The organism is Streptomyces indicus, assembly GCF_900100315.1.
Taxonomy (GTDB): domain Bacteria; phylum Actinomycetota; class Actinomycetes; order Streptomycetales; family Streptomycetaceae; genus Streptomyces; species Streptomyces indicus.
In genome coordinates this window covers 1-180,554 of the sequence record NZ_FNFF01000016.1, presented here as the reverse complement: position 1 = coordinate 180,554, position 180,554 = coordinate 1, and the positions used below count along the sequence as shown (strand labels likewise).

Below are 180,554 nucleotides of genomic sequence, written 5' to 3'. Positions count from 1 at the left end.
CCGTCTGGCGAGTGGATTGCTCCATGGCTCCGTCTCCTCTGCGGGCGGCGCGAGGCGCTACCCTGATATGCGGAGGTACTACATAGTGAAGTCACTTCACGATATGCCGGAGCGACCCGGTCCCGCCAGAGCTTCGCTCGACCGGCTCTTCGAGCTGACCGAGGTGCTGGGCGCACTGATGCAGCGCGGCATGGCCGATCGCGGGCTGACCCTCGCGCGTGCGGGCGTGCTGTGGGCCCTGTTCCACGACGGTCCGATGACCCAGCGCGCCCTGGCCGCCGCGCGCGGCGTCACGCCCCGCAACGTCACCGGCCTCCTGGACGCCCTGCAGGAGGAGGGCCTCATCGCTCGCGAGGCGCACCCGACCGACCGCCGCGCGACGCTGGTCTCCCTCACTCCAAAGGGCCGCGAGTTCACCGCCGGCCTACGCGGGGGGCGTGACGAACTGGCCGCCCTGCTGTTCGCGGACCTCCCCCCGCAACAGCTCGACACCTTCGCCGCCACGCTGGTGCTGGCCATCGAGCGACTCAAGGACGTCGACTCCACCGCTCACGCGTAACGCCCCCGCGAAGCGCTCCCGCTACGAGCGACTACACATCGTTCTGCGGCTGATATGACTCACAGGCGCGCTTGCAAGCTCGGCCGGCTGCGTATTGCCCTGGCGCCTATGGCGCGCGGTTGTGCGCTGCGCGCGCCAGCGCTGATCGCCATGTACGAGCAGACGGCGGGATCATGATCGTTGCCGGGGGAGTCCATCTGCGAAACAGGGGGCACGCAACCGGGTCGGTGAACAGACACCCATCGCAGGCCATCATTCACGAACGCTGGCTGCGCGCCACGAGCAACTGAGGACACCACATAGCATGCACCACTCGAGCGCAGATTCACTGAAGCAGCTCCGCCACAGAGACTGCGCACTCCACGAAAACTGCCGCCCCAAGGAATCCGCCCACCACCCTGATCAAGGTGGGACTGAAGCCGAACCCAGGAGCGAACGGTCCGCGATACATCGTGAACTGATAGATACGGAACGCGACATCTCGAATATTGAAGGCGATGCCAAGGCAGAGCAGCGCAAAGACACCGGACCACGCTGCGCGCAGAAGCCCCAGCGCATCATCCGCCGAGGCGAGTTCCACCGGACTCACGACGCGAAGACCGCGACCGCGACAGCGAAGGACATCGCGCACACGACAAGCAGGCCAACCCCGATCCCCAGGAAGAGTCGCAGCATCGAATCGTCAGCGCGCCCATTAGGAGTCCCCGTCGCGATCCGCGGAACGCACCCAGCACTGCCCCCTAGGTCGAACGCCAACAGAGAACCACAGAACCCGAGAACGACCGCCGTGAACACAGTGGCCTACCCCCCTCTTGTCGCCTGGGCACAGACATCCAGCAGTGAAAGCTCCCTGCGCTGTGAGCAAGAATGACCGGACGTGCCCCCGAAGGCGAGCTTCGGGTGAACGCTCCCCGCATCAGGACAAACCGGTTCGCACTTCCAGCAGCAGACCGACGAGCGCCAGCAACGCCAGCACCCAGCCGGACAGCCGCAGCGATCTTGGCGACGCCCGATGCACCGGGCCCGGAAGGGCGGCCGCCAGAAGTGCGTACACCCGATCTGCGGCATGCCCGATATTGGCCCCTATCAGGACCCCTATCGGGAGCATGACCCCGAAGGCAATGAGAGCCACGACGCTCATCTCCACTGGGCCTCGGCCGGCCACTTCCATCAGCGCCTACCCCTCAACGATCGAGACTCCTCTGCTCGCGGCCGGCCCACACCCTGCCCAACCCCACTGACCTTGCCAAAACAGGCCGCAACCGCGTACACCCCGCGCTAGTCGCGTCCATATTCCATCCGGATTCCCATTCCACTATCCCCATTATGCCCGCGGGGCCTCACAGGCCCCGCGGGCATAAATCCGGTCGACCCTTTAGCAGGAGCCCACGAGCAGCCCAGGACTTGCGGGGCCAGCGCCGCAGAATCCTGGAGCGAAGTTGCTGTTAGTCACGGCGGCCTCCCCCGAGTGAGCCTGCTTTCCGCGCTCAGTACGTGCGGAACACCACGACGACGCCCCCAAGCAAAGCCCCAGCTCCTCCAATAGCCAAAACGACCCCGATCAGGCGCGCGAGGATCTTCGTGGCCCCCTCTCCGCGTGCCGAGAATCCTTGGAGAGTGTCGATCTGAAGAATTTTGTGCGGTCTGTTGCGGTTCACAAGGAACCAGAGGCCAACTGCCAGAAGAAAAGCGCCCACGCCGAACAGTAGAGCCATCTGTCCCGCAGGGGGGAGGGTCTCCTTCTCGGCGATCGACACGCACGCTTGCCCTTTTCCGCTCACCACCACTCACCGCTCCGCAAGTCCTGAGCCTGCTCGCCGGCGAGTCAGCCCGACAAGCCGAGCAGGAGCGCCGCCGAGGCCAAGGCTATAACCGCAATCAAATCCGTTGGATAGCCGAATACCCGCCGACGAGACTCCATCTCATCACCGCGTGAAACACGTTGAGGCCCCTGCATGCTGGTTGCAATCAAGTGCTCCAGGTAGTCCCCGATATCGTTCCTTCCAGAGAGTGCACTTACGGAAACTCGGACGTTGCTTGACAGTCGCAGTGTGATTACATTCCTGCCGCTCTCGATCCACTCGACACGCTTGATGGAACGGGCATCAAGATTAATCTCGGTGAACACTCCCACTACGCGCACCATGCCGCGGTCAAGATCGACGTCGAGGCGGGTCGCGAAGCACATGCGCCAACCTAGACTCACACAGAATCCCGAGAGGACGATGGCGATAGCGACTCCGACCCTTGAGGGCCCGCCGCCATGGACACCGTCACTTCCGATCAGCACATACAACACTGCGAGTGCGACTGAGGGAACGGGGAACAGGATGGCCTTCCACATCGCGTCCGCCATTCTTACACGCAACGTCTCATGCGCGCCGCGGGCGCGTGAAACCTTAAGCGTCCATGGCACCGTCATCCGCAGTATCCTGCGTTGTTCTCCAGGAAAAATGCGCCACCGCATGCCGGCCCTGTCATCAAGCCATTGAACGCAAATGCCTTAGCGGATAGATCCCAGTCGGTGCGGCCGTGCCCGCCCTGCATGGGCACCCTCGGCCTGGCGTGCAAGCCCTGGAGCCAAGTCTGCCCCTTCCCCTTACCGAACCATGTTGCCGCACCTCCGCCAGCCATGGTCGCACCAAAAACAATCCCTGTTTGCGTGCGATATTCGGCTGTCGTGGTATCAACGCCGGCGTTTTGGTCGAGTGCTGCGCTCATGCTCAATCCGCCGACTCCAACGACTGTGCACGTTCCAGCGGTGGCAACGACGCATGTTCCGAAGGCGAACAACCCAATGCCTACCTTTATCTCGTTCGAGTGCTCGGCAAAGAACCCTGAAACGGAGTCCCACGTGTCCACGTACCATGGCTTGTCCTCGGGGGGATTACGCAGAGACTCAAGTTCGGCTTCACGTTTGTTCAGGTACTGCTGATGTTTGAGCTCTTTTTCCTTGCGAAGCTTTTCGGCCTGGCGGTACTCGTAGTCGGTATATCGGGTACTCATCCCCTTGCCCTTGGTGTAGGTGTACTGACGCCCGGTGACCTGCTGGGCATAGTAGTTCTTGGACACCTTGCCACCGCGGGCGCGGGTTTCCTTCTCGTAGTTCTTGCCGAAGCTGACCTTCTTGACGTCGCCGGTGCCGCCCTTGCCGTAGGTGCAGTTGTACTGGCCGCTGACGCACTCTTCGTACGCCTCGCCCGTGGGGTCGGCGAAGGTGGCGGGGTTGTTGTTGCCGTAGGTGTACGGGTTGAGCTGGGTCGGGTCGTCCGGGATCAGGAGGGGGTCGACGGACAGGAAGCGGCCCAGTGTCGGGTCGTATTCGCGGGCGCCGAGGTGGGTGTAGCCGGTGGGGTCGCTGGTGCCGCCGACGAAGCCGCGGTCGCCGGGCCAGGAGCTGCTGCCGTTGGCGGAGCGCTGGCTGCCGAAGGGGAGTTGCTTGCGGCGGGTGACCGTCTGCGCCGCTCCCATGGTGATGGCGATCAGTGCGGTGCCGTGCTGGTTGGCGAAGAGGAAGTGGAAGCCAGCGCTGGTGCGGACGGCGACGGTTTCGCCGCCGTGCGTGTAGTAGCGGGTGGCGGACTTCGCGCCGGTGGAGGTCACCTTCAGCTCGTTGCCGCCCGGCAGATAGGCGGTCGTGGAGCCGTCCGCGTTCTTGGCGAGCATGCGGTTGCCGGACGCGTCGTAGAGGTACTCGGTGGTCTTTCCGTCCTCGACGAGCGTGGCGAGGTGGCCTTCCGGGTCCCAGGTGAGGTTCTGGGTGCGTGAACCGCCAGTGCGCTTGGTGGTGTTGCCGGCATCGTCGTAGGTGAACGACTCCGTTTTGCCGCTGTCCGGCCCGCCGGTCGTGGCGACTGACCGCAGCGCGTGCGGGCGGGTGTCGCCGGCCTTGCCGGTGGTGTAGGTGCGGGTGATGTCCGTGCCGCTACTGCTGGTGGCGTGCTGGACTTCCTTGGTGCGGTTGCCCGCGTCGTCGTAAGTGTAGGAGTGCCAATAGGCGTCCGGGCCGCCGACTGTGCTCGACGTGGGAGCCGTGGCGCAGGTGTCGGTCGGGGACTTGGCGGTCCAGGCTTCCGTCATGCGACGCAGGGCGTCGATGGCGAAGCACTGGGTGTCGGTGACGGCCGCCGCGTCCTGGCCGGAGGTGCTGGAGATGCGCGTGACGTTACCGGCAGGGTCGTAGCCGTAGCGGGTGTCCTCCACCCGCAGGGCCTTGTCGCCGTCGATGGTGGAGCGCGTGAGCTGACTGGTGTGCTCATCGAACTCCTGGGTGCGGTACACCTTCTGCCCCAGCGTGCCGTACTCGGCCCGGATCTGGCGCCCGTACACGTCGTAGCTGGTGTCGTTGACCAGGGTGACCAGGCCGGCGACGGTCGTGTCGGGCAGGTTGCCCTGGCCGAAGACGGTGGTCTGGCGCTCGGAGGGCAGTCCGCCGATGGCGGGGTGCTTCACCCATTCCTGGATGCCGTTGTACTGGTTGTAGCCGAACGTCCAGGTGTAGGTGCCGGCGGCCGCCCCGTCCGGCACGGTGGTCGTGGAGGAGGTGGGCTGGCCTCGGTCGTTGTAGGCGTCGATCTTCGTGGTGTATGCTTTGCCGTCCACGTACCGAGTGGTGGACGCAGGTAGCCCCTTGGCCACGGTGTCGTACGCCCACGAGGCACGGACCGTTGAGCCCTGCTTGAGCTCCTTCGTGCGGCTGAGTGAGTCGTAGGTGGTGGTGAGTTCGGTGCCGCGCGCGTCGGTGGTCTTGATCGGGCGGTCGGCGTTGTCGTATGTGGTCTTGGCTGTGCCCTTGTCGGGGTCGTTCGCCTCGATCTGGCGGCCGCGTGCGTCGAACGTCCAGGTCCAGTTGATGCCGGCCGGGTCGGTCATCTTCGCCAGCTGGCCACGGGAGTTGTACTCGTAGCGGGTGGCCAGGAACTCGGTGCGCGCGGCGTTGGTGTAGTCGCGCGCTTCGGTCTTGCGGCCGAGTGCGTCCACGATCGTCGTCGTGGCCGTGCCGCCCTTGGGCGGGATGATGGTGGTGCGGTCGCCGGCGTACTGCGTCACCGTTCGCTTGGTCTCGTCACCGAACTTCAGCGAGATGACCTCGGTGGCGCGTCCGGCTCCGTCGTACTTGGTCTCGGAGCCGGCGGGCACCTTGGAGTCGTCGCCGCCGACCAGAGTGGTCGAGGGTGCGCCGGTGGCGAAGTAGGTGCCGTAGGTCTTCCAGACCTGGCCACGGGTGTCGTAGCGGGTCTCGGTCACCAGGCGGTTGCCGGATGAGCCGATGGCCGCGGTCTGGGTCTGGCGGGGGCGCATCAGGCCGTCGTAAAGGGCATGCGAGGTGTCGTATGCGCCCTGGTAGTTGAGGGCCTTGCTGGTCACCGCGTTGGGTTCGCTTTTCGAGACTCGGTAGGTGAATTCGGCCGCGGGCAGTGTCGGGTGGTCGGCCTTCGTCCAGCCCGGCCCCCAGCCCTTGATGGTCCGGCCGAGGGCGTCGTACTCCACGTCGGTGCGCTTGCCGTTCGCGTCCACGGTCGCCGTCGGCAGGCCACGGCGCGGATCGGAGGTCACGGTCGTGGTGTGGCCGAGGTCGTTCGTGGTGACGGTTTCCGTCGGTGCCTGCCCGGTGGCCGGGGTGTAGGCGATGGTGGTCTTCGCTCCGGCCGCGTCGATCACCTCGGTCTGACGCCCGTAGGAGTCGTAGGCGGCCTTGGAGACGGTGACGAAGCCGGTGCCCGCGCCGTCGTTCTCGTCCTGACGGGTCACGTCCCCCTTGGCCGGGGTGGTGTCCAGGGCGGTGCCGTTGTCGTAGTAGGTGCGGGTGGTGTTGATGAGGTCAGCGGGCAGGCTCGGCGTGGTCCCGCACGGCTTCGCCACGGTCTTCGACTCCGCCACGGTGGAAAGGATGTTCTTCTCGAGGTTGCGGTTGTAGGTCGTGGTGGTGCACTGCTCGTCGCCCGACTTCGCGGTGTCGCCCATCTCCGAGACCGACTTGACGGTGCCGTAGGAGTCGAACTCCCGGCTCGTCTCGATACGGCGCAGTGTGCCGCCCGTGATGGTCGTACGCGTCTGTTCCTTCTGTGTCCCGGACCGGTACGCGTACACGGTCGGCAGGCTGTCCGCCGAGCGGGCGTGGGTGGCAGTGGCCGCCGAGCGCCACGGGGTGTAGCCGGTGGCGGAGATGAGAGCGCCGCCGGAGCCGTCGTAGGTGGCTTCCTCGCGGGGCATGCCGGCGAAGGCCTCGTGATCAGTCAGCTCGTTGCCTTCGCCGTCGGCGACCTTGGCGCCGTCGATGCCGCGGAAGTAGCGGGTCTCGCTCAGCGTCTGGGTGCCCTCGGCGGGGTCGCCGGTGCGGACCTGGACGCGTGCGTAGCCCTTGCGGTCGCCGTAGGTGCGGTGTTTGGCCTTGGTGAACTCGTCGTCTGCCTTGGCCCAGGCGAGGCCGCCCAGGTAGGAGTAGTCGGTGCGCTTGATGGGAGAGCCGGCCGTGTCGTCCGACTCCAGGACTTGCGTGACGACGTAGGAGTGGAACCAGTCCTGGTACGGCTCATAGCCCTCGACCGGGGCGTCCGGTGGCGACCACATCACCGGGTAGCAGCGCCTGGTGTTCGACGACGCGGTGGGCAGGCTGGTCTTCGAGCAGTCCTGCGCCGAGTAGGTGACGCCGATCGACCCGCCGGTCTCAGTGCCGATCTTGTAAACGCGGTAGCGGTTGTAAGCGGGCACCGCGTCGACTGCGCCGGCGACCCGGTTGGGCAGCTGCACGCCGTGGAAGGTGGTCTTCGGCAGGGTGATGGCGGTACCGGCGCTGTGTCCGGTGCGGGTGATCGCGGCCAGCCACAGCGGTGGGTCGGTGCCGTCGCCGGTGGAGGGGAAGTTCTGGATCAGCGCCCAGGAATCGACCTTCTGGTACGCGCCGGCGTTCCAGACCGAGGTGGCCACCGAGCTCAGGCGTTTGCGGGTGAAGTACGACGGGGCGGAATTGCCCTCACACGTATCGCCCGCCTTGCAGATCTGGTCGAAGGGCACGTCCGGCCACTTCTCGGCGTTCGCCTCGGTGAGCTTGTCGGCCGCGCAGTCGAACGTGTCGGTGGGCAGGCAGCGTTCGGTGACGGTGAAGTCGACCTTCGCGGCGGGCTGGGCATAGAAGTTGGAGTCGCGCAACCCGTACTCGATGCGCTTGAGGTAGCCGCCACGGGTGTAGGACGTCAGGGTGCCCTTGTACTCGGCGTTGATCGCCCGCTGGTAGGAGTTGGATTCCTTGGCCCAGTAGTACGTCATGGCGTTGCCGTGCGGGTCGATCACCGCATCGAGGTTCCAGCGCCAAGCCTGCTGGCACCAGGAGTCCTTGAAGGCGCTCGCGTGGCAGGGTTCGCCGGACTGGTTGCCGAACACCGGCACCGTCCAGACCGAGTTGGTCTCTTCCTTGCCGTCGGCCCAGCCGTTGGGGCGGTTGTAGCCGAAGTAGTAGCGGGTGCCGTCCGGCGCGGTCACCTTCCAGTACTCGTTGTCGTTGTCGCCGTTGGCCCGAGCGGAGTTCTTGAGCAGCTCCACGCGCGTGCCGTCGTCGTTCTTCTTCTTCCACGCGCCCGATGTGTCGTCCTTGACCAGTTCGCTGGACGAACCACCCAGCGACAGGGTGGCGTTGTCCTTCTTCCAGCACTGGTCGCCGACCTTGTTCGACGGGTTGTTGCCGCCGGCCTTGTCGTCCTGGCAGGAGACATAGCGACGCTCGATGGCCCCCGGCGACAGGGACCAGCCGTCCCCGATCCAGTTGGCCTGGTTGTTCGTGGCCGCCGTCCGGCCGTCCACGGCCTGCGAGGAGTACGACAGACCGAGGTCCGGCTCGAGCCCGCCCGGCACGGCGGGCGTGTCCATCTCATACGTCCAGGAGAATGCACCGGACGAGCCGCCGGCTTCCCACTTGCCTGACGGGGACAGGGAGGTGGCGGTGAAGTCGCCGTTGGCGCCGGAGGGGGCGGCGGTCACGGCAAGCAGCGTGGCACCGTCGGCCACGGTGGAGGTCCGGGTGCGGCTGACCGGGGACGCCTGCTGGACCGGCTGGCCCGCCTCGTCGGCGGCCTCGGTGCTGATCTGGGTGGTGAGATCAGCCGAAAGCGTCTTGTTCTTGGGGTCGTTGTGCGAGGGAAGCGTCTTACCCGGGGCGCAGCCCTTCGCGCCAGGTGTGGTGAGCGCGCAGGCGGGCACCTCTCGCAGCACCAGGCGTGAGGCCCAGTCACCGCCGTAGATCCCGGCGAAGGACGAGTAGTCCAAGGTCAGGTCGAGCGTGCCCTTGCCTTTGTCGGCGCCGTGGCTCTGCACCGCGACCAGGACACCATCCACCCCTGCGGCCTGCGCAGCGCTGCGATCAAGCACTTGGACCTGCGCCTGCTGCGGGGCGGTTGCGGCCTTGCGTGCGGTCTCGCTCTGCGTGACCTCAACCGGCACCGAACCGGCCTTCGACCGCCCCTGCTTCCCGCCGGCCTCGGCCACCGTGAGGGTGGCGGCACCCGCGGTGGGCCACGTTGCCTTGGTGTCCGGCTTGAACGGGCGCTGCGCCGCCTCGTCGGGCTTGTTGAGCTTCTCGCCCTTGACTGCCGAGACGGGGACCGGGTCGGGCTGCTGCAGCTTGCGCAGTTCCAGCTCGGCCGCCGCGGCAACTGGGCCGCCCAGCAGGCCGGCGAGCAGATAGGCCACCAGGGTTACGGCGACAATCCGCATACGTCTGCCAGGTGTTCGCACACGACGAAACGCCGCAGGGCGCACTCCGGACACAATTCCCCCCACAGGAAGTCCACATTGCTGAAGATCCAGCGGACGTTAACAGCGCGCACAGCCGACTCGGAAGAACCCTCACTAGAAATGGGTGTCAACACCCATTCCCTACTCTCCAGAAAATGGGACATCCTGCCCCACCGCTCTCCCTTGAAGGCCTAAAAGCGCTGGTCAACGCATGGAGTTGGGACGCTCCGGCCAGCCACCCGGAAGCACGAACAAGAAACATGTATCGCCAGATTCGGCGCTTACTGGGCACGGCTTCGGGCGCCTACAGTCACCGCGCAGAGGCATGTACTGTGCCGGAGATTGCGTTCCACACTGAAAAGGAAGTGTGATGAGAATTCACCGAAGAATGCCTGGGGGGGCACCTTCCTTGAGGGCTCCGATATCCCTCGCCCTCACCCTCGCTCTGGCGGTCGCCCCGGCGGTAACTGCCTTTCCAGCACACGCAGTTGAGCACCTCACCAAGCCCGCTTCTCAAGAGCACACGCCGGAAGAGACCCGAGCACTCGCCGAGGCCGCCGAAACCGGTGAGCCGGTAGAGGTGCTGTCGCAGCGCACCGAGACCGTGGAGACGTTCGCCAACCCGGACGGGTCGTTCACCACCGACCAGTACGCACTCGCCCAGCGTGTACGCAAGGGCGGCAAGTTGGTCGACATCGACACCACGCTGGCGCGCAACACCGACGGCACGCTGTCCACGAAAGCCACGGAAGTGGGCGTGACGTTCTCCGGCGGAGGCGAGGGGCCACTGGCCACGGTCACCCGTGACGGCCGCAGCATGTCCTGGTCATGGCCTGGAAAGCTGCCCGCCCCCGAGGTCGACGGGGACACGGTGATCTACCGCAACGTCCTTGAAGACGTGGACCTCAAGCTCAAGGCCGGCACCGCCGGATTCGGCCAGCTGCTGGTCGTGCACAACGCGACGGCCGCCGCCAACCCCGCCCTCACACAGATCGAACTCCCCCTGGAAACCAAGGGGTTGAGCGTCAAGGCCGACGAGCACGGCAACCTCCGCGCCCTCAACCCGGCCGGCCAGGAGATCTTCACCGCGCCGACGCCAATGATGTGGGACAGCAGCAAGCCCCTGGCCGCGCGCAGCACCGAACCCACCCCACCCCCGCCGGCCCACGAGTTCGAAGCACCCATGGGCGCCAAGGAGGGTGCGGTGGGCGTAGAGCTCGACGCGGATTCCCTGTCCCTGACGCCGGACAGCGACATCCTCAAGGGCGACGACACCCAGTATCCCGTCTACATCGACCCGGCCGTCTCCGGCTCCCGCGAAGCGTGGACCATCGCCTACAGCGGTGCACCGTCGACCGCGTTCTACAACGGCAACGGCTGGGACGAGGGCGACGGCAACAAGGTCACCTCCTACGCCCGCGTCGGCAACCCCGGCGACGGTACGTCGCGTTCGTTCTTCCGGATGGACACCAACAACCTCTGGAACACCGACAAGGTGATCTCCAGCTCCACCTTCAAGATCAAGAACAGCTACTCGTACTCCTGCACCAAGCGTGAGGTGCAGCTCTGGCTCACCGGCGGTATCAGCTCGTCCACCAAGTGGTCCGCGCAGCCGTCCTGGGCGGAGAAGCTGGCCGCTGTCAGTGACGCCAAGGGCTACAGTTCGTCTTGCCCGGCCGGCAGCCTCGCGTTCAATGTGACCGCAGGGGCGAAGAAGGCGCAGTCCAGCAAGTGGAACAACATCACCCTCGGCCTGCGCGCTGCGACCGAGAGCGACAAGCTCGCCTACAAGCGGTTCGAGGCCAAGTCCGCGGTGCTGTCCACCACGTACAACACGCGCCCCAACCCGCCCAGTGGCCTCGACACCATCCCCTCCACCAGGAACACCGCGGGCTGCGGTGACACCGCCCCGCACGGGTTGATCGGTAACACGGACATTTACCTCACTGCGAAGATCTCCGACCCTGACGGGGGCACCGTCAAGGCCGACATCCACCTGTGGCCCACCGGTCATCACCCCAATGACGACCCCAACGGCAAGCTGATCGTCGACACCCACGTGAGCGCGCCCTCCGGAACCGTGGTCAAACTCAAGGTCACAAAGGCCCAGCTCACGCCGTACGTCAGCGTGGCGAACGGCAACTTCTCGTGGAAGGTCCAGGCAGAAGACGGATCGCTCTCCTCGGACTGGGTTCCTGCATCCGGTAAGCCTGGCTGCCGGTTCGTCTTCGACCCCAATCGGCCCAGCACCCCGCCCGGCGTGACCTCGAGTCAGTTCCCCGACGGCAGCAACGGCTGGCCCGCCACCACCGGCACCGTCCGTACTGAGGGAACCTTCAACGTCACCAGCGGCGGCGTCGCGGATGTCACCAAGTACGAGTACTGGACGGACTGGGACGCCACACGCCGCACCGCCACCCCCAGTTCGGCAGGCGGGTCCGTCGCGTTGAAGCTCACACCGACCGTGGCCGGCGCCAACCAGCTCTACGTCCGCAGCCTGGACAAGGCCGGCAACTACTCCGACACCACCACCTACCTCTTCTACGCCAACGGCCCCAGGACTCCCGACAAGCCCGGCGACCTCAACGGCGACGGCAACCCGGACCTGTGGGCCGTCGAGCCGGCCGGCACCCTCTTCCCATTCTTCGGCGCGGGCGACGGCAACTTCACCAAAGCGGCCTTCCGCTCCAGCGGCATCAACTTCACCGGCGCGGGCATCACGCACCGCGGCGACTGGACAGGCGACGGCTACGAAGACCTCATCGCCCTGCGCAACGACACCGCGCTCGGCACCAAGCGCCTGTGGATGCACCCCAACAACGGCACCGGCTATGCCTGCACCGCCTGCGACACCGGCGAACAAGCCCGGGAACTCTCCGTCTACGACGCGGCCAACAACCATTGGAGCAACGCCGACCAGATCCTCGCCGTCGGTGACGTCGACGGGCCCCTCGATGTCGACGCGGACGGCACGATCGACATCGACGGCTACCCAGACCTCCTGGTCAAGCAGGGCGACCTGCTCTGGCTCTACTACGGAGCACCCGACAATCGTCTCGACTCCTACCGCGAACCGATCCTCATCGGACCGGACAGCTGGGCGAAGTCGACACTCATCGCGCCGGGCAATCTCTGGGGTGACGAGCGCGTCGATCTCCTCTCCCGCAACACCGAAACCGGCGACCTGCACATCTTCGCAGGCACCGGCCCTGACGGTGACGGTCTGGCGGACCAGTCCGCCAAGCTCAAGACCGGCTGGGGCTTCACCACTGCCGCGCACCCGCTCATCGCCTCCCCCGGCGACGCGGACCATGACGGCTACCCGGACCTCGTCTCCACGAAGACCACCGGCCACCTCTGGTTCTATCCCCGTATCACCAAGGGGGACGAGCCGTATCGAGACCTGGGCGACGGCTGGACCGGGTACCAGAGCATCAGCTGACACAACCCCTTGCGGGTGGTCTCCGCACCTGCGCCGAGACCACGCTTCGCTCAAGCGAGCCTGCGGGCCGTACCTCCGAATTGGGGGCACGGCCCGCAGGCTCGGCACCAGAGGTACGCAGGCGGACGGCGCCCCAGCAACGGCGCCAAGGCCGGCTGCTCGCGGAGATCGACAACAGGGCAGCCGTGCAGGCAGATTGCACGAGCAGCACACCCCGCACCGCACCAGACTCGCTCGTGGCCGCCCCGAAGCCGCAGCCGGTGACAGGCAACGAGAACTGTGGCCTGGAAGGCCTGTGGTTCCCCGGCCATATAGGCGCCAGTCGAAGTCCATGGCCGCCCTGTCACCGCCGACGGGATGGACACACTGGACACTGGTCCACTGCGGCCGCGGCCAGGCCCCCTGTCTACGCGGCGGCGCGCTGACTTCCCAAACCGGCAAGCCCACCAGTCTTCCCGATGCGCGGTCAGAGTAAGGGGGCCGTAATCCGCCGCACGAAGCAGCTCCGGTCCAAAGCCGTGCTGCCGGCCTCACGTGGTTGTGAGACAGACGCGTCACGAAGGCCAATACCTGCATGCCCATTGGCCCTTGTACTGCGGTTTCCCTGAGGGCAAGATCCTCACGAGGTGATGTGAGGTGCGGGCGAACGTCGTGCGGCGACCCTTGTTCACGTGGATCGGTCTGACGCCGGCCGTCGGGTTCTACGCCTGCGCGATCTATGTCGCGGCCTTCCTGCCTGAAGACGGGTATGCGCCGCCGCTGGCGATCGCTGCGTTCACCTTCTTCTTCTGGTTGCTCGGATGGCACTCGGCAATCCGGTTCACCGCCACTCATCTGTCAGTCACCAACATCGTCGTGACATCCACCGTCGAATGGTCAGACGTGAGACGTGTGATAGTGCATGACGGTCTGGGCATCGAACTGCGCGACGGACGTGAGCTGGGTTCCATCGCCTTCGGCGGTTCGCTGATCGGCACGTTCAGCGGATACCCGACCTATCAGACGGCCTATCGGACGCTACAGAAGGCACGTAAGAAGGCACAGCATCGCGAAAGACACGGTGGCCCCGTGAGGGTGCGCTGGTCCATCGATTGGCGCCGCCAACTAACCGCTGCTGCCGCCATCTATGGCCCGTTGTTGCTCCTTCTGGCACTCCGTGGGTGACGGCGCGCGACGGTCTTGATCGGGTGTCCTGGGAACTGTGTGCGAACCCTCAGGTGAGGGCATCCCAGCCTCTGCGGCCCCCGAGTAAACCCCGAAACCACGGCGGCTGTGCGTCGCCCAAGCCGGACCGTGGGTAGGCCGACTACAGTCCGAAGGCTCAGAAGAGCTGGGCAGCCCGCCTACGCGATCGCCTCATTCATCGATGGATTGAGCCGTCTTGCGTTTCACCCGTTCCTTCACGGTCATGGCCGCAAACAGAGGGACGAGAAGGCGGTTGATTGCGACGTAGGCCCAATCCTGCTGGAAGGCGGAAGTGATCAGCCCTGTGGAGCTGACGATCAGGAGCCCACTGTAGAGCCATATCTGAGGGCCACTTGATGGTGAGCTGAACCTTCCACGTTGCATGCGACCATCCTGTTCGGCGTACTTGCCACTCGTGGCGCTCCACAACGGCCGCGCCTCCCACCTGCTTCAGAGCCGCTGATAGCGCAGCAACAACATGGCCGCGTCATCGTGCAGCGGGCCATCCGCATGCTCAACCAGGTCGGCACGCACCGCGTCCAGCGCGGCTTGCGGGTCTGGCTCCTTGAGGAGGAACGCTTGCTCCCCCAACGGATAGAAAGCACCGGTTCGGTCGCGGGTTTCGGTCACGCCGTCGGTGTAGAGCAGCACCTGGTCGCCGGGCGCGAAGTCCGTCGCGTACGGCTGCGGGCCTTCGACGCCGTGCAGGCCGAGTCCCAACGGCAGGGCGTAGCGAGGCGGTTCGGGAAAGGCCGTAGTCCCGTCGGGCCGCACGATCATCGGCGCGGGGTGTCCGTAGTTGAGCAGAGTGATGGTGTGTGCATCGGTGACCTCGGCCAGGATCGCCGTCACGAACTTCTCCCCCTGCAGTTCGCGGCGCACGGCGCGTTCGAGGCGGTCTCCGACGCTTGTCAGGTCCGGCTCTTCGTGGGCCGCCTCGCGAAAGGCGCCGAGGACCAGGGCGGCGGTCTCGACGGCTTCCAGGCCCTTGCCCTGCACGTCACCGACGATGACGCGGACCACTCCGTGCGGGGAGACCACCACCTCGTACAGGTCACCGCCGATCCGGGCCTCCGCCACCGCGGAGGTGTAGGAGACGGCGATCCTGAGCGGGCCGGCGCTTCGGGGCACCGGGCGCAGCAGGACGCGCTGGGCGACCTCGGCGATGGTGCGGACGCTGGCGAGCTCGCTCTCGCGGCGTTGGCGCATCACGGCCGCGGCGATGCCGGCCACGGTGACTCCGGCGACGGATGCCATGGCGGTGTAGACGCGTCGTTGCGAGTACGTCTCGTTGTAGATGCCGAGCGCGGCGCACAGCAGCAAGGCGAAGGCGCCGATGACGACGGTGCGGCGCCAGCCGCCGACGAGTCCGGCGAACGCGGGGCCGAGCGCCACCAGCGGCAGGTAGCCCACCCCGGGGCCGGCGCTGACGTCGACGACCGTCACGATGGCCATGACGACGAACGGAAGCGCTGCCAGGATGGTCGGGCGTGGCGGTTTGTCGTCGGCCATGGTGTGCTCCAGCGGGATTGCCTCTTTGTCGAGCGTCCGTCCATGGCGCTCCCCCCGGACATTGACCCTATGCAAAGGTTTCGCCGGAGGACCATTCGTCGGCGGGCTCTGTTACCGAATCGTCAGTCACTCCCACAGGAGGCTGCCTCGAGCGCGCTACGGGGCGAGGGGGATCCGAACCAGGACGCGTTTACCGCCGGCGCTCGGCTCCACGTGGAATTCGCTGCTCAGGTCGCGCACGATGGCAAGCCCTCTCTTGGTGCCGGTCACCTGGTCGCCGCCGACCGATTCCTCCAGCCCGGGCACGGTGTCCCAGACGCCGATCTCGACCTCCTGCCCACGCAGTTGGAGTTCAAGAACGCATGGGCCTGCGGCATGCCGGCTCGCGTTGGCCAGCAACTCGGACACGACGACCCAGAGCGCACCGACGGCCGAGGCCGGGACGACGACTCCGCTCGCGCGAACGTCGACAAGGAAATCCTCGGCCAACTTCCGTGCTCGCTCCCCGATGTCCGGTCGTCCGTCGAACGCGCTCCCCGCGTAGAGCATCTGTGTGCCGTTCACCGGCCGCGCCCGAGCGAGCGCACGACAGCGGCATAGCTGGCGAGCGCGAGAAGCCCGGCGAGCACAGCTCCCTGGAGCCATCGGTTCGGCGCGTCACCCGATGCTGCGATCCCCCGGGGCGCAATGCGCCCCTTGGGGTCATAGACCATGCCGATCGACTCTCCCGGCTGCACCGAGGCGTCGCAGCCGCGCCACAGACGTGCCGCGACGGCGGTGCCATCGCCGTGCCGGACCGAGCAGAAGTACCGATCGCTCTCGTACGACGCCGCGGTGACTATCACCGCCGTCGTCTCCCCACTCTGCGCGAGCACGGCCTCGGCCGTGGCCTGGGGCACCATCAGGGCCAAGCCCGTACTCAGTCCGGCGACGACGGCGGTCAGCACCCGACCGGCCCGAGTGATGAGCAGGTACAGCACCAAGGCGGCGGCACCCACGAGTGCGCATACGGCCGCCCGTGCCGCCGGGAGACCCGCCATCGCACCGGCTACGCCGCATCCGGCGACAAGCCCGGTCCCGATGAACGCGACCGCTGCGCCTTCCACCCGCAGCCAGCGCGGGGGCGGCAGAGCCGCGGGACCGTACCGGATACGCGAAATGATGCGGTCACTGTGTCGTTGCCCGCTTCTGTGATGCCGCCCGCCTTTCACCATTGCATTATGCAAGAAAGATCGGGCGCGGCGCCGCAATGTGTTGCACCGCACGGATCTCAGACCTGCTCAGGCGCCCAGCGCTGCCGCGACCAGCTCGGCGGATGGCTCACCGGCGGCGCGGGCGAACGCTCGCAGGACGGGCACCAGGGCAGCGCGCTCCTCGTCCGGCATCGACTCGAGGATGCGTGTGATGGCCTCCATGCGCCGGCGGGTGACATCGTGCACCAGGTCCAGGCCGCGCGGAGACAGCACATAGTCGGCTTCCATGCGGTCCCGCATTCGTTCGCTCTCCTGTACCAGCCCAGAGGAAAGGAGCATCTCCACGAGTCGGCGTACCACCCGCCCCTCGACACCCAGAAGGCCGGAGAGGCGATGCATGGTCGCGGCGCCGCTGACGCCCAGGACGACCATGAGGCGGAACTGCAACAGCGTGAGAGTTTCCTCGACTTCCGCCAGAGATCTGGCCGATACGGCAACCAACAGGCGCGAGGCGGCCAACACCGCGGCAGCGGAATCGAGGAGACCGTCCTCACTGCTGCTTCGCTCCTCGAAGAGGAGTCGCAGCAATCTCTGTGCCGTGATGATGCCTCGAATATCGGGCCGTGCACCCTCACGGTCCACCACCACGGCAGCCGGGCTGTCGGTGCGGGTCAGCCGGGCGAGCACCTGCGTGATCTCGGTATCGGCGGTCACATGAAGCGGTGGAGTCAGCGGAGGCAGCAGGTCGAGGAGTCTGCGTCCGCTCAGCCCTCTGGCCAGGTGCGCCCTGGCGAAGGGGCCCGTGAGAGAGATCAGTCCCGGGTGGGCGGTGAGGGAGCTGGGCAGCAGATGCCGGAGGACCTCCTGGGCGTGGGCGAACCCGAGCGGCTCGCCACCGGAATCCACCAGCACCAGGAAAGGTTCCGAGCTCACGGCGAGCAGACGTGCCGCGACCACAGCGTCGCAGTCCACATCCAATGACTGGCACGGATGCGCAAGGTCGGCGGCATACATCGGCAGCTCCCGTCGGCAGAACGGATCAGCATGCCGACCAGACTTCCCGGCGCCCCAGGCGACCTTGGAGAAGGCTCGCCCCACCAAGCATCCTTGCACAGCGCAACGCACGCCGGGAAGTCACGGGCAAGATCCAGGGAATCGTCAACTCACGTTCTGCGGCGCGAAGTCGGACCATCCCAGCGGGAAGGTGTCGGACCCGGCAGTTCCGACCATGGGTTCTCCGCCGGCCTCTGTGAAGACGGTCAGAGCACCCACGAGAGCCGAGCGCTCATACGGCGAGAGGCGTTTGACGATCGCGGCAATCTCATGGCGGCGTCGTGCCGTAACCTCCTCGACCAGCAAGGCACCCTCGGACGTGAGGCGCAGTATGGTCTCGCGCCGGTTTGCGGAGTTGATCTGCCGGTCGGCGAGGCCGGCGGTGATGAGCCGGTCCACCATTCGCATCGCCGTCGAGGGATTGACCCCAAGCCGGTCGGCCAGCATGACCAGCTTCGACGGCCCCTGCGTGGACAACACCACCAGCATGCGGAACTGCGACACCGTCACGCGGTCCTCGAACGCCGCCAGCGAACGGGCAGAGACGGCAACCAGGAGCCTTGAGGCAGTGAGCACCGCCCGCGTCACTGCCTCAACATCGTCCGCACCCGGCTGCGACACCTCGTGTTGGGTCATGCCTCCCTTTTTACCTGCCCCGCGGCGCGACGACGCCCGGCCATGGTCGGCTAGGGGCGAAACCTTGCACGGTGCCGCAGCCAGACCGGCTCGCCAAGAGCGACGAGGCCGGGTGACTGACTACGACGACAGGCGAGCCGCCAAAACCATCACGATCCAGGCATAGCCGCTGAGCCCCAGGATCGTGGCAAGCCAGCTGAGCACGGTGTGCACCGCGAGCCCTCCGGACACCAAGCCGAGCTGAGTTTTCGCCGCGCGGCTGACCTTGGGGTGCACTTCCCCCGCCGACTGCTGTTCCAGGGCACGGCGCAACCTTCGGTGGTCAGCAGCATCCGCGAGGCCGAGACAGACTCCGTGGCGGTCGCGCACCAGGATCACTCGATCCGACACGCCTCCGTAGGAAAAGCCTGTCCACAGCTGCACCTGCTCGATCACAGACAGGTCGAGCGTGCGCTCGCCGGTCCACGTTCGCGCGGTCAGCCGACTCCCGGTGACACTGCCGCGCGCCCCGGCGGTGTGCACTGCGCCGAGCAGGATGAAGCCGGCCAATGCCGCGATCAGCCCCAGGCCCAGCGGGATACCAGGGGGGACATCTCCGGCAGCCGTCACCGCCAGGCCCACCAACGGCATGGCCAACAGGGCCATCACGATCAGCTGCCCTCGACGCGTTCGGCGCTGGCCGACTGCCGCAGGAACGACACTCGCCTTCGACTGCTTCCGCGTCTCCACCGGCTCAGCCACGCGGTATCCCGTGGCGATCACGGGTCAGCGCGCCGGGGTCGGCCCCCATGTGTGGGGACACGACGAACTTCGGAGCGTTGAACAGCACCATGGCGACCTCGATCAGCAGGTTCAGAAGGGTGAGCAACAATGCGGCGGCGCACACGACGAGCCGGGCACCCGTCAGGTCGATGTGGCGTTTCCCCGGGCGGCACCCAGAGCAACGAGTGCCCGGACGGTGAGTCCTGCTTCCGCCGGATGCCTCAGCGGACCATCGAGGTTCAGGGTGTACCGATTGTTGCGTCCGACTCGTTCCCGGCGCAGGTATCCGGCATGTTCGAGGTCGGCGATGACGGCTTGGACCGTACGTTCGGTGATGCGGCAGGTCGCAGCGATGGTCCGCAAGCGCGCGTCAGGGGTGCGGGCGATGACCAACAGCACCCTGGCGTGATGGGTTAAAAGGTCCACTGGCTGCCTCGTCCGCCTACTACCGAGGACATGCCGCTTCCACACCTTTTCTTCAGACCCGTCAGATATCACTGGAAGCCAGCTGCGCCTGTCATCCGACATGACCGGGACTCACCTACACCTCGCCCCGCATGGCCCCAGGCGCCTGGACGGCTGGACTGGTGGATGCTCGAGCCGGGTGACGGTGCCGCCAGGCGGCTGTGGCGCCCATCACCGACCTCAGTTGGTCCCCTCTGCTGGCTTGCCGGGCGCAGCCCGCCGAACGGCTTGCCCCCGTTCAAGGGGCGATGACGGTCCGAGCAGCATGTCGTACGCGGCGCCCATCACTGCAGTCATCGCGCACATCGCCACGGCTCCGTACTCACCGGCCGTGATCATGTCCTCGTCGGCGTCGGCCAAACGCGGGACGAACTCGCACAGCGCGGCGCCGTAGAGAGCGATGCCCGCAGCACCGAGGAGCCGCACCGGACCGGGCCGGTGTCGGATCATGCCGGGGATCCAGCCAGCCATCATCGCCAGGCTCGGGGTCAGAAGGAGCACCGTGCACGCGCCGAGCAGGATCCAGCTCGTGGTGGAACTCATGACAGCGGGCCTTCCCTGGTGTGCTCGTCGGCTCAGACCTTCGGAGCCTAGGGGCGAGCAACGCATGCCGCTGCGGCAGATGCCTTGAGGCTCCCTTTCTTAACGCGACCGATACGCGGCGCAGCGCCGCGGGTGCGGCAAGTGCCGACTGCTGACTCTGGACGCGGGCGATAACCGGTCAACTTCCGTATGGCCGGTCCCGTTGCTGCGCTGGCGACCACCCACTCCCCAAGATGACCTGCGTCTTCTTGGTGATCATGCGGTGGGAGGGGGCGGCTTGATGGACAGCCGGCTGCGCAGGCTCAGCGGACCGGACGGCACGTGGGAGATCGTCGAGGCGCTGCCGGCCCGACGGCTGCGTCCCGGCGTGCGCTCCTATCGAGGGACACGGCTGGAGACCGGCCTGCCGAGGCGACGCCTTGAGGTGCCTGGCGCGTGGGTGACCGTGATGCTGGGCTTCTCCGAGGCGATACGGCTCACGCCGACAGGCCAGGCAGGGCCGCCGACCGCACTCACCTCGCTTGTGTCGGGGCTGCAGACCCGGTCCTCCGTGGGCGAGCACGACGGGCACCTTGTCGCCCTCGAGGTGGTGCTCGCACCGTGGGCCGCTTATCGCCTGCTCGCGGTGCCGATGAGTGAGCTCGCGGGCCGTCACCTCGAGCTGGAGGACGTGCTCGGCGCCCGGGCGCGCCGGCTGAGCGACGCGCTCGGGGCTCTGCCGACCTGGCAGCACCGGTTCGTTCTGCTCGACCGTGTGATCGCGAGGGCCCTCGCGGACACGCCCGCGCACGCACCCCAGGTCGAATGGGCTTGGCGCCGGATCCACCGCAGCGCGGGCGCACTGCCGGTGCCGAAGGTCGCCGCCGAAGTCGGCTGGAGCGTGCGGCAATTGGAGAAGCTCTTCAAGCTGCAGGTCGGGCTCGGGCCCAAGGCGGTGGCCCGGGTGGCCCGGCTCGGCAGCGCGCTGCGTCTGCTGGCGGCCGGTCATCCGCCGGCGCAGGTGGCGGCCGCCTGCGGTTACAGCGACCAGCCGCACCTGAATCTGGACTTCCGCTCGATGACCGGCTCGACGCCGCGCACGTTCCTGCGAGCGCGCAGCTCCCTGGTGCCCGGCCCGCCGATGGCCGACCGGGTCGCCGGACAGGTGACAAGCGCCCCACTCCCAGCGTGAAGGCACGGAGAAGGAAGCGAGGGGTCTGTAAAGAGTCGTCGGAAGTGGTGTGCGGGATTTTCCAAGACCCTCAACTCCCGCACCGGAACGATCAGTTGCGCGAAGGGGGTGGCTCCTTCGCGCGGACCGGGTCGCGACGCCGATGCGCGACCCCTCATAACAGGGGTGGGTATGTCCCGTATTGGTCGTGGAACGCAGCGTGGTATCCGAAGAAGGATCGTCGCTGTCGCCGTCGCCTTCGCAGCGACGACCGGAGTGCTCGCCGTGGCGCCGCAGTCCGCGGCGGCCGCACTGCCTCCGCAGACGATCGCCGACCCGGTGATCTACTGGAACGACGTCCTGCTCGAGCTCATCCGGCGCGAGGACCAGGCGACCCCGGGACGGATGGCGCGGGCCGCGGCGATGCTCAATGCCGCCATGTACGACGCGGAAAGCTCCTACCGGCTGCGCTGGAAGGGCGGCTTCGACTACGCGCCCTATATCCAGGCCGACAAGTACTGGGCCCTGGGCGAAGGCCCCGACGAGGAGGAGCGGGTCATCGGGCGCACGGCGTACAACGTGCTGCTCGAACTCTTCGGCAAGGACGCGGACCAGCCCGAGCTGGTCCACTACCTGGACAACAGGTTCCGGGCCCGCTTCGGCTCCGAGCCGACAGGTGATGACGTCCTCGACTACAGCATCGTCAGCCACGTGGTGAACCGAATGCTGACCGCCCATGAAGGGGACGGCTCAACGAACGAGCAGTTGTACGTCTCCGACAAGAAGCCGGGCGCCTGGCGCGCCACCAGTTACGCGGACATGCCCGACCCGAACTGCATCGAGGACAGCAAGGCAGTCGACCCCAACTGGGGCCTGGTCAAACCGTTCGCGCTCACCTCCGGTTCCCAGTTCCGGCCCGCCACCCCCGGAATGTACGGCACATACGAGAAGCTGCTGGCAAGCGACGAGTACAAGCGGCAGGTCGAGGCAGTACGGCTGCTCGGCGCCGACGAACCGACTGCCGCCACACCGAAGGTCACCCGTACCACCGAGCAGGAGGCCGCGGCCTGGTTCTGGGGCAATGACCTGGACGGCACGTACAAGCCGCCGGGCCAGCTGCTGCAGGCGACGCGGGAGATCTCCGAGGCACGCAAGCTCACCACGTATCAGAACGCCCGGCTGTTCACGCTGGTGTCGCTGGCGCTGGCCGACTCGGGCATCGCGGTGCGCGATGTGAAGTACCAGACGGAGATCGACCTGTGGCGTCCGGTCTCGGCAATCCGTGAATCGGGAATCGATCCTGAGTGGAAGCCGCTGCTCAAGACGCTCGACGGGGTGAACATCAGCCCGTGCTTCCCGGCGTGGGCCTCCGGCCACGCCACGTTCGGCTCCGCCTGGGCAACGGTGATGAAGCGCTACTTCGGCACTGACAATGTCACTTTCACCATGACCACCGACGACAAGCAGTCCCCGGTCCAGTCCCGCACCTTCACCAGCTTCAGTCAGGCGGCGCAGGAGAACGCCAACAGCCGTGTCTGGCTGGGCGTTCACTTCCCGTGGGATGCGGCCGATGGACTCAAGCTGGGTGAGCAGGTCGGCAACTATGTGTTCGACAACGAACTCCAGCGCGTGAGCTGACCCGAGCGTCCGCTGGGCCACCGCCTCGCCCGGAGCTTGGCTCCTGGGCGAGGCTCCTAGCCGGACACGCAGGAGCTGGGCGGTGTGGCGTGCGGAGTCGAGTGAGTGGCCGCGTCTTGCGCAGTGCAGCTGCGGGCCGTCCCGCTGGGCGACTCCGTGGTCAAGGACGGTTGCGGTGAGGACTGCCCGGCCCCCATCGCCCCGACCGCCAGGGCAAGGGCGAGCGCGATGCCGGTCGTCCACAGCTTCCAGGCCGGGACCGCGAGTTGCCGCTCCGCACGCCTCATGTCGATAGCCCTCCCTGATTCCGGGTGCTGGCTGATGGGCGACCGGACGGCCCTTGCGGTCCGCGCTGGGGATGGAGACGCCCCAGAAACGGGCTGCAGGACGGGGCGGCCAAGACGGTCTACCGCCAGCGTGGCGGCGAACGGGCGCATGGCCCTGCTGACGCCGACCAGACTGCCCGGCATGCCCCGAGCACCCTCTTGACGTGTTCCTTACCCCCCTACCCACGGCACTCCGTCGCACGCAGCCCGGGCCCTGCGCCACTGAGCGGGCCCCAGATCTTCCCTAGATGCGGCAGGTCCGTCACCTGTCGGCTCGATACAGCTTGATCTTGCGATCGGCGAAGGGGTGGACATATCCGCAGTCCCAGCAGATGAGCCCGGTAGCCGACTCATCAGCCCACGCGAGGTTCAGGAACTCCATGCAGGCGCTGTTGAGCTTCACCGACCGCTCGCGGAACCGATCGCCGTCGCAGAACAGACACGAGATCCACGTGTCGTTCAGCGCGGCGTGCCATGGATGCTTCAGCTTGAGAGACCTCGCCGGGGCCGGAGTCGATCTATCCGTTCAGCGCGCCGCGTGGGGGGTGCTGCAATCCGTCTGTTCGACAGGCAAGCCACAAGGACCGATAGCTTCCCCGGTCCGTGTGGCCTTGAACGTGCCCTGGAGCCGCCCTGTTTGCTGGTATCCGACATTAAACGTCCCCCGCCCCGTATCGCGTGCCTCGTCGCATCACGTCCTGCGCTGGCACATTGCCGTTCATCGGCAGTGCTTGACGCGTCTTTAATGCCGGGGCGATGAGGTGGAAGCACCCGGGCGGCCGTGATCGCCACCCACAAAGGCCATGTCACCGGAGCGCCAGGATCTGAGGCTCGTGGCGGAGCAGGGGACCAACGTCCAGCGCGTCCGCTTCGAGATCGAGACCCGCGGCCGCAGCGGCCTGATCTCCGCCGAGAACGAGGCCCGCACCCAGCGCGCCCTGGCCAAGGCGTACTGCGACAACCCCGCGGTCCTCCGGCACGAACTGGCCGCCGCCTCGAAGGAAAGGCAAGCCGACGGCGACGGAGGGAGGGGGGGGCATGCCCGACGCTGAGTCCGGATATGAGGGCTCCATCACCTGTTCCCACGACGCAGGCGCCCCGCTGTTGCCCCAACTCCTCCTGCACGCCCGCAAGCAGCACACGTTAGGGTGATCTTCGACTTTCTGCGTTTGCGGTCGTGTAGAGGGCTGCGCCTCGGAGCGGATCAGGCCGTGTGCGCAGCGCCGCAGCCAGGCGAAGGGGGAACCCGTTGGCATGGGATGAGTGGGAGCAGATCAAGTCCGAGGTTGCAGCCCGCCGTGAGGGTGCGGTGCAACTGAACAGTGCGGGTGGGGGGCCCGGTGACGGATCGATCCTCCGTACCAATTCCCCAGGCAAGAAGGAAGCGATCAGGTCCCTGCGGGAGGACATACGCCCCGGCGCGAAGAAGGCAGGCACCCATGCAGACGAGTCGACCGACGCTGCCGAGCGCGAGTTCAAGGGGTGGGACACGGGATCAGGGCTCAAGGACGCGCATGAGAAGTGGGCCCGCCAACTGACCAACCTTCAGTCCCGGCTCACGCAGGACCAAGAGGCATTGGGCATGACAAAGGGCGACTTCCAGCAGGTCGATGTGGGTGTGTACAGCTCGCTGGCTCAGATCGACAGCAAGTCACCGGATGCGCGGCGCGACGTCTAGTAACTCACGGGGGAATCGATGCTGTCCTATGAGGACGTCATGACCGTCCGTCTGGAACCGCTCACCACAGCGGCCAAGGACTGGGACGAAGTAGGCGACGGCTTCGAAGAGTTGGAGACGCTCTATCGCCACAAGGTCGAGAGCGTGGCCAACGATGGCGTCTGGGCCGGGGTGAGCGCGAGCGCTGCGTCCGGCCGGTTCGCCGCCACCCGCGCGGAATTCGAGGCCGGTCAGACCGAGGCCCGGGCCATCGCTTCCATCCTGCGCGATGCCCGCCAGCAGTTCACCACCCTGGTCAAACACGTGCGGGATCTCACTAAGGACGCGAAGGCCAAGGACTTCACGATCGATTCGGAAGGCCGCGCGCACTACGACTTCGACAAGCTGGCCCCGTATCGCAATGATCCGGACTACGACAAGGCCGTCCAGGATGCCCGCAAGGCGGAAGAGGACTGGACACGTTCCATCAAGCAAGGCGTGAAAGCGGTGGACGATGCCGACCAGGGCGTCAAGCTCGCTCTGCATGACGCCGCCGGTATCAAGGGATTCTTCGACGGCATGTTCGACCGCGCCCTGGGCCGCGGAGACGGGTTCAACGCGAACGCCGAAGGCGACATCGAAGTGGTCGAGGCCCGAGAGGCCAACAAGTACGCCAACTTGATTCTCGCCGGTGAAGAGCTCGACAAGGAGGACCTAGCCGAGTATCAGCGCCTGATGCGCGACAACGACGGGGACAAGGCATTCAGCCAGACCATGCTGAATGCGCTCGGGCCCGAGAACACGCTCAAACTGTCCAACAAGGTCAACGATCTCGCGTACGTCGACGACACCCAGGACAAGCGCGCCTACCTGAACATCAACGCCGGCCTGTCCAACTCCCTGGCCACAGCCACCCGCGTCCCTGAGTTCACGGACGCCAACGGCAAGCCTCTGCGGTACGGCACCGCCGCGTACCAGGAGGCGTTCAGCAACTGGAAGAAGACCCCGGACTCGGACTTCTACCTCAAGTGGCGCCAGGACCTCAACGAGCTCGGCGACGACAAGTACGACCTCAAGGTCGCCGGCGAGAAGGTCGACGTCGGCCGCGGCCACGGACAGGAGGTCCGTGGCTACCAGAGCCTGGCGACGCTCATGCAGCAAGGCAGCGGCGACTTCTCCCCGCAGTTCGTCTCAGACATCACTGACGACATGATCGCCATGGAGAAGAAGGACCCCGACATCTGGGACCTGCATGGCGAGTACAGCGGCAAGAACGACGGCTGGTTCGCCAACGATCCGGTGGATGCGTCCCTCGGGGTCATGGCACATAACCCCGAAGGCGCGGCCGTCTACCTCGACCCGGCCACGGAGGCGGGCAAGGAGCGGTACGAGTACCTGCTCGGAAATGGGGACGGTGCCCGCGACTGGGACATCCGCGACACCACATCGTTCATCAACGACAAGGCGGAGACTGCCGGCCCGGACGAGCAGGACAAGGACGAGCGCCGGGGCCTGGGAGACGCTCTCACTGCGGCGGCCACCGGCGTGGACCCGACGGACCCGAATGCCCGGGCCACGGAGCACACTGCCACGAACGACAGGATCTTCAGGCATTCCCTTGAGTTCCTGTCTGGACAGGGTGACGACATGCCGTCCTCGCTCCGCAACGACATGGCGAAGATTATGACCAGCCACGGCGAGGAAGTGCACGCCACGATGAGCAACTCGGGCGACCCACTGCCGCTGGACCGCGGGCAGGTCACGGAAATGACCAAACAGATCTCCCGGAGCGAGAATTCCTACGGAATGCTCCACGAAGGCATGAACTACGCCATCGTCGAATCCTTCCGCGACGAGAACCGGCGCCCCGAAGACACCTTGGACGCGGCCGGATATACGGTCGGGTTCATGGAAGAGGCTCGCTATAACGCCCTCAAGGGAGACCAGCACGACTACACCTGGGACAAGGCATGGAGCTACCACGCGTCGGGCGCCATGCTCAACTTCATCCCCGGTGTGGGTGACATCGCGCAGCGCGGTGCGGACATGGTGACAACCGCATGGATCATGGACGAGCAGCAGCGCCAAGCGGACGAGCTGACCGACAACAACAAGACCACTTATGAGGCTCGTAACGGGCAGCTCAAGTCGCTGGCCAACGAATGGTACGCCGTCAATTCGGCGTGGGCGCAGGACGAGACCGGCTACTCCGCTGACGAAGGCATCTACCGGCGGATCGAGGCCGCCGCGAACGACGGCAACGACGCGACCGACGGAATCGAGGGCGATCAGTGAGGAACCACGCACGGCGGGCGGCAGCTCTGGCTCTGCCCCTCCTGGGACTGACCACAGCGTGCGGAAATCCCATCGAAGTTCCGAAATCAATCTGCGGAACTCCCGTCGACCGCGATGTGATGAAACCTATCCTCCCCGAAGAGGGCGATGTGACGCAGTCCTCAGAGCAACTCACGCTTGATGAATACTGTGTTGTACGAGTGGACAAGAGCCGCCTGCTTCAGATCGAGATCCGAGGGCTGGACGAACCACTTCCCTCGGAGGACTGGATCCCGGACAGGAAGCTCGGATACCGCAGTGGAGAACCGACGCAACTCCCCTTCGCACGGCGGGCAATCGTCGGACGGCAAGGCGCGCTCGTAGAGACGGACTGCGGAAATCCGAGCAAGTACCTGCTCTTCAGAGTCGATTTCAGCCCCGTCGAGGGACAATCCGAAGCGACTGCCGCAACGGTGAAGGGATTCGTCCAGGACTACGTCACGGCCGCCAAGAAGCAGTTGGACTGCTCCTCGTGACGGCAGGGAGGCCGGCGATGGACAAACAGGGCGGCGCGCCGTCGACCGCAAGGCATGAGCCGGTCTTCATCCGCAGCAGGGGGGAACGAAGAGTGCATCTGTATTCTCCGCAGCCCATGTGGCATCGCTCTCATCATCGGCCCCCTGCTCTTCGCCGCGATCATGCTCTTCTCGCCTTCACCGGGTCCCGTTGGAGCGGGGGCGAACCCGCGGGGCCGTATGCAAAACGGCGGACGAGCTCGACGGTTCTGCCGATCCCGATCGTGAACTCCTCGCCCCACTGAGCGCAGGTCCCGCGGGCAGCTCGCCCGGAGGATGGGTCAGGGAATACCTGCACGCTCCTCCCCGGGGCTATGGACCCCGTCCGGTCCTACGCACAACGCACGCCATCACACCAAGAAGGGCCAAGCATGACTGCACGACGGACCAAGGTGGGTGCAGGCGTGTTCGCGCTCGCAGCCGGCGGGGCCATCTGGGGATTCGGCCCGTGGCACGACAACTCGGGTCCTTCACCGGCAGACACCTGCAACGGATCTCTGGCCGTGCGGGAGGCGGAAGAGTTCTTTCAGGATCCCGAGCTCGAATTCGACGGCAACACCGCGGAGTGGATAGGCCACGAGACGCACCATTGCGCAGCCTGGGCCGGCGGAGACAACTCCCTCGGGCGGCAGCTCAAGCTGAACATCCGTCCCTCGGCCGCGCACCGGGCCAGTGGCGCAGCCGAGGACAGTTCGGCCACGCCGATCGGATACGGCTGGAACGGCTCGTTCTCCACGACCGGCCTCGAAACCCGGGCCGCCGTTCTGATCGACTGCGCACCCATGGCGGGCAACGGCCTTCTCGTCCTGGCCGAGGTACGCCGCGAGGACGAGCAGCTCACCGACTCCCAGGTGCTCCAAGTGGCCCGGCTCGCCACCGAATCGGCCCGCCTCGCCGCCGAACACTGGGGCTGTGAGGGGAAGCTCGGGCAACGGCCCGAAACCGTGGACCGCACCCCCTGGCAGAGCCGCCCCGCTACCAAGGCGTCGGGAACCTGCCGCGACGTGGTCGACCCGCAGGAAGCGGCGCGGTTGCGGATCACGCGTGTATCGGAGAAACCTGCGGGCCGCGCGCTCACCGAAGTCTGCACCGTTCCCCTGCCCGGCAAGAACCGCCATGTCCGCCTCTCCGCCTATTACGGGCCCTCCGCTCAACAGGAGAGGTACCTGGACGACCGCTACCCAGACACCGTGAACGGCGCAGTCATGCGGTCTCAGAACTGCGGAGGCGGGTTGGGAACGGCGTACTTCAAATTCGAGGAGTTCCCACGACCAGACGCTGAGAAGCAAATTCGCAGCACCCTCACCTCCACGGATGCGCGCCGGCTGCTGTCGGCATTTTCCGCCGCCTCCACTACCCGGCACGGATGCCAAAGGCACTGAGTAGTTCGAAAAAAGGGGCAACATGGTTGCCCCATGAGTCGAGCTCGAACTGGGCGTCACCGCTTTCGACGAGCACGCTGGTGCGGAGCTGCCACGATCCAAACACTTCACGGCCCGCTCGACGAGAGCGCCATCTCCACGAACTCGAGGACGGGACTCGTGGACACGGGCACCCGATGCCCTCCAACAGCCCCGGCCCTCACTCTCCCGGCGAGGCAGGTGCCTCGCAGCCGCGTTCTTCGGCCGACCGCTCGGCGAAGGCCCTGAGCGCGGCCTGCTCGTAGGCGGTGTCGGCCTGGGTCGGCTGGGCATTGGCGTGGCGGTGCACCGTGTAGAGGGCTGTCCTGTTGCTTCCGGTGCAGAGAGCGCTGGTCCAGTGGCCGTGTCCGTAGAGCTCTCCCTTCTTCACTTGGGCCCAGGGGCGGCCGTCGAGGGTGTCGTGGCGTTCGAAGTTGCGGTGCGCTGCCTCTTCGGCAAACGGGCCGTAGTGAGCGGTGAGGGTGTAGACGTGCGAGTCGCGGCCGGAGCCGAGTTCGCATTCCTCGTACGGTGCCGGGCCGGTGCGCTGCTCCCAGGCATGGGTGACCCGCTTCCCGTTCGCGGGAATCCCGGCGCAGCTGCCGGTCGTCTCCTCGAGCGGGACTCCCTCGTCCTCGTTGATCGGGAGGGGGACGTCGGTGAGCGGCCGGCCGAGCTTCGCGTCGCACCCCCAGGTGGCGGAGGCTGCGGCGGCGGTGCGAGTGGCCACGCGCGCGAAGGCAAGACGGCGGGCGGGGTTGTCGAGTGTGCTGTCGTCCTGCGACACCTGCGCGGTGACCAGCAGATCACTGCGGCCGGCGGCGCAGTCGAGAAGGACCGACGTGGTCGCCGAAGCATCGTCGTCGTACGAGTCCGAACCCGCGAACACCGCGTTCCAGCCCTGCCCCAGCGGCGCGGGCGGCAGGTTCGAGCGTGCGGCCGGCGGATACAGGCTCTCCGCGCGATCTTCCGGATTCAGGGTCGGGACGCCGCTGATGGTCACCGCAACGGATCCGTCGGCGAACGGACGTCCGGTGTTCCCCTCGGACTCGCGGCTGAGAATGCACTCCACCCGGAGCGATGTCTCCTCGCCCTCGAGCGCCCCCTCGACGACGTCGTTCCCGGCGACGAGCGACCGGTCGCCGAGAAGGGAACGTATGTCCTCAACCGGCAGCGTGCCCGCACAGGCCTCCTCCATCAGGCGGCCAGTGGACCAGCGGTCGTAACCGCCCCCGAACCAGAAGATGCCGCCCGCCAGGAGGAACAGCGCGCCTGCCGCTGCGGCGAACTTCACGGCGTGGCGCTTCAGCGCACCCATTCCTCGACCTCTCCAAGGATTTTCGTGTCCCCACAACCCGAACGCTTCGGCCAGGCTTTGTCGTCGGCCAGGTAGCGGTCGAGGGTGGCGCGGGCGTGCTGTGAGAACTCCGTGCGGTCGGATCGGCTCATCACGTGCTTCGTCTCGTCACCGACGGCGGGAAACTCCGCGGTGAGCGTGATCCGGTGATAGCTGCGCCCGGTGTCGCACCGCGACCTCGCCCAGAGCGAGAGCGTCGTACCCTCCTTCGCCACCGTCACGCTGCCGTCCGGTCGCGTCGGTGACCGCTGGCGCGCGCCTGGGACGTGGCCGGTCTCGGCGAACCGCTCGTAGGCGCCGTCCGCGTAACTCCCCGCCCAGCTCTGGACGATCGCGTCGACGATGGGCGCGCCCTCGTACCCGGTGGAGTAGCCGACCATCTGCCCTCGGCAGAGCCCCCGGCGCTCGTCGAATCCGCTGTCGCTCGTCCACTCCCAGCCGTACTCGCTCGTCGGCCGTCCGTCCGTATCCGTGCTGTCGCCCTCCTCGAACCGGAGCGTTTCCGGATCGAGCCAGGCACACAACGTGGACGGTTCATAGGAAGTCCGCGGAGCCGGAGCGGATTTGGTCGTGATGCTGCCCGTACCGCAGTTCTGCTTCTCCGTGACCCAGTTGGCCACGCGCACGGCGGTCCGGGCGGTGCGCAAACGGTCCGCGTGCGGAACGTCGTACTCGCTCTCGGCCTGTGCCGGCAGCGTCACCGACACCTGGAGGTCCCTCGACGGCAGCGTCCGCCCCTTCAGCCCGTTGGGGCATTCGACCTTCAACGATGCGGTCACCTCACTGCCCTCCAGCCGCTCACCGGCGACCGTTGAACCGTGCGCGCCGAGCGGCAGCGGAATCTCGAAGTCGTCGACCTGGGGGACGTAGGGCGTCGCGTCGCCAGGATCCTTCTCGCTGTTCCCCGGTTTCGCGTCGCCCTGGCCTGCTACGAGCGCTTCAGCCCGGATCGTCACTGCTGCATCAGGGCCCCATCGACCGCCTCCCCAGGAAAGGGTGCAGTCGAGCAGCGCCCGGCTCTCCTGTCCCGGGTCGAGCATCGTCCCGTACTCCTCCAGCGTCCCCGCCGAGTCGTCGGGCAGGTACTGCCTCAGGTCCCGCTCGGGCAGCAAACCCGCACAGGCTCGCTTCAACTCTGAACGGTTCTGGGCCTGTTGCCGTTGCTGATCATTCGCCTGCCATACAAGGGCACCCGCGGCGAGCACACAGGTCACGGCACCCAGCATCCCGAGAATCCACCACTTGCGCCGAAGCGTCGTAGGCACTGCACACCCTCCCCCATGATCCAAAGCCTGACGCTATCAAGCCCGACGACCGCACTGCCGATCGCCAGTAGCCTCGGAGTGACTGTGAGCCTGGCTGGGCTACTCCCTGCGGCAGAGGGTTCCGGCAAAGCCGCAGGCCGACGCAGTGGTGTGCCCCGAGGCGCACCAACTGGGCGCCGGCGCGAGAACCCAGGCGCACTCTGCGTCTGCTCAGATCTGGGCAACCAGGGGGACGAGCAGGCAGGCCACGGCGGACAGCACGAGCAGGGCACTCACCGGGCTCCAGGTGAACCGTCGGGCCGGAGGAGCCGGCGACGCATGCTCCTTGCCGCGAGACTGACGTGCATGCATGCGCCCACACGACGTCGTGACGCAGGGAAGAGAAGGCCTAGAGCGCGTCCCACAGCGATGTGTCGAACCATAAGAAGTCGACCTCTTCACCCGCCCCTGTCTCCAGGACCAGCCCACCCCGCCACGAGTCACGGTGCAGCCGGCGCACAGCCCCCGCCGGAACGACCACGTGGTGGAAGACCGCGTGACGGACGATCTCCCCCAGGCGCAGAACGACACGAATCAGGGAGCAGCGCCAGCAGAACGCGGCAAAGGCCAGCGGGAGAGCGGCGGCAACAACGCCTCTGTCCCGACCGGTCAGCAGCAGACCTACCGCTCCGGCAACCGCACCGAGGCCAACGGCGCGCAGGACGACCACCCGCAGTCAACGTCGCAGCACCACCCGGCCCCGACGTTTCGGCTAATAGGACCGCACCAGCCGCATCCAGGGCGTCGCCGGCCCGTACCACGCATCCCCACAGGCATGCGATGACCTTCGCCCGCCGCTCCGGGGCCGGGTTGCGGAGCCCGGCCAGCGCGGGCGCGAAAGAGGCCCCGGACGGTCACCTCACGGCCTGGGGTGGTGCCTGACGGGGACACCGGGAGCGAAGTAGGCGACTGCGGCCGTCAGTTGGTCCACATCGAGATGCCAGCCGTTCACCGCGCGCGAGCACATCGCCACCTCGGCGGGCACCGGCACGAGCCAGTTCACGGCTGCCCGTGCCATCGGACGGTCGCCGGGCAGTGCCGGTGCGTCGGCGTGCCGGGCGATGCCGATGTAGGGCAGGGTCGCTCCCCCTCCGACGGACTGGCGCCACAGAACGAATCCGGTGATGTCACCCCACGGCACATGGACGGTGGTGGCCCGGTAACGGGCCGGGTTTCCGCCCAAGAGCACACCGGTCGCGTCCACCCGGAAGGCGACCTTACGACTCAGCGCGGTGTACGCCATGAAGAGCCCGCCGGCACCGAACAGCGGCAGACCCAAGACCCGGGCGAGCAGCGGCACTCCGGGAAGCAGAAGCATGGTCGTGAAAATGACCGAGATCGTCACGACAGCGATGGTCTTGCGATCCCAGCCGTAGCGAGCCTGATACACCGGCAGCGCGTCCCCGATCATGGACAGATGATGCCAGCGCCGTGATCGCCCAGGAAGCCCGCGCACACGGATCGTTACTCAAAGCGTCAGGCCGCACCTCACCAACACGGCAAGCCGCCGACCTGCAAAGTGCCGCACAACACGATCCCTCGCGGCCTTCTCGCAACATCCACGAACCAGGCACCGTCACGGAGCCGGACACAACCAAGCCCGCACTCTCCGACTCCCATCGGTCCGACACAGTGAGCAGGGCACAGGCCTCCGCCTCCACCTGCTCCCGCCGGTCGGCCTCGGCGGTCGGCTTCGGTGGCCGGGCGCGGGAGCCTGTCGCTGTAAGGATCTGCGAGGTCACCGACTCCACAGATGTACGTCCGGTCTGGCCCGGTGTTCCGCCCTTCCATAGGGTGGTGATCGCACACGAAGGGGGACGAGGGTGAACGGCGATCCGTTGTATCACTGGACAGCGCTGGGCATATCCACGTTGCTGATGCTGCCGATGCCGGTGGCCATGCTGGCAGGGTGGGCGCCGCGCTGGTTGCGTAACCGGCAGGCCGGTATGCGGCTTCGTGCCTACGGCATCCTATGCATCTACACCCAGATGCTCTTCTACGGAATCCCCAGAATCGCCGATGCCTCCTTCGAGGCTGTCATGACCTGCATGAACATCGGTCTCGGTTTCCTCGCTATCGCCGCGGTGCTCTTTCTGCTCTCGGCCCTCAAGGATGCAAGCGCGCGAAGGCCCAGCCAAGTCGAACCTCGGGAGAGCTGACTCCGCCGCTTTCCGTTTCGGCGGTCCACGGCGTTGCACTTTTGGAGCCAGGCGTCGGCTTCGACCGTGGCGTCACCGGTCGGATGCGCACCGCACACCGTTCCGCTCGGCGCCGTCCGGAGTCCACGACGGCCCCAGTATCACGTCGTATGCCACAGCCAGTGCGACAGTCACCGCGCACATCAGCACGGCGCCGTACTCGCCGGCAGTGACGATGTCCCGATCGGCATGCGCTACCCGTGGCAGGAATGCACACAGCGCCGCTCCGTACAGAGCCGCGCCCCCGGCACCGAGCAGCCGCACCGGACCGGGGCGGTGTCGGATGACGCTGGGAATCCAGCCGCCCATCAGCGCAATGCTCGGCAGCAGGACGAGCAGTGTGCACGTACCGAGCAAGATCCAGCCAGTGGTGGGACTCATGACAGCGGGACCTTCCAACGTCCTCGGGGGCTCGGCCCCAGGATCCCAGGCCTGGGCAACCAGCCCCGCTGTGACACGTGACCCATACGCCCGCTCTTAACGGGAACGATACGCAGCGGCTGTCTCCAAAGGCAGCCCTGGAACACCTGGCACCACTGCGGCGGAGCACACACCTATGGCTCCGCCGAGGGCCAGACCCACTGACGCATGGACAAGCACTGAGCCCACCCGGGACGTGACAGCCAGGCGTCAGCCAGAGGCCTGCCAGGGCACTGGTGCGGAACACGCACTCCTGGCGCCGCAGAGCCTCCCACCTGTCACTGCCCGGAGCAGCCACAGCCCGGCAGCCCTCACAGCCTCTTCATGCGCAGAGCGGCGCCCTGCGGTAGGCCGCTTCCACCCAGATCACCTGTGGCCCGTCAGGGTGAAATAGGCGCCCTGACGGCGCGTCACTCTGGACAGCGCGGAATGTCACAAAACGACCATCACACTATCCCCTCGAAGGGTCTGTGGCATCCATGCGCATTCACCGCTCCTACCGCCGGGCCACGTCGATCGCTGTGGCCGCCGTCGTCCTGGCAGGCATCTCAGCTCCGGCCGCGATGGCGGCCGTCCCCGGCCACGCATCGTCCGCATCTACGGTCGTGCCGTCCCCTGATACACCCCTCACCGGTGGCCTTCTCACCCTCGACCTCGCCACCGCCCTCAAGCTGGGTGCACACGGGGTCGCGGTGGCAGTGGACGGTAAGGTGCAGACCGATGCCGTGGTGCGACTGAAGGTCGGCAGCGGCAGCAAGGTCGTCCATCAGAACAGGAAGCTCGTCGGCGGCACAGTCGTCCTCGACGGCACCGTGGAACTGACCAAGGGCAGTAAGAAGATCACGGTCTCCCGTCTGTCGGTCGACATCGCCACGGGAGCCATCACAGCGGATGTGGACGCCCGGACGAGAGTGAAGATCGGCAGCGTCGTCAACCCGAAGAGCCTCACCGTCAAGACCGACAAGGGCTCCACCACCGCCGTCATCATGCTCGCCGACCAGGGTGTCACCCTGAGCGCCGACCTCCTGGCGCGCATCGACGCGGCGCTCGACACGAAGCTGTCGGCCAACGTGGACGTCAACGTGAACGCCGCACTCGACGTGGACGCCGCGCTCGCGGTCGGCGGCAAGGTCAACCTCGACCTCGCCGCGGCTCTGGGGCTCAACACGAACCTCAGTCTGTCGGCGCTGCTCGGCCTGGACGCGATCCTCGGAGTGCACCTTCTCTGACCGCGACCTCTTGTAGTTGCGTGGCCGGCTTCGGATCCGGTCACGCAACTCCTTGCCCCTCACGTCGATTTCGACCGACGAAACGAGCAACACCGCCGATTGCCCCATCCGTGAACGGCATCTGAAGGCCGGCCGGATGCGACAACTCTGCTCGCGAGGGCTCGCAGGTATGCGGCATCGAAACTGCCTGCTTCCGGCAACTTCGCGTGCCCCTGCGTGCGCGTAAAGGACCTGTCAGCGTCACGTATTGAACGTGTAAGGTCCGCCTTGGTGTGCCGGGAAGTCTGGTCGGCGGTTCGGGGACAGGTGTCTCCGGGCGAAGTCTGCAAGCCGATCGGGGGCGTACATCATGGTGCTGGTTGCTGTGTTCGGGGTGGCACTGCTGGTGGCGGTGCTGCTGTCCGGACTCGCGGCACGGACGGTGCTTTCCACATCGCTGCTGTTCCTGGTGGGCGGGGCGATCGTCAGCGACGGATTCCTCGGCCTGATCCACATCACTCCGGACAGCGAGATCGTGGCCGTCACGGCCGATCTGGCGTTGTTCGCGGTGCTGTTCACCGACGGCATGCACGTACACTTCGGCAAGCTCAAGGAGAACTGGAAGAACCCGGCTCGTGCGCTCGGCCTCGGAATGCCGCTCGCGTTCGTGGGCATGGCTCTGGTGGCGCACTACGTCGTAGGTCTGGACTGGACGACGTCGTTCCTGGTGGGCGCCGTACTGGCGCCGACCGACCCGGTGTTCGCCTCGGCGATCGTCGGGCGCAAGGAAGTGCCTTCCAAGCTGCGGCAGTTGCTGAACGTGGAGTCCGGCATCAACGACGGTCTCGCGCTGCCCGTAGTCCTCATCCTGATCGCGGCCGCCGGCCCGAGCGCCGGTCACGCCGAGGCGTCGTACGCGAAGATCGCTTTGGAGCTCGGGCTCGGCCTCGCCTTCGGCGTGGTGTTGCCGTTGCTCGTGAGCATGCTGGTGCGCTTGCGTCACCTGGGTGCGGAGCCGAAGCTCCAGCCTCTGCTGCCACTGGCGATCGGCGTGATCCTGTACGGACTGTGCCACCTCACGCACGCCAACCCCTACCTCGCCGCGTTCTCCGCGGGAGCCGTCCTCACCGCCGTATCCCCGGAGGCCAAGACCGCGTTCGAGCCGCTGGGCGAAGCGCTGGCCGAACTGGCCAAGTTCGCCGCCCTGTTGGTCTTCGGCGCACTCCTCACGCCGCAGCTCTTCGGTGACCTGTCCATCGGCGGATACGTCGCCGTGGTGCTGGCGATCGCCCTGATCCGTCCGGCCTCGCTGTTGATCTCGCTGCTCGGCACACGTTTCACCCGGCAGGAGAAGCTGGTCGCCGCCTGGTTCGGGCCCAAGGGTTTCGCCTCCGTCGTGTACGGGTTGCTCGTGCTGCAAGCCGGCATCCCGCAAGGCGAGGAGGCCTTCACACTCATCGCGGTCTGCATCGCAGTCTCGATCATCGCGCACAGCAGCACCGACGTGCCCATCGCCAAGCTCTTCCACGTGGACGACCTCGCAGGTATCCCCGGCGGGCACAGCGACGCAGGAGCAGAACACAGCACAGACTCCGCCGCCGAATCCAGCGCGCGGACCGCACCCGCACCACGCAAGGAGAACGGCCATGCTCGCGCGTGACCTCGCAGAGCACTATCCCTCGGTCACGACCGACGACGACGCCGTCCAAGCGCTCCACCTGCTTGCCGAGCACGGACTTCCCGCACTGCTCGTGGTCGATCCCGACGGACTGCCGTGGGCCGTCGTGCCCGGTTCCCAACTGGTACGGCAACTGGTGCCCGACTACGTACAGGAAGACCCGCTGATCGCCGCTGTCGTCACCGACCGCAACGTCGGGGAGATGAAGGAGGAGTTGGCGGGCCGGTCGGCGGCGGAGTGGCTGCCCCGCCGCCGGTGCACGCCACCGTTCGTCGGCCCCGACGCGAGCGCGACGACCGTCGCCGCCCTCATGGCGCGTACGCATACGCCTCTGGTCGCCGTCATCGAACGGGACGGCGACCGCGTTCACCTCGTGGGTGCCGTCACCGCGGCCCGGCTGCTCGGGCAACTCATCGGCTGATTCCGCTGCCGGCGCAGCGGGCACGTTGGTGTCAGGTCAGTCTCGGTAGTGGTGGTGGGGGTCCAGACCGAGGGTGTGGAGAACCGTGCGTGCCTGGGGGCTGGCGTTACGGACAATGATCTCGGTGCGTTGCTTGTGGGCGATACGAGCAGCCGTCAGAAACGCCATCGCACCGTCTCTGGTGAGGAGTTCGACCTTCGACATGTCGATCTCCAACGTTGCGGGGCGGGTGGAGAGCGCTACGGTCAGCCAACGTGTTGTGGCGTCGGCGGTCTCGGCACTGATCTCGCCCCGTAGCCGGACGACATCCGGCGTCGCGTGCGTGCTGCCACGCATGGTGGGAGTGCCTGGTAACCGGAGCGTCTTGATCGCGATGCGCAGTGCTGTGGCAGCGGCAATGAGGCACACGACCCTCGCCCACGCGGGCGCGAGCTCGATGAACCCCGTAGTGGCCAAGACGCACAAGGCCAGCCACACCGCCGCAGTGAGCCGACGACGGCACGTTGCGGACGCGGTCATGTGCTGCTTCCGTCGGCGCGCTGGTAGACGTCCGGGATGTCGTCGCCGTCCTCATCCGCGTGCTCTTCCTCGTACAAGCGCTGGTAGACCCTGTTCCTGCGGCGCAGGAGCACGGTGGCGAGGAGGGCTGCGGTGAGGGAGGCGACGAGCACGGCGGCCTTGATGTGTTCGCCGGCGGCGGCGTCAGGGAAGGCGAGCTCCCCGATGAGCAGAGCCACGGTGAAGCCGATTCCGGCGAGGGTCGCCAATCCGAATACGTCGGCCCAGGCCAGGTCCGGGTTGAGCTGGGCACGGGTGAAGCGGACCGCCAGGTAGGTGCCGACAAAAATGCCGAGTATCTTGCCGCAGGTCAGGCCTACGATCACCCCGAGGGGTTCCGGGTTGGTGAACACCTGGCCCAGTGCTTCGCCCGAGACGCTCACCCCCGCGGCGAACAGCGCGAAGAGCGGCACGCACAGCCCGGCGGAGAACGGGTGCAGCACATGCCCGGTCCGCGCGCCCGGCGACCTCTGCTCTCCCTTGTCGCGTGTCGTCCGCAGGATCAGGCCCATGGCGACGCCGGCGACGGTGACGTGGACCCCGCTGTTGTACATCAGCGCCCATATCGCGACGCCGAGTGGCACGTACCACCACCAACCCTGCACACGCCGCCGCTGCAAGACGTAGAAGACGACCAGTCCTGCGAAAGCCCCGGCCAGGGCCCAGAAGTTGATGTTCGAGGTGAAGAACACGGCGATGATCAGGATCGCACCGAGGTCGTCGACCACCGCAAGCGTCAGCAGAAAGGCCCGCAGCGCGGTCGGGAGATGGGTGGAGATGACCGCCAATACCGCCAGCGCGAACGCGATGTCGGTGGCCATCGGCACCGCCCAGCCGTCCAGGCTTCCGCCCCCGGCTGCTGCGGTGAGCGCATACAAGGCGGCGGGGACAACCATGCCGCACACCGCCGCGATCACCGGCAGCACGGCGGTGGACGGGGTGCTGAGTGAGCCGACGACCAGTTCCCGCTTGAGCTCGATGCCTGCGACCAGGAAGAAGACGGTCAACAGGCCGTCCGAGGTCCAGTGGCCGACCGACAGGTCGAGCCCCAGCGCGGGTATGCCGAAGTGGAAGTCGCGAAGCGTGGCATACGTGTCGCTGAACGGAGTGTTCGCCCAGATCAGCGCGACCACCGCTGCCGCCAGGAGCACCAGACCGCCCACCGTCTCGGTGCGCAGCGCCTCGGCCACAGCCTGCCGCTCGGGCCAGCTGAGACGCCCCAGAAACGGGCTGCGGGACGGGGCAGCGGCCAAGACGGTCCACCTCCGGGGTGGCGGTGAAAGGGCGCATGGCCCTACTGACGCCGACCAGACTTCCCGGCACACCCCGCGCACCTTCTTGACGCGTTCCTTACACCCTACCCACGGCAGTCCGTCACGCGCAGTCCGGGCACTGCGCCACCGAGCTCAGGCACCAGACCTTCCCGTGATGCGGCGGGTCCGTCACCTGTCGACTCGATACAGCTTGATCTTGCGGTTGGCGAAGAGGTGGACGTATCCGCAGTCCCAGCAGATGAGCCCGGTGGCCGACTCATCAGCCCATGCGAGGTTCAGGAACTCCATGCCGCCGCTGTTGAGCTTCACCGACCGCTCGCGGAACCTATCGCCGTCGCAGAACTGACACGAGATCCACGTGTCGTTCAGCGCGGCGTGCACGGGTTTCGCCATGGTTCCTCCAGCTTGAAAGTCCTCGCCGGGGCGGCGTCGGCCCATCCGTTCCCATTGCGGCGCGGGGAACGCAGCGGTCCGTCTGCGCGACAGGCAGGGGGCGCAGGGGACCGAACGCTTCCTCGAGCCCTGTGCCTCCTGAACGTGCCCCTGAAGCCCCTGGTTGCCGGTATCCGGCATCAGGCTTTGCCCGCCCCGTATCGCGCCCATCGTCGCATCACAACCCGCGTCGACACATTGCCGTTGACCGGCAGTGCTTGACGCGTCTTTAATGCCGGGGCGACGAGATGGAAGCGCCCCGGCATCCGTGATCGCCATCGAACAGGATCATGTCACCGGGGCGACAGGATCTGAGGTGAAGGCATGACGGGGGCGGAGATCCCGGAGACACATCTTGCGGGGTACACCCGGTGCCTGACGGAGGCCTGCGCGACCGGCCGACGCCTGACCCGCGACGAACTCGAAGGACTACGTACACGCGGAGAGCAGGCCGCGGAGGCCGGGTTCGGACTACGCGCTCTCGTCCGTGCGCACTTGGTCGCAGCTGAGGAGGTACGGCCGCAGTTGCCCGCCACGCAGGCCACCCATCTCCTCGCCGCCGTGGGGCAGGCCGTGGACGCGTTCGCCGAAGGCCACGAACGCGCGCAGCGCCTGGCGATCCGTCAGGAGGAGGCCGCCCGCCGGGAGTTCATCGACGACCTCCTCTACGGCCGCAGCGACCTGGGACGCCTGGCCGAACGCGCCGAACGCTTCGGCCTGCTCCTGTCCCACGCCCATACGGTGGCGGTGGCCGAGGGCCCGGAACCGTACGCCGACGGGTATTCGGCGAGCCGCCGCATCGAAGCGGCGCTCACCGCCCGCTTCGGCCACCGCCGCATCCTGCTCACCACCAAGGACGACCGGCTGATCTGCATCGCGCCCGGCGACGAGTCCGAGGTCGTCACCTACTTCGCCAAACAGGCCTACGCCGCCACCGACGGCGGCCGCGTCGGCATCGGCCGCCCCCACCCGGGCGCGGGCGGCGTCGTCCACTCCTACGAAGAGGCACTCGGCGCCCTCGACCTCGCCGCCCGCATGGACCTCGAAGGACCGGTGCTGCACGCCGCCGACCTGCTCGTCTACCCCGTCCTCGCCCGCGACCGCCAAGCCATGACCGACCTGGTCGAAAGCGCACTCGGCCCCCTCAGCCGGGCTCGCGGCGGAGCGCAGCCGCTGATCGACACCCTGGCCGCCTACTTCGACAGCGGCTGCGTGGCCGCCGAAGCCGCCCGCCGGCTGTCCCTGAGCGTGCGCGCGATGACGTACCGCCTCGAACGCATCCACACCCTCACCGGCTACGACACCGCGAACCCCACCCACCGCTACACCTTGCAGACCGCCGTCATCGGGGCACGGCTCCTCGGCTGGCCGGGCGAAGGCCTATAGGCGGCGGTGAACGGGATCGTGTTGCGGGTGCAGCAGGGATGCCGTTGCGTAGCCGCCGGAACGCGAGGGGTCCTGCAGATGGTCCAGGCGCACGCCGAGCTGGAGAAGCGGTCGCTGCCTGCGACTACGCCGGATCAAGCACACGATCCCTGAACGAGGGTCTACGGGCCGACCGTCGGCGCAGAGACAGCGCGGACGGCAGACGGAGGGGTTTCGCCCCGGAGATCCGATCGTGATCCACCGGACAGGATCTACCACTTGACCTGGTGGAAGTCCATGGTGCCGAAAGTCGTGATGTCCATCGCGTAACTCCATAGTGCGTACTGCTGCTGATCGGCACGTCGATAGGTCTTACCGAAACCGTTGTCGAGGATTTCGATCCAGCCGTCGCCCTGTCCGTAGTGCGTGAACAACCGGTCATTGCGCCGCGATGCGTCCTCTGCGGACTCCGCCGGTGTCTGGTAGATCACCTCATGCAGCCGGCCGCGCCAAAAAGTGAGAAGTAGCCGGCCGCCGGCGACTACGTAGGTGTCCACTATCGCGTCGGGGGTGTTCTCATGAGGGAGCGACGACTTGAGTTCGCCAGGTACCTGCACTTCGTCGGCAGTACACAGCAGCTCCAGCAACGGCAGGTCATCGGTGAGGCAGCCCATGGGGGGCAATCCTAGGCCTGGCCTCGACCACCGGCGGTCCGTACTTGAGGGCGTCCGGTGCCCTGACGAGTGGGACCGGACCAGGCCCTCCTTATCCCGGACCGCTCGCCAGTCAGCGACCCTGAGCAGCAGCCAGGCCGACATCGACACCAAGAGGATCACGATCAGCGGCCAGAGCGCGCCGCGCTTGAGGTGGAAGAGGAACAACTCCGGGCCGTTCATCAGGGCGACCAACCCCAGCAGGGTGAAAGCGCCGACGGCCACAACGCCTGCCAGCCACTGCGCCAGGTAGCGCGCCACGGAACGCGCTGTCTCGCGGTCACGGCGATGCATCGTCCTCACTCCTTGTCTGGCTATGGACGTCATCGATCGAGTTCTCGTCAAGGAGTGCCGGCCCTCGGTCAGGCGACTGCTCGCCCAGGGCTCCCCGGGGCTGTCGCCCCGTCGGGAACCGGCAGTCCAAGTCCTGTGCGAAGGCTCCGTTCCAGCTCCACACCGCGGACGGGGTCCACTGCTGCTCGGCGCATGGCGGTGAGGTAGTCGTTCGCTGTTGCCGCGTTGGCCGCCGTATCCCAATGCGGGACTCCGCGGCGGAGTTCGTCGGCATGCGTCTGGGCCGACTCGCGGACGTCTGCGGGCAGTTCGGCCTCGGTCAGCAGTCGAGCGGTCTTTGACTGCGCGGCCGCCATCGCCTTCGCCCACCGGCGGGCGCCCGACAAGTCGCTCTTCGGTCCCTTGATGGGCATATTCGCCTGGGTCTGTTGCAGCGGTCTGATCGCGTCGAGGTAGGCGCGTTGAGCGGGATCCATCGCGTCGGCGTCCTGGTGGACGGACTGCTCGAGTTCGCCCTGCGGCAGACCGGCCCAGCAGCGAACCGTCCGGTCGCCCCGCTCCCAGCGTTCGCGCTCGGGGAAGTAGAAGAACGTGCGGAGTCCGCCGTACGCGGCAGGGTCGGGGGTGTAGTCGAAAAGGCGGTGGGTGCACTCTTCGACCGCATACCGCTTGATCCACTCCGCGCCGGGATACGTTGCCTTGTCGGGTAGGTGGAACAGGGCGAACACCTCGCCCCGATGCGCCTCGCCACACGGGATCCGCATCGCGGAGAAGTCGTCGAGCTGCTCCCCGTCCTGGGTCGGCTCGTCTCCAGGAGAGAAGCAGTCCCTCTCCTGCAGAGCGTCGATGTGCACGCGCACGCCATCGCCCGCAGTGGGTGCGCCGGCGACTTCTGTCGGCGAACCCGGGCCCTCGGTGGTCCACACCCGGAAGTGGAGCAGGCCGGTGAGGAGTGAGACGGCCAGCGCGAGGACTACACCAGACACGGAGATCCCGGCGATGGCGAGTCCCCGGCCGCGGTGGCCGGTGCGTGCCGTGCGGACCAGGGCGATGATCCCGAGGGGCAGAGCAAGGGGGGCCAGGAGGAGGAGTGAGCACACCAAGGACGCGACGGCGAGGCCATCGACGGGACGGCTGTGCGGCGGTACACGCGGGCCGTACATGGGCGATGTCGTCAAATGCGGACCTCCTCCTGGGCCAGGGGGCGGCTGCTGGGGCGGGGGCGGGAAAGTCAAGGCGGCCTCTCTGGTCGATGGTTGCGGGCGGCGAACACATCGGTACGACGCGTCGGCCTGCAGGGCATCCGCGGATCAGGTGCGTGAGACACACAGCGGCCGCTCCTGACCGAGCTCTGGCCGTCCTCCGCCCCCGGCCCGCGGAGGATCCCACGCCGGCTGACCGGCGGGCATTGCCGTAAGCCAGCAGTCTTGGCGCCGCTTCTGTGCCGATGCCTGCACGGTCCAGGTCCGCATCCCGCGGTGGCGGTGCGCTGAGGGATTCGCCGGCGGATGAGCTCAGAGCAACAAGGTGTGGCCGTATGAAAGAGCAGGATGAGGCGAGAGGCCGTGGGGCCCGAAGAAGGCGAGGCGTAGGGTCCGACCCTGGCAGCGCTCGGGGGTCGATCTTTGCCGGGAGCTGGCATATCCCGGCGCCGTTCGCTCCCGCCATGCTTGCGCCGGTGCCCCTGATCGGGGCAGGCGGCGCACGTGAACGGGCCTGCGCCGGACAGCGCGAGGACACATCGGGGGAAAGCGAGGGACGCCGTGGCACGTACACGGGCACAAACCGTCCGCAGGGCGGTGTCAACGGTGGCCGCGGGAGCGGATCCGCGTCAGGTGGCGGGAGATGAGCTGCGGCGTGCGGTCGGCCGCGCGCCGGGCGAGGGCGGAAGTCCCTTGCAGGAGGAGGGAATCGATCCTGCCGACTTCCCTGCCGCCCGCGAACAGGGCGGCTCGCTGGCCACGGTGATGGTGCAGAAGACCGTGTCGCTCGACGAGGCCGGCGAGGCGCTCAACCAGAGCGAGCAGCAGCGCGAGGGCGGCGAGAAGGTCCATGTGATCTGCCCGATGGTGCTGCCGAAGGGCCGCTCGTTCATCAGCATGCTGCCGGCCCTGTGTCTGCTCGTGCTCGGTGCGATCGGCACCGCGGTCGTGGCGGCCGCGGACGACTCCCCTCTCACGCACCCGCTGTTCGGCCTGCACTACTGGGTGATCGCGCTGGGCGCGGTCGCCTTCGTGTGGTGGCGGCAGGGCATGGTGATGGTGCCGGACGGCTGTCAGGCGCTGATCACCCGCTTCGGGAAGCTGGAGAAGGTGGTCGGCCCGGGACGGGTGACCCTGATCAGTCCGTGGAAGCGGGTCTCGTACATCGTGAACACGACGCGCGAGTATCCCTTCAACGCGCCCGTGCGCGAGGCCCCCACCAAGGGGGGCGTGAAGGCTTCGATCGACCTGTTCATCCAGTTCCGGATCAGCGACCCGACCGAGTTCGTCTACACGCTCGGCGCGGTGCGCGGGTTTGAGGAGAAGCTCAGCAACGCCGTCAGCGAGACCATCCGCAGCCTGATCTACGAGCAGGAGGCGGCGGGGATCTACGACATGGTCGGTGAGGACACCGGACGGCTGATCGAGCAGCTGAATCAGCAGTTCCGGCCTGCGGTCGAGCTGACCAATGCCAACATCACGCACGCCGAGCCGTCCGACCGCGGCTATCGGATGGACTTGGCGGCGCCGGAGATGGTGCGGATGGCCAAGGAGGCCTACACGCACGAGTACGCCCTGATGCTGCGCAAGGAGCAGGACGAGGGCGACCTGAGCCGGGAGCTGGCGACCAGCCAGGAGACGCTGTCCGCGATCCAGGCCGACATCGCGCAGTACCAGGCGCAGATGGACACGGCTGTGGAGCGTGAGACCAACCGTGCGCAGGCCCTGGCCCGGCAGCGTTACGTACAGGCCGAGTCGGAGGCGAAGGCGAACGCCGCGCTTCTTGAGGCGCAGGCCCTGGACATCCGCGCGGTCACCGCGGCCGAGGCGCCGGAGATCCTCGAGTACCGCTATCAGCAGCAGCTCCTCGACACCCTGGAGCAGGTCGCCGACCACCTGCCGCGCCTGGTGCGCATCGGTGGTGCGGACGGCGACGGCGCCGCAGGTGTCGACTTCCTCCAGTTGGCACGGGAGTTGGTGGGCGAGCGCGGCGACGAGCTGTTCACCGAGGCCGACATGGCGGCCGTACGGACGCGGCTGCACGAAGTCGCCGCCCGCATCGACGAGCGCCGCGCACAGATCGAGGAGCTGCTGGCGGCCGAGCGGCCCACCGTGCCGTCGGGCGAGCCGGCGCATCCGGCACCGGACGCCCAACTGCCCGAAGGCCAGGACGACATCGAGGAGGCCGGCGCATGAGCACCGCCCGAACCCACCGACGGTCCGTCATCTCCGAGGCCGTCGCGCCCTGGAGCAGCATCGCCCAACTCCTGCGCGGCGGCGAGGCCGACACCCTCATCCCCGTGATCATCCCGCGCAACAGCCGCCGCCTGTGGTGGATGCTGCCGCTCTGGCTGGGCGTGTTCACCCTGCTCAGCGCCGTGATGCTGAGCCTGCGCGAGGCGGAATCGGACGGCGTCGGCGACCTCGCCTACGGAGCCCTCGCCACGCTCTTCTACACGGCGGGCGCGCTGTTCCTGTTGCTCGGCGCCCTGTGGTGGTGGCGCTCCTCGATCGTCGAGATCGAGCAGGGCACCAACGGCGTCCTGACCCGCTACGGAGCCGTCACCCGCACCCTCGACGCGGGCCGGCACTACCTGTGGCACCCCTGGTCCCGGGTGGACTTCGTGGTCGACACCGCCACCGAAATCCCGTACTCCGCACCGGTGATGGCCTGCCCGACCCAGGAGAACGTGCCGCTGCGCTCGATCGAGGTCTTCCTGAAGTTCCGCATCACCGACGCCGTCCTTTTCGTACGGACCATCGGCGCCGGCAACTTCGACCTGGTGCTGTCCAGCGCGGTCCAGGACGCCATCCGCCAGCGCGCCCGCAAGATGCGCACCGAGCGCGCGTACGACCTGCGCGGCTCGGACGTGGCGGACATGCAGGAGCTCCTCAACCGGCAGCTGGACCGCTACGGCGTCCGTATCACCGGTTGCAACATCCCCGACGTCCAGCTCCCGGCCCAGTACCAGCAGCACCTGGCCACCCGTGAACGTGTCGCCAAAGAGCGCACGGCGTACGAGCAGGAGTGGGGCCTGACCCGCAAGCGGCGCATCGACAGCCTCGGCATGGACATCGAGCGCGCCAAGAAGGTCCGGGACGCCCGGATCGTCGAGGTCAAGGCCGCGCTCAACAAGGCGCGCGAGCAGGTCGCCCAGCTCCTGGAGGAGCAGGAGACCAACGCGCAGCGCGTCCGCTTCGAGATCGAGACCCGCGGCCGCAGCGGTCTGATCTCCGCCGAGAACGAGGCGCGCGCCCAGCGCGCCCTGGCCAAGGCCTACCGCGACAACCGCGCGGTGCTCCAGTACGAACTGGCCCGGCGTCGCCTCGAAGTCGGTGCCGAGCTGGCCTCGAAGGCGCCCCAGCCCGTGGTGGTCCGCACCGACGGGAACGGCGGCGACTCCGCGCTCACCACGCTGCTCGCCGCTCAACTCCTGCCTCGCATCGCGGCATTGCCCGCCGACACGACGCCGACGGATGCGGCGCGGCTCGCCGCCCGCTACCTCGACGGAAGCCGGGACACCGACAGCGACTGACCAGACACCCCGGACCATCTCTCCGGCCCGAGCGAGCAGCCCTCGGCCGGCCCATGACGACACCCATCCCCGGCGGCACCCCGCCGGGCGAAGGAGAGCCAGGCATGTCCGTACGCGACGGAACCCACGAGCCGGTCTTCATCCGCAGCAGGTGGGGCACAAGCCGGTACGTCTACAACCACCGCAACCCAGTCGGTGTCGCCCTCATCATCGGCTCGCTGCTCTTCGCTGGGATCATGCTGTACTCCCTCCAGGCCGGATCCAGTTGGAGCGAGGGCGAACTGCGCGATGCAATACACCAAGCGGTGGAGGAACTCGACGGAGCCGCCGACCCCAACGGCGAGCTCCTCTCCGACTCACCACTCGCAGGCGTGGACGACTACAACCCGTATGCGATGTACGACCAAGGCCTCATCGAGAGCGCCATCGAGGACACCGGCATCGGCGCCCCGCACGGGTTGCTCGTCCAGGACGCCGAGTCCGGGGCCTCGGGGTACGAGGTCACCACACTCGACACCGACAGCACGTACTGCATCCGCCTGACCCACCATGACGGCGTGCTCAGCGCAGGGGTCTCGGACGGTCCCTGCTGAGGCCCACCGGGTCCGGCGTGAGACCCGCGGGATCCGGGAGGAGCACTTCAGGGGCGCGGTTGCGCCGGGAGCAACAGCAGACGCGACAGCAGTACTTCAGCAGGCCGGCTCATCAGCAGACGCAAAGGGAGGCGGGACGGTGGGGTCACGGCAGACACGGCGGTTGATCAGAGCCATGGAGACAGGTGAACCCTGCGTGGCGCACACCCGGTACTCCTTGCGGCCCTACGCGAAGCTGGCCGGAGGGGCGGCGCTCGCCGAACACTTCGGCTACGAGTACGCCGACACCTGGAGCGGCGGCCAGGACGGCACGTATGTCCAGCTCGTGCCCGACCCGACCCCGCAGGCACGCCTGAAGGCGCAGGCGACCAGGAGCCGCTACCCCGACGCGTCGAGCGGCGGGCCGATCCCGGCCGTCGACCGGGCGGCGGTCGAACTGCTCAAGATCCGGATGAAGTTCGACCTGAGCCGCCCCGACCGGGTGGCCGCCACGAAATCCGTCGCGATCGGCGGCGGCCTCGCCTGGGCCATCGGCTCCGCCATCTCCGCCCTCGCCGGAAATTCCGGAGCCGCCCTCGCCTTGGCCGCGCTCGCCCTCCTCTTCCCGCTCATGTACGGCGTGAGCCGCCACTGGACACCCCGCCTCAACGCCCAGTACGCACGCCAACTCACCGCGGCGGGCTACCTCCAGGTCACGGACACCCAGGGCCGCCTGCGCTACATGCCCGGCGGCCGGCTTCCCGGTCACGGCAACCCGTACGCACCCATGAGCTAGTGCCCATGCGGGCCAGAGCTGTCCGGCCCGACGGCGAACAGCACGCCGGCCGCGAGACCGACCCAGCAGGAAGCCAGGGCAATCACCCCAAGTCCCGCCCACAGGATGAAAGGCAAGGACAGGACCGCCACAGTGAGGGCCAAGGCGGGGTGGCGACCCGTGTCCACATGGCGGGCCGCCTCCCCCAGCTCAGGAAACCCCCTTTGGCGCCGCACCTGACGCGAGGCCACCCTTCGAGGCGGCTCAAGGGAGGTAGCGTTCTTGGGATCTTCTTTACTTGCGTGAACACATTTTCGTAGGGTGTCACCACATGATCACTGTCGAGGGGGCGGGCCATGGCCTGGGACGAGTGGGAGTCGATGAAGTCGGATGCTGCGGCCACGCAGGCTGATCGGATGCGTCTCAATGAGCTGGCTCCTCCGGGCGGTGGCGGAGGGACGGCGGATCTGGCATCCACGCCGGCCCAGAAGAAGGCGGCGGCTAACGCGATCGAGCAGCATCTCGAGCCGGATACGAAGAAGGCCGGTGACGACGCCGAGGGCAAGACGAACGCTGCGGTCAAGGAGTTCAGCGGCTGGGATACAGCGGCGGCGTTGAAGAAGGCGCACAGCACGTGGGAGCGGCAGGTCAAGGCGCTGATGGACCGGCTCGGCGGGGACAAGGCCGCGCTGCGCAACACATCGATCCTCTTCCAGAACAACGACATCGGGATCGGGGTGCGAGTCCGCCAGTCCTCCAACCTCGACCACCTCTGACCGCCGGCCGCCGAACACTCCGACGACTTCCACGGGGGAAGACGACGTGCCCACGTACCACGAAGCGATGACCACCGACCTGTCCACGCTCACCACCGCGGCGGACAAGTGGGATGACATGGCGGGCGAGTTCAAGTAGCTCGAGACTGCCTATGAGCGGGATGTCTCGAAGATCTCGATGGGGCAGACCTGGCAGGGAATCGCCGCCGGCGCCGCCAACGACCGCTTCAAGATCACGCTTCGTGAGTATCAGGGCGCGCAGAAGGAAGCCAAGGCCATCGCCGCGCTACTGCGTGACGCCCACACCCAGTTCGCCGACCTGCGCGGCAAACTCAAGTCCGTACGAGCCGACGCCATCAAGGCCGGTATGACGGTCTCGGAGCAGGGATACGTCACCTTCGACACCGCGAGTCTGGACGCGGCGACCCGCAACGCGTATCACCACGACCCTGACTACCAGGCTTCCGCCCGCAAGGCCGTGGGTGAGTGGAACGAGGCCATCTCGGCCGCGGTCAAAGCCATCACCGATGCCGACGCGGGCGTCAAGCTCGCCCTCGAGGCGGTGGTCATCGACCGGGACGCGCGGGACGGCACGTTCAACGGCTTCAACCACGAGGCCAAGTCGGACATCGAGCAGTACGAGGCCGATCACGCGGCGGACATCGCCACCCGTATCAACGGCGGCGAGAAGGTCTCCGCGGCGGAGATGGCCGAGCTCAAGCGGACGTTCCGCGACAACTCCGACGACCCGAAGTTCTCCCAGACCCTCCTCAACAGCCTCGGCGCGTCGGGCACAGTGAAGTTCACCAACAAGCTCAACGACCTGGCCTACTTCGACGACAAGGACCGCAAGGGCGACTACCTCGGTCTGCAGAAGGGCCTCGCCACGACTTTGGCGACCGCCACCAAGGACCCGGATTCGAAGTTCTACAAGGACTTCCGGGCCGATCTGAAGAAGACCGGACTCGAGCAGTACGACCTGAAGGCCGTCGGGGAGCACATGGACGCCGGCCGCAAGGGCCACGACCAGCAGATCCGCGGATACCAAGCCCTGGTGACCATGATGCAGCACGGCGACGGGTACTCCACCCAGTTCCTGAGCGACGTCACCGACGACATGATCGCCGCCGAGAAGAAGGACCCCCATGTCTGGGACCTGTACGGCGACTTCAGCGGCAAGGGCACGAGCTGGTTCGCGCACGATCCCGTCGACGGCGCCCTCGGCATCATGAGCAAGGATCCCGCCACTGCCACGGCCTATCTCGACCCTGGAGCTTCCGGCGAGGACGCCGAGCACCGCAGCAACGACCGGCTTCGCTATCTCATGGACCGCGACAGCGATTTCGTGAACAACAGCACGTGGGGCGGCCCGGGCGGCAACATCGAGTACGAGGGAGCCGACTCCCGGGACACGGCCATCGCGGACAGCCAGAAGGGCTTGGGCCTGGCGCTCGAAGCGGCGAGCACCGGACGCGAGCCCAACGCCGCCGGGGCCGAGTTCGGGCACCACACGGAGGCCCAGACCCGCGTCATGCAGGACACCATCGCCCTCTTGGACCAGGACGGGAAGGGCGACACGGTTCCGGAGAACATGAAGGTGCCGCTCGGCCGGGCGCTCGCCGACTACACCGTCGACACCCACGCGATTCTCAGCGGCACCGAGAAGAGCAGCCCCGAAGGACTTGCTTCCATCAACGCCAACGGTGACGACTCGAGCATCACCAACAACAAGGCCAGTCTGCTGCGCGTCATGCGGGGCGTGTCGGACGCGGAGTACGGAACGACGCCCGACGGCGATCCCGTCCTCGTCCACGACCTCCTGTACGAGAACCAGAAGCTCTACTCCGCCGAATACCTGGACACGGCCAGGACCGCCCCCGCCGACCAGCAGAACAACGTCGTGGGCGACTGGGACAACAAGGCCCGCCACGTCGGAGAGGTCTACGGCTCGATGACCGCGATCGGAGCCGACATGATCCTGGACGACCGTGACGCCAAGATCGGAAAGCTCAACGACGACATGCGCTACACGTACCACGGCGTGGGCGGGCTGTTCACCCAGATCCCCGTCGTGGGCGACCCGATCCAGCGCATGGTCGACGCGGCCACCTACGAATACTCCAAGGACGTGGCGGCCGCCGCCGAGGACGCGGCGAGGTCCCAGGACAGCACCGCCTCGTCGGCCGGCATCGGCGGCACGAACGCGCTGCTCCAGGGCTGGGGCAGCACGCACGGCATCGCCGATACCGAGGCACACAAGCACGCCATGGGCGAGGCGAAGCAGAGTTTCATCACCGGGCGCGAGGACGCCTTCACCGCACTGCGTACAAGGAAATGAACATGACGAACAGCAGCGGCCGACCCCGACGGCGCCCCGGCCCGAAGATCATTGCTCCCGCCCTGGCGGTGGTCATCGCAGCGGTGGGCGCGCACCTCTGGCTGAACACCAACCTCTTCGCCAAGGACAGCGTGTGCGGAGGAATGGTGCCCACCGCATCGGCCGATGCCGTCTTCACCGCGTCAGGCCGCGTGACCGACGGGGTGGCCCTGGATGCCTCGTCCAGTGACCGGCTCGACTTCACCTGCACCGTGGACAGTTCGTCCTTCCTTCCGGGCTCCGAAACCGAATCCCTGCGGATCTCGGCAGACCGCGAACGCGGTGACGTCGCCTTCATGGAAGGGCGCTGGCCCAGCCCCGCGCGGATGTCCTACTTCGCCGACGGCGCCACGGGCGCTGTGGGCGCGGACCACGGCTGGGTCCTGCTCCCCGAAGCCTGCACGACACAGGACGGACCGGCCATCGTGGAGGCGTACGCCCCGGAAGGCTCGGATCCGAAGAAGGTCGCCCGGCTGCTGACAGAGGTCGCCAACAAGGCAGCCCAGCAGGCCGACTGCGCGAGCGGCAAAGCCCTCACCGCACCCGATTCCCTCGTGGCCGCCCCGAAGCCTCAACCGGTGACGGGCGACGAAATCTGCGGACTTCAAGGTCTGCGATTCCCCGGCCAGAAAGGCCAGTCGAAGATCAGCGAATGGATCCAGGACCGCTCCGAGCACACCTGGTCCTGCGAGGTCGAAGAGCATGCCGTGTTCAGCGTGACCCAGGAGCCGCACCTCATCGCTGCAATGCAGGCCTCCCCCGCATACGAACCGCAGCCGCAGGTAGCCGGGCACAAGGTGTCGGGCTTCGACTCCCAGCATGTGGTGGCCGATTGCTCGGGAACGCCCACGTACTTCTCCATGGAAATCGGCCAGAAGTACCACGACGCCATGGGACAGCCCGGCACGCCACGGAGCAACGCGATGTTCGAGAACTTCGTCGACGTCGCGGGCCAACGGTTCGGGTGCGCCTCGCGCTAGCCGCACCACGAGTGCCACGGCAGTACGCACGGGTACTCACTACTCCCCTCGCACTATCTCCGGCCCGGTCCGCCCGTACGATGCCGCGTCCGTCATGGACGGGCACGGTGGGCACATGGTTTCCACGCTGACGGCAGGTGGCGGACAATGTTGCTGATCGACGTATACGTTCCTCGCGGCGTGCTGGGCGAACAGGAGCGCGTGCACATGGGCCGACGGATCATCGATGCGCTGATGACCGAGGACGACAGTCACGCCGTCGAAGTGCTCGATGCACAGCGCCTGCTGACGCACGTGCTGGTACACGAGACGGCGTCCTGGATCACAGGAGAGCGCCCCGCAGCTGATCCGGCGGATCCGCCCCGCTTCCTCGTCCGCGTCACCGTTCCCGCCTCGTGGCGCAAGGAAGCGAGCTCGTACTTCATCCGCACCATCACCGAGGTGCTCGCCGCGACGGAGCAGCAGGCCGGGCGGGACGGCGCGCGGCTGTTCCAGGCCCCGCACGCGATCGTCCTGGTCAACGGCATCAGCGAGGGTGGTGTCGGCCTGCACGGGCAGGCCATGGGCAGCCTGGAGCTGACGGAACTCATCAGCCGGCCCTACCGGGACCGACACGACGCCGAGACGCACGCTTCGGCACCTGGCAGGGACGCAGGCCTGCTCATCGACCCCGTGTGCGGGATGAGCGTGCGGCTCGAGGACTCGCCGCTCACGCTGGTCCACGAGGGCAAGCTGTACGCCTTCTGCCACGGAATGTGCCGACGCTCGTTCGCCGACGAACACGGAGTGCCGCTCGCCGGCCCCTGAGCGCCTCGCGGGAGGCAGCCGCAGGAGAACAGCCTTCGCGGGACCAGGAGTCCGCCACGGCACGCGATGCTCGTGGCGGACCTGTTGGTGAGCTCCTACGAGTCTGCCGGGTACGGCGCATTGGCGTTGGCCAGCGCGGCGACGCGCTCGTCCCCGGTTGCCTGGTCAGCGGGTTCGTCGTGGAGGTCGATGCCGCCGGCCAGCCAGCCGCCGTCGATGGTGAAGACGCTGCCGGTGATGAAAGCGGCGTGGTCGCCGGCCAGGAACGCGACCAGGTCGGCGACTTCCTCGCTGCGTCCGGGTCGGCGCAGGGGGAACCGGTCGGCGAGATCGAGTTCCTCGCCCATCTGCGCCATTAGTTCGTTGCTGGCGATGTAGCCCGGGCAGACGGTGTTGACGCGGATACCGACGGACCCCAGCTCCAGGGCAGCCGACTTGGCCAGACCGATCACGCCGTGCTTCGACGCCGCGTAGGCCGTCGACATACGGGCGCCGGTGAGTCCGGCCGCCGACGAGGTGATCACGATCGAGCCACCGCCCGCGTCGCGCATCGCCCGGCCCGCCGCCTGCAGACCGAGCATGACGCCGCGCAGGTTCACCGCCATCGTGCGGTCCCATTCCTCCAGCGGATAGTCCAGGATTCCGGCCCAGTGCCCTGTTCCAGCGTTGAGGTGGGCGATGTGCACGGCGCCGTAACGGGCGACCGTCTCGCGCACCATCTCGTCATTGTCCGCCTGCGATGTCACGTCGACGCGCAGCCCGAACGCCTCGCCTCCGCCGGCCCTGATCTTCTCGGCTGTCTGCTCGACATTCTCGACGGTGCGTCCGGCGCAGCACACCCGCGCGCCCAGGGCCGCCAGCGTCATCGCAGTCGCCGCGCCGATACCGGACCCCGCCCCGGTGACGACCGCCACCTTCCCGGCCAGCTGTACTGGTCCTCGCTCTGCTGTGACCATCGATTGCTTCCTTCCTGATCAACTTCGGGTGCGTGGCTCTCAGTGCAAGGTGAGCGGGGTCGCGGAGGCGACGTGCGTCAGCTTCTCGGGATTGCGCACGTAGTAGAGGCCGGTGATGCGGGCGTTCGCGACGCTGATCGCCATCACGCCGTCGAGTTCGCCGTTCAGGTACACGAGCAGCGCCGCATGGCCGTTGATCGAGGTCGGCTCGGTGGAGATCTCGCCCTCCACCTTGCCGATCCCGCCACCGAACATCCGGGACACCCGCTCGGCGCCGGCAACCGGCCGCAGCGCCGCGTGCCTGATGCCGCCGCCGTCGCTCATCAGGACGACGTCGGGGGCAAGCACGTCGAGCAGGGCCTGAGGATCCCCGGTTTCGACGGCATGCCGGAACGACGTCAGGACCGTCCGGCTTTCGGCTGAGGACACCGCCCGACGAGGGCGGCGGGCATCGACGTGCCGGCGGGCGCGATGGGCGATCTGGCGGACGGCCGCCGGGCTCTTGTCGACTGCGGCGGCGATCTCGTCGTAGTCGATGTCGAAGACCTCGCGCAGGACGAAGACCGCCCGCTCGGTGGGCGACAGCGTCTCGAGCACGAGCATCAGGGCCATCGACACGCTTTCGGCCAGCTCGACGTCCTCGGCCACATCCGGTGCGGTGAGCAGCGGCTCCGGCAGCCAGGGGCCGACGTAGGATTCGCGGCGGCGTTTCACGGTGCGGAGCCGGTTGAGTGCCTGGCGGGTGGTGATCCTGACGAGGAAGGCGCGCCGGTCGCGCACCGCCTCCTGGTCGGCCCTGACCCACTGCAGCCATGCCTCCTGGAGGACGTCCTCGGCGTCGGCTGCCGAACCCAGTACCTCGTAGGCGACGGTGAAGAGCAGATTGCGGTGGGCGAGGAACGCCTCGGTCGCCGGGTCGTCGGCATCGCCGCTCAACTCTGGTCCTCTCTCTCGGTCCTGCACGGTCGGCTGGGCTGACTGGGTTGAACGATCGCTCGCGCGGGCGGCCGTGGCGAGATCCTTGCAGCGCGCACGGGTCAGGCCTGCTGGTCGGTCGCGGCCGGCGTCTGGACTTGCTGGGCACTGAGGATCTGCCGGCGCTTGGCTGCGCCGCCGGGCACACGGTGAAGACGGAACGAGCCGGGCTTACGGGCCTCGCCGCTGAGGTGGCCGGGGATCGCCTCGCAGACCTTCTCCTTGATCCTCGCGCCCAAGCCTGCGTCGATGTGCACCCACACCGCGACGTCGGACCGGTTGGCGAACTGGTAGATCCCCGCGCTCCGGCCGAGGCTGATGCACTGGGCGTACAGGCCCTGATGGAGGAGGTCCGGCCGGCGGCCCGCGATCCTGCTGAGCACGGTGTCGGCGGCCCGCGCACCCAGCGGTGTGGCGTTCAGGCAGCTCATCCGCAGGGGCTGACCGGACGGGGCGGCCGAGTCCCCGGCGGCCAGGATGCGCTCGTCGTCCACGCTCGTCAGCGTCTCGTCCGTAAGGAGGCGGCCCACGCCGTCGGTGCTCAACCCGCTGCGCGCGGCCAAGTCCGGGACACCGAAACCCGCGGTCCATACGGTGACCTCGCTCGGCAGCTCGCGCCCGTCGGCGAGCTGCACGGCCGCGCGGGTCACCGCCGCCACCTTCGTGCCGGGTCCGTCGACGACCGTCACCCCGAGCTAGGCCAGCCGCTTGGCGACCGAACGCCGACCGCGAGTGTGCAGGTACGGGCCGAGAATGCCACCGCACACCAGCGTGACGGCGCGCCCTGTGTCCGCGAGTTCGGCCGCGGTCTCGATGCCGGTGGGCCCGGCGCCGACCACCGTCACCGGGGCACTGGCGGGGGTGGCGTCCAGAGCCGCACGCAGCCGCTGCGCCTCCTCCAGCGTGGCGACCGCGTAGGTGAACTCGGCCGCGCCCGGCAGGTCTGGCTCCGCGCTGCCGCTGCCCACGGCGTAGATCAGATAGTCGTAGTCGAGCGTGCCTCCGGCCTCCAACGTCACGCTACGCGCCGGGGCATTGATCCGCGTTACGACGTCGACCACGAGCCGAACCCGCTCGGCCAGCACGTCCTGGAACGCCACGACCGCGTCGTGGGACCCGCCCACCAACTGGTGCAGGCGCACACGATGGACAAGATCCGGACGCGGGTTGACCAACGTCACCCTCACGTCGCCGTGCTGCGTCAGCCGGTTCGCAGCCATCACGCCCGCATATCCCCCACCGATCACAACCACTCGCGTATCGCCTGTCATGGTGCCTCCTCCGCTTCCCTGTGTTCGGCCATAAGTCACCGCACCACTGACCGCTGTGACACGTTGTGAAGCAGATCACTCAGCGGAAGGGGCCCGTCCGAGGCTCGACCGCCCGACCGGCGGGATCCCCCGACATCCCCGGCGGTCGCCGTGGCCTCATGGCCCCTCGACCCGGCGGCAGCACCGCACGACGAGGCGGACTCCGCCTGCTTCACGTAGGCCTCCAGCGAATGGGCACCGCAGAGCCATAACCAGCCGCAACGGAACCGGCGAGGTCCGGTGGGACGCAGGCCGCCGGAGGCGCACCGATCCCCCCTTGGGCAAGGCATCGGTCATCTGGCCAACGCACGATCGGGCGCTCTCCGCATGCCCATGAGCCAGCGACCACGAATTCTGGAGCTCCGGACACTTTGTCGATCGAGAGAAGCCCTGCCGATGTCTTTCGCATCCCGGACGCACAGACCCGCAGGGCTCCGCCGCTTCGTGGAGGTGACGGCGCTTCCGGTGGTGGCGCTGGCCGTCGTCGTGGGCGGCGCGCCCGTCGTAGTCGCGGATGGACCGCTGGGCTCGACGCCGAACGACTCCCGCGCGCAGTTCGTGGACGAGAACATCCGCAACTGCTCGGACGCCGGATACCCCGACGACATCCAGATCTACGGCAACGAGGCCGAGGACGCCGGTGACGCCTACGTCCAGGGCACCGGCACGGGATCGAGCCCCACGATGGTCAACGTGGCGATCACCGACGCGGGCAAGAGGGCAGGCGTGGTGATCGACGCCGTCGTGATCAAGGGCGGCACCGGCTCGAACATCTACAAGGCACCCCACATTCCGCCGGACCTGGAGCCGCCGCAGAACTACAAGTCGCCCACGAACAACGGCGGCAACACCGCCGACGTCAGCCACTACCTGATCTGCTATCACCTTGAGGACCTGCCGACGGTCACCGCAGGAGCACTCCTCGTCCTGAAGAAGGTGACGGCCCCTGAGGGCGGCACCAAAGAGACGATGCCGACCTCGTACACCGCGGATGTCGAGTGCACCACTCCCTTGGGCACCTCCGTGGAGGACACCCTGACCTTCGGCTCCGGGGGCGGAATCGCGCGGACCTCGTCGGGTGGTGTGGTCGTACGGAACGTCCCCGCCGGTTCCACCTGCATGGTGACCGAGAACGGAACCAGAACGTTCCCGGAGGGAGCAAAGGTGACCTACCAGCCCGCGGACGCGTCCAGCGGCTTCGTGACCGGCGTGAGCTCCGTCGTCGTGATCAGCAACGACTTCTCCGGCAGCGAGGAGGCGACCGGCTCCTTCACCGTCACAAAGGCCGTCGTGCCGCCGCCGTACGGCCCGGTCCCGAGCACGTTCACCGTCAACTACCTGTGCCAGGACGGGACCAAGGGGTCGCTGAAGCTGAAGGCCGATCAGTCCGCGACGGTCGACGGCATCCGCGCGGACTCGTACTGCGTGGTCCGTGAACCGCTGCGGACCCTGCCCAAGGGCTGGACAGTCAGCTACTCCGTCAACGGCAAGCAGACCAGGCACGCCCAGCTGTTCCGCGTCGGCGACGACGCCAAGGTCGAGATCATGGTGACCAACACCGGTACGGGCGCGGGGCCGACTCCGCCACCGGACAAGGACAAGCAGCCGGCGTGACGGGCTCGTTCACGCCATGACACGCACGCGTCTCGTGAAGGCCGTCGCGACCGCGCTGGCCCTCGCATGCCTGCCCGCGGGTGGCTCCGTATCCGCGTACGCCGTTACGCACGCCGATACGGATCCGCCTCCGCCGCTGCACTCCCGCTCCGAGTTGCCGTTCCTGGAGAACACGCCGGATCAGTGGATGCCTCCCGACCTGCGTGTCCCGGGCGCACGACCGCGTGCGCCGCTTGGTGAGCCGTTTCCGCAGCTCGCCAAGTACCGGGATCTGCGAGAGCTGGAGGTGAGTCCGCCAGGTGAGGAGGGCCGCAACGCGCCGTTCTGCACCGGCAGAACCGGCCCGTATCAGAAGGAGTTGGAGCGCTTCCTCAAACTCACGCCGGTCGATGGCAAGCAGTCCGGGAAGGACTGTGCGGCGATCCAGAGGTACCAGACTGCGCGCAAGATCCAGCCGCGAACCGGCTATGCAGGGCCCGTCACCTGGGGCGCCGCCACCCTGGAGTGGGCACGGACGCACCCCGACACGGGTGGCCGCTGCCCGCCGCGCCGGGGCCGGGTCGCCTGCGTCGACCTGACCCTCCAGCTGATGTGGGTGCAGCAGGGCAGGAAGGTGGTGTTCGGGCCTGTCGCCGTACGGTCCGGAAAGCCCGGCTACGCGACTCGCACCGGCACGTTCGCCATCGGCCGGCGCAATGCTGCGCACACCTCGACGCTGTACCAAGCGCCCATGCCCTACGCCCAGTTCTTCTCCGGCGGGCAGGCGTTCCACGGCCGCTACCGCACCATCTACTACGAACCGGGCTCGCACGGCTGCGTCAATCTGTCGTACCGCAACGCCCAGCGGCTGTGGAGCACCCTGCGGGCCGGCGACACCGTGGTCGTCTTCGGACGCAAGCCGCCCGCCCGGCGGTGGTAGACACAGCTCCCTGACCAGCAACCGGTCGGACGCCGCAACGGAAGCTCGAGGCCGGTCAGCGTGGGCCTCGCCGTCCGGTGTAAAGGCCACGAGCGCCCCGATGACGAATGCGTCGCGTCCCATGGCCACCACGATCCATCTTCTCGCCTGATACCTGCGGAACAGCCATGGGTCCAGCCCCTGTCGGGGCCGGCCCCACGGCCGATGTGGTGCTCTTTCCTCCGGGCTCTACCCGGATCAGTCCGTGTCGCGGCGTCCGCGCCGGACGGCGGCGGTCGTCAGAAGAACGCCGATGCCGAGCGTGAGCACCGCGGCGAGGGACAGATGGCCGACGGTGTCGGAGGATCCCGTCTTCGGCAGCTGACCCGCGGGCTTGTGCGGGGGCGGCGTCGGCTTCTTGGGCGGAGTGGGCGTGGCCGGCGGGACCCTGGGCGCGGAGGTGCAGTCGGGGTCGCCCGACCCCGGCTCGCAGTTGGAACCCTCGGGCCCGGTGACGGCGTTGGTCAGCTTCCGGTCGCCGCGTACGGGCTTGTCCACGGTGACGGAGTAGCGGACGGTGACCGTCTTGCCGGCCGGAATGTCACCCTTCCAGGTCAGCTTCGCCTTCGCGTAGGAGACCGAGCCCACGGTGGCCTCGGCGTCCTTGTTGTATGCGGCGTCGTCGAGGACCTTCGTCAGGTCGTCGGAAAACGTGGCGTCCGCGTACTGCGCGGGAGCGCTGCTCTCGACAGTGACTGTGTACCTCACCTTGCCCCCCGGCTTCGGCTCGGCCGGGGAGGCGGACTTGGTGATCTCCAGGTGGGCCGGTGCGACGACGACCGTGTGGTCCTCGATCTCACCGGTTCCGCCGAAGCCGGTCGCGTCCGGGTCCTTCGGGGCCTTGCCCGCACGGTCGGCAGCGTCGGCGGCGCTGTCGTCACCATAGAGGCGCAGCCGTGCGAACGTGCTGACCGGCTCCGCCGTGGTCAGGCCGTCCCACGTCAGCGTGGCCTCGGTGGCGCCGTCCGGGACGTCGGCGAAGACCATCTCCTCCGACTCGAAGATGCCGTTGACGTTGTCGTCGATCCAGCCGGCAAGCACGGCAGGCGCGCCGGTGCGGTTGGTGACGGGCACCTTCGCCGTGTACCGCTCCTGGTGCTGGTAGAGGGTGAGGGTGGCGGTGAGGCCGTCGTCGTCCGTGGACTGGGCGGCGGTCCGGTTCGGGGTGCCGTCCCGTTCCGCGTTGAGGGCGCTACCGATCCGCAGCTCGTCGGCCACCTCGTGGTACGCGCCGTCGCGGGCCCGCGTCGTGCCGTAGCTGTCCGGCGCGTCACCGAAGTCGTAGTCGGGAGCGGGCAGGACGGTGGAGCAGTCCGGATCGTCGCTGCCCTCGGGGCAGTTGGATCCGCCGACGACACCGTTGACGAACTTCCCGTCACCGTTGAGAGCGGCGGAGACGGTGAAGGTGTAGGTGACGGTCGCGGTGGCGCCCTCGGCGAGGTCGCCGGTCCAGGTCAGCTCCGGTTCGTCGTAGGACACCTCGCCGGACGTGGCCTCGGCGTCCTCGTTGTACACCGCGTCGTCGAGGACCGTCGTGAGGTCGTCGGTGAACGTGGCGCCTGCATAGTCTGCCTGGCCGTCGTTGGTGACGGTGACCGTGTAGGTGAGGGTGTCGCCGGCCTTCGGGTCCGCCGGTGAAGCGGTCTTCTTGACCTTGTACGTGGGGATGCCCGCCTCGGTCGAGCAGTCGGGATCGTCCGACCCGGGCGGGCAGTTGGAGCCCGGGCTGTCCGAGGTGACCGCGTTGGCCAGCAACTTGTCGCCGGCCGGCGGAGTGTTCACGGTGACCGAGTAGGTGACCGTGACCGTGCCGCCCGCGGGTACGTCGCCCTTCCACGCCAGCGTCGGCTCCGTGTACGCGACGGTGCCGGCGGTGGCCTCGGCGTCCTTGTTGTACGCGGCGTCGTCGACGATCTTCGTCAGGTCGTCGGTGAACACGGCGCCCGGATAGGCCGCTTCGGTACTGTCGTTGGTGACCGTCACGATGTAGGTGACGGTGTCGCCCGGCATCGGCGCGGGGTTGTCGGAGCTCTTCTTGAAGGTGAGCGAGGCGATCGGGGTCGTGGCGGTGCACTTCGGGTCGGTCGAGTCCGGCGGGCAGTTGGATCCCGGCGGGCCGGTGACCGCGTTGGCGAGCTTCAGGTCGCCCTCGGCCGGCGAGTCGATCTTCACCGAGTACGTGAGCGTCACGGTCGCCCCGGCCGGGACAATCCCGGTCCAGGTCACCTTCGGCTCCTCGTACGAGATCTCCCCCGACGTCGCCTTCGCGTTCTTGTTGTACGCGGCGTCGTCGAGGACCTCGGTCAGGTCGTCGGTGACGGTCGCGCCCTTGTATGGGGCCTTGCCCGTGTTGGTGACGACCACCTTGTACGTCACGGTGTCGCCGGGCTTCGCCTCCGTTTTGGACGCGGACTTCACGATGTCAAGGGCGGGCAGATCGGTGGTCGTCCGGCACTTCGGGTCGCTCGAACCCGGCGGGCAGTTGTTGCCCGGGATGTCCGATGTCACAGCGTTGGCGAGCTGCTTGTCGCCCGTGAGCGGGTCCTTGACCGTGACCGAGTAGGTGAGGGTGACCGTGCCGTCCACCGGGATGTCCCCGGTCCACGTCAGCGTCGGCTCGGCATGGGCCACCTCGCCCGAGGTGGCGTCGGCATCCTCGTTGTACGTCGCGTCGTCCAGGACCTTCACGAGGTCGTCCGCGAACGAGCCGCCCGCGATGGCGACTTGGCCGGTGTTCTTCGCCCTGATCGTGTAGGTGACCTTGTCGCCCGGCTTCGGCGCCGGGTTGTCGATGGCCTTGACGATCTCCACCGCGGAGACCTTCGCCTCCGTCGTGCACTTCGGGTCGGTCGAATCCGGCGGGCAGTTGGAGATGCCAGGGCCGGTCACCTTGTTGACCAGCTTGCCGTCGCCGGAACCGGCGGCCTTCGCCTTCACCTTGTAGGTCAGGATGACCGTGCCGCCGAGCGGGATGTCGCCCTTCCAGGTGGCGGTGGTGCCGTCCACCGTGATCGTGCCGCTGCTCGCGGTGGGCGTACCGCTCAATGCGGCGTCGTCGAGCACCTTCGACAGGTCGTCGGTGACGGTGATGTTGTTCAGTGCGGTCTCGCCCGTGTTGGCCAGGGCCACCGTGTAGGTGAGCACGCCGCCGGGCGTGACCACGGCCTTGTCCGCGGCCTTGGTGATCGTCATGCCGGGCACCAGCGCACGGGGCTCGACGGTCAGCGGGCTATCCTCGATCTCGCCGATGACGACGCGCGCGGTGTCGGCGCCGCCGAGCGGTGAGACGGCGGGGGTGGTGCCCGGCTGCAGCCACAGACGCGCGTACGTCTTCCCGGTGGTGTTCGCGCCGAGACCGGTCCAGGTCAGTTCGACCGAGGTCGCCCCGGCCGGGACCGGCACGCTCGTCACTTCTCGGGCGTCGAAGGTGCCCGAGCCGTCGAAGTCCACCCAGCCGGTCAGCGTGGCCGCCTCACCGGTGGTGTTGGTGACGGCGACCGGGACCTGGTACGAGGTCGTGTTCTCGGTGAGCTTCGGCCAGGTGGGCACGCCGTCGTCGAGGGTGTCACCGGTGGCGTCGTACGCCTTGCCCGTCCCGGGGGTACGGGCCTCACGCTCGGAGGAGACGTCCTTGCCGATCATCAGCCGCTTGTCGATGGCCGCGAACGGGCCCTTGCCGCGCACCGTGCCGTACGAGTCGGGCGCGTCGCCCAGGTCGTAGGGCTTGAGGCAGCCGGCGGCGTCGGCGTTGGACGAGGTCGTAGTGGTGCCGAGCCGCATCGGCTCCCCGATCTCCTCGGCGGTGATCAGGGAGTCGGCGGAGGACGCGCTCAGGTCGAGCTGGTGGAGTGCTCCCCCGAAGTTGCCGAAGAAGTAGAAGGTGCCCATGTCGTCGGCGAACGTCTGGAACGTGCCCGGGGACTTGTCGGCGGGAAGCTGCTTGCCCAGGTCTGTCCAGGCGGCGGTCTCCGGATCCAGCCGCCACAGCGTGCCGTCACCCGCGACGGTGTAGAGCCGGCCGTCCTTCGGGTTGACCGCGAAGTCACCGGAGCCGTGGTACGCCTTCGCGTCCAAGGTTTTGAGGACCGACGCGTACGTCGGGTTGTCCGTGTCGATGTCGACGACGTAGAACATCGCGGTCTGGTGGTCGAAGACGTACATCTTCGAGCCATCAGGGGTCGTGGCGGCGATGGCGGCGCCGAGCGTGGCCATCCCGGTGATCTTCGTGGAGGTGTACTTGCCGGTGGTGGGGTCGATCCGCAGCAGCTGTCCGGCGGTCGACCGGAAGCCGTACAGGTACCCGTCGAGCTGGCTGTAGCCGATGCTCACGTTGTTCGAGCGGTCCGTGCCAAGGTTCCCGATCGCCGTCTTGGTGCCGGTGCTCACGTCGAAGGTGCTCAACTCGTATGCGCGGCCGTTCCACTGCACGAGATACCCGGTGTCGGCGCAGTATCCGCCGCGCGGCGGCTTGTCCACCGTCACCGTCGTGGTGCAGCCCTCCTCCGTGCCGTCGGCACAGTTCGAGGCGTCGCTGCCGGTGACAGCGTTGGTAAGAGCCCCGTCACCTCGCGCGGGGTCGTCGAGGGTCACCGAGTAGGTGAGGGTGGCACTCGCGCCCGGCTGCAGCGACGGCTTCCAGGTCAGCTTCGGAGCGGTGTACGCGGGCACACCCGCGTCAGCCTTCGCGTCCTTGTTGTATGTCGCGTCGTCGAGGACCTTCCTCAGGTCGTCGGTGACAGGCGCGTCCGTGGCGACGGGGCCGGTGTTGGTCACCTTCACGGTGTACGTGACCTTCTCGCCTGGCTTTGCCTTGCCGCCGGAGGCCGGGGCCGAGGACTTCTCGATCGTGTAAGCCGGGTCGGCGAAGCGGACCGTCGCGCACGCGGTGGGGGCGTTGAGGCCCCGCACATCAACCAGGTTGTCGGGGCAGTTCTCGTACTCGCCCTCGGGCGCCGTGACGTCCACGCTGAGCGTGCAGGACGTCTGGCCCGCCGCGAGTTCGCCCTTGAGCCGGATCGCCTCATCACCAGAGATGGCAGTGACCGACCCGTTGGCGCAGGTGGTCTTGACGGAGGCCGGGTCGGCGACGGTCAGTCCATCGGGCAGGTTGTCCGTGAACGACCAGCCCTTCTTGCTGAGCAGGTCGGATGTGTTGGTCACGGTGAACGTCAGCGTCGAGGTGCCGTTGCCGGCCACGACGGCGGGCGTGAACGCCTTCTCGACGCTGGGTGTGACGTCGAGGAGCTGGATGTCGTCGAAGGCGGCGTCGTTGCCCGCGCTGCTGCCGTTGGCGTTGACCATGCGGATGCCGACCGCGCTGCCGTCGAACAGCACCGGCGCGTCACTGGCCGAGTGCACGGCCTTCACGGAACTGGTGCCGACCTTGAAGGACTTGGCGTTCTTGTCGGTGCACGGGTTGATGGCCTTGGCAGTGGCGGGGATCGCCGTCGTGCCGCCCATCAGGAAGAACTTCAGCTGCGGGCCGGAGACGTGGCAGTTCATGGCGGCGGAGGAGACCGCGAAGGTGAGGAAGCGGCCCGGTGTGACCGGGATGGTCTGCTCGGTCTCGAACTCGACCGAGTTGGCTTTGGGCACCGTCACGGTGAACGCTGCCACCGAGTGGTTCTCCGTGGGGTCGGCTGCCCCGTTCAGTTGCCCCAGAGCGTTGGGCAGGACGCGCTGGCTCTCCCACCAGGTGCCGCAGTCCTTGGTGCCGGGGGCGTACTTGGCCGAGTCGGTCTGGTTCAGGATCCAGCCGTTGCAGCCCTTCAGCCATCCGGGGTCGGCGGTGTAGGTGTGCGCGGCGGGAGCGGCGCCGGTGTAGTCGGTCAGGAGCACCGCTCCGCTCTCGACCGGATCGTTCTCGAAGTCCTCCTCGAACAGCACCGTCGGCTCCGCGGGGGCTGCGGCCGCCGCGCTCCCCCGGGCCATGCCTCCCGAGCTGCCGCCCGCCGCAGCGGGCAGCGGCGCCGCCAGCATCGCGAGGACCGACCCGAACACCAGGCCCGCCACCGGCACATGCCGTGGCGGGCACAGGCGTCTGACCACGCGTCCCACACCGTCCATGAAGAGGTTGCCTCCACCCGAGAAGCGATCAATCGTGCGGCACAACCTCGCATGATCAACATGCGAAGTGACGGAGCGTGACTGTCACTGTGTGCGAAATCCGCCTGTTCGGTCGCGTCGTCGTACGGGAAGGGGCCACGGGCGTGGGTCGCGGCGGTCGACCCGACGGCCTGGTGGGAACGTTCCCATATGCTGCAGCGTACATACGAGCATCACTGAACAGGAGACGAACGTGAGCGAACAGCCCGTCCGTTGGGGTGTCCTGGCGACCGGAGGGATGGCCGCCGCCTTCACCGAGGATCTGCTGCTGTTGCCGGACGCCCGGGTCGCCGCGGCCGGGTCCCGGTCGGCCGAGTCCGCGCAGGCGTTCGCGGCGCGGTTCGGTATCCCCCGCGCCCACGGCAGTTGGCCGGAGTTGGCCGCCGACCCGGAGGTCGACGTCGTCTACATCGCCACCCCGCACGCCCAGCATGTCGCCGCGGCGACGGCCTGTCTGGAGGCCGGCAAGCCGGTGCTGGTGGAGAAGCCGTTCGCTCTCAGCGGGCGGCAGGCCCGCCAGTTGACCGAACTGGCCGAGAAGCAGGGCCTGTTCGTGATGGAGGCGATGTGGACCTGCCTCAACCCGGCCATCCTGCGCATCGCGGAACTGGTGGCCGAGGGCGCCATCGGCGAAGTCCGGTCCGTGCACGCCGACTTCGGCGCCCGGGTGGACGCTCCCCAGGACCACCGCCTGTGGGACCCCGCGGCCGGCGGCGGCGCCCTGCTGGACCTGGGCACCTACCCCGTCTCCTTCGCCCACCTGATCCTCGGCGCACCGAAGACGGTCACCGCGCACGCGCGGCTGTCCCCGCGGGGCGTCGACGAGCAGACGGGCATCCTGCTCGGCTACCGGGACGGCGCGATGGCCGTACTGACGTGCTCGCTGCTCGCGCAGGACGAACACCGGGCCACGGTGTACGGCACGACCGGCCGCATCGTGATCCCGGGCGACTTCTACAACCCCGTCTCCTTCGTGCTGCACCGCGACGGCCACGAGCCGCAGGCCGTGAACGCCGCGCCGCAGGAAGGGCACGGCTACGGGCACCAAGCCCGTGAGGTGATGCGCTGTCTGCGGGCCGGCCTGACCACGTCACCGCTGCTGCCCCCGGCCCACACCCTCGCCGTGATGGACACCCTGGACCAGGTGCGCGAGCAGACCGGGGTGCGCTACCCCGGGGAGTGACGCGCGAGCCCGTCCTCCGGTCCGGTGGTCCGGGCCGGAGGACGGGCTGCGGGACGCGGCACCCGTGCGGGGCAGGCTGAAGGGTGCCGCGCCTGGCATGGGTCAGGCCCCGGGCAGGACGCCCGTGCGCGCCACCCGGGAGTACCAGCGGGCGCTGGCCTTGGGCGTACGCCGCCCGGTCGGGTAGTCCACGTAGACGGCGCCGAAGCGCTTGCTGTAGCCGTGGGCCCACTCGAAGTTGTCCAGCAGCGACCACAGGAAGTACCCGCGCACGTCGCAGCCGTCGCGCAGGGCGTCGTGCACGGCGGCCAGGTGGTCGCGCACGTACGCGATCCGGCCCGGGTCGTTGACGTTGCCCTCGGGGTCGGCGTAGTCGTCGAACGCCGCGCCGTTCTCGGTGATGACCAGCGGCAGCTCCGGGAAGTCCGCCGACAGCCGGCGCAGCAGCTCGTACAGACCACTAGGGTCGATGGCCCAGCCCATGGCGGTGGTCTCACCCGGCGACTGGTGGAAGGCGACCTCGCCGGCGGCCGGCCACGGACTGAACTCGCTTCGGCCGTGCCCGTCGGAGGTGTGAGAGCCGCTGCCGTCGGCCTGCGAGACGAGGGTCGGCGAGTAGTAGTTCACGCCGAGGAAGTCCAGCGGCTGGTGCGCCGTCTCCAGATCGCCGTCGCGCACGAAGGACCAGTCGGTCAGGGACGCCGTGTCCTTGAACAGGTCCTCCGGGTAGGCGCCGCGCAGCATCGGACCGGTGAAGACACGGTTGGCGAGGGCGTCGATGCGGCGCGCGGCATCGAGGTCGGCCTCGGCCTGGGTGAGCGGGCGTACGTGGTGGATGTTGAGGGTCACCGAGACCTGGGCGTCGGCGGGCAGGCGGTCGCGCAGTGTCTGTACGGCCATGCCGTGGCCGAGGTTGAGGTGGTGGGCGGCGCGCAGGGCTGCGACCGGGTCGGTGCGGCCGGGGGCGTGCACGCCCGAGCCGTAGCCGAGGAAGGCGCTGCACCAGGGCTCGTTGAGGGTGGTCCAGGTGCGCACGCGGTCGCCGAGGGCGTCGGCGGCCAGGGCGGCATACTCGGCGAACCGCTCGGCCGTGGCGCGCTCGGGCCAGCCGCCGGCGTCCTCCAACTCCTGGGGCAGGTCCCAGTGGTAGAGGGTGGCAACGGGCTGGATGCCCTTGTCGAGAAGGTCGTCGACCAGGCGCCGGTAGAAGTCGAGGCCCTTCTGTACGGCGGGGCCGCGGCCGGTGGGCTGGATGCGGGGCCAGGCGAGCGAGAAACGGTAGGCGCCGACGCCGAGTTCGGCCATCAGCTCGACGTCTTCGCGCCAGCGGTGGTAGTGGTCGGTGGCGATGTCACCGGTGTCGCCGTTGCGGACCCGTCCCGGGGTGCGGGCGTAGGTGTCCCAGATGGACGGGGTGCGGCCGTCTTCGGCGGCGGCCCCCTCGATCTGGTAGGAGGCGGTCGCGGTGCCCCAGAGGAAGCCCTTCGGGAAGGTGCGCGAGGTGTCCGGGGCGGACGCGGGCTGCTGTCGTGCTGCGGTGACCACGGAGGTCCTTTCGGAGGAAGGGAGGTGAATCGGTGGGAGTGGGCAGGAGTCAGCCCTTGACCGCGCCGGCCATGATGCCGCTGACGATCTGACGGCCGAAGACGATGAACATCACCAGCAGCGGGAGCGTGCCGAGGAGCGCGCCCGCCATGATCAGGGACTGGTCGCGGACGTAGCCGGCGCTGAGCTGGGTGAGGGCGACGGGGACGGTCGGGTTGCTCATGTCGAGCACCACGAACGGCCAGAAGAAGTCGTTCCACGCGTGCACGAAAGTGATCATGAAGAGGACCGCCATCGCGGGGCGCGCGATGGGCAGCACGATGCTCCAGAAGATGCGGAGCGAGTGCGCGCCGTCCACCCGTCCCGCCTCGACCAGTTCGTCGGGCAGCGCCTCGCTGAGGTACTGCCGCATGAAGAAGACGCCGACGGCGCTGACCAGGGTCGGGAAGATGACGGCGGGCAGCTGCTGCGACCAGCCCAGCTCGGACATCATCATGAACAGCGGTACGACGCCGAGTTGGGGCGGCACCATCATCGTGCCGATCACCAGCATGAGCAGGACGTTGCGGCCCTTGAAGCGGAGTTTGGCGAAGGCGAAGCCGGCGAGGGTCGCGAACATCACCGTGGACAGGGCGATCACCCCGGCCACGATGGTGCTGTTGATCATGGCCTTGCCCATGGCCGCCTCGTCCCAGGCGCGGGCGAGATTGCTGAACAGGTTCGGGCCGGGCAGGAAGGGCGGCGGCGTCTGGCTGACGCGGGTGTTGTCGGTCGAGGCCGCCACCATCGTCCAGTACAGCGGGAAGATCGATAGAAGCGCGACGATCCCGAGCAGGATGTAGGCGAGCGGGCCCGCGTGGTGCTGGCGACCGGCGCCCGGCCGGAACACCCGGAGGCTGCGGCGGGATTCGGGCTTCGGGGCGGGGGTCCGGGCGGGCGCGTCCGTCCGGACCGGGAGGCTTTCGGTGGTCATGACGACTCCTGGTCAGGACGTGCGGGCACGCGCGCGCTTGATGAGGCGCTGCGCCACGAAGACGACGACGAGCAGCAGGAACATCGCCCAGGCGACGGTCGCCGAGCGGCCCATCTGGTAGTTCTTCCAGCCCTCCTCGTACAGCAGCAGGCCCAGGGTCTGGTACTGGTTGTCGGCGCCGCCGGAGATGCCGTTGGGGCCCTGGCCGAAGATCAGCGGTTCGCCGAAGAGCTGGGTCGCGCCGATGGTGGAGAGCACGATGGTGAAGACGATGGTGGAGCGGATGCCGGGCACGGTGACGTGCGTGAACTGCTTCCAGCGGGAGGCACCGTCGAGGGCGGCGGCCTCGTACCGGTCGGCGGGGATGGCCTGCATGGCGGCGAGGTAGAGCAGCGCGTTGTAGCCGGTCCACCGCCAGATGACGATGGTCGAGATCGCGATCTGGGCGGGCCACTTGTCGGCCTCCCAGTCCACCGGGTCCAGGCCGACCACGCCGAACGCCCAGTTGATCATGCCGAAGTCGCGTTCGAAGAGCATGGTGAACACGAGCGCCGCGGCGCCGACCGACGTGGCGTACGGCACGAGCGAGGCGACCCGGAAGAACAGCGAGCCGCGCATCCGGTAGTTGAGCAGATGCGCAAGGCCGAGCGCCATGAGCAGCTGCGGCACCGTGGAGATGATGCCGATGGTGACGGTGTTGGCCAGCGCGTTCCAGAAGCGCTCGTCGTTCCACAGCTCGACGTAGTTGTCGAACGCCACCCACTCCATGACGTCCAGGGTGGCGAGCTCCACTCGGTGCAGGGAGATCCAGGAGGTGTAGACGAGGGGGTAGAAGCTGAACGCGGCGAACACGACGAAGAACGGGGCGACGAAGGCGTAGGGCGCGCCCTTGACGTCGAGACGGTGCAGCAGCGAGCCGCGGCGCCGGCCTGCGCCTTCGCCGCCGGACTGCGGGGATGAACCCCGACGGCCCGCGCCGGCCTGGGCCTTGGTGGTGGAGGTGGCCACCGGACTTCCTTCCTTCAGAGCGATTGAGTGGGCCGGGGCCCGGGCCCGCCCGCCGTCGAGGACGGGCGGGCCCGGGCGGCCGGAGCGGTCGACGGTCAGCCGACCGCCTTCTCGATGCGCTCCGCGGTGGTCTCCCACGCCTCGTCACGCGCGGTGCCCTGCTGCTCGATCAGGGTCAGACCCTGGGAGAAGGTGTCCTTGATCGTGCCGTCCTTGCGGCCGAGGACCTGCTTGTCCGGGATCTCCTGGGCGGCCGCGCCGAAGATCTCGCCGATCGGGGCGTTGTTGAAGTACTCCGAGGTGAGGCCCTTGACGTCCGAGCTCTCCAGCGCCTTCTGCGAGGACGGGAAGCTGCCCTGCTTCTCGAAGATGTGGGCCTGCTGCTCCGGTGCGGTCAGCCAGGCGGCGAGCTTCTTCGCCTCCTCCTTGACCGGGCTCTGCTCGACCACGCCGAGGAAGGAACCGCCCCAGTTGGCACCCTTGGGGGCCTTGGCGACGTCCCACTTGCCCTTGTTCGCCTCGCCGGCCTTCTCGCCGATGTGGCCGAGCATCCATGCGGGGCAGACGGCCGTGGCGAACGTGCCGTTGGCGAGGCCGGGGTCCCAACCGGGCTGGAACTGGCGGAGCTTGGCGGTCAGCCCGTCCTCGGCGGCGTCCGCGGCGAGGTTCCAGGCGTCCTTGACGGCCGGGTTCTTGTCGTAGATCAGCTCGCCCTTGGCGTCGTAGTACTGCTCGGGGTAGCCGTAGACCATGGCGTTGAACAGGCCGCTGGCGGCGTCCATGAACGCCACTTCACCGCCCTTGAAGTCCTTCTTGAAGGTGCGGCCGACCTCGACGTACTTCTTCCAGTCGCCCTCCCACAGCTTGGCGACTTCGTTGCGGTCGCTGGGCAGACCGGCCTGCTCGAAGTAGTCCTTGCGGTAGCAGACCGCCATCGGTCCGATGTCGGTGCCGAGGCCCAGGACCTTGCCGTCCTCGGTGGTGATCTGGGACTGCTTCCAGGGCAGGAAGTGGTCGGTGCCCGCCACGTCGGAGAAGTCGGCGAACTTGTCGGCCTGGGTGTCGACGATCTCCTTGGCCCGGGCGATTTCGATGCCCTGGATGTCCTTCAGGCCCTTGCCGGCCGCGAGCCGGGTCTGCAGGGCGGTGTAGTACGTCTGCTCGTCACCGGCTATCTCGGCCTTGATCTCGACGCCCGGGTTCTCCTTCTCGTACTGCTCCAGGAGTCCCGTCTCCTTGAAGCCCATCACCCCGTACAGGCCCACGGTGATGACGACCTTGCCGTCCTTCTTGCCGCCGCCGGTCGCGGAGTCGTCGCTGCCGCCGCAGCCGACGAGGAGCGCGAGCGCACTGGTGGCCGCGACGGCCGCGAGCGCCCTGGTCCGTGATGACCTTCGAACAGTTGCCATGTTTCTTCCTCCAAGCGACGGCGCTGACGCACCGGAGCAGCGGGACCGCGATCTACGGGGTGGGGTATTTCGTCCGGTGGGCACGTTCCCACCAGAGGGTGGGAACGTGCCCACCGGTGGATGGAAGACTCGTGGCAGGGATCGGCTATGTCAATAACTTGAAAACAATTCGTGACCGAAGCTCGGGTTCAGCGTTCGGTTCGTGACTTTGGCGGGGGTGCTGCCCGCCGCCCCGCGTCTGCCACAATTGCCGCCGGTCACGTCCGCGGCCGGTACCGCCGCGGCTGCTTCCAGGAGGAGCACATGACAGGGAACCGCCGTCCCACGATCAAGACTGTCGCCGCCCGTGCCGGGGTGGGCCGGACCACGGTGTCCCGCGTCATCAACGGCTCGGAACTCGTCAGCGCCGATGCACGGGCCCGGGTCCTTGCCGCCATCAAGGAACTGGACTACGTCCCCAACTCGGTCGCCCGCGGACTCGTCACCAACCGCACCAACTCGGTGGCCCTGGTGATCCCCGAGTCGGAGAGCCGGCTCGGCTCGGAGCCCTACTTCGCCGCCCTGATCCGCGGCGTGAGCGGCGCGCTTTCCAAGACCCGCACGCAGCTCCAGCTGATGCTCGTCCGTGACCAGTCCGAGCGGGACCAGCTGGCCGAGTCCGTGGCCACCAGCCGGGTCGACGGCGTCCTGCTGGTCTCCGTCCACGCCCACGACCAACTGCCCGGCATGCTGGAGGAGATGGGTCTGCCGACGGTGCTGGCCGGCCGCCGCGACGAGAACGAGCCGCTGAGCTACGTCACCGCCGACAACACCGGTGGCGCGACCGCCGCCGTACGGCACCTGCTGGACAGCGGCCGGCGGCGCATCGCCACGATCACCGGCGCGCTCGACATGGACGTCGGCCGCAGCCGCCTCGAAGGCTGGCGCGCCGCACATGCGGAGGCGGGAGTTGCGGCCGATGAACGCCTGATCGAGGTGGGCGACTTCACCGAGGAGAGCGGCCGCCGCGCGATGCGTTCGCTTCTTGAACGTGCACCGGACCTGGACGCCGTCTTCGCCGCCTCCGACCTCATGGCCGTCAGCGCCCTGAGCGAACTGCGCCGCCAGGGACGGCAGGTGCCGGGGGACGTGGCCGTCGTCGGCTTCGAGGACTCCGTCCTCGCCCGCCACACCAACCCGCCGCTGACCACCATCCGGCAGCCGGTCGAGGAATTGGGCCGGATGATGGCGGCCATTCTGCTCGACGAGATCAGCGAGGTCGCCTCCGCTGAGCGGCAGTTGACGCTGCCGACGGAGTTGGTGGTGCGGGAGTCGTCCTGAAGAGCGGCTTCGGGACGATCGGAGGGAGCAGATACCGGTGTCGCGTCCCGTACCGGGGCAGCGGACACAGTGACCGCCGCCCTGGCGGCACGCACCGGGCCGTTGCCGGCTGGTCCCCCGAGGACAGACGGCAGAGGTTCGACTCCTGTGTCCGGTGGGCTGCGGCGCAGGGACGACCGAAGAACCAGGCTCTCATCGAGCGTGAGCGCGGCCCCCGACCGGGCCGAACGGCACGTCCTCGAGGACGACGCGGTTTCCACCACCGCCATGGCCGGCGCACGCCACCGGCCCGCACCGCCCGAGCCTGCGTGGCAGGAGCAATCATTCACACAGAGATCCGCAGACTCGACGTCACCACACCCGCCGACGCCCGCCTGGCGAGCACCAGCCAGTTCCTCCGCCACGTCATCGACGGCATCGTGCGCCCAGCCGAGCACTGGCACAGGACCCACTCCCCCAGCAGCCGCCAATAAGCGCCAGGACGAGCGCCGCTCGCGTGCTCCGGGTGCGACGCGAGGCCCGACAGCCCGTCCGGTAGGGTCCCGCCTGCGTCCGAGCCCGTCGGATCCGGACGTTCGACAGCATCATCTACCGGGATCATTCATGGACTTCGTCTTCCACGTACTCTTTCCGCTGCTCATCGCACTGATGCTGTGGGGCGGTCACTCGATCGTCCGCAGGACCAGGCAGCGGCGCAGAGCGTGGGAGAGCGGACTGACCGCGCAGGCGCGCGTCGTGCGCGCCTACGTCCGTGTGCAGACGGTCAACAGCGTGCCCCGCCGCATCCAGTACCACGAATACGACTTCACCGCCGACGGCCGTGCAGTGCGCTTCACCGAGGCCGGCGGGCCGCCGAGCAGAAGTGTCGGAGACGAGACCCTCGTCTACTACACCAGCGAGGATCCTGAGAGCGCCACCGCCTCGGAGCCGGTCCCCGGGCGCGACCTGGCCGGTGCAGTCATCGGGCTCGCCGCCCTCACCGCCGGCGTGGTCATCGCCGTCAACGTCATGATCACCTACGGCTGACAGAGCCCGCACCACGACTCATGCCTGGCGCTCCTGCTGTTCCAGCAGCGCCACAGACAATCCGGTCAGCCGCTCCGTCCGTGCAACCCGGTGCTGTGCACGCAGCGCCCTCACCTGATCTGCCTCCAGCTCCTGCCGAGCGTCGGAAGGCTGCCCGTGCACCACCACCCAGATCCGCTCCGCCCCACCGCCGGAAGCCTCGGGCAGGTGCAGATGGCGCGGCAGGTAGAAGGGGATGCCCAGGTCGTACCGGTGCCAGGCGTCGGCACCCCGTTCGTAGACGACCGCATCGCCGGGCTGACAGCCCAGGCGGGTAGCGTGAACAGGCGATAGCGAAAGAAGAAGTACGAGGTGCCGCTGAGGGAGAGCGCCCAGACGAGGATCGGGCACCACGCCGCGATGGCGAGATCGCCCGCGTCCGGGCCGAGGTCTACCGCCGACGGGCCGAAGCCGCGACCTCCACCATGGCGCGCGGGGTCTTCAGCTGGGCCTCCGCAGAGTCCGCCGCGGTCGCCAACGGCACGGAGACAGCCGCCGAACTGGAGCACACCCCGACCGGGGTGGCCCGGCGCGCGACGGGGACCGTGGTGGGTGTGCTCGCGCCGGTCGACCGGGACGGCGCCTCGTAGCGCGTACGGGCGGCCGGCAAGCCGATGGCCCGCTGTCCCGCCGTCCCGAGGCGCAGATGGCGGGCCGTGGGCGCGGGGGGATCAGATGTGGGCCGCCCGAGGACTCCCACAGCACGGAGAGCGCGGCAGTCGGTGTCCCCAGAGGCGGCGCTCATGAGTCCGACGTAGGTGACCGGCCCGCACGCGTACCGTGCGGCGACGGCGGCTCGGCCTCCGCCCTGTGCCACCTGCTCAACTGGTCGCGGATCCTCGCGGCAGCGTCACGTCCGCCCCGTACCTGGATCTCGCGGACCAGATTCTCGAAGTACGGCAGAAACGCCGACGGAGCCCCGGCCGGCAGCGAACCTGCCCTGAGCTCCCTCTCGGCGATGATGCAGTCCTGCATCTTGTCCCAGATCTGGACCAGTTGAGTCCCCATGGTCCCGACGACCACCTCCACGCGCACCATGCCGTGGGCGGTCAGCACGCCTAGATACTCGAAGAAGTAGCAGGTCTGGTAGGCGCTTTGCTGAACCTCCGTCGGCAAGGCGCCGAATCCTTCCGCACGGAGTAGATCCTCGTCGGGCACAGCAAGGAGCCTGCGTACGTGGTCACGGAACTCCTGGGACCGGAACTCGCGGAATGTCTCGGCCACCACGGGGAGCGCGAGCGCATCCTCGGCGAGCCGGGTGGTGCGTCGTCCCTGCCAGATCGTCGCCACCACGGCGACCAACGCGATGAACACCGAGACGAACGCGGTGATCGTGTCCCCCATCGGCAGCCCCCGACCAGACGCAGGTTCCCTCAGGGTGCTCTCAACTGCCGGGACTGTCGAGGCTGTTGCCGGCACGCGTCTCCCGGTACGCGTGTCCCTGTACTCGTCTCCCTGCACTCGTCCTTGCAGGCGGTTGCCACGGCGACTTGTCCGCGGGTCGTGGGCGCGGTGTCTCCGGCGGCCGGCCGCGGAACGGACACGGCTGCCGCGCAGGGGGGCAGAGTCGGGGAATGTGGGTAATCGAGACCCGTCCGCGAGCGCGAAGTCGGGAGGGGCCAGGGGTGTTGACGACTCATCGCTACCGACTGCAGGAGCGGCTCGGCCGAGGCGGGATGGGCGAGGTCTGGCGGGGCTGGGACCAGGTACTCGACAGGCCGGTGGCAGTGAAGCTGCTTCCCCGTCCGGACCACCGAGCATCCCTGGAAGGACTGCGCAGAGAAGCCCGCGCCGCGGCCCGGCTCAACCACCCCCGTGTGGTGGCGGTGTACGACTTGGAGGACCGCGGCGAACAGCCCTGCATGGTGATGGAGTACGTCCAGGGGCAGAGCCTGGCAGAACTCCTGGAGTCGCGCGGAGCGCTGTCGCCGGACCATGCCGTACGCCTGGTCGCCCAGGCGGCCGCCGGATTGGCCGCCGCCCATCGCAAGGCTGTGGTGCACCGCGACGTGAAGCCGGCGAACCTCCTGGTCAGCGGTGACGGAACCGTGAAGGTGTGCGACTTCGGGATCGCCCGGTACGCCGACGCCGCCGTCGCCACCGCACGCACGGGCCAACTGGTCGGCACCACCGGCTATCTCGCGCCCGAACGCGCCCGCGGAGAACCTGCCACACCTGCGAGCGACGTCTACAGCCTCGGCTGCGTCCTGTACGAACTCCTCACGGGGCAACCGCCGTTCGCGGCCGTCGACGGCACACCGTGCGCGCTGCAGAGGCGAAGGGAGACAGTTCATGGTGGAGTCGGCCCTTGGCCCCTCGGACACCGCGGGTGAAGTGACGGGAGTGTTCGTCCACCGGCTTGCCGAGGACATCTGGTGGTGGTCGGACGAGATGTTCCTGCTGCACGGTTACGAACCCGACGCCGTCACACCGAGCAGCCGGCTCCTGCGCAAGCACCAGCACCCGGACGACACCGACCGCATCGACGGCGTCCTCGCCGCCGCCCGCGAGACGGGGGCGCCCTTCGCCTGCTACCACCGCATCCTCGATGCCGCGGACCGCGAGCTCAAGGTCGTGATCGTCGGCGACGGACGGCTCGACGACGAGGGCGTCGTCGCAACCTTGCGCGGCTTCTTCATCGACGTCACGACTCCGGTCACCGAAGATGCGACCGCGACCGCCGCCCGGGACATCGAGCGCGCCCGGGCCGGCCAGGCACCCATCGACCAGGCGCGTGGCATCCTCATGGCGTTGTACGGCATCGACGCCGACCTCGCCTTCCGGGTGCTGCGGCGTCATTCCCAGCACACCAACACCAAGCTGCGCACCCTGGCCGAATCCATCGTGAAGGCAGCCCCCACCTCACCGGGCGAACCGCAGGCCGGCCTCCATCAGCGCATCGCCCGCGTTCTGTACGAGGCCGGGCAGGACACCTGAGCCACCGGCTTCGCCCCTGCTCGGCGTCGTGGTTCTGCTTCAGCGCCATCGTGAAGGGAAAACACGTTGGCCGGTCTGACACGAAGCTGCGAGCATGCCCCTGTTTCCCGAGCGGAGGGCGTTTGTTCGTTTTCGTGTGTGTGCGGTGTGACGCCGAGCTGACCCCGCCGTTGTCCCAGGTGGCCCTGCCGGTCCACGCTCGTCAGAAGTACGGCAACGGGCTTCAGCTTCCGGTCCTCATGGAATCGGGGACCTTCGCCGTGGAGTGGGGGCCGCCGTGGCGAAGGGGGCTGTCCGCCGAAGCGCCCGGCGCGGTCGTCATCGCACCAGGAGATGTTCGCGGCACTGTGCTGATCCCGGAGCGGCGCGGCGGTGCTTGTTGCGGTTTCGACGGGAGTGCCGGTCCCAACCTGGCCTGCGCGGCCTGCGGTTCGGCCGTGGCGAGCAGGATCGACGACTGCTCGCTCTGGCAGGCCGTCTGGCTTGCCCAGGACGCCGTGCGCCGCCTCTCCCTCGAAGGCGCCGACGCCCGGTTGTCGTCCTGGGCGGACCTGCTGGCGGAGGGAGCGGGCGTACCGCCGTCCGAGCCGATCGCCTCATGGGGAGAGCCGTTTCGGGCGAGCGACAGGTGGCACTGGAGCCCTCAGTGGGTGGCCGCAGCCGGGCAGGCGCTCGCCCACCTCGTGGTGGCCTCGGGCGGCCATGCGGTAACCGTTCCGGAAGGCCTGGCCGCAACGATGTTCCAGCGCGCCCTCGACACCTTGCTGCCGGCCGATCGGCCGACGCGGCGCGCCGTCCTGGCCGGACCGCAGTAACCGGCCCCCGACGCTGACGCGGACATCCTCCTCGTACCGACCCACCCGCAGACCGGAAGGGCATGGACCCCAGCCGCTCCGGCACACTTGGTCCCGTTGCCGTTCAGGGTGTGGCTCGGGCTGGTCTTCCCCGAGCCACACCTGCCCGTCCCCGCATCGGGACCACTGGCCGGCAGCCTCCTGCGCGACGACCCGCCCACGCCGGCTGTCCACGACGTGTTCCGGATCGACTGGCAGGTCTTCCGACACACCCTGGCCCGGCTGCCGGCCGCCCGCGCCCCGTGGCTACGCGAGATCACCGAGAATCTCACGCAGCACATGCGCACCGGTCTCCTCTAGCCGATGTCCATCGCGCAAAGCCATGTCACCGTAGCGGCCTCACCGCCTACCGGGCGGTCAGCGTCACGGGGAGCTCGAAGAGGTCGTTCTGGGTGACGACCGGCTTGTGGCGCAGCTCGGTGACGGGCACCGCCAAGTCGAGGGCGGGGAACCGCTCGTACAGCGCGGGGAGTGCCACCTGGGCCTCCAGGCGGGACAAAGCAGCGCCGGGGCATACGTGCGGTCCGTGGCCGAACGAGATGTGGCGGGTGACCGGGGTGCGGGTGATGTCGAACTCGCCGGCGGTCGGCCCGTGCGCCTGCTCGTCGCGGCCGATGGCACCGTACGAGATGATCAGCGCGTCACCGGCGGGCAGGGTCCGGTCGCCCACCGGGATGTCCTCGGTGGCGAAGCGGATGAGGACGTGCGAGGTGGGCGTCGAGTGGCGCAGGGTCTCCTCGATCACCGCGGACCACTCGGCCTTGCCCTCGAGCACCAGGGCGCGCTGTTCGGGGTGGGCGGACAGGTTGACGACCGCGTTGACGATCAGGGAAATGGTCGTCTCGTGTCCCGCGGCCACCATGAGCTGGAGCGTGGAGACGATCTCCTCGTCGGTGAGCCGGTCGCCGCCGTCGGACGCGGCGATCAGCGCGCTCGTGAGGTCGTCACCGGGCTGCTCGCGCTTGCCGGCGACCGTCTCGCCCATGATCCCGGCGAGTTCGGTGAGGGTGGCGACGACCTCGTGCGGAGGCGTCTGCGTGGAGAAGAACTTTTCGAACAGGACCTTCAGGCGGGGCAGCCGTGCCTCCTCGATGCCCATCAGGTCGGCGATGACGTACATCGGCAGCGGATAGGCGAACTCGGCCTTGAGGTCGACCACTTCACCGGTCTGCGGCAGGCCGTCCAGGAGGTTCCGCGTGAGGTCGGTGATGCGCTCGCGCATCTGTTCCACCCGGCGCGGGGTCAGCGCCTGGGCGACCAGGGTGCGCAGGCGGCGGTGGTCGGCGCCGTCCACGGTGAGCATCGACCGGCCCGGGTTGGCCAGGCCGATGAGCGGCCAGTCGGCGGGTATCTCACCACGCTGCCAGGCTCCCCAGACGTTGATGTCCTTCACCAGGCGGGGATCGGTAAGGAGTCGCTTGGCCTCGGCGTGGTGGGTGACGGCCCATACGGGGACGCCGCCCGGCAGCTCCACCGCGGCGAGCGGGCCCGCCGCACGCAGCCGTGCACTCTCGCCGTCGAGGTCGGTGACGAAAGGGTCGAGGGCGATCCGGGTCTGTTCAGTGCTGGTGGTCATGGGAGGTGCCTCCAAGGGCGGGGGTCGGAGCGAAGCGCACGGGCAGGGCCGTGAGTCCGCGCAGCCAGGGCGAGAGACGACGGGTCAGGGAGTCGGCGGGCACCGCCAGGTCGATGTCGGGCAGCCGGTCGAGCACGACCTCGATGGCGGTACGGGCGATGGTCTCGGCGATCTCCTGGGCGGGGAACGGGCACCGGTGCTCGCCGTGGCCGAACGAGAAATGGGCGTGGTTGCCCCCGGTCAGCGCGGCACCGTCGGTGCGTATCTGCGGGTCGTCGTTCGCGCCCTGCAGCCCGAGCAGAAGCAGGTCGCCGGCGCGGATCGACCGTCCGCCGAGCCGGGTGTCGCGGAAGGCCCAGCGGCCGGCCACGTTCTGGGTGGGCGTGTCCTCCCACAGGACTTCGCTCATCGCCTCGGCCACGCTGTTGCGGCCGCCGAACAGCGACGCGGCGAACCGGACGTCGGTGAGCATCAGCCGCAGGGAGTTGCCGATCCAGTCGGCGGTCGGCTGGTGGCCGGCCGCCATCATGACCATCAGGTCCTGGGCGATCTCCTCGTCGGTGAAACCGCTGCCGTCGGCGAGCATCCGGGACACGACGTCCTGGCGGGGGTCGGTCCGGCGGGCGGCGACCAGGGCGGCCATGGACGTGGCCAGATGCCGCTGACCTTCGAGCGCCCGCTCCTGCCCGTCGATCATGTCGTTCAGCGCGGTGACGAGCGGGGGCCCTTCCTCCTCGGAGAAGCCGTAGAGGCGGGCGAGCACGCGTACGGGCAGCAGGCGGGCGTAGTCCGCGACCAGGTCCGCCTCGCCCCGGGCGCACACCGCGTCGATCAGCTCGTCCGCGAACCGTTCGCTGTGCCCGCGCAGGACGAACGGGTCGACGGCCTCGAGGGCGTCGCTGACCATCGCCGCGCGTTGTCGGTGCCGTTCGCCGACCGTGTAGAGGATGGACGGCTGTTTGCGGCCGATCATCGGCAGCAGCGGCCAGTCGTCGGGCACGTTCTCCCACTGGTTCCACAGCTCGGAGTCCCGGCTGAAGAGCACCGGGTCGCCGGTGACCTGGTGCAGCTCCCGGTAGCCGATCACCAGCCAGGCGGGGATGTCGCCGTCGAGGAGCACGGGCACGACGGGGCCGTGCTCGCGGCGCATGTCCCGGTACAGCCCGGCCGGATCGGTCTGGAACCGGGGCCCTCCCAGGGGCACTGGGGTGGTGTTCACGGCAGCAGCTCCTGGAGGGGCTCGGGGTGCGGGGCGGCGGCCAGGCCGCTGATGTGCTCGACGAGGGAGATCAGCACCTGCTTGCTGGACTCGCGGGACCGGGCGTCGCAGTGCAGCAGGGGCACATGCGGTTCCAGGTCGAGGGCCGCGCGGACCTCGGCCGGTGGATGCGCGGTGCCGCCGAAGTCGTTGCACGCCACGACGAACGGTGTGCCGTGGTGTTCCAGACGGTCGATGGCGTACCAGGAATCGTCGATGCGGCGGGTGTCCACGAGAACGATCGCGCCCAGCGTGCCCGAGAAGAGCCGGTCCCACAGGAACCAGAAGCGCTCCTGGCCGGGCGCGCCGAACAGGTACAGCACATTGCGCGCGTCCAGGGTGATGCGGCCGAAGTCGAAGGCGACGGTGGTGGCGGTCTTGCCGCGTACCGCACGGATGTCGTCGACGGCCGCCCCGGCCTGGGTCATCGTCTCCTCGGTGTTGAGTGGGCGGATCTCGCTCACCGAACGGACCATGGTCGTCTTGCCGACACCGAAGCCGCCGACGATCACGATCTTCAGGCCGTTGTCGGCCGAGGCGCTCAGGGGCGTGCGGGCGTCAGAGGTTACGGAGTCCAACGAGCACCTGTTCCAGGAGGTCGGGGTCGGGTCGGCCGGAGGGCGCGGCGGTACGGGGATGGCGCGCGCTGACCCGGCCCTGGTCGTGGAGGTCGGTGAGCAGGATCTTGGTGATGCTCACCGGAAGGCGCAGTTCGGCAGCGATCTCGACCACGGCCGTGGGGTGCTCGGTGATCCGCAGGATCCTCGCGTGCTCCGACTGCATGCCCGGTGCCGGGGCGGACTCGGCCATGACCAGCGTCACCAGGTCGAACGGGGAGTCCGGTGCGGTCCGGCTCCTGCCGCCCGTGACGGTGTAGAGCCGGTCGGGCGCGTCGTCCCGGCCGGGGCGGCTCATGAGGTACGCGGCTCGGCGCGCAGATGGTCGCCGAGCTGCTCGACCAGCTCGTTCATCTGGTGGCCGACGAGCCCGGGGTCGGCGTCCTCGGTGGCGATGACCGCGAGATGCGCTCCCTCGCCGGCCTCCACGATGAACAGCACTCCCCCGTAGAACTCGGTCATGGCGGAACGGACTCCGCCGCTGCCGTCGCCGAACTCGATGGAGGCGCCCTGGGACAGCGACTGGATGCCGGCGGCGATGGCGGCGAGCTGGTCGGCCTGGTCCGTGGAGAGCTCCGCGGTGCGGCAGAGCTTCAGTCCGTCGCGGGAGAGCACGAGCGCGTGGCGTGCGCCGGGGGTGCGCTCCAGGAGGCCCTGGATGAGCCAGGACAGCTTCTCGTCGGTGGTGGTGCCGGTCATGGGGGTGGTCTCGCCTTCCGGAATCAAGGAGTGCTCGGGCTCACCGGTGTCGTCCCGGTCGCTCGGTGGACGGGCCGGCGCGTGCGCTGTGGGGTGGCAGCCTGATTCAGTCGGCCGCTGCGGACTGCCTCGGGGTGTCCGCGCCGGACTGCCGAGGGAGGTCCGAGCCCGTCGACCGAGGGATGTCCGAGCCCGTCGACCGAGGGATGTCCGCGCCGGTCGGCCCTGTGTCGGGCCCGGGGGTCACCGGCTCCCCGCGCACCGCTTGGCGGAAGCTCGTGAAGCGGGCGGCCCTGCTCTGGATGTCGGAGGGCGCGGTCCCCTCGCGTCCGGGCCGCGCGGGCCGGGACGCTTGGGCGTGCTGCGCCTGGGACCGCTCGGCCGCGGCGAGGGTCTGGCCGCGTCGGCGTCGGGGCAGACCGGTCGGGACACTGTGCGCACCGGTGTCGTCTGCTGCTGCCGGGGCGGTCGCAGGGACGACTGGCTCGGCGTCGGCGGCATCTTCCTCATGGGTGCCGATTACGTCAGTGGGCTGGGGTGGCGCACCGTCCGCGGAGTCCTGGAACTCGGCCGGCACCGCGTCGGACGCGGCATCCGGTGCCGTGGACGTGCCGGGCGCGGCACCCGCGGGCACGGGCCGGTCCGGCTCGGCCGCGGCCAGCAGGTCCTGCGGCAGCAGCACCAGAACACCCGTGCCGCCCCGGGCCGAGGGCCGGAAGGACACCTTCAGGCCGTGCTTGCGGGCGAGTCGGCCGACCACGGCCAGGCCCAGGCGGGTACCGGTGAGGCCGCCGAGGCCGGTGATGTCTCCGGATACGGCCCGTTCGGCCCGCCGCAGCTGGACATCGCTCATCACGAGTCCGCTGTCCTCCACGGAGATGAGCACGCCCGCCGGCACTTCCTCCACGTAGACGTGGACCTCGGACGTCGGCGGCGAGAACATCGTGGCGTTGTCCATGAGCTCGGCAAGGACGTGCATCACGCCCTCGGCGGCGTGTCCGGCCACCGCCGTGTCGCTGGTGGAATGGACGCGCACCCGCCGGTAGCCGCCGATCCGGCCCATGGCTCCGCGCAGGATCGACTCCATACGGATGGGACGGGCCCAGCGCCGGCCCGACCGGGCCCCTGAGAGCACGGCGACGGAGTCGGCCACGCGGCCGACCTGGGCGGTGCGGTGATCGAGATGGAGCAGATCGGCCAGGACTTCCTCGTCGGTGTGCCGCTCCTCCATGTCGCGCAGGTCGGCGAGGATGCCGTTGGCGAGGGCTTGCAGGCGCGCGGCGGCGTTGGCCGTGGCCGACACCGCAGAGGCCCGCTCCGACTCCGCCCGGCGGGCCCGCTCGGACAACCCGGCGGCCTCCCGGCGCAGGCTCTCCAACTCCTCGCCCAGCGCACGCTTTTCGCGCTCCGCCTCGTCCGCGCGACGCTCCATCTCGCGGCTGAACTCCGCCTGCATCCGGCTCTTGTCCTGCAGCAGCCGCCCCATGTCGCTGCTGAGGTCGTCCAGGCGCAGACGCAGCACACGGGCGGTGATGCGGTACCGGGCGGCGACCGCTGTGGCGGCGCCCATGAGCACGGCGAAGGCCCCCGCGCCGTAGGCGTACTCCGCACGGACCTCCGGCGGCACGAGCGTCATCGCCGTGCCGGCCACCAGAGCCAGGGCCGGCCCGGTCGTGGCCAGGGCGGTCGGCAACACCGCGCGGAGTCCGGGGCGGTCACTCGGCGGGCTGGGCGCGGTCATGAAGAGGAATCCTCGATCGTGGCCCAGCAAGAAACGGCGGCACAAAGCCGCCGCTCACCAACTGGCCGCCACTATAAGTGAGTTGTCGGCAGAGAGCGTATGGATTCTGTGCGGCTGCGATCACTTGTGTCAATCACTGTTCGTAAACGGAAGGCGGATCCCCAGGAGTGGGCGTTCCCACCCGGACCGGAGGCCCCCGCGAGGGTCACCGCGCCCGCTGCGGACCACCGAGCGCCCCCGCCCGAGGCCATCGATACCGCCTACCCGGTCCACCGGCTGCAGGTTCGATCCACGCTGATCGAGGTTTCGCGCCGGCCGCCGTGGTCGAAGGCCTCTCGCAGCGGTCGGACCGGGCCTCTGGAGCCCCCCAAGGTGGAGTGGACAGAGCGCCAAACGATGACCGTGGGAAATCACAAGCGCTTTCCGAGGGGTTTTCCGTAACACCGGATGAACGAAGCGGAGAGGGCTGTTACGCGATAGCGCAAATGTCACGACGCGTCAACGGGCACTGGAAATGGCTTGTTGAGCCGAGCCACTGACTGCCACACTGCTGCTCATCGCGTTCGGGCCGAAATCATTGCCTTCGACCAGGGTCTGGCGATACGGGGGCATCGCATGAGAGATCGCCAGATCGGTGAGATCGTCATCAGCCGCAGAGTGGTCCAGATCGGGCACGAGGTATATCCACTTTCGAACATTTCCAGGGTGCGTTCACTGCAACTTGTGTGGCGCGGAAAGTATGCGACCTGGTACCCGCTGCGCCCGCTGGCGATCACCCTTTTCGTCATCGTCTCGTTCGCCGCGGCGGCGCAGCTCGCGCCACCGGCGCTGCCGCCCGATGTGCGCCCGGACGTCGAGAGCGCCGCACGGCTGCTGATGCCTTTGGTGACGGGCGTCGGAGGGGTGGTCGCCGCCGGGTTCCTCGGGCTGTTGATCCACCGTGTCTTCTTCAGGAGAACGCGTTACGCCCTCGTTCTGGAGACCGCCGGGACGCAGTACACGGCACTCTCCGGGACGGATGGGACGGAAATACACCGGATCAAGCACGTCATTGTCGACGCGATCGAGAATCCCCCCACTCATCCGAGGTCCGTACAGGTGTACGGAGACGTGGTGATGGGAGACAAGGCGGGCCGCGATCAGTTCAAGATGAGCGGCAGCGGCAGCCGATAGCGCACTCGTAGATCGTCCGGTTTCAGAAAGGTCAGAAAATGACTCACCCCGGCTACGAAAACCACGTGCAAGGCGATGTGGTGCACGGTGACAAAGTCGGCCGCGACCAATACAGGCCCGGTGACCACGCCCGTATCACCGTGACTAACCAGGAGGCCGTTTCGGGCGCCGAGATCAACGCCGCGATCGCCGAACTCCGGGCGTTTCTGTCCGAGCTGGCGGACCGGGGTGCGATCACCGCCGACGGATCCGTGACGGATCCCGGCGCGGTCGTCACGGCCGTACAGGCCGAGCCTGGACGTCTGCGGGCTCTCACCCGGGCGGTCGCCGGCGGGGCCCGTGAAGCGGTCCTGTCCGCGGTGCAGGGCGGGGTGGCCGCGATGGTCACCGCTCTGGTTCGAACCATGTGACAAGCATCAGGGGGGCGGAAGACCATGGGGGCTGCGTTCATGGGGAAGCGCGCGCGAGGGGCGCGCGCAGCACGTGCGAGCGGGTGGCGGGGTGTCAGGGTCAAGGCAGCGGGTGCGTTCCTGGCGTTCACCGTCCTCCTCGGTTCGCTGACCGGAATGGCGTGCGCGGCCCGCGCCGTGGGGAGCGCGGTCGCCGCCGAGGCCGTCGGCTACCTCGCCGAGAACGCCTTCTTCAGCGGCGGTCTCGGCGACGGAGTCGACTTCGGGCGCAACCTCAATGACAAGGGAGGCTCGCGCAAGGGAAGCGAGGCGGGACTGTACGGCGGCAGCAGGAAGGTCGACATCTGCGACCCGGCCCTGCTGATCGACTTCCTGCTCACGCCGGCCAACGCGAAGAAGAAGGCCGCCTGGGCCAAGGCCCTCGGCATCGGCGCCAAGCCCAAGACCGTCAAGGCCTTCGTCAGGTCCCTCGTCGAGGTCGTCCTCGCCAACGACACCCTCGTCGCCAACCACAACTACAAGAAGGGCAAGCACCACCGCTACGACGCCGTGCTCGAGGCCGGCACCGCAGTGCTCGTCGACGGATTCGGCGTACCGCGCGTGAAGTGCAACTGCGGCAACCCGCTGGCCGTCAGCGAGCGGGACCCCGGTGACGTCGACCCGAAGTTCAAGGGCAAGGACAAAGGAATCAAGGCCTGGAAGGTCAAGAAGGACCAGGTCGTCAAGGTCGAGAAGGCCGAGAACCGGCAGAAGTCCCTCACGGTGGCGAACGTACGGAACCCCTCGCAGGAGCTTGAGATCGCGGTGCCCGCCGGTCCTGGCGGGGAGGGCGGGCCCGAGGGCTCATCGCCATCGCCCGCGCAGGCAGTGATCCCGCAGACCAGGGGGGCGTCGGCCGAAGAGGCGACGCGGCTCCTGGAGGAGACGGGCTTCGTGGTCGAGACACGCATCGTGGAGGACCCGGACGTGTCTCCCGGCACCGTGTCCGGCACCGAACCCGAAGGTGGAACAGCCGCGCCGCGCACCTCCACGGTGACCCTGCTGATCGCGTCCGACGCGATCGAACCGCAGACCGTGACCGTGCCCACCGTCCTGAATCTGCCCCAGGCGGAGGCGAAACAGCGGATCGCGGACGTCGGATTGCTCACCAACGTCGTCACCGCACCCTCGACGGCAGAGCAGGCCGGTCTCGTCATCGCCCAGTCGCCCGCGGGTGGCGAAGCCCAGCCGGGCTCCACTGTTCTGCTGACGGTGGGCGTGGCAGGGTCGGCGGATGGCGGCGGTGGGAACGGCGGCGCGGAGGACAGCGGCGGCCTCCTCTCCGGAGGCGCCGGGTAGCACGCCGTCCGTACGGGGTGCTCGGCGCATCGGGTCGGCAGTGCGTCCGACGAATGCGTGCGGCGGCGGACGTCGCGTAGTACCTCTTGGGACTCAAAGACACGTCCGCTCTCACCTGGAGTCGTCAATGGCCGTTCGCCGTGTGGTGCCCAACATCCAGTCCGAGGCCGCGCAGGAGCACCGGGAGTTCTACGGTCTGCTGGGCTTCGAGGAGGTCATGAACCACGGCTGGATCGCGACGTTCGCCTCCCCGTCCCAACCGAACGCGCAGATCAGCGTGATGAGCCACGACAAGACCGCGCCCGTCGCCCCTGACATGAGCATCGAGGTGGACGACGTGGACGCGGCCTATGAGGTCATGCGGGAGAGCGGTGCGGAGATCGTGCTCCCCTTGCAGGACGAGGAGTGGGGCGTGCGGCGGTTCTTCGTCCGCGATCCCGGTGGACGCGTGGTCAATGTGCTGGGGCACCGGCACGCGTGAGCCGCAGCGAGGTCACGGCGGACTGCATCTTCCTGAACCGCAGGGCGGCGAACTCGCCTGGGACGGCGCGCCGGTTGGACCAAGGGAACGTCGAACTCGACGGGGCCGGCATGCGGCGTGCCGTACGGGTTGAGGACGCCGAAGTGGGTCTCGTGGTCCGGCCGGTCACCGTACCGGCGAGTGTGAAGGCCCGCTGCTGCCAAGACGCGGCGCACCTGTGAAGCATCCTTCCTCGTAGATCAGTTGAGCCCGGCATCACGGGCGAGCAGAGTGGCCTGGACGCGGTTGGTGACGTCAAGTGTCGCGAGAATACGACTGGCATGGGCCTTCACGGTGCTCTCCCGCATGCCGAGGCGGGCGGCGATGTCGGCGTTGGTGTCGCCGCGGGCCAGCAGGGTCAGGACGTCGCGTTCGCGCGGCGTCAGCCGTTCGATCCGGGTGCGGGCTGCGGTCGCCTGGGGCTGACCGGCCCGGTGGTAGCGGTCGATGAGCCGCCGGGCGGCCGACGGATGGCGCATCGCCGAGCCGGCGGCGACGAGGTGCACGGCACGCAGGATTTCGCCCGGGTCGGTGTCCTTGAGCAGGAAGCCGTCGGCTCCCGCCGCGAGCGCGTCGTAGACGTACTCGTCGAGGTCGAACGTCGTCAGGGTGATGACCTTCGGAGGGCGGGGCAGGGCGCGCGGAGCCTGGCGGTGGCGGTGATGCCGTCCATACGAGGCATCCGCACGTCGACGAGCGCGACATCGACGTGGTGGGCGGCGGCCAGCGCGATGTGAACACGCTGACCGGCCTCCTGGAGGACCTGCCGCCCCTGGCCGCGTACGCGTCAGCTGCCATCCTCACGGAGTCGGTCCTGCTGGTCGGCGCGTTCGTACCGACCCTCACCTTGCTGCTGAGCTCAGGAGCTCTGCGCGTACGGGACATCTGGACCTGCCCGTGCTGATCGCGGTGGCCGCAGGTGCGGCCTGCGCGGGAGACCTCCTGGCCCACCGCACCGGGCGCCTGCTCGGCGAGCGCCTGCGCACCGGCTCGCTCGGGCGGCGCTTCCCGGCCGGTGCGTGGCAGCGCGCGGAAGCGCTCACGGCCCGCCGTGGCGGACAGGCGGTCTTCGCAGCCCGCTTCCTGCCGGTCCTCCGCACCCTCGTCCCGCACCTCGCCGGGGCGGCGCGACTCCCCTGCCACCGCATCGCTCCGTACAGCATGAGCGCTTCACTCCTGTGGGCCACCGCGGAGACCGTCGCCGGATACGCGGCCGCCGCCTCCTTGCAGCACGCGCTCGCGCTCGGGCTCCCCGCCCTCGCGGCCGGCGTGGGCTGTGCGATTGCGGCTGCGGCTGCGTGGGTCCGGGTGAGGACTCGCCGCGGAGGCGCGAGGGAAGGCAGCTCGCCGGGGCCGGTCCCCGAGGTCGTCGGCCTCGAACCCGGCAGGGCCGGGCGAAGCGGTGGGCGGTGGTGGGTCATAAGCTGCGGGCATGAGCGAGATAACGTCCCCCACTCCGGCCGAGGCCTTCGCGTTGCTGCTCGCCGGAAACCAGCGCTTCGTCGCCGGCACCCCCGAGCACCCCAACCAGGACGCCAGGCGCCGCACCGAGATCGCACCGTCCCAGCAGCCCTTCGCCGTGCTGTTCGGGTGCTCCGACTCCCGGCTCGCGGCCGAGATCATCTTCGATCGCGGTCTGGGCGACCTGTTCGTGGTGCGTACCGCCGGTCACGTCGTCGGGTCCGAGGTGCTCGGCAGCATCGAGTTCGGCGTGGACGTCCTGGGCAGCCCCCTGGTCGTCGTGCTCGGACACGACTCGTGCGGGGCGGTCGGCGCCGCGTGTGCCGCGCTGGAGAACGGCATGACGCCGACCGGATACGTCCGGGACGTCGTCGAGCGGGTCACGCCCAGCGTGCTGGCCGCGCGAGCCGCCGGACAAACCGAGCCCGACGAGATCCTCGCCGAACACATCAAGCACACCGTCGACCTGCTCCTCGACCGCTCCCGCGTGCTCGCCGACAAGGTCGCCGCCGGCGAGACGGCCGTGGTGGGCCTGTGCTACCGCCTGACGGACGGCAGTGCGCAGGTCGTCGCCTCGCGGGGACTCGAGGCACAGGTCCCTGCTGGTTCCTGACCCCGCTGCCGCCGCCCCGTCGCTCGATCGCCGGTGCCGTCCAGGCCTCGGGACGGCGGACGGCGACTCGGCAGCGGCGGCTGGCGAGTGCCGTCACGCATCGCGCAGCAGCGCGCACAGGTCGAAGTCGACCGTTTCGTCGCCCGGCGCGATCACCGCGTACGAGCGAAGCAGGAAGCGACGCAGCGGGGCCGTGTCGATCTGGACGAGCGCCGCACCGTGGGGCACGCGGAACTCGATGACCGTCTGGGCCCGGCCACACGGCCAGATGTGCACGTCACCCGTGCCCGACGGGGCGCGGAGACCGGCTTCCAACAGGTCGCGCGCGAAGGTCCAGGGCACCGGGCGTCCGTCCAGGGACACCTCGGGCGGGAAGACGAGGTGGATGGCGACCGGATCGGCACTGTCGTAGCGGAGCTGTACGCGGACGGCGGGCTCGGGGCCGGCCGAGGTGATCAGGCGGGCACGGACGGACTGCTCGATCGTGAGGGGCATCGGTGCGGCTCCTTCAGGAGTGGACGGGCGCGGGGGTGGGCGGGCGCGGGGTTCGGGTTCGGGCGTCCGCACCGCCATGCCCCATCGACCTGCGGTGCGCTTCCGGCATTACGCGAGTTGCCCAGCGATCGATGTGAACCACGCCACACTGCTGCACCATCCCGGCAAATTCGTACATACAGTGACAAGCTCCCGTTCCGTATCGGAGTGTCCTGCCATGACCGACGGCTACAACGGCGGCAACGCCGTGGCCTACGCCCGGGTCTACGAGGAGCAGCAACCCCACCTCGTGGCCTACGCCCGCTCGCTGACCGGAAATCCCTGGCTCGCCGAGGACGTGGTCGCCGAGGCCCACTTCAGGGTCTGGCGGCGGCTCTCCGCGGGACACGAGATCGACAACGTCGCGGCCTACCTGACCAGGACCGTACGCAATCTGGCCATGACGGTCGGCAGCGCCGCCGCCCGCGAGACCCCGGTCGAACCGGAGCAGGCAGGCGCGGACGTGATCGAACCGGTCTCGGTGTCCTTCACCGGTTCCGCCGCCGACCCGAGCGCGCGGGTCTCCCAGATCGACCTGTTGAGGCGGGTGCTCGGTCAGCTGCCCGAACGGTGGGTCAAGGCCTTGTGGCTGGCCGAGGCCGAGGACCTGCCGCTCGACGTCATCGGCCGGCGCATCGGGGCCGGCCGCGGGGCGACTGCGGTGCTGCTGCACCGGGCCCGTGAGGGGATGCGGCAAGCGTTCCTGCGCGCCCATCCCGGCACGCCGCAGGACCCGGCCTGCGAGGTCCACTGGGAGCGGATACCCGCGCTCATACGTGACGCGGCCGCACCCCGACACGCGGCTGCGCTCCGCGCCCACCTGGACGCATGCGAGGACTGCCGCTCCCGCTACCTGCTGCTCGCCCGGGCCAACCACCACTTGGGCGCGCTGGTCGGGCCGGCGCTGCTGGCGGGGTTCCTCGGTGGCGGAGCGAAGTTCCTTGCTCCTGTGTTGGCGGGGGCCCCGACGGGGGCGGGGGGTGCGGGCGCTCCTGGGGCCTCCGGCGCCTCCGCTGCTCCCGCGATCTCGGGCGCAGCGGGTCCGGTGCGTGGCGTCGGCCGGGTCGTACGTCAGCTCGTCACCGGTGGGTTCAAGGCTCCGGCGGCCGTACTCGGAAGCGTGGGGGTCACGGTGACGGGGGCGGCGATCGGTGTGGGGCTGCTGGTCGGTGCTGCTGACCAGCCGGTCCCGCCCGCGCGCACGGCGACGCACGACGCGACTCCGTCCACGCCAACGCGTCCGCTGTCACCGCTCGTCGGGGGCGCCCTCGTACTCAAGGACGTTCCGGTGCAGGGTCGGGAAACCGGTCCGGTGCCGCCGTCCACGCCGCCCGTTCCGTCCCGAGCGCCCGAGGACGCGCCGCGCGTTGCGCCCCAAACCACCGAGGACGCACCGCCCTCGGCCGTCGATCCGGGCCGCGCCGACACTCCGGGGCAGCCGACCGCGGACGAGGCGGCCCCGCAAGACGACCCCGCAGCCGAGCCTGCCGATGCGGTGCCCACAGCGCCCGCGTCCGCTCAACCCACGCCGCCGCCACAGCCCAACTCGCCGCCCGTCGGGCAGGAGCCCGGCCCCGCTGCGCCGAGCGAGCCCGCGCCGGGCGACACAGCCCCCTCGGTCCCGGCGCAGCCTCCGGGCAACGGCACCGTCCCCCCTCCCGCTCCGGACCCAACTCCCGTACAGACACCCGACGTTACGACCACTCCCGCCCCGCTCGAGCCGGAGCCGACCCCGCCCACGGACCCGGCACCTGCCGAACCGACGGCCCCGGAACCCGTCAACCCGACGCCGACACCGACGCCGCCATCGGTCACACCGGAGTCCCCCACAGCCGAATGCCACGACATCCTCCGAGGCCACATCACAGTCACCATCTGCACGTCGTGACGACGGGACGTGGAGGCGGTCACGCCGAAGCCCGCACGACCAACTCGGGTTCGAAGATCCGCGATGTGGCTTCCACACGCTCGCCCTGGATGAACTCGTGCAGCAACTCGGCCATCGTGGCGGCCATTTCCTCCACCGGTTGACGCACCGTGGTCAACGGGGGCTGGCAGGTGACGGCAACGCTGGAATCGTCGAAGCCGATCACCGCGACGTCCTGCGGCACCCGTCGTCCCGACTCGTGCAGGACCTGGCAGGCGCCTTGCGCCATCAGGTCGTTGGCCGCGAATACGCCGTCGATGTCGGGGTGTTCCTCCAGCAGGCGCTCCATGGCCGCTACGCCGCTGAGCAGGGTGAAACCGCCCTCGGCGAGCGGCACGTACCGAATGCCTCCGAGCTCCATGCCCTCCCGGAACCCGGCGAGGCGTTCCTGGCCGGCCGACATGTCGAGGGGCCCGGTGATCGTGGCCGGCCTGCGGCATCCCCGTTCCAGGAGGTGCTGTGCGGCGAGGAGGCCGCCGCGGCGGTGGGCCAGGTCCACGTAACTGATGGGGGCGGGCACGGCGGGCCGGGTGAAGCAGACGGCGGGCAGCCCTTCGGCCGCGAACCGTGCCGGCAGAGGGTCTTCGGCGTGGGTGGAGACGACGAGCGCGCCGTCGGCGCTGCCGCGGCGCAGGTAGGCGACCACGTCACGGCGGGCGCTCTCGGAGTCGGCGAACATCAGCACAGGGTGCAGCCCCCGAGGCCGCAGGAACCCGACCACCCCTGTCACCACACGCCCGAAGAACGGGTCCGCAAACACGCGGGCCATGAAGGAGTTGGTGTGGGGGTCGTCGTCGGCCTCCTCGCCCGCGCCGGAGACCACGAGGGCGATGGTCTGCGCTCGGCGGGTCACCAAGGCGCGGGCCGCCTGGTTCGGTGTGTACCCGGTCCGCTCGACGGCCTCGCGGACCACCTTCTGGATGTGCGGATCCACGTTCCGTACGCCGTTGATGACCCGGGAGACCGTGGCCCGTGAGACGCCTGCCTCGCGCGCGACGTCCTCCAAGGTCGGCCCCTGTTTGCTCATGGTCGACACCCTAATCGGGCACGGACGTCCTCGTGGAGCGCTCTCCCTGGCCGGCGCCGAGCTCAGCCACTGCCGACCGTGACACTGCCCTCCCATCGTGTGTCCCCGGCCGACCTGCCCACGATGAGCCGGTAACAGCCGGGCTCCGTACGCCAGGTGTGGTCCGCCGTCGACCAGTGCCGCAAGGCGCGCGCTCCCACGAGGACGTCCGCGCCGGCCGTGTCCCCCGCTTCCGCCTCCACCGCGGCGTACCCGGCGAACCACCGCACAGGGCGCTCGACCGCTGACTCCGGGCGGGCCACGTACACCTGGACGACTTCACGGCCGGGGCGTGTGCCGGTGTTGCGGACCGTGACCCGCACGGTGAACGGCTCCCCCGCGGTGATGTGCGCGGGCGCCCGCACCTCCTCGTACTCCCAGGTCGTGTATCCGAGTCCGTGGCCGAACCAGTAGGCGGGCTGCGCCCCGGCGCGCAGCCATGCCCGGTGGCCGATGTGCAGGCCCTCCGTGTAGGCGAGCCGGCCGTCCACGGGCCTCGTGCGGGTGACGGGGACGTCCGCCAACTCGGTGCCCCAGGTGGTGGGAAGCCGGCCGCCGGGCTCGGTGCGGCCGAAGAGGACGTCGGCCAGGCCCGCGCCGGCTTCCTGGCCCGGAAACCACGAGAGCAGCACGGCGCCCGCCTCCTCGCGCCAGGGCAGTTCCACCGGGCCGCCACTGTTGACGACGACGACGGTGCGTGGATTGACGGCGGTCACGGCCCGGACCAAGGCGTCCTGGTGCTCGCCCAGCGCCAGGCTCGTACGGTCGTATCCCTCGCTCTCGCCGTGCTCCGTGGTGCCGACGAAGACGATCGCGGCGTCGGCCTCGCGGGCCGCCCGCGCCGCGTCCTTCAGGGCGGTGGCCGGGTCCGGATCCGGTGGCGCGGCGGTGACGACGGTGGCCCGTCCCCGGCCGGGCACGAGGGAACGACGCGCCACCACATGCACGGGCTGCCCTGCGGTGAGGGTGGTGCGCACGGTGTGGACCGGCGGGTTGACGTGGACGACAGCGGGATCGTCGGTGCCCGCGGGGACTTCATCGTCCAGGAGCGTCCGGCCGTCGACAGTGAGCGTCAGGCGTCCGAAGCCGCCGACGCCGAGCGTCCACAGACCGGATCGGCGGGGATGCAGCAGTGCGGATATCTCCACGGTGTGTGCCCCCGGCGGCAGGTCCGGCTCCAACTGCCGTCCGGAGAGACGGAGTTCCGCGGCCAGCTCCCGTCCCGACGCGTCGAGCACCCGCAGCAGAACTCCGGGGGCTCCGGACCGCGGATCGGTGCACAGCTCCGTATCGAGCGGGGAGGGCGGTGCGCCTGGTGCGGGGCCGGGCTCGTACACCACCCGGGCCCGGCCCCGCAGCAGGTCCTCGATGCCGGTCAGCGGGGCGACCGCCTCGGAGCAGAAGACGCCCGCGCTGCCGCCGCCTTGAAGACGCGGGGAGGCCGCGTGGGTTCCGATGACCGCGACGGTGTCCAGGGCTCGGGGATCGAGCGGAAGCACGCCGGAGTTGCGCAGCAGCACCGCGCTCGCGCCGACCGCGTGGCGCAGCAGCGCCCGCGTGGCGCCGTGCGCCGTCGGCGGCAGACGGCGCCGGCGGCTCGGTCCCAGCGCGCCCACACGCTCGGCGAGCCGGAGCAGCCGCCGTACTTTGGCGTCGATCTCCTCCTCCGCAACCGCCCCGTCCTTGACCGCGCGGACCAGTGCGCTCCCCCACATCCCCTCCGGGCCCGGCATCGTGAGGTCGAGAGCGGCGCGAGCGGTCGCCTCCGTGGTGCGCACCGCGGCCCAGTCGGATACGACGACCCCGTCGAACCCCCACTCGCCCTTGAGCGGGTCCGCCAGGAGCGGGCTGGCCGTCATCGTCGTGCCGTCCACGGCGTTGTATCCGGCCATGACCAGCCAGACCCCGGCGTCGACGGCTGCTTCGAACGGTGCGAGGTACACCTCGCGCAGGGTGCGTTCGGACATCCGCACATCGACGGTCAGCCGGTCGGTCTCGGAGTCGTTGGCGACGTAGTGCTTGGCCGTCGCCGCCACGCCCCGCGCCTGGATCCCCCGGATCAGCGCGGCCCCCGTACGGCCGGTCAGTTCCGGGTCCTCGGAGAAACACTCGAAGTGCCGCCCGCCCAGGGGGCTCCGGTGGAGATTGAGCGTGGGGGCGAGCACCACGTCGACGCCCTTGCGAGTGGCCTCCGTGGCCAGCAGTCCGCCGAGCCGCTCCACCAGTTCGTCGTTCCACATCGCACCGAGGGCGGAAGCCGAAGGCAGCAACACGGAGGGGCGCCGTTCGTCCCAGGCCTCGCCTCGGATTCCGGCGGGTCCGTCGGAGGTCACCAACTCCCGCAGGCCGATGGCGGCTTCGCCGGCGGTACGCCAGGTCGTCGCGCCCGTGAGCAGACGTACCTTCTGCTCGAGGCTGAGTTCCCCGACCAGCCGGTCGAGCCTGCCGCCGTCCCTTCCGCCTTCCGTACGTACCTGTCCCATCCCCCGCCCCTTCCGTGCCGTGTGCGTCTGTGGTCTTGCAGCGAAGAGCCCGACGGCACCCGCGCTGCGACGGATGCCGTCGGGCTCCTGCACTCCCGCCCCGGTCAGGGCAGGCGGTGATCCTCGTTCAACACCGGTGCGAGGTGCGGGTAGTTCTGGTCGTAGCCCCGGGTGTCGCACTGGTAGCCGCCCACGATGCAGCGGTCGACCAGCGCCTTGAGGGTGCGCTCCTCCCAGGCGTTGAAGAAGTCGTAGTGGAAGGAGTAGCCGCGGCCGCTGGCCAGGCGGACGTCGCTCATGTCGCCGTTGACCGGCCAGGCCATCTTGAACTCGATCATCGGCAGCGCGACCGGATGGGAGGCCGGGCACATATTGTCGTTGGTACCGGGTTTGACCACCGGGTAGGCCATGTGGCTCTGGTGGTCGGGGGTGTCCAGGTACTTGCCGTCCCAGCAACTGGGCGCCTGGAAGCGGATGTTGAGCTGGACGTCGGGCCGGCTCGGGCAGCTCGCCGGGAAGTCGGTGTTGAAGAAGCTGTCACCGCATTCCCAGCCCTCGACGAACCCCTTGTGGCTGCGGAAATCCTGAGCGCTCTGCATCGGGTTGCCGACCACGTACCGCAGCCCCTTGGGGAAGGGCCGCACACTCGTGTAGTCCGTGATCCCCGACTTGTAGTAGATGACCTGCGGTCCGACCGGCAGGATCTTCTCGTTCCCCTTGTACAGCGAGGGCATCCAGTACGCGGACGCGTCGGCCGGTGCCTTGCACGTGGTGTTCCCGCCGTAGAGGCTGTCGGTGGTGCTGCCGGCGTGCGTGGTCCTGTTGCCCATGAAGGTGTGGTCGTGGGACCTGCCGGGCTGCCCGGGATACACGATCGGATCGTCCGGCGCGGTGTGCGTGACCGCACAGTTGGCCTGGAACTCCTTGTGGTAGCGGTTGGGCGGCGTGGCATCCGACGGCTTCACGCCGGTGACCTGAGGTACGGCCGGAATGTAGCCGTCTCCGTCGGGGTCGTCGGCGGATGCCTGGGTGGACACCGCCATCGTGTGCCCGCTGTGCACGCCCGTCCCGCCGGCCGCGGCCTGCGGGTCGGCCGCCGTCGCGACCGCGCCGATGCCGAGTGTGCTCGCGAGCAGGGCGCTGCCGAGCAGCAGCGCGGGAAGTCGTTTCGAACGCCGTCTCATGGAGGGCCTCCAGCCCGTCGGGGTCGGGATGACCACCCGGCAGGGGCTGCACAGGGGCCTCTGCCGGGTGGGGCGTTGCCGCGTCAGCTGTAGACGCCGAACTCGTGGAGCGAATAGCCCCAGCCGGTCCCTCTGGCCGTCAGGTGCAGACGGACGTGGCGCGTGGTCTCGGTGACGGCGATGGTGTCGATGTCACCGTTGCCGCTCGTCGTGGAGTGCACGGTGCGCCAGGTGGTGCCGTCGTCGGACACCTGCACCTCGTAGGACTTCGCGTACGCCGCGTCCCACACCAGTTGCAGCGTGCGGATCGCGGTGCGCGCGCCGAGGTCGATGCGGATCCACTGCGGGTCGCTCCAGTCGCTGGCCCAGCGGGTGTCGGCCCTGCCGTCCGTGGCCTTGGCGGGCTCGCACGGGCAGTCGCCGTACGAGGGCTGGAAGGAGGAGGCGGTGGTGGGCTTGTTCAGGGCCACGTTCGTGCCACTGACCGGTGGCGCCACGACCTTGACGGACTTCGTCTCGATGCCGGCGTTGCCGCGGCCGTCCTCCGCCTGGATGTACACCTTCCACACGCCGAGCTTCTCCGGTGCGGTGACGGCGAACGTTCCGTTGCCGGTTGAGCGCCATTTGGCCTCGATCAGCCGCTTGTCGCCGTTGGCGTAGTTGCCGCTGAGGAAGATCTTGTACGTGAGGGGGTCGCCGTCGGGGTCGCGCACGTCGGCGCGGACGGTGAACTCACCGCCCGCCGGGGCCGAACTCGCAGGGCTGGCCGTCATGTTGGTGATCACCGGCGGGGTGTTGTTCCCGGCGGTCGAACCGGTGTAGGCGCGCTTGACGGCGTAGTAGGAAAGCCGCTTCAGGCCGTCGGGCACGAGGTTGAACCAGATGCCGCCGAAGTCGTGCTCGATGCCGTAGTGGAAGAGCGTGGCGCCGAGCGCGACGCCGCGGTGGCCGGTGACGCAGTCCCAGGCCTTGGTGTACCCCTCGGCCTTCTGCACGTCCGTGGGTTCGTCGGGGACGCCGTTGGCGTCGTCGGGCACCTCCCACTCCCCGGCGGGGCCGCCCTCGGTGATGATGTACGGCTTGGTATAGCCGCCTTGCTCCCAGTCCTCCTGCACACCGCAGATGTCGCCGTAGGAGTTCATCGAGTACAGGTCGAGGTCGGGTGCGTTGCGCTTGTAGTAGGGCCAGGCTCCCGTCCAGGCGTCGGTCGAGGTGACCGGGTGGTCGGGGTCGATGCTGTGGATCTTCTTGGCGACGTCGTTGACGAAACTCGTGTACGCGTTGCGCTGGCTCTCCAACTCGGCGCCGCTGTAGCAGTTCTGAAGCCCGAGCACCGACTCGTTGCCGACGTTCCACATGAGGGTCGCCGGATGGCTCTTGTACGCCTCGACCCACTTGGCGAACTCGGTGAGCATGGTGTTCTTGTACGTGGTGTCGGTGACGTAATTGACGCAGCCGCCCGAGCCGGGGCCGCCGCCGGGCTGCAGCCAGAAGCCGTTGACGACGCGGATGCCGTGGGCCGCGGCGCTGTCGAGCAGGGGCTTGGTGCCGCCGTCGGTGCCCCAGGTGCGGATCGTGTTGACCCCCATGGACTGCACGTCGGGCATGTATTTCGGGGCATCCGCGATGGCCGGGCCCCAGGTCAGCCCCTTGACCGTGTACGGCTGGCCGCCGACGGTGAGCTGCCAGTTCCCTTGCGAGCCGGTCACCTTGACCGCGCCGCCGGGTGCCGGAGTGCCGCCGCTCTCCCCGTACACCTGGAACTCCCACAGGGAGTAGCCGTAGCCGCCGGACCGTTCGGTGCCGAGCATGCGGACGTAGCGGCCGGCGCCGGTGACGGCGATCTCGTCGGTGCCGCCGTCGCCGCCGGTGACGGTCTTCAGGGTCCGCCAGTCCGTGCCGTTGTCGGAGGCCTGGATCTGGTAGCCCTTTCCGTACGCGCCTTCCCAGGTCAGGACGACACGGCTGAGGTCGAACCGCTGGCCGAGGTCGACCTGGAGCCACTGCGGATCGCTCCACTGGCTGGCCCAGCGGGTGCCGGTGAGATTCCCGTCGACCGCCGCCGAGGCGGCGAAGGCCTCGCCTTCCTGCGAGGAGGCGGTGGCGGGCTTGCCCTGGGACAGGAGGGTCTCGGCCGCCTGGGCGGGCGGGGCGGTGAGGGCGAGCGACGAGGCGATCAGCGCCCCGAGGGTGAGCAGGGGGACGGCTCGGCGGCCGGGTCTGCGGGACGAAAGGCTCAGGGACACAACTGCTCCTGACGGATGGGGGGAACCGAGGGGCGGGGAGGTGGTGAGGGCGCACGCGTTGACGCCCCCTCCGGGCCGAAGGAGCGGGGGAAGGCATCCGGCCCGGAGGGAGGAATGACGGCCCGGTCGGGGCCGGATCAGGGGAAGGACACGACGGTGGACGGCACAGTGGAGGTGCCGCCGGGTTCCGTGGACGCACCCGTGTCGTTGATGACGTGGTGGTAGTGGCCCATGCCGCCGAGCGAGACCACCAGGAGGCTGTGGAACTTCACGCCGGGTTTGACGGGGGTCTTGAAGCCGTGGTCCTGACGGATGCCCGGGTCGACGTTGTAGTTGCAGTAACTGCCCAGGCCCCACGCCTCATGGGCGTCCACCGAGTCGTCCACCCGGTAGGCGGCGTACCCCTTCGTCGCACCGTTCTGGATGGCGGCCTGGTTGGGGGCGTCGTACGCCTTCTCGTTCTGGTAGAAGATCGTCCGGCCGCGCTCGCCGTACCACTCGACGTCGTACTTGTTGAAGTGCTCCACGAACAGGCCCGTGGCCAGGACGTCGTCGCCGTTGACGCGGACGCCGTAGTCGGCCCGGTTGGTCTCCCAGCCGACGCCCTCGCCGTGGTCCGCCCGCCACACCCAGGTGTGGTCGATGATCGTGTCGTGGCTGTTGACCACCATGCTGGTGGTCGCCTTGCCTGCGCCCGCGCCGCCGATACGGATGTACACGTCCTGCACGGTGGTGGGGTTGGCGGCGTGGTCGGCGGAGGCGTTCTGCGGGCCGATCTCGAGCAGCGTCGGGGAGTTGACCGGTCCGGCGTCGATGAGGAAGCCGGCGAGCCTGACTCCGTCGACGTCGGCGACCCGCATGGCGGTCACGCCGTTGTCCGGGATGATCGTGGCGAGGCCGAGGCCCAGCACGATCGTGTCGGCCCGGTTGATCTCGATGGTCCGGTCCACGTGGTAGACGCCCGGGGTGAACAGCAGGTGCAGCCCCTGGGCGAGTGCGGCGTTGATGGTGGCCGCAGTGGCGCCGGGCTTGACGACGTAGAACTTGCTCAGCGGGATCGACTCGCCCTGCGGAGTGCCACTCCCCCAGGTGGTGCCGCGCGCGTTGGTCCGCTTGGCGGGGGCGAACACCTTGTACTCGTTCCCGTCCAGGTAGAGGAAGGGCTTCTCACGGGAGATCGGGGTCGTGGCGAGCGTGGTGTAGCGGGGCTCGGGGAAGCTGGTGGCCGGAGCGCCCTCGACACCGGAGAAGACCTGGTTCCAGACGCTGTTGGACCAGCCGCCGATGGCGCTGTCTCGGGTGTACCACTGCTGCTGGGAGTAGTTGCCGATCTGACCGTCGATCTTGCTGTCGGCGATGTAGCCGCCGCTGGCCCAGCCGTAACCGTCGGGCGCGAGGTTGAGGCCGCCCTTGACGTGCATGCGGCGGAAGGACGCGGCCTGCGAAACGGCCCACCGGTTGGTGCCGTTGACCGGATTCAAGGTGAGGTTCTCCGCGCCGCGCCAGAAGTTCTGCGTGGCATTGCCGTTGAACCAGCCGGCGTCGACGGTGACGTCACCGTTGATGGTCGTGTCGCCGGGGCGCAGGCCCAGGCCCAGGATCTGGGTGTAGAAGCCGATCTGGGCGTTGAGGTTGCTGTACGTGCCCGGCTTGAAGAGGAAGGCATGCCGGCCGGAGCCGAACTGCGCCGACTCCTGCTCCTTGAAGACCTGGTCCAGCTTGGCCTGGATCCCCGGCGTGGACGGATCGAAGACGTGCACATTGGGCCCGAGGTCGCCGCCGCCGGGTATCACCGGGCCGGGGTCCTCGCCGGTGGTGCCGAAGACCTTGAACTCCCAGAGCGAGTAGCCGTATTGGGTCGCGCGGGCCGTGCCGAGCACGCGGACGTAGCGCGCGGTGCCGGAGACGTCCACGGACTCCGTGCCGCCGCTGCCCGTCGTGGTGGAGTACGCCGTCGACCAGTCCGAACCGTTCTGAGAGGTCTCGATGCGGTACGCCTTCGCGTACGCGGCCTCCCAGTGCAGCTCCACCTTGGACAAGGAGGCCGGCGCGCCGAGGTCCACCCGGATCCACTGCGGGTCGGAGGCAGCGCTCGACCAGCGGGTGCCGGCGTCGCCGTCCACCGCGGCCGTGGCGGGTGTGCCGTAGTGCTCCTGGCTGGAGGCAGTGACCGGCTTGCCCTGCGACAGCAGTGCGGGCGCGGCGTTCGCCTCCTCGGCAGGGGTGAAGACGAGCAGCGCGGCGGCCAGAGCGGTGACCACGGCACCGACGACGCCGCGTCGGACGGGTCTGCGTCGAGCGGGGGCCGTTAAGCGGGGGACGGCCTGGGGCATGTCGGCTCCTCGATACGGAACGAGAGTGGGAGAGCGCTCTCCGGCACCATGCCCGCCCCGCAAATTGCGGTCAAGGTTCCGGACATGACTTTTCTTTTGGCTTGTATTAAGGGGGCGCCCCGTGGCCGTCCGGGCGCCGACACCCGGCGCCACCGGCCGGCCGAGGCCGGCTCACACGGTGGAGCAGCGCCGCACGGTCGAGAAACCGTCGGCTCGATCTCCGATCGGCCGCCGTGGCCGTGCGGGCCCTCCTACCTCGCTCCACGATGGCAACAGGCCACCGACCCGCGAGGAGCGCGCCATGACGACAGGCTGGGACCCGCGACCTCCCTCGGCACCCGTCGGCGGCAACGAGTGGCTGCCCGTCCTCGACATCGCCGCACCCGCACGGCAGCGCCGCTGGACCATCCTGCTGCGCTGGCTGCTGCTGCTCCCGCAGTTCATCGTCGTCGGACTGCTGTCGTTCGCGGCGTTCTTCGTCACCGTCGCCGGCTGGTTCGCGGCACTCGTCCTGGGCCGCCTGCCCGAGGGGATCTACTCCTTCCTCGCGTCAGTCCTGGCCTACCGGACCCGCGTCGGCGCCGGCGCCATGCTGCTGGTCGACCGCTACCCGCCGTTCTCGTTCTCCGCCCCCGGCTACCCGGTGCAGATCGAGGTGCGCCCCACCGAACTGAACCGCCTGGCCGTCCTGTTCCGCCTCATCCTGATGATCCCGGCCGTCATCATCGTCGCTCTTCTCCAGTACGGCTGGGCCGCGCTGAGCTGGGTGTTCTGGATCCTCGGTATCGTCCTGGGACGGCTCCCCGCACCGGTGTACGCCGCCACGGCAGCCGTCGCGCGCTACCAGCTGCGCACCTCCGCCTACGTCTCCCTGCTCACGCCCGCCTACCCCAAGCGGCTGTTCGGCGACGAGCCCGAGCCAATGCAGAAGGCGCACTCCGCGACCCGGCCACTGCTCCTGGGCACCGGCGCCAAGGTGCTCCTCGTCGTCTTCCTCGTCCTCGGACTGGGCGGGCACACCGCGCAGAACACCCTGGTCTCATACGACGGTGACGAGAAGGCCGGTTCCCGCCCGGCCTCACAGCCCTAGGCGCAGCGAACGGAGCCGGCTCCCCGGCCGCGGCCGCGGGTGCCGGCCCTGTCGGCGCTGACCTGCGGCTTCGAAATCCATTCGACGAACTCTCGCCCACCATGTTGTCAGGGGCATGAAGGGCTTCTACAGTCACACGAAACCGGTGGAGTGGGAGCGCTCCCATCTGTGAGGTTTTGGGAGCGCTCCCAAGAACGGCTCCATTTCTGGCGAATTCGGCACAGCACGACGTCCGTCGAATCCGTTTCCTTCGGAGAGAGGCTCCCCCATGCGATCCTCACCGCGCCGCCTCCGCACCGTCCGCGCTCTGTCGGGCGCGCTCCTGGCCGCTCTGGCCACCCTGGCGACGCTGCTCGTCGCCACCACGCCCGCCCAGGCCGACACCACCCTCTGCGAGCCCTTCGGATCGACCGTCATCCAGGGCCGCTACGTCGTGCAGAACAACCGCTGGGGCACCAGCGCCACCCAGTGCGTCACCGCCACCGACACCGGCTTCCGCGTCAGCCAGGCCGACGGCTCGGTGCCCACCAACGGCGCGCCGAAGTCGTACCCCTCGGTCTTCAACGGCTGCCACTACACCAACTGTTCGCCGGGCACGAACCTCCCGGTGCAGGTCAGCACCATCTCCAGCGCGCCCAGCAGCATCTCGTACGGCTATGTCCCGGGCGCCGTGTACAACGCCGCGTACGACATCTGGCTGGACCCGACGCCCCGCACCGACGGCGTCAACCGGACCGAGATCATGATCTGGTTCAACCGGGTCGGTCCGATCCAGCCGATCGGGTCCCCCGTCGGCACCGCCTCCGTCGGCGGCCGCACCTGGGAGGTGTGGACCGGGAGCAACGGCTCCAACGACGTGATCTCCTTCGTCGCCCCCTCGGCGATCAGCAGCTGGAGCTTCGACGTCAAGGACTTCATCGACCAGACCGTGGCCCGTGGCATGGCGCAGGACAACTGGTATCTGACGAGCGTTCAGGCCGGGTTCGAGCCGTGGCAGAGCGGCGCCGGGCTCGCGGTGAACTCCTTCTCCTCCACCGTGAACACCGGCGGCGATCCGGGTGGTCCCGGCACCCCGGCGACCGGCTGCCAGGTGACGTACGCGAGCAACGTCTGGCAGGGCGGCTTCACCGCCGACGTGACCGTCAAGAACACCGGCACGACCGCCGTGGACGGCTGGAAGCTCGGCTTCACGCTGCCGTCCGGCCAGCGGATCACCAACGCCTGGAACGCGACCCTTTCAGGGTCGACCGGCGCCGTGACGGCGAGCCCCGTGGCGCACAACGCGCGGATCACGGCGGGCGGCACCCAGTCCTTCGGGTTCCAGGGAACCTACGGCGGCAGCTTCGCCGAGCCGTCCGGCTTCACGCTGAACGGCACCGCCTGCTCCGTCACCTGAGCCGCGGTGTCGGGCCGGCCTCGCCGGGCCTGTCGTCCCACCCAGGATGCCCGGCATCGCCGACGGCCGAGGCCGGCCCGGCACCGCACGGGAGCGCTCCGGATCCGATCTGCCCACCCCTACACCGAGGGTCGGCTCCGGAGCGCACCTTCTCCTGCCCGCTGCTCCCAGAAAGCGCCGCTATGAACCTGCCCCACACACGCGTAACCCCGCTTTCCAGATCCCCGACTCCCCTCCTCGCGCCGTCGCCGCGACACACGCCCGCCTGACAGCCCCCGATCCTCCCCCGGTTGAGCACGGAGATCCCCGCACACCGTCACCCACCCCCCTATCGCGGAGAGCATCATGACCGACCGAACCAGACGCCCCGACGCCCGGCCGCGCAGGCCGCGCCGCAGACTGGCCTTCCTGGCCGCCGCGTTGAGCACGCTCCTGCTGGGCGCCGCCGGGCAGCTGACCACCGCGCCGCCGGCCTCCGCCGCCGAGCCGCACGTGGACAACCCGTTCGCCGGCGCCTCGTTCTACCTGAACCCGGACTACGCCGGTCTCGTCGACACCTCCATCGCCCAGACCTCCGACGCCACGCTCAAGGCCAAGATGGAGAAGGTCAAGAGCTATCCGACGGCCGTCTGGCTGGACCGGATCGCCGCCATCCACGGCGGCGCGGTCAACGCGGGCCGCAAGTCCCTCGCCGACCACCTGGACCTGGCGCTCGCGCAGAAGAAGCCGGGGCAACCGCTCGTCGCCACGTTCGTCGTGTACGACCTGCCGGGGCGCGACTGCGCGGCCCTCGCCTCCAACGGTGAACTCCCGCTGACCGCAGCCGGGTTGGCGCGCTACAAGACCGAGTACATCGACGAGATCGCCAAGGTCTTCGCCAATCCGAAGTACCAGGACATCCGCATCACCACGGTGATCGAGCCGGACGGCCTGCCCAACCTGGTCACCAATCTCGCCGACCCGGAGTGCGCCCAGGCCAAGAGCAGCGGCATCCAGGTCGACGCCATCCGGTACGCGCTGAACAAGCTGCACGCCATCCCGAACGTGTACACCTACATGGACTTCGCCCACTCGGGCTGGCTCGGCTGGGACACCAACCTTTCCCAGACGACCCAGCTGTACACGGACGTCGTCAAGGGCACCACGGCCGGTCTGGGCAGTGTGGACGGCCTGATCACCAACGTGTCCAACTACACGCCGCTCGCCGAGCCGTTCCTGCCCGACCCGAACAAGACGGTCGGCGGCAACCAGATCCGCTCGGGCAAGTACTACGAGTGGAACGCGAACTTCGACGAGTCGGACTTCACCAAGGCCGTGCACGCCGCGCTGGTCTCCCAGGGCTGGCCCGCCTCCACCGGCATGGTGGTCGACACCTCCCGCAACGGCTGGGGCGGCGCCGACCGGCCCACCGCCGAGTCCACCAGCACCGTCCTCGACACCTACGTCACCCAGTCCAAGGTGGACCGCCGCGCCCACCGCGGCCTGTGGTGCAACGTCAACGGCGCGGGCCTCGGCCGGCCACCGCAGGGCGCGCCCAGCGACTACCCGGACTCGCACCTCGACGCGTTCCTGTGGGTCAAGCCGCCGGGTGAGTCGGACGGGGCGAGCAAGGACATCCCGAACGAGGAGGGCAAGCGTCCGGACCCGATGTGCAACCCGGAGTACAGCGCCCCCAACGCCGGCGGCAACCCGACCGGTGCCATGCCGGACGCGCCGCTCGCCGGCCACTGGTTCCACAACCAGTTCTCGATGCTGGTGCGCAACGCCTACCCGGCCGTGCCCACCGACGGCGGCGGTGACCCGGACCCGGTCGACACCACGGCCCCGACCGTCCCGACCGGTCTGAAGACCACCGCGAAGACCTCGTCCAGCGTGTCCCTGGAGTGGACGGCGTCCACCGACAACGTCGGCGTCACCGGTTACGACGTCTACCGCGACGGCGCCAAGGCCAACTCCACCCCGGTCACCGGGACTTCGTTCACCGACACCGGACTGAGCGCATCGACCGCGTACAGCTACACGGTGCGTGCCCGCGACGCCGCAGGAAACGTCTCCGCGGCCTCCCCCGCCCTCAGCGTCACCACCGAGGCGGGCGGCGGCGGACCCGACCCGGTCGGCGGTCTGAAGGTCACGTACAAGAACAACGACTCCTCGGCCACCGACAACGCGATCCGGCCCGGACTGCGGATCGCCAACACCAGCAGTGCCTCGGTGGATCTGACCAAGGTCACCGCCCGCTACTACTTCACGCGGGACGGCGGCTCGCCGACGGTGAACGCCTTCTGCGACTACGCGGCCGTCGGCTGCGCCAACGTCACCCTGCGGGTGGTGCCGCTGAGCACCCCGGTCGCGGGCGCGGACGCCTATCTGGAGGTCTCCTTCAAGAGCGGTTCTCTGGCCGCGCAGAAGGACACCGGCGATCTGCAGCTGCGGATGAGCAAGTCCGACTGGTCCGCGTTCGACGAGGCCGGCGACTACAGCCGCACCACCGCCACCTCCTACGCCGACGCCACGAAGATCCCCGCGTACCTCAACAGCAGCCTGGCATGGGGCACTCCGCCCTCCTGACCAGCCCCAACCCCTAGGAGCGCCACCACCCCCCTGACAGGAGACAACACGATGACTCGAAGCAAGAGACGCTTAGTGTCCTTCCTCGCCGCCCTGGCCACCCTGCTCAGCGGGCTCGGTCTGGCCCTGCTCGGACAGGGCAGCGCGCAGGCGCACGGCGTGACCATGACGCCCGGATCGCGGACCTACCTGTGCTATCTGGACGCCAAGACCGGCACCGGCGCACTCGACCCGACGAATCCCGCCTGCAAGGCCGCACTCGCCGAGAGCGGTGCGACCGCGCTGTACAACTGGTTCGCCGTGCTCGACTCCAACGCGGGCGGCCGCGGCCCGGGTTACGTCCCGGACGGCAAGCTGTGCAGCGCCGGCGACCGCTCCCCGTACAACTTCACCGGCTACAACGCGGCCCGCAGCGACTGGCCCAGGACGCACCTCACCTCCGGCTCGACGATCCGGATCAAGCACAGCAACTGGGCGGCGCACCCGGGTGACTTCCGGGTGTACGTGTCCAAGCCCGGCTACTCCCCCACGCAGCCGCTCGGCTGGGGCGACCTGGAGCTGATCCAGACCGTCACGAATCCGCCGCAGTCGGGTTCGGTCGGTTCCGAAGGCGGCCACTACTACTGGGACCTGACGCTGCCCTCGGGCCGCTCGGGTGACGCGATGATGTTCATCCAGTGGGTGCGCTCGGACAGCCAGGAGAACTTCTTCTCCTGCTCCGACATCGTCTTCGATGGCGGCAACGGCGAGGTGACAGGCATCCGCAACCCGGGGAGCCCCTCGCCTGATCCGACGCCCACGCCGGATCCGACCCCGGACCCGACCGACCCGCACACCGGATGCATGGCCGTCTACAAGGTGACGAACAGCTGGAACGGCGGCTTCCAGGGTTCCGTGGAGGTGATGAACCACAACACCACCGCGCGTGACGGCTGGGCCGTGCGCTGGCAGCCGGGCACCGGCACCAAGCTCAACCAGGTCTGGAACGGCACGCTCAGTACCGGCGCCGACGGAACGGTCACAGTCAAGAACGTGGACCACAACCGCACCATCCCGCCCGACGGCACGGTGACCTTCGGCTTCACGGCCACCTCGACCGGCAACAACCTGCCGGCCGGCACGATCACCTGCGTCAACCCCTAGTACTGCGGCCTCCCCGCAGCACCGGCGCCGGCTCCCGCAACCGCGGGGCCGGCGCTGTGCCGTGCGCGCTCCGCTCCGTCGGTCCCGGTTCCGGTCCCGGCCTCGAGTGGCGCAGGTTCCTGGGCTGTGCGGTCGGTGGCGGCCTCACGCCCGGAGCGCTCGGCGGCAGTTCGCCCGGCCGGCTCGGCGGAGCGCGCTCGATGGGGTCTGCACGGCGTACGGGCACAACGAGAGCCGGGCTCGGGCGGAGATCGTCACCGGCGCGGACTCGTTCCGCTCGACGCCCGCAGCGTGGTGCAGCAGCTGGCCGTCGATGAGGGCGCGTTCCGCTGATCCACCGGGTGATCCGGGCAAGAGCTCGGGGCGTAGGGATTCCTCATGCCGTTCGTCAAGCCGCGGCGCACGCTTGAGGAAGCGGCCCGGAGGTGTCGGAGGTGCGCGGTAGTGTCCGTTCATCCGACTGGGGAGGGCTCATGGCGACCAAGTGGAGCTTGACGATCGACTGCGCGTACCCGGGGAAACTGGCCGCGTTCTGGGCGCTGGCGTTGGGCTATGCGGAGAAGCCCCCGCCCGCAGGGTTCGGGAGCTGGGAGGAGTGGTTCTCGCATCATGAGGTTCCGGAGGAGGAGTGGGATGACGGGGCGTACCTCTCAGATCCGGACGGCGTGGGCCCCACCTTGTCCTTCCTGAAGGTGCCGGAGCCGAAGGTTGCGAAGAACCGGCTGCATATCGACGTGCAGGTTGGTGGCGGCCGTGAAACCCCGTGGGAGGTGCGCTGGCCGCGCGTGGTCGAGGCGGTGGAGCGGTTGACCGCCGCGGGCGCGACCGTGGTCCGCGAGGACGAGTTGCAGGGCAGGCCGGATCACGTGGTGATGGCAGACCCGGAAGGCAACGAGTTCTGCCTGGTCTGACGGGGCCGGTCAGGCCAACTGGCCGCTCGCAGCATGTCGCGTCCCTTCCTCTGCGGCAGCCCTTGCCGGCGCGGAGCCGGCTCGCAGCGCCGTCCATCACGCACAAGGAGGACGTTGACGCGGCGGCGAGCGAGAGCCAGGACGGCCTGGGTTTGACGCTTGCCCTCGGCAAGCGCGAGCACCGCCGTCCATCCCGATGCCCGGCTGGAATCGCGGCGCCCCGGAAACACTCCGCGCGCCCCACGATCCACGGTGCCCGGCCGGCCCTCCCGACCCGACGGCGTGCCCCGCATCCGGGGCGAGCGCAAGGGACATGTCAGCAGGCCGGAGCCGGTCGATCAACGACATCCAGGGCCGTAGCATGGGGCTTCTCGCGGGTGGGGGGAGAAGGTCATGGGCAAGCAACGCCCGGGAGCGGGGCCGACCTTGGAGGAAGTCGCCGCGCTCGCCGGCGTGGGACGGGGCACGGTCTCCCGCGTCATCAACAACGTCGCAGGGGTCAAGGAGACCACGCGTCGCGCCGTGCAGCGGGCCATCGCCGAGCTGGGATACGTGCCCAACCTGGCGGCCCGGTCGCTGGCCGGGCGCCGTACGGACGCGGTCGCCCTGGTGATGACGGAGCCCGACTGGCGGAAATTCGCCGAACCGTTCTTCTCCGAGACGATTCGTTCGGTCGCGGACGCGCTGACCGACACCACGATGCAACTGCTGCTCACCCAGGTACGCACGAACGAGGAGCGGAAGCGTTTCGTCGAGTACGCGCGCGGCGGACGGGTCGACGGCGTACTGCTGATGTCCGTGCACGCCGACGACCCGCTGCCCGACATGCTCGCGGACGCGGAGGTGCCCACCGTCATGCTGGGCCGTCGCTCGGCCGACGAAAGCATCACCTACGTGGACGCGGACAACGTCGGGGGCGCCCGCAGCGCAGTCACCCACCTGCTCAACAGCGGCCGCAGCGCGGTGGCGACCATCACCGGGCCTCTCGACATGTACGTCGCCCAGTGCCGGCTGCGCGGCTACCGCGAGGCGCTGGGCCGCGCGGGCCTCGACGCGAAGCCGTCCTGGGTCGCCGAAGGGGACTTCACCGAGGCGAGCGGCCATGCGGCGATGGCGGAGCTCATCGCGCGGGAGCCCGGGATCGACGCCGTGTTCGCCGCATCGGACGCCATGGCCGCCGGAGCGCTGGACGCCCTGCGCACGGCGGGCCGGCGCGTGCCGCAGGACGTCGCGGTGATCGGATTCGACGACTTCGTCCTGGCGCAGCGCACGGACCCCGCGTTGACGACGGTGCGCCAACCGCTCGAGGAGATCGGCCGGAGCATGGTGCGGTTGCTCCTGGAGGAGCTGGACGAGTCGGGCGTGGCCTGGCGGCATGTCATCCTGCGCACGGAGTTGGTGCTCCGCGACTCCGCCTGACCCGCCGCAGACTTGGACCCAGGCTTGGTTGCGCATCAGCTCAGCCCAGCGGAACTCACGTCGCAGAGTGAGACAGAGGGCTCGGGCTCACCACCGGAGCCCCCTGCAGGTCAGCTGGTGGGGAAGGTGTCGGGAGTGCTGATACGGCTCTTGAGCAGCGCCCCCGATTCCGTCAGCACACCGCTGCTGCTGTAGTCGGTGCCGTTGCAGGTGCCGGGCTTGAATGCGGCGCTGCCCTCATTGGCGTCGGAGTACGTCCAGTTGGCATAGCCGATCTTCAACTGGTCCAGCAGGTCCAGCCAGGCCGTGGAACTGGCGCGGTCCACCGCTCCCCCGCCGGTGTACGTGACCGTCCCGAACTCCGTGACGAACAGCGGCAGTTTCGAAGCCGCCCGGCTCACCGCGGCGCGGTAGTTGTCCTGGTGGCTGGCGGCGTAGAAGTGGAACGCGTACATGATGTTGGTCGCGTCGACCGGGTCGGCGATGACCTCCGACTCGTTCGAGCCGTCCGAGACACCCAGCGAGGACCAGCCGCGCGTGCCGACGATGACGACGGCGTCCGGGTCGGCGGCCCGGATGACCGGGATGACCTGCTCCGCGTAGCTCTTGATCGTCGCCCAGCTCACCCCGTTGGGCTCGTTGGCGATCTCGTAGATCACGTGCTTCTTGTCGGCGTTGCGGGCGGCGACGGACGCGAAGAAGGTCTTGGCCCGCTCGAGGTTGAAGTTCGGATCTCCGGGCGTCAGGGTGTGGAAGTCGATCATGGCGTACATGCCGCGCGCCTCGGCCATGTCGACAAGGCTGTTCACGCGGCTGGTGAAGCCCGCGGGGTCCGTCTCGTAGCCGCCCTCCTGCACGTACATGGCGATGCGGAACAGGTCCGACTTCCAGTCGTTCGCCAGCGCGTCCAGCGAGGCGTTGTTGTAGCACTTGTTGAACCACTGGATGCCGTGGGTGCTCATGCCGCGCAGCTGGATGGGGCGGTTGTACTGGTTGCACAGGTACACGCCGCACACTTTGAGCTGTGCGTTGATGCCGACCGGGGTGCCGGTGGGCGGCTCGGGGTCCGGGTCCGGCGGGGGCTCTTCGCCGCCGACGGTGCCCGTGCAGGTCACACCGTTGAGCGTGAAGGCGGCGGGCCCGGGGTTGGCGCCCGTGAACGTTCCGGTGAAGCCCAGGTCCGTGGAGCCGCCGGTGGCCAGGGTGCGGTTCCAGTCGACGTTGGTGACGCCGACTGCGGAGCCGGACTGCGACCAGGTGCCGTTCCAGCCCTGGGTCACCTTCTGCCCGCTGTCGGCCCAGGTCCACTTCAGGGTCCAGCCGCTGACGGGATCGCCCAGGTTGGTGACCTTCACCCCGGCCTGGAAACCACCCGACCACTGGTTCGTGATCGTGTAGTCGACCTTGCAGCCCGTGGCGGCCACCGCCGGCGGGCTGACGAGAGCACCGAGGCCCAGGACCATCGCACAGGTCGCCAGTAAGGCCAGTAGTCGTCTCATGACTCTCTCCTCGTCTGCCGATACAACGTGAATCGGGAGCGCTCCCAGAACAGGGCGGATCTCAGTGCGGTCCTGTTCCGTATGCGGCAGGTCAGGCCGGGGGCGTGCCCCAGGCCGGGGGGCTGTGCCGGTGGAGGCGGGCACGGCAGGTGCATCGGCAGAGCCCGATGGGAGCGCTCCCAATGGCGCGCTGTTCATGAAGCCAGGCGCCTCGAGAGCTGTCAACCATTTGAACGGAAGCGGCCAATTCGCATGGGTGCGTGCGGTGTTGCCGGTGTGCTCCGAGCGGAAGCGGTGGCCGGCCCTGCTCGGCGCACGTGCGCTCGGCCGTGGGTGCGCCGCGGCGCACCGGGTGCACCTCCATGACGTCCTCGCCTAGCAGCGCGTTGGCGAGGGTGGCGGCTCGCCCACCTCGGATGCGCCAGACGCGCAGGCATTCGATGATGGGTGGGCCCGTGGATCGCGAGGGGCCTGTGGCCTGGGAGGAGGCCGCCGTGAGTACCGAGGCCTCCCCGCATCGGCATCCGCTGTCCGGTGACCTTCGGACCGTTCTGGCCGACCCGCGGCGGCTGGCCGAGGAGTACGAGCTGCTGCGCAACGTGGTGGAAGGCACCGACGCCGCGGTGTCGATTCTGGACACCCAGCTGCGCTATCGGTACGTGAACCCGCAGATGGCACGGATGACGGGTCTGACCGTCGACGCCCATCTGGGCCGTCCGCTCACTGCTGTGCTGCCGGGGGTGCAGCGGCCCGACGAGGTGCTGCGCAAGGTGCTGGCGGACGGCGCACCGAGGCAGCTGGTGGTGAGTGGACGGACCTGGGCCGATTCGCCGTACGGCCGTCGCGTGTGGCGCGCCACGTATCACCGCTTGCAGGACCGCAACGGGCGCGTGATCGGCCTGGTCGGGATCGGCCTGGAGATCAGTGGGCCTCGCCAGTACGTCGACGAACTCGAGCGGGCTCATCAGCGTCTGACCCTCCTCGACACGGCAGCCACAAGGATCGGCACCACGGCCGACCTGCGCACCACATGCACGGAACTCGCCGAATTCGTGGTGCCCGAGCTGGCGGACGCGGCCGGGGTCGAGCTGCGTCTCGACGAAGCTGACGTACGGCGGCGGGCACCGCGTGGCGTCCTGCGGCTGCGCCGTATGGCGCTCGCCCTGCGGCCCGACCTCATCCCTCTCGCCCAGGCGGCTGCGGAGTCGGGTCAGCTGATCGACTACCAGCCCGGTGCGGCGATCCGACAGTGTCTGGAAACGGGCAGGCCCTGGCTGCGCAACCGGATCACACCGCCGGAGTGGCGGGCCATCGCGGCCCAGCCGGAGCTCGCGGACGGCTATATCGCCGCCGGATACCACTCGGCGCTGGTGGTGCCGCTGATCGCGGAGGGGCAGGTGCTCGGGTCACTGTCGCTGGCCAGGGCAGGCGGTTCGGCACCGTTCTCGCGCGACGACTCGGTGGTGGCCAAAGAGCTGGCCGCCCGCGCGGCCCACGGACTGGCCCGTGCGATGCGCTTCGGCCGCGACCACGCCATGGCCCTCGAACTGCAGCGCTCCCTGCTCGCGACCCCCTTCCGGGACCACGAGGACCTGGAGACCGCGGCCCGCTATCTGCCCGCCGACGACCGCTCGTTGGTCGGCGGCGACTGGTACGACACCCTGTCCCTGAGCGGTGGTCGCACCCTGCTCGTGATCGGTGACGTGATGGGACACGGCGTGCAGGCGGCTGTGGCGATGAGCCACTACCGCTCCACGATCCGCGCGCTGGCGCAGGCCGGCCTGAAGCCCCACCAAGTGCTGCGGCACGCCGACCGCATGGTCGCCGAGTCCGGCTTCGACCGGGTCGCCACCTGTCTGCTCGCCCTGGCCGATCCCCACGACGCGACGATCACGTACGCCAGCGCCGGCCACCTGCCGCCCCTCACGCTTGCCGCCGACCGGCGCGCCCGGCTGATCCCCGTGCCGGTCGGCCCACCGCTGGGGACAGGGCTGGGCGGGTACGCCTCCTCGACGGCGTCCTGCCCCACGGGCGGGGTGCTGCTGCTCTACACCGACGGGCTGATCGAGCACCGCGACGAGGACATCGACACCTCCTTGCGCCGGCTGACGCGCCTGCGTGTCGACACATCTGGCCCGCTCCAGCGGCTCATCGACAGGACTCTGGAGTTCCTGGCTCCCGAGGGCACCGACGACATCGCCCTGCTCGCCGCCCGAGTCGAATGCCCGGACGCGGACGGGATCTCCTCCGCTGACGTCGAGCCGTAGCCGGAACCGGGCCCCTGCGCCCTGGCGGTGCGATGCGGGTGCCGTTGAGCGGCGCCAAATGGGGCTTCGTTGTCATGATCACCCGCGCCAACCACAGGGAGCCGGTCTCGCCGAGCGAGGAACGAGGCCGAGCCACGATGATCGTGTTCAAGTCGCCCCCCATACGCTGCCGATATGTGCCACCGGTGAGAATGCCGCCACGGCAAGCAGGCGGAAGGGGAGGGGCAGGGTGCGGCTCGAAGGGTGGCAGTGGGTCGGCACGTTCACCGGGGTGGTGCTCCTCACCGTCGCCGCACTGCCGTTCGCGGCAGCTGCGGCGTGGGCCCTGGCACGCCGGCGGCGGCGCGCCGGTGCCACGGCAGCGCAGGCGCGGCGCAAGGCGCTCACGGAGGTCGGCATCGTCTACGGGACGGTGCCGCCGGTCTGGCTGATCCTGCTGCCGGGCGACGAGGGCCGGGCCGTCGTGAGCCTGCTGCCCCTGCGGGACCTGCTCGCCATGAACGCGAGCCAGATCATCGGCAATCTGCTGGTGTTCGCGCCGCTGGGGTTCCTCGCCCCGCTGCGGTTCGCTCGGCTGACCTCACTACAGCGGGTTCTGGCGCTCGGGGCCGGCTGCTCGATCCTGGTCGAGACCGCGCAGTACGTCCTGCGCCTGGACCGGGTGTCGTCCGTGGACGACGTGCTGCTCAACACCGCCGGGGCCGCTCTGGCCGCGCTGATGTCACGCCGCTGGTGGCACACCGCCAGGAGCCCGCTCACGCCCGCGGGAGGAGCGGGTCGGGAACCGGCTTTCTAGCTCTCTTCGAACTCCTCCATGACCGCCAGAACGGACGGCATTCGACGCAGCGGGCTCCGCCCCTCGCACGGACTCGGCACCTGCTCCGCCCCGCGGCCGGGGCGGAGCAGGTGCCGGTCGATGAGCGCTCTCGGCACGGCCGGGCCCTGCCTCTTCCTGGCTCTCAGCCGTGCTTCTTCGCAAACGCCTGCGCGTAGGCGTCGCCGGCGAGCAGTGCGTCCGCGATCATCTCGGCGGTCACCGTGAACGGCATGTTGTGGGTGGTCTCGCCCTCGGCGGTGGCGGCGCGGCCGATCGCGAGGAGCTCCTCGCGGTCCGGGTCGACGAGGCCGATCTCGGCGAGCGTGGTGGGCAGGCCGACCGTGCGGCTGAACTCCAGGTAGGTGTGGAGCTCTTCGGTGTCGGCGCCCTCGAGGACCAGCTGGGCGAGGGTGCCGATGTTGACCTTCTCGCCGTGCATCATGCCGTGCACCTTGTGCGAGACGGTCAGACCGTTGTGGATGCCGTGCGCTGCGGCAAGACCACAGCTCTCGAAACCGAGCCCGGACAGCAGGGTGTTGGCCTCGGTGACCTTCTCCAGGGCCGGGGTGACCACGTGCTGTTCGGCGGCGATACGGGCCTGGTGGCCGTACTCCATGAGCGTCTCCCAGCACAACCGGGCCAGCGCCAGCGAGGCCTCGGTGGCCAGGCCGCCCGCCATCGCGGTGCGCTGGGCGGCGACACAGACGCGGGCCTCGTACCAGGTGGCGAGCGCGTCGCCCATGCCGGAGACGATGAAGCGGCTCGGGGCGCCGGCGACCAGGGCGGTGTCCACGAGCACCAGGTTGGGGTTGCGCTGGAAGAAGGAGTAGCGCTCGAAGGCGCCGTCCTCGGTGTAGATGACAGCGAGCGCGCTGGTGGGTGCGTCGGTGGAGGCGACCGTGGGGGCGCTGACGACGGCGATGTCGCCGCGGGCGTGGCCCACGGCCTTGGCGGTGTCGATGGCCGTACCGCCGCCGATGCCCACGACGACGTCCGCGCCGGCCTCCGCGGCCACGGCGGTGATCCGGTCGATCTCCTTCTGCGTGCACAGGCCGCCGAAGACCTCCTTGGTCAGCTTCACGCCGGCCGCCGCGAGGGACTCGGTCACCGCCTCGTCGACGAAGCCCCAGACGCTCTTGTCCGCGAGGACCACGGCGTTCTCGCCGAGGCGCGCGACGTGTTCGCCGAGCTGACGCATGGCGCCCGCGCCCTGGACGTACTTCGGGGGGCTGATGAGCATGCGCGTGGTGACGGTGTTCATGGCGGTTCCTCCTGGGCGGCCGTCATCAGCGGCCGATTCCTGCGTCGCTGAAGAAATAACGGAGTACGAAAGCGCGGCGGCCGAGGTGAATTTCGGTGCCGGTGGAGGGAGTGTGCCACAGGTAAATCAATTTCCGGAAAACGGTCCTGGGCGGTGGAAGATGTCCGGGTTAAAGGACGTTCTCCGCGGCCAACCGGGACCAAAGACCCCCATGTCGGGCCTTGCCGGCCGGAAAGAATCAAAGCGCGAGTTCGCGCGTTCCGGAATTCTTGGATTGCCACTTCCGATGGTCGGTGATTCATTTCCGTTCCGGTTTTTCTTTCGCGCGTATGGACGCGTACAGAGTCGTACGGAGAAGAGGCCCGCCTTGAAGAAGCTCATCAACACCCCCCAGACCGTGGTGGCGGACGCGCTGCGCGGTATGGCGGCCAGTCATTCCGAGATCTCCGTGGACGCCGAGGCGGGCATCGTCACCCGGTCCGGCGGCAAGGTGCCCGGCAAGGTCGGCATCGTCTCCGGCGGCGGCAGCGGACACGAGCCGCTGCACGCCGGGTTCGTCGGCCGGGGCATGCTGGACGCCGCGGTCGCCGGCCCCGTCTTCACCTCCCCCGTCCCCGACCGGATCGGTGAGGCCACCGCCGCCGTCGACTCCGGTGCGGGCGTGCTGCACATCGTGAAGAACTACACGGGCGACATCCTCAACTTCGGTATGGCCGCCGAGGACGCCGACGACGACGGCATCAAGGTCGAGACCGTCGTCGTCGACGACGACGTGGCCGTCGCCCGTGGCGAGGGCGCGGGCCGCCGCGGCACCGGCGCCACCCTGTTCGTGGAGAAGCTGGCCGGCGCGCTCGCCGAGACCGGCGCCCCGCTCGCCGAAGTGGCCGCGATGGCACGCAAGGTGAACGAGATGAGCCGCAGCTTCGGTGTGGCGCTCTCCTCCTGCACCACGCCCGCCAACGGCGCCCCGAACTTCGAACTCGGCGACAGGGAGATCGAGATCGGCGTCGGCATCCACGGCGAGCCCGGCCGCCGCCGTGCCGAACTGACCACCGCCGCGGACACGGTCGAGATCATGCTCGACGCCATCCTCGAAGACCTCCCCGAGGCCGACGGCGCCCCGGTGCTGCTGCTCGTGAACGGACTCGGGGCCACCCCGCCGATCGAGCTCTACGTGGTGCGCGCGGAGGTCGAGCGGATCCTCGCCGGGCGCGGGATCCGGATCGCCCGTTCGCTGGTCGGCAACTACGTCACCAGCCTCGACATGGCCGGCTGCACGCTCACCCTGTGCCGCGCCGACGAGCAGATGCTGCAGCTGTGGGACGCGCCCGTGGACACGCCGTCGCTGCGCTGGGGCGCCTGACGCACCCGGCCCACCGTCCGACACCCACCCCTCATAAGGACCTCACCCCGTGACCGCAACCCCCGAACTCGTCCTCGACACCGCCTACTTCCGCCGCTGGCTGGCCGCGGCCGACGAACTGTTCCAGCGTGAGGGCGCGCGCCTCACCGCGCTCGACGCGGCCATCGGCGACGGCGACCACGGCGCCAACATGGTGCGCGGCTTCGGCGCTGCCCGTACGGCCGAGGAGCAGACCCCCTCGGCCACCCCCGGTGCCCTCCTGGGCCAGGCGGGCACCACGCTCACCAACTCCGTCGGCGGCGCCTCGGGCCCGCTGTTCGGTATGGCGCTGCGCCGTACCGGCAAGCGGCTCGGCTCCGAAGAGGCCGTCACCGTCGCGCAGTTCGCGACGGCGTTGCGTGCGGGCGCCGAGGCCGTGGCCAAACTGGGCGGAGCCGCCCCCGGTGACGCGACGCTGCTCGACGCGCTGCTTCCTGCGCTCGACACCCTGGACCTCGAACTGGCCGCGGGCAACGCGCCGTTCGAGGCCCTGTCGGCCGCCCGCGTCGCCGCCCTGACGGCGGCCGAGGCCACGGAGCCGATGCAGGCGAAGAAGGGCCGCGCCAGCTATCTCGGCGAACGCTCCATCGGGCACCAGGACGCGGGCGCCCACTCCGTGGCGCTGCTCTTCGAGGCGCTGACGACGGCGGCGGACGCGGGCTGGGAGCCGGCTCAGGTCGCCCCTGAGGCCACGGCAGTCGACGCGGTCGAGACTCCCGCGGCCGAGACTCCTGTCGCTGCCGAGGCTCCTGTCGCTACGGCGCCCGAGGCCGGCGGTCGTGTCGGCGTCGTCCTCGTCTCGCACAGCCGCGCCGTGGCCAAGGCCACCGCCGAGCTGGCGAAGGCGATGGTCGGCTCCGGCGACACCGCCCCGGTCCTCGCGGCCGGCGGCACCGACGACGGCCGGATCGGCACCAGCGCCGAGCTCATCCACGCCGCCGCTCTCAAGGTGGACGAGGGCAAGGGGGTGGCGGTCCTGTGCGACATGGGCAGCGCGGTCCTCACGGTCCAGGCTCTCCTCGGTGACGGCGACCCGCGCACGATGCCGGCCGACACCCGCATCGTGGACGCCCCCTTCGTCGAGGGCGCGGTCGGCGTGGTCGTGACCGCCTCGGTCGGCGGCGACCTGGAGATGGTGGTCGCGGCGGGCGAGGACGCCCGGAACTACCGCAAGGGCTGAGCTGCGGGACGACGAACGACGACGCCCCGCCCCGGATTTCCGGGGCGGGGCGTCGTCGTGCTCGCGCTCCTCAACCGGCCACCGCGGACGGTGCTTCACGGGGCCGGGCGGCAACTTCAGGAGCCGACCAGCCACTTCACCACATCCTCCGCGGCGTACGCCTCACCCTCCGGGCTCAGCTCCTCCAGGAAGGACAGATCCCGGCCGAGCGTGACCAGGGGAGCCTCCACCGTGCCGCCGGGGCGGCGCTGGCCGAGGCCGACCGTGGCGAGGAGGCCGTTGCACAGGCAGAGCCGCCCCTCGACGTCCGTCGGCTCGCCGCCCTTGCGGGCGTACGCGGCGTGGGGTTCGGCGGGGCAGCGGTAGCCGATCGCTCCCTTGGCGGTGCGGTACGGCACCCGCAGGTAGCCCAGGTCGCAGACGCGACGGCGGGCCTCCACGACCGACGACTCGGAGAGCGTGCCCGGCAGGTCGGCCACCTTGAAGGGGAAGGAGGTCGGGGAAGCATCGGGGTCGTTGCGAACCCTCAACGTTCCTTTCCGTGCACGGGACTTGGCCGCCGTAAGCAGCGACTCCTCCATCCCGGACTCCTCGCAGAGCGCGAAGGCGCTGCCGACCTGCACACCGGCCGCACCGGCCGAGAGCGCGGAGGCCAGGCGCGCGGGGTGGGCCGCGCCGCCCGCGAGCCAGAACGGGATGCCGAGCTTCGCCATCTTGGCGAGGTCGGGGACGTCGCGCGGTCCGTACACGGGTTCGCCGTTCTCGTCGAGGGTCAGCGCCCCGCGCGGCGGCGCGCTGTGACCGCCCGCACCAGGGGTCTCGATCACGAACCCGTCGGGCCTGGTCGCCTCATCGCGGGCCAGGTACGCGGCGAGCACGGGCAGCGAGACGACGGCGAGGACGGCGGGCCGCCGCAGGCCCGCGATCACTTCGGCGGAGAGGCCGCCGGCGGGAGTCGGGCGGGGGCCGATCGTCACGTCCTGCACACGGCCGACGCTGCGCTTCGGCTTCGTATCGCCGGTTGCGGACCCGGCGGGCCCGGTCTCGCCGGGGACAGTCCCGCCACACTGGCACCCGTCCCCGCCCACTCCCCCACCACATCCCGGAGCCTCCTCCGCCGACGCCTCGGCCGACAACAGCGCGCGCGGATCGAACCGGTGCTCGCACGGTGCTTCGTCGCCGTCGACCGTGATCATCACGGTGACGGGTTCGGCGCGGGACAGGCGGGTCGCGAGTTCGGGCAGGTGCGCGGGCACACCGGCACCCACGATGATGTGGTCGACGCCCGCGAGGATCGCCCCGAACAGCGCCGGGGCCACCGCGAGTTCGATCTTCGCGAGGTAGTTGACCCCGACGAGCCCTTCGTGGCCCTCCTTGGCGAGCCACACCTCGACGAAGTTGCCGAGGACGGTGAGCAGATCGGCCGCCTCGCCTCGTTCGGCGCGCAGCATCGGCTCCGTACGGAAGCGCTCCCCGTCGGCGACACCGCCGGGGACGTAGTAGCGGTCGAGCACGGCGGCCGCGAGCGCGGGCACCGGGAACGCGGCGAGCGCGCGGCGCACATCGCCGCCGGGGTCGCCGAGTTGGAGGCGGCGGGCCAGGACCGCATCAAGGGCTGTACCGGAGACCACACCGAGCTGACCGGTCCGCGAGACCGCGCGGGCCAGCCGCCAGCCCGAGACGCCCACGCCCATTCCGCCCTGGATGACCTTCGGGAGTGCTGCCTGCTCGGTGGCTGTCGGCATGTGGGGTCCTCATCCCTCGCGTCCGTAACTTACGGAACCGTAAGTTCACGGCCCAGTCTTCGGCACGGCGTACGAGAGCTCCGACGGCGAAAGTCCCGACTGCTGGTGGCGAAGGGCCCACCGCCTTCACGCAGGCCTGACGAGCGCCGGTGACCTCTCGGTCGCCGCGGGGAACGGTGACGGCTTTCAGCCCAGGCCGCCCGGCCGCAGTCCGTAGGCCGCAGTCCGCAGACCACGACGGTCCGCCCGGGCCGTACGGCCCGGTGACGGCGGACCTTCGACTGCCGGAAGCGGGTGAAGGCCGCGCGGGGCGGCGGCCTGTGCACCCGGGCCGGCGCAGTGGCCGCCGGCGGGAGCGGGTGAAAGTTGCGGAAGCCGTCCGCTGCGGGCGTTTACGCGGCTCACATGTATGCGCCCGTGAGGGCTTTACCAGTAATGCGTACGCCCGCCTACGGCGTGGCCCGCAGCGCCCAGCAGCCAGAGGATCGCGCCGATGGCGACCAGGATCACGCCGATCGTCCAGAGCAGGGAGATGCCGGTGACGAGTCCGATGACGAGCAGAATCAGTCCGAGAGCGATCATGCAGTCCTCCAACCCTCAGAAGTTCTTCCAGTATGCGCCTTTTGGGCATCAAAATTCCGGTCGCAGAGGGCTGGGCAGTATCAACGCTCTGTAACCGTTCCGGATGCGCCCGCTGCCCGGCGCTCATAGCGTGGCATTTCCCCCCATCCCGATCCTGCGAGGAGCAGTCATGGGTGACAGCAGCGCCATGGACAAGGCGAAGGGCAAGGCCAAGGAGGTGGCCGGCAAGGTCACTGGCAACGACCGCATGGAGGCCGAGGGCAAGGCCGACCAGGCGCGCGGCAAGGCCAAGGAGGGCATGGAACGCCTCCGCGACAAGGCCAAGGGTGTCGGCGACTCTCTGCGCGACGACAAGTAGCGCAGAGGTGCGGCAGGAGATGCGCGGGTGTCACCGCGAAGCTCCTGCCGCACTTCGGCGTTGACCCGGCGGGCCACCGCCGAAGCCGTGACCGCGCTCGTCAGCCGACGCCGGTCACCCCCAGATCACGCGTGTACGTGGCTCGGTCGGGAGGTCCGGCGTGGCGCGGCATGGTGGACCGGTTCGGCAGGCAACCGCCGCAGCCACAAGGACGAAGCAAGGAGCAGACCGGCGAAGACGGCCAGGAGCAGGACCGATACCCACATCTGCCGGCTCCCGGGAGCCTCCCAGGCGGTCCAGCCGGCCGATGCCGCCCACATCAGGACGGCCAACGCATAGAAGGTGCGAACCCGGCGCAGCTGCCGCGAGGCCCGCAGGGGCGTGATGCGATCAGTCGTGGATGCCATGCGGACCCGCGTACCCCTCTTTCTCTGCTTCAACAGGGCGAGTTGGCATGCGTCGGCAGAACGGCCGCGGCCCTTCTGCCGGTTCACTACGAAGGTGCATCCGACGGGCCCTGCTGCATGGAAGAGGATGAGACGCGATCCGAATCGGCGTCTGTGTACGTGATGTCGGTGCCGTACAGCGGCGCATGAGGACGCGCTCGCGAAGACCGGCCGGGGCAGCCGCGGAAAACGCCGCTGCCCCGGCCGGGCGGCACGCTCATGCGCCCGCCGCAACCTGGGCTGCCTGCATGCCATTCCGGGAGCACGGCCGTCGGCGACTGGGCCATTACCGCATACGCGGCCGAGACGATCGTCGCGGGAGGGCGTCGAACTCCGTTACGTGGACCGGTACTTCACGGCACGCCAGACGGGATCGGCCCCGGGCGAAGGCCGTCGGCAAGGCACGGTCCAGGGTCGGTCCGCGTGCAGGACGGTCTGTACGACGGCGTCCGCGCGCTCGCGCAGCTCCGCGCGCTCCTGTGGGGCGACCCATGGTGTTCCGTCGGCGCGTGCGCTCGCTGCCGCCGAGGACCTTGCGTGCGGCGGTCTGCAGGGCGGGGTCAGGCGGTGCGTACGTCATGTCCGTCTCTCCGCGGCGGGTCTTCATCCGATGGCAACAAGGACGACGGCGGCTCCGCAGGCGGCGAGGCCGACGCGCTGGGTGGGGCGGATACGTTCCTTCAGGACCGCGACGGCCAGCATCACCGTGATCGCCGGGTAGAGCGAAGTGAGGACCGCGGTCACGCCGAGATCGGCGGCCTGGGTGGCGGCGAGGTAGAGGCAGGTGCCGACCGCGCCGAGGGCGCCGGCGGCGATGCCCCAGTGCTGGTGCCCGACACGGGAACGCCAGGGCTTGCCGAGTGCCGTGGCGATCACGGCGATCACGACGGCACCGATCAACTGGCTGGCGGCCAGCGGCAGCACGCCGGCCGAGGACGGAATCTGAGCGGTGGCGACGAACAGGCAGCCGAAGCCCAGCCCGGCGAGTCCGCCGTCGGTCATCGCCGGCCGGCGACCGGCCGGGTCACCGCCACTCTCGCGAGCCACCAGCCAGATCGCCGGCAACGCGACGAGGACGCCGAGCCAGACCAGCGAGGTCGGCCGCTCGCCGAGGGCGGAGCCGACCAGGACGGGCAGGATCGCGGCGCCGACGGCCGAGACCGGTGCCGCGATCCCCATGCGGCCGGAGGAGAGCCCGCGATAGAGGAAGGCCGACCCGATCGCGCCGCCGAGACCGGCCAGCGCTGCCCAGCCGAAGTCCCGTAGCGACGGGGTGCCGGGCATCACCAAGCTGACGCCGACGATCGCCCCTGCACCGGACAGCTGCCCGGTGAACGCGACCGCCCAGGCCGAGACCCGCCCGGAGCCGAAGCCGCCGATGAAGTCGGAGGTGCCGTACCCGACGGCGGCCAGCAAGGCCAGCAGAATGCCGATGGTCATCGGAGCCCACCGCCATCGTGAGCGATGAATGTCGAGGTCATCATCGGTCCCTCCTGCTGTTGTCGTTGCCAGGACCTCGATCCTCGACCAAGAATGGTCTTGCCTGTAGTGCCAATTGGATAGCTGTCGAGTGGACCACTTGGGGTGGCGTTGATGGCAGTGCGCTGGGTCGGGCTTGGTCCGGAGCTGCTCATCGGCCTGGACCGGTCGAGTCCCGAACCGATGGGACAGCAGCTCCAGCGCGAGCTGCGCGGCTCGATCCGGACCGGCCGGCTCTCCGAGGGGGAGCGTTTGCCGTCCAGCCGGTCCCTCGCCGACCAACTTCAGGTGTCCCGTGGTCTGGTGGTGGAGGCCTACGCCCAACTGGCAGCGGAGGGCTACCTGATCACCGCGACCGGATCCGGCACGCGGGTCGCTCCGTGCACGGCCGTACGCGAAGCGCCGCGGAGACCGGAACGGGACGCGAGCACCCGGCCGGCGCCGATCGAGGTCGACTTCGAGTACGGGATCCCGGACCTCGCCTCCTTCCCGATGCAGGACTGGCTGTGGGCGCTCACCCAGGCCGCACGAGGGGCGGGGTCTGCCGCCATGGGCGATGAAACGGGCCCGGGCTGCGGGCAGCTCCGCAGTGTCCTTGCGGGGTACCACCGGCGCGTCCGGGCGGGTACCGCCGAAGCCGAGCACACGATCATCGTGAATGGCTTCCGGCACGGGCTCAACCTGGTCTTCGGTACGCTCGCGCGCTCCGGCCACGACACCGTCGCTCTGGAAGACCCCGGACCCCGTGAACACGACGAACTCGCCGCCCGGGCCGGCCTGTCGCCGATCGCGGTACCCGTTGACGAAGAGGGCGTGAACGTGCCGGCCCTTGCCGCCTCCGGAGCCCGTGCCGTCCTGGTCACACCCGCTCACCAATGCCCGACGGGAGTCGTCCTGAGCGCGCAGCGCCGCCGCGACCTGATCGCCTGGGCCGAGGAGGTCGACGGACTCGTTCTCGAAGACGACTACGACGCCGAGTTCCGCTACGACCGTCGGCCGGTCGGTTCGCTGCAAGGGCTGGCACCGGCCCGGGTCATCGCGCTCGGTTCGGTGAGCAAGACGCTGGCGCCGGGCATCCGGATCGGCTGGCTCCTTGTCCCGCCACGACTCCTCGAACCCTTGGTCCGGGAGAAGCACCTGACCAGCCGTGGAGTACCCGCACTCGACCAGACCGCCCTGGCGCTGCTGATCGAGTCCGGACGCTTCGACCGGCACCTGCGCAGGATGCGGGACATCTACCACGCCCGCCGCCGAACCCTTGTCACCGAACTCGTCGAGCACGTCCCCGGCAGTCGGCTCGAGGGCCTGGACGCAGGCTGCCACGCCCTCCTGCGGCTCCCCTCGGAGCTGACCGAGACCGACATGGTGGACCGCATCGCCGCCCAAGGCGTCCAGGTCTACGGTCTCGATCGCTACCGCACCGCCGGCGCGACCGATCCGACCGCGTTCAGCCCTGCCCTGGTACTGGGCTTCGGCAACGTCAACGAGTCCAGGATCAGGCACGGCGTACGAATCCTCGCGGCCGCGCTGAACACCTGAGTCCGGCAACAGGTCGATCGCCCTGGCACCAGGCCCCCACCGGACGCATCGCGGCTCCTGCCGGCTAAACAGCTCACAGACGCGGGGCTCGGTCCTGCCCGAATCCGGGACCGGTCACCTGACCCGGTGGACGACGGCAGCTCCGATGCTTCAGGTGGCAGATTCCGCGGGCCGACCGGCACGGAACCCGGTCACGGCCGTCAAGGCGTCGGCGGTCCCGCCCGTCAGCCGGACCCGCAGCTCCTGGACCACGGTGGGTTCGAACCGGTGGACCCGCCGGATGCCGACCGTGCCACCGGAGGCCAGCGTGCGGCCTTCGGCGGTCACCTCGTGGCGGGCGATGTGCTGGCCGGCGGTGAGGTCCTCGCGGAGTTCGAGGTGGTCGATGCGGACGGGCTCGGGGAACCGTGCGATCACCTCGGAGCCGGTCACCACGAGCCGGCTGGGGACGGGGGCTGCGAGGCGTCGGGCCACCTCGTCGGTGAAGTCGAACAGCCGGGCGGCGTCGGCCTCGTCGATCCGGCCGCGTCGGTCCGGCGGGACGTTGAGGAGCAGGCCCGCGCCGAGACCGATCGAGCGATACCAGATGTCGAGCAGATGGTCGACGCTCTTGAGGGTGTGCTGATCGTCGGGCTGCCAGAACCAGTTCGCGCGGATGGGCACATCGCACTCGGGCGGCAGGTACCGCTTGGTGCCGAGGTCCGCCTGTCCTTCGTCGTAGATGCTGATGCCGGTGGAGTCGGTGGCGTACCAGCAGGGATCCGCGGCCAGCCCGTCCTCGTTGCCCACCCAACGGATGGTCGGGCGTCCCATGTTGAAGACCATGGCATCCGGCTGGTGTTCGTCGATCACCGCCATGACGGCCTCCCAGTCGTACGTCCGGCCTTCCGATCCGGCGCCGTCGAACCACAGCTCGTACAACGGGCCGTAGCGGGTGCACAGTTCGGTGAGCTGGCGCAGGTAGAAGGTGTCGTAGGCGGCCGGGTCCTCGTAGCAGGCGGCGTTGCGGTCCCAGGGTGAAAGGTAGAGCCCGAGGCCGAGGTCCGCTTTGCGGCAGGCGCGGGCGAGTTCGGCGACGACGTCGCCCTTGCCGTCCCGCCAGGGCGAGGAGGCCACCGAGTAGTCGGTGGTGGCGGTGGGCCACAGGCAGAAGCCGTCGTGGTGCTTGGCCGTCAGGACGACGTACTTCGCACCGGCGGCGACGGCCGTTTCCACCCACTGGTCGGCGTCCAGGTCGGTCGGCTGGAACGTGGCCGGGTCGAGTGTGCCGTCGCTCCACTCCTGGCCGTTGAAGGTGTTGATGCCGAAGTGCAGGAAGATGCCGAACCCGGCCTGCTGCCAGGCGAGTTGCTGCCGCGTGGGGATCATGGTCATACAGGACTCTCCGTGAGGGGTCGACGCTCGGCTTCTCGCTGCTTCGGGCCCGCCGGGACGATGGTCATCCACCGGCAGTGAGGCTGATGTTGCCGATCCGGCCCATGTGGTCGAAGGAGATGACGGCGGTGTTGCCGGTCGGCAGCTCGGCGGTCAGCCGGTCGTCTTCCAGGCGATGCGGCACCTGGTGGTGCTCGAAGTACCCCGTGACGGCGCGTCGCGGGGACCGCCCGATGAGGGAGACTCCGGTCAGCAGCACGCGGGGCAGTGCGATCGCGTCGAGTGGGGCGTGCGGCACCTTCGGGTCGTCCGGCAGGAAGTACACCCGGGTGCCGGGCCCGGCCGGCTGTCCGATGTACCCGGGAGCGTTGGCCACGCCCATGCCCGTGAAGGCCAGCATCTCGGCGGCCCGCCGGGGATCGTCGAATCCGGACAGATCGAGCTCCTCGGCAGTGAGCTCGGGAATCCCGTACGTGTGTCCGTACCGTGCCACCGCCGCGGACAGTGTGGCGACCTCGCTCCCGCCGAGCCCGGGATTGGCCCAGCCCCACATCCAGCTGCGGGCCTCCATGTCGTAGGTCCCCAGCACGCCGACCCGCAGCTGCACCTCGCCCTGCCGGTACGAGCACGTGGGCAGGTCCGCGGTCCAGGGAGCCTCGGGCAGGAACTCCGTGAGCACCTGAAGCTGTTCGGCACCCCAGGCGGCATGCCGCTCCGCCTCGAGCACGAACTGATCGCTGAATCCGTTTGTCATGATCGGGAGAGTACGGGGCGGAGCTCAACAGCGGGCCGGGCGGGGCCTGTTCACGATGCCCCGCCTCGCGACCACCGGGGTTCGCTCCGGTTGCCGGGTGGCGGGTGGCGGGCCACCCCGGAAATTCCCGCTCCTCCGGCCCGGCGTCAGGCGAGTACGAGGTGCTGGCCTCGCTGCCGGCCGTGGAGCTGTCCAAGACCCGGCTCAGCGTCCCGCCCCTGGGCGTTGACGTGTTCGGCGCGGACCTGCGGGGCCTCGTACTCGCCGAGGCGGAGTTCACCACCGACGAGGAGGCGCAGTCGTTCGAGCCGCCCGCCCAGTGACGGGACGGCATCCAGACCGGTCATGGGCGGCTTCAGCGGGCGTGGCCGCCGCTGTCCCAGGCGAGGCGGATTCCGAGGTTTCCGGCGGAGCTGTCCGCGGTGTTGGCCGTGCGGGCGGCCACGCGATAGCGGTTGCAATACGAGTCGTGGCACAGGTAGGAGCCGCCGCGCATGGACCGACGGCCGGGGTCGCCCTCCTCCCAGAGGTCGGCCGTCCACTCCCACACGTTTCCCGCGACGTTGTACAGGCCGAACCCGTTGGCGGCGAAGGCGTGCACGGGTGCGGTGCCGGCGAAGCCGTCCTCCTCCGTGTTGCGGAAGGGGAAGGGGCCCTGCCAGATGTTGCACCGGTGCCGTCCGCCCGGGGTCAGTTCATCCCCCCACGGGTAGCGGGCCTGGTCGAGTCCGCCGCGCGCCGCGTACTCCCACTCCGCTTCCGTGGGCAGGCGTGCTCCGGCCCATCGACAGTAGGCCTGGGCGTCATGCCAGGTCAGGTGAACCACCGGATGGTCCCAGCGGTCATTGAGGTCGCTGCCCGGGCCCTCCGGCCCGTTCCAGGCGGCGTTCTCGACAGCGCACCACCACGGCGTTTCGGGCGGACGCCGTGACGCTCCGCGGAGCCGGCCGGGCAGGAACTTGGCGAAGACGTAGCTCCAGCCGAAGGACTCGGCCTCGGTCCGGTACCCGGTTTGTTCGACGAAGGCCGCGAACCGCGCGTTCGTCAGCGCGTACGCGTCGATCGCGAACGGCGCGACCGTCACCTCCCGGACGGGACCCTCACCGTCGCCCGGATTCGCGTCCGCGTCCTCGGTGCCCATACGGAAGGTGCCGCCGGGCAGTTCGACGCGCTGCTCGTACCGTGCCGCCTGGTTCTCCACTCGTCGCGGAGCAAGGGACGAGGCCTTGTGGGTCGGCACGTCGGCGGGGAGCGGTGTCGCGGCCTCCCGGCGCGTGGGCGCGCAGCAGCTGCGCCTGGCCGTCGGGTCCTCGTCGGCCTTCGCTGTCGTGGTCATCGACTCGCTCACGTTGTTCCTGTTCCGGGGATCGGCCCCGATGTCGGGCCCCGCAGCGGGCGTTCACGCGGGCGATCCTGCCCCTGACCTGGTCAGGACTCAAGGCCGTTTCGGGAATTGTGATCGTCGTCGGCCCCCTGTTCGCCCCGTACATCTGTCCGGGAGGCTGATCTTCGCGGGCATGACTGATGGGATGGGGACATGACTACGACCACACCCAACGTCCTGGTGATCTTCACCGACCAATGGCGCGGCGACTGCCTGTCCATCGAGGGACACCCCGTCGTACGGACTCCCTTCATCGACCGCTGGGCATCCGGCGCGCGGCGCTTCACCCGCGCCTACTCCGCCAACCCGACCTGCGTGCCCGCCCGCGCCTCGCTGATGACGGGCCAGACCGCGCAGACACACGGTCGCATCGGCTACCAGGACGGCGTGCCGTGGACGTACGAGACCACGCTGGCCGGGGAGTTCAGCAGGGCGGGCTACCGCACGCACGCCATCGGCAAGCTGCATGTCTACCCCGAGCGGCACACGCTGGGCTTCGAGTCGGTGGAACTGCACGACGGATACCTGCACTTCGCCCGCCGTCATGCCGCTGACCTCGCGGAGATAGACGACTACGTGGCCTGGCTGCGCACGGTGTCCGGCCGCGCGGATGCGGACTACGCCGAGCACGGCGTGGACTGCAACAGCACCGTGGCCCGGCCCTGGGACAAACCCGAGTGGCAGCATCCGACGAACTGGGTCACCCAGCGGGCCGTGGAGTTCCTGCGGACCCGCGACCGCGAGCGGCCGTTCTTTTTGTTCGCCTCCTACCACCGCCCCCATCCCCCCTACGACCCGCCCGCCTGGGCCTTCGAGCAGTACCTGAATACGGACATGCCGCGGCCGCCGGTCGGCGACTGGGCGCACGGGATGTGGGGCGCGGGTGGCAATCCGGCCGATCCTGCCTCCCCGTACCTGGAACTGCCGCCGGAGCAGTCCCGGCGCACCCGTGCCGGCTACTACGGCCACATGACGCACATCGATCAGCAGGTCAACCGGCTGCTGGAAGTGCTCGCGGAGGAGCATGCCGACGACACCGTGGTGCTGTTCGCCTCCGATCACGGCGAGTTGATGGGCGACCACCACCTCTACCGCAAGTCCCTGCCCTACGAAGGATCCGCCCGGATCCCGTTCATCCTCGGCGGACCGGGCATCGAGCCGGGCACCGACGACCGGGTGGTGGAGCTGCGCGATGTGATGCCGACTCTCCTGGGCCTGGCCGGGCTCGGCACGCCCGACGGCGTGGAGGGCCTCGACGTGCTGTCCGACGCCCGACGCACCTGGCTGCACGGCGAACACACCGACCACGTGATGCGGGAGGGCGGCAGCGTCCAGTGGCTCACCGACGGCCGCTGGAAGTACGTGTGGCGCAGCAGCGACGGCTGGGAGCAGCTCTTCGACCTGGCCGCCGACCCCGACGATCTGCACGACCTGTCGGAGGGTGAGCCCGATCGGCTCGCAAGCTGCCGGGCGATGCTCATCGACCGGCTGCGGGACCGTCCTGAAGGATTCGTCGCCCAGGACGCACTGGTCACGGGACGGCCGGTCTCGCCGATCCTCGCGCGCTGAGACGCAGCGGTACGGGGCCGGAATGCACAGCCAGTTCTCACGGTTGAAGGCAGCGACAAGCGTAAGAAGATGAAGGGAAAATCGTGAGCAACCGGTTCGCTCAGCTGGCCTTCACCACGACTGTCCGGCGTCATCAGGAGCTGCACGGAAGCGACCGTGCGTACCGCAAGGCGATGGAGGGGCCCGAGGACGTGGATCGGATCGGGCCCGACGAGGCGGCCTTCATCGGGCAGCGCGAGAGCTTCTATCTCGCGACGGTGAGCGAGACAGGCTGGCCCTACATCCAGCACCGCGGCGGGCCGCGGGGTTTCCTGCGGGTCCTCGACGAGCACACCCTCGGCTTCGCCGATCTGCGGGGCAACCGGCAGTACATCACCCGCGGCAATCTCGATCACGACGACCGTGTCGCCCTGTTCCTCATGGACTACACCCACCAGGCCCGCCTCAAGGCCCTCGGCCGGGCCCGGGTGGTCGAGGACGATCCCGCCCTGGTCGAGGCGCTGAGCGTGGAGGGGGTCTCCGGCCGACCGGAGCGGGCCGTCCTGATCGATGTGGAAGGGCTCAACTGGAACTGCCCCCAGCACATCCCGCAGATGTTCTCCCGCCGGACCGTCGAGGAATCGCTGCTCCCGCTGCACGACCGGATCGCCGAACTCGAGGAGCGCAACGCCGAGTTGCGCGCCGCTCTCGCGAAGGCGGGACGCTGAAGGACGGCGCTACGGCGGGACGCCAGGGCAGCGTGGTCGGCAGCTCGGACTACCCTGACCAGGTGCGGAAGCCCACCATGCCACCACAGCTCGGTGAACCGCTGCCCGTCGAGCTGGCCAACACCACGTACGCCGTGCGCGGCCGGATGCAGGACGGCCTTCACACTCCGGAGCAGCTCGCGCTGTGGCTGACCGGGGTGCGGGACCGTCTGCCCGTGCCGCTCACGGACGCCGATCTGCGGGCGGTCGGCGAGGGGGATCTGGAGCGCGCGCGGGCGATCCGGGACGCCGTACGCGACATTGCGGCCAGCGCTGTACGCGGGGAGACGCCCGCGCCCGAAGCGGTGGAGCAACTCAATCGGCAGGTGGCCGCGGTTCCTTGCTGGCGCGAGCTGCGCTGGGGTGCGGCTCCCCAGGCGGACCTGCGCATGCAGGCGCCGCCGGTCGTGGCGGCGCTCGCCGCGATCGCGCAGGCCGCCGTGGATCTGTTCGGTGGTGCCGGTCTGTCCTCCCTGCGCGCCTGCCCCGGGCCGGGCTGCGTGCTGTTCTTCGTCCAAGACCATCCGCGCCGCAGATGGTGTTCGGTGGGGTGCGGAAACAGGGCCCGGGCGGCGCGGCATTACGCCCGCGTGCGCGGGAGTTGACCCTGTCCGCGGTCCTTGAGGGTGCGCGCGTCGGGTCCCTGCGAAAGGGGGCCCGCTGCCGTCAGTCGCTCGGTACGGACGGTCCCCACGGCGCCGGGCCCGCCCCTTCCGCCCATGCCCGCAGCGCAGCGCCGTCGACGCAGCGAATGCCGACGGCTGCCGCGTACTCCTCGGCCGGCGCCGTGAACGCGCTGGTGGTCACGACCGCGGCGAGCTGCGCACCGTGCACCGTCCAGCAGGTGCCGCCGAACCGCTGCACATCCTGCGAACCCACCTTGTGCTCAGGGCTGTACTGCTTGCACTGGAGCACCACGCGCCGGCCGTCGGGCGCGACCGCCACGACGTCGGCGCCCAGGTCGCCGGCGCCTCCGACCACCTCGATCTCGCGGCAGCCGTCGCGCTCGCACAGGGCGGCGACGGCCGCCTCGAAGCCGTCCGGGTCGAGGGCGGCGAAATCGAGGTCGAGCGGCGGCAGCACGGCGGTGCGGCCGTCCCGAGTGGCGAGGGGCGGAAGGGGAAGCGTGCGTGCTTCACTGCCGACGGTCTGCGGAGAGGCGAGACGGTCCTCGGGGGTCGCCGCGTCGGTGAACTCGGCACGTGCTGCCGCCAGTTCGCGATCGGCCTGGCGCATCCCTCGCCGCACAGCGCCGCGCAGTTCACGAGCCCGCGGCATCGCCCGCAGCAGCGCGTAGAACAGCGCGATGGCCGGCACCGCGAGCAGCGCGCATGCCACGGGGTGGTCCCCGGCCCAGTACGCGAAACGCACGAACAACAGCATGGCGGCGCACACCACCGCTGCCACCAGCCCCAAACCGACCAGCAGTCCCCGCAGCAAGCCTGCCTCGGCGCGTGTACCCGTGCGGCCGCTCGTCTCCCGTATCTGCACCATGCCTCCCCTTCGCCGTGAGAACCACGTGGCTCGACATGTGCCCCGGTCCGCCCAAACCATGATCAGAAAGCGGGAGTTGTACGGGCTGCTGCCGACCGTGTCCGGCCCGGCCGTGCGCGGAGAGCGCCGGAGGGTTCCCAAGAAACACAAGCCCTCGCTCGACAAGTGCATGGGCTAGCCCGAACTGGCCTTGGGAATCTGCGGTCCTGCCACAAAGCAGCCATGTGCGAACACAACCAAACAGGAGAACACATCGATGCGGATGACCAGTTGGGGCACCAGAGCCGTGCTCGCCATGGTGCTCACGGCCACGGCAGGCGCTCTGCCTGCGCACGCGGGCGAGAGCGGCCGCCAGGACGGCACGACGTACTACATCGACTGTGCGGCCGGGTCGGACGCCGCGTCCGGGACCTCACCGGCGACCGCGTGGGGCTCGCTGGAGAAGGCGAGTTCGGCGGGCTACGGCCCGGGCGACCGGATTCTCTTCCGGCGGGGCAGCACGTGTGACGGGGTGTTCGCGCCGTCCGGATCAGGTGAACAAGGCTCGCCGATCAAGGTGGACGCGTACGGCAAGGGCGCCAAGCCCCGCATCCGGGGCGGCGGGGCGCGCGCGGCGGTCCTGCTCGAGAACGTCCAGCAGTGGGAGCTGCGCCATCTCGACATCTCCAACCAGGGGGCCGCACCCGGTCCCGAGGAGCGCCGCGCCGGCATCCTGTTCCGTCTGACGGACTTCGGCACGGGCAAGCACTACGTCGTGAACGACGTGGACGTGCACGACGTCAACGGGTCCGACCACAAGGACCCGGATCCGTCGGGCGGCATCCTGTTCGTGGTGCGCGGCACGGCGACCCCGACCCGCTTCGACGGCATCACGGTGACCGACTCGACCGTCAAGCATGTGGACCGTACGGGCATCTCCACGGCCTCCAGCTGGGGCAAGCGACCCGAGCACCCCAACAGCGGAGCCCCCGGCTGGGCGCCCAACACCGACCTCACCATCCGCGGCAACGAGGTCGTCGACGTGGGCGGCGACGGCATCGTCCTCCAGCACGGGCACCACGCCCTCGTCGAGCACAACTACGTCGACGGGTTCAACATGCGCTCGGCGGGCTACAACGCCGGCATCTGGGCCTGGAACTTCGACGACGCCGTCTACCAGTACAACGAGGTCACCGGCGGCCACGGCACCCGCGACTCGCAGGCCTTCGACTTCGACGGCGGCAACAACCGCAACGTCTACCAGTACAACTACAGCCACGACAACGAGGGCGGCTTCCTGCTCGTCTGCAATGGCCCCGGCATGAAGACGGCCGACAACGTCTTCCGTTACAACGTGAGCATCGACGACCGCAACACTCAGTCCCCGTACGGGGTGTTCGCCGTGGTCTGCGGCCCGTCCACCAACACGCAGATCTACAACAACACCATCGCCACCTCCCACAAGGGCACGGCCATGGTGAGCGACAACGGCCAGGGCGGTGTCACCTTCCGCAACAACATCTTCGTCAGCACCGCCGAGGGCGGCTCCCCGATCATCGATGCGCTGAACACGTACGACCACAACCTGTACGTGGGCACGGGCCCCGTCCCCGCGGGCGACACCCACGCCCTGACGGCGGACCCGCGCTTCTACGACCCCACCCCCGAGACGCCGGGCGACCTCCGTCTGCGCCCCGACTCCCCGGCTCTGGGGGCCGGAGCCGCGGTCGAGAACGCCGGGCCGCACGACTACTTCGGCAACCGTCTGCAAGGAGCGACGGACGTCGGCGCCCACCAGCGGCCGGAACGCCGCTGAACCACCGCCCGGCAGGGGCGGTGACCGTTCCCTGCTCCTGCCGGGAGCCCCGTCGGCAACACACCCCGGGGCGTGCAGACTCGGCTACCGCCCCGCAGCCGACAGCACCCCCGCCGGATCCCGGTACACGTGGTCGAGCGAGAGCGACGCTCCCCCGCGCGCCGCCGCGCTGAATCCCAGCGTGGAGGCGAGCACGGTGCAGCCGCCGGCGTCGGGGGCCATCACGCGTGCGGACAGCTCTAGTTGTACGCGGTCCACGAGGTACTCGCCGAAGAAGGCGAAGTAGCCGCCGAGCACGATGGCCCGGGGGTTGAGGATGTCGGCGAGGGCGGCGAGACCGAGGCCCAGGTCTTCGGTGATCGTGTCGAGTGCGGCCCGCGTGGCGGGGTCTCCCGCGTCGGCCCGCCGCTTGAGCTCCGCCAAGCGCTCCTCCAGGTCCACGGTCGCGTCGCGTACCGGGTCGTCGGGTGCGGCCGCGTGGTCGAGCAGGGCGTTCAGGCCGACCAGGGTCTCGAAGCAGCCCCGCCGTCCGCAGGCGCACCGTTCGCCGTCGGGTTGCAGGCGCATGTGGCCGATCTCGCCCGCGAAGCCGGCCGATCCGCGCAGGAGCCGGCCGTCGGAGATGATGCCGCCGCCGACGCCGGTCTCGCCCGTCACGTAGATCAGATCCTGGATGTCGGCCGCCGAGGCCACCAAGTACTCGGCGATGGCGCCGAGTTTGGCGTCGTTCTCCAGTTGGAGGGGTGGGCAGATGCGGCCGAGGCGTGCCCGCAGGCCGCCGAGCACGTCGACGTCCCGCCAGTCGATGTTGGGCGCGTAGGAGACCACTCCGCTGTCGCGCTGGATCACCCCGGGCGCCGCCACGGTGATCGCCACCAGGCGTGTTCCGCGGGCCTTGAGCGTGCGGCGGACGGTGCGGATCGTCGCGGCCGCCCGGTCCAGGACGGCGTCCGCGCCTTCGGCCCGTACATCGAGGGCGGCCCGGTGCTCGGCGACGACCTCTCCCCCGAGGTCGAGCGCGATCAGGCCGAGGTAGTCGGCGCTGATCTCCAGGCCGATGCCGCACACGGTGCGCCCGTCGAGTTCGAGGGTGCGGCTGGGGCGGCCCACTCCCCCGTCGCGCGCGGCGTCCCCCTCGCGTACCAGGCCGAGTTCGACCAGCTCGGCCACGAGATTGGTGATCGTGGCCTTGGGCAGGCCGGTGTCCGCCGCGATCTGTGTCCGCGGCCGCGGCCCGGCGTCGCGCAGCAGACGCAGCACCAGACCGAGGTTGGTCCGGCGCAGCGACGCGCGGTCCCCTGCCCTGGGCGGTCCGTCCCCGCCCAGATCGCGCACGCCCGCTCCCCGCAGATCTGCCTTCACTCGGCCGCTCCTTGCGCACTCGCTTCCTGCCGAGGTCAACGTACGCGAATGATCAGCGCCCGGCGAGACCTCGTCTGGAGGAGCAGAAACTGTCTCACTCGCACCCATTGACTAGCGATTATTAATTTCAGATCCTAGCCGAATTAATAGGCCGACGAGAGAGACAACCGATGCAGGCGCTCAACGCCGGGAACATCGCGTGACGTTCCACGCGCCGAAGGCGCGCTACCACCTCCGTTTCCAGCTCACACCGGGTGCCGATCTCGCCGACCGCGCGGCCGGTCTGGCCAAGGTCTGCCGCGAGCACGGCATCGCCGAGGTCGTGCTGCTGCTCGGCGCCGAGGAGGCGTACACCGGTCATCTGGCCGGGGCCGAGGAGGATCTCTGGTTCGAGGCGGCGGCCGAGGCGTCCGAGGTGCTCACGGCCGCCGGTGTGGAAGTCAGTCTCAACCCGTGGGTGACCGTCGGGCACGCCGACCGCGGGCGCAGGGACCGGCTCGGCTTCGCGCCCATGGTCTCGCCGACCGGCCAGGTGGCCGCCGCCCAGGCCTCGTTCGCCTGCCCGACGTGGCGTGCGTGGCTGTACGCGCACTACGGGCGCTTCGCCCGGCTCGGGTTCCGGGTGCTGTGGGTAGAGGACGACTTCCGCTTCCACAACCACGCTCCCCTGGACTGGGGCGGCGGGTTCGAGCCGCTGATGATGGAGCGCCTGTCACTGCTTGTGGGACGCCCGGTCGCACGCGAGGAAGTGGTCGAGGCCGTCACCGCGCCCGGTCCCCCGCACCCGTGGCGCGGTCTGCTGCAACAGGTCTGGCGCAGCGCGCAGTTGGAGGTCGCGGAGGGTCTTGCCGAGGCCGTTCGGGAGAACTCGGCGGGACGCTCGCAGCTGGGCCTGATGAACTCCGTCCCGGCGATGCACTCGGTCGAAGGGCGCGACTGGACCGCGCTGTTCGAGGCGTTGTCGATCGAGGGGCGGGTCGTGCAGCGGCCGCACTTCGCGCCGTACGCGGACACACCGGCCCGGAGCCTGGCCTCGTCGGTGTGGGCGCTCGAGGCACAGCGGCCGCTGCGTCCGGCGTACGTGTCCTGCGAGCCGGAGATCGAGAACTGGCCGCACACCTCCTGGACCAAGTCGGACACCCAGACCTGGTCGGAGATGGTCACCGCCCAACTGGCCGGCGCCGACGCCCTGCTGCTCAACGTTCACCCCAGCTCCGCCGGGCGCGCCGAGGAGTTCCCGCGGATCGACCGGCTGCTCAGCCGCTCGCGGCCGGCCCTGGACTGGGTGGCCGCGCTGCGCCCCGAGCAGGCCGTGTCCCTGGGGGTCGGGCTGCCGTGGCGGCCCGACACCGCGGCCCGACTGCGCACGGTCGAGGGGCAGTTGGGTGAGCTGGTGGCCGGTCCGGCCGCCACCGCCGAGTTCCTGCTCGGCTACGGCGTTCCCGTCACGGCCGAAGCGGCGCCCGTGCAGGCGCTGTTCGGCCGGGCCGTGGACGCCTTCGAGGACAAGGAGCTGCGCGCCATGCTGCGCGGCGGGCTCCTCTTGGACGGCGTGGCCGCGCACCTCCTGACGGAGCGCGGCTTCGCCGATCTGCTCGGCGTACGGGCCGGGGCGCTTCACACCCGTGAAGAGGCCGCTCAACCCGGCCCGTACGCGGCAGAGCGGATCACCGCGCAGGCCGGCGCGGACGAGGGCGCGTGGGTGAGTGTCGACGTACAACCGGCACTGGCCCGGCTCGAACCGGCCGACGGCGCCGACGTGCTCACCGAGGTGGTGACACCGGAAGGCCGCCACTGGGGTGCGGGCCGCTGCCACTTCGTGAACGCGCTCGGCGGCCGGGTCGCGGTACTCGCCGCCACGGCACCCGTCGAACTCGCCCGCAGCGACCGGAGACAGCGTCTGCTGCACGCGAGTGTGCGGTTCCTTCAGGGCGATCACCCCCCGCTGCCGCTCGTCGACGGCGCGCCCCATCTCATCCCCCAACTGTCGCGCTCCGGTGATCTCCTGCGGCTCGCGATCGCCAACGGCAGCGCGGATCCGGCCCACGTACGGATCGCCCTGCCCCTCTCCCCCGCCTCGGTGCGCGCCACCCTGCTCGCACCGCTGGCCGCGCCCGAGCCGGTCTCTGTGACCGGCACCGCGGGCCGCCTTGAACTCGAGACAGCCGTGCCGCACCACGGCCGGCTGGTCCTCGAATGGCGCACCGCCTCCGGGCGGTCGCCGGTTCGGACCCCCTCTCCCCTCTCCTGAAGCGAGGAGTAGCTGTGTCAGCTCGTACCGGAGCAAGGACGGCCGCCGCGTTCGCCGCGGTGGCGACCCTGCTGGCAGGCGCGTCGATGTCCGCCCCGGCGGCCGCCGCCGAGGAAGACCCGACATACACGCTCACCGTCGGCGCCACGGGTGCGTGGAACAACCCGGACGACACCCCCGCGGGAACGTACATAGACAAGGACGGCACCTTCCACTACCAGCAGGCGCACGCCCTCTACGCGCAGAACGACCCGCGCAAGTGGTCCTTCTACACGGGCAAGGACTTCGACTCCGCGAAGCTCTCGCCGATCAGCGAGGCGGTCAACCCGGCCAACTCCCTCGACCGCAACGACGACACGACGTGGCGCTGCAACAACAGCCCCACGGGGCGCGAGTCCACGTACGCCCCCGATCTGTCGCACTACGCGCAGAGGAACTACTGCGACCTCATGGGTGTGTGGGTCGACCCGGACACCGGTGACTGGTACGGCCTGGTGCACAACGAGTTCACGCCCAGCCCGTTCGACGACGGTCTGCACTACGACGCGATCGACTACGCGGTCTCCAAGGACCAGGGCAGGACCTGGGACATCAAGGACCACGTCCTGACCTCGCCGTACAGCACCGAGCGCGGGGACACCGAGGCCTTCCCGCACGACCTCTACCACTACGGCAACGGCGACGCCCGCCTGTTCGTTGACACGGCCTCCGGCTACTTCTACGTCTACTACAACTCCCGTGCGATCCCGAAGGGCGGCGTCTCCGGCGGCTGGACCGACGGCAGCCGCGGGCACGTGGCGCGCGCCCCGATGTCCGCGAAGATGGCGCCGGGCTCGTGGAAGAAGTGGTACGACGGCGCGTGGTCGCAGCCCGGGGTCGGCGGCCTGGAGAGCAACATGGAGCCGGTCACGGCCGACAAGCCGCTCGGCTACACGCCGCCCGAACACGACTACGACCCGGCCAACGACGGCAATGTCGCCGAGCAGGTCGCGGCCGGTGAACTCCCGGCCAAGTCCGACCTGTTGACCATGAACATCGCCTACAACGCGCATCTGGGCCTGTACATCGGCACACCCGAGGCGATCGTCCAGGACAGCAGCGAGTCGCAGCGCTTCTACTACACCGACGACCTGTCCACCCAGAAGTGGAAGCTGCTCGGTGACACCGGCGCCTACAAGTCGGGCTCCTGGTACCGCTGGATGCTGGACTCGGTGAACAAGACCGGCTCCACCATCGTCGGCAAGAACTTCCGCAACTACTGCTCGTGGCAGTGCTCGGGCGGCAAGAGCGGCGAGTACTACACCACCACCCTCGACACCAACGCCCCGGCGGCACCGGTCGCCGAGGGCAAGGCCCACACCATCGCCAACGGCGCAGGCCGCCTCCTCGCCCAGGTCCCGGGCGGCAAGGCGACCACCTCGCTGTCCGCCGCCGACGGCGCCCGCAGCACGTGGGTGTTCACGTCGAACGGTGACGGTTCGCACCGCATCGCCAACGCCGCCACCAAGCAGCTCCTCGGTGTGGACTCCGGCCGGAACGCGGGCCGCGCCTGGGCCGCGAAGCCGACGGTGAGCGCCGCGCCGAAGAGCGGTCCGACGGTGGGCCAGCAGTGGTTCGTCGTCGAGAACACCACGACGGACGGTGCGAAGACCGGCACGTACCGCCTGGTCAACCGGTACAGCGGCCTGGTCCTCGGCATGTCCGCCGAGGCCGACCGCCTGGCCGAGACCACACCCACCCGTGCCTGGACCGACAGCACCGGCAGCGCGGTCGGCGGCGGTCGCACGGCGGCCGAGCAGACCTTGACGCTCACGCCTGCCGGCTGATTTCCCCGTCGCGACGGTTCGTGCTCGTCGTAAGCCCGGTGTGGCTCAAGCCTCTTGTGGCTTACGGCGAGCACTTCCGCGCGGCGGTGCGCTATGCGCCCGCCGCCTCCCAACGGTGGCTCAACCTCCCGAACGCCTCATGGAATCCGGGGAAGGTCTTGCGCACGCACCCGGGGTCGTCGAAGGAGATCCCGGGTGCGCGCAGCGCGGTCACGGCGAAGGACATCACGATGCGATGGTCGCCGTAGGTGGTGATCTCGGCGGGCCGGGGTGTGCCGGGGTGGATTTCCAGCCAGTCCTCGCCGGTGCGCGCCTCGATGCCCAAGCGGCGCAGGTTCTGTGCGCAGGCCTCGAGCCGGTCGCACTCTTTGACGCGGGTGTTGTGGACGTCCTCGATACGGACCGGTCCGGACGCGAAGGGCGCGAGCGCGGCCAGCGTGGGCATGGTGTCGGAGATGTCGCGCATGGCGACGGTGAGACCGCTGAGCCGGCCGCTGCCGCGCACCGTGGTCGCGTCCGCGCCGACCTCGACCTCGGCTCCCATTCGGGCCAGGACCTCGGTGAAGCGCAGGTCGCCCTGGAGGGCTCCGGCGCCGAGCCCGGGGACGGTGACCTCGCGGCCGGTGAGAGCGGCCGCGGCGAAGAAGTAACTGGCCGTGGAGGCATCGGGTTCGACGGTCCACTCGGTGGCGGTGTAGCCGCCGGGCGGCACGGTGAACACCACGCCTTCCGCGGTGTGTTCGCGGCCCACCTGCACGCCGAAGGCCCGCATCATGGCCAGGGTGATCTCGACGTACGGCGCCGACACCAAGCGGGTGACGGTGATGCGCAACCCTTCTGCGGTCAGCGGTCCGAGCAGCAGCAGCGCCGTCAGGTACTGGGAGGACTCCCCCGCGTCCAGCACCAGCCGGCCGCCGCGGACCCCGTTCGCCTCGACCCGGAGCGGGTGGTGGCCTTCGGCCCCTTCGTGGTGCAGGGACACGTCCAGGGTGCGCAGTGCCTCGGTGAGCGGGCCGAGCGGGCGGCGGCGCATCTGCGCGGAGGCGTCGAAGCGGAAACTGCCGTGGCCGGCCGCCGCGAGTACGGGCAGGAACCGGGCCGTGGTCGCGCCGTCCCGGCAGTACACCTGCGCCTTCGTGGCGGGCGGTCCGGCCGGGCTGCCCTCGATCCGCCAGCTGTCGGGGCCGCGCTCCACGCGGTAGCCGAGTCCGGTGAGCCCTGCCGCGAAGCCTTCGGTGTCGTCCGACACGAGCGGCTTGCGCAGCACGGTCGTGCCCTCGGCGGCGGCCGCGAGGAACAGGGCCCGCGCGGTGATGGACTTCGAGCCGGGGATCTCGACGGGGGTCACGTCCTGCTCCTGGGGGAAGGGTCCGGTTGGTGGACGGCGGCTGACCGCATCCTGTCCGGTGCGCCGGCGCGGTGCAGACTCGTCCGCCACCTGGACGGCGGCCGTGAGGAGGGGGCCCGTGCAGCGGACAGGACGGATAGCTGTCATCGGGGTGGGCGTGATCGGGGCGAGTGTGGGCTGGAACCTCGCCCGGCACGGCGCCGAGGTGGTGTTCATCGACGCGGGCCGGCCGGGCGAGGGCGTCACCGACTGGTCCTTCTCGTGGGTCAACGCGAGCAACAAGACCGCGCGCAGGTCCTACTTCGACCTGAACGTCGCCGGCCTGGCGGCGCACCGCGAGCTGGCCGACACCATCGGGCCCGAGTCGTGGTGGCACCCGGGCGGCCACCTGCGCTGGGCGGACGACCCCGCGGCGGAGCAGAAGTTCCTCAAGACAGCCGAGCTGCTCGCCAGTTGGGACTACCGGGTCGAGACGTATACGGGAGCCGAGGTCCGCGCCCGCCTGGAACCCGCCCTCGCGCTGCCCGACGATCGGCCGGTCCTGTTCTACCCCGACGAGGCCTGGGTGCACGGACGCCGTCTCGTCGGCCGCCTGGTCGGCCGGGCCCTCGCATCCGGCGCCGAGCTCCGGTCCGGCAGCGCGGTATGCGAGATCGGCACCGGTGCCGAGGGAGGCATCCGGTCCGTCACCCTGTCCGACGGGAGCCGTCTCGACGTGGACGTCGTCGTGAACGCGGCGGGCCCCGGCGCCTGCCGCGTCGCGGAACTCCTGCCGCGGCGCTTGCCGATGCTCCGGGAGCCAGGTGTCGTCGCCCGGCTCGACTGTGCTTGGGTGCCCGTCCGCCGGGCCATGCACGCGCCGCACATCGAGATCCGTCCTGACGGTGACGCCTCGGTCGTCCTGCACAGCCGCGAGATCGACGCGCTCATCGACGCAGGCGAGGATCCGGGCCGGCTCGCCCGGCTGCTGCACGAGTCGGCGTGCCGCGTCGTGCCCGAGCTGGCCAACGCACGCATCGCAGGGTCGCGGATCGTCAACCGGCCCATTCCTGCCGACGGTTGGCCCTCGGTGGGGGCGGTACCGTCCGTGCCGGGCTACTACGAGGCCGTCTCGCACAGCGGGATCACGCTCGGGCCGCTGATCGGCCGGCTGCTTGCCGCGGAGATCCTCAGCGGGAAGGGGGACGAGCTGCTCGAGGATTTCCGCCCCGAGCGGTTCACTGCGTGACAGTGCAGGTGGGCGTCGCCGACGGCCGTGGCCGGGCAGGCGGAACCCGGGCGTCCAGCCGGTAACTCCGTTGTACCGGGCGCCGTTGTGGGAGATCATGCGCGTTTGTGACCTCGCGACCAGATGAACCCGTTGACGAAGCGACCCCGCTCGCCCCCGCTGTCGCCGCTCCTCCTCCGTCCCCGCCGGTGCACCGGGACGGCAACGTGTTGCGCTGGCTGATCGCCTACACGTTCTCCGTGGTCGGCGACGCCGCCTACTTCGTGGCACTCGGCTGGGCCGCACAGAAGGTGGCCGGTCCGGCCCAGGTCGGCATGGTGATGGCGATCGGCGCGATACCCCGGGCGATCCTCATGCTCGGCGGAGGTGTGATCGCTGACCGGTTCGGCCCGCGCCTCGTGGTCATCTCCTCCGACGCGGTGCGCGCCGTGGTGATTCTCGCGGCCGCCGCGACGCTCGCGTTCAGCACGCCCGGCCTCTGGCTGCTCGTCGTGCTCGCCCTCGTCTTCGGCGTCGTGGACGCCCTGTTCATGCCGGCGGTCGGGGCCATGCCGCCCCGTCTCACCGGCCGCGACCAGTTGATGCGCGTGCAGAGCCTGCGCAATCTCGTGCAGCGCTCCGGCCACATCGCCGGTCCGCCGCTCGCCGGCTTCTCGATGGGCCTGGGCGGGCCCGCCGCCGCGTTCGCGGTGACCGGCGCCCTGTTCACCCTCTCCCTGCTCCTCCTGGTCGCGGTCCGGCTCGCGCCGCTGCCGCCCGAGGAACAGCCGGCCGCGGACTCCACGGTCCGCCGCGACCTCGTCGACGGCATCGTCTACCTGCGCCATCAGCCCGTCGTGGGCCCGCTCGTCCTCTCCGGACTGCTCTCCATGATCGGCTGCATCCCACCGATGGCGGTCGGCGTCATCGTGCTCGCCGAGGAACGCGGCTGGGGCCCCTCGGGCGGCGCCTGGGTGAACGCCGCCCTCAGCGCCGGCGTCTGCACCACCTCTCTCCTGCTCATCGTGCGCGGCCGCTTCGCCCGCGCCGGGCACTGGCACAACATCACCCTGATCATCGCCTCCGCCGGCATCGGCCTGATCGGCGTGATGCCGAACCTGCTCCTGGCGGCCATGGTGGCGCTCGTATCCGGCCTCGTCTCCGGCCTCTGCGGCGGACTGTCGCTGGCCCTGATGCAGTCCAACACCGCACTCGCCTTCCAGGGCAGGGTCGCCTCCGTCCAGGCGCTCAGCGCGGTGGGCATCACCCCGGTGATGTTCCCGCTCTTCGGCCTCCTGGCGGACGCGTGGGGCGCAGGACCGACCTTCCTCCTCTTCGGCTGCATCAGCATGCTCGGCGCCACGGTCTCCACCGCCTCCTACGCCGTCCGCCACGCCGACCTGGACTTCGCGAAGACCGCGCACTGAACCTGCGTCCACCACGCGGCCGGCAGGCGCGTCCGAAGGTTCCGCGGGTGCGCGGACCTGGGCTTGCTCAGCGGGCCGCCGGTCGCATGTCCCCGCCGTACGTCGTGCGGTAGTCGGGGATCACGATCCGGCTCGTCGGGGACGCCTGGCGGACCTGGGCGACGAACCCGTCCAGGTCCATCGCCGGGTCGCGGCGCGGGGGTTCGCTGAGCGGCTCCTCGAAGTTGTCCCAGTGCACGGGGACGACGACGCCGGGCCGGTCCAGAGCCCGCAGGAGTCGGGGTACGTAACGGGCGGTGGCGGTGCTGGAGGGCACGGCGACCATCGCGAGGTCGGGACGGAGCCCCTGGACGGCCCGTTCGGCGAAGTCGCTGGCGCCCATGAGGAACGCGGCGGGGCCGGTGCGTCCCGCGGTCACCTGGAAAGCGAGCGTGTCGCCCTCCGGCAGGTCCTTGATGGTCTTCGGGGCCGTGGCAGGCGGGGAGTTGAGTGTGCCCGGGGCGAAGTAGGAGTGCCGCTTGTTGCGGCTGTGCAGGCTGGGCACGACCTCGACGGTGATCCCGTCGAAGTCCAGTAGCTCGCCGCCTTTCACCACGGATATCTGCTCCGGATCCACGCCGAACGCCACCAGCAGGTGGAAGGTGGTCTCGGTGCCGACGATGCGCGCACCGGTGGACTTCGCGATCTGGGGCACGTCCGCGATGTGGTCCCAGTGCGAGTGGCTGACCAGCACGAGCTCGGGACGGCCGATGTGTTCCCGTACGAGATCGGGATCGGACTCCAGCCTGGTCTCCGGTTTGAAGTCCCCTTCGTACAGGCCGGTCTTGAAGCGGGTGAGGTACGGGTCGAAGAGCACCGTCCGGCCGCCGACGTCGATGCGCCAGCCGGACGTCCCGAGCCAGCGGAACGAGACAGGACCGGGCGCGGTGACGCCGTGCGCGGCCTCGTCGGGGCTGGTGGTAGCTGAGGCGATGCCGGGGATGAGCGGGGCGGCCGCGCCGAGTCCGGCCCCGCGCAGGACCGTGCGCCGGCCGACTGACGGGATTCTGCGCTTCGGGCGCTGGGCGCCTGTGTTGTCGTTCATGACTTCAGGAGATCAGGGCCCAGCCCCCGACGTCCAAGATCAAAATCCGGTGGCGGCCATACGCATCCGCATATGAGTCCAGGTCAACACCCTTGGCCGCGAAGGAAGTCGACGGCGATCCTGGCCGTGGCGCCGATCGCGGAGTCCACCGCCGTCCGCGCGGCGGTCGGTTCCCGCGTACGGGCGAAGACGGAGACCGCGTAGCTCCCGCCGTCCGGATAACGGACGACTCCCGCCTCCATGTGCAGTCCGGGCAGGGTCCCCGTCTTCGCCGCGACCGTCACCTCGTCGGGAAATCCGGACACCATCCGGTGCCGGAACACCTGACGGGACATCAACTGCCGTACCAGAGCACATGCCTGGGCCGGTCCCGCCTCGTCACGCCAGACAAGCCGCAGCAGCCGGGTGATCTCGCGGGGAGTGGCGGAGTTGGTGCGCTGCGGATCGAGCACGCCGAGCCGGCTCTTTCGCTCGTCCGGCAACGAGGGGTACAGCTGGGCGAATTCCTCCTGGTCCGCCGCGCCCACCTCGGCCAGCATCGACGCCAGCGCCTCCCGCGGGCCGCCCACGATCCGGGTGCGGTCGAGTCCGAGTTCCTTGGCCAGGAGCTGCACCGTGTCCGGTCCGACCCGGGCCAGGAGCAGATCCGCCGCGGTGTTGTCGCTCACCGAGAGGGCGAAATACGCCAGATCGCGCAGCGACACCTCGATGTCGTCCGCGCACCCCGCCGTCCCCCAGCCGCCGAGCCGGTCGTGCGCCGTCACCCGTACCCGCTCACGGGGATCGAGCTGGCCGGCGGCCACCTGCCGGGCGAACTCCAGGACCAGCAGCACTTTGAACACCGAGGCGATCACGACGGGTTCGTCCGCGCCGACGGCCACCTCCGCGGCATCCGGCGCGCGCCCGACCGGGACCGCGTGCAGCACGCCCTCGGCCCCCGCCGCGGCGAAGACCTCGCGGATCCGGCTCTCGACCATCGGTTCGCTCCTCTCATAAGGTGCCTGGCTGTGGATCTCCTGCGCCACCTGCGCATCTTCGTGGTCGTCGCCGACGAGCTGCACTTCAGCCGGGCCGCCGACCAGCTTGGCATGGCCCAGCCACCCCTCAGTCAGGCGATACGCAGGCTGGAGAGGGACCTCGGTGCCGACCTGTTCGACCGGACGCGCCGCCAGGTCCGGCTGACTGCTGCCGGCATGGTGCTCCTCGACGAGGCACGTGAACTCCTCGCCAGGGAGACGCGGTTGAGGACCCTCGCCCGCCGCGCCGGGGACGGCGGCCTGGGGGCGCTGCGTGCAGGCGTTCCGCCCGACACCACGGTCGCCACCCTTTCCTTGCTGCTGACGGCCTGCGCGGAGCGGTCCCCGGGCCTGTCCGTCGATCTCCAGGAGATCACCACCGAGGAGCAACTGCGGCTGCTCGCCTCCGGTGAGCTCGACGTCGGCCTGGTCCATCAACCGGTGGACGCCACGGAGCTCCGCCTCGGACCGGAAGTACCCGCGGAACTGGGTGTCGTGCTGCCCCGCGCCTCCGCGCTGGCCCGGCTCCCCGAGATCGCCCTCGGTGACCTGTCAGGGCATGACCTGGTGCTCTTCCCCCGTGCGCAGGCGTCCGGTTGGTACGACCGGATCCTCGACACCTGCCGTGCCGAAGGCTTCGTACCCGGTCGCGTCCGGCACGCCGCCAGCCCCGAGTTCCTGCTAGCGCTCGTGTACGCGGGCCACGGCGTCGCCTTCGACCAGGGGCCGGTGGCCCGCAAGGAACCGCGCGTGGTGTGGCGGCCGTTGGCGGGCCGCCCCCTCGTCCGGCGCACCACCGGGGCCTGGCCGGCCGGGCGGTCAGCCCACCCGGCGGCCCCGCACTTCGCCGAACTCGCGGCCGGTGTACTCGCCCGCGACCGCACGGCTTCCGTCACCCGTGACGAACAGCCCGGCCGGGCGGAGGGGCCGCTGCGCCCGTGGTCGGTGGTCTACGGGGAGTCGGGCTGATGCGGCGCATCCGGCGGGGCGGCCGTGACAGGAGCAGCCGCCGACCCGGCACACCTCGTGCTCCTCGGTACCCGTCCCGCACCGAGCGGGGTCACGCCCAGGCACCGAGCGGGCTCACTCCCAGCGGAAGCCGTCCGGGTCGGTGAGCGTGCCCGGCGCGCCGCTCAGGATCAGGCGGTGCGAGCCGTGGCCTTCGGCCGGTACGCCGAGGTCCTTGGCCAGGCCGGTCCTCTTGTACAGGGCGAGCTTGGCCGGGCTCTGCTCGCCGGTGTCGAACTCGGCGTACTTGCCGCCGAAGGAACGGGCCACGCGCAGTCCGCGGTCCGCGTAGAACTGCCTGCTGGCCTTCACGTCCTGGACGCCGAGCAGCACCACGACCTCGTCGATCTCAGGGGTGCTCGGAGCGGTGTTCTTCTTGGCGGAGGTGGCGATCTTCCAGAGCGTGCCGTCCGGTGCCTGGACCACACCGCCGTATCCCCACAGGGACTTGGCCGTGGGCCTGACGACCGTGGCGCCCGCTGCTACGGCTTGCTGGACGAAGTGGTCGACGGTGGCGGGCTGGGACACGGTGAGGGCGATGGTGAAGCCGCGGAACCCGGAGGCGCTGTCGGCGCTCTCGCGCAGGGACACGAGGGAGCCGACTCCGAAGGCGGCGTAGAAGCGCTGGGCCTGCTCCACGTCGGGCACTTCGAGGGTGAGGGCGGTCAGGGTGGCGGGGGTCGCAGAGGTCGTGGCCATGAGTGAGACTCCTTCGTGGCGTGGGCGGTGCGTGGGCTGGTCCCCGTGTGCGAAGTCGTGGTCCGAAGGCCTCCGGGGAGGCGCTCGGTACGTGTCTCATCTCAGCGAAAACCGTCCCGCGCGGCCATGGGCGTGGGACGGCGTGGGACACCGGCAGGGCGGTGAACTGCGGCGACCGGCTCGAATTGGCGTGGCCGGTGACGGGACACCGCGCGCCGCGAAGCAGGCGGCCGGCGCGCGGTTCCGGTCAGCTGCCGGGCTGCGCGACGGCGCTCCGGTGATGCGAACACCCGTCCGCCTGCGTCGCCTTGGGGATGCGCATCCGGCGCAGCAGGTCACGGGTGAAGCGGTTGTCGAGCGTCGTGCGCCAGGTGAGATCCGGGTACTGGGCGCGCAGATGCGACAGGGCCCTCGTGCCCAGACCGCAGCCGCGGAACGGTTCGTCGAGCACCACACCGGTGACCACGCCCTCGGCGCACAGGTCGCACGTGCGGTAGGTCACCCGGCCGACCACCTTGCGCACGTGGACCAGGAGCAGACATGCGGACTCCGCGTCCTCGGGCGCGCTGGAGCGCAATAACTCGACTCCGCGATAGGCCAGTAGCCGCCGATGCCACCGCTCCTTGGTGCGCGCGGGACGCCGGCGATGCCTGCCCTCGGACCGGCGGTGGGAAGCGGCCTGCCGTACGGACCGGCCGCGTGCGCTGTTCATCGGATACGTCAGCAGTCCTTGCATGCGTGCCGGGTGCCCCGCCTCGGGGCACCCATGTCTCAGCCCCCCCGCACCACATGGCCCCGCCGGTGTCACGCAGCTGCGGCCTCGCGCAGTGCGGTGGCCTCGCGCAGGGCGACGGCTTCGCCGACCTATAGTCGGTCGCATGAGCCGTTGGCAGGAACTGACCGGTGGGACGTCCGGTAACGAGTACGCGGCGCGCTTCGACGCGCTGGCACGCAGTGGCAAGGACGTGCACGGCGAGGCCTCATTCTGTGCGGCGTTGCTGCCCGCCGGCGGCCGGGTGCTTGACGCCGGGTGCGGTACCGGGCGGGTGATGATCCGGCTCGCTGAGCTCGGCTACGACTGCGTGGGCATCGACCTCGACGCATCGATGCTCGAGGTGGCACGGACTCAGGCGCCGGAACTGCCCTGGTTCCTCACGGATCTCGCCGAGTTCGACCCGGCCGGACTCGGCATCCGCGCCGACTTCGACCTCGTGGTCGCCGCCGGCAACGTACTGCCGCTGCTCACCCCCGGGACGGAGGCCGCGGTGGTCCGGCGGCTGGCCGCCGCCCTGGCCCCGGGCGGCCTGCTGGTCGCGGGCTTCGGCCTGGACGCCGCACACCTGCCCGTGCCGCCCACCATCACGCTGAAGGAATACGACACTTACTGCGCCGTGGCCGGCCTCACCCTGGTCGACCGCTTCGCCACCTGGGACGCGGCCCCTTACGACGACGGCGGTTACGCGGTCAGCGTCCACCGCCTCGGGTCCTGAACTCCGCAGACGGCGAGCCCGCACAGGTGCGGGGAAAACCCCGTAGAGGCGCGGTGGGGTCTGTGCCAGACTGACGCACGTCCAAGGGGTGTAGCTCAGCTGGCCAGAGCGCCGGTCTCCAAAACCGGATGTCGCAGGTTCGACTCCTGTCACCCCTGCCACGACTCGGGCCCTCGGCCCGGGGCACCGAAGCCGCGTTCGGGCATGACGGAGTCGCAGATGCGGCTCGCCCACGCGCCGACAGCGGGCATCCGATCAGGGACGTGTCACCTGCCGCACCACCCACGACAGCGTTTCCCCCAGCGGCAGTTCGATTCGGGCCGTGGCCCAGCGGTCGCCGCGGGTCGGGCCCTGGTTGACGATCAGGACCGGGGTGCCGGCGTCCGCCGCCCGGCGGACGAACCGCAAGCCCGACATGACGGTCAGGGATGAGCCGAGGACGAGCAGGGTGTCAGCGGTGTCGACCAGGTCCCGGCATCGCGCCACGCGCCCGGGTGGCACGTTCTCGCCGAAGAAGACCACGTCGGGTTTGAGTACGCCGGTTCCGCAAACCGCGCACGGCACGAGGCGGAACTCCCGTACCGCCGCCTGGGGCAGTTCCACGTCTCCGTCGGGATTGACCCGCGCGGCCCGGTGCTGCTCGGCGACCCGCTCGAACTCCGGGTTCGCTGCGCGCAGCCGCCGGTCGAGTGCGGCGCGGCTGTCCTCGTGGCCGCAGTCGAGACACACCACTCGGCCGAGGCTTCCGTGCAGTTCGATCACGTCGTGGGCTCCGGCGGCCTGCTGCAGGCCGTCGACGTTCTGCGTGATGACGCCGGTGACGAGGCCGGCGCGGCTCAGGGCCGTGACCGCGCGGTGTCCGGCGTTGGGCTGTGCCCGGGTCATGGCCCGCCAACCGAGCTGACTGCGGGCCCAGTACCGCCGGCGGGCCGCCTCGCTGCCGACGAACTCCTGGAAGGTCATCGGTGTGTGCCGTCGCAGCGACCCGTGCTCCCCACGGTAGTCCGGGATGCCGGACTCGGTGGACAGGCCCGCGCCGCTGAGCACCACGACCCCGCCCGCCCGCACGGCTTCGGCGACGGCCGTCGGATCGTTCGTGGCGGCGGGCAGGTCGTCGGAGGGTTCCCAGTTCAGCGTGGGTCTGATCCGCATGCCCGCCAGCGTACGCAGAGCGGAGCACCGAGGACGGGTCGGCCCGGGCCTCAGACCGCACCGGTTCGAGGCGGGGCTTCGCGCGCTCTTCCGGAATAAGGAATTCCAGGCATTTGACGACATCACACGGGTACCTGGGCGCAGCACGACCGGTGCCGTCGGGGCACCGGTGCCGAGGCTGAGCCTCATGGACCGAGCGAGGGAGCACAGGATGCGGTTGAGCGGGCGAGTCGTGGCGATGGCGGTGGCCGGTATCTGCGCTGCGGGTGTGGCCGGCTGCGGATCGGATGACGGAGCCGCGGAGGCGTTCGAGGGGGAGAGCGCCGATGCCATCGCGGCCAAGGCCGTCGAGGCGACCCGGGACGCCGACTCCATGCGGATGCAGGGCGAGATCAGCGAATCCGGGCAGAAGGCCTCCATCGACCTGGCCGTCGACCAGCAGAGCAACTGCGAGGGGACGGTCACGCAGGACGGTGCGAAGGCCGAGATCCGCCACACCGGGAACACGCTCTACCTCAAGGGCGACGAGGCGTACTGGCAGGCGAACCTGAAGGGTCAGCAGGGTTCGGACAAGATCGTGGACAAGGCGGCCGGCAAGTGGGTCAAGGTGCCGGGCCAGGAAGAGCAGCTGGCAGGGATGTGCGACAAGCAGAAGCTCGTCGCGTCCTTGGACGAGGACAAGTCCGAGCGCAAGGGCATGAAGCGGGACGGCACCGCCGACGTGGACGGCACCCCGGCCGTCAAACTGACCAAGAAGTCCGGCGGCGAGACCCACACGCTGTACGTCGCCGCCGAGGGCGACCCGTACATCCTCAAGTCCGTCGTCGAAGGCGGCGACACCCCGCAGAGCACCACCTTCAGCGACTACGGCGCCAAGGTCAGCCCCGAGCAGCCCTCGGGGGACGAGGTCGTCGACCTCCAGGAGATCGCGGGGGCGTCGCGGTAGAGCGGCCGCGCCTTCAGGCGCGGAACGTGCGCCGATAGGTGTCGGGAGGCACCCCCACGCTGCGGTGGAAGTGGCGCCGCAGGGTGGTGGCGGTGCCCATGCCGGTGGTCGTCGCGATGGTGTCGACGGTGGCATCGGTGGTCTCCAGGAGTTCCTGGGCGTGCCGGATGCGCTGGGTGTGCAGCCACTGCAGAGGTGTGGCGCCGGTGAGGTGCTTGAAGTGGCGGGCGAGATGGCGTGAGCTCATACGGGCCTGGCGGGCCAGGTCCTCCACGGTGAGCGGTTGGTCCAGGCGCTCCAGCGCCCAGGGAAAGAGGTCGCGCAGGGGGTGGTTGCCGGGCTCGGGCAGCGGGGTGGCGATGAACTGGGCCTGGCCGCCGTCCCGGTGGGGCGGGATGACCAGGCGGCGGGCGATTCTGTTGGCGCCGGCCGCGCCGTGGTCGAGGCGCACCAGGTGCAGGCACAGGTCCATGGCGGCGGCTTTGCCGGCGGAGGTGAGCACGTCGCCGTTGTCGACGTAGAGGACCTCCGGATCGACGGTGGCCGCCGGATGGCGCCGGGCGAGCTCCGCGGTGTGGGCCCAGTGGGTGGTGGCGCGCCGGCCGTCGAGCAGTCCGGCGGTGCCCAGAACGAAGGCGCCCGTGCAGAGCGAGGCCACGCGGGCTCCCGCCTCGTGGGCGGCGCGCACCGCCTCGACCAGCTCCGCCGGTGGTTCGCAGTCGGTGTCGGCCCAACCGGGGACGATCACGGTGTCGGCGCGGGCGAGCCCGTCGAGTCCGTGGTCGGGCTCAAGCCGGAAGCGGCCCACCTGTACGGGGCCGCTGCCACAGACGGAGAAGTCGTACCAGGGGTCCACGACGTGGGTCAGGTCGGAGCCGAAGATCTCGACGGCCACGGACATCTCGTAGTGGAGCATGCCGTCGGTGACGGCCAGCGCGACGGAGGGCATGTCCGAAACTGTACGCGTCATGTCATTTCCGACGCTCGTGAAGGGTTCAACTCCGGGGACAGGATGTGGGGGTCGGGCCGCGGCTGATCAACAGCGCGGCAGGTGTCGAAGTGCGCTGGGGAGCGGTGGATCATGGGATCAGGTTCGCGTGCAGGTGTCGGTTCGAGTGCAGGTCTCGGTTCGGGCGCGACTGCGAGCTCGGATTCGGGTTCGGGTCGGCTGGTGGCGGTGTTCGGGGCGTACGGTCACACCGGGCGGTTCGTGGTCGCGGAGCTGGTCGCCCGGGGATTCGTGCCGGTGCTGTCCGGGCGCAACGGGCAGGCGCTCAAGGAACTGGCCGAAGAGCTCGGGCTGGAGGCCCGGACGGCTTCGGTCGAGGACCCGGCGTCGCTGGACCACGCACTCGCGGGCACGGCGGCGGTCATCAACTCCGCGGGCCCCTTCGCCTCCACCACCGGACCCGTCATCGAGGCCGCGCTGCGGGCCGGTATCCCCTACCTCGACGTCGCCGCCGAACTCGAGGCGAACCTCGACACGTTCGCCCACTACCGCGCCCGCGCCCGTGCGGCGGGAGCGGTGATCGTCCCGGCCATGGCCTTCTTCGGCGGCCTCGGCGATCTGCTCACCACCGCGGCGATGGGCGACTGGGCCGAGGCCGACGAGGCCCACATCGCGTACGCGCTCAGCAGCTGGCATCCCACCGCCGGCACCCGCCTGTCGGGCGCGGTCTCCCGCGAGCGGCGCGGGGACCACCGGCTGCGGTACGCCGGCGGACAGTGGGAGCGACGCAGCGACGCGGCGCCCACCCTGGAGTGGACCTTCCCGGAGCCGGTCGGGCCCCGGGAGGTGATCGGGGAGTTCACGATGGCGGACGTCGTGACCGTCCCCCAGCACCTGTCCATTCCCGATGTGACCACGTACATGACCGCCGACGCGGTCCGCGACGTCGCCGCCCCGGACACCCCGGCCCCGACCGCCGCGGACGAGAACGGCCGCTCCGACCAGACCTTCCTCGTGGACGTGCTCGTACGCGCCGGCGGAGCCGAACGCAGGGCCACGGCCCGCGGCCGGGACATCTACGCCGTCACCGCTCCCCTGGTCGTCGAGGCACTCGACCGCGTCCTGGGCGGCCGCACCCGCACCACGGGCGTCGCCTCCGCTGGCGAGATCTTCGACGCCCGGGACTTCCTCGACGCGCTTGCCCCGCACGTCACCGTCGACCTGCGTCCGTAGGACACGGAGCCCGCCAGACACCGGGCGCGCCAGGACACGGAGCCCACCACGACACGGGACCCGGCGTCAGAGACAGCCGAGCACCCGGTCCGGTGTCAGGGGCAGTTCGCGCAGGCGGGCGCCGGTCGCGTGGTGGACGGCGTTGCCGATCGCAGCGGCCGTGCCCACGATGCCGATCTCCCCGATTCCCTTGCTGCCCATGGGGTTGAGGTGGGGATCGTCCTCGTCGATCCAGTGCGCCTCGACGGCGGGGATGTCGGCCTGGACCGGCACGTGGTAGGCGGCGAGGTCCCGTTCCACGAAGTCGCCGAAGGCGGGGTCGAGGGTGCTGCCTTCGGTGAGGGCCATGCCCAGGCCCATGGTCATCCCGCCGATGAACTGGGAACGGGCGGTACGGGGGTTGAGGACGCGGCCCACCGCGTAGACGCCCAGAAGGCGGCGCACCCGGATCTCGCCGGTGACGGTGTCGACGCCGACTTCGGCGAAGTGCGCGCCGAAGGCGTGGCGCGCGTAGGCACTGTCGGCGTCGGCAGTTCCTTCGGTGTCGGCCACGGCCTCCACACCCTCCGCGGGCAGCGAATCGCCCTCCAACTCGGCCAGGCGCGCGGCCAGTTGGGTACTTGCTTCGTGGACAGCCCAGCCCCACGAGGCGGTGCCGGAGGAGCCGCCCGCCAGCGGGGCGTCGGGCAGGTCGCTGCTGCCGATGTCGATGCGCACCCGTTCCACCGGTACACCCAGTGTGTCGGCGGCGATCTGTGCGAGCACCGTACGGGCGCCGGTGCCGATGTCGGTGGCGTTCACGCGGACGGTGAAGATGCCGTCGGCGGCCGCGTGCACGCTCGCCCGGGAGGGGGAGACGTTGGCGGGGTAGGTGGCCGCCGCGACGCCGGTGCCGATCAGGGTCGGTCCTTCGGTGCGGGCGCGCGGGCGGGGGTCGCGGCCGGCCCAGCCGAAGCGGCGGGCGCCTTCGCGCAGGCAGGCGGCGAGGTTGCGGCTGCTGAACGGGCGGGAGCTGTCGGGTTCGGTGCCGGTGTCGTTGCGCAGCCGCAGTTCGATCGGGTCGATGCCGAGAGCGACGGCGAGTTCGTCCATCGCCGATTCCAGGGCGTACATGCCGGGTGCTTCCCCGGGGGCCCGCATCCAGGACGGGCTGGGCACGTCGAGCGGCAGGACCCGGTGGGTGGTGCGGCTGTGCGGGGAGGCGTACATGACGCGGGTGGCGGCGGCCGCGGTCTCGACGAACTCCTTGATACGGGAGGTGTGCGAGGTGACCTCGTGGATCACGGACAGCAGGATGCCGTCCGGGTCGGCTGCGAGGCGCAGGCGCTGCACCGTGGGTGAGCGGTGACCGACGACCGCCGGCAGATCGCCGCGCGGCAGGACGAGGGTGACGGGCCGTGCGGTGACGCGGGCCGCCATGGCGGCGAGCACCACGTGCGGTCGCGGCGTGCCCTTCGCGCCGAAACCGCCGCCGACGTGCTCCGACGTGACGGTGACCCGGTCCCCGGGCAGGTCGAACAGTTCGGCCAGGACGTCGCGGACCTTGGTCGCGCCCTGGCTGGAGTCGTGCACGACGAGCCGCCCGTCCTGCCACTCGGCGGTGGCGGCGTGCGGCTCCATGGGGTGGTTGTGCAGCGGGGGCACGCGGTAGGTGGCGTCGATGTGGACGGGCGCCGAGGCGTGGACGGTGTCGGGCTCGCCGCGGACGTGCTCGCCGGAGGTGCCGTCGGAGTCCTCGGGCACGTAGGCGTCCGGGCTGTCGCCGCGCAGCGTCACCTCGTGCGGTTCCTCGGCGTACGTGAGGCGCAGGGCCTCGGCACCTTCGCGGGCGGCTTCCAGGGTGTCGGCGACGACGAGGGCGACGTACCAACCGCGGTGCGGGACCCGGGAGTTCTGCAGCACGGCGAGGGTCGCGTCGTCGCTCTCGGCCAGACGCGGGGCGTTGAGGTGCGTGAGGACGGTGACCACGCCGGGCACGGCGCGGGTGTGCTTGTCGTCGATGTCGGTGAGGGTGCCGCGGGCGACGGTGGCCGGCACGGGCCAGGCGTAGGCGCGCCCTTCGGGGTGGTGCTCGGCCGCGTAGCGGGCGGTGCCGGTGACCTTGTCGGGACCTTCCCTGCGTTCGGCGGGCGTTCCGAGAGCGCTGGATGTGGCGACGATGTCCGGCATGGTGGTGCTCCCTGCAATACGGAAGAGGGCGGGGCGGCTCAGTGCCGCGGGGCGGCGGCCGCCAGGCGGGTCAGGACGTCGTGGGCGAGGTTGCGGACCAGCGGCACCTTGAAGGCGTTGTCCCGCAGGGGCTCCGCCGCCGCGAGTTCGGCGCGCAGCGCGCGGGAGAACGCCGCGTCGTCCGCGGCACCGCCCAGCAGCGCCTCCTCGGCCCGCCGGGCCCGCCAGGGCCGGTGGGCCACGCCGCCGAAGGCGATCCGTACGTACCGGATCCGCGCATCCTCGACCGAGAGGACCACGGCGGCCGACGCGAGCGCGAAGGCGTAGGAGGCCCGGTCGCGGGCCTTTCGGTAGGCGGAGGGAAGGCCGGCGGGGGCGGGCGGCAGCAGGACCCCCGTGACGAGTTCGCCGGGGGCGATCTCGGTGTCCTGGTCCGGGCGGTCCCCGGGCAGCCGGTGGAACGCGTCGGCCGCCACAGTCCGCTCCCCCTGCCGGCCGTGCAGTTCGACCTGGGCATCGAGCGCGGCGAGGGCGACCGCCATGTCGGAAGGGTGCGTGGCGATGCACTGGGACGAGTGGCCGAGGATCGCGTGATCGCGGTGCACGCCCTCGCGCGCTCCGCAACCGGAGCCGGGGGCCCGCTTGTTGCAGGGCTTGCTCAGGTCCTGGAAGTACGGGCACCGGGTGCGCTGGAGCAGGTTGCCGCCCGTCGTGGCGGCGTTGCGCAGCTGGCCGGAGGCGCCGGCAAGCAGTGCCTGGGACAGCACGGGATAGCGCTCGCGCACCAGAGGATGCGCCGCGAGATCGCTGTTGCGCACCATGGCCCCGATCCGGACGGACCCGTCGGGAAGCTCCCGCACCTCGCCGAGCGGGAGCCGGCTGACGTCGACGAGGGTGCCGGGGGTTTCGACGCCCTGCTTCATCAGATCGACGAGGTTGGTGCCGCCGCCGAGGTAGCGGGCACCGGGATGGTCCGCGTACAGCGTGGTCGCTTCCTCGACCGTACGGGCGCGCAGGTACTGGAAGGGTTTCACCGGGCCACGTCCTCCACGGCTTCGACGATGTGCGGGTAGGCACCGCAGCGGCACAGGTTGCCGCTCATCCGCTCCCGGATCTCGTCCCTGGACAGGCCGACGGGTGCGGCCGGATCGGTGCCCGGATCCGTCACGTACGAGGGACTGCCGGCCGCGGCCTCCGCGAGGGCGCCGACCGCCGAGCAGATCTGGCCTGGGGTGCAGTAGCCGCATTGGAACGCATCGCGATCGAGGAAGGCCCGCTGAAGGGGGTGCAGGTCGCCGTCAGGTCCGTGCAGCCCTTCGACGGTGGTGATCTCGTCCGCCTCGTGGGCCACGGCGAGCAGCAGGCAGCTGTTGACGCGTCGCCCCTCGACCAGGACCGTGCAGGCCCCGCACTGGCCGTGGTCGCACCCCTTCTTCGCGCCGGTCAGACCGAGCTGCTCGCGCAGGACGTCGAGGAGCGTCGAACGGTGGTCGACGGTGACCTCGTGGACGGTGCCGTTCACGGTGAGGCGCACGTCCGAACGGAACGCGTCGGTTGCCATGAGCGCTCGCTCCTCTTCCAGGTTCCGCGGTGTCGTCGGTCGTGCGTGGCCGTCTGTCCAGCCTGGGTCAGGACAGAGGCCCCGGCACGTCGGCGGGCCGCTGCGGGCGACGGCCGCAGGTCACGCCGGGCTCCGGTCAGGTGCCCGCTCCGGGCCTTGGTACACGAGTGACACCGGATGCCCCGCTTCACACCTGTGCGCCTGCACATGCCATGACCTGCTCCGCATGCGCGGGCCCATCGGGCGCGCCACCATGAGGGAGTACGCGCCCTGGTGACGCGACGGGGTCGGGGCAGGTCGCAGCGTTACGGATTACCCGGGCGCGACGGGGGCACCTGCAACAGTCGACGCCCCGCATCCGTGGCAGCGAGTTTTCAGGAGTGATCGTCGATGTCCAGCCCGCAGCACCAGTCCGACCAGGATTCCTCGGCTCCCGACCCCGACTCCGCTCTCGGCGAGGTCTTCAAGGAGGTCGAAGAGGCCGAGACGCGCGATCCGGGCCTCGGCGGGGCGCCCGGCGAGCACGAAGGCGAGGCGGGAGACGCCCTCACCCCGAACGAGGAAGCCCAGGAAGAGGCCTCGGGCCGCTGACCGCGGGCGACTGAGGGGCAGGGCGGGCGCCCGACGCGCGCCCGCCGTGGAGCCGGCCGGAAGCAGGACCGTAGAGGGGACGTACGCAGGTGGACCAGACGGAAGCACCGGTGCTCGAGGCGCTCGCCGCCTACCACGAGCGCGACGAACTCGGTTTTACCCCACCCGGACACAAGCAGGCCCGCGGGGCCGACCCCGAGGTGCGCAAGGTCCTGGGCGATGCGGTGTTCTTCGGCGACGTCCTGGCGAGCGGCGGCCTGGACGACCGCCGCGAGCGGCACCAAGTGCTCGAGCGCGCCGAGAAGTTGATGGCCGAGGCCGTGCACGCGGACCACACCTTCTTCTCCACCTGCGGGAGTTCGCTGTCGGTCAAGGCGGCGATGCTCACCGTGGCAGGCCCGCACGAGAAGCTCCTGGTCAGCCGGGACGCCCACAAGTCCGTGGTGGCGGGGCTCGTCCTGTGCGGCATCGAGCCGGTCTGGATCGAGCCGCAGTGGGACACGGAGCGCCGCCTGGCGCACCCGCCCTCCCCCGCCGCGTACGAGAAGGCGTTCGACGCGCATCCCGACGCCAGGGGCGCCCTGGTCACGAGCCCCACCCCCTATGGCGCCGCCGCGGATCTCAGCGGGCTGGCCGAGGTGTGCCACCGGCGGTCGCTGCCGCTGATCGTGGACGAGGCGTGGGGAGCTCATCTGCCGTTCCACACCGATCTGCCGTCCTGGGCCATGGACGCGGGCGCCGACATCTGTGTCACCAGCATCCACAAGATGGGCAGCGGCCTGGAGCAGGGCTCCGTGTTCCATGTGCAAGGCGATCTCGTCGATCCCGATGCGCTGTCGCTGCGCGCCGACCTCCTCGGCACGACCAGCCCCTCCGTGCTCCTCTACGCGGGTATCGACGGGTGGCGCCGGCAGATGGCCCTGCACGGCACCGAACTCATGTCGCACGCGCTTGAACTCGCCGCCGGCGTACGGGAGTCGATCGAGGCGATCGACGGCCTGCACGTCAACGACCGCGCCGACTTCTGCGGGCCGCGGGCCGCCGCCGACTTCGACCCGCTGCCCGTGGTCATCGACCTCAGCGGTCTCGGCATCTCCGGCTACCGCGCCGCCGACTGGCTGCGCGCCCACCACCACATCGACCTGCATCTGTTCGACCACCGGCGCATCAGCGCACAGATCACGCACGCCGACGACGACGCCACCACCGAACGCCTCCTGGACGCGCTGCGCGATCTCGTCGGCCACAAGGACGAGATCGGCGCGGGAGAGCCCGTGGCCGTGCCCGACCCGGCGGACCTGCGCATGAAGCAGGCGATGCTCCCCCGGGACGCCTTCTTCGCCCGTACCGAGGACGTCCCGGCCGCCGAGGCCGCGGGCCGCATCGCCGCCGAGATGATGACGCCCTACCCGCCCGGCATCCCCGTGGCCCTGCCCGGCGAACGACTCACCGAGCCGGTCCTGACGTATCTGCGCACCGGGATCGAAGCGGGCATGAACGTCCCGGACGCCACCGACACGACGCTCGGCACCGTCCGGGTGGTCCACCACGACGCAGCTCACCCCGAGACGCCATGAAGACGCGATGACCGAAGACCCTCTGTGGATCAATGCGCTGATCCTCGACGCCGCCGACCCTGAGCGGCTCGCCTCGTTCTGGTCCGAGCTGCTCGGCAGGCCCGTGGTGGACCGTACGGGCCCCTACGTATGGCTCCGGCGGGAGGGTGGCCTCGGCCTTGGCTTCCAGCGGACCGACCGACCCAAGTCGGGCAAGAACCGCCTGCACTTCGACCTCAGCTCTCCCGACCCGGCGGCCGAGCAGGCGCGCGTGGAGGCTCTCGGCGGGCGCCGTCTATCGGAGTACGACGAGGGCGGGTTCCTGGTGATGGCGGACCCTGAAGGCAACGAGTTCTGCATCATCCCCGAGACGACTGTGGGCACGGACGAGGCAGGACGCGCGCACTACCTCGACTGACCCCGGGGGACGCTTCAGTCCCGAGACGGCGGATCCAGGACCTCCTCGGCGATACGGGGCAGCGGACGCCCGGTCGTGAACGCCTGGCCGCGCAGCCGGGCCATTGCCTCTTCCACGGAGATGCCCAGCTTGGCGGAGAGCCGCTGCGCCGCCTGGCGGGTGGTGCCCCAATGCGCATCGATCTCGTCGGCCGGCTCCCACAGCGGGAGATCACCGAACGCCAGCAGTTCCCAGAAGGCGGGGAACAGCACCTTGGCGACCGCGCGAGCCGCCGCCTCCGCCTGGCCGACGGTAGGGGCGTCGAGCTCCAGAGGCTCATGACGTAGCAGATCCACCGAGCCGAACACTTTGCCGTCGAAAGCGAGCGGGAAGGCGTACACGGCACCGACCGGTGCGAGCCGATCATCCAAGTGCGCCTCGAACAGCGGCCATTGCGGCAGGGGAAGGCCGAAGTCCTCCACGAGGACGGGGCGACCGGTCGCGGCGGCGCTCACACACGGTCCTTCGCCCGCCACGAACTGCGCCTCCTCCAGGCGCAACGCCAACTCCCCCGACGCACACAGGAGTTGCCGGTACGGGGTGTCGGTCAGAAACGCCACAGTCGCCTCGTCCACCGGCAGCCCCTCACACAGGGCACGACACAGCCGCCTGGGCAACTCCTGCGCCTTCGCCTCGCGCGCGGCGGACAGCACCCTGTCCGCTGCCGTGAAACGGCTGTTCATCACGATTCCCGTCTCCCGTGCTCTGCGTGCTGCGTCCTGGGGCCTGCGTTCAGTGCGACGGGTACCCGCATCCGCGCATGCACGCGCGACAGCCCCGCTCCTTCTTCGAGGCAGTCGTCCTGCTTCCTGACCGCCTGCCTCTGACGGAGTGACCGGCTGGTGGACCATGTGATCTCAGCGAGTCGGCATCAGCGGACCTCGCCGAAACAACACGTCGATCCGTCCGAGCTGACATGATCCACGGCAGGGCGAGCACGGGCCGACAACAACAGGGGGCGACGACATGCTGGTTGCGACGCGCATGGAGGCGGCCGCATGAGCGAGACGCTGGCGCTCGCCAACAACGACGTCATGCTGGCGATCCGCTTCCTCCTCGAAGTGGTCTCCCTGCTATGCCTGGCCATCTGGAGCTGGCGCAAAGTCCCCACTCCGTGGCGATGGCTGGTGGTCGTCGCCCTGCCCGTCGCCGCGGGCTGGGCGTGGGGCTCCTTCACCGTGCCGGACGACCCGTCCAAGGGCGAGACCGACATCCGCACCCCCGGCCCCCTGCGCCTCCTCCTCGAACTCGCCGTCTTCTTCGGCGCGGTGGCCGCGCTCCATCACGCCGAACTGCGCCGCGCGGCCCGCTGGCTCCTCGCCGTCATGGTCGCCTACCAAGTCCTCGCCTACGACAGAATCGGCTGGCTGCTCAGTCACTGACCAGCCGTCTGCCTCCGCCGTGCGGGCACGTATGCCCACACGACGCCCGCATGACCGTGGCCGTGGGCTTCACAGACGGCCCTGACCAGGGTGGACTCGACGCGTCGATGAGCGCTCCCCGTTCGTGGCGGCGAGGGCCGATCCCAGGCCGGTCCGTGCGTAACGGACGACCCGGCCCCGGCGGCGTCGGTCGACCAGTCCCGCCCGCAGCAGGATCCCGAGGTGGTACGAGACAGTCGCAGTGCTCCAGCCGGTACGCCGGCTCAACTCGAGGGTGGACGCGGGCGAGTCGAGCGTGGTCAGCAGCGCGGCTCTGGTCACGCCCACCAGCTCCGTCAGCGCCGATTCCGCCGCGCCCACCGGCCGCTCCCCCAGAGCACCGATCCCGCGCGCCCGGTAGAACAGCACCGGCGTATGCGGGCGTTCGGCCGCGAACAGCACCGGACCGACATGCGTCGTGGCCGGGACGAACAGCACCCCTTCTTCCGCCCAGTCGATGACCCCCGAGTAGGTGCGCTCCAGTACGAGCTCGGTGCCGGTCCAGCGCATCCGCTCGCCGAGCTCGTCGAGGACCGCTGCCGCACCGTGGGCGGCCATCCGGTCGGCATGCGCGCTGATGTCGGCGTCCAGCACCGCCCGCACCCGCGGCCAGTCCGGCGCGAGAACGCGCTCGAACAAGGTCGCCATCGCCGAGGCGGCCGCCGCCGCGACGGCCGCGCCGCCGTCCTGTGCCGCCTTCGCGAGCGCCGGGGGCATCGGCCGGCGCCACCGCTCGTAGGCCGCTGCGCCGGGATGCAGAGCGGCGACGTGGGGCCAGACCCGCCGGCCGCGGATCGCGATGTCCAGCTGGTAGTCGACCTCCTCGCCCGGGGTCGCCGCGATACGGGCGGCCACGTCCGGCATCGACTCGCCGTGGCGCGGCACAGGTGTCAGGAAGTCCGGCGCGTAGCTGTGATCGTCGGGCACCAAGGCCTCGAGGAGCGCCAACTGCCGTGGCGGCAGAGCCCGTCGGGCGCGGGCGTACCACTCCCGCGCGTGCGGGGCGGGATGCCGCCCGCGGTGCCGCAGCACACCGACGACCTCCATCGCCGCGGACGTGGTGAACCGCGATCTGCTCCACGCCCGCGCGTCCAGCTGCACCCTCATCGCCATCCCGAGAGTGTCCCATCGCCGCGATGCGCGGCCGAGGGATTCGAAGGCCCTCGAACGACGGATTCGAAGAGCCTCGAATCCATGGCGGCCGCCGTCGCCTCCGCCGGATGGTGATCCGCGACCGTGTCACCACCACCGAGGAGACGCCTTGATCCCCGACCACAAAGCCACGTCGCCTGCATCGCCTACGTCATCCACGACACCCACGTCATCTACGGCATCTGCTTCGCCCACGAGCCCCGAGGGCAGCCGGTCTTCCGCCGCCGTCAGCCGTCGCGGCATCGTGCGCATGGGCACCGCCCTCGGCGCGCTGGGATTCCTCACCGCCACCACCACACCGGCATCGGCATCGGCATCGGCATCGGCATCGGCATCGGCAGCAGGCGACGCCGCCAACGCCAACCCCGCACTGCGCAAACCGATTCTGGTCGGCGCCAACCCCGGCCTCCAGCTCTTTGACAGCTCGGGTGCGTGCACGGCGTACCTCTCCACCTGGCATGTGGAGTGGTCCACGCACGGCTCGGGCAACGCGCTGGTGCTCTGGCGGCCGGACGGAGTCCGGGCGGTCGGGCAGGACCCGAACCTCACCCTCTGGCTGGCCGAACACTTCGTCCGCCACTTCCCCGAACTCGACGGCCTGCCCTGGACCACTCCCCGGTTCCAGCGGTCCACGGTCCAGGTCCGCCTCGACCTCGCGTCCGGGCTGCGGGCCCAGGGCGGCGGCATCGACGTACGCATGGCCGAGGTGCTCGACCGGCGCGCGTTCGCCACCGACCAGTTCCCCCTGGCCGGCGTGGACCACAGCCTGAGCCTGGTGCTCGGCCCGTGCGGACGGGCCGAGGCTCACGTCGACGGCCGTGTGCAGCCCGGCGAAATCACCCGGGGCGGAACTCCGGACCGCCCGTCGTCCTCGGCGTTCCTCACCACCGCCGAGGTCTGGCGCGCCTGACCCCCGCCGTCCTTGGACCCGACATCCGATCACTCGTACGGCCTCCCGGGTAGCGCGAACGGGCCCCTGCCGCAGGCGCGGCGAGCAGGCGCGGCCTTGCATGACTGCAAGCCGCCGTCACGCCCCCGGGAGTCCATGTCATGCGCACCGCCCGCCTGCTCGCCGTCTCTGCCCTCACCGCAGCCACCGTGGCCGCCGCCGCCCCCACCGCGTGGGCGGAGTCCGCGTCCGTGACGCCGCGCACCGTCTCGCCCGGATCCACCGTGACGATCAACGTCGAGTGCGGTTTCACGCAGACCAGCTCGACACCGAACACGATCACCGCCAACTCCCAGGCCTTCGCGAATGGCACCGCAACCCTGCACCTCGTCGGCTCCGGCGGCATGCCCGGCGCCGGCGGTCAGTATCAAGGCACCGCCCGCATCGCCGGCGCCTCGCACTTCACCAACTCCGGCCCCAACCCCGTCGGCAGCAACTCCGAATGGAGCGTCGACGGCTCCTGTCCCGGAGGTGGCCAGTGGAACGCCTCCTTCACCGTCCACCGCACCCCCGGCGGAGTCCACGGCGGCATCGGTGGCACCTTCACCGAATCGACCACGGCCATCGCCACCGGCGCGGTCCTGGTCGCGGGCGCGCTCGGCGCCACCATCATGACGATCCGCCGCCGCAGCACCGAAAGCTGACCACTCCCCCCCTCTTGCCTGCACGGCCTGCCGACGACATGGAGGCAGGCACGGTGCCCCCCGTCAGGTTTCCGACTTCACAGTGCCGTCCGCTTGCACACGGCGATCAACCGGCCAGCACATTGGTCCATACCTATTGACCGGTTGGTCTAGTCCTCTTAAGGTCTGCGTCACTCCCAGGAGAAGGGCCCGTCCGGTGTGCGCACACCAGGGTCCGCCCTGCCCTTTTGTGCGAGACCGAGCCTCCCCCGGAGGAACCGACGTGCACTCCCCCACCCGTGCCAGAGCCCTGCTGCTCGGCGCCGGAACGGCCATCGCCGGACTGCTTCTGACCGCCCTGTCCTCGACGTCCTCGCATGCCGTGGACGAGGACTGCCGCCCCGACGGCCTGTACCGGACCCCCGGTGTCGACGTCCCCTACTGTTCCGTCTACGACTCCAGCGGCCGCGAGAAGATGGGCGCCGACCACCAGCGGCGCGTCATCGGCTACTTCACCGGATGGCGTACGGGCAAGAACGGCGAGCCCGCCTACCTCGCCTCCGACATCCCCTGGGACAAGATCACCCACATCAACTACGCCTTCGCGCACGTGGGTTCGGACCATAAAATATCGGTCGGGTCCGACAGCGCCACCAACCCCGCGACCGGCATGACCTGGCCCGGCGTCGCGGGCGCCGAGATGGACCCCGGCTTCGCGTACAAGGGTCATTTCAATCTGCTGAACAAGTTCAAGAAGCAGCATCCCGAGGTGAAGACCCTTGTCTCGGTGGGCGGTTGGGCCGAGACCGGCGGCTACTTCGGCGACGACGGCAAGCGGGTGAACTCCGGCGGCTTCTACGCCATGGCCACCAACGCCGACGGCTCGGTCAACCAGGCCGGGATCGACACCTTCGCCGACTCGGCGGTCGCCTTCGTCAAGAAGTACGGCTTCAACGGCGTCGACATCGACTACGAGTACCCGACGACGATGAAGGACGCGGGCCATCCCCTCGACTGGCAGTTCGCCAACGCCCGCCGCGCGGGCCTGGTCAAGGGCTACGCCGCGCTGATGAAGACCCTGCGCGAGAAGCTCGACCGGGCCGGCGCCCAGGACGGCAAGCACTATCTGCTGACCGTGGCCGCGCCTTCCTCCGGCTACCTGCTGCGCGGCATGGAGACCTTCCAGGTCCAGAAGTACCTGGACTACGTCAACATCATGTCGTACGACCTGCACGGCGCCTGGAACGAATACGTCGGCCCGAACGCCTCGCTCTACGACGACGGCAAGGATGCCGAACTCGCCGCCGCCGGGGTGTACTCCACCTCGCAGTACGGCGGCATCGGGTACCTCAACACCGACTGGGCGTACCACTACTTCCGCGGTTCGATGCCGGCCGGCCGTATCAACATCGGACTCCCGTACTACACCCGCGGGTTCAAGAACGTGACCGGCGGCACGGACGGGCTGTGGGGCAAGGCGCCCAGCACCACCTGTCCTGCGGGGTCCGGGCTCACCAAGTGCGGTGACGGCGCCGTGGGCATCGACAACCTGTGGCACGACAAGGACGACAACGGCAAGGAGTCACCGGCGGGTTCGAACCCGATGTGGCACGCGAAGAACCTCGAGAAGGGCGTCGTCGGGGACTACGTGACCAAGTACGGCTTCCCCGCGGACACCAAGCTCACGGGAACGTATGCGCGCAAGTACGACGCGACGCTGGTCGCGCCGTGGCTGTGGAACGCCGAGAAGAAGGTGTTCCTGTCCACCGAGGACGAGCAGTCCGTCGCCGCCAAGGCCGACTACGTGGTGGACAAGGGCATCGGCGGCGCGATGATCTGGGAGCTGGCCGGCGACTACGACTACAACGCCGCCAAGGGCCAGTACGAGATGGGCGACACGCTCACCACGGCCATGTACGAGAAGTTCAAGTCCGCCTCCCCGTATGGCACGAAGCGCTCCACCATCGACCTGCCCACCGAAGCGCTCGACATCGACGTCTCCTTCGGGCAGTTCCCGCTCGGCGACTCCAACTACCCCATCAGCCCCAAGCTGAAGATCACCAACAACTCCACGGCGACGCTGCCGGGCGGCACCGAGTTCCAGTTCGACTACGGGACTTCGGCGCCGAACAACGCCAAGGACCAGTCGGGCTTCGGCACGTCCATCATCCGCAGCGACCACACGGGCAACAACATCGGCGGCCTGAAGGGGGTCTACCACCGGGCCTCGCTCAAGCTGCCCGCATGGCAGTCGCTCGCGCCGGGCGCCTCGGTGGAGCTGGACTTCGTCTACTACCTGCCCGTCTCCACGCCCTCCAACTGGACGGTGACGGTCGGCGGCAAGGCGTACGCGCTGGCCGGTGATCTGGCCCGCGGCACCACCATCGGGCAGCCCGGCACGGGATCTCCGTCACCCAGCCCGTCGGGCCCCGGCACCGGTTCCCCCAGCCCCTCGCAGCCGGGTGGCGCCTGCACTCCGGCTGCCTGGAACGCGACCGCCGAATACGGCGGCGGCACGGTCGTCTCCCACAAGAGCCACACGTGGAAGGCGAAGTGGTGGACCAAGGGCGAGGAGCCCGGCACCACCGGCGAGTGGGGGGTGTGGCAGGACCTGGGCGCCTGCTGACCCTCTCGGTACGGTCACCCGGCGGCGGACGCGGAAAGCGCGCCCGCCGCCGGGCCCGTACCGCCACCGGCTGCGGCCCGCCACCGCTCGTCGGCGCACCGAGCCGCAGGCGTGACCTGCATGGAAACGCCCACGGCGGGCAATCGGAGTTTCTGAAACGGGAGGAACTCCATGGTCATGACACACGGTTCGGTCGGAGACGACGCGGAGCACCAGACGTGCCACACCTGCCACAGCCGGACAGGTGTGGCCGCGGAACCGCCGGAGTCGGCACGCGAGCGCGTCAACCGCCGCTGGAACGAGATCCTTCAGGAGACCCGGGTCGCCCAGACCGGCGTCCAGATCCTTTTCGGGTTCCTGCTCAGCGTGGCCTTCACCCCGCTCTTCAGGGAACTGGCCACGTTCGACCGGACCGTCTACGTGCTCACCGTCATCCTCGGCGCCTCGGCCACCGGTTCACTCATAGCGCCCGTCTCCATCCACCGCTTCCTGTCCGGACAACGCATGAAGGACGAAGTGGTCGAAGCCGCAAGCCGCTTGATGATCTGCGGCATGGTGCTGCTCGCCCTGACCATCGGCTGCACCCTCATGCTCATCCTGCGCCTGGTGGTCCCCGGACTCCTCGCCGAAGCACTCGTCGGCGGCGTGATGCTGTGGTTCGGCTTCTGCTGGTACGTCATGCCCGTACGCCTGCGACGCCGCGCACGCCGAGACGCTCAAACCTGAGGGGCAGCTCCGCTGCGGACGAGAAGAGCGCGATCAGGCAGGACGCCCCGGACTCCCGACGCCGCCGAGTCTCCGGTCCTTCGGACCCCGGCGGTCTTGCGGCGGACGGCCGCGGCCGCTTCAATCACGCTCACCCCCACAGGAGAACACCCATACCGTCCACCAGCGCCCACCGGCGTCCACTACAGAGGGGCCTGTTCTCTTGAGACGTAACAGCCGGCGTCATCGGATCGCCACCGCGCTCACCACTGGCGCGGCAGCGGCCTGCGCTCTCCTGCTCACCGTCGCACCCGCCTCGGCGATCAACTCCTACAACGCCGCCCCCGCCCCCGAGCGCACCGAAGCGGGCGCGCTCATCGCCACGTGGGACCACGACGGGGATCCGGCCACCGCGGACCGTGTCGACTGGGTGTGTTCCGGCACCATGATCGATGCGGGCACGTTCCTGACCGCCGCGCACTGCACCACCGACTGGCCGGCCAACGTGAAGTTCTACGTCTCGCTCGACCAGGACGTGCAGGGCGGTCTGGACGCAGCTGCGAAGCAGTACCCCGGCGATCCGGCCGGGCAGGCGGCAGCGGTCGGCGTCCAGGGCACGGCGGTCAACCATCCCGCGTATCCGGGCCCGGCCTCCGACACCCACGACATCGCCGTGGTCGAACTCCCGGCAGCCGCGGTCGCCTCCCGCTGGAGCTTCACCCCCGCGCGCCTGCCCTCCGCCAGCCAACTCGAGAAGGCCGCACCCCAGGGCCTGAACGCCACATCGTTCACGGTGGTCGGCTACGGCACCCAAAAAGCACAGCGCGGCCCCGGCGGCCACACCCATCCCGGCGGCGGCGTCCGGATGAAAGCACCCGTCACCTTCAACGCCCTGAGCGGTGCGTGGCTACGGCTGGGCATGACCGCGCCCCAGGGCAACGGCGGCGCCTGCTACGGCGACTCCGGCGGCCCCAACTACGCCATCCTCAACGGCACCCGCACCCTCGTCGCCACCACCATCACCGGCGACACCCCGTGTTACGCCACGAACGTCACGTACCGCCTCGACACCCCGGCCGCCCGCGCCTTCCTGAAGCCGTACGTGAACCTGCCCTGACGCCCGGCCCTCTCACCCGGCACAGACAACGGCCACGAAGGCCGTAACCGCTGGGAATGATCGGTGCGTGCAGGCGGCACAGCATGAGCACTTCTCAGCCGCCTGCACGCATCGATCCGTAAATGAGGTCGCGCCCATCGACGCACCGGGGCCGGGGCCCCTCAGCTGTAGTCGGCGGTCTGCCGCACCTCACCGAACCGCGGGAAGATCCGCGTCACGGCGAACTCGTGCTCGTCCGCGGCCGGTGCGGACATCGCGTCGGCCACGAATTCCACCTCGTAGCCGTGGTCCGCAGCGGCCCGTGCGGTGGACTCGACCCCCATCGTCGTGACGAGGCCTGCCATCACCAACGTGTCCACGCCGCACTCGCGCAGCCGTGCGTCCAGACCGGTCCCGTAGAACGCACCGATCGTGCGCTTGACCACCACGATGTCGCCCTCCTGCACGAGACCCTCGGCAAAGCCACTGCCGGGCGGCTGCTCGGCAACGTGCGGGCGGTCCACCCTGACCTGCACGACCGGCCGCCCTTGCGCACGGAAGGAGTCCGCCAACACGCGACAGCGGGCCAGCACGTCCTCACCTGAGTGCGGGGCGAGGGGCAGCGCGATGATGCGCGGCATCAGGTCGATCAGGATCAACGCGGTCGTCATGACGATGATCGTAGGGCGATCGGGCCTGCGCCCGAGGCGTGTTGAAAGCAGCCCGTCGTGGTTGACGCGACGCCGCACCGGCCGACCCAGTGGATCGTCGTGCGAGGACGACGTCCATGACCCGTCCGAAACACGTGTGCACGACGGCGGGCGCGGGTCGTTGGACTCGACACACCGTTCGTACAAGGGAGTTGATGGTGCCCGAGCCGCCCAGCCGCACCCGCATGCAGATCCTCGGCGTCCACCTGCATCTGGAAGACGCCGACGGGCGAGTCCTGTTGGGGCTCCGACATCCCGACTCCCCCTTCGCCGGCGGCATGTGGCACACGCTCGCCGGGCACTGCGAGCAGGAGAGCGCGACGGCCTGTCTCGTCCGTGAGGCCGAGGAGGAGGCCGGACTTCTGATCTCCCCTGCCGATGTGAGCTTCGCGCACGCCGTGCACCTGGTCGACGAGCCCGGCGGGCAGCCGCGGATCGGGTTCTTCTTCCGCGCCCACCGGTGGCAAGGAAGCCCGGACGTACGCGAACCCGACCGTTGTACACGCTGGCAGTGGTGGGATCCCCAAGCACTGCCCGACGCCGTCGTGCCCTACACCCGCGCCGCGATCGCCCACATCAAGGCAGGCGTTACGTATGCGGAGATGGGCTGGACCGCGTGAGCAAGCCGAACGTGCGGGCCCCGGCCGACGCCACCGGACCGGTCGGCCGCAGCGACACGCGCCTCGTGCTCTTGCGCGGCCCGTCCGCGAGCGGCAAGTCGAGCGTGGCGCAAGGGGTTCGGGACCGGTTCGGACGCGGTCTCGCGATCGTCGGCCAGGACTACCTGCGGCGGATCGTGCTCCGCGAGCGTGATGTGAAGGGCGGAGCGAACATCGGGCTGATCGACCGGGTCGCCCGGTACGCCCTCGACACCGCCGGCTACCACACCGTGATCGAAGGGATCTTCACCGCGGACCGGTACGGCGAGATGCTCACCCGGCTCCTGGCCGACCATCGTGGTGTCACCCGGGCGTTCTCCGAACTATCACGATCGGCTAACTCGGTCGCTCACCAGCAGCCTTGCCAGGAGCGCAAGGCAAGCAGCTCGGGGCACGAGTGAGCAAGGTGGCTCACAGGGTTTGGGTCGGTGCCTCCGCAGTGAGCGCCCAGCGTTCATGGTCTCTCCAAGCGCCGTTGATGAACTGGAAGGCAGCCGAGTATCCCTCGCGCTGGAACCCAAGCCGCTTGACCAGGCTCAGGGAGGGAGCGTTGTCGGGCTGGATGTTCGCCTCCAGCCGGTGCAGTTTCAGCTGGCGGAAGGCGTACTCAAGGACAAGCCGAACCCCCTCGGTCATGTAGCCATGACCGGCCGTGGACGCGTAGGCGGTGTATCCCAGGGTGCCGCTCTGAAGCGTGCCCCGGACGATGTTGTTGATATTGACTCCGCCGACGATCGCGCCGGTGGTCCTCATACAGACCACGAAGCCTTCGTGCGTCGGGTGCTCGAATCGCTCGAGATAGGCGTTGAATGCCTCCCAAGTCTGTTCCCGAGCTCCGAGCCAGCGCTGCAGCATGTCGGTACTGTCCTGCGCCAAAGCCGTCAGCTCTTCGTAGTCCTCGCGGGAGACATGCCGAAGAGCCACTCGCGGACCTTGCAGCAGGTAGGTCGGTATCGCCATCCGTAGATCCTAGACAGTCGGCATACTGAACCAGCCAGCACCCATGAGCAGTCCACGTGCCTGCGGTCCGGTTCGTTCACAATTGCTCACTCCGTAGGCCCCTCCACGTCCGGATTCCGTGCAGCGATCTGCTGGAAGGTCGGCAGTCCGAGGTCGACCACAGTTCGTCTGCGTTCCTCGGCAGCATCGAGCTGCGCGAGTTTGTCCTCGGCGCCCGCTCGGCTTACTTCTAAGCCCTCGATCTCGCCGAGCCAGCCTTCCCGTTCGGCTTCGGCGATGCGGGCGGTGAGGTTGTCGCGGATCTCCTCGAGACGCGAGCGCTCTTCAGGGGAGACGATCAAGACTGGGCATCGAACGCAGGCGTGTTCATGCTGGCAGTCGGTGCCGAACGCGCGGCCGCATTGGCCCAGGGCTACCTTGCGGCGCTCGAAGTGACCGAGGAACTCGTCCCATTCCTCCAAGGTGATAGTCCGGTATTCTTCGCGCGGTCTGAGGCTGCGGCGGCGTGCGATGAAGGCCCGATGGGCTTCGATGGCATCGGCCGGGTAGATCGCCGCATAACCCATCGTCGTATTGATGGTGTCGTGGCCGGCGATCACCTGGGCAATATGTGGCGGTAGCCCGTTGAGGATCGAGTCCGTGATGAAGATCCGCCGGAAGTCGTGGGGCTGGAAGTTGAGCGGCTGCCCCGACTTGTTCGTGAGTCCCGATGTGGACAGCATCTTGTTGAGCGCGGTCCGGATCGCGTTCCGAGAGATCGGGCGGTTTGTCCCGCTCGGGCGCCACTGGTAGAGCAGCGGCATGGGTGGGTTCCAGACTCGCTCGGATGCGTCGTAGCCGGCCACAAGTGGGACGGTTCCGTCGCGTCGTCGAACGCGTTTGACCACTGTACTGAGGACGTCGGCAAGCTCCGGGGACACCAGCAGGAGACGTTCCTGGTCGGTTTTCGACGGTGCGATCTGCAGCAGCGGCACGACCACACCGCTGGTCGGGAGCGTGTAGCTGACGATGCTGTGATGTCCGAGCTCCAGGAGCTCCTCGATCCTGATGCCCGTATGTCTAAGGATCTCGACCGTCGCCCAGCCCCAGAACGCCTGCTTCTCCTCCGCCAGCAGAAACCGGCGCCGCCCGGCGCCGTCAATTGCGAGGGCGGGCCTTCCGTCTGACCGGGAGGTGTCCGACGGGAGGGTGAACGTCTCCCCAAGCGTGGTGAATGTGCCGCCGAGTGGCGTGCGGTCCATGGCTTCGAGGCGAGCCTTGGCATCCTTCAACTGCTGGTCGGCTGTCCGCACGAGCGCGGGGAGCAGGGGCAGCCGCTCGCGGGTCCGCTGATCCATCCTGACCTTTTGCGCTTGCCCCATCTTCGTGGTTGCGCAGTCCGCCTCGGAAATCGGACTTGGAACAGCCCAGGGACCCCAGCGTTCGGGCTCGTCGACGGCCCATTGAGCGATGTCCAGGTAGAAGGCCCGGACCAGAACCTTGGCCTGGTCTGCGCTGACCCGCGGCTTGGTGACCGACGTTGTAGTGCCGTCCGGCTGTCGCTGGGTGACATGTTTGACGGCGATGCGGGCCTTCCAACCGTCGATCACATCGCGAGGCAACCGCAGGGAGTCGATGCCCGGGTGGTGGTGCTCGAGGTCGGCCCAGAACAGCTTGGCGAGAAACGTAGACAACGCCACCAAGCTGACGAAGTCCATGGTTGGCTGACGTTCAGTGAGGTAGTCGACGAGGAGATCGCGGACGGGTTTGGATCGCAGCTTGTAGCGGTCCACGAGTTCGGCAGGGCTTAGTTGTCCGCGGCGCATCTGGATATGGCCCAGGGTCTCCGGTGCGCTGGTGGGGAACCGGCCCATGTCCCGGAGCCACGAGTGGGCGAGCCTGATCCCTGCCCTGTTGTGCGGGGGAGCTGCCTGCAGTAGGGCGAGCACGTCCCCGAAGACGATGTCTTCGACGCCCCCGCCGTTGACTGCCATGATGCGGGCCACGGCGGTCAACGCCTTCAAGGCGAGTCTGGTCTCTCGCTCCCGAGGCGGTCGGGACTCCCGCAATGCCTTGAACCCATCCGGGTCGCGTACCGCCTCGAGGCCGGGCCGTAGACGTCCCGACGCGTTCGATGCCACCCATTGCAGACTCGGCCGAATGACATCGGCGCACGTCAGGAGCAACAACCCGCAAGAGAGGCAGCTCTCCGGTGTCTTCTTACCGACGCTCGGGAGCCACGCCTGCACCGGCACCTTCCACCCACGCGCAGAAGCCGCGCTCGGGCTCGTCTCCCAACGCTGCTGCCAGTTGTCCCCGGGAATGGTCTCCAGCCACTGCAACAGAGCGCGAGCTCCGACCATCCGCGAGGTGTGCGAGTTGGGCCGGTCGCCGAACCGTAAGGACACCTGGGTTACGAACTTCAAAGTCGTCACGCGGTTGGTCTCCGTGGCTGACCATGTTGTCGGTCGTGAGCGGGGTGGAAAGGTCTCCATCAGCGCCGCTATCTCAGCCCTCCGCGGTGTGGCCGCGGGAGTGGCCAGGGCGACGGTGGGGGTGACCTGCGTCATTGATCCGGCCCTCCAAACAGGATGTTGAGCGACTCGGCGTTGTAAGCCGGCGCGGGCGGGGCTGGGGGCGGGTTGCTCCTCATACGCTCCTGACGTGCATGGTGAGCAAGGCCCGCCGCAATGACATCGTCGGTGGTGGGACGGTTGTAAATGTCCAGCGTCGACAGGTACTTGTGGCCAAGGATCTTCTGGACGTAGACCGGTGCAAGGTTAGGGTCGTCGAGCATCAGGGACGTCGCCGTGTGCCGCAGATCGTGAAGCGTCCAGTTCGCGCCGAGGAGGCCGTTGGCGCGGGTGAACATCATTCTGGCCGCGTCATATTCCAATGGCCGCCAGGGGCGCCGCAGTGTCCACCAGAGAGCCTGGCTCCGGCCGCGGGGTACGCCCTTCCGCCATGCCTCCTCCTGGTAGAGCCGGAGCCAAACGAACGCGTCCGGAGTAGCAGGCAGATCCTGGTAGTTCCGGGTCCCTTTGCGGATCACACCGACCGTCTGCTGCCCGACATCGGCTCGACCTTGCGTGGCGGTGAGCAGTTCCTCCGCACGGGCGCCAGTTGCGACCCAGAAGGCAAGCAGGGCCCGGTCGCGATGTGAACGCAAGCCCGCGAAGACCTCGGTGTACTTCTCGTCCGGGATACGGCGCGGAATCCGCTTGGGGATCTTCGGACGGTAGAGGCCGGTGTGCTGCTTCCAGAACCCCCTCTCGGGGTTGTGATGGGCGTTGGTCCACGCCGAGCGCCGAGCACGGTGGAGAGGGAACGGGTTGACCAGCAACGATCCAGTGCCGAGTTCCAGGTGGAAGTCGTAGAACATCCGCAGCACCGTCTCGAAGTGGGCCCGCGTGGCGGGGGCGTACTTCGTGCCGATCGTCGGCTTCCCGGTCACCGGATTCGGCGTTCCTGGCGCCGGCCGGGCGCTCACAGGCGGCACCGGAGTCTCATCGGGGTTCTTGCCTCGGTGGCGCCAGTGGACCCGTACGGGCTTGTCAGCCAGCTTCATCCACAGGGTGAAGTCCCGGGCATCTTCTCGGGTCGCTCGGTCCCACGCGATCTCGAACGCCCACAGATAGCGCCACCACCGCAGCAGATCCATGCCGTACGACCGCGGCGTCAGCGGCGAGCAGTCCGCCGCCATCAACTCCTTGAAGTATTCTGTCGCCGGCTCGACTTGCCTCCCCAATGGGTCCCGCAGTTGCACGGGCTCCCAACGGTCGCCCGTTTCGACCAGCTGGCCTATCTCAGGCAATACGAAGCGCGTTAAGTCCCTTCGGGGACGTCGCTCATCGGGCATGTCGGGAAACTAGCAGATACCCCAACTGACCTGCACAGATTCTTGAGTTGGTTCGGTCAACACATCTACTACTTCGACATTCCTCTCGCAGAGATGCTCGCCCGGCATGCCACCAAGGACGGCGAGTATCTGGCCCACGTCACCGAGGAGCACCTGGCCGACTGATACCGGCCGGGCGATCTGCTGCCCGGCGGTAGCGAGACCGTCATCGGCCCGGACAGCACCCTCGAGGACACCGTGGACCGGATCATGCGCGACACCGGCCTCGATCAACTACCCGCACGCGAGGCGTGAGGCAGTCCGGCCACTGTCACGACCGGAGACGAGCGGAGACGACCGCAGCTGTGGCGGCGTGAACGCTGGGCTGAGCCGACGAGCCCAGGCCATGCACGGTTCCCCTCAGCATGGACGTGACCGGATCGGCCGGAACCGGTCCGTGGCCGCGATAACGGCCTGCATCGTCGCGTCCCCCGACAGCCCGTGCCCCTCGTCGCCGATCAGTACGAGCTCCGCGTCCGGCCACGCCTGGGCCAGGTGCCATGCGATGTCCGGGGGCCCGCTGATGTCCAGCCGCCCGTGGACCATCACGCCGGGGATGCCGATGAGCTTGCCGGCATCGCGCAGCAGCTGCCCGTCCTGCAGGAAGCCGGCGTGCCGCCAGTAGTGCGTGACGAGGCGGGCGAAGCGCATCCGGAAGTGCGGGTCCTCGTACCGGGGATCGGGCCGGTGTCCCCCGTGCGTGGACACGTGCGTGTCCTCCCACCGGCACCACTCCAGCGCCGCGCGCTCCCGTACGGCGGGATCGGGATCGGCGAGCATCCGCGCGTACGCCTCGACCAGGCTGCCGTCCCGCTCCGATTCCGGTACGGCGTCGCGGAACCGGGCCCACTGCTCGGGGAAGATCCGCCCCATGTCGCGGGTGACCCACTCCACCTCACGGCGGGTGGTGTTGGTGACGCTGAACAGCACCAGCTCCGAGACGTGTCCGGGATGCTGCTCGGCGTAGGCCAACGCCAGCGTCACGCCCCAGGAGCCGCCGATGACCAGCCAGTTCTCGATGCCGAGATGTCGACGCAGCACTTCGATGTCGGAGATCAGATGCGGGGTGGTGTTGGTGGCGAGCGAGGTCTGTGGATCTGCCGCGTCCGGCGTGCTGCGCCCACACCCCCTCTGGTCGAACAGCACGATGCGGTACGCCGAGGGATCGAAGAGTCGGCGCCAGAACGGCCCCGCCCCGGATCCCGGGCCCCCGTGCACGACGAGGGCGGGCTTGCCCGCCGGATTGCCGCAGGTCTCCCAGTACACGCGGTTGCCGTCGCCGACGTCCAGCATGCCGTGCTCGTACGGCTCGACGGGGGGATAGAGCCCGGTCATGAGACGCCTCCCGGAGAATCTGACAGTGCTGTTACATTAGCAGGGTGAGGAAGCATACGGACCCTGCCGCTGTCGGCACCCTGCTCCGCCACGTCCTGGAACTGCTCGACCGCGACGTGGCCAAGGTCTACGAGGAGCAGGGCCTGCCCGAGTACCGGCCCCGCTTCTCCCCTGTCGTGCGCGTCCTGCTGGCCGAAGGCCCGCTCCCGGTCCGCGACTTGGCCGCCGCAGTCGGTGTCACGCACTCCGCCGCAAGCCAGACGGCGGCCCAGATGGCCCGAGCGGGCCTGGTCACGCATTCCTCCGACCCGCAAGACGCCCGCCGCCGCCTGGTCGAACTCACCAGCAAGGCCCACGCCGTGCTGCCGCAGATCCAGGCCGAGTGGGACGCGACGGCGGCGGCGATGACCGAGCTGGACGCGGAACTCTCCATGCCGCTGGCAGACCTGCTGACCGAGGTGGCACACGCACTACACCGCCGCCCATTCCGCGAACGCATCACGGACGCCGGCCAACACGAGACCACATGCCCTCAAGGGGAAGCTGGAGCGTGAACGATCACGCGCCAAGGGCCGGGGAGGTCACGCGGACGAGCGCAACGCAGCGTTGAAAACGCTGCCGGTGCAAGGACCCGGAATAGCTGCTGATCTCCCCCCGACCCCGCCGACCCCCCTCTCACACGTAACCGATCGCGAGCACCCACAACCATGACTCCGCCGGCACCCACCACGTGCTCGCTCCGGCACGGAGCCAGCCGCAGCAAACGTCGCCGAGCGGATCCTGCACCCGCCGCTGCCAGGCCGGAACGCAACTTGAGCTCCACCGGCCCGACATCGCGGTAACTGCGCCCCCGCCCACTCACAACAGCCAACCCGGAAAACCTCGGGCACGGCCCGACACGACCCTGGAGCAACGCAGCTTTCCAAGCCCGGAGCGCGACACATTGCTGGCTCGAGCTCGTACCAGGTCAGACAAGGTCTCGCCAGAACGGTGCAGTCGCCCGAGGCGTCCAGTCCTCCCCGACTTCACCGCGCGCCTCGTTGAACTCCTGGTGCACGTAATCGAGAAGGTCCAGCCCGTAATAGATGATGTCGGTCTGCCACATCGAGAGCACTGGATGCCCGAAACTGCCTCGGCCAGCTGGCAGATACCGGTGGGCATACACCGGGACAAGCGTCGACACATCGGCCAGACAGCGCCGAGCGACATCCAGTGCTGCGGTTACGTCGGCCGGACTCTCGCCCCAGCCCTCGTACCAAAACCCGTTGTGCTCAACATCGAACAGGACTCCCTCGACGGGCCAGGCCAGCTGGCGACGCACGCTGTCCAGGTCACCACCGCGCCACTCCGGCCACGGCCGCGACCAGGTCCGTCCCTCTTCCGGCGGGACATTGACCGGGAGGCCTGCCGCAAGGAACGCACGATGATCGTCCGCGAACTCGAAGCCGTACTCACGCTCAATGCGAGCGAATTCGGCATCCGTCAACCCAGGTTCGAACGTGTAGATACCCGTCTGCGCCAGACGACGCGCAGCCTCGCCCCCCAGACGCATTCCCTCAGCAGTGATCACCGCTGCACGCTAGCGCCGACCGTCGCCCGCCGTCACTCCGGATCACACCCGCCACGTCAAGATCATCTCAGTCGCCCTACCATCCGATCCATAACGATGGAGCACCGCTGAGGAGCGAAGAGGACGACCGCAGTACGCACGGCAGCAGCCGTGCTGGCCACTTGGGCGACGCTGATCCTGCTGCTGCTTGCTCCGTCGCCGCTGCCAGAGCATTGGCGCTACTACATCTACTCGCCGGCGAGCGTGGGGCTATGGCTGCTGGCCATGCTCGTCGCCCCTGTCGTGGTCTGCTTCGTGAAGTGGCCGTGGATCCGATCGGGCGCCAATAAACCTCGGCTTCCCTACGATCCCGCCTCCGCTCCGAGACACACCCAACTCACGCAGCACGCCGAGTTCCCTTCCCCCTATGGGCCGTAAGGCCCTGGAACGGGCTCCCCTTCCACCCCGCAGGCTGGTGTTGTATAGCCTGCTGCGATGGACAAGGCGTTGGACGAAGGGCCGTTCTACCACGGCACAAAAGCTGACTTGCAGGTCGGCGAGTTTCTCACTGCTGGATTCCGGTCCAATTACCGGCCCGAGATCGTGATGAACCACATCTACTTCACAGCACTGGCCGACGGCGCCGGGCTCGCCGCGGAACTCGCTGCCGGTGAAGCGCCCCCGCGCGTATATGTGGTCGAGCCCACGGGCGAGTTCGAGAACGATCCCAACGTGACCGACAAGAAATTTCCCGGGAACCCCACGCGCTCCTACCGCAGCACAAAGCCCCTACGCATCGTGGGTGAAATCACGGACTGGAAGCGGCAGACCCCCGAAGCTCTCCAAATGTGGCGCGAGCGCATCGCGTCGCATCAACATAACGACCGCGCCGAGATCATCAACTGATCCGCTCCCGCCCGCCTTTCGTCACTCCGCAGGACGTCCGCGACGTTTGCCGGTGAGAGGCCGGACGACCGCGACACGACCAGTTGAGAGCAGACGAGGTGCGGGCTACTTCACCGTTGCGGTTCGCAGGCCCAGACAGACCAGCACAACCCCCGCCACCCGGTTCATCCCACGCCGGAATCGAGGCGTGGCGATCGCGAGGCGCGCGGCAGCGACCGCGGATGTCCAGAACAGCAGCCACACGAGGACGATCACCACATGTACGGCCGCGAGCGTCGCGATCTGCGGAGCGATGGGGCGGCCGGATGTGAGGGACTGCGGGATGAGGGTGAGATAGACCGATGCCGCCTTCGGATTGAGGACGTTGGACCACAACCCCTGCCCGAATCCCCAAGACCAGTCCACGGCAGGCGCCACCGCACCTGCTCCGCCGCATCGAGACCTCGACGCGCTGAACGCCACGTGGTCACGCCCAACCAGACGAGATAGACACCGCCCAGGAGCTTCACCACCGTCAACGCCTGGGCCGAAGACATGACCAGGGCCGACAAGCCGACCGCGGCCAGCATCGCATGCACCAGGAGCCCGCACGCCGACCCGAACGTGACGAGCACGCCATCCGATCGCGACCCCGCGATCACTCTCTGCGTGACGAGGGTGAAGCTGGTACCAGGAATCAACGTCAGGGGTGTGACCGCGGCCACGAAGCCGACAACCTGATGCCACTGCACACACCGAGCATAGGCAACGAGATAACGCCCAACCGCTAGTTCCCCGGCGGTTTCTCAGCGCCAGGCAGAGGGACCGGCCCCTATGCCTGCTTCAACGCGAAGATCCTTCCGGGACAATCCTTGGCCAGCGACAAGATCTACGATGCCCCCATGGAGTCGGTGACCACCCTTGTCCATCGGGACAGCCCTTTCATCAATTTCCGAGCCTTCGACTTCGGCGAGGGCTCCTACGGCTACCGCTCGATTGACGCCAAGCGTTTCCAGCTTCTGTCCGACGCGCCGGACGACCGAGACGTACTGGCGGCTTTGATTGCACATCCACAGTTCCGGGATACCTACGACGGAGCCGGTGTTCAGGACTGTGCGCGGCACGGTCAATGGTGGCTCGATCGCATGACACCGGACGCCTACGAGACCGTCGGTGCTGACACAGCCATTGATGTTGTCCACTCCTGGGCCAACCAGCATGGTGGCACCCCGGAACCGCTCGCATCACGCCTGCGTCAGGAGATCTACGCACCGATCCGGAGTGCCACCAGCAGATACCTACTGGGACCGCTTCCTGAGGACGCCCTCCACGACTACGGACCGATCCACATCGACTTCCACGAGATCGTCCTCATCGACCGTCCGACAGCAACACTCACTCTCCTCGTCGCCGCTGACGACTGACGTCACCGCGATCGTAGGGCGTTGAGCCCAGTTCGACCGTGCAGTCGCTGCCGCCCTCCGCACACGTAGCACGCGGCTTCATCGTGCTCCGAGCATGCGAGGCACTCCCCCGCCAATAACCATGATCTATGTCGCACTAGCGAGCCGGCATGCCCATGAAGGCATCGAGCTCTTCGAGGATCTTGCGTAGCTCACGGGCACCGCGCTGCGACATCGCTCGGATCACACTGTCGAGGAGGAAACGGCCTTCCAGAGGGTTGCCGCAGCAATACCAGTGCATGTTTCCGAACTCGTCGTCGTGCCAGAGCTCGCGCTCGGGGCGACGGACGTATTCCGACCACAGGCGCAATGTCGTGCCGATATCGCCTGGCTGAAGGTAGTTCCGGGTGCGCTCGATGCGAACGATCTCCGACAGTACTGCCGGGGAGAGGCGGTCGATGGCCGGCGTCGAGTGTGATGACTGGTTCCGGTCCGGGATGCCGGCCCGGATATGCCCAGGCCGTCTACGCGGCATGGCCCTTTCGGTTGATCGTCATGCCGTACATGGTGCCACGGTCTCGCACCGGGACGTTCGTCCGGGGTCTCGGCGGACGTGAGGACGCCCTTTGTCTACGGCTCCGGCCACCGAAGAGCGTGGCTGGTCGCCCGAACGTAGCCAGGACATGATTTCCGCTGTGGGTGGAGACGGAAGGGGCGCGGAAGCGTGTCGTACACGCTGACCGAGACGGAACACGGCCATGTCTGGGGCGAATGCGCCGAGGTGGAGGGACTGTTCGGAGACTGCCGGCGCGGGAGCTACGAGTTGTTCGGGTGGGTTCCAGAAGAATCCGGCGTGATCGGCTGGGTCGGCAGCAGGGTGTGGCTGGTGCCGGAGGATGAGGCATGCGATGCCTGGCTGTTGGAGGATGCGGAGAGCCCGGGGCAGACCGTCGGGACGGACAGTCTGGTGCTTACCGGCCTGGACGACCATGAAGGCCCACCCGAAGGGTACCGAGGACGCGTACGCGTGCACGACGGGCATCGCTGGCTCGGGTCCTGCCGGGAGTTCACCCGCATCTTGTCGCGCGCACAGACACCCGCACCGCTGGTCATGCGCGGTCTCGCGCCGAGTGATCAGCTCAGGGCGGCACTTGCGACGGGCACACGGCGGGCCCTGGATCTGAAGGAAGCCGCGCTGGAGATTCGGGACTCCCAAGGAGAGCTGCTCACCGATCGGCTGCTGTGGGCCGGCATCAGTGCCTGGAGCCCATCCTCCTGCGGGGAGGGCCTGGTCGACCTCAAGCTCGACACGGGCCGCTTCACACCGGTCCCCGAGTATGCCCGGCCGATTTGGGAGCGGTGGCTCGCCGGGCCACCAGCAGCCGTGAACACCTGGGCCTGCCTCGACACCCGCCTCCGCGGTGCCTGGCATGACCTTGTACGCGAGCGGGGCTGTCGACGAGCCCACCGGCCGGCCGGTCACGCCTACGAACTCGACGGCCGGTACATCACCGACGAACCAGCTCTCTATCTCGCACTCGGCGAGGCGGTCAACGGACCGGGGGGGCTACTTCGGCGGCTGCCTCGCTGCCCTCGACGATTGCCTGCGCGGCGACTTCGGCTACACCGCCCCCGCCACCTTGCTCTGGCGAGACGCTGCGACCGCGCGCAAGCATCTGTCCCACGCCCTGACACCGGACGGCCAGCCGTACGATTTGTTCGCCGCAGCCCTTGAGGCCTTGGCCGAGGGCGGCATGGACGTCACCTTGGCATGATCCGCTTTCCGATCCCGGCGCTTGTCCTGCGCAATCCCTCCAGTTGGCGAATGCCGACCGGCGCGCCCAGCTGCACCTGAATTGGCTTGTCCCAAGGGTCGGTTGTCGATCAGGATCACCTCATGACGACCAGAAAGGGCCATGCCTTCTAGGCACCCCACTCCGCTCTCCCCCCGCTCGCGCACCGCCGTCCTCGCGCCGCAGTGCCCGCCGGCCGTGATCGACCGCCCACTTAAACGGTGTCTCGATTGGCGTGAGCTGCCTAAAGTTCGCGCCACTCGCCCAGTTCGGCGGGCCGTCCTGTCCTGATGAAGTGGTGCACGGTGATCCATGCGCGATCGACGTCCAGGGCCAAGTCGCCACTGAACACGACCAGATCGTCCATGATCGGCACGTGGACCGAGGCGTCCGATGCGGCGGTGCCATCGCCGATGAGGAGGGACGACCGCTCGGCGTCGCCGAAGACATGGATCACTGCGTGATTATCCTGGAAGCCCAGAGTCAGCAGGGGAAACTCACTGCCTGGCCGTCGCACTTCAACGTA

General features: G+C 69.3%; 154 protein-coding genes, 1 tRNA gene and 8 pseudogenes. 83 read left to right on the top strand and 80 right to left on the bottom strand.

What is annotated here, in order from left to right:
• Nucleotides 1–103: 103 nt before the first annotated feature.
• Complete coding sequence (locus BLT97_RS30230; RefSeq protein ID WP_093615866.1) at nt 104–559, top strand: MarR family winged helix-turn-helix transcriptional regulator; 456 nt, start codon at nt 104–106, stop codon at nt 557–559.
• A gap of 325 nt (nt 560–884) precedes the next feature.
• Here BLT97_RS30230 and BLT97_RS30225 read toward each other — a convergent pair whose 3' ends face one another.
• From BLT97_RS30225 to BLT97_RS30210, 5 genes are all read right to left on the bottom strand, one after another.
• The gene (locus tag BLT97_RS30225) at nt 885–1,139 is read right to left on the bottom strand and encodes a hypothetical protein (protein ID WP_093615864.1); all 255 of its coding nucleotides are present in this window, start codon (nt 1,137–1,139) and stop codon (nt 885–887) included.
• A gap of 336 nt (nt 1,140–1,475) precedes the next feature.
• Nucleotides 1,476–1,691, bottom strand: a complete 216-nt coding sequence (locus tag BLT97_RS30220; RefSeq protein ID WP_143041416.1) for a hypothetical protein — start codon at nt 1,689–1,691, stop codon at nt 1,476–1,478.
• Nucleotides 1,692–2,046: 355 nt separating this feature from the next.
• A complete protein-coding gene (locus BLT97_RS30215) occupies nt 2,047–2,316 on the bottom strand; it encodes a hypothetical protein (protein ID WP_093615860.1) in 270 nt (89 codons plus the stop codon).
• Nucleotides 2,317–2,384: 68 nt separating this feature from the next.
• Nucleotides 2,385–2,915 carry a hypothetical protein gene (locus BLT97_RS37615; protein ID WP_143041415.1) on the bottom strand — a complete coding sequence of 177 codons (531 nt, stop codon included), beginning with the start codon at nt 2,913–2,915 and terminating at the stop codon, nt 2,385–2,387.
• 62 nt (nt 2,916–2,977) lie between these two features.
• Nucleotides 2,978–9,265, bottom strand: coding sequence for an RHS repeat domain-containing protein (locus tag BLT97_RS30210; protein WP_093615858.1), 6,288 nt, complete (start codon nt 9,263–9,265; stop codon nt 2,978–2,980).
• Nucleotides 9,266–9,866: 601 nt separating this feature from the next.
• Between BLT97_RS30210 and BLT97_RS30205 the strand changes: the two genes are divergently transcribed.
• Both BLT97_RS30205 and BLT97_RS30200 read left to right on the top strand, forming a co-directional pair.
• On the top strand, nt 9,867–12,728 hold the full coding sequence (locus tag BLT97_RS30205; RefSeq protein WP_245769626.1) for an FG-GAP-like repeat-containing protein: 2,862 nt from the start codon (nt 9,867–9,869) through the stop codon (nt 12,726–12,728).
• 636 nt (nt 12,729–13,364) lie between these two features.
• Nucleotides 13,365–13,892 (top strand): hypothetical protein, encoded by a 528-nt coding sequence (locus BLT97_RS30200; RefSeq protein WP_093615854.1) that lies wholly within the window; start codon nt 13,365–13,367, stop codon nt 13,890–13,892.
• A 471-nt stretch (nt 13,893–14,363) separates the two neighbouring features.
• On the opposite strand, the gene BLT97_RS30195 is transcribed toward BLT97_RS30200, so the two are convergent.
• The 9 genes from BLT97_RS30195 to BLT97_RS30160 all read right to left on the bottom strand — a co-directional run bounded on the left by BLT97_RS30195 (nt 14,364) and on the right by BLT97_RS30160 (nt 20,077).
• Nucleotides 14,364–15,425, bottom strand: coding sequence for a PP2C family protein-serine/threonine phosphatase (locus BLT97_RS30195; protein ID WP_093615852.1), 1,062 nt, complete (start codon nt 15,423–15,425; stop codon nt 14,364–14,366).
• 156 nt (nt 15,426–15,581) lie between these two features.
• A complete protein-coding gene (locus tag BLT97_RS30190; protein ID WP_176953942.1) occupies nt 15,582–15,989 on the bottom strand; it encodes an ATP-binding protein in 408 nt (135 codons plus the stop codon).
• The gene (locus BLT97_RS30185; protein ID WP_143041414.1) at nt 15,986–16,408 is read right to left on the bottom strand and encodes a hypothetical protein; all 423 of its coding nucleotides are present in this window, start codon (nt 16,406–16,408) and stop codon (nt 15,986–15,988) included. Before BLT97_RS30185 ends, BLT97_RS30190 begins: the two co-directional genes overlap by 4 nt.
• Nucleotides 16,409–16,705: 297 nt before the next feature.
• Nucleotides 16,706–17,632: a CBS domain-containing protein gene (locus BLT97_RS30180; protein WP_093615846.1), complete on the bottom strand. Its 927-nt coding sequence runs from the start codon at nt 17,630–17,632 to the stop codon at nt 16,706–16,708.
• Between the two features lie 144 nt (nt 17,633–17,776).
• Entirely contained in the window at nt 17,777–18,307 is a 531-nt protein-coding gene (locus BLT97_RS30175) for a MarR family winged helix-turn-helix transcriptional regulator (RefSeq protein WP_093615844.1), read from the bottom strand.
• Between the two features lie 120 nt (nt 18,308–18,427).
• Complete coding sequence (locus tag BLT97_RS30170) at nt 18,428–19,048, bottom strand: hypothetical protein (protein WP_093615842.1); 621 nt, start codon at nt 19,046–19,048, stop codon at nt 18,428–18,430.
• A complete protein-coding gene (locus tag BLT97_RS38090; RefSeq protein WP_176953941.1) occupies nt 19,041–19,193 on the bottom strand; it encodes a hypothetical protein in 153 nt (50 codons plus the stop codon). The genes BLT97_RS30170 and BLT97_RS38090 overlap by 8 nt, the downstream gene beginning before the upstream one ends.
• 17 nt (nt 19,194–19,210) lie before the next feature.
• Nucleotides 19,211–19,597 carry a helix-turn-helix transcriptional regulator gene (locus BLT97_RS30165; RefSeq protein ID WP_107407049.1) on the bottom strand — a complete coding sequence of 129 codons (387 nt, stop codon included), beginning with the start codon at nt 19,595–19,597 and terminating at the stop codon, nt 19,211–19,213.
• A 117-nt stretch (nt 19,598–19,714) separates the two neighbouring features.
• Entirely contained in the window at nt 19,715–20,077 is a 363-nt protein-coding gene (locus BLT97_RS30160) for a hypothetical protein (RefSeq protein WP_093615840.1), read from the bottom strand.
• Between the two features lie 280 nt (nt 20,078–20,357).
• Here BLT97_RS30160 and BLT97_RS30155 point away from each other — a divergent pair, with 280 nt between their 5' ends.
• The 7 genes from BLT97_RS30155 to BLT97_RS30115 all read left to right on the top strand — a co-directional run bounded on the left by BLT97_RS30155 (nt 20,358) and on the right by BLT97_RS30115 (nt 29,079).
• Complete coding sequence (locus BLT97_RS30155; RefSeq protein WP_093615838.1) at nt 20,358–21,248, top strand: AraC family transcriptional regulator; 891 nt, start codon at nt 20,358–20,360, stop codon at nt 21,246–21,248.
• A 264-nt stretch (nt 21,249–21,512) separates the two neighbouring features.
• Nucleotides 21,513–22,865, top strand: coding sequence for a vanadium-dependent haloperoxidase (locus BLT97_RS30150; RefSeq protein WP_245769625.1), 1,353 nt, complete (start codon nt 21,513–21,515; stop codon nt 22,863–22,865).
• Between the two features lie 1,159 nt (nt 22,866–24,024).
• Complete coding sequence (locus tag BLT97_RS30135; protein WP_093615830.1) at nt 24,025–24,243, top strand: hypothetical protein; 219 nt, start codon at nt 24,025–24,027, stop codon at nt 24,241–24,243.
• A 197-nt stretch (nt 24,244–24,440) separates the two neighbouring features.
• Nucleotides 24,441–24,869 carry a hypothetical protein gene (locus BLT97_RS30130; RefSeq protein WP_093615828.1) on the top strand — a complete coding sequence of 143 codons (429 nt, stop codon included), beginning with the start codon at nt 24,441–24,443 and terminating at the stop codon, nt 24,867–24,869.
• Nucleotides 24,870–24,908: 39 nt separating this feature from the next.
• Nucleotides 24,909–27,143 (top strand): hypothetical protein, encoded by a 2,235-nt coding sequence (locus tag BLT97_RS30125; protein WP_143041413.1) that lies wholly within the window; start codon nt 24,909–24,911, stop codon nt 27,141–27,143.
• Nucleotides 27,140–27,658 carry a hypothetical protein gene (locus BLT97_RS37610; RefSeq protein WP_143041412.1) on the top strand — a complete coding sequence of 173 codons (519 nt, stop codon included), beginning with the start codon at nt 27,140–27,142 and terminating at the stop codon, nt 27,656–27,658. Before BLT97_RS30125 ends, BLT97_RS37610 begins: the two co-directional genes overlap by 4 nt.
• A gap of 410 nt (nt 27,659–28,068) precedes the next feature.
• On the top strand, nt 28,069–29,079 hold the full coding sequence (locus BLT97_RS30115) for a hypothetical protein (protein ID WP_093615822.1): 1,011 nt from the start codon (nt 28,069–28,071) through the stop codon (nt 29,077–29,079).
• Nucleotides 29,080–29,278: 199 nt separating this feature from the next.
• Here BLT97_RS30115 and BLT97_RS30110 read toward each other — a convergent pair whose 3' ends face one another.
• From BLT97_RS30110 to BLT97_RS30095, 3 genes are all read right to left on the bottom strand, one after another.
• Entirely contained in the window at nt 29,279–30,415 is a 1,137-nt protein-coding gene (locus BLT97_RS30110; RefSeq protein WP_093615820.1) for a hypothetical protein, read from the bottom strand.
• On the bottom strand, nt 30,403–31,668 hold the full coding sequence (locus tag BLT97_RS30105; protein ID WP_245769624.1) for a hypothetical protein: 1,266 nt from the start codon (nt 31,666–31,668) through the stop codon (nt 30,403–30,405). Before BLT97_RS30105 ends, BLT97_RS30110 begins: the two co-directional genes overlap by 13 nt.
• 949 nt (nt 31,669–32,617) lie before the next feature.
• Nucleotides 32,618–33,169 (bottom strand): hypothetical protein, encoded by a 552-nt coding sequence (locus BLT97_RS30095; RefSeq protein WP_093615817.1) that lies wholly within the window; start codon nt 33,167–33,169, stop codon nt 32,618–32,620.
• Between the two features lie 412 nt (nt 33,170–33,581).
• Between BLT97_RS30095 and BLT97_RS30090 the strand changes: the two genes are divergently transcribed.
• Nucleotides 33,582–33,917, top strand: a complete 336-nt coding sequence (locus tag BLT97_RS30090; protein WP_093615815.1) for a hypothetical protein — start codon at nt 33,582–33,584, stop codon at nt 33,915–33,917.
• 72 nt (nt 33,918–33,989) lie between these two features.
• Here the strand turns inward: BLT97_RS30090 and BLT97_RS30085 are convergent, their stop codons facing one another.
• Nucleotides 33,990–34,337 (bottom strand): hypothetical protein, encoded by a 348-nt coding sequence (locus tag BLT97_RS30085; protein WP_093615813.1) that lies wholly within the window; start codon nt 34,335–34,337, stop codon nt 33,990–33,992.
• A gap of 518 nt (nt 34,338–34,855) precedes the next feature.
• On the opposite strand from BLT97_RS30085, the gene BLT97_RS30080 reads away from it, so the two are divergent.
• The 3 genes from BLT97_RS30080 to BLT97_RS30070 all read left to right on the top strand — a co-directional run bounded on the left by BLT97_RS30080 (nt 34,856) and on the right by BLT97_RS30070 (nt 37,683).
• A complete protein-coding gene (locus BLT97_RS30080) occupies nt 34,856–35,605 on the top strand; it encodes a hypothetical protein (RefSeq protein ID WP_093615811.1) in 750 nt (249 codons plus the stop codon).
• A 349-nt stretch (nt 35,606–35,954) separates the two neighbouring features.
• A complete protein-coding gene (locus BLT97_RS30075) occupies nt 35,955–37,244 on the top strand; it encodes a cation:proton antiporter (RefSeq protein ID WP_093615809.1) in 1,290 nt (429 codons plus the stop codon).
• On the top strand, nt 37,231–37,683 hold the full coding sequence (locus BLT97_RS30070) for a CBS domain-containing protein (protein ID WP_093615808.1): 453 nt from the start codon (nt 37,231–37,233) through the stop codon (nt 37,681–37,683). The genes BLT97_RS30075 and BLT97_RS30070 overlap by 14 nt, the downstream gene beginning before the upstream one ends.
• A gap of 36 nt (nt 37,684–37,719) precedes the next feature.
• Here BLT97_RS30070 and BLT97_RS30065 read toward each other — a convergent pair whose 3' ends face one another.
• The 3 genes from BLT97_RS30065 to BLT97_RS38735 all read right to left on the bottom strand — a co-directional run bounded on the left by BLT97_RS30065 (nt 37,720) and on the right by BLT97_RS38735 (nt 40,226).
• The gene (locus tag BLT97_RS30065) at nt 37,720–38,202 is read right to left on the bottom strand and encodes an STAS domain-containing protein (protein ID WP_093615807.1); all 483 of its coding nucleotides are present in this window, start codon (nt 38,200–38,202) and stop codon (nt 37,720–37,722) included.
• Nucleotides 38,199–39,494 carry a Na+/H+ antiporter NhaA gene (gene nhaA, locus BLT97_RS30060; RefSeq protein ID WP_093615806.1) on the bottom strand — a complete coding sequence of 432 codons (1,296 nt, stop codon included), beginning with the start codon at nt 39,492–39,494 and terminating at the stop codon, nt 38,199–38,201. The genes BLT97_RS30065 and nhaA overlap by 4 nt, the downstream gene beginning before the upstream one ends.
• A 189-nt stretch (nt 39,495–39,683) precedes the next feature.
• Nucleotides 39,684–40,226 (bottom strand): hypothetical protein, encoded by a 543-nt coding sequence (locus BLT97_RS38735; RefSeq protein WP_245769623.1) that lies wholly within the window; start codon nt 40,224–40,226, stop codon nt 39,684–39,686.
• Nucleotides 40,227–40,271: 45 nt separating this feature from the next.
• Between BLT97_RS38735 and BLT97_RS30050 the strand changes: the two genes are divergently transcribed.
• Nucleotides 40,272–41,333, top strand: a complete 1,062-nt coding sequence (locus tag BLT97_RS30050; RefSeq protein ID WP_093615802.1) for a PucR family transcriptional regulator — start codon at nt 40,272–40,274, stop codon at nt 41,331–41,333.
• Nucleotides 41,334–41,584: 251 nt separating this feature from the next.
• On the opposite strand, the gene BLT97_RS38730 is transcribed toward BLT97_RS30050, so the two are convergent.
• Together BLT97_RS38730 and BLT97_RS30040 are read right to left on the bottom strand one after the other, a co-directional pair.
• Complete coding sequence (locus tag BLT97_RS38730) at nt 41,585–42,319, bottom strand: hypothetical protein (protein WP_245769622.1); 735 nt, start codon at nt 42,317–42,319, stop codon at nt 41,585–41,587.
• 68 nt (nt 42,320–42,387) lie between these two features.
• Entirely contained in the window at nt 42,388–43,497 is a 1,110-nt protein-coding gene (locus BLT97_RS30040) for a DUF4190 domain-containing protein (RefSeq protein WP_143041411.1), read from the bottom strand.
• 585 nt (nt 43,498–44,082) lie between these two features.
• On the opposite strand from BLT97_RS30040, the gene BLT97_RS30035 reads away from it, so the two are divergent.
• The 8 genes from BLT97_RS30035 to BLT97_RS30000 all read left to right on the top strand — a co-directional run bounded on the left by BLT97_RS30035 (nt 44,083) and on the right by BLT97_RS30000 (nt 53,344).
• Entirely contained in the window at nt 44,083–45,717 is a 1,635-nt protein-coding gene (locus BLT97_RS30035; protein WP_093615798.1) for an SPFH domain-containing protein, read from the top strand.
• Entirely contained in the window at nt 45,714–47,057 is a 1,344-nt protein-coding gene (locus BLT97_RS30030; RefSeq protein ID WP_093615796.1) for an SPFH domain-containing protein, read from the top strand. The genes BLT97_RS30035 and BLT97_RS30030 overlap by 4 nt, the downstream gene beginning before the upstream one ends.
• 104 nt (nt 47,058–47,161) lie before the next feature.
• Complete coding sequence (locus BLT97_RS30025) at nt 47,162–47,650, top strand: hypothetical protein (protein WP_093615794.1); 489 nt, start codon at nt 47,162–47,164, stop codon at nt 47,648–47,650.
• 196 nt (nt 47,651–47,846) lie between these two features.
• Nucleotides 47,847–48,425, top strand: coding sequence for a hypothetical protein (locus BLT97_RS30020; protein ID WP_093615792.1), 579 nt, complete (start codon nt 47,847–47,849; stop codon nt 48,423–48,425).
• Nucleotides 48,426–48,760: 335 nt separating this feature from the next.
• Nucleotides 48,761–49,180, top strand: a complete 420-nt coding sequence (locus tag BLT97_RS30015) for a hypothetical protein (protein WP_093615790.1) — start codon at nt 48,761–48,763, stop codon at nt 49,178–49,180.
• Nucleotides 49,181–49,358: 178 nt separating this feature from the next.
• Entirely contained in the window at nt 49,359–51,518 is a 2,160-nt protein-coding gene (locus BLT97_RS30010) for a hypothetical protein (RefSeq protein ID WP_342742791.1), read from the top strand.
• 2 nt (nt 51,519–51,520) lie between these two features.
• Complete coding sequence (locus BLT97_RS30005; RefSeq protein WP_093615788.1) at nt 51,521–52,537, top strand: hypothetical protein; 1,017 nt, start codon at nt 51,521–51,523, stop codon at nt 52,535–52,537.
• A gap of 180 nt (nt 52,538–52,717) precedes the next feature.
• Entirely contained in the window at nt 52,718–53,344 is a 627-nt protein-coding gene (locus BLT97_RS30000) for a YHS domain-containing protein (protein ID WP_218137337.1), read from the top strand.
• A 95-nt stretch (nt 53,345–53,439) separates the two neighbouring features.
• Here BLT97_RS30000 and BLT97_RS29995 read toward each other — a convergent pair whose 3' ends face one another.
• The 3 genes and pseudogenes from BLT97_RS29995 to BLT97_RS29985 all read right to left on the bottom strand — a co-directional run bounded on the left by BLT97_RS29995 (nt 53,440) and on the right by BLT97_RS29985 (nt 56,546).
• Nucleotides 53,440–54,300, bottom strand: a complete 861-nt coding sequence (locus BLT97_RS29995) for an SDR family NAD(P)-dependent oxidoreductase (RefSeq protein ID WP_093615784.1) — start codon at nt 54,298–54,300, stop codon at nt 53,440–53,442.
• A gap of 39 nt (nt 54,301–54,339) precedes the next feature.
• A complete protein-coding gene (locus BLT97_RS29990) occupies nt 54,340–55,236 on the bottom strand; it encodes an RNA polymerase sigma-70 factor (RefSeq protein WP_093615782.1) in 897 nt (298 codons plus the stop codon).
• A 101-nt stretch (nt 55,237–55,337) separates the two neighbouring features.
• Nucleotides 55,338–56,546 (bottom strand): annotated as a pseudogene (locus BLT97_RS29985) (NAD(P)/FAD-dependent oxidoreductase).
• A 435-nt stretch (nt 56,547–56,981) separates the two neighbouring features.
• Here BLT97_RS29985 and BLT97_RS29980 point away from each other — a divergent pair.
• Together BLT97_RS29980 and BLT97_RS29975 are read left to right on the top strand one after the other, a co-directional pair.
• Nucleotides 56,982–58,199, top strand: a complete 1,218-nt coding sequence (locus BLT97_RS29980) for a DUF5979 domain-containing protein (RefSeq protein WP_143041410.1) — start codon at nt 56,982–56,984, stop codon at nt 58,197–58,199.
• A 16-nt stretch (nt 58,200–58,215) separates the two neighbouring features.
• Nucleotides 58,216–59,118, top strand: a complete 903-nt coding sequence (locus BLT97_RS29975) for a L,D-transpeptidase (protein ID WP_093615778.1) — start codon at nt 58,216–58,218, stop codon at nt 59,116–59,118.
• Between the two features lie 237 nt (nt 59,119–59,355).
• Here BLT97_RS29975 and BLT97_RS29970 read toward each other — a convergent pair whose 3' ends face one another.
• Nucleotides 59,356–65,223, bottom strand: coding sequence for a DUF7927 domain-containing protein (locus tag BLT97_RS29970; protein WP_143041409.1), 5,868 nt, complete (start codon nt 65,221–65,223; stop codon nt 59,356–59,358).
• Between the two features lie 232 nt (nt 65,224–65,455).
• On the opposite strand from BLT97_RS29970, the gene BLT97_RS29965 reads away from it, so the two are divergent.
• Nucleotides 65,456–66,445, top strand: coding sequence for a Gfo/Idh/MocA family protein (locus BLT97_RS29965; RefSeq protein ID WP_281251161.1), 990 nt, complete (start codon nt 65,456–65,458; stop codon nt 66,443–66,445).
• 102 nt (nt 66,446–66,547) lie between these two features.
• Here BLT97_RS29965 and BLT97_RS29960 read toward each other — a convergent pair whose 3' ends face one another.
• The 4 genes from BLT97_RS29960 to BLT97_RS29945 form a co-directional block, all read right to left on the bottom strand.
• Nucleotides 66,548–67,990 carry a GH1 family beta-glucosidase gene (locus tag BLT97_RS29960; RefSeq protein WP_093615772.1) on the bottom strand — a complete coding sequence of 481 codons (1,443 nt, stop codon included), beginning with the start codon at nt 67,988–67,990 and terminating at the stop codon, nt 66,548–66,550.
• 49 nt (nt 67,991–68,039) lie between these two features.
• Nucleotides 68,040–68,963, bottom strand: coding sequence for a carbohydrate ABC transporter permease (locus BLT97_RS29955; RefSeq protein WP_093615770.1), 924 nt, complete (start codon nt 68,961–68,963; stop codon nt 68,040–68,042).
• 12 nt (nt 68,964–68,975) lie between these two features.
• Complete coding sequence (locus tag BLT97_RS29950; protein ID WP_093615769.1) at nt 68,976–69,971, bottom strand: carbohydrate ABC transporter permease; 996 nt, start codon at nt 69,969–69,971, stop codon at nt 68,976–68,978.
• Between the two features lie 95 nt (nt 69,972–70,066).
• Nucleotides 70,067–71,380 carry an ABC transporter substrate-binding protein gene (locus BLT97_RS29945; protein ID WP_093615767.1) on the bottom strand — a complete coding sequence of 438 codons (1,314 nt, stop codon included), beginning with the start codon at nt 71,378–71,380 and terminating at the stop codon, nt 70,067–70,069.
• Between the two features lie 303 nt (nt 71,381–71,683).
• Between BLT97_RS29945 and BLT97_RS29940 the strand changes: the two genes are divergently transcribed.
• Together BLT97_RS29940 and BLT97_RS29935 are read left to right on the top strand one after the other, a co-directional pair.
• Entirely contained in the window at nt 71,684–72,700 is a 1,017-nt protein-coding gene (locus BLT97_RS29940) for a LacI family DNA-binding transcriptional regulator (RefSeq protein ID WP_093615765.1), read from the top strand.
• Between the two features lie 603 nt (nt 72,701–73,303).
• Complete coding sequence (locus BLT97_RS29935; protein WP_093615763.1) at nt 73,304–73,726, top strand: DUF3592 domain-containing protein; 423 nt, start codon at nt 73,304–73,306, stop codon at nt 73,724–73,726.
• Between the two features lie 18 nt (nt 73,727–73,744).
• On the opposite strand, the gene BLT97_RS29930 is transcribed toward BLT97_RS29935, so the two are convergent.
• On the bottom strand, nt 73,745–74,119 hold the full coding sequence (locus BLT97_RS29930) for a hypothetical protein (RefSeq protein WP_093615761.1): 375 nt from the start codon (nt 74,117–74,119) through the stop codon (nt 73,745–73,747).
• 71 nt (nt 74,120–74,190) lie between these two features.
• Here BLT97_RS29930 and BLT97_RS38085 point away from each other — a divergent pair, with 71 nt between their 5' ends.
• Entirely contained in the window at nt 74,191–74,355 is a 165-nt protein-coding gene (locus BLT97_RS38085; protein WP_176953939.1) for a hypothetical protein, read from the top strand.
• A gap of 151 nt (nt 74,356–74,506) precedes the next feature.
• On the opposite strand, the gene BLT97_RS29925 is transcribed toward BLT97_RS38085, so the two are convergent.
• Nucleotides 74,507–75,109, bottom strand: coding sequence for a DUF4760 domain-containing protein (locus BLT97_RS29925; RefSeq protein WP_093615759.1), 603 nt, complete (start codon nt 75,107–75,109; stop codon nt 74,507–74,509).
• A gap of 281 nt (nt 75,110–75,390) precedes the next feature.
• On the opposite strand from BLT97_RS29925, the gene BLT97_RS29920 reads away from it, so the two are divergent.
• From BLT97_RS29920 to BLT97_RS29910, 3 genes and pseudogenes are all read left to right on the top strand, one after another.
• The gene (locus BLT97_RS29920; protein ID WP_245769621.1) at nt 75,391–76,098 is read left to right on the top strand and encodes a serine/threonine-protein kinase; all 708 of its coding nucleotides are present in this window, start codon (nt 75,391–75,393) and stop codon (nt 76,096–76,098) included.
• The gene (locus tag BLT97_RS29915) at nt 76,058–76,702 is read left to right on the top strand and encodes a PAS and ANTAR domain-containing protein (RefSeq protein WP_093615755.1); all 645 of its coding nucleotides are present in this window, start codon (nt 76,058–76,060) and stop codon (nt 76,700–76,702) included. The genes BLT97_RS29920 and BLT97_RS29915 overlap by 41 nt, the downstream gene beginning before the upstream one ends.
• A gap of 122 nt (nt 76,703–76,824) precedes the next feature.
• Nucleotides 76,825–77,856: pseudogene (locus BLT97_RS29910) on the top strand (hypothetical protein).
• A gap of 46 nt (nt 77,857–77,902) precedes the next feature.
• Here the strand turns inward: BLT97_RS29910 and BLT97_RS29905 are convergent.
• The 7 genes from BLT97_RS29905 to BLT97_RS38080 form a co-directional block, all read right to left on the bottom strand.
• Nucleotides 77,903–79,132, bottom strand: a complete 1,230-nt coding sequence (locus BLT97_RS29905; RefSeq protein WP_093615753.1) for a cytochrome P450 family protein — start codon at nt 79,130–79,132, stop codon at nt 77,903–77,905.
• The gene (locus BLT97_RS29900; protein ID WP_093615751.1) at nt 79,116–80,351 is read right to left on the bottom strand and encodes a cytochrome P450; all 1,236 of its coding nucleotides are present in this window, start codon (nt 80,349–80,351) and stop codon (nt 79,116–79,118) included. The genes BLT97_RS29905 and BLT97_RS29900 overlap by 17 nt, the downstream gene beginning before the upstream one ends.
• Complete coding sequence (locus tag BLT97_RS29895; protein ID WP_093615749.1) at nt 80,348–80,968, bottom strand: GTP-binding protein; 621 nt, start codon at nt 80,966–80,968, stop codon at nt 80,348–80,350. The genes BLT97_RS29900 and BLT97_RS29895 overlap by 4 nt, the downstream gene beginning before the upstream one ends.
• Nucleotides 80,949–81,305: a DUF742 domain-containing protein gene (locus BLT97_RS29890; RefSeq protein ID WP_093615747.1), complete on the bottom strand. Its 357-nt coding sequence runs from the start codon at nt 81,303–81,305 to the stop codon at nt 80,949–80,951. Before BLT97_RS29890 ends, BLT97_RS29895 begins: the two co-directional genes overlap by 20 nt.
• Nucleotides 81,302–81,706, bottom strand: a complete 405-nt coding sequence (locus BLT97_RS29885) for a roadblock/LC7 domain-containing protein (RefSeq protein ID WP_093615745.1) — start codon at nt 81,704–81,706, stop codon at nt 81,302–81,304. The genes BLT97_RS29890 and BLT97_RS29885 overlap by 4 nt, the downstream gene beginning before the upstream one ends.
• A gap of 106 nt (nt 81,707–81,812) precedes the next feature.
• Entirely contained in the window at nt 81,813–83,447 is a 1,635-nt protein-coding gene (locus BLT97_RS29880) for an ATP-binding protein (protein ID WP_093615743.1), read from the bottom strand.
• Between the two features lie 498 nt (nt 83,448–83,945).
• Nucleotides 83,946–84,122 carry a hypothetical protein gene (locus tag BLT97_RS38080; protein WP_176953938.1) on the bottom strand — a complete coding sequence of 59 codons (177 nt, stop codon included), beginning with the start codon at nt 84,120–84,122 and terminating at the stop codon, nt 83,946–83,948.
• Between BLT97_RS38080 and BLT97_RS29875 the strand changes: the two genes are divergently transcribed.
• The 4 genes from BLT97_RS29875 to BLT97_RS29860 all read left to right on the top strand — a co-directional run bounded on the left by BLT97_RS29875 (nt 84,063) and on the right by BLT97_RS29860 (nt 86,849).
• Nucleotides 84,063–84,620 (top strand): DUF6232 family protein, encoded by a 558-nt coding sequence (locus BLT97_RS29875; RefSeq protein ID WP_093615741.1) that lies wholly within the window; start codon nt 84,063–84,065, stop codon nt 84,618–84,620. The two genes, BLT97_RS38080 and BLT97_RS29875, sit on opposite strands and share 60 nt — an antisense overlap.
• 140 nt (nt 84,621–84,760) lie before the next feature.
• On the top strand, nt 84,761–85,030 hold the full coding sequence (locus tag BLT97_RS29870; RefSeq protein ID WP_143041407.1) for a hypothetical protein: 270 nt from the start codon (nt 84,761–84,763) through the stop codon (nt 85,028–85,030).
• A gap of 39 nt (nt 85,031–85,069) precedes the next feature.
• Nucleotides 85,070–86,368: a DUF6777 domain-containing protein gene (locus tag BLT97_RS29865; RefSeq protein ID WP_143041406.1), complete on the top strand. Its 1,299-nt coding sequence runs from the start codon at nt 85,070–85,072 to the stop codon at nt 86,366–86,368.
• Nucleotides 86,369–86,495: 127 nt separating this feature from the next.
• A complete protein-coding gene (locus tag BLT97_RS29860) occupies nt 86,496–86,849 on the top strand; it encodes a VOC family protein (protein ID WP_093615735.1) in 354 nt (117 codons plus the stop codon).
• 239 nt (nt 86,850–87,088) lie between these two features.
• On the opposite strand, the pseudogene BLT97_RS29850 reads toward BLT97_RS29860, so the two are convergent.
• Nucleotides 87,089–87,621, bottom strand: a pseudogene (locus BLT97_RS29850) (response regulator); the annotation flags it as partial.
• On the opposite strand from BLT97_RS29850, the gene BLT97_RS38725 reads away from it, so the two are divergent.
• From BLT97_RS38725 to BLT97_RS29840, 3 genes and pseudogenes are all read left to right on the top strand, one after another.
• Nucleotides 87,601–87,792 carry a hypothetical protein gene (locus BLT97_RS38725; RefSeq protein ID WP_245769620.1) on the top strand — a complete coding sequence of 64 codons (192 nt, stop codon included), beginning with the start codon at nt 87,601–87,603 and terminating at the stop codon, nt 87,790–87,792. The pseudogene BLT97_RS29850 and the gene BLT97_RS38725 overlap by 21 nt on opposite strands.
• Nucleotides 87,786–88,037, top strand: a pseudogene (locus tag BLT97_RS38720) (DedA family protein); the annotation flags it as partial. The gene BLT97_RS38725 and the pseudogene BLT97_RS38720, both read left to right, overlap by 7 nt.
• A 283-nt stretch (nt 88,038–88,320) precedes the next feature.
• Entirely contained in the window at nt 88,321–88,962 is a 642-nt protein-coding gene (locus tag BLT97_RS29840) for a carbonic anhydrase (RefSeq protein ID WP_093615731.1), read from the top strand.
• A gap of 93 nt (nt 88,963–89,055) precedes the next feature.
• Here BLT97_RS29840 and BLT97_RS29835 read toward each other — a convergent pair whose 3' ends face one another.
• Entirely contained in the window at nt 89,056–89,457 is a 402-nt protein-coding gene (locus tag BLT97_RS29835) for an SsgA family sporulation/cell division regulator (protein ID WP_093615729.1), read from the bottom strand.
• Nucleotides 89,458–89,674: 217 nt separating this feature from the next.
• On the opposite strand from BLT97_RS29835, the gene BLT97_RS29830 reads away from it, so the two are divergent.
• Nucleotides 89,675–91,384: a sigma-70 family RNA polymerase sigma factor gene (locus BLT97_RS29830; RefSeq protein ID WP_093615727.1), complete on the top strand. Its 1,710-nt coding sequence runs from the start codon at nt 89,675–89,677 to the stop codon at nt 91,382–91,384.
• A 19-nt stretch (nt 91,385–91,403) separates the two neighbouring features.
• Here the strand turns inward: BLT97_RS29830 and BLT97_RS29825 are convergent, their stop codons facing one another.
• The 5 genes from BLT97_RS29825 to BLT97_RS29805 all read right to left on the bottom strand — a co-directional run bounded on the left by BLT97_RS29825 (nt 91,404) and on the right by BLT97_RS29805 (nt 100,735).
• Complete coding sequence (locus tag BLT97_RS29825) at nt 91,404–92,450, bottom strand: LacI family DNA-binding transcriptional regulator (protein ID WP_093615725.1); 1,047 nt, start codon at nt 92,448–92,450, stop codon at nt 91,404–91,406.
• Nucleotides 92,451–92,512: 62 nt separating this feature from the next.
• Nucleotides 92,513–94,972 carry a beta-glucosidase family protein gene (locus BLT97_RS29820; protein ID WP_093615723.1) on the bottom strand — a complete coding sequence of 820 codons (2,460 nt, stop codon included), beginning with the start codon at nt 94,970–94,972 and terminating at the stop codon, nt 92,513–92,515.
• A gap of 104 nt (nt 94,973–95,076) precedes the next feature.
• The gene (locus tag BLT97_RS29815) at nt 95,077–96,156 is read right to left on the bottom strand and encodes a DUF1996 domain-containing protein (RefSeq protein ID WP_093615721.1); all 1,080 of its coding nucleotides are present in this window, start codon (nt 96,154–96,156) and stop codon (nt 95,077–95,079) included.
• Between the two features lie 83 nt (nt 96,157–96,239).
• On the bottom strand, nt 96,240–98,402 hold the full coding sequence (locus tag BLT97_RS29810; RefSeq protein ID WP_093615719.1) for a discoidin domain-containing protein: 2,163 nt from the start codon (nt 98,400–98,402) through the stop codon (nt 96,240–96,242).
• 137 nt (nt 98,403–98,539) lie between these two features.
• Complete coding sequence (locus tag BLT97_RS29805) at nt 98,540–100,735, bottom strand: discoidin domain-containing protein (RefSeq protein ID WP_093615717.1); 2,196 nt, start codon at nt 100,733–100,735, stop codon at nt 98,540–98,542.
• A 301-nt stretch (nt 100,736–101,036) separates the two neighbouring features.
• Here BLT97_RS29805 and BLT97_RS29800 point away from each other — a divergent pair, with 301 nt between their 5' ends.
• The 6 genes from BLT97_RS29800 to BLT97_RS29770 all read left to right on the top strand — a co-directional run bounded on the left by BLT97_RS29800 (nt 101,037) and on the right by BLT97_RS29770 (nt 109,262).
• Nucleotides 101,037–101,825 (top strand): DUF4389 domain-containing protein, encoded by a 789-nt coding sequence (locus BLT97_RS29800; RefSeq protein ID WP_093615715.1) that lies wholly within the window; start codon nt 101,037–101,039, stop codon nt 101,823–101,825.
• Nucleotides 101,826–102,093: 268 nt separating this feature from the next.
• Nucleotides 102,094–103,221: a glycoside hydrolase family 12 protein gene (locus BLT97_RS29795; RefSeq protein WP_093615713.1), complete on the top strand. Its 1,128-nt coding sequence runs from the start codon at nt 102,094–102,096 to the stop codon at nt 103,219–103,221.
• A 345-nt stretch (nt 103,222–103,566) separates the two neighbouring features.
• The gene (locus tag BLT97_RS29790; RefSeq protein WP_093615711.1) at nt 103,567–105,789 is read left to right on the top strand and encodes a glycoside hydrolase family 6 protein; all 2,223 of its coding nucleotides are present in this window, start codon (nt 103,567–103,569) and stop codon (nt 105,787–105,789) included.
• A 51-nt stretch (nt 105,790–105,840) separates the two neighbouring features.
• Nucleotides 105,841–106,932 (top strand): lytic polysaccharide monooxygenase auxiliary activity family 9 protein, encoded by a 1,092-nt coding sequence (locus tag BLT97_RS29785; RefSeq protein WP_093615709.1) that lies wholly within the window; start codon nt 105,841–105,843, stop codon nt 106,930–106,932.
• A 473-nt stretch (nt 106,933–107,405) separates the two neighbouring features.
• On the top strand, nt 107,406–107,843 hold the full coding sequence (locus BLT97_RS29780) for a VOC family protein (protein ID WP_093615707.1): 438 nt from the start codon (nt 107,406–107,408) through the stop codon (nt 107,841–107,843).
• Between the two features lie 393 nt (nt 107,844–108,236).
• Complete coding sequence (locus BLT97_RS29770; RefSeq protein ID WP_093615705.1) at nt 108,237–109,262, top strand: LacI family DNA-binding transcriptional regulator; 1,026 nt, start codon at nt 108,237–108,239, stop codon at nt 109,260–109,262.
• A 110-nt stretch (nt 109,263–109,372) separates the two neighbouring features.
• On the opposite strand, the gene BLT97_RS29765 is transcribed toward BLT97_RS29770, so the two are convergent.
• Entirely contained in the window at nt 109,373–110,761 is a 1,389-nt protein-coding gene (locus BLT97_RS29765; RefSeq protein WP_093615703.1) for a cellulase family glycosylhydrolase, read from the bottom strand.
• A gap of 494 nt (nt 110,762–111,255) precedes the next feature.
• Between BLT97_RS29765 and BLT97_RS29760 the strand changes: the two genes are divergently transcribed.
• Nucleotides 111,256–113,028 carry a SpoIIE family protein phosphatase gene (locus BLT97_RS29760; RefSeq protein ID WP_176953937.1) on the top strand — a complete coding sequence of 591 codons (1,773 nt, stop codon included), beginning with the start codon at nt 111,256–111,258 and terminating at the stop codon, nt 113,026–113,028.
• A gap of 229 nt (nt 113,029–113,257) precedes the next feature.
• Nucleotides 113,258–113,824 carry a VanZ family protein gene (locus BLT97_RS29755; protein ID WP_176953936.1) on the top strand — a complete coding sequence of 189 codons (567 nt, stop codon included), beginning with the start codon at nt 113,258–113,260 and terminating at the stop codon, nt 113,822–113,824.
• A 163-nt stretch (nt 113,825–113,987) separates the two neighbouring features.
• On the opposite strand, the gene BLT97_RS29750 is transcribed toward BLT97_RS29755, so the two are convergent.
• Nucleotides 113,988–115,106 carry a glycerol dehydrogenase gene (locus tag BLT97_RS29750; RefSeq protein ID WP_093615697.1) on the bottom strand — a complete coding sequence of 373 codons (1,119 nt, stop codon included), beginning with the start codon at nt 115,104–115,106 and terminating at the stop codon, nt 113,988–113,990.
• Between the two features lie 367 nt (nt 115,107–115,473).
• Here BLT97_RS29750 and dhaK point away from each other — a divergent pair, with 367 nt between their 5' ends.
• The 3 genes and pseudogenes from dhaK (at nt 115,474) to BLT97_RS38710 (ending at nt 117,688) form a co-directional block, all read left to right on the top strand.
• Nucleotides 115,474–116,469, top strand: coding sequence for a dihydroxyacetone kinase subunit DhaK (gene dhaK, locus BLT97_RS29745; RefSeq protein ID WP_093615695.1), 996 nt, complete (start codon nt 115,474–115,476; stop codon nt 116,467–116,469).
• 49 nt (nt 116,470–116,518) lie between these two features.
• Nucleotides 116,519–117,166, top strand: a pseudogene (gene dhaL / locus BLT97_RS38715) (dihydroxyacetone kinase subunit DhaL); the annotation flags it as partial.
• Entirely contained in the window at nt 117,146–117,688 is a 543-nt protein-coding gene (locus tag BLT97_RS38710) for a PTS-dependent dihydroxyacetone kinase phosphotransferase subunit DhaM (RefSeq protein WP_425442782.1), read from the top strand. The pseudogene dhaL and the gene BLT97_RS38710, both read left to right, overlap by 21 nt.
• A gap of 116 nt (nt 117,689–117,804) precedes the next feature.
• Here the strand turns inward: BLT97_RS38710 and BLT97_RS29735 are convergent, their stop codons facing one another.
• A complete protein-coding gene (locus tag BLT97_RS29735; protein WP_218137336.1) occupies nt 117,805–119,433 on the bottom strand; it encodes a nitronate monooxygenase in 1,629 nt (542 codons plus the stop codon).
• 426 nt (nt 119,434–119,859) lie between these two features.
• Complete coding sequence (locus BLT97_RS38075) at nt 119,860–120,015, bottom strand: DUF6131 family protein (protein ID WP_093615691.1); 156 nt, start codon at nt 120,013–120,015, stop codon at nt 119,860–119,862.
• A gap of 169 nt (nt 120,016–120,184) precedes the next feature.
• Here BLT97_RS38075 and BLT97_RS29725 point away from each other — a divergent pair, with 169 nt between their 5' ends.
• Nucleotides 120,185–120,373: a CsbD family protein gene (locus BLT97_RS29725; protein WP_093615689.1), complete on the top strand. Its 189-nt coding sequence runs from the start codon at nt 120,185–120,187 to the stop codon at nt 120,371–120,373.
• A gap of 125 nt (nt 120,374–120,498) precedes the next feature.
• Here BLT97_RS29725 and BLT97_RS29720 read toward each other — a convergent pair whose 3' ends face one another.
• A complete protein-coding gene (locus tag BLT97_RS29720; protein ID WP_093615687.1) occupies nt 120,499–120,780 on the bottom strand; it encodes a hypothetical protein in 282 nt (93 codons plus the stop codon).
• A 642-nt stretch (nt 120,781–121,422) separates the two neighbouring features.
• Complete coding sequence (locus BLT97_RS29715) at nt 121,423–122,259, bottom strand: DMT family transporter (protein ID WP_218137335.1); 837 nt, start codon at nt 122,257–122,259, stop codon at nt 121,423–121,425.
• A 153-nt stretch (nt 122,260–122,412) separates the two neighbouring features.
• Here BLT97_RS29715 and pdxR point away from each other — a divergent pair, with 153 nt between their 5' ends.
• Nucleotides 122,413–123,837 carry a MocR-like pyridoxine biosynthesis transcription factor PdxR gene (pdxR, locus tag BLT97_RS29710; protein WP_093615685.1) on the top strand — a complete coding sequence of 475 codons (1,425 nt, stop codon included), beginning with the start codon at nt 122,413–122,415 and terminating at the stop codon, nt 123,835–123,837.
• A 150-nt stretch (nt 123,838–123,987) separates the two neighbouring features.
• Here the strand turns inward: pdxR and BLT97_RS29705 are convergent, their stop codons facing one another.
• Both BLT97_RS29705 and BLT97_RS29700 read right to left on the bottom strand, forming a co-directional pair.
• Nucleotides 123,988–125,211, bottom strand: coding sequence for an alpha-L-fucosidase (locus BLT97_RS29705; RefSeq protein WP_093615683.1), 1,224 nt, complete (start codon nt 125,209–125,211; stop codon nt 123,988–123,990).
• A gap of 64 nt (nt 125,212–125,275) precedes the next feature.
• Nucleotides 125,276–125,965, bottom strand: a complete 690-nt coding sequence (locus tag BLT97_RS29700; RefSeq protein ID WP_093615681.1) for a DUF6882 domain-containing protein — start codon at nt 125,963–125,965, stop codon at nt 125,276–125,278.
• Between the two features lie 161 nt (nt 125,966–126,126).
• Between BLT97_RS29700 and BLT97_RS29695 the strand changes: the two genes are divergently transcribed.
• Nucleotides 126,127–126,288, top strand: a complete 162-nt coding sequence (locus tag BLT97_RS29695; RefSeq protein WP_176953933.1) for a CYTH domain-containing protein — start codon at nt 126,127–126,129, stop codon at nt 126,286–126,288.
• A gap of 32 nt (nt 126,289–126,320) precedes the next feature.
• Here BLT97_RS29695 and BLT97_RS29690 read toward each other — a convergent pair whose 3' ends face one another.
• Nucleotides 126,321–127,301, bottom strand: coding sequence for a formylglycine-generating enzyme family protein (locus BLT97_RS29690; protein ID WP_093615886.1), 981 nt, complete (start codon nt 127,299–127,301; stop codon nt 126,321–126,323).
• A 201-nt stretch (nt 127,302–127,502) separates the two neighbouring features.
• Here BLT97_RS29690 and BLT97_RS29685 point away from each other — a divergent pair, with 201 nt between their 5' ends.
• From BLT97_RS29685 to BLT97_RS29675, 3 genes are all read left to right on the top strand, one after another.
• Nucleotides 127,503–128,918, top strand: a complete 1,416-nt coding sequence (locus BLT97_RS29685) for an arylsulfatase (protein WP_093615677.1) — start codon at nt 127,503–127,505, stop codon at nt 128,916–128,918.
• Between the two features lie 83 nt (nt 128,919–129,001).
• Nucleotides 129,002–129,625 carry a pyridoxamine 5'-phosphate oxidase family protein gene (locus tag BLT97_RS29680; RefSeq protein ID WP_093615675.1) on the top strand — a complete coding sequence of 208 codons (624 nt, stop codon included), beginning with the start codon at nt 129,002–129,004 and terminating at the stop codon, nt 129,623–129,625.
• Between the two features lie 62 nt (nt 129,626–129,687).
• The gene (locus tag BLT97_RS29675) at nt 129,688–130,269 is read left to right on the top strand and encodes a CGNR zinc finger domain-containing protein (protein ID WP_218137334.1); all 582 of its coding nucleotides are present in this window, start codon (nt 129,688–129,690) and stop codon (nt 130,267–130,269) included.
• 61 nt (nt 130,270–130,330) lie between these two features.
• Here BLT97_RS29675 and BLT97_RS29670 read toward each other — a convergent pair whose 3' ends face one another.
• Nucleotides 130,331–131,158 (bottom strand): restriction endonuclease, encoded by an 828-nt coding sequence (locus BLT97_RS29670; RefSeq protein WP_093615673.1) that lies wholly within the window; start codon nt 131,156–131,158, stop codon nt 130,331–130,333.
• A 256-nt stretch (nt 131,159–131,414) separates the two neighbouring features.
• Here BLT97_RS29670 and BLT97_RS29665 point away from each other — a divergent pair, with 256 nt between their 5' ends.
• Nucleotides 131,415–132,953, top strand: coding sequence for a right-handed parallel beta-helix repeat-containing protein (locus tag BLT97_RS29665; RefSeq protein ID WP_093615671.1), 1,539 nt, complete (start codon nt 131,415–131,417; stop codon nt 132,951–132,953).
• 84 nt (nt 132,954–133,037) lie between these two features.
• On the opposite strand, the gene BLT97_RS29660 is transcribed toward BLT97_RS29665, so the two are convergent.
• Nucleotides 133,038–134,315, bottom strand: coding sequence for an ROK family transcriptional regulator (locus BLT97_RS29660; protein WP_218137333.1), 1,278 nt, complete (start codon nt 134,313–134,315; stop codon nt 133,038–133,040).
• A 199-nt stretch (nt 134,316–134,514) separates the two neighbouring features.
• On the opposite strand from BLT97_RS29660, the gene BLT97_RS29655 reads away from it, so the two are divergent.
• Nucleotides 134,515–136,566, top strand: a complete 2,052-nt coding sequence (locus BLT97_RS29655) for a hypothetical protein (RefSeq protein WP_093615667.1) — start codon at nt 134,515–134,517, stop codon at nt 136,564–136,566.
• 14 nt (nt 136,567–136,580) lie between these two features.
• Complete coding sequence (locus BLT97_RS29650) at nt 136,581–138,392, top strand: RICIN domain-containing protein (RefSeq protein WP_143041404.1); 1,812 nt, start codon at nt 136,581–136,583, stop codon at nt 138,390–138,392.
• A gap of 91 nt (nt 138,393–138,483) precedes the next feature.
• On the opposite strand, the gene aroA is transcribed toward BLT97_RS29650, so the two are convergent.
• The gene (gene aroA / locus BLT97_RS29645; protein ID WP_093615663.1) at nt 138,484–139,740 is read right to left on the bottom strand and encodes a 3-phosphoshikimate 1-carboxyvinyltransferase; all 1,257 of its coding nucleotides are present in this window, start codon (nt 139,738–139,740) and stop codon (nt 138,484–138,486) included.
• A gap of 118 nt (nt 139,741–139,858) precedes the next feature.
• Between aroA and BLT97_RS29640 the strand changes: the two genes are divergently transcribed.
• Nucleotides 139,859–140,968, top strand: coding sequence for an NAD(P)/FAD-dependent oxidoreductase (locus tag BLT97_RS29640; RefSeq protein ID WP_245769619.1), 1,110 nt, complete (start codon nt 139,859–139,861; stop codon nt 140,966–140,968).
• A gap of 206 nt (nt 140,969–141,174) precedes the next feature.
• A complete protein-coding gene (locus tag BLT97_RS29635) occupies nt 141,175–142,374 on the top strand; it encodes an MFS transporter (RefSeq protein ID WP_245769618.1) in 1,200 nt (399 codons plus the stop codon).
• A 67-nt stretch (nt 142,375–142,441) separates the two neighbouring features.
• Here the strand turns inward: BLT97_RS29635 and BLT97_RS29630 are convergent, their stop codons facing one another.
• Together BLT97_RS29630 and BLT97_RS29625 are read right to left on the bottom strand one after the other, a co-directional pair.
• Nucleotides 142,442–143,458, bottom strand: coding sequence for an MBL fold metallo-hydrolase (locus BLT97_RS29630; RefSeq protein ID WP_093615657.1), 1,017 nt, complete (start codon nt 143,456–143,458; stop codon nt 142,442–142,444).
• A gap of 83 nt (nt 143,459–143,541) precedes the next feature.
• Nucleotides 143,542–144,435, bottom strand: coding sequence for a serine hydrolase (locus tag BLT97_RS29625; protein WP_093615655.1), 894 nt, complete (start codon nt 144,433–144,435; stop codon nt 143,542–143,544).
• 39 nt (nt 144,436–144,474) lie between these two features.
• Between BLT97_RS29625 and BLT97_RS29620 the strand changes: the two genes are divergently transcribed.
• The gene (locus BLT97_RS29620; protein WP_093615882.1) at nt 144,475–145,443 is read left to right on the top strand and encodes a LysR family transcriptional regulator; all 969 of its coding nucleotides are present in this window, start codon (nt 144,475–144,477) and stop codon (nt 145,441–145,443) included.
• A 114-nt stretch (nt 145,444–145,557) separates the two neighbouring features.
• Here BLT97_RS29620 and BLT97_RS29615 read toward each other — a convergent pair whose 3' ends face one another.
• A complete protein-coding gene (locus BLT97_RS29615) occupies nt 145,558–146,181 on the bottom strand; it encodes a VOC family protein (RefSeq protein ID WP_093615653.1) in 624 nt (207 codons plus the stop codon).
• A 247-nt stretch (nt 146,182–146,428) separates the two neighbouring features.
• The gene (locus BLT97_RS29610) at nt 146,429–146,917 is read right to left on the bottom strand and encodes a GNAT family N-acetyltransferase (protein WP_245769617.1); all 489 of its coding nucleotides are present in this window, start codon (nt 146,915–146,917) and stop codon (nt 146,429–146,431) included.
• Nucleotides 146,918–147,059: 142 nt separating this feature from the next.
• Between BLT97_RS29610 and BLT97_RS29605 the strand changes: the two genes are divergently transcribed.
• Nucleotides 147,060–147,671, top strand: coding sequence for a class I SAM-dependent methyltransferase (locus BLT97_RS29605; RefSeq protein ID WP_093615651.1), 612 nt, complete (start codon nt 147,060–147,062; stop codon nt 147,669–147,671).
• An 84-nt stretch (nt 147,672–147,755) separates the two neighbouring features.
• Nucleotides 147,756–147,832: transfer RNA gene (locus BLT97_RS29600), tRNA-Trp, on the top strand.
• Nucleotides 147,833–147,926: 94 nt separating this feature from the next.
• On the opposite strand, the gene BLT97_RS29595 is transcribed toward BLT97_RS29600, so the two are convergent.
• The gene (locus BLT97_RS29595; RefSeq protein WP_093615649.1) at nt 147,927–148,823 is read right to left on the bottom strand and encodes an NAD-dependent protein deacetylase; all 897 of its coding nucleotides are present in this window, start codon (nt 148,821–148,823) and stop codon (nt 147,927–147,929) included.
• A gap of 187 nt (nt 148,824–149,010) precedes the next feature.
• Between BLT97_RS29595 and BLT97_RS29590 the strand changes: the two genes are divergently transcribed.
• The gene (locus BLT97_RS29590) at nt 149,011–149,769 is read left to right on the top strand and encodes a hypothetical protein (protein ID WP_245769616.1); all 759 of its coding nucleotides are present in this window, start codon (nt 149,011–149,013) and stop codon (nt 149,767–149,769) included.
• Between the two features lie 13 nt (nt 149,770–149,782).
• Here the strand turns inward: BLT97_RS29590 and BLT97_RS29585 are convergent, their stop codons facing one another.
• The gene (locus BLT97_RS29585; protein WP_093615645.1) at nt 149,783–150,718 is read right to left on the bottom strand and encodes a helix-turn-helix domain-containing protein; all 936 of its coding nucleotides are present in this window, start codon (nt 150,716–150,718) and stop codon (nt 149,783–149,785) included.
• A 228-nt stretch (nt 150,719–150,946) separates the two neighbouring features.
• Here BLT97_RS29585 and BLT97_RS29580 point away from each other — a divergent pair, with 228 nt between their 5' ends.
• Nucleotides 150,947–151,951 carry a saccharopine dehydrogenase family protein gene (locus BLT97_RS29580; protein WP_093615878.1) on the top strand — a complete coding sequence of 335 codons (1,005 nt, stop codon included), beginning with the start codon at nt 150,947–150,949 and terminating at the stop codon, nt 151,949–151,951.
• 66 nt (nt 151,952–152,017) lie between these two features.
• On the opposite strand, the gene BLT97_RS29575 is transcribed toward BLT97_RS29580, so the two are convergent.
• From BLT97_RS29575 to BLT97_RS29565, 3 genes are read right to left on the bottom strand one after another with little or no spacing between them, the layout of a single operon-like run.
• Nucleotides 152,018–154,120, bottom strand: coding sequence for a xanthine dehydrogenase family protein molybdopterin-binding subunit (locus BLT97_RS29575; protein WP_093615643.1), 2,103 nt, complete (start codon nt 154,118–154,120; stop codon nt 152,018–152,020).
• 38 nt (nt 154,121–154,158) lie between these two features.
• Entirely contained in the window at nt 154,159–155,154 is a 996-nt protein-coding gene (locus BLT97_RS29570; protein ID WP_093615641.1) for an FAD binding domain-containing protein, read from the bottom strand.
• Entirely contained in the window at nt 155,151–155,681 is a 531-nt protein-coding gene (locus BLT97_RS29565) for a 2Fe-2S iron-sulfur cluster-binding protein (protein ID WP_093615639.1), read from the bottom strand. Before BLT97_RS29565 ends, BLT97_RS29570 begins: the two co-directional genes overlap by 4 nt.
• Before the next feature lie 390 nt (nt 155,682–156,071).
• On the opposite strand from BLT97_RS29565, the gene BLT97_RS29560 reads away from it, so the two are divergent.
• The 3 genes from BLT97_RS29560 to BLT97_RS29550 all read left to right on the top strand — a co-directional run bounded on the left by BLT97_RS29560 (nt 156,072) and on the right by BLT97_RS29550 (nt 158,246).
• Nucleotides 156,072–156,272, top strand: a complete 201-nt coding sequence (locus BLT97_RS29560) for a hypothetical protein (protein WP_093615637.1) — start codon at nt 156,072–156,074, stop codon at nt 156,270–156,272.
• 89 nt (nt 156,273–156,361) lie between these two features.
• On the top strand, nt 156,362–157,849 hold the full coding sequence (locus BLT97_RS29555; RefSeq protein WP_093615635.1) for an aminotransferase class I/II-fold pyridoxal phosphate-dependent enzyme: 1,488 nt from the start codon (nt 156,362–156,364) through the stop codon (nt 157,847–157,849).
• A gap of 7 nt (nt 157,850–157,856) precedes the next feature.
• Nucleotides 157,857–158,246 (top strand): VOC family protein, encoded by a 390-nt coding sequence (locus tag BLT97_RS29550; RefSeq protein WP_093615633.1) that lies wholly within the window; start codon nt 157,857–157,859, stop codon nt 158,244–158,246.
• Between the two features lie 14 nt (nt 158,247–158,260).
• Here the strand turns inward: BLT97_RS29550 and BLT97_RS29545 are convergent, their stop codons facing one another.
• Nucleotides 158,261–158,968 carry a GAF and ANTAR domain-containing protein gene (locus tag BLT97_RS29545; protein WP_176953934.1) on the bottom strand — a complete coding sequence of 236 codons (708 nt, stop codon included), beginning with the start codon at nt 158,966–158,968 and terminating at the stop codon, nt 158,261–158,263.
• 315 nt (nt 158,969–159,283) lie between these two features.
• Here BLT97_RS29545 and BLT97_RS29540 point away from each other — a divergent pair, with 315 nt between their 5' ends.
• The gene (locus BLT97_RS29540; protein WP_093615629.1) at nt 159,284–159,667 is read left to right on the top strand and encodes a YrdB family protein; all 384 of its coding nucleotides are present in this window, start codon (nt 159,284–159,286) and stop codon (nt 159,665–159,667) included.
• Between the two features lie 69 nt (nt 159,668–159,736).
• Here BLT97_RS29540 and BLT97_RS29535 read toward each other — a convergent pair whose 3' ends face one another.
• A complete protein-coding gene (locus BLT97_RS29535; protein WP_093615627.1) occupies nt 159,737–160,819 on the bottom strand; it encodes a winged helix-turn-helix domain-containing protein in 1,083 nt (360 codons plus the stop codon).
• Between the two features lie 289 nt (nt 160,820–161,108).
• On the opposite strand from BLT97_RS29535, the gene BLT97_RS29530 reads away from it, so the two are divergent.
• From BLT97_RS29530 to BLT97_RS29510, 5 genes are all read left to right on the top strand, one after another.
• Nucleotides 161,109–161,768, top strand: a complete 660-nt coding sequence (locus BLT97_RS29530) for a hypothetical protein (RefSeq protein ID WP_218137332.1) — start codon at nt 161,109–161,111, stop codon at nt 161,766–161,768.
• Between the two features lie 140 nt (nt 161,769–161,908).
• Nucleotides 161,909–162,451, top strand: a complete 543-nt coding sequence (locus BLT97_RS29525) for a hypothetical protein (protein WP_093615625.1) — start codon at nt 161,909–161,911, stop codon at nt 162,449–162,451.
• A 262-nt stretch (nt 162,452–162,713) separates the two neighbouring features.
• A complete protein-coding gene (locus BLT97_RS29520) occupies nt 162,714–165,056 on the top strand; it encodes a chitinase C-terminal domain-containing protein (RefSeq protein WP_093615623.1) in 2,343 nt (780 codons plus the stop codon).
• 171 nt (nt 165,057–165,227) lie between these two features.
• Nucleotides 165,228–165,782: a DUF6328 family protein gene (locus BLT97_RS29515; RefSeq protein ID WP_425442778.1), complete on the top strand. Its 555-nt coding sequence runs from the start codon at nt 165,228–165,230 to the stop codon at nt 165,780–165,782.
• A 202-nt stretch (nt 165,783–165,984) separates the two neighbouring features.
• Nucleotides 165,985–166,878, top strand: a complete 894-nt coding sequence (locus BLT97_RS29510; protein ID WP_245769614.1) for a trypsin-like serine protease — start codon at nt 165,985–165,987, stop codon at nt 166,876–166,878.
• Nucleotides 166,879–167,039: 161 nt separating this feature from the next.
• Here BLT97_RS29510 and BLT97_RS29505 read toward each other — a convergent pair whose 3' ends face one another.
• On the bottom strand, nt 167,040–167,528 hold the full coding sequence (locus BLT97_RS29505) for an isochorismatase family protein (protein WP_093615621.1): 489 nt from the start codon (nt 167,526–167,528) through the stop codon (nt 167,040–167,042).
• Between the two features lie 194 nt (nt 167,529–167,722).
• Between BLT97_RS29505 and BLT97_RS29500 the strand changes: the two genes are divergently transcribed.
• Together BLT97_RS29500 and BLT97_RS29495 are read left to right on the top strand one after the other, a co-directional pair.
• A complete protein-coding gene (locus BLT97_RS29500) occupies nt 167,723–168,187 on the top strand; it encodes an NUDIX hydrolase (protein WP_245769613.1) in 465 nt (154 codons plus the stop codon).
• Nucleotides 168,188–168,198: 11 nt separating this feature from the next.
• A pseudogene (locus tag BLT97_RS29495) lies at nt 168,199–168,543 on the top strand (P-loop NTPase family protein); the annotation flags it as partial.
• A gap of 94 nt (nt 168,544–168,637) precedes the next feature.
• On the opposite strand, the gene BLT97_RS29490 reads toward BLT97_RS29495, so the two are convergent.
• The 3 genes from BLT97_RS29490 to BLT97_RS29480 all read right to left on the bottom strand — a co-directional run bounded on the left by BLT97_RS29490 (nt 168,638) and on the right by BLT97_RS29480 (nt 173,024).
• Complete coding sequence (locus BLT97_RS29490) at nt 168,638–169,186, bottom strand: GNAT family N-acetyltransferase (protein ID WP_093615617.1); 549 nt, start codon at nt 169,184–169,186, stop codon at nt 168,638–168,640.
• 86 nt (nt 169,187–169,272) lie between these two features.
• Nucleotides 169,273–171,171, bottom strand: coding sequence for a tyrosine-type recombinase/integrase (locus BLT97_RS29485; RefSeq protein ID WP_245769612.1), 1,899 nt, complete (start codon nt 171,169–171,171; stop codon nt 169,273–169,275).
• 560 nt (nt 171,172–171,731) lie between these two features.
• A complete protein-coding gene (locus tag BLT97_RS29480) occupies nt 171,732–173,024 on the bottom strand; it encodes a tyrosine-type recombinase/integrase (RefSeq protein WP_245769611.1) in 1,293 nt (430 codons plus the stop codon).
• A gap of 42 nt (nt 173,025–173,066) precedes the next feature.
• Here BLT97_RS29480 and BLT97_RS39010 point away from each other — a divergent pair, with 42 nt between their 5' ends.
• A complete protein-coding gene (locus BLT97_RS39010) occupies nt 173,067–173,189 on the top strand; it encodes a hypothetical protein (RefSeq protein ID WP_342742790.1) in 123 nt (40 codons plus the stop codon).
• Nucleotides 173,190–173,423: 234 nt separating this feature from the next.
• On the opposite strand, the gene pip is transcribed toward BLT97_RS39010, so the two are convergent.
• Nucleotides 173,424–174,398, bottom strand: coding sequence for a prolyl aminopeptidase (pip, locus tag BLT97_RS29470; RefSeq protein ID WP_093615613.1), 975 nt, complete (start codon nt 174,396–174,398; stop codon nt 173,424–173,426).
• A 44-nt stretch (nt 174,399–174,442) separates the two neighbouring features.
• Here pip and BLT97_RS29465 point away from each other — a divergent pair, with 44 nt between their 5' ends.
• Entirely contained in the window at nt 174,443–174,952 is a 510-nt protein-coding gene (locus BLT97_RS29465) for a MarR family winged helix-turn-helix transcriptional regulator (RefSeq protein WP_093615611.1), read from the top strand.
• A 413-nt stretch (nt 174,953–175,365) separates the two neighbouring features.
• On the opposite strand, the gene BLT97_RS29460 is transcribed toward BLT97_RS29465, so the two are convergent.
• The gene (locus BLT97_RS29460; RefSeq protein WP_093615609.1) at nt 175,366–175,968 is read right to left on the bottom strand and encodes an SMI1/KNR4 family protein; all 603 of its coding nucleotides are present in this window, start codon (nt 175,966–175,968) and stop codon (nt 175,366–175,368) included.
• A 474-nt stretch (nt 175,969–176,442) separates the two neighbouring features.
• Between BLT97_RS29460 and arr the strand changes: the two genes are divergently transcribed.
• Nucleotides 176,443–176,853: an NAD(+)--rifampin ADP-ribosyltransferase gene (arr, locus tag BLT97_RS29450; protein ID WP_093615605.1), complete on the top strand. Its 411-nt coding sequence runs from the start codon at nt 176,443–176,445 to the stop codon at nt 176,851–176,853.
• 105 nt (nt 176,854–176,958) lie between these two features.
• On the opposite strand, the gene BLT97_RS38940 is transcribed toward arr, so the two are convergent.
• Nucleotides 176,959–177,258 (bottom strand): LysE family translocator, encoded by a 300-nt coding sequence (locus BLT97_RS38940; RefSeq protein ID WP_281251160.1) that lies wholly within the window; start codon nt 177,256–177,258, stop codon nt 176,959–176,961.
• An 80-nt stretch (nt 177,259–177,338) separates the two neighbouring features.
• A pseudogene (locus BLT97_RS38935) lies at nt 177,339–177,494 on the bottom strand (LysE family transporter); the annotation flags it as partial.
• Nucleotides 177,495–177,734: 240 nt separating this feature from the next.
• Here BLT97_RS38935 and BLT97_RS29440 point away from each other — a divergent pair.
• Entirely contained in the window at nt 177,735–178,256 is a 522-nt protein-coding gene (locus tag BLT97_RS29440; RefSeq protein WP_093615870.1) for a hypothetical protein, read from the top strand.
• Between the two features lie 136 nt (nt 178,257–178,392).
• On the opposite strand, the gene BLT97_RS29435 is transcribed toward BLT97_RS29440, so the two are convergent.
• Nucleotides 178,393–178,770 carry a hypothetical protein gene (locus tag BLT97_RS29435; protein WP_245769610.1) on the bottom strand — a complete coding sequence of 126 codons (378 nt, stop codon included), beginning with the start codon at nt 178,768–178,770 and terminating at the stop codon, nt 178,393–178,395.
• A gap of 189 nt (nt 178,771–178,959) precedes the next feature.
• On the opposite strand from BLT97_RS29435, the pseudogene BLT97_RS29430 reads away from it, so the two are divergent.
• Nucleotides 178,960–180,010 (top strand): annotated as a pseudogene (locus BLT97_RS29430) (barstar family protein).
• A gap of 262 nt (nt 180,011–180,272) precedes the next feature.
• Here the strand turns inward: BLT97_RS29430 and BLT97_RS29425 are convergent.
• A partial coding sequence (locus BLT97_RS29425) for a hypothetical protein (RefSeq protein WP_218137331.1) occupies nt 180,273–180,554 on the bottom strand: 282 nt, incomplete at its 5' end.

Bases quoted from the DNA above. Each gene is read 5' to 3' on its own strand.
- BLT97_RS29615 (WP_093615653.1), bottom strand. From the start codon at position 146,181: ATGGCCACGACCTCTGCGACCCCCGCCACCCTGACCGCCCTCACCCTC.
- BLT97_RS29980 (WP_143041410.1), top strand. From the start codon at position 56,982: ATGTCTTTCGCATCCCGGACGCACAGACCCGCAGGGCTCCGCCGCTTC.
- BLT97_RS30010 (WP_342742791.1), top strand. From the start codon at position 49,359: ATGGGGCAGACCTGGCAGGGAATCGCCGCCGGCGCCGCCAACGACCGC.
- BLT97_RS29610 (WP_245769617.1), bottom strand. From the start codon at position 146,917: ATGCAAGGACTGCTGACGTATCCGATGAACAGCGCACGCGGCCGGTCC.
- BLT97_RS29625 (WP_093615655.1), bottom strand. From the start codon at position 144,435: ATGGTCGAGAGCCGGATCCGCGAGGTCTTCGCCGCGGCGGGGGCCGAG.
- BLT97_RS30050 (WP_093615802.1), top strand. From the start codon at position 40,272: ATGACGGGGGCGGAGATCCCGGAGACACATCTTGCGGGGTACACCCGG.
- BLT97_RS30080 (WP_093615811.1), top strand. From the start codon at position 34,856: ATGCGCATTCACCGCTCCTACCGCCGGGCCACGTCGATCGCTGTGGCC.
- BLT97_RS37615 (WP_143041415.1), bottom strand. From the start codon at position 2,915: ATGGCGGACGCGATGTGGAAGGCCATCCTGTTCCCCGTTCCCTCAGTC.
- BLT97_RS29585 (WP_093615645.1), bottom strand. From the start codon at position 150,718: ATGCCCTCCGTCGCGCTGGCCGTCACCGACGGCATGCTCCACTACGAG.
- BLT97_RS29925 (WP_093615759.1), bottom strand. From the start codon at position 75,109: ATGGGGGACACGATCACCGCGTTCGTCTCGGTGTTCATCGCGTTGGTC.
- BLT97_RS29955 (WP_093615770.1), bottom strand. From the start codon at position 68,963: ATGACCACCGAAAGCCTCCCGGTCCGGACGGACGCGCCCGCCCGGACC.
- BLT97_RS38730 (WP_245769622.1), bottom strand. From the start codon at position 42,319: ATGCATCGCCGTGACCGCGAGACAGCGCGTTCCGTGGCGCGCTACCTG.
- BLT97_RS30075 (WP_093615809.1), top strand. From the start codon at position 35,955: ATGGTGCTGGTTGCTGTGTTCGGGGTGGCACTGCTGGTGGCGGTGCTG.
- BLT97_RS30160 (WP_093615840.1), bottom strand. From the start codon at position 20,077: ATGAGTTCCACCACGAGCTGGATCCTGCTCGGCGCGTGCACGGTGCTC.
- BLT97_RS30065 (WP_093615807.1), bottom strand. From the start codon at position 38,202: ATGACCGCGTCCGCAACGTGCCGTCGTCGGCTCACTGCGGCGGTGTGG.
- BLT97_RS30125 (WP_143041413.1), top strand. From the start codon at position 24,909: ATGACCGTCCGTCTGGAACCGCTCACCACAGCGGCCAAGGACTGGGAC.
- BLT97_RS29535 (WP_093615627.1), bottom strand. From the start codon at position 160,819: ATGGCGATGAGGGTGCAGCTGGACGCGCGGGCGTGGAGCAGATCGCGG.
- BLT97_RS38085 (WP_176953939.1), top strand. From the start codon at position 74,191: ATGGCGCGCGGGGTCTTCAGCTGGGCCTCCGCAGAGTCCGCCGCGGTC.
- BLT97_RS29880 (WP_093615743.1), bottom strand. From the start codon at position 83,447: ATGACCGCGCCCAGCCCGCCGAGTGACCGCCCCGGACTCCGCGCGGTG.
- BLT97_RS29705 (WP_093615683.1), bottom strand. From the start codon at position 125,211: ATGACCATGATCCCCACGCGGCAGCAACTCGCCTGGCAGCAGGCCGGG.
- BLT97_RS29720 (WP_093615687.1), bottom strand. From the start codon at position 120,780: ATGGCATCCACGACTGATCGCATCACGCCCCTGCGGGCCTCGCGGCAG.
- BLT97_RS29670 (WP_093615673.1), bottom strand. From the start codon at position 131,158: ATGGTGCAGATACGGGAGACGAGCGGCCGCACGGGTACACGCGCCGAG.
- BLT97_RS29975 (WP_093615778.1), top strand. From the start codon at position 58,216: ATGACACGCACGCGTCTCGTGAAGGCCGTCGCGACCGCGCTGGCCCTC.
- BLT97_RS30030 (WP_093615796.1), top strand. From the start codon at position 45,714: ATGAGCACCGCCCGAACCCACCGACGGTCCGTCATCTCCGAGGCCGTC.
- BLT97_RS29805 (WP_093615717.1), bottom strand. From the start codon at position 100,735: ATGCCCCAGGCCGTCCCCCGCTTAACGGCCCCCGCTCGACGCAGACCC.
- BLT97_RS29595 (WP_093615649.1), bottom strand. From the start codon at position 148,823: ATGCGGATCAGACCCACGCTGAACTGGGAACCCTCCGACGACCTGCCC.
- BLT97_RS29540 (WP_093615629.1), top strand. From the start codon at position 159,284: ATGAGCGAGACGCTGGCGCTCGCCAACAACGACGTCATGCTGGCGATC.
- BLT97_RS29515 (WP_425442778.1), top strand. From the start codon at position 165,228: ATGGTCATGACACACGGTTCGGTCGGAGACGACGCGGAGCACCAGACG.
- BLT97_RS30180 (WP_093615846.1), bottom strand. From the start codon at position 17,632: ATGTATGCCGCCGACCTTGCGCATCCGTGCCAGTCATTGGATGTGGAC.
- BLT97_RS29945 (WP_093615767.1), bottom strand. From the start codon at position 71,380: ATGGCAACTGTTCGAAGGTCATCACGGACCAGGGCGCTCGCGGCCGTC.
- BLT97_RS30085 (WP_093615813.1), bottom strand. From the start codon at position 34,337: ATGAGTCCCACCACTGGCTGGATCTTGCTCGGTACGTGCACACTGCTC.
- BLT97_RS30115 (WP_093615822.1), top strand. From the start codon at position 28,069: ATGACTGCACGACGGACCAAGGTGGGTGCAGGCGTGTTCGCGCTCGCA.
- BLT97_RS29715 (WP_218137335.1), bottom strand. From the start codon at position 122,259: ATGACCATCGGCATTCTGCTGGCCTTGCTGGCCGCCGTCGGGTACGGC.
- BLT97_RS29440 (WP_093615870.1), top strand. From the start codon at position 177,735: ATGGAGTCGGTGACCACCCTTGTCCATCGGGACAGCCCTTTCATCAAT.
- BLT97_RS29885 (WP_093615745.1), bottom strand. From the start codon at position 81,706: ATGACCGGCACCACCACCGACGAGAAGCTGTCCTGGCTCATCCAGGGC.
- BLT97_RS29840 (WP_093615731.1), top strand. From the start codon at position 88,321: ATGAGCGAGATAACGTCCCCCACTCCGGCCGAGGCCTTCGCGTTGCTG.
- arr (WP_093615605.1), top strand. From the start codon at position 176,443: ATGGACAAGGCGTTGGACGAAGGGCCGTTCTACCACGGCACAAAAGCT.
- BLT97_RS29770 (WP_093615705.1), top strand. From the start codon at position 108,237: ATGGGCAAGCAACGCCCGGGAGCGGGGCCGACCTTGGAGGAAGTCGCC.
- BLT97_RS29605 (WP_093615651.1), top strand. From the start codon at position 147,060: ATGAGCCGTTGGCAGGAACTGACCGGTGGGACGTCCGGTAACGAGTAC.
- pdxR (WP_093615685.1), top strand. From the start codon at position 122,413: ATGGCAGTGCGCTGGGTCGGGCTTGGTCCGGAGCTGCTCATCGGCCTG.
- BLT97_RS30005 (WP_093615788.1), top strand. From the start codon at position 51,521: ATGACGAACAGCAGCGGCCGACCCCGACGGCGCCCCGGCCCGAAGATC.
- BLT97_RS29560 (WP_093615637.1), top strand. From the start codon at position 156,072: ATGTCCAGCCCGCAGCACCAGTCCGACCAGGATTCCTCGGCTCCCGAC.
- BLT97_RS29750 (WP_093615697.1), bottom strand. From the start codon at position 115,106: ATGAACACCGTCACCACGCGCATGCTCATCAGCCCCCCGAAGTACGTC.
- BLT97_RS29790 (WP_093615711.1), top strand. From the start codon at position 103,567: ATGACCGACCGAACCAGACGCCCCGACGCCCGGCCGCGCAGGCCGCGC.
- BLT97_RS29575 (WP_093615643.1), bottom strand. From the start codon at position 154,120: ATGCCGGACATCGTCGCCACATCCAGCGCTCTCGGAACGCCCGCCGAA.
- BLT97_RS29970 (WP_143041409.1), bottom strand. From the start codon at position 65,223: ATGGACGGTGTGGGACGCGTGGTCAGACGCCTGTGCCCGCCACGGCAT.
- BLT97_RS29505 (WP_093615621.1), bottom strand. From the start codon at position 167,528: ATGACGACCGCGTTGATCCTGATCGACCTGATGCCGCGCATCATCGCG.
- BLT97_RS29725 (WP_093615689.1), top strand. From the start codon at position 120,185: ATGGGTGACAGCAGCGCCATGGACAAGGCGAAGGGCAAGGCCAAGGAG.
- BLT97_RS29860 (WP_093615735.1), top strand. From the start codon at position 86,496: ATGGCCGTTCGCCGTGTGGTGCCCAACATCCAGTCCGAGGCCGCGCAG.
- BLT97_RS30230 (WP_093615866.1), top strand. From the start codon at position 104: ATGCCGGAGCGACCCGGTCCCGCCAGAGCTTCGCTCGACCGGCTCTTC.
- BLT97_RS30070 (WP_093615808.1), top strand. From the start codon at position 37,231: ATGCTCGCGCGTGACCTCGCAGAGCACTATCCCTCGGTCACGACCGAC.
- BLT97_RS29590 (WP_245769616.1), top strand. From the start codon at position 149,011: ATGGACCGAGCGAGGGAGCACAGGATGCGGTTGAGCGGGCGAGTCGTG.
- BLT97_RS29830 (WP_093615727.1), top strand. From the start codon at position 89,675: ATGACCGACGGCTACAACGGCGGCAACGCCGTGGCCTACGCCCGGGTC.
- BLT97_RS29890 (WP_093615747.1), bottom strand. From the start codon at position 81,305: ATGAGCCGCCCCGGCCGGGACGACGCGCCCGACCGGCTCTACACCGTC.
- BLT97_RS38735 (WP_245769623.1), bottom strand. From the start codon at position 40,226: ATGGCGATCACGGATGCCGGGGCGCTTCCATCTCGTCGCCCCGGCATT.
- BLT97_RS29935 (WP_093615763.1), top strand. From the start codon at position 73,304: ATGGACTTCGTCTTCCACGTACTCTTTCCGCTGCTCATCGCACTGATG.
- BLT97_RS29815 (WP_093615721.1), bottom strand. From the start codon at position 96,156: ATGAGACGGCGTTCGAAACGACTTCCCGCGCTGCTGCTCGGCAGCGCC.
- BLT97_RS29700 (WP_093615681.1), bottom strand. From the start codon at position 125,965: ATGACAAACGGATTCAGCGATCAGTTCGTGCTCGAGGCGGAGCGGCAT.
- BLT97_RS29525 (WP_093615625.1), top strand. From the start codon at position 161,909: ATGCGCACCGCCCGCCTGCTCGCCGTCTCTGCCCTCACCGCAGCCACC.
- BLT97_RS29825 (WP_093615725.1), bottom strand. From the start codon at position 92,450: ATGAGCAAACAGGGGCCGACCTTGGAGGACGTCGCGCGCGAGGCAGGC.
- BLT97_RS29915 (WP_093615755.1), top strand. From the start codon at position 76,058: ATGGTGGAGTCGGCCCTTGGCCCCTCGGACACCGCGGGTGAAGTGACG.
- BLT97_RS29835 (WP_093615729.1), bottom strand. From the start codon at position 89,457: ATGCCCCTCACGATCGAGCAGTCCGTCCGTGCCCGCCTGATCACCTCG.
- BLT97_RS29685 (WP_093615677.1), top strand. From the start codon at position 127,503: ATGACTACGACCACACCCAACGTCCTGGTGATCTTCACCGACCAATGG.
- BLT97_RS30165 (WP_107407049.1), bottom strand. From the start codon at position 19,597: ATGTCGGATGACAGGCGCAGCTGGCTTCCAGTGATATCTGACGGGTCT.
- BLT97_RS29820 (WP_093615723.1), bottom strand. From the start codon at position 94,972: ATGGGACAGGTACGTACGGAAGGCGGAAGGGACGGCGGCAGGCTCGAC.
- BLT97_RS38075 (WP_093615691.1), bottom strand. From the start codon at position 120,015: ATGATCGCTCTCGGACTGATTCTGCTCGTCATCGGACTCGTCACCGGC.
- BLT97_RS29690 (WP_093615886.1), bottom strand. From the start codon at position 127,301: ATGACCACGACAGCGAAGGCCGACGAGGACCCGACGGCCAGGCGCAGC.
- BLT97_RS29665 (WP_093615671.1), top strand. From the start codon at position 131,415: ATGCGGATGACCAGTTGGGGCACCAGAGCCGTGCTCGCCATGGTGCTC.
- BLT97_RS29490 (WP_093615617.1), bottom strand. From the start codon at position 169,186: ATGGCGATACCGACCTACCTGCTGCAAGGTCCGCGAGTGGCTCTTCGG.
- BLT97_RS29795 (WP_093615713.1), top strand. From the start codon at position 102,094: ATGCGATCCTCACCGCGCCGCCTCCGCACCGTCCGCGCTCTGTCGGGC.
- BLT97_RS29500 (WP_245769613.1), top strand. From the start codon at position 167,723: ATGGTGCCCGAGCCGCCCAGCCGCACCCGCATGCAGATCCTCGGCGTC.
- BLT97_RS29480 (WP_245769611.1), bottom strand. From the start codon at position 173,024: ATGCCCGATGAGCGACGTCCCCGAAGGGACTTAACGCGCTTCGTATTG.
- BLT97_RS30155 (WP_093615838.1), top strand. From the start codon at position 20,358: ATGGACAGCCGGCTGCGCAGGCTCAGCGGACCGGACGGCACGTGGGAG.
- BLT97_RS29550 (WP_093615633.1), top strand. From the start codon at position 157,857: ATGACCGAAGACCCTCTGTGGATCAATGCGCTGATCCTCGACGCCGCC.
- BLT97_RS29905 (WP_093615753.1), bottom strand. From the start codon at position 79,132: ATGACCACCAGCACTGAACAGACCCGGATCGCCCTCGACCCTTTCGTC.
- BLT97_RS29780 (WP_093615707.1), top strand. From the start codon at position 107,406: ATGGCGACCAAGTGGAGCTTGACGATCGACTGCGCGTACCCGGGGAAA.
- BLT97_RS29435 (WP_245769610.1), bottom strand. From the start codon at position 178,770: ATGCCGCGTAGACGGCCTGGGCATATCCGGGCCGGCATCCCGGACCGG.
- BLT97_RS30015 (WP_093615790.1), top strand. From the start codon at position 48,761: ATGGCCTGGGACGAGTGGGAGTCGATGAAGTCGGATGCTGCGGCCACG.
- BLT97_RS29875 (WP_093615741.1), top strand. From the start codon at position 84,063: ATGAGAGATCGCCAGATCGGTGAGATCGTCATCAGCCGCAGAGTGGTC.
- BLT97_RS29995 (WP_093615784.1), bottom strand. From the start codon at position 54,300: ATGGTCACAGCAGAGCGAGGACCAGTACAGCTGGCCGGGAAGGTGGCG.
- BLT97_RS30175 (WP_093615844.1), bottom strand. From the start codon at position 18,307: ATGACCCAACACGAGGTGTCGCAGCCGGGTGCGGACGATGTTGAGGCA.
- BLT97_RS29765 (WP_093615703.1), bottom strand. From the start codon at position 110,761: ATGAGACGACTACTGGCCTTACTGGCGACCTGTGCGATGGTCCTGGGC.
- BLT97_RS29545 (WP_176953934.1), bottom strand. From the start codon at position 158,968: ATGAACAGCCGTTTCACGGCAGCGGACAGGGTGCTGTCCGCCGCGCGC.
- BLT97_RS29785 (WP_093615709.1), top strand. From the start codon at position 105,841: ATGACTCGAAGCAAGAGACGCTTAGTGTCCTTCCTCGCCGCCCTGGCC.
- BLT97_RS29565 (WP_093615639.1), bottom strand. From the start codon at position 155,681: ATGGCAACCGACGCGTTCCGTTCGGACGTGCGCCTCACCGTGAACGGC.
- BLT97_RS30025 (WP_093615794.1), top strand. From the start codon at position 47,162: ATGTCCGTACGCGACGGAACCCACGAGCCGGTCTTCATCCGCAGCAGG.
- BLT97_RS30210 (WP_093615858.1), bottom strand. From the start codon at position 9,265: ATGCGGATTGTCGCCGTAACCCTGGTGGCCTATCTGCTCGCCGGCCTG.
- pip (WP_093615613.1), bottom strand. From the start codon at position 174,398: ATGACCGGGCTCTATCCCCCCGTCGAGCCGTACGAGCACGGCATGCTG.
- BLT97_RS30110 (WP_093615820.1), bottom strand. From the start codon at position 30,415: ATGGGTGCGCTGAAGCGCCACGCCGTGAAGTTCGCCGCAGCGGCAGGC.
- BLT97_RS29735 (WP_218137336.1), bottom strand. From the start codon at position 119,433: ATGCCGACAGCCACCGAGCAGGCAGCACTCCCGAAGGTCATCCAGGGC.
- BLT97_RS29630 (WP_093615657.1), bottom strand. From the start codon at position 143,458: ATGAACGACAACACAGGCGCCCAGCGCCCGAAGCGCAGAATCCCGTCA.
- BLT97_RS29800 (WP_093615715.1), top strand. From the start codon at position 101,037: ATGACGACAGGCTGGGACCCGCGACCTCCCTCGGCACCCGTCGGCGGC.
- BLT97_RS30195 (WP_093615852.1), bottom strand. From the start codon at position 15,425: ATGGCCGACGACAAACCGCCACGCCCGACCATCCTGGCAGCGCTTCCG.
- BLT97_RS29530 (WP_218137332.1), top strand. From the start codon at position 161,109: ATGGGCACCGCCCTCGGCGCGCTGGGATTCCTCACCGCCACCACCACA.
- BLT97_RS29940 (WP_093615765.1), top strand. From the start codon at position 71,684: ATGACAGGGAACCGCCGTCCCACGATCAAGACTGTCGCCGCCCGTGCC.
- BLT97_RS30095 (WP_093615817.1), bottom strand. From the start codon at position 33,169: ATGATCGGGGACGCGCTGCCGGTGTATCAGGCTCGCTACGGCTGGGAT.
- BLT97_RS29865 (WP_143041406.1), top strand. From the start codon at position 85,070: ATGGGGAAGCGCGCGCGAGGGGCGCGCGCAGCACGTGCGAGCGGGTGG.